The 230686-nt window shown below is 49.8% G+C and carries 205 protein-coding genes, 1 tRNA gene and 1 other RNA gene (1 of these 207 cut by a window edge); 75 read left to right on the top strand and 132 right to left on the bottom strand.

The annotated features are described in order from the left end of the window. On the bottom strand, positions 1–434 hold the beginning of the coding sequence (locus tag BW972_RS17760) for an endonuclease/exonuclease/phosphatase family protein (RefSeq protein WP_083674248.1). Its footprint begins 601 nt before the window's first position; only the first 434 of its 1035 coding nucleotides appear in the window; it begins with the start codon at positions 432–434; its stop codon lies beyond the left edge, outside the window. 77 nt (positions 435–511) lie between these two features. Between BW972_RS17760 and gldC the strand changes: the two genes are divergently transcribed. After that, a complete protein-coding gene (gldC, locus tag BW972_RS17755) occupies positions 512–853 on the top strand; it encodes a gliding motility protein GldC (protein WP_007654530.1) in 342 nt (113 codons plus the stop codon). A gap of 67 nt (positions 854–920) precedes the next feature. On the opposite strand, the gene BW972_RS17750 is transcribed toward gldC, so the two are convergent. The 5 genes from BW972_RS17750 to guaA form a co-directional block, all read right to left on the bottom strand. Further along, on the bottom strand, positions 921–1367 hold the full coding sequence (locus BW972_RS17750; RefSeq protein ID WP_234986437.1) for a hypothetical protein: 447 nt from the start codon (positions 1365–1367) through the stop codon (positions 921–923). A 212-nt stretch (positions 1368–1579) separates the two neighbouring features. Further along, positions 1580–2116, bottom strand: coding sequence for a dCTP deaminase (gene dcd / locus BW972_RS17745; protein ID WP_007654526.1), 537 nt, complete (start codon positions 2114–2116; stop codon positions 1580–1582). Positions 2117–2353: 237 nt separating this feature from the next. Next, complete coding sequence (gene hemL, locus BW972_RS17740; protein ID WP_076423113.1) at positions 2354–3652, bottom strand: glutamate-1-semialdehyde 2,1-aminomutase; 1299 nt, start codon at positions 3650–3652, stop codon at positions 2354–2356. A gap of 74 nt (positions 3653–3726) precedes the next feature. Further along, positions 3727–5430: an ABC transporter substrate-binding protein gene (locus BW972_RS17735; RefSeq protein ID WP_234986436.1), complete on the bottom strand. Its 1704-nt coding sequence runs from the start codon at positions 5428–5430 to the stop codon at positions 3727–3729. Between the two features lie 146 nt (positions 5431–5576). Further along, positions 5577–7106, bottom strand: a complete 1530-nt coding sequence (gene guaA, locus BW972_RS17730) for a glutamine-hydrolyzing GMP synthase (RefSeq protein WP_076423111.1) — start codon at positions 7104–7106, stop codon at positions 5577–5579. A gap of 342 nt (positions 7107–7448) precedes the next feature. Here guaA and ffs point away from each other — a divergent pair. From ffs to BW972_RS17710, 4 genes are all read left to right on the top strand, one after another. Next, positions 7449–7546, top strand: an RNA gene (gene ffs, locus BW972_RS17725) — signal recognition particle sRNA small type. A gap of 209 nt (positions 7547–7755) precedes the next feature. Then, positions 7756–8412, top strand: a complete 657-nt coding sequence (gene fsa, locus BW972_RS17720) for a fructose-6-phosphate aldolase (RefSeq protein WP_007654513.1) — start codon at positions 7756–7758, stop codon at positions 8410–8412. Between the two features lie 139 nt (positions 8413–8551). Then, on the top strand, positions 8552–8755 hold the full coding sequence (locus BW972_RS17715) for a hypothetical protein (RefSeq protein WP_007654512.1): 204 nt from the start codon (positions 8552–8554) through the stop codon (positions 8753–8755). A 7-nt stretch (positions 8756–8762) separates the two neighbouring features. Continuing rightward, positions 8763–9476, top strand: a complete 714-nt coding sequence (locus BW972_RS17710) for a cell division ATP-binding protein FtsE (protein ID WP_007654511.1) — start codon at positions 8763–8765, stop codon at positions 9474–9476. 107 nt (positions 9477–9583) lie between these two features. Here the strand turns inward: BW972_RS17710 and BW972_RS17705 are convergent, their stop codons facing one another. The 9 genes from BW972_RS17705 to pseB form a co-directional block, all read right to left on the bottom strand. Next, the gene (locus BW972_RS17705) at positions 9584–11059 is read right to left on the bottom strand and encodes a lipopolysaccharide biosynthesis protein (RefSeq protein WP_076423110.1); all 1476 of its coding nucleotides are present in this window, start codon (positions 11057–11059) and stop codon (positions 9584–9586) included. Between the two features lie 33 nt (positions 11060–11092). Further along, positions 11093–12382 carry a glycosyltransferase family protein gene (locus BW972_RS17700; RefSeq protein WP_076423109.1) on the bottom strand — a complete coding sequence of 430 codons (1290 nt, stop codon included), beginning with the start codon at positions 12380–12382 and terminating at the stop codon, positions 11093–11095. 3 nt (positions 12383–12385) lie between these two features. Next, positions 12386–13429 (bottom strand): pseudaminic acid synthase, encoded by a 1044-nt coding sequence (gene pseI / locus BW972_RS17695; RefSeq protein WP_076423108.1) that lies wholly within the window; start codon positions 13427–13429, stop codon positions 12386–12388. 15 nt (positions 13430–13444) lie between these two features. Then, positions 13445–14929 (bottom strand): UDP-2,4-diacetamido-2,4,6-trideoxy-beta-L-altropyranose hydrolase, encoded by a 1485-nt coding sequence (gene pseG / locus BW972_RS17690; RefSeq protein ID WP_076423107.1) that lies wholly within the window; start codon positions 14927–14929, stop codon positions 13445–13447. Between the two features lie 24 nt (positions 14930–14953). After that, entirely contained in the window at positions 14954–15760 is an 807-nt protein-coding gene (locus tag BW972_RS17685) for a cytidylyltransferase domain-containing protein (RefSeq protein WP_007654915.1), read from the bottom strand. Further along, positions 15754–16542 (bottom strand): SDR family NAD(P)-dependent oxidoreductase, encoded by a 789-nt coding sequence (locus tag BW972_RS17680; protein WP_076423106.1) that lies wholly within the window; start codon positions 16540–16542, stop codon positions 15754–15756. Before BW972_RS17680 ends, BW972_RS17685 begins: the two co-directional genes overlap by 7 nt. Next, positions 16539–17429 (bottom strand): aldo/keto reductase, encoded by an 891-nt coding sequence (locus BW972_RS17675; protein ID WP_076423105.1) that lies wholly within the window; start codon positions 17427–17429, stop codon positions 16539–16541. The genes BW972_RS17680 and BW972_RS17675 overlap by 4 nt, the downstream gene beginning before the upstream one ends. After that, the gene (gene pseC / locus BW972_RS17670; protein WP_076423104.1) at positions 17426–18622 is read right to left on the bottom strand and encodes a UDP-4-amino-4,6-dideoxy-N-acetyl-beta-L-altrosamine transaminase; all 1197 of its coding nucleotides are present in this window, start codon (positions 18620–18622) and stop codon (positions 17426–17428) included. The genes BW972_RS17675 and pseC overlap by 4 nt, the downstream gene beginning before the upstream one ends. A gap of 141 nt (positions 18623–18763) precedes the next feature. Continuing rightward, positions 18764–19783 carry a UDP-N-acetylglucosamine 4,6-dehydratase (inverting) gene (gene pseB, locus BW972_RS17665; protein ID WP_076423103.1) on the bottom strand — a complete coding sequence of 340 codons (1020 nt, stop codon included), beginning with the start codon at positions 19781–19783 and terminating at the stop codon, positions 18764–18766. A gap of 223 nt (positions 19784–20006) precedes the next feature. On the opposite strand from pseB, the gene BW972_RS17660 reads away from it, so the two are divergent. The 4 genes from BW972_RS17660 to BW972_RS17650 all read left to right on the top strand — a co-directional run bounded on the left by BW972_RS17660 (position 20007) and on the right by BW972_RS17650 (position 22949). Beyond that, positions 20007–21104, top strand: coding sequence for a glycosyltransferase family 61 protein (locus BW972_RS17660; protein ID WP_007654925.1), 1098 nt, complete (start codon positions 20007–20009; stop codon positions 21102–21104). 267 nt (positions 21105–21371) lie between these two features. After that, positions 21372–22460: a WG repeat-containing protein gene (locus tag BW972_RS17655; RefSeq protein WP_076423102.1), complete on the top strand. Its 1089-nt coding sequence runs from the start codon at positions 21372–21374 to the stop codon at positions 22458–22460. A gap of 29 nt (positions 22461–22489) precedes the next feature. Further along, on the top strand, positions 22490–22684 hold the full coding sequence (locus tag BW972_RS19765) for a hypothetical protein (RefSeq protein ID WP_143732132.1): 195 nt from the start codon (positions 22490–22492) through the stop codon (positions 22682–22684). Between the two features lie 55 nt (positions 22685–22739). Next, positions 22740–22949: a hypothetical protein gene (locus tag BW972_RS17650; RefSeq protein ID WP_007654932.1), complete on the top strand. Its 210-nt coding sequence runs from the start codon at positions 22740–22742 to the stop codon at positions 22947–22949. A gap of 75 nt (positions 22950–23024) precedes the next feature. Here the strand turns inward: BW972_RS17650 and BW972_RS17645 are convergent, their stop codons facing one another. Beyond that, entirely contained in the window at positions 23025–24650 is a 1626-nt protein-coding gene (locus tag BW972_RS17645) for an AMP-binding protein (protein ID WP_076423101.1), read from the bottom strand. 279 nt (positions 24651–24929) lie between these two features. Between BW972_RS17645 and BW972_RS17640 the strand changes: the two genes are divergently transcribed. The 3 genes from BW972_RS17640 (at position 24930) to BW972_RS17630 (ending at position 26506) form a co-directional block, all read left to right on the top strand. Further along, the gene (locus BW972_RS17640; protein ID WP_076423100.1) at positions 24930–25406 is read left to right on the top strand and encodes a GNAT family N-acetyltransferase; all 477 of its coding nucleotides are present in this window, start codon (positions 24930–24932) and stop codon (positions 25404–25406) included. 221 nt (positions 25407–25627) lie between these two features. Further along, on the top strand, positions 25628–25906 hold the full coding sequence (locus BW972_RS17635) for a hypothetical protein (protein ID WP_007654940.1): 279 nt from the start codon (positions 25628–25630) through the stop codon (positions 25904–25906). Positions 25907–25915: 9 nt separating this feature from the next. Beyond that, positions 25916–26506 carry a hypothetical protein gene (locus tag BW972_RS17630; RefSeq protein WP_076423099.1) on the top strand — a complete coding sequence of 197 codons (591 nt, stop codon included), beginning with the start codon at positions 25916–25918 and terminating at the stop codon, positions 26504–26506. Here the strand turns inward: BW972_RS17630 and BW972_RS17625 are convergent. Further along, positions 26503–27840 (bottom strand): glycosyltransferase family 4 protein, encoded by a 1338-nt coding sequence (locus BW972_RS17625; protein ID WP_076423098.1) that lies wholly within the window; start codon positions 27838–27840, stop codon positions 26503–26505. The genes BW972_RS17630 and BW972_RS17625 overlap by 4 nt on opposite strands. A 327-nt stretch (positions 27841–28167) precedes the next feature. Between BW972_RS17625 and ffh the strand changes: the two genes are divergently transcribed. Further along, on the top strand, positions 28168–29508 hold the full coding sequence (gene ffh, locus BW972_RS17620) for a signal recognition particle protein (protein ID WP_076423097.1): 1341 nt from the start codon (positions 28168–28170) through the stop codon (positions 29506–29508). Between the two features lie 78 nt (positions 29509–29586). On the opposite strand, the gene BW972_RS17615 is transcribed toward ffh, so the two are convergent. Continuing rightward, complete coding sequence (locus BW972_RS17615; protein ID WP_040573958.1) at positions 29587–30063, bottom strand: nucleoside deaminase; 477 nt, start codon at positions 30061–30063, stop codon at positions 29587–29589. A gap of 424 nt (positions 30064–30487) precedes the next feature. Here BW972_RS17615 and BW972_RS17610 point away from each other — a divergent pair, with 424 nt between their 5' ends. Next, positions 30488–31129 carry a hypothetical protein gene (locus BW972_RS17610; RefSeq protein WP_234986435.1) on the top strand — a complete coding sequence of 214 codons (642 nt, stop codon included), beginning with the start codon at positions 30488–30490 and terminating at the stop codon, positions 31127–31129. Between the two features lie 24 nt (positions 31130–31153). Continuing rightward, entirely contained in the window at positions 31154–32047 is an 894-nt protein-coding gene (locus BW972_RS17605) for a PhzF family phenazine biosynthesis protein (protein ID WP_076423095.1), read from the top strand. Between the two features lie 6 nt (positions 32048–32053). Here the strand turns inward: BW972_RS17605 and BW972_RS17600 are convergent, their stop codons facing one another. Further along, the gene (locus tag BW972_RS17600; protein WP_234986434.1) at positions 32054–32617 is read right to left on the bottom strand and encodes a DinB family protein; all 564 of its coding nucleotides are present in this window, start codon (positions 32615–32617) and stop codon (positions 32054–32056) included. 206 nt (positions 32618–32823) lie between these two features. Between BW972_RS17600 and BW972_RS17595 the strand changes: the two genes are divergently transcribed. From BW972_RS17595 to BW972_RS17585, 3 genes are all read left to right on the top strand, one after another. Beyond that, on the top strand, positions 32824–33543 hold the full coding sequence (locus BW972_RS17595) for a class I SAM-dependent methyltransferase (protein ID WP_076423230.1): 720 nt from the start codon (positions 32824–32826) through the stop codon (positions 33541–33543). A gap of 78 nt (positions 33544–33621) precedes the next feature. Next, positions 33622–34572, top strand: a complete 951-nt coding sequence (locus tag BW972_RS17590; RefSeq protein ID WP_007654954.1) for a YihY/virulence factor BrkB family protein — start codon at positions 33622–33624, stop codon at positions 34570–34572. 107 nt (positions 34573–34679) lie between these two features. Continuing rightward, a complete protein-coding gene (locus BW972_RS17585; RefSeq protein WP_200805492.1) occupies positions 34680–35084 on the top strand; it encodes a hypothetical protein in 405 nt (134 codons plus the stop codon). 199 nt (positions 35085–35283) lie between these two features. Here BW972_RS17585 and BW972_RS17580 read toward each other — a convergent pair whose 3' ends face one another. Together BW972_RS17580 and BW972_RS17575 are read right to left on the bottom strand one after the other, a co-directional pair. Then, positions 35284–36267 (bottom strand): pyruvate dehydrogenase complex E1 component subunit beta, encoded by a 984-nt coding sequence (locus BW972_RS17580; RefSeq protein WP_007654960.1) that lies wholly within the window; start codon positions 36265–36267, stop codon positions 35284–35286. Positions 36268–36340: 73 nt separating this feature from the next. Next, entirely contained in the window at positions 36341–38128 is a 1788-nt protein-coding gene (locus tag BW972_RS17575; protein ID WP_076423094.1) for a tetratricopeptide repeat protein, read from the bottom strand. Positions 38129–38258: 130 nt separating this feature from the next. On the opposite strand from BW972_RS17575, the gene BW972_RS17570 reads away from it, so the two are divergent. Next, entirely contained in the window at positions 38259–38477 is a 219-nt protein-coding gene (locus tag BW972_RS17570) for a PspC domain-containing protein (RefSeq protein ID WP_007654962.1), read from the top strand. Here BW972_RS17570 and BW972_RS17565 read toward each other — a convergent pair. Beyond that, a complete protein-coding gene (locus BW972_RS17565; RefSeq protein ID WP_076423093.1) occupies positions 38472–39494 on the bottom strand; it encodes a glycosyltransferase family 2 protein in 1023 nt (340 codons plus the stop codon). The two genes, BW972_RS17570 and BW972_RS17565, sit on opposite strands and share 6 nt — an antisense overlap. After that, entirely contained in the window at positions 39484–39819 is a 336-nt protein-coding gene (locus BW972_RS17560) for a YbaB/EbfC family nucleoid-associated protein (protein WP_007654970.1), read from the bottom strand. The genes BW972_RS17565 and BW972_RS17560 overlap by 11 nt, the downstream gene beginning before the upstream one ends. A 382-nt stretch (positions 39820–40201) precedes the next feature. Between BW972_RS17560 and BW972_RS17555 the strand changes: the two genes are divergently transcribed. Further along, positions 40202–43855, top strand: a complete 3654-nt coding sequence (locus BW972_RS17555) for an outer membrane protein assembly factor BamB family protein (protein ID WP_076423092.1) — start codon at positions 40202–40204, stop codon at positions 43853–43855. A gap of 25 nt (positions 43856–43880) precedes the next feature. On the opposite strand, the gene BW972_RS17550 is transcribed toward BW972_RS17555, so the two are convergent. From BW972_RS17550 to BW972_RS17420, 27 genes are all read right to left on the bottom strand, one after another. Next, positions 43881–45830, bottom strand: coding sequence for a T9SS type B sorting domain-containing protein (locus BW972_RS17550; RefSeq protein WP_076423091.1), 1950 nt, complete (start codon positions 45828–45830; stop codon positions 43881–43883). A 185-nt stretch (positions 45831–46015) separates the two neighbouring features. After that, on the bottom strand, positions 46016–47521 hold the full coding sequence (gene hutH, locus BW972_RS17545) for a histidine ammonia-lyase (RefSeq protein WP_076423090.1): 1506 nt from the start codon (positions 47519–47521) through the stop codon (positions 46016–46018). Between the two features lie 8 nt (positions 47522–47529). Beyond that, complete coding sequence (gene hisS / locus BW972_RS17540) at positions 47530–48936, bottom strand: histidine--tRNA ligase (protein WP_076423089.1); 1407 nt, start codon at positions 48934–48936, stop codon at positions 47530–47532. Positions 48937–48992: 56 nt separating this feature from the next. Beyond that, a complete protein-coding gene (locus tag BW972_RS17535; RefSeq protein WP_076423088.1) occupies positions 48993–50375 on the bottom strand; it encodes an undecaprenyl-phosphate glucose phosphotransferase in 1383 nt (460 codons plus the stop codon). A 34-nt stretch (positions 50376–50409) separates the two neighbouring features. Further along, positions 50410–51156, bottom strand: coding sequence for a WecB/TagA/CpsF family glycosyltransferase (locus BW972_RS17530; RefSeq protein ID WP_076423087.1), 747 nt, complete (start codon positions 51154–51156; stop codon positions 50410–50412). A 536-nt stretch (positions 51157–51692) separates the two neighbouring features. Then, positions 51693–52901, bottom strand: coding sequence for an O-antigen ligase family protein (locus BW972_RS17525; protein WP_076423086.1), 1209 nt, complete (start codon positions 52899–52901; stop codon positions 51693–51695). After that, the gene (locus BW972_RS17520) at positions 52876–53955 is read right to left on the bottom strand and encodes a hypothetical protein (protein ID WP_143732130.1); all 1080 of its coding nucleotides are present in this window, start codon (positions 53953–53955) and stop codon (positions 52876–52878) included. The genes BW972_RS17525 and BW972_RS17520 overlap by 26 nt, the downstream gene beginning before the upstream one ends. Before the next feature lie 334 nt (positions 53956–54289). Next, the gene (locus tag BW972_RS17515) at positions 54290–55462 is read right to left on the bottom strand and encodes a glycosyltransferase family protein (protein ID WP_076423084.1); all 1173 of its coding nucleotides are present in this window, start codon (positions 55460–55462) and stop codon (positions 54290–54292) included. A 64-nt stretch (positions 55463–55526) separates the two neighbouring features. After that, a complete protein-coding gene (locus tag BW972_RS17510; protein ID WP_076423083.1) occupies positions 55527–56636 on the bottom strand; it encodes an N-acetyl sugar amidotransferase in 1110 nt (369 codons plus the stop codon). Positions 56637–56638: 2 nt separating this feature from the next. Continuing rightward, positions 56639–57403, bottom strand: coding sequence for an AglZ/HisF2 family acetamidino modification protein (locus tag BW972_RS17505; RefSeq protein ID WP_076423082.1), 765 nt, complete (start codon positions 57401–57403; stop codon positions 56639–56641). Next, positions 57390–58028, bottom strand: a complete 639-nt coding sequence (hisH, locus tag BW972_RS17500) for an imidazole glycerol phosphate synthase subunit HisH (RefSeq protein WP_076423081.1) — start codon at positions 58026–58028, stop codon at positions 57390–57392. The genes BW972_RS17505 and hisH overlap by 14 nt, the downstream gene beginning before the upstream one ends. A gap of 164 nt (positions 58029–58192) precedes the next feature. Further along, on the bottom strand, positions 58193–60685 hold the full coding sequence (locus tag BW972_RS17495) for a T9SS type A sorting domain-containing protein (protein WP_076423080.1): 2493 nt from the start codon (positions 60683–60685) through the stop codon (positions 58193–58195). Between the two features lie 152 nt (positions 60686–60837). Next, entirely contained in the window at positions 60838–62292 is a 1455-nt protein-coding gene (locus tag BW972_RS17490; RefSeq protein ID WP_076423079.1) for a lipopolysaccharide biosynthesis protein, read from the bottom strand. Between the two features lie 17 nt (positions 62293–62309). After that, on the bottom strand, positions 62310–63722 hold the full coding sequence (locus BW972_RS17485) for a hypothetical protein (RefSeq protein ID WP_076423078.1): 1413 nt from the start codon (positions 63720–63722) through the stop codon (positions 62310–62312). A 9-nt stretch (positions 63723–63731) separates the two neighbouring features. Then, positions 63732–64478, bottom strand: coding sequence for an oxidoreductase (locus BW972_RS17480; RefSeq protein WP_076423077.1), 747 nt, complete (start codon positions 64476–64478; stop codon positions 63732–63734). 8 nt (positions 64479–64486) lie between these two features. Then, positions 64487–65842 carry a glutamate-1-semialdehyde 2,1-aminomutase gene (locus tag BW972_RS17475; protein ID WP_076423076.1) on the bottom strand — a complete coding sequence of 452 codons (1356 nt, stop codon included), beginning with the start codon at positions 65840–65842 and terminating at the stop codon, positions 64487–64489. Continuing rightward, positions 65832–66587, bottom strand: a complete 756-nt coding sequence (locus BW972_RS17470) for a cytidylyltransferase domain-containing protein (RefSeq protein WP_076423075.1) — start codon at positions 66585–66587, stop codon at positions 65832–65834. The genes BW972_RS17475 and BW972_RS17470 overlap by 11 nt, the downstream gene beginning before the upstream one ends. Next, positions 66584–67627 carry a Gfo/Idh/MocA family protein gene (locus BW972_RS17465; protein WP_076423074.1) on the bottom strand — a complete coding sequence of 348 codons (1044 nt, stop codon included), beginning with the start codon at positions 67625–67627 and terminating at the stop codon, positions 66584–66586. Before BW972_RS17465 ends, BW972_RS17470 begins: the two co-directional genes overlap by 4 nt. Positions 67628–67632: 5 nt before the next feature. Then, a complete protein-coding gene (locus BW972_RS17460; protein WP_076423073.1) occupies positions 67633–68679 on the bottom strand; it encodes a nucleotidyltransferase family protein in 1047 nt (348 codons plus the stop codon). Further along, positions 68666–69796: a UDP-N-acetylglucosamine 2-epimerase gene (neuC, locus tag BW972_RS17455; RefSeq protein WP_076423072.1), complete on the bottom strand. Its 1131-nt coding sequence runs from the start codon at positions 69794–69796 to the stop codon at positions 68666–68668. The genes BW972_RS17460 and neuC overlap by 14 nt, the downstream gene beginning before the upstream one ends. Further along, positions 69789–70814 (bottom strand): N-acetylneuraminate synthase, encoded by a 1026-nt coding sequence (gene neuB / locus BW972_RS17450; protein ID WP_076423071.1) that lies wholly within the window; start codon positions 70812–70814, stop codon positions 69789–69791. Before neuB ends, neuC begins: the two co-directional genes overlap by 8 nt. Before the next feature lies 1 nt (position 70815). Then, positions 70816–71442, bottom strand: a complete 627-nt coding sequence (locus BW972_RS17445) for an acetyltransferase (RefSeq protein ID WP_076423070.1) — start codon at positions 71440–71442, stop codon at positions 70816–70818. Beyond that, a complete protein-coding gene (locus BW972_RS17440; RefSeq protein ID WP_076423069.1) occupies positions 71435–72595 on the bottom strand; it encodes a LegC family aminotransferase in 1161 nt (386 codons plus the stop codon). The genes BW972_RS17445 and BW972_RS17440 overlap by 8 nt, the downstream gene beginning before the upstream one ends. 65 nt (positions 72596–72660) lie before the next feature. Continuing rightward, positions 72661–73659, bottom strand: a complete 999-nt coding sequence (locus tag BW972_RS17435; RefSeq protein ID WP_076423068.1) for an NAD-dependent 4,6-dehydratase LegB — start codon at positions 73657–73659, stop codon at positions 72661–72663. Between the two features lie 77 nt (positions 73660–73736). Then, positions 73737–74762, bottom strand: coding sequence for a Gfo/Idh/MocA family protein (locus BW972_RS17430; RefSeq protein WP_076423067.1), 1026 nt, complete (start codon positions 74760–74762; stop codon positions 73737–73739). After that, on the bottom strand, positions 74762–75334 hold the full coding sequence (locus BW972_RS17425) for an acyltransferase (RefSeq protein WP_076423066.1): 573 nt from the start codon (positions 75332–75334) through the stop codon (positions 74762–74764). Before BW972_RS17425 ends, BW972_RS17430 begins: the two co-directional genes overlap by 1 nt. Continuing rightward, a complete protein-coding gene (locus BW972_RS17420; protein WP_076423228.1) occupies positions 75334–76473 on the bottom strand; it encodes a DegT/DnrJ/EryC1/StrS family aminotransferase in 1140 nt (379 codons plus the stop codon). The genes BW972_RS17425 and BW972_RS17420 overlap by 1 nt, the downstream gene beginning before the upstream one ends. Before the next feature lie 150 nt (positions 76474–76623). Between BW972_RS17420 and BW972_RS17415 the strand changes: the two genes are divergently transcribed. Then, positions 76624–77541, top strand: a complete 918-nt coding sequence (locus BW972_RS17415) for a chain length determinant protein (RefSeq protein WP_076423065.1) — start codon at positions 76624–76626, stop codon at positions 77539–77541. Between the two features lie 75 nt (positions 77542–77616). Here the strand turns inward: BW972_RS17415 and BW972_RS17410 are convergent, their stop codons facing one another. The 10 genes from BW972_RS17410 to BW972_RS17365 all read right to left on the bottom strand — a co-directional run bounded on the left by BW972_RS17410 (position 77617) and on the right by BW972_RS17365 (position 91104). Further along, complete coding sequence (locus tag BW972_RS17410) at positions 77617–79167, bottom strand: carbon-nitrogen hydrolase family protein (RefSeq protein ID WP_076423064.1); 1551 nt, start codon at positions 79165–79167, stop codon at positions 77617–77619. A gap of 153 nt (positions 79168–79320) precedes the next feature. After that, entirely contained in the window at positions 79321–79977 is a 657-nt protein-coding gene (locus BW972_RS17405; RefSeq protein ID WP_076423063.1) for a CoA transferase subunit B, read from the bottom strand. An 11-nt stretch (positions 79978–79988) separates the two neighbouring features. Then, positions 79989–80687, bottom strand: coding sequence for a CoA transferase subunit A (locus BW972_RS17400; protein ID WP_007660176.1), 699 nt, complete (start codon positions 80685–80687; stop codon positions 79989–79991). Positions 80688–80847: 160 nt separating this feature from the next. After that, entirely contained in the window at positions 80848–82731 is a 1884-nt protein-coding gene (locus BW972_RS17395) for a DUF389 domain-containing protein (protein ID WP_076423062.1), read from the bottom strand. Positions 82732–82854: 123 nt separating this feature from the next. Further along, entirely contained in the window at positions 82855–83787 is a 933-nt protein-coding gene (locus BW972_RS17390) for a bifunctional riboflavin kinase/FAD synthetase (protein ID WP_076423061.1), read from the bottom strand. Then, positions 83771–84466, bottom strand: coding sequence for a tRNA pseudouridine(55) synthase TruB (truB, locus tag BW972_RS17385; RefSeq protein ID WP_076423060.1), 696 nt, complete (start codon positions 84464–84466; stop codon positions 83771–83773). Before truB ends, BW972_RS17390 begins: the two co-directional genes overlap by 17 nt. 1 nt (position 84467) lies before the next feature. After that, entirely contained in the window at positions 84468–85301 is an 834-nt protein-coding gene (locus BW972_RS17380; RefSeq protein ID WP_076423059.1) for an undecaprenyl-diphosphate phosphatase, read from the bottom strand. 4 nt (positions 85302–85305) lie between these two features. Then, entirely contained in the window at positions 85306–85533 is a 228-nt protein-coding gene (locus BW972_RS17375) for a DUF3098 domain-containing protein (RefSeq protein WP_007660172.1), read from the bottom strand. Position 85534: 1 nt separating this feature from the next. Beyond that, positions 85535–86434, bottom strand: coding sequence for a cell division protein FtsX (locus BW972_RS17370; protein WP_007660171.1), 900 nt, complete (start codon positions 86432–86434; stop codon positions 85535–85537). A gap of 92 nt (positions 86435–86526) precedes the next feature. After that, positions 86527–91104, bottom strand: a complete 4578-nt coding sequence (locus BW972_RS17365) for a translocation/assembly module TamB domain-containing protein (RefSeq protein WP_076423058.1) — start codon at positions 91102–91104, stop codon at positions 86527–86529. Positions 91105–91107: 3 nt separating this feature from the next. Here BW972_RS17365 and tsaD point away from each other — a divergent pair, with 3 nt between their 5' ends. The 9 genes from tsaD to BW972_RS17320 all read left to right on the top strand — a co-directional run bounded on the left by tsaD (position 91108) and on the right by BW972_RS17320 (position 100003). Beyond that, positions 91108–92115: a tRNA (adenosine(37)-N6)-threonylcarbamoyltransferase complex transferase subunit TsaD gene (tsaD, locus tag BW972_RS17360; protein ID WP_076423057.1), complete on the top strand. Its 1008-nt coding sequence runs from the start codon at positions 91108–91110 to the stop codon at positions 92113–92115. A gap of 299 nt (positions 92116–92414) precedes the next feature. Next, positions 92415–92807 carry a thioesterase family protein gene (locus BW972_RS17355; protein ID WP_007654755.1) on the top strand — a complete coding sequence of 131 codons (393 nt, stop codon included), beginning with the start codon at positions 92415–92417 and terminating at the stop codon, positions 92805–92807. Position 92808: 1 nt separating this feature from the next. Beyond that, positions 92809–93282: an SsrA-binding protein SmpB gene (gene smpB, locus BW972_RS17350; protein ID WP_007654753.1), complete on the top strand. Its 474-nt coding sequence runs from the start codon at positions 92809–92811 to the stop codon at positions 93280–93282. Between the two features lie 216 nt (positions 93283–93498). After that, a complete protein-coding gene (locus BW972_RS17345; protein WP_076423056.1) occupies positions 93499–94275 on the top strand; it encodes a C40 family peptidase in 777 nt (258 codons plus the stop codon). An 83-nt stretch (positions 94276–94358) separates the two neighbouring features. Continuing rightward, a complete protein-coding gene (locus tag BW972_RS17340; protein ID WP_076423227.1) occupies positions 94359–94865 on the top strand; it encodes an HNH endonuclease in 507 nt (168 codons plus the stop codon). Between the two features lie 545 nt (positions 94866–95410). Beyond that, positions 95411–97297 carry a 30S ribosomal protein S1 gene (rpsA, locus tag BW972_RS17335; RefSeq protein WP_076423055.1) on the top strand — a complete coding sequence of 629 codons (1887 nt, stop codon included), beginning with the start codon at positions 95411–95413 and terminating at the stop codon, positions 97295–97297. A gap of 121 nt (positions 97298–97418) precedes the next feature. Continuing rightward, entirely contained in the window at positions 97419–98402 is a 984-nt protein-coding gene (locus tag BW972_RS17330) for a S41 family peptidase (protein WP_076423054.1), read from the top strand. A 2-nt stretch (positions 98403–98404) separates the two neighbouring features. Beyond that, positions 98405–98950: a dihydrofolate reductase family protein gene (locus BW972_RS17325; protein WP_076423053.1), complete on the top strand. Its 546-nt coding sequence runs from the start codon at positions 98405–98407 to the stop codon at positions 98948–98950. 135 nt (positions 98951–99085) lie between these two features. Further along, the gene (locus tag BW972_RS17320) at positions 99086–100003 is read left to right on the top strand and encodes a pseudouridine-5'-phosphate glycosidase (RefSeq protein ID WP_076423052.1); all 918 of its coding nucleotides are present in this window, start codon (positions 99086–99088) and stop codon (positions 100001–100003) included. Between the two features lie 16 nt (positions 100004–100019). On the opposite strand, the gene BW972_RS17315 is transcribed toward BW972_RS17320, so the two are convergent. Next, entirely contained in the window at positions 100020–101078 is a 1059-nt protein-coding gene (locus tag BW972_RS17315; RefSeq protein WP_076423051.1) for an acyltransferase family protein, read from the bottom strand. 390 nt (positions 101079–101468) lie between these two features. On the opposite strand from BW972_RS17315, the gene BW972_RS17310 reads away from it, so the two are divergent. The 3 genes from BW972_RS17310 (at position 101469) to cphA (ending at position 104907) form a co-directional block, all read left to right on the top strand. Next, the gene (locus BW972_RS17310; RefSeq protein WP_076423050.1) at positions 101469–101831 is read left to right on the top strand and encodes a hypothetical protein; all 363 of its coding nucleotides are present in this window, start codon (positions 101469–101471) and stop codon (positions 101829–101831) included. Between the two features lie 125 nt (positions 101832–101956). Continuing rightward, positions 101957–102027, top strand: a tRNA-Cys gene (locus tag BW972_RS17305). A gap of 249 nt (positions 102028–102276) precedes the next feature. Further along, entirely contained in the window at positions 102277–104907 is a 2631-nt protein-coding gene (gene cphA / locus BW972_RS17300) for a cyanophycin synthetase (RefSeq protein ID WP_076423049.1), read from the top strand. Positions 104908–105076: 169 nt separating this feature from the next. Here cphA and BW972_RS17295 read toward each other — a convergent pair whose 3' ends face one another. Beyond that, positions 105077–106057, bottom strand: coding sequence for a hypothetical protein (locus BW972_RS17295; RefSeq protein ID WP_007654735.1), 981 nt, complete (start codon positions 106055–106057; stop codon positions 105077–105079). Positions 106058–106133: 76 nt separating this feature from the next. On the opposite strand from BW972_RS17295, the gene BW972_RS17290 reads away from it, so the two are divergent. The 3 genes from BW972_RS17290 (at position 106134) to BW972_RS17280 (ending at position 108649) form a co-directional block, all read left to right on the top strand. Continuing rightward, the gene (locus tag BW972_RS17290; protein WP_076423048.1) at positions 106134–106727 is read left to right on the top strand and encodes a methyltransferase domain-containing protein; all 594 of its coding nucleotides are present in this window, start codon (positions 106134–106136) and stop codon (positions 106725–106727) included. A gap of 262 nt (positions 106728–106989) precedes the next feature. Next, entirely contained in the window at positions 106990–107799 is an 810-nt protein-coding gene (gene kdsA, locus BW972_RS17285) for a 3-deoxy-8-phosphooctulonate synthase (protein ID WP_076423047.1), read from the top strand. Positions 107800–107872: 73 nt separating this feature from the next. Continuing rightward, entirely contained in the window at positions 107873–108649 is a 777-nt protein-coding gene (locus BW972_RS17280) for a DUF695 domain-containing protein (protein ID WP_076423046.1), read from the top strand. On the opposite strand, the gene BW972_RS17275 is transcribed toward BW972_RS17280, so the two are convergent. Continuing rightward, the gene (locus BW972_RS17275; RefSeq protein ID WP_076423045.1) at positions 108646–109431 is read right to left on the bottom strand and encodes an O-methyltransferase; all 786 of its coding nucleotides are present in this window, start codon (positions 109429–109431) and stop codon (positions 108646–108648) included. The genes BW972_RS17280 and BW972_RS17275 overlap by 4 nt on opposite strands. Before the next feature lie 125 nt (positions 109432–109556). Beyond that, positions 109557–109943, bottom strand: coding sequence for a Co2+/Mg2+ efflux protein ApaG (gene apaG / locus BW972_RS17270; protein WP_007654728.1), 387 nt, complete (start codon positions 109941–109943; stop codon positions 109557–109559). A gap of 99 nt (positions 109944–110042) precedes the next feature. Here apaG and ung point away from each other — a divergent pair, with 99 nt between their 5' ends. Continuing rightward, a complete protein-coding gene (gene ung, locus BW972_RS17265) occupies positions 110043–110705 on the top strand; it encodes a uracil-DNA glycosylase (RefSeq protein ID WP_007654726.1) in 663 nt (220 codons plus the stop codon). A gap of 214 nt (positions 110706–110919) precedes the next feature. Here the strand turns inward: ung and BW972_RS17260 are convergent, their stop codons facing one another. The 16 genes from BW972_RS17260 to BW972_RS17185 all read right to left on the bottom strand — a co-directional run bounded on the left by BW972_RS17260 (position 110920) and on the right by BW972_RS17185 (position 127644). Beyond that, entirely contained in the window at positions 110920–111693 is a 774-nt protein-coding gene (locus tag BW972_RS17260; protein ID WP_076423044.1) for a LolA-like protein, read from the bottom strand. A gap of 37 nt (positions 111694–111730) precedes the next feature. Beyond that, positions 111731–112096: a DUF2200 domain-containing protein gene (locus BW972_RS17255; RefSeq protein WP_007654722.1), complete on the bottom strand. Its 366-nt coding sequence runs from the start codon at positions 112094–112096 to the stop codon at positions 111731–111733. A 169-nt stretch (positions 112097–112265) separates the two neighbouring features. Then, complete coding sequence (locus BW972_RS17250) at positions 112266–112715, bottom strand: hypothetical protein (RefSeq protein WP_076423043.1); 450 nt, start codon at positions 112713–112715, stop codon at positions 112266–112268. A gap of 207 nt (positions 112716–112922) precedes the next feature. Continuing rightward, positions 112923–114023, bottom strand: coding sequence for a signal peptidase I (gene lepB / locus BW972_RS17245; RefSeq protein ID WP_007654718.1), 1101 nt, complete (start codon positions 114021–114023; stop codon positions 112923–112925). An 18-nt stretch (positions 114024–114041) separates the two neighbouring features. Further along, positions 114042–114758, bottom strand: coding sequence for a 4-hydroxy-tetrahydrodipicolinate reductase (dapB, locus tag BW972_RS17240; RefSeq protein ID WP_076423042.1), 717 nt, complete (start codon positions 114756–114758; stop codon positions 114042–114044). Further along, positions 114755–115390: a DUF5683 domain-containing protein gene (locus tag BW972_RS17235; protein WP_083674240.1), complete on the bottom strand. Its 636-nt coding sequence runs from the start codon at positions 115388–115390 to the stop codon at positions 114755–114757. Before BW972_RS17235 ends, dapB begins: the two co-directional genes overlap by 4 nt. 39 nt (positions 115391–115429) lie before the next feature. Continuing rightward, positions 115430–116347 carry a ParB/RepB/Spo0J family partition protein gene (locus BW972_RS17230; protein WP_007654715.1) on the bottom strand — a complete coding sequence of 306 codons (918 nt, stop codon included), beginning with the start codon at positions 116345–116347 and terminating at the stop codon, positions 115430–115432. Positions 116348–116359: 12 nt separating this feature from the next. Next, positions 116360–117142, bottom strand: a complete 783-nt coding sequence (locus tag BW972_RS17225) for a ParA family protein (RefSeq protein ID WP_007654714.1) — start codon at positions 117140–117142, stop codon at positions 116360–116362. Positions 117143–117149: 7 nt separating this feature from the next. After that, positions 117150–117830 carry a metal-dependent hydrolase gene (locus BW972_RS17220; RefSeq protein ID WP_007654713.1) on the bottom strand — a complete coding sequence of 227 codons (681 nt, stop codon included), beginning with the start codon at positions 117828–117830 and terminating at the stop codon, positions 117150–117152. Between the two features lie 325 nt (positions 117831–118155). After that, positions 118156–118680, bottom strand: coding sequence for a YsnF/AvaK domain-containing protein (locus BW972_RS17215; RefSeq protein WP_083674239.1), 525 nt, complete (start codon positions 118678–118680; stop codon positions 118156–118158). 180 nt (positions 118681–118860) lie between these two features. After that, positions 118861–119694, bottom strand: coding sequence for a YsnF/AvaK domain-containing protein (locus tag BW972_RS17210; protein WP_007654710.1), 834 nt, complete (start codon positions 119692–119694; stop codon positions 118861–118863). 560 nt (positions 119695–120254) lie between these two features. Beyond that, positions 120255–120749 (bottom strand): DUF6438 domain-containing protein, encoded by a 495-nt coding sequence (locus BW972_RS17205; protein ID WP_076423040.1) that lies wholly within the window; start codon positions 120747–120749, stop codon positions 120255–120257. Between the two features lie 15 nt (positions 120750–120764). Beyond that, positions 120765–121364 carry a hypothetical protein gene (locus BW972_RS17200; RefSeq protein ID WP_076423039.1) on the bottom strand — a complete coding sequence of 200 codons (600 nt, stop codon included), beginning with the start codon at positions 121362–121364 and terminating at the stop codon, positions 120765–120767. Positions 121365–121468: 104 nt separating this feature from the next. Further along, a complete protein-coding gene (gene yidC / locus BW972_RS17195) occupies positions 121469–123310 on the bottom strand; it encodes a membrane protein insertase YidC (RefSeq protein ID WP_007660530.1) in 1842 nt (613 codons plus the stop codon). A gap of 33 nt (positions 123311–123343) precedes the next feature. Then, positions 123344–124957, bottom strand: coding sequence for a CTP synthase (locus tag BW972_RS17190; RefSeq protein WP_076423038.1), 1614 nt, complete (start codon positions 124955–124957; stop codon positions 123344–123346). Positions 124958–125133: 176 nt separating this feature from the next. Beyond that, positions 125134–127644 carry a zinc-dependent metalloprotease gene (locus BW972_RS17185; RefSeq protein ID WP_076423037.1) on the bottom strand — a complete coding sequence of 837 codons (2511 nt, stop codon included), beginning with the start codon at positions 127642–127644 and terminating at the stop codon, positions 125134–125136. A 312-nt stretch (positions 127645–127956) separates the two neighbouring features. On the opposite strand from BW972_RS17185, the gene BW972_RS17180 reads away from it, so the two are divergent. Further along, a complete protein-coding gene (locus BW972_RS17180; RefSeq protein WP_076423036.1) occupies positions 127957–129573 on the top strand; it encodes a tetratricopeptide repeat protein in 1617 nt (538 codons plus the stop codon). Between the two features lie 6 nt (positions 129574–129579). On the opposite strand, the gene dinB is transcribed toward BW972_RS17180, so the two are convergent. Further along, entirely contained in the window at positions 129580–130653 is a 1074-nt protein-coding gene (gene dinB / locus BW972_RS17175; RefSeq protein ID WP_076423035.1) for a DNA polymerase IV, read from the bottom strand. Between the two features lie 303 nt (positions 130654–130956). On the opposite strand from dinB, the gene cysM reads away from it, so the two are divergent. The 3 genes from cysM to BW972_RS17160 all read left to right on the top strand — a co-directional run bounded on the left by cysM (position 130957) and on the right by BW972_RS17160 (position 133636). Next, a complete protein-coding gene (gene cysM / locus BW972_RS17170; RefSeq protein WP_076423225.1) occupies positions 130957–131844 on the top strand; it encodes a cysteine synthase CysM in 888 nt (295 codons plus the stop codon). A 63-nt stretch (positions 131845–131907) separates the two neighbouring features. Continuing rightward, positions 131908–132600 carry a type 1 glutamine amidotransferase domain-containing protein gene (locus tag BW972_RS17165; RefSeq protein WP_076423034.1) on the top strand — a complete coding sequence of 231 codons (693 nt, stop codon included), beginning with the start codon at positions 131908–131910 and terminating at the stop codon, positions 132598–132600. A 184-nt stretch (positions 132601–132784) separates the two neighbouring features. Beyond that, positions 132785–133636 (top strand): pirin family protein, encoded by an 852-nt coding sequence (locus BW972_RS17160; RefSeq protein WP_076423033.1) that lies wholly within the window; start codon positions 132785–132787, stop codon positions 133634–133636. A 223-nt stretch (positions 133637–133859) separates the two neighbouring features. On the opposite strand, the gene BW972_RS17155 is transcribed toward BW972_RS17160, so the two are convergent. Together BW972_RS17155 and brnQ are read right to left on the bottom strand one after the other, a co-directional pair. After that, complete coding sequence (locus BW972_RS17155; protein WP_007660639.1) at positions 133860–134963, bottom strand: pseudouridine synthase; 1104 nt, start codon at positions 134961–134963, stop codon at positions 133860–133862. A 104-nt stretch (positions 134964–135067) separates the two neighbouring features. Continuing rightward, positions 135068–136408: a branched-chain amino acid transport system II carrier protein gene (brnQ, locus tag BW972_RS17150; protein WP_076423032.1), complete on the bottom strand. Its 1341-nt coding sequence runs from the start codon at positions 136406–136408 to the stop codon at positions 135068–135070. A 223-nt stretch (positions 136409–136631) separates the two neighbouring features. Between brnQ and BW972_RS17145 the strand changes: the two genes are divergently transcribed. Both BW972_RS17145 and BW972_RS17140 read left to right on the top strand, forming a co-directional pair. Continuing rightward, positions 136632–138245 carry a T9SS type B sorting domain-containing protein gene (locus tag BW972_RS17145; protein WP_083674238.1) on the top strand — a complete coding sequence of 538 codons (1614 nt, stop codon included), beginning with the start codon at positions 136632–136634 and terminating at the stop codon, positions 138243–138245. Between the two features lie 216 nt (positions 138246–138461). After that, positions 138462–138725: a hypothetical protein gene (locus BW972_RS17140; RefSeq protein ID WP_007660630.1), complete on the top strand. Its 264-nt coding sequence runs from the start codon at positions 138462–138464 to the stop codon at positions 138723–138725. An 87-nt stretch (positions 138726–138812) separates the two neighbouring features. Here the strand turns inward: BW972_RS17140 and BW972_RS17135 are convergent, their stop codons facing one another. Then, positions 138813–139226 carry a hypothetical protein gene (locus BW972_RS17135; RefSeq protein WP_007660628.1) on the bottom strand — a complete coding sequence of 138 codons (414 nt, stop codon included), beginning with the start codon at positions 139224–139226 and terminating at the stop codon, positions 138813–138815. Between the two features lie 76 nt (positions 139227–139302). Then, the gene (locus BW972_RS17130; RefSeq protein ID WP_076423030.1) at positions 139303–141738 is read right to left on the bottom strand and encodes a zinc-dependent metalloprotease; all 2436 of its coding nucleotides are present in this window, start codon (positions 141736–141738) and stop codon (positions 139303–139305) included. Between the two features lie 191 nt (positions 141739–141929). On the opposite strand from BW972_RS17130, the gene BW972_RS17125 reads away from it, so the two are divergent. The 3 genes from BW972_RS17125 (at position 141930) to BW972_RS17115 (ending at position 144598) form a co-directional block, all read left to right on the top strand. Beyond that, a complete protein-coding gene (locus tag BW972_RS17125; RefSeq protein WP_007660623.1) occupies positions 141930–142454 on the top strand; it encodes a c-type cytochrome in 525 nt (174 codons plus the stop codon). Between the two features lie 84 nt (positions 142455–142538). Next, entirely contained in the window at positions 142539–143441 is a 903-nt protein-coding gene (locus tag BW972_RS17120; protein WP_007660621.1) for an SMP-30/gluconolactonase/LRE family protein, read from the top strand. A gap of 110 nt (positions 143442–143551) precedes the next feature. Beyond that, on the top strand, positions 143552–144598 hold the full coding sequence (locus BW972_RS17115; RefSeq protein ID WP_007660619.1) for an NAD(P)-dependent alcohol dehydrogenase: 1047 nt from the start codon (positions 143552–143554) through the stop codon (positions 144596–144598). Positions 144599–144744: 146 nt separating this feature from the next. Here the strand turns inward: BW972_RS17115 and BW972_RS17110 are convergent, their stop codons facing one another. The 3 genes from BW972_RS17110 to BW972_RS17100 are packed head-to-tail and all read right to left on the bottom strand — an operon-like array spanning position 144745 to position 147340. Then, complete coding sequence (locus tag BW972_RS17110; RefSeq protein WP_076423029.1) at positions 144745–145389, bottom strand: HD domain-containing protein; 645 nt, start codon at positions 145387–145389, stop codon at positions 144745–144747. Next, complete coding sequence (locus BW972_RS17105; protein WP_076423028.1) at positions 145390–146754, bottom strand: TonB family protein; 1365 nt, start codon at positions 146752–146754, stop codon at positions 145390–145392. Beyond that, positions 146741–147340: an RNA polymerase sigma factor gene (locus BW972_RS17100; protein WP_076423027.1), complete on the bottom strand. Its 600-nt coding sequence runs from the start codon at positions 147338–147340 to the stop codon at positions 146741–146743. The genes BW972_RS17105 and BW972_RS17100 overlap by 14 nt, the downstream gene beginning before the upstream one ends. Before the next feature lie 99 nt (positions 147341–147439). On the opposite strand from BW972_RS17100, the gene BW972_RS17095 reads away from it, so the two are divergent. Then, positions 147440–149308, top strand: coding sequence for a vWA domain-containing protein (locus BW972_RS17095; protein WP_076423026.1), 1869 nt, complete (start codon positions 147440–147442; stop codon positions 149306–149308). 600 nt (positions 149309–149908) lie between these two features. Here BW972_RS17095 and BW972_RS17090 read toward each other — a convergent pair. Next, on the bottom strand, positions 149909–150544 hold the full coding sequence (locus BW972_RS17090) for a class I SAM-dependent methyltransferase (RefSeq protein WP_076423025.1): 636 nt from the start codon (positions 150542–150544) through the stop codon (positions 149909–149911). Between the two features lie 121 nt (positions 150545–150665). Between BW972_RS17090 and hutU the strand changes: the two genes are divergently transcribed. From hutU to hutG, 3 genes are all read left to right on the top strand, one after another. Next, the gene (gene hutU, locus BW972_RS17085) at positions 150666–152378 is read left to right on the top strand and encodes a urocanate hydratase (protein WP_051017801.1); all 1713 of its coding nucleotides are present in this window, start codon (positions 150666–150668) and stop codon (positions 152376–152378) included. Positions 152379–152530: 152 nt separating this feature from the next. Further along, entirely contained in the window at positions 152531–153775 is a 1245-nt protein-coding gene (gene hutI / locus BW972_RS17080) for an imidazolonepropionase (RefSeq protein ID WP_076423024.1), read from the top strand. 74 nt (positions 153776–153849) lie between these two features. Further along, a complete protein-coding gene (gene hutG, locus BW972_RS17075; RefSeq protein ID WP_076423023.1) occupies positions 153850–154824 on the top strand; it encodes a formimidoylglutamase in 975 nt (324 codons plus the stop codon). Between the two features lie 107 nt (positions 154825–154931). Here hutG and BW972_RS17070 read toward each other — a convergent pair whose 3' ends face one another. The 7 genes from BW972_RS17070 to BW972_RS17040 all read right to left on the bottom strand — a co-directional run bounded on the left by BW972_RS17070 (position 154932) and on the right by BW972_RS17040 (position 161906). Next, positions 154932–155333 (bottom strand): hypothetical protein, encoded by a 402-nt coding sequence (locus tag BW972_RS17070; RefSeq protein ID WP_076423022.1) that lies wholly within the window; start codon positions 155331–155333, stop codon positions 154932–154934. 101 nt (positions 155334–155434) lie between these two features. Further along, complete coding sequence (locus tag BW972_RS17065; protein WP_007659219.1) at positions 155435–156304, bottom strand: SMP-30/gluconolactonase/LRE family protein; 870 nt, start codon at positions 156302–156304, stop codon at positions 155435–155437. Positions 156305–156352: 48 nt separating this feature from the next. Next, positions 156353–157465: an AMP-binding protein gene (locus BW972_RS17060; protein WP_007659221.1), complete on the bottom strand. Its 1113-nt coding sequence runs from the start codon at positions 157463–157465 to the stop codon at positions 156353–156355. Positions 157466–157904: 439 nt separating this feature from the next. After that, on the bottom strand, positions 157905–158360 hold the full coding sequence (locus tag BW972_RS17055) for a DoxX family protein (RefSeq protein ID WP_076423021.1): 456 nt from the start codon (positions 158358–158360) through the stop codon (positions 157905–157907). 200 nt (positions 158361–158560) lie between these two features. Continuing rightward, on the bottom strand, positions 158561–160258 hold the full coding sequence (menD, locus tag BW972_RS17050) for a 2-succinyl-5-enolpyruvyl-6-hydroxy-3-cyclohexene-1-carboxylic-acid synthase (protein WP_076423020.1): 1698 nt from the start codon (positions 160256–160258) through the stop codon (positions 158561–158563). Positions 160259–160282: 24 nt separating this feature from the next. Then, complete coding sequence (locus BW972_RS17045) at positions 160283–161491, bottom strand: isochorismate synthase (RefSeq protein ID WP_076423019.1); 1209 nt, start codon at positions 161489–161491, stop codon at positions 160283–160285. A 4-nt stretch (positions 161492–161495) separates the two neighbouring features. Next, positions 161496–161906, bottom strand: a complete 411-nt coding sequence (locus BW972_RS17040) for a hotdog fold thioesterase (protein WP_007659235.1) — start codon at positions 161904–161906, stop codon at positions 161496–161498. Positions 161907–161972: 66 nt separating this feature from the next. Here BW972_RS17040 and BW972_RS17035 point away from each other — a divergent pair, with 66 nt between their 5' ends. Together BW972_RS17035 and BW972_RS17030 are read left to right on the top strand one after the other, a co-directional pair. Beyond that, the gene (locus BW972_RS17035) at positions 161973–162599 is read left to right on the top strand and encodes a histidine phosphatase family protein (protein ID WP_076423018.1); all 627 of its coding nucleotides are present in this window, start codon (positions 161973–161975) and stop codon (positions 162597–162599) included. A 109-nt stretch (positions 162600–162708) separates the two neighbouring features. Beyond that, positions 162709–164418 carry a pyruvate dehydrogenase complex dihydrolipoamide acetyltransferase gene (locus BW972_RS17030; protein WP_076423017.1) on the top strand — a complete coding sequence of 570 codons (1710 nt, stop codon included), beginning with the start codon at positions 162709–162711 and terminating at the stop codon, positions 164416–164418. A gap of 87 nt (positions 164419–164505) precedes the next feature. On the opposite strand, the gene BW972_RS17025 is transcribed toward BW972_RS17030, so the two are convergent. From BW972_RS17025 to BW972_RS16980, 9 genes are all read right to left on the bottom strand, one after another. Next, the gene (locus BW972_RS17025) at positions 164506–165069 is read right to left on the bottom strand and encodes a sugar O-acetyltransferase (protein ID WP_007660266.1); all 564 of its coding nucleotides are present in this window, start codon (positions 165067–165069) and stop codon (positions 164506–164508) included. 30 nt (positions 165070–165099) lie between these two features. Next, a complete protein-coding gene (locus BW972_RS17020) occupies positions 165100–165429 on the bottom strand; it encodes a DUF1801 domain-containing protein (RefSeq protein WP_007660264.1) in 330 nt (109 codons plus the stop codon). Between the two features lie 10 nt (positions 165430–165439). Continuing rightward, positions 165440–166159, bottom strand: coding sequence for a hypothetical protein (locus BW972_RS17015; RefSeq protein WP_007660262.1), 720 nt, complete (start codon positions 166157–166159; stop codon positions 165440–165442). A 98-nt stretch (positions 166160–166257) separates the two neighbouring features. Next, positions 166258–166848, bottom strand: a complete 591-nt coding sequence (locus BW972_RS17010) for a Crp/Fnr family transcriptional regulator (protein WP_076423016.1) — start codon at positions 166846–166848, stop codon at positions 166258–166260. 90 nt (positions 166849–166938) lie between these two features. Further along, entirely contained in the window at positions 166939–167253 is a 315-nt protein-coding gene (locus tag BW972_RS19675) for a hypothetical protein (RefSeq protein WP_007660259.1), read from the bottom strand. Between the two features lie 12 nt (positions 167254–167265). Beyond that, the gene (locus BW972_RS20215) at positions 167266–167592 is read right to left on the bottom strand and encodes an ATP-binding cassette domain-containing protein (protein ID WP_007660251.1); all 327 of its coding nucleotides are present in this window, start codon (positions 167590–167592) and stop codon (positions 167266–167268) included. Between the two features lie 808 nt (positions 167593–168400). Beyond that, complete coding sequence (locus tag BW972_RS16990) at positions 168401–168850, bottom strand: hypothetical protein (protein ID WP_007660247.1); 450 nt, start codon at positions 168848–168850, stop codon at positions 168401–168403. Between the two features lie 573 nt (positions 168851–169423). After that, positions 169424–170266, bottom strand: a complete 843-nt coding sequence (locus BW972_RS16985) for a 1,4-dihydroxy-2-naphthoyl-CoA synthase (RefSeq protein WP_076423014.1) — start codon at positions 170264–170266, stop codon at positions 169424–169426. An 89-nt stretch (positions 170267–170355) separates the two neighbouring features. After that, positions 170356–171141, bottom strand: coding sequence for an FkbM family methyltransferase (locus tag BW972_RS16980; RefSeq protein WP_159439869.1), 786 nt, complete (start codon positions 171139–171141; stop codon positions 170356–170358). Positions 171142–171415: 274 nt separating this feature from the next. Here BW972_RS16980 and hslV point away from each other — a divergent pair, with 274 nt between their 5' ends. The 4 genes from hslV to BW972_RS16960 all read left to right on the top strand — a co-directional run bounded on the left by hslV (position 171416) and on the right by BW972_RS16960 (position 174010). Next, a complete protein-coding gene (hslV, locus tag BW972_RS16975) occupies positions 171416–171958 on the top strand; it encodes an ATP-dependent protease subunit HslV (RefSeq protein ID WP_076423012.1) in 543 nt (180 codons plus the stop codon). 21 nt (positions 171959–171979) lie between these two features. Further along, complete coding sequence (locus BW972_RS16970; protein ID WP_234986430.1) at positions 171980–172546, top strand: Crp/Fnr family transcriptional regulator; 567 nt, start codon at positions 171980–171982, stop codon at positions 172544–172546. A 60-nt stretch (positions 172547–172606) separates the two neighbouring features. Next, positions 172607–172924: a DMT family transporter gene (locus tag BW972_RS16965; RefSeq protein WP_007660233.1), complete on the top strand. Its 318-nt coding sequence runs from the start codon at positions 172607–172609 to the stop codon at positions 172922–172924. 114 nt (positions 172925–173038) lie between these two features. Next, entirely contained in the window at positions 173039–174010 is a 972-nt protein-coding gene (locus BW972_RS16960) for a deoxyhypusine synthase family protein (RefSeq protein WP_076423010.1), read from the top strand. A gap of 70 nt (positions 174011–174080) precedes the next feature. Here BW972_RS16960 and BW972_RS16955 read toward each other — a convergent pair whose 3' ends face one another. The 3 genes from BW972_RS16955 to BW972_RS16945 form a co-directional block, all read right to left on the bottom strand. Then, entirely contained in the window at positions 174081–176888 is a 2808-nt protein-coding gene (locus BW972_RS16955) for a M1 family metallopeptidase (RefSeq protein ID WP_317042644.1), read from the bottom strand. A 285-nt stretch (positions 176889–177173) separates the two neighbouring features. Then, on the bottom strand, positions 177174–179369 hold the full coding sequence (locus BW972_RS16950; protein WP_076423223.1) for a catalase: 2196 nt from the start codon (positions 179367–179369) through the stop codon (positions 177174–177176). A gap of 253 nt (positions 179370–179622) precedes the next feature. Then, positions 179623–180174: a 2'-5' RNA ligase family protein gene (locus tag BW972_RS16945; protein ID WP_007661227.1), complete on the bottom strand. Its 552-nt coding sequence runs from the start codon at positions 180172–180174 to the stop codon at positions 179623–179625. Positions 180175–180394: 220 nt separating this feature from the next. On the opposite strand from BW972_RS16945, the gene BW972_RS16940 reads away from it, so the two are divergent. Next, a complete protein-coding gene (locus tag BW972_RS16940) occupies positions 180395–182326 on the top strand; it encodes an ABC-F family ATP-binding cassette domain-containing protein (protein WP_076423222.1) in 1932 nt (643 codons plus the stop codon). Between the two features lie 222 nt (positions 182327–182548). Continuing rightward, positions 182549–183031: a hypothetical protein gene (locus tag BW972_RS16935; RefSeq protein WP_143732128.1), complete on the top strand. Its 483-nt coding sequence runs from the start codon at positions 182549–182551 to the stop codon at positions 183029–183031. 23 nt (positions 183032–183054) lie between these two features. Here BW972_RS16935 and BW972_RS16930 read toward each other — a convergent pair whose 3' ends face one another. After that, positions 183055–183825 (bottom strand): DUF2490 domain-containing protein, encoded by a 771-nt coding sequence (locus BW972_RS16930; RefSeq protein WP_076423008.1) that lies wholly within the window; start codon positions 183823–183825, stop codon positions 183055–183057. A gap of 116 nt (positions 183826–183941) precedes the next feature. Here BW972_RS16930 and BW972_RS16925 point away from each other — a divergent pair, with 116 nt between their 5' ends. Beyond that, positions 183942–184970: a sensor histidine kinase gene (locus BW972_RS16925; RefSeq protein ID WP_159439868.1), complete on the top strand. Its 1029-nt coding sequence runs from the start codon at positions 183942–183944 to the stop codon at positions 184968–184970. On the opposite strand, the gene BW972_RS16920 is transcribed toward BW972_RS16925, so the two are convergent. The 3 genes from BW972_RS16920 to BW972_RS16910 all read right to left on the bottom strand — a co-directional run bounded on the left by BW972_RS16920 (position 184967) and on the right by BW972_RS16910 (position 189409). Next, positions 184967–185365, bottom strand: a complete 399-nt coding sequence (locus BW972_RS16920) for a response regulator (protein ID WP_007660932.1) — start codon at positions 185363–185365, stop codon at positions 184967–184969. The two genes, BW972_RS16925 and BW972_RS16920, sit on opposite strands and share 4 nt — an antisense overlap. Continuing rightward, a complete protein-coding gene (locus BW972_RS16915; RefSeq protein ID WP_076423006.1) occupies positions 185340–187577 on the bottom strand; it encodes a PAS domain S-box protein in 2238 nt (745 codons plus the stop codon). The genes BW972_RS16920 and BW972_RS16915 overlap by 26 nt, the downstream gene beginning before the upstream one ends. 305 nt (positions 187578–187882) lie before the next feature. Continuing rightward, complete coding sequence (locus BW972_RS16910) at positions 187883–189409, bottom strand: S8 family peptidase (protein WP_076423005.1); 1527 nt, start codon at positions 189407–189409, stop codon at positions 187883–187885. Positions 189410–189878: 469 nt separating this feature from the next. Here BW972_RS16910 and BW972_RS16905 point away from each other — a divergent pair, with 469 nt between their 5' ends. Then, entirely contained in the window at positions 189879–190259 is a 381-nt protein-coding gene (locus BW972_RS16905; RefSeq protein WP_076423004.1) for a DUF7149 domain-containing protein, read from the top strand. A gap of 101 nt (positions 190260–190360) precedes the next feature. Continuing rightward, the gene (locus BW972_RS16900) at positions 190361–191596 is read left to right on the top strand and encodes a PAS domain-containing sensor histidine kinase (RefSeq protein ID WP_076423003.1); all 1236 of its coding nucleotides are present in this window, start codon (positions 190361–190363) and stop codon (positions 191594–191596) included. A 197-nt stretch (positions 191597–191793) separates the two neighbouring features. Here BW972_RS16900 and BW972_RS16895 read toward each other — a convergent pair whose 3' ends face one another. After that, entirely contained in the window at positions 191794–192201 is a 408-nt protein-coding gene (locus BW972_RS16895) for a hypothetical protein (RefSeq protein ID WP_007660445.1), read from the bottom strand. 258 nt (positions 192202–192459) lie between these two features. On the opposite strand from BW972_RS16895, the gene BW972_RS16890 reads away from it, so the two are divergent. The 3 genes from BW972_RS16890 to BW972_RS16880 all read left to right on the top strand — a co-directional run bounded on the left by BW972_RS16890 (position 192460) and on the right by BW972_RS16880 (position 194133). Next, on the top strand, positions 192460–192861 hold the full coding sequence (locus BW972_RS16890; RefSeq protein WP_007660444.1) for a hypothetical protein: 402 nt from the start codon (positions 192460–192462) through the stop codon (positions 192859–192861). A 64-nt stretch (positions 192862–192925) separates the two neighbouring features. Beyond that, positions 192926–193321 carry a hypothetical protein gene (locus BW972_RS16885; RefSeq protein ID WP_076423002.1) on the top strand — a complete coding sequence of 132 codons (396 nt, stop codon included), beginning with the start codon at positions 192926–192928 and terminating at the stop codon, positions 193319–193321. Positions 193322–193365: 44 nt separating this feature from the next. Further along, positions 193366–194133, top strand: coding sequence for a creatininase family protein (locus tag BW972_RS16880; RefSeq protein ID WP_076423001.1), 768 nt, complete (start codon positions 193366–193368; stop codon positions 194131–194133). Between the two features lie 129 nt (positions 194134–194262). On the opposite strand, the gene mscL is transcribed toward BW972_RS16880, so the two are convergent. The 5 genes from mscL to BW972_RS16855 form a co-directional block, all read right to left on the bottom strand. After that, on the bottom strand, positions 194263–194691 hold the full coding sequence (mscL, locus tag BW972_RS16875) for a large conductance mechanosensitive channel protein MscL (protein WP_040574886.1): 429 nt from the start codon (positions 194689–194691) through the stop codon (positions 194263–194265). 214 nt (positions 194692–194905) lie between these two features. Beyond that, entirely contained in the window at positions 194906–195094 is a 189-nt protein-coding gene (locus BW972_RS16870; RefSeq protein ID WP_007660441.1) for a hypothetical protein, read from the bottom strand. A 44-nt stretch (positions 195095–195138) separates the two neighbouring features. After that, positions 195139–196380 carry a glycosyltransferase family 61 protein gene (locus BW972_RS16865; RefSeq protein ID WP_076423000.1) on the bottom strand — a complete coding sequence of 414 codons (1242 nt, stop codon included), beginning with the start codon at positions 196378–196380 and terminating at the stop codon, positions 195139–195141. 168 nt (positions 196381–196548) lie between these two features. Next, the gene (locus BW972_RS16860; RefSeq protein ID WP_076422999.1) at positions 196549–198129 is read right to left on the bottom strand and encodes a SulP family inorganic anion transporter; all 1581 of its coding nucleotides are present in this window, start codon (positions 198127–198129) and stop codon (positions 196549–196551) included. Positions 198130–198212: 83 nt separating this feature from the next. Continuing rightward, positions 198213–199814, bottom strand: a complete 1602-nt coding sequence (locus BW972_RS16855) for a peptide chain release factor 3 (protein WP_076422998.1) — start codon at positions 199812–199814, stop codon at positions 198213–198215. Between the two features lie 187 nt (positions 199815–200001). Between BW972_RS16855 and BW972_RS20150 the strand changes: the two genes are divergently transcribed. Together BW972_RS20150 and gap are read left to right on the top strand one after the other, a co-directional pair. After that, complete coding sequence (locus BW972_RS20150) at positions 200002–200136, top strand: hypothetical protein (RefSeq protein ID WP_255345429.1); 135 nt, start codon at positions 200002–200004, stop codon at positions 200134–200136. A gap of 70 nt (positions 200137–200206) precedes the next feature. Beyond that, positions 200207–201199 (top strand): type I glyceraldehyde-3-phosphate dehydrogenase, encoded by a 993-nt coding sequence (gene gap, locus BW972_RS16850; protein ID WP_007660434.1) that lies wholly within the window; start codon positions 200207–200209, stop codon positions 201197–201199. 186 nt (positions 201200–201385) lie between these two features. On the opposite strand, the gene BW972_RS16845 is transcribed toward gap, so the two are convergent. The 3 genes from BW972_RS16845 to BW972_RS16835 all read right to left on the bottom strand — a co-directional run bounded on the left by BW972_RS16845 (position 201386) and on the right by BW972_RS16835 (position 205306). Then, positions 201386–202135: a metallophosphoesterase family protein gene (locus BW972_RS16845; protein ID WP_076422997.1), complete on the bottom strand. Its 750-nt coding sequence runs from the start codon at positions 202133–202135 to the stop codon at positions 201386–201388. Positions 202136–202270: 135 nt separating this feature from the next. Next, positions 202271–204706 (bottom strand): TonB-dependent receptor, encoded by a 2436-nt coding sequence (locus BW972_RS16840; RefSeq protein WP_076422996.1) that lies wholly within the window; start codon positions 204704–204706, stop codon positions 202271–202273. A gap of 339 nt (positions 204707–205045) precedes the next feature. Then, positions 205046–205306 (bottom strand): hypothetical protein, encoded by a 261-nt coding sequence (locus BW972_RS16835; RefSeq protein WP_143732126.1) that lies wholly within the window; start codon positions 205304–205306, stop codon positions 205046–205048. 295 nt (positions 205307–205601) lie between these two features. On the opposite strand from BW972_RS16835, the gene BW972_RS16830 reads away from it, so the two are divergent. From BW972_RS16830 to BW972_RS16820, 3 genes are all read left to right on the top strand, one after another. Then, positions 205602–206033, top strand: a complete 432-nt coding sequence (locus BW972_RS16830; protein WP_007660427.1) for an STAS/SEC14 domain-containing protein — start codon at positions 205602–205604, stop codon at positions 206031–206033. A gap of 210 nt (positions 206034–206243) precedes the next feature. Then, positions 206244–206513, top strand: coding sequence for a hypothetical protein (locus BW972_RS16825; RefSeq protein WP_007660425.1), 270 nt, complete (start codon positions 206244–206246; stop codon positions 206511–206513). 108 nt (positions 206514–206621) lie between these two features. Further along, complete coding sequence (locus BW972_RS16820) at positions 206622–206936, top strand: DUF6122 family protein (RefSeq protein WP_076422995.1); 315 nt, start codon at positions 206622–206624, stop codon at positions 206934–206936. Between the two features lie 180 nt (positions 206937–207116). On the opposite strand, the gene BW972_RS16815 is transcribed toward BW972_RS16820, so the two are convergent. Further along, positions 207117–207758, bottom strand: coding sequence for a DUF3347 domain-containing protein (locus BW972_RS16815; protein ID WP_076422994.1), 642 nt, complete (start codon positions 207756–207758; stop codon positions 207117–207119). 170 nt (positions 207759–207928) lie between these two features. Here BW972_RS16815 and arsC point away from each other — a divergent pair, with 170 nt between their 5' ends. Continuing rightward, positions 207929–208270 carry an arsenate reductase (glutaredoxin) gene (gene arsC / locus BW972_RS16810; protein ID WP_007660417.1) on the top strand — a complete coding sequence of 114 codons (342 nt, stop codon included), beginning with the start codon at positions 207929–207931 and terminating at the stop codon, positions 208268–208270. Positions 208271–208320: 50 nt separating this feature from the next. Here the strand turns inward: arsC and tamL are convergent, their stop codons facing one another. Then, positions 208321–210699: a translocation and assembly module lipoprotein TamL gene (gene tamL, locus BW972_RS16805; protein ID WP_076422993.1), complete on the bottom strand. Its 2379-nt coding sequence runs from the start codon at positions 210697–210699 to the stop codon at positions 208321–208323. 13 nt (positions 210700–210712) lie between these two features. Next, on the bottom strand, positions 210713–215803 hold the full coding sequence (locus BW972_RS16800; RefSeq protein ID WP_394333672.1) for a translocation/assembly module TamB domain-containing protein: 5091 nt from the start codon (positions 215801–215803) through the stop codon (positions 210713–210715). Between the two features lie 275 nt (positions 215804–216078). On the opposite strand from BW972_RS16800, the gene BW972_RS16795 reads away from it, so the two are divergent. After that, a complete protein-coding gene (locus BW972_RS16795; RefSeq protein ID WP_076423221.1) occupies positions 216079–217374 on the top strand; it encodes a hypothetical protein in 1296 nt (431 codons plus the stop codon). Here the strand turns inward: BW972_RS16795 and BW972_RS16790 are convergent. Further along, positions 217361–217831 carry a YbhB/YbcL family Raf kinase inhibitor-like protein gene (locus tag BW972_RS16790; protein ID WP_076422991.1) on the bottom strand — a complete coding sequence of 157 codons (471 nt, stop codon included), beginning with the start codon at positions 217829–217831 and terminating at the stop codon, positions 217361–217363. The genes BW972_RS16795 and BW972_RS16790 overlap by 14 nt on opposite strands. 319 nt (positions 217832–218150) lie before the next feature. Between BW972_RS16790 and BW972_RS20145 the strand changes: the two genes are divergently transcribed. After that, positions 218151–218285, top strand: a complete 135-nt coding sequence (locus BW972_RS20145) for a hypothetical protein (RefSeq protein ID WP_255345438.1) — start codon at positions 218151–218153, stop codon at positions 218283–218285. 123 nt (positions 218286–218408) lie between these two features. On the opposite strand, the gene BW972_RS20140 is transcribed toward BW972_RS20145, so the two are convergent. The 6 genes from BW972_RS20140 to BW972_RS16760 all read right to left on the bottom strand — a co-directional run bounded on the left by BW972_RS20140 (position 218409) and on the right by BW972_RS16760 (position 227185). Beyond that, the gene (locus BW972_RS20140; protein WP_255345437.1) at positions 218409–218540 is read right to left on the bottom strand and encodes an acyl carrier protein; all 132 of its coding nucleotides are present in this window, start codon (positions 218538–218540) and stop codon (positions 218409–218411) included. A gap of 195 nt (positions 218541–218735) precedes the next feature. Continuing rightward, positions 218736–221915 (bottom strand): efflux RND transporter permease subunit, encoded by a 3180-nt coding sequence (locus tag BW972_RS16780; protein WP_007660652.1) that lies wholly within the window; start codon positions 221913–221915, stop codon positions 218736–218738. A 93-nt stretch (positions 221916–222008) separates the two neighbouring features. Beyond that, positions 222009–223064 carry an efflux RND transporter periplasmic adaptor subunit gene (locus BW972_RS16775; RefSeq protein ID WP_076422990.1) on the bottom strand — a complete coding sequence of 352 codons (1056 nt, stop codon included), beginning with the start codon at positions 223062–223064 and terminating at the stop codon, positions 222009–222011. A 17-nt stretch (positions 223065–223081) separates the two neighbouring features. Then, a complete protein-coding gene (locus BW972_RS16770) occupies positions 223082–224434 on the bottom strand; it encodes a TolC family protein (RefSeq protein WP_234986429.1) in 1353 nt (450 codons plus the stop codon). Positions 224435–224502: 68 nt separating this feature from the next. Further along, on the bottom strand, positions 224503–224964 hold the full coding sequence (locus BW972_RS16765; RefSeq protein ID WP_076422988.1) for a GbsR/MarR family transcriptional regulator: 462 nt from the start codon (positions 224962–224964) through the stop codon (positions 224503–224505). 610 nt (positions 224965–225574) lie between these two features. Then, on the bottom strand, positions 225575–227185 hold the full coding sequence (locus BW972_RS16760; protein WP_076422987.1) for an alpha-amylase family glycosyl hydrolase: 1611 nt from the start codon (positions 227183–227185) through the stop codon (positions 225575–225577). Positions 227186–227326: 141 nt separating this feature from the next. Here BW972_RS16760 and BW972_RS16755 point away from each other — a divergent pair, with 141 nt between their 5' ends. Then, complete coding sequence (locus BW972_RS16755; RefSeq protein ID WP_076422986.1) at positions 227327–227557, top strand: hypothetical protein; 231 nt, start codon at positions 227327–227329, stop codon at positions 227555–227557. Position 227558: 1 nt separating this feature from the next. Here the strand turns inward: BW972_RS16755 and BW972_RS16750 are convergent, their stop codons facing one another. Continuing rightward, complete coding sequence (locus tag BW972_RS16750) at positions 227559–227837, bottom strand: GNAT family N-acetyltransferase (protein WP_076422985.1); 279 nt, start codon at positions 227835–227837, stop codon at positions 227559–227561. A gap of 170 nt (positions 227838–228007) precedes the next feature. On the opposite strand from BW972_RS16750, the gene BW972_RS16745 reads away from it, so the two are divergent. Both BW972_RS16745 and BW972_RS16740 read left to right on the top strand, forming a co-directional pair. After that, positions 228008–230176, top strand: a complete 2169-nt coding sequence (locus tag BW972_RS16745) for a glycoside hydrolase family 97 protein (RefSeq protein WP_076422984.1) — start codon at positions 228008–228010, stop codon at positions 230174–230176. A 127-nt stretch (positions 230177–230303) separates the two neighbouring features. Continuing rightward, positions 230304–230498 (top strand): hypothetical protein, encoded by a 195-nt coding sequence (locus BW972_RS16740; protein ID WP_076422983.1) that lies wholly within the window; start codon positions 230304–230306, stop codon positions 230496–230498. Positions 230499–230686 lie beyond the last annotated feature (188 nt).

Genomic DNA, 230686 nt, shown 5'->3' with positions numbered 1-230686 from the left:
GTTGGTTTGAAAACCCTGGGGTTGTAGAGCAGGGCCACATCCAGCCCCTCAGGGTCGGGAGAGTCGTAATGAATAATATTGTAGCGGCGCTTGCGAAGAGGAGAGGAGCTGACCAGGTCCTCCAGCACCTGCCGGTTCTCCACCTCGCTGACACCTAATAGGTCAGCTCCGTTTTTGCCGCCAATGGACTCAATGACTTTCGCAATATTGCGAATTTTGGTCTTATACCTGTCCTCATCCCACTGCATGATACCTTCAGGGGTGAAGCCGTCATCATCTGTTTTGGGGTCATTCTTCGTGTCGTAGAGTTTCTCTGTATTATAAAAAGCGACTGTGTAGAGTTTCGTTTTTTTAGTAGAGGAGGTTAAGCTGGCACACCCCGAAAGGATGGTCAGGCTAAAAAGAAAGAAGAAGGTTTTTATTACGTAGCGCATCGCGTAACTTTGTACTTAGTTTGAGTATTCAAGCATAGTACGAGATATATATAGCACAAAGTTTAACAGAAACGAAAATGAAGAAGTCAGAAATATACTTTAGCATCGCGCTGGACGAGCAGCGTGTACCGGAAGCCATCAGCTGGAGAGCCACCGATGCAGGCGAAAAAATCCATTTTGCGAAGGCCATCAATATTTCCCTATGGGACCGTGATGAAGCAGGTACCATGAAAATCGACCTGTGGACCAAGGACATGCCTATCGATGAAATGAAATACTTCTACATCGACACCATTGGTGCTATGGCCCAGAGCATCGCTACGGCCACCAGCGATAAGGTAATGGCTGATAAAATGCGTGCTCTTTGTGAAGACTTGATGAAGCACGTAGAAGAGGAACGCAAGAAGGAAAGTAACTAGACTAGTCCTATAAACAACGAAAGCCACCCTTTGAGGTGGCTTTTATGCTTTTATTTAAAATGTCGAATTAGTTTACGTTTGAGGCAGTCGTGTTTTCAGTGGCCTTTTCGTTCGTAGCCAGGTTCTGAGAACCTTGTTCGTTCAGGCTTGCCATAAACTCACGGTCTACTTTAGAATATACTTTACGGTCACCGAAGTAATCGTTATACTGCACGGTGCTCAGGATGTCTTCAAACTCCAGGTCACGCACGGCCAGTACTTCTTTGCACTTCTCTGTGATCAGTTGCTCGTTACCTTCGTGCTTCTGCTCGATCTCAGTGATCTGGGCAGCTACGTCCAGGTTGATCTCTCTAATCTTGTTGGCCTGGTAGTTATTCAAACGAAGCTCACGAATCATCTGGTCAGTGAGGTGGTTGGCACGCTTCTCAGCAATCACTGTTACATTATTACCTGTAGCAAATGCGCCGTATACGGTTCCGAATACCATCAATGTTATTACCAGTAGCTTTTTCATAATCTTAGTGTTTTTGGTGTTTTCAATGCTTTTCATTCTCTCCTGAGGCATTGTAGTTTTAAAACGCAGGCCACCGTGAAATGATTCCGGCATTTAAAAATTTTCCTGCTTGCCTTTCAGTGTCGAATACGTGTAATATAGTGCAGGAATTATGCCAAAAAAGGCCAAATAAGCTAATATTTGACCTTTTTTTAATGTTTTTTAGGTAGAAATTACCATTCGTTGCGCCACATCATCGATTCGACAGGCTTGGTTGTGCGGTTGTTATACTTGGCATTGTCTTTACTGTTGTAATAGTTTTCAATGCCGCCTTTTACTTCAAAATAAATCAGCTGACCAATCGGCATGCCATGGTATACACGTACCTGCTGCGTTACAGAAATTTCCAAAGTCCATGTGTTGCAGAAGCCTACATCACCTTTACCGGCCGTTGCGTGGATGTCGATGCCAAGACGACCTACGCTTGACTTACCTTCCAGAAAAGGTACGTGCGCATGTGTTTCGGTGTACTCCAGCGTCACACCCAGGTATAAGGTGTTAGGTTGCAGGACAAAGCCTTCCTCCGGGATTTCAAAGACATCAATCTGATTGTGCTGACGGGCGTCGAGTACTTCGTCGCGGTAAGTGGCCAGGTAGCGGCCCAGGTGTACATCGTAAGAGTTGGTGCCAAGGCTGGAGCGCCTGAACGGCTCAATTAAAATAGTGCCTTTCTCAACCTCTTCTAAAATCTGCTTATCTGTAAGAATCATGGGGGTGCAATGTTACGACCGTAAAAGTACGGAAAATGGGCGAATTGTTGATTGTGAAATGTTAATTAGCTAAATGGTTAAATTGCAAAATTGTTGAAAAGCTAACCGGAGGGGGATAACGGTGCTGGAGTTAGAATGCATGCCCGCCGGAAAAGATGGTCTGGCTGTACCTCCCTATAATAATAACGGCAGCCTTGGTGTAAGCTGCCGTCTCTTTTATAATCACTAAGGTATAGCTTACTGTTGTACTGCCTCCTGAAGTGCTTCTCGGTTTGCCTGCAGGTACTCCTGCACCAAGTCATCGGTAATGGCTGTAGACACGAACAATGATTCGTATTGGGAAGGAGCCAGGTATACGCCGCGCTGCAGCATGCTGTTGAAATAGCGACCGAACATGGCGGTGTCAGATGTCTTGGCACTTTCGAAATCGGTAACAGGCTGCTCTGTGAAGAAGATGCTGAACATAGAGCCCACATGGTTGATGGTGAAGTTCATCCCCAGTTCTTGCATGTTCTGCTTCATGCCGTTTATCATTTTGGTAGTCGTCTGCTCCAGGTTCGTGTATACCTCTGGATGTCCTTGCAGGTACTGCAGCATGGCCATACCTGCTGACATGGCAATCGGGTTACCGGACAGCGTGCCGGCCTGGTAAACCGGTCCTGCTGGCGCTACAAAGTTCATGATCTCTTTCTTGCCGCCGTAGGCACCCACTGGCATACCGCCACCTATGATCTTGCCCAGGGTCGTCATATCCGGCGTTACGCCGAACAACTGCTGTGCACCGCCCGGTGCCAGACGGAAACCGGTCATCACTTCGTCAAAGATCAATACGATGCCTTCTTTGGTGCAAAGGTCACGCAGCCCCTGCAGGAAGCCTTGTTCCGGCAGTACGAGACCCATGTTACCAGCAACCGGCTCCAGAATGATAGCCGCTACCTGGTCTTTGTTGGCTTCCACTAGTGTTTTTACAGCCTCCAGGTCATTGAATGGGGCCGTAAGCGTATCAGCTGCTACACCCTGCGTTACGCCCGGGCTATCCGGCACGCCGAGTGTAATAGCACCACTACCGGCAGCGATCAGAAAAGAGTCGCCGTGGCCGTGGTAACAGCCTTCAAATTTGATCATCTTGTTGCGGCCGGTATAGCCTCTGGCCACCCGCACTGCCGACATAGTCGCCTCGGTACCGGAGTTCACCATGCGCACCTTCTCAATCGAAGGCACCATGTCCACGATCAGCTCTGCAATCTCAATTTCTTTGCGGGTTGGAGCTCCAAAAGAAAGCGAGTTCGGTATAGCCTTTTGCACGGCCTCCTGCACTATTTCCGCTGCATGACCCAAGATCATAGGCCCCCAGGAGTTAATAAGCTCTATGTAGCGGTTGCCGTCCTCGTCGAACATATAAGGGCCTTTGGCTGATACCATAAAACGTGGATTTCCGCCCACGGCTCTGAAGGCTCGTACAGGAGAGTTTACCCCGCCTGGTATGGAGTGCTGTGCACGCTGGAAAAGTTCTTCGCTGATTGGTGCTATTTTCATAATTCTGATTTCTTTGAATTTAAAAGCAATGATATGGGCAGGGTGCTATACCCTGATGTGTAATGCCTGGAGCATTAAAAGATCGGGTTTACAACAGTTAGTTGCAGGTTTTCCAGTTTGGTAATCGGAATGTACTGGTTGTCACGGCGCACTTCATTGAGAGCTGCACGATCGGTGTAGCCTATGCCTTTGTAAAAAACACCCGGGCGGAGTCCCTCTGAGCCAAGCGCCAGATTAAAGCGGGGACCGTAATTTTGGAGCAGTGTTCCAAAATAATACATCATTTCAAAACCGGCATAGGCATACTGTGAGGGTGGCATGTTATACCTGGCCGTATACCTCTTACGGAAGTGACGCGCTGCCGAACTCATCTGATCGATGTATTTCGGGTTTACAAAATAGATCTCCAGATCGTCTAACTGGCGCAGGGTCAACTGCCCTATACCCAGCCACTTTTCGAATGTCACGAGTGGCAGCGTGGCTGCTCTGGACTGTAAGGTACTAACCGTATTTGCCGCAGCCGTCATCTGATCAGAGAAAACTGCCAGATGGCCAACATTCTCCAATTTCAGGTCTTTGAAAACAGCGGCGGTGGCAGCGCTTTGTGCAGAGTTTATCTTTTTGTAAGCTGCCACTTTACCCCCTAATTTCAGGAACTGCTCGCGGTAATGCTGGCTAAACGCGATGTCATCTTTGTTGTCTTCATACAGGATGACAGCCGTTTTAGGCTCGAAAGTGTGGTAAGCGTAGGTAGCAGCCTGTCGTGCCTGCGTCGCTACAGAAGACTCAAATAGAAAAATATTGACATTATCAGCAGCTACTTCCAGGTCCTGAGTAAGCGGGTTGATTACATTCACATTATTCTGAGTGGCAAAACGGGCTGCAATCTTGGCCGATGACCTGTAAACAGGACCGATAACCAGATCCATGCTTTTGAGCTCCGAAGTTTCCAGGATTCGCTTTACAGCGGTTGTATCGGTGCCTGCATCGTAAGCATAGAGGTTTATATTTATTCCCTGACGTTTGAGGGAGTCCTGCGCCATCTTCATGCCTGCGAAAAGGTCGGTGGCAAACTGATTCTTACGTGCTGCCTGCCCCAGGTCCTGGTCCAGCTGAAACGGCATCAGGGCTGCTACATTATAAGCCTGCTTGCGCATGGCATTGGCGCTCAGGTAGCGGTTGCGGTCCAGGCGGTGCTTCGATACAATGCTTTCCAGCGTGGTTCTGTCCTCAGGACGATACCAACCTGCCAGCAACTTGTCAGCATAGGTCTGTGCGACAGCTTTATCTTCCGGATAGCGCTGCAGTAACTGCTCGAAAATTCCGCGGTCCGTGATGCGCATCAGGTAGTGACGCTTCAGATTTTCGGCATCGGCTTGTAGTTTAGCGGAACGAAGGCTACTTAGTTCAGCCAATGCCTGCTCATACTCGCCTTGTTCAAAAAGTACATTAGCAAGTAAATAGCTTGCTTCAGGTTGATTGGGCCAATTGGGGTGCTGGCCTTGTAACTGTTGCAGCATACGCCGCGCTTCAGGCAGTTTGTTTGCCTTGAGCGCCGCTACGGCATACAAGTAAGAAGCTTCGGGAGCATATTGATTTTTGGGACCAGCCTGCGTGATAGGTAGTAACTCGGCCATGGCCTTGTCATAGCGCTCCTGCTCTATCAGTACCTTGCCATTGCTATAGGTCGTGCCATAATCCTGCTGGGCCTGTACCGGCAGCGCAAGCGCAGCCATTAGCAGCATACCCGCTGCATGCTTCAATAAGCTTCTCTTCATGTTGTTCTATTTTTGAATTAGTGATTGAGTGATTAAAATAAAGTCGAAGGCCGAACTAACCTATTTCTTAGCTGCAGCCTTACCCAAGCTAAACCAAGTTTTCACCAATTCACTCAATCACCCATTCACTAATTCACTCAATAATATTACTCCCACTCGATGGTTGCCGGTGGTTTCGAGCTGATGTCATATACGACGCGGTTTACGCCTTTTACCTTGTTGATGATCTCATTGGATACATCGGCCAGGAACTCATACGGTAAACGGCTCCAGTCTGCTGTCATGCCGTCGATCGAGGTCACAGCACGAAGGGCCACCACATTTTCGTAAGTACGCTCATCGCCCATTACACCTACTGATTGCAAAGGTGTCAGGATAGCACCTGCCTGCCACACCTCGTCATACAGACCTGACTTTTTCAGGTTGCTGATGAAGATGTGATCTACCTGCTGCAGCACGTGTACCTTCTCCGGTGTGATGTCACCCAAAATACGGATAGCCAGACCAGGACCAGGGAAAGGATGACGACCCAGGATAGCATCATCTATCTTAAGGGTCTTACCTACCAAACGCACCTCATCTTTGAAAAGTGTTTTGAGTGGTTCTACCACTTTCAGTTTCATGAAGTCAGGCAGACCGCCTACGTTGTGGTGCGATTTGATCGTAGCCGAAGGACCTTTCACGCTCAGCGACTCAATTACGTCCGGGTAAATAGTGCCTTGTGCCAGCCACTTCACGTCCTCAATCTGATGCGCTTCGTCGTCGAATACCTCAATAAACACACGGCCAATCGCCTTGCGCTTGCCTTCGGGGTCGGAGATGCCGGCTAGTGCTGCGTAGAAGCGGTCTTTGGCGTCAACGCCTTTCACGTTCAGACCCATGTGCTTATATGAATCAAGCACAGTCTCAAACTCGTCCTTGCGCAGCAATCCGTTGTCTACGAAGATGCAGTACAGGTTTTTACCGATCGCCTGGTGGATCAGCATGGCCGCCACACTGGAGTCTACACCGCCAGACAGGCCAAGTACCACCTTGTCATTGCCCAGCTGCTCTCTCAGATCAGCCACCGTGGCATCCACGAACTGCTCGGAGGTCCAGTCCTGCTGGCAATCGCAGATGTGCACCACAAAATTGCGGAGCAGGGTTTTGCCTTCGTCGGAGTGGGTTACCTCTGGGTGGAACTGAATACCGTAGGTTTCCTGGTCGCGCAGCTTGTACGCGGCTACACGTACCGTTTCCGTGCTGGCTATAACTTCAAAATTGTCTGGAATTTCTTTGATCGTGTCGCCATGCGACATCCATACCACAGAACCTGGGGTAAGTTCTTTCATCAGGCGGTTTGCCGTATGCAGCTCCGTAAGTCTGGCACGACCGTATTCGCGAATGGTAGATGGGGTTACTTCGCCCTGGTGCTCGTAGGCGATCAGCTGTGCGCCGTAGCACACGCCCAGCAAAGGGAGCTTGCCCATAAACTGGCTTAGATCAATGGTAGGGTGTTCGTGGTCGCGCACCGAGCAGGGGCTGCCCGATAGAATAACGCCTTTGACATCTTCCGTGAGTTCCGGAACATTATTGTAAGGGTAAATCTCACAATACACATTTAGCTCGCGCACCCGTCTTGCAATCAATTGGGTGTACTGGGAGCCGAAGTCGAGAATCAGTATTTTTTCTGGCATGCGCAAAGGTAAGGTGTATTAGGCTTTTTTGCCAAAAATAGGGGAGATATGTTTTTGAGGGGTGTTGAAAGTGGGGGGCTGAAATGGCGGCGAGACTTGTAGTATGGTTCAAGCATCCCCGCTTGTGTCTGTTATAGTGAGTCCTCTGGAACACTTAAGCACAATTTGTGGATATGGATGAAAGGAGGAACTCACTTCAACACTATAGGTATAGCTATGATCAGAAAATTCTTTTCTGCATCAAATCCCCTGACCGTAAGAAACATGTGTTCACAATAACGTCTGTCAAACATAATTCCGAAGAATAAATTTGCACTTCAGGATAATCTTCGTACTTTTGTAACGGCAAATCGGCACGGCCAGCTCCCGTCGAACTCCCCCAGGGCCGGAAGGCAGCAAGGGTAGATGGTCGAAGCGGCGCGATGTTGGTTTGCCACTTTTTTTTGCCCATACTTTTCTGATCGGCTCCCTGCCGGTCTTTTTATTTAAAGCCCAGCTGCTCCTGCTGCGCCTTCCTATACCCTGCCATACAATAGGTTAACCTGCCTTTGAGGGCTTATACCTCAATTGTCCCGCATCTTTTATACAATGTCTTTTGACTTAGGGCATATTGCGTTAGATTTGTAGGAAAATCTACATCCCCAGCATTATGAAATTCTTTGTTGATACTGCAAACCTGCAGGAAATTCAGGAAGCGCACGACCTCGGTGTGCTCGACGGTGTTACCACCAACCCATCGCTGATGGCCAAAGAAGGTATCTTCGGGCACGACAATGTGATGGCGCACTACAAGCAGATTTGCGAAATCGTGGATGGTGACATCAGCGCCGAAGTGATCGCAACGGACTTCGACGGCATGGTACGCGAAGGCGAACTGCTGGCCGAACTACACCCGAACATTGTAGTGAAAGTGCCGATGACACGTGAAGGTGTGAAGGCGATCCGTCACTTCAGCGAGCGCGGCATCAAGACCAACTGTACACTGGTATTCTCTGCTGGTCAGGCTATTCTGGCAGCCAAGGCAGGTGCTACTTATGTGTCTCCTTTCGTAGGTCGTCTAGATGACGTGTCAACGGATGGTTTGCAACTGATCGAGCAGATCGTGCATATTTATGGCAACTACGGTTACCAGACGCAGGTACTAGCCGCTTCTGTACGTCACGTGATGCACCTGGTGCAGTGCGCTGAACTTGGAGCTGATGTGGTAACTTGTCCGCTTTCTGTGATCACGGGCCTGCTGAATCACCCACTGACTGACATCGGTCTGCAGAAATTCCTGGCTGACCACGCCAAAGGAAATAAGTAATAACTAATGAATAATGAGTAATGATTAATGGGGTAAAGTGAATAAGGGGCAATACTTAAACATTTTACTTCATTAATCATTATCCATTCTATACCTGGCAATTCTTCATTAGTCACTACTCATTATTCATTAAAAAAAGATGTACATCATCAAAGTAAAGGGCAAGGCCAAAATTCCGGATTATATTCAGCTGCGCGACGATAATTTCGTGCTGATTGCTTACTTTAGGGCAGACCGGCCACTCAAGAACCTGGACCGCTATGGCCTGGAGGGAAAAGAGGAGGCTTTGGCTGCGCTGATTGAGTCCCTCGAGTTTGGTAAACTGCAGCAACTAGACATTTAATTTTCTTATGAGCTTTTCTTCATCTACACCCGTGGTATCGCTACGCGACGTGGCTATCTATCAGGACGTAAACACCGTGTTGAGCAGTGTCAACTTCGACATTGACAAAGGCGAGTTTGTATACCTGGTGGGGCGCACTGGTAGTGGAAAAAGCTCATTGCTCAAAACTCTTTACGGTGATTTGCCGCTTCAGACCGGCGTAGGCACCATCGCCGATTTTAAACTCACGAAGCTCCCGCGTAAGCAAGTACCATTTCTGCGTCGCAAGATCGGTATCGTGTTTCAGGACTTTCAGTTACTTTTCGATCGTACAGTGGCTGAGAATCTGGCCTTTGTACTGAAAGCTACTGGCTGGAAAGATAAGTCGAAGCGCAAGCAGCGCATTACAGAAGTGTTGATGCGTGTTGGTCTGGATGCCGCCGCTAACAAACTGCCGCACCAGCTGTCCGGTGGTGAGCAGCAGCGCATTGTCGTGGCCCGTGCCCTGCTAAACGAGCCTGTGATCCTGCTGGCCGACGAACCGACTGGTAATCTCGACCCGATCGTAGCCGATGGCATCATGCAGCTCTTTAACGAGATCAATAACAGCGGTACTGCCATCCTGATGGCTACGCACAACTACGAGATCATCAACCGCTACCCACACCGCGTACTCAAGTGCGAAAACGGCAAAGTACTCGATTCAAAAGTGGAGTCCTTTAATTTAACAACAGGGTACTAAATCTAATTTTTTTGGTTTTATAATAGTGGAGTTTTTACAGAAAGCTCCCCGCACAGGTGTACCTTTTTCTATACCTGTCACAGTTTTCAGTTAATGAACCCTTCTACTTATTTAAGTCTGCGCCACTGGGCAAACATCCACTGGTTCATGTCCGGATATACCCGTAGGCTGAGCATCAGGCCCATGTAAATAGCAGTGATCAGCAGGGAGCGCACCAGGATGTCCAGGTATAGGTTGCCAAGGTATGGCACCAGGTAGGAGACTCCCAGCGCAACGGCTGCAATGGCTGTCACACCCAGCGAATTCCAGGCAAAAGGTTGCATTTTGTAGAGCCACTGCACAAAGAACAGGCGCAGCAGGTTGATCGTCACATACGAGATCATGGAGGCCATTGCTGCACCGTTTATCCCATAGAGCGGAATGAACACATAGTTCGTCCAGATGGTCAGGCCGGCCAGCACCACATTAAAAAGGAGATCCCAGCGGTACTTCTCGGAAGTAGCCAGAATGATGCCGTTTATACCTGTGGCCAGGTCGATGATGCGAGCCATGGACAGGAACAATACTACATACTTACCTGCCCGGTAGGTTTCCGGCATAAAAGAGAAGAGGTTGTCAATGTTGGCCCAGATGCCTATGAAGAGCAGCAAACCAACGATCAGGTTGATCAGGGTGATTTGCTTGTAAAGCCGCTCCATACCTGCCATGTCCTTGTCTTTCCAGTACTCGGCCACTTGCGGAAAAGCGATCTTGAAAATAGACCTGGCTGGTACCATGATGGCGCTGGTGATGAAAAAAGCTGTGGTGTAAATACCGTTGTCGCCCAGGCTGTAAGAGCTGATCATGATTTGATCGACAGTGGTAATGATGGTAACAGAAATATTGCCCAGGAAGGTGAAAAAACCGAAGTACAGCATTTCACGCAAGGGTACAATACTGAGCGCTGCCAGGCGCGGCTTCAGGAACAGTTGCTTTAACCAGAGCGCATACACTACCAGCGAAAGCGTGATCACCGCATTGATGACAATGTAAAGCAGCACGAACTGCCTGAATTCGATCCAGCCAAGCGCATAAAGACCAATCAGTGCCGTCGTGAGGATGCGCAGCAGAAAGTCCTGGGCGAATGACGAAATGATGGTCTTGAACAGCGAGCGCAGGTAAGCTGTGAGCAGATTGAAAAGCAGTGTGAAAAAGGCCAGCGGGATCACAAAGTAATAGTAATCGAGCAGGAGCGGAGAATTCTCGATGTAATAGTCGATCACAACCGGCTTGAACAGCAGGAATAATACGGAGATGGCGCCAAAGCCCAGCACAGGTATAGCCAGCATCAGAAACAGGAAGCCGTGGTGTTCTTTGCTCTTATCCCGGAAATATGGGAAGTAGCGCACACTCATGTTTACGAAGCCGAGTGCGGAGAACTGCGCAAACATCACCGAGATCTGGATCAGCAGACGCGTAAGGCCGACTTCTTCCTCCTCCAAAAAGTTCGGGAACAGCAAGATGGTGTTCACATAGCCGATGGCGATGCCGGCATATGAGATCACGGTGTTCCAAATACCCTCTCGCTGGAGATGTTTACTCATGTTTCTTTTTCAGGCCACAAAGGTAGCCGATTCTTATAATTGATTGGTGGTAGCCAACATTGCTTTTATTAAGTCAGCTGCCAGTTCGCCGCTCCTGCCGTCGTACTCCGTTCCCACAGTCGCGTGGTAATAGCTAGCTCGTTGGTAAACCTGCGGTTTATGTGCTATACCTTGTGCGAGCATTGGCTTGAGCGCATCGTAGGAAGCAGCTTTCTCAATCAGTCCCTGCGCCACAAAGCCATAATAATCATGCAGTTCCTCTGTCGGGTTGAAATTGTAGTAAACCGACCATACATTCAGCAGCACTGCCTCCAGGTGAATGCCGGAGTTACCGCTGATCAGCATTTCCAGATCCCGCAGGTATTCAAACACGGACTGCTGTCGCGCGTTGGTTAGGCTGACGTTTGGGCTGATGCCGGTGACAAAGGTATAGCTGCGTTTGTCGCGGGGGTGGGGGCGCAGCAGAATCCTGAGCTGCGGAAAGTCACGGCTAATCTGGCGCACCAGCAGCTCCACTTCCTCCACCCGGTCCATCAGGTTGCAGGCTATACCTAGTGTTTGCACCTGCCGACTCTTGTTACGAAGCGGCACAAACTTATCAGCTTTTGGCATACCGATAAACTCCACCCGACCCTGCACCGGTCCGCACTGCCTGTACTTGTCCAGCGAATCCTGTCCCTCAAGCAGGTTCAGATCAAATGACAGCGGAGGGAACAAGTTGCTCACACTGGAGTGCTGCACATAAACAGTGGGTATGCCTAACTGCTTCGCTGCCAGCAGCATGGCACGGGCATCGGCGTTGTGGTCGTTGGCAAAGACGATGGCTTGCGGTCGATACTTCTGAAGCTTCTGCAGGTATACCTCATAGAAACCGATGGCATCGTAAAGCAGATCCACGAAGCGGAGGGTGCTGTGCTTGCGATGTGATAGAAACTGAAAGAACAGCGGCAGAAACTTGTAGTAATAGAACAGTTTTTTGCGCAGTGAGAGCCGCGCCACCTGTTGGTTATACCTGCCAATGGCTTTGCTCTGGCCCGCTACCATTACGGCATCAGGTATAGCTGCCTCTAAAAAGTGCAGACTGTCGTAATTGTTCTGACTCACCACATACAGCCATACCTTTCCTTGTAGTTGCTCCGGCTGCTCCACAGACCGGAACAGATTGCCAAACAGCCGCACCAGGGTATAGCCGGCCATGCGCAGCAGTCGCATGAAAGGGTTGGCAGGGGAGGCTGCATTTTTGGCGCTTTCCGGCAGTTTGTAGAAGCCTTCGGAAAAGTGCAGGTATAGGATGTTGCTGTACAGGGTATACCAGTCTTTCATGTGTTATACCATGTCCCAACTAAGCGGTGTACCTGCTTTGATGTCCTGAGCTGCATTTTTGCCCAGCAGGTTGTCATAGTGTTTCGGCGGTAGCCCCAGGCCCGGACGGATCACCCGGATATTCTCTTTCGTGAACGCTTCGCCTGCCTTAATATCCTGCGCGGCATAGACAGAGCGCTTGAAAAGCCGGCTCTTCTCTTCGGCCCGCTGCACACCGTACTGCACCTGCCCCAGCGCCAGCCAGGCTCTTTCTGACTCTACCACCAGCGAGTGTAACTCAGCTGGCTCCAGCGAGAAAGCTGAGTCCACGCCACCGTCGGCGCGACTGAGCGTAAAATGCTTTTCGATGACTGTCGCACCCAAAGCCACAGCAGCTACTGATGCGCCAACGCCCATAGTATGGTCCGAGAGGCCGACCTGCACGTCGTACAGGGCGCTCAGGTGCGGTATGGTGCGCAGGTTTGTATTCTCAGGCGTGGCTGGATAGGTGGAGGTGCACTTGAGCAGGATCAGCTCCAGACAGCCTTCTTCGCGCAGCACCTGCACGGCTTCGGCGACTTCCTGCACAGTGGCAGCGCCGGTGCTCATGATCACGGGCTTGCCGGTGGCCGCCACTTTGCGTAGCAGCGGGTGGTCGGTGTTCTCAAAAGAGGCAATTTTGTAAGCAGGCGCTCCCAGGCTCTCCAGGAAATCCACTGCCGATTCGTCGAAAGGGGAGGAGAAGGCGATGATGCCGCGCTCCCTGGCCCGCTCGAAAATAGGCTGGTGCCACTCCCAGGGGGTATAGGCCTCTTTGTAGAGGTCATAGAGCTCACGGCCTTTCCACAGCGAACCCTCGTCCTCAATGGTCAGGGCGCCGGGCAAAGTCATGGTGTCAGCGGTGTAGGTTTGCAGCTTGATGGCATCCGCACCCGCATTGGCGGCGGCGTCTACAATGGCCAGCGCCCGCTCCAGGGACTGGTTGTGGTTGCCAGACATCTCTGCGATGATGAAAGGCTTATGACTCGGGCCGATCAGACGGCCGGCAATGCTGATATCGTTGATCATGATTTCTGTTTTAAACTATGCTTGGGCCTTTGGCTGCCAAACAAACCGGAATGCCTTTGGGTATGTCGGATCAGCAGGGCCATACGCAAAACCGGCTTTCTCAAAAGAGCGCACAGAGGCTTTGTGGTCCTGCTGCACCAGTCCTTCTACGAGCTGCACATCCGGCCGGTCCTGTAGCAAATGCTGTATACCTTTGAGCAAAACCATATGCCCCAGGCCTTTACCACGATAGTCTGCCGCAATCTGGTAGCTGATTGTAGCTGTGCTGCCGTTCATGTCGAAGCGGATGTGAGCGGCTGGCTTTCCATCTGCTTCAGCAAGATAGAGCATGGCGTTGGTGTTGTCAAGTTTGGCCTGAAACCAGCGGGTATGGTCCTCCAGCGGAATCGGCTCCGGGTTGAACGAGTGCCGGCGCACTTCCGGATCATTGGCCCAGTCGAACAGCTGCTGCAGGTCTTCCGGTACAGCTTTGCGAAGTTTCAGACTTGTCGCCAGGCTCAGGCTTTTGAAAAGCTCCAGCAGTCGCTCCGGGCTTTTGCCATCGAAAAATTGTCGCTGGGTAGTGAGTTGCGCTGCAAATAGCGTTTCGCTCATACCTTGCTGCAGTACTTCTGATAGATTGCCGTAGTCTTGGGCTATACCTTCTGTGGTCAGAAATTGGTGCATACCGGTCTGGTTGTCGGCAGTTTGCTTCACAAACAGAAGCCCTCCGCCAGCGGCGTATTCATAAGAAATGCCGCTGGCGGAGGTGATGGCAGCCTGGCATTTAGCCATCAGGCGGCGCAGACTCTCAGCGGAAAGATCGCGGTGCAGTTTGGCTTGTGGCAGGTCTTTCAGGTACTGTTTCAGTTCGTGTAATCGGTTATAGGCGCTGCCCACCACTATTTCGATGTACTTGACAGCAGGTATGGCTTGCAATGCTTCCAGTGCCTGCAAGGTATGGTTATCCGGATCGGCACCGCCCATGCAAACCATCACACGCAGCTCACCTTCAGGTATAGCCCTGGCAGCTTTGGCGGCTCTCAGGAAAGCAGGACGCAGCAGCGCATAGTGTGGGCCGAGCAGCAGTCGGGTATAGGGTGCAGTCTGATATTTCTCCGGCGAAACGCCGCCAGCCTGGTTGATGACCGCATCTGCTACGAAGGGATAGGTATGGATATCGTCGATGCAAACCAGAGCCGCACCACGTGATTTTATGTTTTGCTGGTAAGCCGTGCCGAAGGTATAGCCGTCCAGCACCACGATCTCTTCCGCTGAAATATAGGCATCCAGTTCGTGCACAAAGCGATCTGCATCAGGTTCAGCAGGAGGAAGCACGATGATACCATCGCATACCTCTCGTATCCGCTCCTGCAAAGCCTGGTCAGGCGACTGAATGGCGAACACGCACTCAAACTCCTTGCGCAGCATGTGCACCAGCGCCAGTGAACGGGTCACGTGGCCCAGTCCGATACGGCTGTTTCCGTCTGCCCTGAAAATAATGCGTGTCTTCCTGTCCATGCTATTGTAGTTTTAGCAGCGCTCTTAGAGCTTTCGTAGTGCTCTCGTAAATCCTCCGGCCTGCAGCAACTGCCTGGCTGCTGAGATTTCTTCCTCTTCGGTCACAAAAACCTGCCGCTGCGAATTGGCCGCATTGATCTCCTGCACCCAGGGCTGCTCCCGGAGCAGTGTGCTAATCGCCTCGTGCGTAATTAGTTTACCCAGTTTCCAGAGCCGCTCAAAAAGCAGCGCGGCCAGCGCATAGTCGGTAGGGTAGTCTACGGTCAGGCGCAGCTGAGTGATGTCCGACTCGAAATGCAGGGTCTGGTTTTTGAATCCGGCTTCTCTTCTGATGTAAGGCGTCACATGCTCCCGGTCGGCTGTTGCCGTAGCCAGAGTAGCGGCTTTTTCCAGCGCCTCGTGGGTAAAGACCTCCACGTTGGTGCCCAGGGGCAGGCCGGTGGTGATGATATAGTCTGATGCTGTCTGCAGCAGCTTCTCTACTGCCAGATCAATCATCTCCGGCATCACAAAAGGGTTGTCGCCAGTGAGGCGCACGATCACATCCAGCTCGTAGGTATGCGCCGCCTGACGGAACCTGTCCAGCACATCATCGGCTGAGCCGCGAACACAAGGAATTTCCCGAGAGCTGCAAAAAGTTTCGATGGTATCGTCCCCGCTTCGGGTGGTGGTCGCGATGATGGTTTGCTGCAGCGATTTGGCAGCACGGGCATTTGTCACCACATGCTCCAGCAGACTGGTATTTCCGCTAAACGGGAGCGGCAGCAGGGCCTTACCCGGCAGTCGCTCCGAGCCCAGGCGTACTTGTATGATGGCGCCGACTTTTACCATGCCGTCCAGCCTCCGTCCAGTACCATGTTCTGTCCCGTCATAAAGGCCGAAGCGTCAGAAGCCAGGTATACGAAAGCCCCTTTCAGGTCGTCAGGCTTACCGATGCGGCCCAGTGGGTTCTTCTTCTTCAGCTGCTCCACAAACACTTCGTTTTCCTGCACCTGCTCACTCGGGAAAGGCCCCGGCGTTACCGCATTGACTGTAATGTTATACTTACCCAGGTAACAGGCAAAGTAGCGCGTGAGTTGTAGCACGCCCGCTTTGGCAGCTCCGTAGTGCGGCGGGTTCAGGAAAGCAGGACTCTCGTCGTAGATGCTGAAATCGGGGGAGACCATGCCGTACATGGACGACACGTTGATGATGCGGCCGCCGTTTTGCTTCAGGTAGGGTATCACCTCCCGGATGCAGCGGTAAACGCTGTTGAGGTTTCCGTCGATGCCATAGGCCCATTCTTCGTCCGTGAGCTGCTCCGGCTGCTGGCCTTTGGAGTAAAAGGCGTTGTTTACCAGTACATCGACCCGGCCCTGTTCCTGCTGCACCTGTTCAAAAGCGGCTGCAACAGATTTCGTATCGGAAATGTCGCAGTAGGCGAAGGACAGGCTAAGATCGCCATGCTCACTGAAAGCCTCTTTGAATTTTTCTTCGCTTCGGCCCAGCACATAGACGTTAGCGCCTGCCTCAGCCAGACCCAGGCTGATAGCGATTCCCAGGTGGCCATAGCCGCCTGTGACAAGTGCTACTTTGCCAGTCAGAGAAAATAGATCAGTCAGGCTTCTGCTCATGTTGCGGACCACTTGTAGGGTAAAAGTATCGTTTCGTTTTCTTCTTTCAATTCTAGCAGCTCGGTATGCAGCGCTTCAGGCAAGGGCATCTTGCTGAAGCTGATGTTCTCCTGCAGGGTCTGCAGGCTTTCCACACCGATCACCACTCTGGAAATATAGGGATTTGCCAGCGCAAAACCCAGACAAACCGCTCCGATCGGGAGCTGGTACGCCTTAGCCAGTTGCTGAAGTCGCTCCAGTTTTGGAGCTGCTTCCTTTAGATATAGCGGCAGTTGGTCCGGCTGCATAAAGTACAGCCCCTGAAGGTATACGGAGCGTATGTGCGTTTCAATACCTCGATTTTTCAGTTCCGGCAGCAGCTCCTCAAAGCGCCTGTCGAAAATACTGTAGGGAAACTGCACCAGATCGATCGGCGCCTCCCGCAGTAGCAGTTCCTCCGCTTCCGCCGGATGGTAGAGCGAGATTCCCACCTTCTCCACCTGCCCTGATGATTTCATCTCCTGCAGCTCGTCCAGCACTTTAGGTTTATCGCTGTAACTCGCATAGCTGTGCAGCAGGTAGCCATAGAGCTTATCTGCGCCCAGACGCTCCAGCGATTCCTGGAATGCCTGCCTGACACTTTTATCTGGCTGGTTCGGCGGATACTTGCTGATGATACGGTAAGGTGCCGGCAAGTTGTGAAGGACCTTGCCCAGGCACTGCTCACTGCTGCCATAGGCTGCTGCCGTGTCCAGGGTGTCTATACCTGCCTTCGCCGCTTCAGTTAGTATGGTGGCTATCTCGGCTTCAGGAATTTGCCCACGTTGGTTGCTGATGCCGTAAGGGAGACCAAACTGCGCCGTACCCAGTATCAGCCGCTTTGTCGGTGATGGGGTATCCAGATTCAAGCCTTGCAAAATTCTTTCACTTTCTCAATCACGTAAGCTTGCTCTTCTTCCGTCAGCGTAGGGTACATCGGCAGACTCAGGCAAGCCTCGTAGTAACGCTCTGCCTTCGGGAAGTCGCCTTTTTTGTGACCCAGACTGCGGTAGTAGGGCATGGTGTGGGCCGGGATGTAGTGCACCTGCGCAAAGATCTGGTGCCCGCGCAGGAAATCGTACAGCCCTTTGCGGTCAGCCACCTGGATCACGTACAAGTGGTAGGCGTGGCCTGTCTCACCCGCATCGGTCATAGCCGCCGGATTGGTGCCCAGCACGGCTATACCTTTCGCGTCTGCAAAAGCTTCATCGTATACCTGTGCGATCTGCCTTCTGCGGACCATGCCCTCGTCGGCGCGGCTCAGCTGGCTGATGCCCAGGGCGCAGAGCATGTCGGGAATGCGGTAGTTGTAGCCCAGTGCCTGCATCTCCATGTACCAGCCGCCGTGGTTCTCCTCCAAAAGGTCCGCATCGCGGGTGATGCCGTGGGTGCGGTAGAGCAGTAGCTTCTTGTAGAGCGCCTCGTCGTTGGTGGTCACCATGCCTCCCTCGCTCGTGGCGATGTGCTTGACGGGGTGGAAGGAGAAGATGGCCAGCTCGGCAAATTTACCGTTGCCGCAGAACTGCCGCTCGCCTTTGCTGTCGACAAAGAAGCCGCCCGGGGAGTGGGCCGCGTCCTCGATGATCCACAGCCCGTGCTCGTCGGCCAGTTGGCGCAACTCCTCCAGGTTCACCGGGTTACCGGCGAAGTCCACAGGTATGATGCCGCTGTAGTAGCCTCTGGGCTTGCTCTCCACCATCTGCCGCACCTGCTCTATGTCGATCAGGGCCGTGGCCGGGTCGATGTCGCAGAACTCCACCGTGCCGCCGCAGTAGCGCACGCAGTTGGCCGAGGCCACAAAGGTGATGGGGGTGGTGATCACGCGCGAGCTCTCGTTCACCCCCAGCGCCATGGCGCAGAGGTGCAGCGCGGCCGTGCCGTTACTCACGGCCACGGCGTACCTGGCGCCCACGTACCTGACGAAGGCCTGCTCAAACTCTGCCACCTTCGGCCCCTGCGTCAGGAAGTCAGACTGCAGCGTCTCCACCACTGCCTGTATGTCGGCCTCGGTGATGTGCTGTCGACCGTAAGGTATAGGGCGCATGTGCTTCTCGTTTTGCATGGCAGGAGGAAAAAGAAGTTTAAGAGTTTAGGAGTTGGGGAGTTTAGGAGTTAAAAGTGGCGAAGGTACTGAAGGGACACGCAACCTGTCCGAATCGTGCACAAACAACAATTAACAATCAGCAATCAACACTTTAACAATTTAAGCCTTAAAATTTGGATCAACATGCTGACGAATCTGCTCACGCAACTGCTCAACAGTGAGCCATTCGGTGTTGGTGCCGGAGTTATACTTGAAACCCAGCTCCACCATTTTGCCATTGTGTGCTTTCATGAAATCCTCCACCGTCCAAAGCGGGGTAGAAGGCACAATCACGTAGTATTTATCAAGCTCCACAGTGTTAAGTGAATCGGTCTCAGTGATCATCTCTTCGTGCAGCTTCTCTCCCGGACGTATACCTACCACTTCTTGTTTACAGTTCGGACCAATGGCTTCAGCCAGGTCGGTGATCACATAAGAAGGAATCTTCGGCACAAAGATCTCACCTCCCCAGTGATGCTCCAGCGCATGGAAAACCAGTTCCACACCTTCTTCCAGCGAAATATTGAAACGGGTCATCTCCGGATGGGTGATCGGCAACACACCTTCTTCACGCTTTTTCAAGAAGAAAGGAACCACTGAACCACGGGAACCGATCACATTGCCGTAACGCACGACTGAGAACTTGATGTCGCGCTTGCCCTTCATGTTATTGGCGGCTACGAAGAGCTTATCAGAGCACAGTTTGGTTGCGCCGTAGAGGTTGATCGGAGCAGCGGCTTTGTCAGTAGACAGTGCCACCACATGCTTCACGCCGGTGTCAAGGGCAGCATTGATGATGTTCTCGGCACCCAGCACATTCGTCTTGATGCATTCCATGGGGTTGTACTCAGCAGCAGGCACCTGTTTCATGGCAGCGGCGTGCACTATAATGTCGATGCCCTCACAAGCTCTTTTGAAACGATCGCCGTCGCGTACGTCGCCAATAAAGTAGCGAACGGAATTGTACTTGCTGTGCGGGAAAACCTGCGACATCTCAAACTGCTTCAGCTCGTCACGGGAATAGATCACCACCCTTTTCACATCCGGAAAACGGGCGTATACCATCTCCACGAACTTCTTTCCAAACGAGCCCGTGCCGCCCGTTACGAGTATAGCTTTATTATTTAGGTCTAATGCCATGCTTATTTTTTGCTTAATACCAGGGCTCAGAAACTGTAACCCACGCCAAGCTGCAAGTTAAATATTTAATTGTTGATCTGTAATTGTTAAATTGTTGGATGGATAAATTGTTGATGGCTAATATTGGGATGAAGTTCTTAATTTGCATGAAGCGAGGTAAGCAGGGAATAAATTGATCTGTACATGTGCTTCGTTGTCCAAATTTAAATTCCAAAACCTCTCTATGTTAAAGAAGGCTTTTTTTGGCGTACTCCATGCTTTAGGATACTATTCCCGCTATACCTCGGTGTTGCACCATCCGGACAAACAGGTTTTTACTCCCGGCTATGTCCTCGACTTTAATGAAGTGGAGAGAGCATTCCTGGAAGATTCAGCTCGTAGTTTTAACTACGCCATCGACTATAGCCTGGGCTATCGGCAGAAGGAGCAGTACCTGATTCGGTTGCAGAATGTGGAGGTGTTGGGTAACTCCGGTGCCGTGGTGCTGGATGGAAAGGTCGTGGTGGAATCGGTGGGAGAGGTGAGTCGGCTGGCCAAGTCGGACGCTTTCAAAGAAGTGTCGCTGCTACTGCCTAAAAATCAGAGCGGTCGCTATACCTCGGTGCTGCATCTGCCCTGGGCTGACAACAACAACTACCACTGGTTCTTTGACTGTCTGCCGCGTCTATACCTGGTGCTCGAAAATACCCAGGAGCCGATCCAAGTGATCATGCGACGCAACATGGCCCTATACCAACTCGAAACACTGGCTTTTGTCCTGAAAGACTATCCTCAGGCCGAGGTGGTCTATATAGGGAAGAATGAAAAATGGCAGGTTGATGAATTTGTATTGCCCTCTTTTGTGGCCAATGCACAAAGCGGTTACCTGCCCCGCGAGGTGGTGGACTGGCTGCGGCACAAGGTATGGCAGGGGTATGGTGTGCAGCAGAGCAGCCGCAAAAGGCGCATCTACATCAGCCGCGCCAAGGCCAAAACCCGCCGCGTGCTGAACGAGCAGGAGCTTTTACCGCTACTCGACAGGTATGGCTTTGAAGTGGTGCGTGCCGAGGAACTGACCTACCAGCAGCAGGTGCAGCTGTTTTATGAAACAGAAGCCGTCATCGCTCCCCACGGCGCCGGCCTGACCAACTTGCTTTTCTCGGAGCAATGCCAGGTACTGGAATTCCACCCAGCCAACCTGATCAAGACGCACTACTTCCTGCTCTGCAAAGCCCTCGACTTCAGGTATAGCGCAGTGATGGGCACAACAGGGGATAAATTGGAAAACTATACCGTGCCGATGCAGGAGGTAGAAGCGTGGTTGGAAGGTGTAGGAATTTAGGTATATTTAGTTAACTTGAATTTAAATAGAAGATTTGGCTATAAGCTACCTCCATACATCATGCAACTAGTGGGATATGGAGAAGAAGGTATTCTCTACAGTAGCCGAAAAATCTCAAAAGACTCAAACCGATTTGATCTGTTTGAGAAAATCGAAGAAGGCTTCTACCATTTCGCTGTATATAACTAAAAACAACGACAGCCCAACAAGGTGCAGCCTTAACCCAGCTACGCTCAGGGCTTCGGCAGCACAAGACCGTCAAGATGTATGAATAAATCCCTGCTCACTTGCTTGCTGCTTCTTCTTTCTATTGCTGTTCAAGCACAATCTGAGGATAGGTGGGTAGCTTTTAGAGACAGCACTTCAACGTTGATCGGCTTCAAAGATACTAATGGAAAAGTAAAGATAGCACCTAGGTTTTCGGAGGGCACTAGGGCAAACTACTTTGAGCACATTATTGCTGTGATGGAGGAGAAGGAGGGCAGGGATGAAAACTATTATCTCACTAAAACTGGCAAAAAAGCTGGAAGGGATAGCCTGCACATCTTCGATTTTGAGGCAGATTGTGAAAGTGAGGGCTTTATACGATTTAGAGACAAAGCCACTGGCCAGGTAGGTATGTTTGATAAGAATGGAAAGGTCGTGATTCCGGCCCTATACAATCACCTATCGAAGGTGCACAACGGCCTGATCTGGGCAATAAGAGGCGCAACAGAGAAATATTTGGACAAACATAAGGAGCACTCCGCCTGGGAAGGTGGTGAAGAACTGCTCCTCAATACTAAGAATGAGATTGTCCTGCGGAACTTCAAGTATGGCCATAGTTTGAATCCATACTCTTTCGAGGCTTATTCTAAACCCGCCAAAGACCTAAACAGACAAAGCTTCAAATCTGAAAAAGGAGAGTTTTACTCTTTCATCGACTTCGATAGGGAATTTAAAAACTGGCTCAATTCGAACTTACTTAATTCCTTCACTTTTGATAATATGGCGAAGGCTTCACACGACAGCATAACCTTCTGGCTGGAATCGAACGGCTGGACAACAGAAGCTAAGGCGAGTTTCCTGATTAGAAATCTAGAGTTGATCAGAGAGAAAATGCTGGTTGTGAAAAAAAACAAAGCCGATTATAATGTATTCATTGATGAGCTTAATCCTTACATGTTTAATGGCAGAAGTTTTGAGAAGTACTACAATAACTGCGGTGAAGCCATAATAGAAAAATATCCGGTTATGCACCTGGTGATCAACACCAAGTCAGGATCTGACGTGGTGCAGAATCGATTCGAGTTTTTGAGAACTGAAAACGGTTACAAACTGATAAGTTTAGTGATCAGGAATGGCGAAATAAAATGAGGTTAGCTTGTAGTGCTTATGCTATACCTTTGGTACTACTAAAAGGCATATTATTTGTGCTAACGAGTGGCTATACCGTCTCATCTGCCGGTGGCTTCCCGATGGATGGGAAATCCGTGTCTCTAACCTACGTGGTAGAGGACACCGTGGGGGGTTTCCTGAAAGGAGAAGATACGACACTGAACTATACCTTGCGGTTGATCCATCAAAAGCCGGTTTTATAAGCCAGGAATTTTTAATATTTTAAATCCTCACAGACAAACTTAAACATCCTATCAAATGAAGTTTCTGAAGATCCTATACCTAGTATTTGCTGCCGCCATGCTGGTCGATTTAGTCACCTCCTTCTATACTGACCAGGAAGTATTCAGAGTAATTTTCTGGGAGACCAATATCGTGTGGTATCGTATCTATAAACTTTGTTTTTTGTTGTTGGCTGCTGCAGCTTTCTGGGATCAACAGAAGCGTGAAAAATTAAACGAACAGTAAGCTGCCCGCTTGATTTTTAAAACAACACTAAACCTTACGGGGTGTCCGCTATCGAGCAGATGCCCCGTTTCTGTATTACGCTTCTTCCACCAAACCCAGCTCCCGGGTGGAGATTTCCCGCATTTCCACTTTCCGGATCTTGCCCGTTACCGTCATCGGGAACTCCTCTACAAACTTCCAGTACTTCGGTATTTTGAAGGTGGCGATCTGACCTTTGCAGTAGGCAGCAATGTCTTCGGGGGTAGCGTAGAATCCATTTCGGAGTTTCACCCAGGCCATCACTTCTTCACCGTATTTGTGGTCGGGCACGCCGATCACGTGCACATCCGAAATGGCTTCGTGGGTGAGCAGAAACTCTTCTATTTCTCGTGGGGCAATGTTTTCGCCACCCCGTATGATCAAGTCTTTGATGCGGCCCACCACCTGCACATAGCCTTCCTCGTCCATCACGGCCAGATCACCAGTGTGCATCCAGCCATTTTGAAGCACCCGCGCCGTTACATCCGGCATATCCCAATAGCCCAGCATCACTGAGTAGCCACGGGTGCAGAGTTCGCCTTTCTGCCCGCGCGGCATGATCAGGCCCGTTTCCGGGTCCACAATCTTTACCTCCAGGTGCGGGTGTACCTTGCCCACGGTCGATACGCGTTTCTCCAGCGGATCGTCCAGCTGGCTCTGCGTCGAGACAGGGGAGGTTTCGGTCATGCCATAGCACACGGTCACCTCCCGCATGTTCATCCGCGACTGCACCTGTTTCATGGTTTCGATGGGGCAGTTGGAGCCGGCCATCACGCCGGTGCGCAACGTCGAGAAGTCGTATTGTTCGAAGTTGGGGTGCTCCAGCTCGGCGATGAACATGGTTGGCACACCATAGAGTGAGGTGCATTTTTCGGACTGTACGGTCTGCATGACCTGTTCCGGGTCAAAGGTCTCGGCCGGAATGACCATGCAGGCGCCGTGTGTGATGCAAGCCAGATTCCCGATCACCATCCCGAAGCAATGGTAAAAAGGCACCGGTATACAGACGCGATCCTGCTCGGTATACTTCAGCGTCTCCCCGATAAAAAAGCCGTTGTTGAGGATATTGTGATGGGAGAGGGTCGCACCTTTGGGCAAACCAGTAGTACCCGAGGTATACTGAATGTTGATCGGGTCATCGAACTGCAAGGTCGCTTCCCGCTCCGCCAGCTCCTGATCAGTCACGGCTTGCCCTGCTGCGATAAAACGTTCCCAGTCACGCTCCATGATTACGGTGCGGGTCGGGTACTCGCAGTCGGGGCGTATGTGGTTGAGCATTTCCACATAGTCCGTCTGCCGGAAGTAGTGCGATGCGATGAGCAAACTGATCTGGCTTTGCTTCAGGGCATACTTCAGGTCATTGGTTTTGTAGGCCGGATTGATGTTAACGAGTACCGCACCCACACGGGCAGTGGCAAACTGTACCAGCACCCACTCCACCCTATTAGGCGACCAGATGCCCACCCGGTCTCCTTTCTTTATCCCATAGGCCATTAGACTTTTGGCCACCTGCTCCACTTGTTCCCACAGCTGTCTGTAAGTGGCGCGGTAGTTTTGCGTCACCATCACAAGGGCTTCACGGTCGCCAAATTTTTCTACTGTATTGCGTAAGCTTTGTCCGATGGTTTCGCCGCGAAGGGGCGTGGTGCTTATGCCGTGGCTATAGGAGGGCGTGCTGTTCATGGGATCGTACCTTTAATATTGCTGTGTATTAGTCAGTTGGTTGCGCAATTCATGTTTGAACATTTAAGTTAAAAATCGCCTTCCAGAAAAGCACGTGAAATGTTGCTAATTTGCTATAGCTGGAAAAGTGTAGAATGCTATACCTGGAGCAATGATTTCCGGAACCCTCCTGCATGTATAGCGGATTGATTGCAGTCAGAATGGTTTTTTATTTTAATTTTAGGATGATGATAGGTTAGAAGTGAGATAACAAGCTTAAAAATCCAAGCACGGTATTCAATGGAAATCATATCGCTTATAGACCGCCCTGAGTTGATGCAACCAGCTATTCAATATTTCTGGAAGTGCTGGGGCAGCGCATCTAACTTCAAGTTTTATGAGGACTGCATCCTGTACTCGGTTCAGGATAAGTCGCGGCTGCCTATGTTTTATGTGCTGCTGCATGAAGAGCGTATTGTAGGCTCCTACGCTCTGCTCACCAACGATATCATCAGCCGACAGGACCTGATGCCCTGGCTGGCCTGCCTCTATGTGAACGAAGAGCACCGTGGCCAAGGTATAGCCAGCCAGCTACTACAGCACGGTCTGGCAGAAGCAAACCGTCTTGGCTATCAACAGCTACACCTGAGCACAGACCTTGAGAACTTCTATGAACGCAAAGGCTGGCTATACCTTACTGATGGGTATAATGTGATGGGAGAGGCTATTAAGATCTATACCTGCAAAACTGCTCAATCATCTTCGAAATCTTCCTGAGGGGACTATTATACTAAATGCTCCCATAACTATCCGACACTAACTACATGCCGCTTACAGGATTGGAAATACGCAGCTTTTCCCGGACTTTCAATCGGAATACAATCTCAAGCAATCTTATTTTATTAATTATACTTTATTAATGATTAATGGAATAATAATTGCTTGCATAGAATATTATGAATACATTGTAATTAACGTTCCACCTCTAATAGAGCTACATGATGAATAAACTTTACAAATCCGGCCTGATCCTGGCTTGCCTCTCCTTTTCATTTTATAGCTGCGACTCCAATAAGGAGGGTGAAGATGTGTTACCTACCCAAGACGAGCTAGAGTACATCGTAATTGACGCCAATACCACTGACCAGCCTGTCCGACCTGATATAAATGCGAATATTGATGGGGCGTTTGCTTACAGAGAAAATCATTATATAGCTCCAGCGCCCCATCAGTTTACCATTGACAAAAAATACTTTTGGGCACACTACAGCGGTTAGGACAAAAATGTGCCTGAACTCCCACTTCATGGTAGCAAAGTAAATGGGGAGGCCATGTGCATGAATGGCCTTACAGGCTGTGACAATTTAAAGCCTTCTACTCTCTGGAACTTTTATGGAACGCAGGCGCAGGACAGGAGGCTGAAATGGGAGTATCTCAACAAAGACAAAAGCAAAGGTTATCGTGTAGAAATGACCAACGTCCCAACGCCTGCCACTGTAGTAGAAGCGCCTGTTCGTATTTTGTGGGGGGAAAACATCAATTTTCAATTTGAAAGAAACAGTGCGGCAGATAGTGTTGTAATAGCGCTGCTCTTTGTGCCTAAAGACAAGATAGACGATATACTTCCATTCCCAGTTATTGGAGGTACGCGATCATGGATATTCGCTGCCAAACCTAACGAATCGTCGATTACCATGAAGAAAGAAGTGCTGCAAAGCATGGGGCAGAGATCTGGATTTCCGACTGCAAACGATTCAGTTTTCGTTGATGTAATGACATTCCGCCATGTTATCAAAAATATAGACAACAAGAAGATATTGATCTCCTACACGATAAATGATATAAGACCTGTCGTGCAGGAAAGAGATGTCGACTAAACCTTAGCAGCTTTTGCCGTTAACCGCTTCACCACCTTGGCCAGCTTCTCTGTCAGGGCCCTTCTCGAAAACTGCGAATGGTTGATGTAGGGCAGATCCAGGTTCGGGTTGATGGACCAGGCTTTGCTCATCAGCATCATGTGGTCAAGCATCAGCTCGTAGGCCGTGTAGTGGAACAGGCGGCCGGCACCGCATTCGTCAATGATGCGGTCGGTGTCAGAATGCACTGGGCCCAGACACACAATCGGTTTGTTCGAAGCCAGGTACTCAAACAGCTTGCCCGGCACATTGGAGTACACGGCGGGTACATCAGCGATGGCCATGAGCAGCATCGTGCTTTCCATCAGGTACTTAATGGCTTCGTTATGCGGCACGTGCGGCACAAATTCCGTTATACCTTCCAGTCCGGCCTTACGGATACGCTGCTTCACACCCTCCGACGCTTTGCCCACAAAACGTAGCTTGTAGTTTATGTCAGTGTTCACGGACCTCAGGTGCGCAATCGCCTTCAGAAACACATCAATGTTATAGTTTTCTGTGATCGTACCGGTATAGGTGATCAGGAACTCGTCCTGTGGTGGCGTAGAAGGGTATATAAAGTCATCCTCATCATACCCGTTCGGGATTACATGGATCTTATCCGGATTTATATTAACGGGTTTATTCAGAAAAAGTCGTTTCGTATCCTCACTGGTCACAACCACAGCATCGGCCTTCTCGAGCACCTGCAACTCGTATTTCTTATCAATGCGCTTGGCGATAGGGGTGTGGTACAGCTGGTCGTAATAGTGAATGTTTGTCCAGGGGTCGCGTAAGTCCGCTACCCAGGGCAAGCCATACTTTTCCTTCAGCTTCAACCCGATCAACTGAGTGGAGTGAGGAGGGCTGGTTGTCAGGATGGCCTGAAACTGGTCATTCTGCAGCAGCTCGCCAGCCTTCCTGAGGGCATGCTTGTTCCAGCCCACACGGGCATCCGGTATAAACAGGTTGCCGCGCACAAATTTGAATACCTTATCCAGGAAGCCGGTTTTAGCCTCCTCGTTGGCAAAGCCACTGTAAGGAATTTCTTTCTTGCCGGAGAGTTTTTTGTAATACTCAAAAGGCTCTGAGGTGGCAGTGCGATACACGGCTGTACCTTCGGGTACTTCTCTTGCAAACGTGTGATCCAGCACCGGGTAAGAGGCTTGCCGCTCATCTACGGTCAACACACTTGGCCGCACACCCGCCTGTGGCAGGTATTTGCAAAACTTGAGTCCACGCTGCACGCCCGGCCCTCCTGAAGGGGGCCAGTAGTAGGTGATGTATAGTAAATTGATCTGGTCTGTTTTTTCCAAAGCGATCAGTAGAATAACTTCTTTCCCAAAGATAACGAATGATGCTTAATGATTAATGACGAATGAATAATGAGTTGTAGCCATCTGTAAACATTAATGCAATATGATTCAATATGGCTGTATTCGGCTAATCAACAAAATAGGTTCGCTTACAGATTACAGCCTGAGCAAAAAAACAATGGCCATCAGCTCGTCATCCCATTCTGCACCCATTTTTCATTTTATCTATCTATTCGGCATTACTCATTATTCAGTACCCATTCATCATTACTATAGCAACTATTCCTGATATTCCTTAGTTTTGTAGGTAAATCCAGAATTAGAGAGATGTTTGATAATTTAAGTAACAAACTAGACCGCGCCTTTAAAACCCTCAAAGGCCAGGGAAGCATCACAGAAATCAACGTAGCTGCCACCATCAAAGAGGTACGCCGTGCCCTGGTGGACGCCGACGTGAACTATAAAGTAGCTAAAACAGTAACCGACAAGATCAAGGACGAGGCCATGGGCCGCGACGTACTCATCGCTGTATCTCCGGGCCAGTTGATGGTGAAGATCGTGTACGAGGAGCTGACAGAGCTGATGGGCGGCCATAAGCAGGACATCAACCTGAAAGGCGAGCCAGCCATCATCCTGATCGCGGGTCTGCAGGGTTCTGGTAAAACCACCTTTACAGGCAAGCTGGCGAACTACCTCAAAAAGCAGGGCCGCAGTGTGATGGTGGCTGCCTGCGACGTGTACCGTCCGGCTGCAATCAACCAGCTGCAGGTACTGGCCGAGCAGGTAGGAGTAGAGGCTTATACCGAACTGGAAAACAAGAACCCGGTTCAGATCGCCCTCAACGCGGTAGCGCATGCCAAAAAGACAAACAAGAAAGTAGTCATCATCGATACCGCCGGTCGTTTGGCCGTGGACGAAGCGATGATGAAAGAAATAGCCGAGATCAAGGCGGCCGTGAAGCCAACCGAGACCCTGTTCGTGGTAGACTCCATGACCGGTCAGGATGCGGTGAACACAGCCAAGACCTTTAACGAGCGCATCAACTTCGACGGTGTGGTGCTCACCAAGCTCGACGGTGACTCACGTGGTGGTGCTGCCCTGTCGATACGTGCGGTAGTAGAGAAGCCAATCAAATTCATCTCAACGGGTGAGAAGATGGAGGCGCTTGACCTGTTCTACCCGGATCGTATGGCTCAGCGTATCCTCGGCATGGGTGACGTAATCTCCCTCGTCGAGCGAGCGCAGCAGGCCTTTGACGAGGACGAGGCGAAGCGCATCAACAAGAAGATCCGCAAGAACCAGTTCAACTTCGACGACTTCCTGACCCAGCTCGAGCAGATCAAGAAGATGGGTGACATCAAGGACCTCGTGGGCATGATCCCGGGTGTTGGTAAGGCCTTGAAAGATGTAGAGATCGATGAGGGAGCCTTTAAGCCAATCGAAGCGATCATCAAATCGATGACACCCCAGGAGCGCGAGAACCCGGATATGATCAGCGGCAGCCGTCGTGCCCGTATCGCGAAGGGATCAGGTACGGACATCACGCAGGTGAACAATCTGATGAAACAATTCAATGATATGCGCAAGATGATGCGCTCCATGAACAAGATGGCCGGTACCAAAGGCGGTATGGCTAACCTTGCCAAGATGATGGGCGGACGTCGTTAAGCGATTCTGGAGATACAGCAAAGGGCTGAGCTTTCAATAGCTCAGCCCTTTTTATTTAGGAGCAATCCGTGTGCAGTTTCAGTATACCTGCTTATTTTCCTTGCTTGCCCAGCGTCTGAACGCTTCTTGTGCTTCTTCCCGGAGCATCTGTTCCATCGGGATAAAACGGTCTGGCGCATCTTTGTCTATTTCGTCGTAAATGAACTGATCATCAAAGCCCACTGCAGCCGCATCAGCTTTGGAGTTGGCATAGTATACCTTACGTGGGCGGGCCCAGTAAATAGCGCCCAGGCACATGGGGCAGGGTTCACAACTGGTGTACAGCTCACAATCTGTCAGCTGAAAGGTACCTAGCGCCTGACAGGCTTTGCGTATGGCATCCACCTCGGCATGGGCAGTCGGGTCGTTGGTGGCCAGTACATTGTTGTACCCACGGGCAATGATCTCTCCATCACGCACGACGACAGCGCCGAAAGGGCCACCAAAACCCGCTTCCATTTTCTCCAGAGAAAGCCTGATCGCTTCCCGCATAAAGTTTTTCTGTTCTTGTGTCATATGATTAGCTTCACGCTGCAACATACGTAATCGGACTAGCGTCTGGTTAATGAGCCGCGAATTTTAATCCCTGATTTTCTGTGGGGAAGTAGCCAGAATTGTTTGTGGGAAGCTTATCCGAATTTCTATCAGATAAGTATATATAATAGCAATAGCTTACACTACACTTGTGCCTTTTAACGCATACTCGTAGTGCAAGCTATTCTAGCTATTGCTGCTTCCCTTATAAGCAAGCAGCCGGTATTTTAACTGTTAAGTATCTGATTATGTCAGTATATTGTTTTTTAATTGTATTATAAATATCTTCTACTGCTAAATACGAACCATATTTGGTATTAGTTTTGAACAGTCTAAATACGTAAGTATATTTTCGAGATAAATACTGATAATTGGAACTGTCTGATAGCAAATGATTAACAACAGCATGATGAAAAATATTTGTTTGCCTTTTTTACAGTTTTCCCCATTTAGGATTCCTCTGCTGAAGTGGGGTGCTATTGTACTTTTTGTCGCCATGCTCGGTGCCTGCACCGCCACACGCGAACAGGAGATAGAAGGAGACGTGAACGAGTTTCGGTCATGGGTGAATACCCAGACAAATAAACTGGAAGAGCGAACGGAAGAAGACTGGAAAAGAACAAAAGAAGACTTTAAGCGTCGCACGGAAGAGCTTGATCGAAAGCAGGAAAGCTTCTCGGAGAAGTTAAAAGCCGACTATCAGCAGATCAAAGCCGATTTCAAAGCCCGTGAAAGAGAGCGCGACAAGCTGGCTGTTGATCAGGCCCAGCTAACAAAGTGGGAGCGCGACCTGCTGGGGCAGTATGCCAATGGCACCTCCCTGAGTGCTGATAATGTAGAAGAAGCCTATAAAAACTTTATGAGCAATGTGCGGGCCCGACATAAAACCTGGGACCAGCAGGACTGGAACATGGCGGCCTCCGTGCTGGATGAGCTGAACCAGCGCAAAGAGGCTTTCGACGAACTGCCCGATGAAACAGAAGTGCGCATCAAAGCCCTTCAGATGGAATTTGTCGCTTTGAAAGAAAGCGAAACAGCCAACGAATAACACGCTATTAACTCCTTACACCCTATGGCCAACCTAGAGAACTTAACACCTGAGCTATACCTTGTCAAAGCTTTTACAGAACAGCCGAATGGAGGCAACACGGCTGGTGTCGTGCTTTTTGCTGACAAGCTTTCACATGAAAGACGCCAGAAGATAGCCGCCATGCTGGGGCTGTCAGAAACAGCTTTTGTATCAGCCTCCAATGTAGGGGATGTGAAAGTCGAGTTCTATACGCCCATAAAGCAGATTCCGCACTGCGGTCACGCGACGGTAGCAGTCTTTAGTTTGCTGTGGAAGAAAGGGCTGCTGCTCAATGGCAGCGCAGTGAAAGAATCCATAGAAGGTCCACGGCAGATCAGTTTTGAAGGAGGCAAGGTATACCAGGCGCAACTGCCGCCTCAGTATACGCCCATTGAAGCTGCAGCTATCAATCCCCATCTGATTGCCGCAGCGCTTGGGCTTCCGGAGGGTTTCGCTTTCCCGTCAGTGCCCGTCATTGCAAGCACAGGAGTTCCTTTTTTGCTGGTGCCTATTCCTGACGAGGGTACCCTGCATCAACTTCAACCTGATCAGGAACTTGTTCGCTCAGTCTCGGATAAAGCGGGTTTGGTAGGCTTCTACGCATTCACGACGGCTACATCGCTTGCTGACGCAAATGCCCGTATGTTTGCCCCAAGCTATGGTATACCTGAAGAGTCTGCCACCGGTATGGCAGCGGGACCGCTTGCCTGCTACCTGCACGATTATCTGCAGATACAAAAACCAAATTTCCTGATACACCAGGGTTATCACATGCGCCACCCGTCACCAAGTCAGATCGAAGTGATGCTGCAGCTTGACGGAGAGGGGCACATCACAGGCTTGCGGGCCGGGGGGCACGGACTTGTGATCAGACAGATGGAGTTAGGAGATTTTTAGGTCTGGTTACTTTAGCCACTGCTGCCGCAGTCGGGAGATTTGCCGGGCATGGTGATCGAAGTGGTCCTGCAGAAAAGCCAGTGTTTGGGTGATTGTGAGCATACCTGCATACGGGTGACGAAAAACACACTTGTCCAACAATGGACGCGGAAGCTCCGTCAGGGTGTCCTCGAGCTGATAGCGGGCCGCGTCCCACTGGATGCGCAGTGAGTTCAGGCTTGCGTGTGCCGGTACTTTCGCGACTGCGGCAGGTGCCTTGAATTTCATGCCCGAATGAAGTGCAACACGAAGCAAGAGAGAGCGGAGTGTATGCGCCAGTGAGGCAGATTCCAGTTCTTCTTCCTGCACTTTGCGCTGAATGTAACTGTTGGTCAGTTGCTCTACCTGTATCAGGTGAGCTACAATCTGGTTGATGGACCACTTACCAGTGGCGGCGGGCCGGTTTAAAAGCTCTTCATCCAGGCCCTCGAGCTCGCCGATCAGTCGGTTGCGCGACTCTTCCAGTTTTAAGTATCGGCTTTCAAGCACAGGATTCATGAATTGAATGTGGCTAAATAGTGTCGTGTTCATAGGTAAACGCAGGTCTAGGTCGATTTTTGATTGCCAATCTACATAAATTTCTGATTAATGCAACGGGGTATGCTATTTTTTTATCTCTAAATAGTTGATAATTAGGCAAGTGATTCAATATGGAGTAAAATATATAATTGGATAAGTTCAACTTTAAGAAAAGAAAGGAAGAGATTTCTTTTCTTTGCAAAAAAGAATCAGACAGCATGAAGATGACTAATGACCCGGTAGGGGCTGCTATACAGGACTTTATGGCCGGAAACCTTGAGGCAAGCATCGTGGTGGAAAGTAACCTGACCGAAGATGACGAGATAAGAGTAGCTTACCTGTTTCGCACACCCGATGGAATGCCGGAACTCGAACTGCTGGCGCTGGAGGCCTGCCGCGGGCGTGTACTGGATGTGGGCGCGGGGGCCGGTTGCCACAGCCTGGTGCTGCAGGAGCGTGGGGCTGATGTAACAGCGCTCGATCTGTCAGCCGGAGCGGTACAGGCCATGCAGGCGCAAGGTGTACGGCAGGTAGTGCAGCAGGATATTTTTAAACTGAGTGGCGAGCGCTACGACACGCTGCTGCTGCTGATGAACGGAATAGGTATAGCCGGTGACCTGGAGGGGCTTGAGCGCTTCCTGGAGCATGCCAAAACGCTTCTTAATCCGGGTGGGCAGATTCTGCTTGAGTCCTCTGACATACTCTACATGTTTGAAGAAGAGGATGGCTCTGTGCTGCTTGATCTGAATGCGGGCTACTATGGGGAAGTAATGTATAATATGCGCTACAAGGAGCATCAGACAGGAGAGTTCAGGTGGCTTTTTATTGATCCTGCTATCCTCGAAGACTACGCTACTGACCACGGCTATACCTTCGGGCAGGTTTATGAGGGCGAGTTTGGCAACTACCTGGCCCGACTCGTGCTTCAGCCTGCCTAGCATTGCGCTCTCTGCCTTTCCCAAATCCTGGAGTACGCTTTGCCGTATGGGATTACTTAAGGGAAACAGAAAGCAGGTATGCAGAAAAAGCTTAAAACAACCTGGGAACTCACCAAGCAGACTTTTAAGAAGTTCTTCGACGACAATCCGCTGGATTACGCCGCGATCATCGGCTTTTATACCATCTTCTCGCTGCCAGCCGTCCTGATCATCACCATCCGGATTGCAGGTGCTGCTTTTGGGCAGGATGCAGTGCGTGGGGAGGTCGTAAATCAGGTTGGCGGAATCATGGGGCGCAACAGCGCATCCCAGATCCAGAGCATTATCGAAAATGCCAGCCAGTCGGAGTCAAGTACTATTGGGACCATTGTGGGCGTGCTGGTCATGGCCTTTAGTGCGACAACCGTGTTTGTAGCGCTGCAGGACTCGCTCAATGCCATGTGGAAGGTGAAAGCAAAGGCAGACAAAGGCCTTATGAAACTGGTGCTCGGGCGCATCCTGTCGCTGGCGCTGGTAGTCAGTTTCGGGTTTCTGCTGCTCGTCTCGCTCTCGATTGATGTGGTACTGGGACTGGTGTATGATTACCTGCGGCAGGAGCTCTCAGGTATAGCGGTATACCTGGTCACGATTGGTAACATGCTGGTATCCATTGCCATTGCCACTGTTATTTTTGCGGCTATCTTCAAAGTACTGCCCGACGCCAAAATTCGCTGGCCGAATGTATGGGTGGGCGCTGCGGTCACAGCCATCCTGTTTACACTGGGCAAGTACGTCCTCAACATTTACTTTCAACATGACCCACTGGCCGATACCTACGGGGCTGCCGGCTCACTCGTACTGATTCTGGTTTGGGTATACTATACCTCGATCATCTTTCTTTTGGGCGCGGAATTCACACAGGTATATTCCGAAGAACATGACCAGGGGATAAAACCCTCTGACACCGCCGTAAAGGTGGAGAAGCAGGAAGTGGAGGAAGATGAAGAAACCGGCAAGGTGGAGGTAAAACGGAAGTCAGGGCTAAACTAAAACGAACACGGCTGACAGGAGACAAACAATTTTTGACTGAAACGTATAAAACAGGCAGTTTTAAACGGAATAAGAGAAACTATAGCATAAATTCTAAAATATAACCTATGAAAAACCTTAAATCAGTATTCGCAGCATTTGCGCTACTCTCCCTGTTTCTATACAGTTGTCAGGATGGCGGTTCCGATACCACAGGATCGCAAGATAACACCACCATGGAGTCACAGCATGATGACTCGCAAGACATGGATTCACATCATGGCGAATCCAGTTCCGTAGCATCTGGCACGTACCAGGGCAACGTGAAAAAAGTAGAACCTGAACGGACTGAGATCTATGTGGAAACTGACGATAACAAAACACTAGAACTTTATTTCAGAGAGACTACCAGGCTGACCAGAAACGGCGAAACAGTTACATTCGACCAACTGAAGGAAGGCAATAGAGTAGAGGTGCAAGTCGAGAATGAAGGCGACCGCCTCAACCCGATTGCTGTAAGAATACTGGATTAGAAACAGGAACGCGTTGCGGCCTGAACGCAGGCAGTCACTTTAAATTGCGTTCCGAGAGCTTTAAAAAGAATTACTGTGCATTCCTGGCTAGTAACTTTACGCTGGAAGTACTTGGTTCTTTCCATAAAGTCGCTATCAAACACAAAACGCCCCCTGGCTTTTGAGTCAGGGGGCGTTTTTATTTATTGTAAGAAGCTGCTTAAGCTTTCTTATACATTACTTGCTTTACCGCTTCAATCGTACGCTCCACGTTTGGAAGGGAGGCTTCGATCAGAGTAGGGGCATAAGGAAGAGGCACGTCGCGGCAGGTTACACGCTTCACAGGGGCATCCATGTAATCGAATGCGTTGCTCTGGATGTGGTAAGCCAGCTCAGCAGAGATGGAGGCCAGTGGCCAGGCTTCTTCAACTACGACCATGCGGTTGGTTTTTTTCACAGACTCGATCAGCGTTTTGTAGTCGATCGGGCGCACCGTGCGCAGGTCGATTACTTCCGCATTGATGCCATCCTTTGCAAGTTCCTCCGCGGCAGCCAAAACAACTTTCATCATCTTGCCAAACGATACGATGGTCACGTCAGAGCCTTCGCGTTTGATGTCAGCCACACCGATCGGAATCAGGTACTCTTCTTCAGGCACCTCGCCTTTGTCGCCGTACATCTGCTCAGACTCCATGAAGATCACCGGATCGTTGTCGCGGATAGCAGACTTCAGAAGACCTTTGGCGTCGTATGGGTTAGAAGGAACAACTACTTTCAAACCAGGCGTGTTAGCGTACCAGTTTTCGAAGTTCTGGGAGTGCTGAGAAGACAGCATACCAGCGCTACCTGTCGGGCCGCGGAATACCATCGGGCAGGAGTACTGACCGCCTGACATAGACATCATTTTGGCGGCAGAGTTGATCACCTGGTCTATGGCTACCAGTGAGAAGTTGAATGTCATGAACTCTACGATAGGGCGCAGGCCGTTCATAGAGGCACCTACGCCAATACCGGCAAAGCCAAGTTCGGCAATAGGAGTGTCAATCACACGCTCAGGACCAAATTCGTCCAACATGCCCTGGCTCACTTTGTAAGCACCATTGTATTCGGCTACTTCCTCACCCATCAGGAACACGCTCTTGTCACGGCGCATTTCCTCTGACATGGCTTCACGAAGGGCTTCTCTAAACTGTATACTTCGCATATTAATGTTAAAATCTCGGTTCAGTTGGTAAAATTAAGATAAGTCTGTCAATTTGCAATGTATAGCGCGTAACTTATCGTATCATCGCTTCCCGGAATGCCTGTTTGCCGTGATAGGCGGCGAACTCCGGGTCATCAAATGCGCGTTCCATATAGCTGCGGTCCTTCTGTATAGCCCGGCGTAAATGGATGCGCACCATGCCTTCGTTCTGCTGGCGAGCACCCACGATGGCCAGTGAGTAATGCGCCAGCGGATCATCCTGCTTTAGCTCCAGCGCTTTTTCATAATAGTCTCGTGCTCCTTCGTAGTTTTCTTTCAGCAGGTAACTCAGGCCCAGGTTCATGTTGGTTTGGTAATCGTCGCCAGAGTAGGTCAGGCTGCGGATGGCCTCGTCATAGAGGCCCATTTCCATTTCAAGGGCGGCTTTGTCGGTGAAGATACGGTGCAGAAGCTCCTGCTCACCACCCATTTTAATGGCATAGTCGTAGATCTGCAGGGCCTTCTCACGTTCGCCGCGCAGGTGATAGGCGCTGGCCAGCGCGTAGTTTACTTCGGCCGTTGGATTGCGGAATCCGGCAAAGTTCAGATTATGAATGGCTTTGTCGAGCAGTGCTTCTCTGGCCTTCGTACGGTACTCTTTGCGGGCCATCTCAGTATATACCACGCCCAGGTTGTAGTAGGCAGGCCACTTGTCGGTGGTTTTCACGGCAGCTTCGTAGAGTTTGCGGCGCTCAGCCAGCAGGGGAGTAAGGGTGGCAGCATACTGCAACTCGTCTGCCGTCAGCACATCAGCGCTGGCAGACTCGTCGGCGATGCGGCGGGCCAGCAGGTATAGCTCGTAGTCAGATTTGCGGGCGCGATTGTAGTCCACCTCTACACGGGCAAAGCGCATGGTCGGGTAGATGTACTTGCGTACGTAATCGAAAGCTGCACTCTGCTGCAGGGCATCTGCTTTCTGCTTGTCGGAGCCAGTACCTTGCAGTATCGTAGCTATCTCCTGCTTCTGGGCTTTCGGTAAAGCCGACTTATTTACGCGCTCCAACAAGGTTGCCCAGTCGGTTGGCTCTGTTTCCGTGCTGATCTCCACCTTCTTACCCGAGTAGTCGAGCAGACTGACCTTGCTGCGGTAGTAGTCGGCAAGCGCTTTGGCGCGTTTCTGTGCCAGGTCAGTGCCTTTTTCGTTAGGCGCCTGGCTTCCGATCACCTTGATGGTCTGCTGCTTCACCGTGTCCATCGCGTACTGATCCAGCAGGGGGAGGTTTTCACCCAGGTAGTTTTTGGTGGCGAATTGGTTTTCGTCGAAGTAGAACATGATGCTGGCAGGACCTTCGGCCATGGTCTTGTAGTTATCCGGCACATAGGTATAGTCGTTGCTGCGCACCATCAGCAGAGCCGTGGTGTTGAGGCCAGTTGCTACCTGCTCTTCCCGGGTATAGGCCACCCGGTCACGTTTGCGCTTGTCGATAGCGGTACCCTGCACCAGTAACCGGCCTTTGTTTTTGTGCGGAGCGTAGGGGAAGGCAAACTCCTGCGTGATGGTCGGGCGACGGTTTTCGTATAGATAATTGCCGATATCAAAGTTAAGTGCACCCAGGTGTTCCCGCTGCTGGCCGGCAGCTTCGTATACCACATCGATCTTATAGCGGTAGTCCTGGTTGTTCTTCAGCATCTTCTCAGGCAGGGTGGCCTTTAGCTCAAATACCACTTCTTCGCCGTTGGCGACAAGTGGATTTGGGGTGACTTCAATTTCCTGCTTTTGGGCTTGTTTTACCATGCGCTGCAGGGTGCAGCCTGTGTTGGCCGTGAGCATAACAACAGCCAGGGGCAGGAACAAAGCAGCGTTTTTTTTGTTGTGTTTCATATCCGAATCAGGTATACAACGTAAGATATAGGTAGCGACCTGCGTTATAGCGTTGCATTTATGGGGTTTGTCGATTTTTTTTTGACAGTGACCTGTATAATTCCTACTTTTAAAATTAAATCAAACGAAAGTGAAAAGGCTACAATATTTTATCGAATCTCAGGCTTTTGGTGTCTGCGCCATGTTGGGTGAGAAGCTTGGCATAGCCTCTAGCAGCATCCGCCTGTCCTTTATCTACATTTCGTTTTTCACACTGGGCTCTCCGATCATCCTGTACTTTATCATGGCCTTCTGGATGAATGTAAGCAAGCACCTGCGCCGAGAGCGTAGCACAGTTTGGGACCTATAGCTCCCGCACCGTGCGTCGCTGGCGCACAAAGTACTGCCACACAATACTTCCTCTGTAAACGCCCGTCATAGCCGGAAAAGTACCTTTCAGCTGTTGTTCTTTTCTGCGCTGCCGCCAGTATTTGCTTTTGCGTAGCAGATCGGCATGCGCATTAAGTACCGCTTTGGCATCGGCTCGCTGCCCCGCCAGCAGCATACGCAGGGCCGCTACCCAGTCGAGCAGGATGCGGATAACAACAGTTGAAAACAGCTCCTTGGCTGGCAGGTTTTTGTACAGCAAGGCCATGCCGTTGCGGAAGTTCAGATAAGTTTTGCGCGGATTGGACTTGTGTAGCGTACCGCCTCCCACATGGTATACCTGGCTGTGCCCGTTGTACATCACCTTGTACCCTACGTTCTTGGCGCGCCAGCAGAAATCTATCTCCTCCATATGCGCAAAAAAAGCTGGCTCTAATCCCCCCAGACCGTGGTATGCATTGGCTCGCACGAACATACAAGCGCCTGTTGCCCAGAATACCTCCGCCACATCATTGTACTGCCCTTTGTCTTCTTCCAGCGTTTCAAACAGACGCCCTCGGCAAAAAGGATAGCCCAGGGAATCCAGCATACCGCCGCCTGCTCCGGCGTACTCAAAAAAGTCAGGGTGTTGCTGCGAAACGATCTTAGGCTGGCAAACAGCGATGTTCTCGTCGGCTTCCATTAACTGGATGATCGGTTCTGTCCAGCCCGGCGGCACGTCCACATCAGAGTTCAGCAGCACGTAGTACTTGGCATCGATCTGGCGCAGGGCAATGTTATACCCTTCGCAGAAGCCGTAGTTGTCGTCGTTTTGGATGATGCGCACCTGCGGAAAGTGCTCCTGTAAGAAAGGAATAGAGCCATCGGTAGAGGCATTGTCGGCCACGATGACCTCACAGCCAGAACTGTTGGCCACTACCGAGGGCAAAAACTCCTGCAGATAGCGGAGTCCGTTCCAATTAAGTATGACAATAGCCGTGAGGCTGGGATTAGAGGCCAAAGTTTCCTAGATCTAAACCGGGGATATTAGGTAAAAGGCCTTCTGTGCTCTTCTTCATTTCTTCAGCAGCGCGTTCGCCCGCAGTCAGCATGGCGTTGTTCACGGCAGCCACCACCAGGTCGTTTACCATGTCGCGGTCGTTCGTGTTCAGGATGGAATCGTCAATCTCAATCTTGAGGAGCTTGCGTTGCCCATTCACAGTCGCTTTCACGAGGCCCGCACCCGACTCGGCGGTAACGGTAATGTGCTGCAGGTTGTCCTGCGCTTCTTTCATTTTGGCCTGGACTTCTTTCATCTTGCCCATCATGCCCATCATATCAAACATAGTCTATCTTCTTTTGGTGTACTGTACAGGTATAAACGTCCCCCGTAGCCGAGGGGTATACAAATATACAAGCATATCTTGAATTAAGGGAAAAATGGTGTCGGTGAGATGAGCCGGCGATGCTTCATAATCAATTGGGTCCAATTCTTTCGCCCCATTTTTTTGCACTAATGCTGTGAAATTTATCTATCCTGAAAGGTAGAACTTCCGTATTATAATTATACATATAATAAATTGTTTGCCCAGCTGGCAATTTTGTCAGCAATGGTACATCCGCTCCTTTTCCACAACTTTCACCCTTTTCTACGTCTTCTTAGATTGGAGCAACAATGCTTCTGTGTGATTATAACTATATATGGTACAATAAATTTACTCCATTCCTATGTCAGATTTTACACGCTTGCCCAATCGGGACTATGGATTCCTGTTAGTCGTTTCTTTGTTTCTTTCACTTCTTGTGCAGCCTGTTTTGGCGCAGCAGGTTACAGAAGCCTGGGAGCGGCGCTATGGCAGCGATTTTCCCACGTTTGAGTCAGGTGCTTTTAGCGCGGTTGATGCAGCTGGCAACACCTATGTGGCGGGCAACAGCAGAAGTAGCACCCTGGGTTCTCCTACCAATTACGATGCCTTTGTGGCAGCTAAATTTAGCCCCACTGGCGAAGTGCTCTGGCAGCACCATTTTCCACTGTTCCAATATCCCCATGCCTTGGTTGATGTCGCACTGGACGAAACAGGCTTTTACGTAGCCGCTTCCACGGTTGACATGGGTTCCAGAACGACGGTGTATGTGGTGAACTATAATGTAGCAGATGGCCAGGTGGTCTGGCAGCAGAGTGAGACGCCGTTTAGTAACATGACAGGTATAGAGCTATTGGCAGATAATAGGGGAGGACTGATTATGGTTGGCTCTGGCCATTTTAATATGCCTGGAGACTTTACGCAATTGTTTAAGTACAATGCCGCCAATGGGGAAAGGATATGGATACAATCTGTGTCTGGAACTGAACCCCCTAACGTGTACCAGCATGTGGCGGGTATAGCCCTGGACAGTCAGGGAGACATCTACCTGACAGGCAGCACGGGTATTTTGGATAACGCCAGCCAGATGCTGACAACAAAGCGCAGCAGGGCAGATGGCTCTTTGGTTTGGCAAGTGCAGTACGATTCCAATCTGCAGAACCGTGCAATGCAAATTGCCGTGGACGAAACAGGGGGCGTCTATACCTGGGGGGTACTATATGCAACGGATCCTGATCAGCCCGAAGGAAGCTTCCTGATCAGGTATGATGCCGCCAATGGCAACCAGGTGTGGCAGGAGCCACTACAGAGTGCAGGTATACCCGGGCAGCTGGTGGCTGATGAAGCAGGAGGGCTCTACATGGTCAGCAACGTGCAGGGAGGCACTCAGCTGGCAAGGTATGGCGCTGCTGATGGCAGTTTACACTGGTCGAGTCTGCAACAGGGCTCTTTTGCTGCCCTTGACACAGACGAGGCGGGTCATGCTTACCTAGGTGTCACACTTTCAGATGCTGCCTTTGCGGTTGGCAGGTATAGCGCTACCAATGGGGAGCAGGTATGGGAATATGCTTCTCAGGAAGACAGCACCTATGTACTGGATGGGGTGAAAGTATCTGAAGCGGGTACTTTGCACCTGACCGGAACCTCTGGTGGTGTTGATTCACACCTTTTTGTGGCGAGCCTTCAGACAGCTACAGGTGCGCTTGTTTTCAATACTACCTTCATCCACACTTTACCAGGTATAGACCAGCCAGCGAACATGGTGACGGATAATGATGGTAATGTGTATGTTACGGCCACCAGCGGGAACCCGGATGCTTCACGTCCGTATCAGCATGCTTTTTTGCTCAAGTACTCGCCTGACGGGGAGCTGCTCTGGAACAGGCAGTTCTATAACAGTGATGTCAGGCAGTCCAAACATCTGGCAGTAGACGCAGCGGGCGCTGTGTATATGATGCTAAGCGTGTACGGAAGCGATGCGCGTCCGCAAATCAGGCAACTTAAATTGAGCGGTGCTACGGGCGGGACGATCTGGGAACAAGAGCATGGTCCCACAGATGCTAACCTGGGCAGGGAAATACAACTCGACCAACTGGGGAATCTCTACATCATGGGCACGGTTAGTCCTCAGTTTGATCTTCCTCAAGAGGATTTCCTAATCAAAGTTGACACTGAAACAGGACAGGAACTCTGGACCAAGCGTTACGGACGGCAAGACTCAGACAGTGACCTGAATGAATTGGTTGCCTTCGCCCTGGACGAAACAGGTGATGTGTATGTGACTGGCACCGCACGTGCCCCCGCTGTAGTAAACAATCTGGCGCTGGCAAAGTATGCGGGCGGCGACGGCAGTGTGCTGTGGAACGAAATTTACAACAGCAGTAACCGACAGACTGAACACCAGGTGACGGGTATAGCCGTTGATACCACTTCAGGCGTATACCTGGCTGCCCTCGACATTCTGGACACTGGTGAGCATGTGGCCTACCTGCTTAAGTTTGAGGCAGCTAGTGGTGCATTCGTATGGCGGCAGCCTACCATTGACGAGGTAACAAATTCAGGCAGCTTGTCGAACCTGATCCTTGACAATGCTGGCGGAGCCTACGTAACGAGTTTTAATAACAGGCTAATCAAGTTGAGCACAGAGGAACCCGGTGTTATATGGACAACTCCCTTCCAAGGGGCCATCTCGGCTGTTGAACTTGACGAGGCAGGAGGCATCTATGTAGCGTACAGTACTACGGATGGTGTGCAAATCGTGAAATACAAGACCTCAGATGGCTCCAGGGTATGGGATGTGTTCAAGGAAGGGCAGGCTAATCATATGCAACAACTTTTGGCTCTGGACAAAGACAGAAATGTATTTGTGGTGAATACAACCTACTCGCCTGATACAAACTTTGACCTCCTAACCGTAAAATACAGTCAAACCACAGAAGAGCCATCCTGCGCTATACCTGTAAATGTGCAGCTATACCTGGCGCCTTATGCCATACGGGCAGGCTGGGAGGCACGCACTACCGCTGACTTTTCGCCCTACATCCTCACAGAGGACACCGGTCTGCGCTGGACCTGGGGCGACGGCTCGGAGCCGACTATGTCCTATACCGCTTTTGGCACCTCACGCATCACGGGCAAGCATATCTATACGCAGGCGGGAATCTACCAGGTAGGACTTGACTTTTCTGAAAGCTGCCTGGAGGCGACCAACAGCGACTACAACCAGTGGCACGTCATTTATGACCCGGAAGCCGGCCATGTCCAGGGCTCTGGCAGCATCGTATTGGCCAATTTCGGGTTGGGTGGCAATAGCCAAAAGCTCGAAGCTGAATTCTCTTTCTATGTCCGGTATCAGAACAAGCATGCCACCAGACCGCAAGGCACACTGCAGCTGACCGTGAACAAGCAGGAATTCTCCCAAAGCGGAGCGCTCGACTGGCTGGTGATCACCGGAGACCAGGCCATCTGGAAAGGGACAGCACAACTACAGGGCGTAGGCAGATTCGGCTATATCGTGTCGGTGCGCGACGCGGGTGGCAAAGGCAAAAACGATCCTAATGATCAGCTTCGCATCCGCATCTGGGACCTTAGCCGTGGCAATGCAGTTGTGTTCGACAACTTTGAGTCTGGAGGTGATATTTACGACCTGTCATCCGAAACCGGACCCCGCATCGGTTGGGGCAACATCGTGATCAATGGCAGAAAAGACAACCGCGACCTGCATGCTGCTAATGGGGAAGGTATGCAGAGACTGGCATCAACCGAACTGCTAGCCTATCCGAATCCTGCCGATGCGCTCACAACAATTCGTTTTACCTCGGCTGTGGAAAGCGCTTATGAACTGCAGCTTTTTGATATGAAAGGGGCGCTGATGCAGCAGGTAAGACAGGGCCAAGCAAAAGCGGGTGAAGTCACCGAAGTCCAGTTGGATGTCTCCTCTTTGAAAAAAGGCATGTACCTGGCTCGGATTACCAGTGCTGGCGGGGTGCAGACCGTGAAAATAGTGGTTGAGAGATAGTAAGTGGCGCCGTACTGGTTCTGGATTAGCGCAGCAGCGTGACAGTACCGGTACGGCGCTTTGCTTCCCCATTGTTGCTCACTATGTTGATTTCGTAGGCATAGGCTCCTGCTGGCTGTGGTTTGCCCTGGTAGGTGCCGTCCCAGCCATTGTTGCGGTCGTCAGAAGCAAACACGACTTGTCCCATGCCGTTGTATACCTTGATGCTGAAGGACCTGATGAAGCGCCCTTTTACTTCGAGCACATCATTCAGTCCGTCACCGTTAGGCGTAAATGCATTGGGAATATGCACCTGCAAAGGCTGCTGGATGACCACCGTGTTGGAATAAGAGGTGGCATTGCCGTTACCGGAAGTCACCCGTACACGATAGCGCAGCTCCTGAAGCTCCTCACTCAGGTTGCGGTCTGTGTAGGTATTGCCCGTAACCGGTATACTGCTGACCACACGGCCGTCAGCGTCCAGTAGCTCCAGCGTATACTGGCTCACGCCATCCGGAAAACCAACATAGCCAGTCCAGCCCAACGAGACAACCGGGGCGTTCTCCTGGGGTAGTGCGATCAGGTAAACCGGGCAGGTGGTGTTGCTGGGAGCCGAGTTGCGCTCACAGGGGTTGGTGTAGCTGGCGCGGTAGCAAGCCGGATTCAGCGGTTGCAGCGGGTCCGTATGCTCTGTCTGCTGGCTGGTGGCCAGGTCTGCAAAGGGCTCTCCCTCAATACTGTGTTGGAAGCGAATCTGCTGGGCTGTCTGGCCGCCTGGAATGGTAAGTGCCAGCTGTACCTGGTTGTTCAGATCGTAGGTGCTGTAGAGGTAGCTGGGCGGCGGAGTGGCTGTTGAGGTGGCCTGCACGCAGCGGGAAGCTGAAAACGAGCGGCTTTGCCCATTATTCAGGGTGCTGATTACCTGGTAGCAGTAGTTTTGCCCGCAGCTCAGATTGCGGTCGGTATAAGTGGTCGTGTTGCTGTTTAGATCCGCTAGCTGGTTGCCCTCGCGGTATACCTGGTAGCTCTGCACATCGCCGCCTATACCTGACCAGCTGAGGTTTGCCAGCTCATTGCCAGTCTGCGCACCCAGCACCAGGCTGCTAACAGGAGCTGAAAAGAGTGGAAGCTGATTGCCGCAGTTATCGGCCGGGCGGATCCGGAACTGTAGAGGTTGTCGGGTGTCTATATTGCCTATTCTGAAGTCAACCCACCTGTTTTGAGTAGCTGGCGCACTTGTAAAGATTGGTTCAAAATTGCCGGCTGCTGTGGTGCGTCGCTCCAGCACATAGCGGTAGCCCGGTTGCAGATTCTCCAACGTGAACAGGATCTCACCGTCTGCAGCCTCACGCTGCACTTCCAGCTTTGCAATCAGGGGTGTGGGAGGAGCCGGCAAAAGCGTGACGGTGTTTGTACTGCTTGTCTCGCAGGAGCTGACCGTGTACTTTCCACGCACCGTGATGGTATAAGTAGCAGCTGTGCCCTGGTAGGTATAGAGCGGTTGTTCGCCGGCTGGCACGCCTCGTGCTATGGTGTTGTCCCCATAATCAATGTCGTACAAATTGTATCCGATGTCCGCAATAGTGACCTGAACCGATCTGCTGGCGCAGGGCTGCACCGTGAAACTGGGAGCCGGAGTGGCGACTACTTCAAATTCCTGGGGCTCAATAGTGGTGCTGTTGCCACCTCCGCGATTGATGATCTGTGTGATGATGTATTTGCCGGGCTCCGTATAGGTATACTGGAAACGGCCATCAGCACCACGATTCACTAATTCACTCTGGTCAAAATTCTGAGGGTCAAAAGCATCAGGGCCCGGATCGTAGAAAGTCGTATACTGTACATTCTGGTCAGTGCTGCAATCCACAAAGAACACAGGTATACCTGCGCAAATCACCTTTACTTCCTGCTCATTCTGTATAGCCCGGAAACAGCCTTGCTGCCCCACAACAGGAATAGCAGCGAAAAGAAACAATATGAACAGTAGCAGTCTCAAGCGATAGGTATAGGGTGTGCTACGAATATAGTCAAGCAAGGGATAGGAGAAAAGCCTGAACCTAAAATTCAGGTATAGGAAGAGTCTTTGTTAAATGGGAAGTGTAAGGCAAGGCAGGCAATTAAAAAGAGAAATCCGCAACAGTACCGGGAACTGCTGCGGATTTCTCTTTTATGAACTATCCCTTAATTCTGGACAACAAGCAAGTGGCCGGTTCTAATAAAATCCACGCTTCTTTCCATATCAGGATGCATCACACGGTCAGTGCTCACAAAAGGGATCTGCTCGCGGAAATCAGCAAACAGCTGCTCCAGCAGTGGTGAGCTTCGAAGCGGACGTCTGAATTCCAGCGCCTGCGCAGCGTTCATCAGCTCTATGGCCAACACACGCTCCACATTCTGCACCACTTTATAGAGCTTCGTGGCCGCATTAGAACCCATGCTCACATGGTCTTCCTGCCCGTTGGAGGATGGGATCGTGTCAATGGAAGCAGGAGTGCAAAGTTGTTTGGTCTGGCTTACAATGGATGCCGCCGTATACTGCGTGATCATAAAGCCAGAGTTCAGCCCAGGCTCCGCTACCAGGAAATCAGGCAAACCGCGGCTGCCTGAGATTAGCTGGTACGTGCGCCGCTCGGATATACTGCCCAACTCCGCCAGTGCAATCGCCAGAAAGTCCAGCGCTAGGGCAAGCGGCTGCCCATGGAAGTTACCGCCCGAAATGATCTCGTCTTCGTCCGGGAAAATGTTCGGGTTGTCGGTCACGGAATTGATCTCAGTCAGGATCACCCCCTCAGCGTAGCGGATGGCGTCTTTGGAAGCGCCGTGTACCTGCGGAATGCAGCGGAAAGAGTAGGGGTCCTGCACATGTTGTTTGAACTGACTGATCAACTCACTTCCCTGCAGCAGCTGACGGAAATTTGCAGCCGTCTCAATCTGGCCCCTATGTGGACGCGCCTGGTGAATCAGGTGGTTAAACGGCTCGATGCGTCCGTCGAAAGCATCCAGCGACAAGGCACCCACCACATCGGCTGTGCGGGACAGACGGCGGGCCTGCAGAAGCGCATGCACGCCGTAGGCGCTCATAAACTGCGTTCCGTTGAGCAAAGCAAGACCTTCTTTTGCCTGCAGTGTCACCGGCTCCCAGCTAAACATCTCCAGCACATGACGGCTTTCCAGGCGGTAACCCTGGTAGTATACCTCTCCCAAGCCGATCAGCGGCAGGCAAAGGTGCGCCAGAGGAGCCAGGTCACCACTCGCCCCGAGCGAACCCTGCTGGTACACGATCGGGTAGATGTCACGGTTATAAAAATCGATCAGGCGCTTTACGGTCTGCAATTGCACCCCGCTGTTGCCATAGGCCAGCGACTGTATCTTGAGCAAAAGCATCAGTTTCACCACTTCAGCTGGCACCTCATCGCCCATCCCACAGGCGTGCGACATCATCAGGTTGCGCTGCAGCTGCTCCAGGTTATCATACGAGATCTGCTTTTTGTAAAGCGATCCGAAGCCGGTATTGATGCCGTAAATGCTCTTGTCGGTGCTGGCGATCTTGCGGTGCAGGTAGTCGTAGCAGTGCAAAATGCGCTCCTCAGCCTCCTGCGACAACGCCAGGCTATACCTGCGGCTGATGATTTCTTCGATGCGCTCCAGGCTCAGGTGCTGACTGGAGATATGGTGAACGTCGCTCATATGATTGTTTATTTCGCTTCGGATTTCAGCTGGGCAATGATGTCATCGATGTATAGTTCGTCCTGCTCGCCGGTCTGCATGTCTCGCAGCTTCAGCTTGCCAGAGGCCATTTCCTCAGAACCCACCAACAGCACAAATGGTATCTTTTTCTGATCGGCGTAGCTCATCTGCTTTTTCAGCTTGGCCGCCTCCGGGTATAATTCTGAGGCTATACCTGCGTTGCGCAGCTTCTGCAGCAGGGGCAGGGCGTAGCGCTCCGAGGCCTTATCAAATTGAACGATCAGCACCTTGGTGCCTACCTCGCTGCTGGCAGGGAATAGCTGCAGCTCCTCCAACACATCGTAGATGCGGTCTACGCCAAAGGAGAAACCAACACCCGACACGCCCGGCATACCGAACATGCCGGTGAGGTTATCGTAACGGCCGCCGCCGCTGATGCTGCCCATGTTGGCGTTGTTCACCTTTACCTCGAAAATGCAGCCGGTGTAGTAGGAGAGACCACGGGCCAGTGTCACATCCAGCTGTAGGCGTGGCTGACCGGATGGGTTTTGCGTTACAAGAGCATCACTTCCCAGGTCCTCCAGGTACTCCCATACCTCCTGAAGGTCTTTCAGGCCTCGCTGGCCTTCTTCAGTGCTGCCAAGTAGTGTTTGAAGTTGGTCTAATATTTCCTGGTTAGATCCTTTCAGTTCGTAAAGAGGCTCCAGTCTATCCACGGCACCCTCGGCTATACCTCGCTCCAGCAGTTCTTTGCGCACGCCTTCTGCTCTGATCTTATCGAGCTTGTCGATGGCCACGCAAATGTCACCTTCGCGGCCTTTCTCTCCAATGGCCTCCGCTATACCTGCCAGTATACCCCGGTGGTTGATCTTAATTGTGAAGTCCGTCATCCCTAGCGTGCTCAGCACCTCGTCGATCATCTGCACGATCTCCGCCTCGCATAGCAGAGAGTTAGTGCCTACCACGTCGGCATCGCACTGGTAAAACTCGCGGTAGCGGCCACGCTGGGGACGGTCGGCACGCCATACCGGCTGAATCTGGTAACGCTTGAATGGGAAGCTGATCTCGTTGCGGTTCATCACTACGAAGCGGGCAAACGGCACCGTCAGGTCGTAGCGAAGTGCTTTCTCGGAAATCTTGCGGGTCAGGTGCTTAGAGCCCTGCTCAATATCATTGGCTGTTGTTTTGGATAGGAAGTCACCCGAATTGAGAATTTTGAAAATCAGTTGGTCGCCTTCATCGCCGTACTTGCCAGTCAGCACCGACAGCTGCTCCATGGCGGGGGTTTCGAGCGGCAGATAGCCGAATTTCTCGAAGGTGCGCTTGATCACGCCAAATATATAATTGCGCTTGACCACCACAGCGGGGCCAAAGTCACGTGTTCCTTTCGGTATAGATGGTTTTTCCTTGCTCATGTTTTCAACTTTGCAGGCGAAGTTACTAAAACAGGAGCAAATGCACGGGCTGATTTTTAAAATGCGTTATCCTCACCCCGCAGCATGTTGTACACGGTATAGAAGACGATTTTGAGATCGAGGAAGAAAGACCAGTTTTCCAGGTAGAAGATATCGAGTTTCACGCGGCCGCGCATCTGGTGTATCTCACTTGTATCACCGCGGAAACCCCGCACCTGCGACAAGCCCGTTATACCTGGCTTGATAAAATGCCGCACCATAAATTTATCTACCAGTGTGGAGTAGTACATGGTATGGCTCAGCATGTGTGGTCTTGGACCTACAATCGACATCTGTCCCATCAGCACGTTAAAGAACTGCGGCAATTCATCCAGACTGGTTTTGCGAAGGATGGCCCCGATTGGCGTGATACGGGAATCGCCGCGCTGGGCCTGTTTGGAGTTGGCCTCATTGTTCACATACATGGTACGGAGCTTCCAGCACTTAAATTTCTGGTTGTCCAAGCCGGAGCGTTCCTGCTTAAAGAAGATAGGACCTTTGGAGTCGAGCCTGATAAGGATAGCCAGAATAGGAAGCAGCCAGGAAAGGATGAACAAAATGACAAGTGATGAGAACACGATGTCGAAAGTACGCTTCAGAAACTTATTGATCGAATCGTCAAGCGGAATCGAGCGGAAAATAAGCACGGGCAGCATGTCATAGAAATCTACCTGTAGCTTCTGATAGGGTAGCCCGCCCGGCTCAGGCAGGAACTTCAGGCGGATCAGGTTATTATCTACAAAATTGAGCAATCGTACGATTTGATGCTTCTGCAGCTCAAAGGGACTACAGTAGATCTCATCGACATCGTTTTGAAGGACGAACTCCTCGATTTCATCTATTTTACCGATTACGCCAGGCTCCTGTGTATGTTTGTCATCAAAGAAGCCGAGGAAACGATAACCATGCTCAGGCCGGTTTTTAAAGAAGCGACGCAGTTCTTTACCAGGAGCTGAATAGCCGATGATAATGACTCTGCGGTAATTATAGCCTTTTCTTCTATACACCCGAAGCGATGTGATAACAATGATGCGCCACAGGATAACGAGACCAGCCAGTAATAGATAATGGTAGAGTAAAAAGCTGCGGGAGTAAACCTCTGCGTCCAGCATGTTGAGAAACGCCTCTATCAAAATTAAGTAGAGTAGCGTCACTTTCAGGACATTTGCTAGTATTTCCAGGATCCGGGTAACCCTGTAAAACCTATAGGTGCCCAGCAAACTGGTACAAATAAACCAGGCAGACAGACCATAGACCAGAAAATTTACATAAGGCCTGGTAAAAAAGCCAGCCAATGTTCCCTCAGTCAACCAATAAGCACTTGCAGCTGAAATAGCAATTGCTACCGCATCGCCTAAAGCATGAATAGGTTTGATATATCGGGAATACAGGCCGGGCATTTAGAGTATTTTAGTATATAGCAAAAATACTAAATCATTTGACAATGGTAGGTTGCTTTATTTTTCTTTTTATCTGATGAGGCTGTACCTTATAACTGAAGCAATCTTTTGTAAAGGCATACAGAAACTTGAAGTAGTCAGGCAACCGCTTTCTAAAATGGGGTTCTTTGATAAAACGGTAAGGCATGCGCAAATTGAATTTATTGATCCAATCCGGATAATAGTTTAACCTGTCAATAGTCTGATGAATAAATCCCCCACAGGTATAGCCTTGGCCACTCCAGCCTTTATGGTAAAGATCAACCAAAAATTTTTCCTGAAGCGGCACACCAAGTCCTGCAACTACGATATCTGGCGCTAAAATTTTGATGCATTCGAGCGTTTCATCTCGTTCTGCGTTGTCACTGAAGTAGCCATCCCGGTAGCCCAGTATATTTAATTTGGGAAAATGTTGCTGAATCATTTTGATGAAACGCTCTATCTCCGCTTGCTTGGCACCGATAAAGTATATGGATTTATTATTAGATATAGCATCGTTGAACACACTGAAGGCCATTGAAGTCATATCGAAGCTAAATCTTTTAGCAGGTATCCCCGCAAACCGCAAGGCAGCCACAAACAGCCACCCGTCAGCAAGCAGGTAGTCAAACTGCTGATACAGATGCCTCTGATCTCTGGCGATAAGATAAGACACTGGGTTGATAAATGTCGTCAGAGATTGATGTCCATTAGCTTCAGGGCGTGGAGGTACTGGTCTTTTATTTTTAATAATGTCAAGCATCGTTCATTCTGTTACCAATAAATATATGCCTGCTACGGAAATTTATTGCGTTATGCATTGTAAAAAGTACACTAATTAGATTACAAATTTCATGATAATTTTTGTGAAGTAAAATCAAAGCTTTTGCCTTACTCTCTCACGTAATTTGTACTGGTATAGGTATAGTGAACTCAAAAACGTGATTAAAACAATACCTTTCTGCCTGTCCATAAAGTTTTCAAAAGTCAGGCCAATTATAAGACTTACCATAAAAAAGAAATAAAGCTGGTCTTTAGATCTGTTCGCAACGCTTTGAAAAGCAACGATTCATCTACCAGCGGATAATCATATCGCCATTGGTTTGTTTTTCTTTCTAAGTTTCAAGCAAGGCATTGGGTTATGGAAAGTTGTGAGGCCTTCACTCAACACCCTGCTCCAAACGGGTCTACCTTTTTCTCTATTGATCCGATTATGGAGTATGTTGTGGTAAAGGATCTTTGAAAGATAAATTAAATGACACCCTCTAATGTTTCTTTATTGAAATTTAGCAGAATAAATTATGTATCCTTAATAGTATGGCTTAGAGATAAATACCTTATATGTGATATTATTAATCCGCTGAAAAAACCAAAGAAGAGAACGCCGGCATTTCGTGACAGAAGAACTTCTGAAAAACCAGCTAGTATGAACAAGAGGACAAAATAAATTCCAGGCCTATAGTATTTTCGACTCTGGTAAAGCAGAAAGAATAAGACAACTGCAAACACACTCATCCCTATTATTCCTAATTGCAAGAGAATAGAAAGATATTGATTGTGTGAATTATAAGTGTGAATATACTCCCAGGCTTCCGGATCACGAAACATTTGCAAAGCGACTAGTTCATCTCCAGATCCATAACCGACTATTGGTGAATTTTTAATAGCATCGATTGAGGTAGCCCAGTTTCTAAAACGGCTTCCGCCATCTGAGAGAATTATCTTATTGTATACAAAATCAATTATGGGGTCATGTAATATTACAGCTACAATGACTAACAAAATACTGGTAATTGCTTTAGCGTAGATCGGTTTAGGGTAAAATCGTAAAACCATCAAGATAATGACTGATACCACTGACATTTTCGCTTTGAATAAGAAAAATAGGGAAAGCAGCAGAAACAAAGCAATTAGTAACCTGGTGGTAGATTTTTTAAAATAGGTTGTGTCTTCGAAAGTGAGCAAAAATATCGCGAATGCAACGAATAGACCAAGGTAGGGCCTGTGATTTTTTAAGCGTGACAAATCCACAATTTCATAATCAGGCGCAGTAAGAACATACCTGAAAAAATCTGTATCAGTAGCCTGAGCTTGGTATATTGAAATGTATACTAAAAAAAGAGAACAAATTATAGCTGAAGCTATATAAGTAGTTAATATTGCACGGAGCTCAGGCTTAGTAAGCGGGGATATAAAAGTTCCGATCACTATTGGCAGCAGTACCAATGGCAACCTCATAATCACAGCCCCTTTCGCATCTTCAAGATCATCTGTATAGGTGCTTCCGATCAAGTAGAGGATAAAAAAAGCGCTAAATGCGATCAGTATTTTCTGTGAGGCGATTAAACTTGCTTTTTGCCTGAAATCGCTATCTAGCAACCATAGCATTACCAATACAGCCAGCAGTATATTGCTAAAAGTGGGGATAAGAAAGATAAAGAAAGCAAATGCCCCACATGCATACGGTAGCACTAACCTCGCTTTAGTTCGCAGATTCAGGAGCTTCATCAAGGGAGTTGAAAAAGTAGTAACCAGCTACAAACAGCACCATGCCAAATGCATATGGAGAGAATGCCTCTTCCTGAAATATGCCTTGAAAAACCATAACAATTGAAAGCAATGCTATGTAGTCTAAATTATTATCTTTTAGTACTGGATAAATTTTAAATAAGTGCCTGAAAAGCAAGTATAAGTAAATCAAAGAAAAAATACCTAAGCTGCTAAACAGTACTCCTAGCGCACTTTCGCTGCCATTATAGAATCTGGTCCAATAACCCTGGTCAGGTAGGGGAACACCGGAATAGGAGGCAAGTCTTATATCAGACAGGTTCCCCGAAAATCCGAGCCCGTTGCCAACAGTATCTAAATACGATAGACCTGAAACAAACCCAATTAAATGTTCATTGTTGGTGCTATAACCTATAGCCACGAGAGGCAACCATAAGAACAATAAAATGAATAAAGCAGCTTGTATGTTAAATTTAAATTTTTTGTTTAAATAGTATAAAACAACAAAAAAGAAGAAACCTATAAATGCCCCTTTTGACGCAACACACACAGACATGATCAGGAAGGAAAGCAAGACCATGTATATGTTTTTATTCCAGTATAATAGGATAGACAGGCAAATAACAAAATAAGCGCTCGAGATAAAGCTTTTGATAAAACCAGGAGCTCTTACTGCCTCTCCGAATGATGAAATATTGAAGTATGTATTACTGTGTAGTAGTTGAATTACTTCCTCCATTGAGGATGCATCCCCTTTAAGAGAGTAGTAATCAACATCATTCATTAAGGTGAGAAAAAGCTCCGGAAAGATAAACTGACCAACTATGCTTATAAGAGTCAGCGAGAGTAGTGTTTTAAGAATCAGTCTGAAATTCCTTTCTGTAGTGAATGATGAAAAAAAAGCACCAATCCAAAACATCATAAATACCATCGAAAACAGACGGAAGTAAACAAAGCTATTTTTAAATCCATATAGATAAACTCCAGCACCGCAGAAAATACTAAGCAGAACCATTACAAAGAATGAAGTTGTAAATAGGGTTGATTTTAGCACAAAATTTAAGCTGCGGAGGCTAAGTAGGATAAATAGCAGTGTAGTGATATAAAAGTTAGTGCCATGCAGTATACTGAATATATTACTGTCTGCGATGAGGCCAGATGAATAGGCTATCAAGGCATTTTGGTAAAGTACACTCCAGCAATAAAAATTAACCAGAAACATCTTGTACCTTGAGAAGGCAAGAAATGCTAAGACTAGTGTTAGAATAGTATAGCCGGTTATTATACTTAAGCTACATATCAGATAAATACACTGAGCAGTGACGAAGCTCAAAACTACACTTAAAAGTAGCTGAGAAATTCGCCAACCAGAACTTAACGGTGAATCTTTAGCCTCGAGTACTTCCATAAACTCTTTTGAGAAATTCCAATCTTTTTGTTTCTAAAAGATGGACATCAATAAATGGGGCTACATCTTCAAACGTAAGCTGCGTATCTCTGTATTTATAGCAGAAATCAACTACTTTATTTACGTCCTCCTGCGTTATTTCTTCCTGATTTGATAATTTCAAAACATAGTCAGGGTAATTAGCCTTTCTGGTCGCACTATCTGTGATAAAAGCAGTGTCTTCGTAGCCCAATATCATAGGTAGTCCGTAGGAAAGGCACTCTCTCACTTTCAAGGGGCATGCTTCTTCCATTTCCTTCCTGAATAGTGCCATCGTTCCAATTCCAATATGGCATGTAGAAATCACTTTGTATGTCTCGCCAGAAGGAAGAACACCGTAAAATTTTACGTTTGGAGGAGGGTTGTCAAAATCTCCTTTGCTATATCCAATTATATGAAACTCTAATTGGCTGAGTGTTGACTCAGCTATTTTTATTATTCTGTCAACGCCATGCCATGACATTCCCGGCGTGCCAATGAAAACAAGTTTTGGGATTTGCGAAGGACTACCCTCTATTGTTTTAGGTTTTAGATAATCTGATACATTGATTGAGTTAGGAACTACAGCGGTATGTGATTTATAACCAGATTTTTTTATCTGATCAGTAATCTCATGCGTCACTCCTACAACACCGTTCACTTCATTGAAAGCAAAGCGGTGCAACAGTGTATAATGTAAATATCTGAAAAGGTATTTGACACTGTTGAATCGCTGTAGTTTATATTCAGCCTGTTCAAGTGTGTTTATTTCACAAACCGTAATAAATCGTTTATTAATATGGCGTATTGTTGAACTGTAGGCAGTATTTCTGTAGTAAACCAAGTCAGGGTTATAGGCTGCTAACTTGTTTATAAGTAATTTTTGTACTTTATCAGATTTAAACCATCCTGCAAGCAATCCGGCAGAAGCACCGAGGACTTTCTCCTCTTCGATGATAGTAGTAATGGAAGATATTCGTGCTAAAGAAGTCTGAGTTGAAGGTAGTTTAGGCACAATACAAAAAAGCGCCACCTCGTTCCCTTGGTTTACCCACGTTTCAATTTGAGTTACAACTTTGTTTGTAACCCCATCATATTTTTCAACATCCAGATACAGTAAGTATGCTAACTTCATCCCAGCCTAATATATAATAGAGTGCCTAGTGGCAACAAGTTTTCCGTCGAAAACCAGAAAGCTACTATAGATTTAATTTGGTGCGAACTTTATTCAGGCGTTGATAAAGATGAATATCAGTAGGGTAGCTATCATGGGGTTTCGGACTGTCCTGAAGTATCTCGTCAAACTCAGTAAAGGTGAATCCTAATTTTTTCAGGACAAACTCTTTCTCTTCCTGAAATTCGCTCACGGACTGATAAAGTGGTTGTGCAAGTTGTTCCCTGGCTTCAGAGAGACTTATTTCATTGTTTCGCACTAGCGCAGAGATATGGGACTTGCGCTTATCAATCTTAAATTTTTCTGGTAAAATGTGCGCCTGATAGAATTTAGTGAAAAGCGATTCATAATGCTTGCCTCCATAATAGCGCCAATCATATTCCTTCTCCAGCACTTTCATAGCATCGAGTTTCCTGAAGTTGATTAGATTAAGAGGCTCCAGATAATCCAATTTATAAACCATCTTGTAAAAGATTGATTTGAAAGGCCCTATGGTAGGGAAAGACTTCAGGGTTCTATTGCCATACAACTTTTGGATAGCCTTTATATTCTGTAAATCTCCCTTGTGCCAAACCCACGAGGTAGGCAAACCATGCTCTGTGGCATAATTTGTTCCTGACAACACACACTTAATGTTGTTTGCACGGGCAAGCTTAAACATCGAAGCTTTGATGGCATGGTCAGTCAGCATCTCAATATCGACTACAGATGCCTTGAGAAATGCCCGCTGCAGATCCTTGAATTCCTCCCAGTCGATGACGTAGGTCTGGAAGTCAAAGCCAGTCTTGTTCAGTATGTTATTGATATTTGAAACAGCGAGTTCAGAGTTCCAGCCATTGTCGAAATGAACTACCAGTGGATTAAGTCCCCATTTAGCTGCCAAATGTGTTACGTAAGAGCTATCAACTCCTCCACTTATACCTATAAGGCAATCGTATTTACCTCTCTTTTTGGATTTGACATGGCTGACCAGCTTTTTGATGTTGGCCTGAACCTGCTCTTCAGTGTACCTGTATTTGGGAAGTTCAGCTGATGCTTCTACACAGTAATTACACTCACCTGCATCGTTAAACGTGATCTTCGGGTCTGAAGTATCCATCAAACAGCTTACACAGGTCTTTAAGTTTGTATTCATTATCAGTTTAATATTTTCTCCAACTGCTGGTAATTCGGATAATTGATCAGAACACCTTTGTTACCACCCTGGTAAACAAAAATACTGCCAGCCGCAGCGGCTGAGGCCCCAGCATATTTTACTACACGCTGGATATCATCTAAACCGGAGGCACCTCCGCAGGCAATAACAGGAACATTGACGGCATCCGTTATTTTCTTGATGAGTTCGAAGTCATAGCCTGAAAGCATGCCATCCCTGTCGACTGAATTGATCAGTATTTCTCCAGCTCCCTGGTTTTCAAGAGACTTAGCAAAATCCACCGGATCGAGTTTGGTGGTATCCCTTTTAGACGAGTTGAAAACTCTCAATTTGCGAAAGAAGTTCTGTTTCACGTCAATAGAGCCCACCACAGTTGAGCTACCGAATAATTTAGCCGCATCTGCAATCAGATTCGGGGTTGTAAAATTAGCGGAATTGATAGAGACTTTCTCTATACCTATCCGTAATAGTTTTCTGATCTCATCTACGGAAGTAATCCCACCGCCGTAGCAGAGTGGGATAAAACACTCTGAAGCAATATCTTTAAGATACTCAAAATTAGGACCACGACGCTCCTTGCTAGCCGTGATGTCAAGAAACATAAGCTCGTCGACCTCTTTCTCATTGTAGATCTTGACCGCATTTATCGGGTCACCGATGTAGTTTGGCGAGCTGAATTTTTTTGTTTTAACTAAGCCTCCTCCACCTTTAAGCAGCAGGCAGGGAATTACTCTAGCTTTTAACACTGATCAGATTATTTACAAGATTCTTTAAAAGGGACATCCCAAATTTATGGCTTTTCTCTGGGTGAAACTGCAGGCCAATAATATTGTCCCGCTGTATACCTGAACTGAACTTAAATCCGTAAGATGTGCTGCAAAGCTCATCGGCTTCATCTTCCAAAACGGCATAATAGCTATGCACAAAGTAATACCTCAGTTCAGGTAAATCAGTACTGAAAAAGTTTTGGGCGGTTTGTGCAGGGGTAGTCAGGTTCCAGCCCATATGCGGTACTCGCAAACGCTCTGGAGTTTTCTTGAAATTGAATTTCTTGCATGTGCCTTTTATCCAGCCAAGGCCAGCTTTTGTTCCTTCTTCACTTCCAGCAAGTAACAACTGCATGCCCAGGCATATGCCAATAATTGGAGTCTTTTGCTCCAGTACTTTTTTCTCAAGTATAGGTATAAGATTCAGCTGCTCCAGGTTTGTCATCCCATCATCAAATGAGCCTACACCAGGTAAAAAGAGTAGGTCGGCTGTCTCGATAACCTCAGGTTCATTAGAGATGACGCTTCTGAATCCTATTCGTTTGAGCATGTTTTGGATTGAGCCGGAATTGCCCAAGCCGTAGTCAATAATGCAAATGTTCATTAAAAACGGTTAATGTAAAAACTTAGCCCCTCCTTTTAACTGGCAAATATATAATGGTTTGAGGTTTTATGCCTTAAAGATTGAATAAATATAAAATTGTGCTGTATGGAAAGCACTTTGCTATAACAGAAATATTATTCAATGTCGGGACTGTTAAAATGAAGCTATTGTTTGATGATTTTCGTTGTTTTAGATTCGCCGTTGTTAAATTTTAGTGATAAGAAGTAGATGCCAGACTTAAAGTTACTTAAGTCCACTACATACCCATTTAGTGTTTCGTCCAATGTCAGACTTTTATAGGACCTACCGTCCAAACCGTGAATTAATATTTTCTCAATGGAGCCTAAATAGCTGCTTGTAGTTATTTTGATGAGATCCTTAGTAGGGTTCGGGTAGACCGTATACCCTGTTAAGCTAATTACAAATAAGTTGTATTCTTTTCTCCACGCTTTATAATTCTTATTGCCTTCCTGTTCTAAAACGAGTCTGATCAATCCGCTTTTTACTGGTATGAAGCTAGATTCATCTATAAGGTTGAGCCCATCTGCTGGAAGTATTCTTACCGGCAATCCTGCTTCTGAATATGTACTGATAGCGATGGTATCTCTCTCAACTAGCTCCAGGGGAAAATTAACTCCGATCTGTTGGTCTTTTCTGTCAACCAGGATATCGATTTTGACATTTTCTAGTGGCAAATGGTTTTTATCTCCGTCGTTTACAACAAATAGCTCCGTTGTGCCCGCATTCTTCACAAGCAGCAGGTTATCTTCGTAAACATTAGCAACACTAGTGTCTGAAACTATATATTTTACTGGAATACCACTATCTGTGGTGAAAGCTAGTTTAATAGGCTCATTGCCATATACACTTTTGATTGGTGATTTATGCTCAATGACATGTTGCTCTCTCTTATGCACAGTTAGTTCGATTGCAGATGTAAAGAGCGGGTAATATTCAGAATCTCCTGCATTTGATACAAAGATTCTGGTATTTCCGACACCTTTGAGTTGAACCCGGTTATCCGCTGTTAAGGTAGCCACTGCCGTATCGGCAATTTGAAAAGAAAGGGGCAAGCCAGAAGTTGACTCGAGCTCTAAATCAACATACTCGGTTCCATAAATGGCTGAGATTGATGAAATTTCTTTTACAAGTGACTGTTTCTGACGAAGTGTTTGAACAGCATCTTGTTCAACAATTACTAAACTAATTGTACCACTCCAAGGGGCATAATTGTCATCACCATCTTGCAACAGTTCCAAAGTAATATCACCAGGGACTAAGGGAATAATAGTATTCTCATCAATAATTTCTATATGCTCATTTGGTAAAATACTGACTGGCAAACCCGATATACCCAAGATGTTGATTTTAACAGTATCCTGTAAAACTGCTTCTGGTAGTGCTTCTGCTATGATGTATTGTTCTTGCTTTACGATTAGATCAAGATAGGTAGTATCAAGCGGGTAAAAGCCATAATCGCCTGGATGAGAAATCAGAAGCTTTGTATTCCCAGTAGCTTTAGTTTTAATCAGGTTGTTCTCTAGTATGATAGCAATAGATGTGTCTTGTACCTGAATGTGAGGCTTAAGGCCAGACGTTAGGTTAACATTAACTTCATTGGGGTCACTGTTAAGTAAAAAAGTAAAGGCATTTTCGCTTTTTACAAGTTGTTGCTGAGGTGGTTTGTAACGATAGATAGCATCTATGTCAAAGCCGGCAGATATAAAGAGAGCATTGTCATGTGTAAAAGCTGTGCTGGCATGAGTTCTGGGGAACTTAGTGTAACTTTCAAGTATATTCCACTTAATGCCATCTTCAGAATACCAAACGTTATTCGTTAACGATTCGGTACTGGTTGTCCCGTCAATGACCCAGATCTTATTATCGAATGAGATAGTTGTAAAATGAATTCTTGGGCTCCACAAAGCATTTTCAGTAACTAGCTCCCAATCAACTCCATTTTTGGTTTTCCATACATCGTTGTACATGTCCACAGGTGTGTTCCATTGCTTGTTGCCACCGCCTAGTATCCACATTTCATCGTTATGTACCAAAGAGCCATGTATTATACCTCTTGGTCCCCAAGGTGCCTGTGGGGTTTCCAATTGCCAATTAATGCCATCTTGAGATGACCAAACATCGTTGAAGGCTACGGGTGTATAAGGATTATAAGTGCCAAAGCTATCCCAAAAGCTTATGCCTCCCATGAGCCAAATTTTATCATCAAAGACGGTAATGTAGGGCGTATAACGTCTTCCCCAAGGAGCATGATCTACTTCCATAATCCAATCTATACCATCTTCAGAGGACCAGATGTCATCATACCCATCTCCGCTAAATACCCATAGCTTATCATTAAAGGCAACCATGCCAGCACCATGACGTCCTTGCCAAGTGCCGTTGCTAACTTTAACCCAATTGATACCGTCTGATGACTTATAGATGTCATTAGTAAGGGGGCCATAGGTCCATCCGCCAAGCATCCATATCTCGTCTTTGAAATGCACTACTCCAACACCATCGCGCTTAGAAAAGGGTAGTTCAGCTACTTTTTCCCAACTACTCCATAGCTTTTTTGGGTCATTAGCGAAAGTGTTCGAAACGATAGTGGAAGAAAAAAATAAAAGTAGAAGTGTAAGAATAAGCCTGTATTTCATTTGGATATTAAATATATCTAGTCAATTTCTGTGAATTGGCCAGATCAATGCACTTGATAACAAAATATCAAAGATAAAAGAAACAAATTATATTATGGAGGTTTTACTATATAAATGCTTGCCGCTACGCATAGGGGAGTGCTAACTAAGTATTATTTTTTCAAAATAGTTGGCCTAATGCTCTGGATATAAGTGAGAAAATGAAAAGGGCCTTTTAGTAGAATTGCACTTATTGACATCATTGCCAGAAAAGTGATCAACAGCTTTGAGAGAACTGAATAAACGAGATCAAGGACAACTACATGATTTGTTATCAGGCTCAAAAAGAACAATAAGGTGAACAGAAGGAAATACTTGAACGTGGGCCAATTCACCTTTTCAAATTTTTTCCCCATCACGATTGCTGTGATAGCTAGTAGCAGCTGTGCAGCTAAAGTGGCATAAGCTGCACCATGTATTCCATAATAGGGTATAAGTATTAGATTTAAACCCAAATTCAGTACGTTGGCTGAGATTGTACACACAGCTACCAGGTATACTTTTTCTTTTTTGTAAAAAAATATGCAGGAATGAATATAATAAATTGTTGTTGCTACAAATGAGAAACTAATAATTGGTAATAAAGTTAGGCTCTCCAGGTAAGCTTTATCTATTAAATACTTGAATACTTCTGGTCCCCAAATAGAAAGGCAGAAAGCACCGAAAGCTGAGACGGCAAAAAACAGAGATGCATTATTTCTGATTTGCATCTTTCCGTCTGGAAGTTCAACATTGTTGAAGTATGTGGGTACAAATGCCCTGTTAAAACTCAAGGATATTACATCCACGGGGTAACTCAGTTGGTATCCTAAGTAATATAAACCCGTGGCATGTGGATTTAAGAGTCCATTTAGCAAAAAGCGATCCAGTGTAAGTGCTAAGTGACCTGCCAGCGAGTGCGGGATCAAAGGTAATGTATACTTTAGTACGGTTTTTACAAAGCGACGCTCAAAAGTAATAACGAAGAATTCCCTTAAGTAATACAATCCTATGCAGGAGAAGATAAATGCGGAGATAAGTGTTGCAGTCAGAATTCCTATTCCCCCAAATTCAAAAATAACTACGAATGTAATTGTTAATGCCAAATGGGTTAAAAAATAACCAATGCTTAAAATTGAAAATGCTTTAGCATTCTCAGTAGTTTGGTAAAAGCCTAGAACTAGTAAGTAAAAAGGCTGAAATAATAAAATTAATAGGCCAAGGAATATATATGGGTAAAAATCTACATTGGGTAGTACCCAATTGAATAGGGGAGGACCCGCAATCATGAAAAATGTAAATGCAAAAAGCGAATTAGCTCCAAGCGATATAAATAACGTGCTTAACTTCTTTTTTAGCTCTTCTTTATCATGCTTATGGTCATAGTAGAATCGTACTATAGCTGCATCAAAAGAAAGCGTAAAAAGGACTGTAAGAATTGCAATAGTAGCTAAGATAAGCGAAATGATACCATATTCCTCAGGGTCTATAAATATAGAATAGACGGGAATCAGGAAGAAGGCTACTCCTTTTTGAAAGACAGTAGTAAATGTATAAATGAACGAATTTTTACTAAATGAGCTAGCCATTAATGGTTTAGGAAAGGCTAAAGGGATTCAATGAATTTTTTAAAATTGTTCTGCCAATCTTTTGACCAAACATCCTCTGTGCTACTAGCATCATTCCTTTTAACTTTAAGTAAAACCTGAATTTGGTTAAGGTCTTCTATATCAACAATAGTAACTGCTTTATCAGGAAAAGTAACCTGTGGATTTTGTGCAGAGCGATAGCTGATAACTGTTTTATTAGCGAAAGCCAGAGCCTCATATAGAACAGTCGAAATATCACCAATTATGCACTGAGATTCACGAATGGAATCATACACATTGGTATTCTGATCAATATACATACCCAGACTTAATAACTCGCTATATTTCTCCTCCACATTCATCTCGAGTGGGTGCGGTCTAAAAATTAATTTAGTATCAGAATCTCTTAGTCCATTCATGATAATATGGAGCACCCGCTTCGTTTCCTGGTAAGTATTGCCAGAGCTTACAAATAATATTTGACTTTGATTAACTTTAGAGGACTCCTTAGATGCATTAATTTGGATGGACGGCTTGCCTATTGCTACTTTTTTGGAAGGCAAATTAATTTCTTCTGACCAGAAATTACCATAAGTTAAAAAATAGTCCGGTAAATACTGTTGATAATCAGTAGACTGCGCTACATTGTCGGCATAATTATAAGCCATATGGCCTTTCCCAACAAAGCCATGCTGTATTTCTCCGACTTTAATTCCACGATCCTTTGCTGCCTTAACTACATAAGAGTTAGTACCGTAAGCAGCATCCTCGACAAAGATAATTTGAGGCTTCTTTAGATTAAAAAGCCTACTGAAAAGAAAATACTGAGCTTTCGCCTTTAAAAGCTGCTTTGTCAGTAGTTTATCTAATTCATTAGCGTCTTTGTCACTAAGTTGATTGAATGTTTTTCTAGCACTATGAATGATACTACTTATCTGAGTTGCTTCTTGTGCATTTACACGGATTAAACCTGATTTTATTAAAAAAATGTAAATAATCTCAAAGCTAACAGAGGCTGCATGTTGTTTATGAATTCGCGGATACTTGAAATCATAAGTATTATACTGCTCAATGATATAACTTTCCTTCTCAGCTAGTAGCAAAAGATCGTCACTAACCCGGTTATAATACTTTCCTTCTTCATTTCTAACGTTAGTGACTCCAGAACCGAAATACAGAAACTTTAAATTTGGGACGAATAGGAATTTAAAACCATTTTGTAAAACAACAGCCTTAAGTAAAAGTCTTAATGATTTTATACCAAGACTTCTTTGAGTCTTTAGAGATTCAAAGTTACTGGAGAAATCATTAATGTATCTAAATAAAGGATATCGTAAAACAGGCCATAGCAATAGACCTTCTTTAGTTTTAAAGTTTGTAGGGTGAAGCCTACTTTCGAAAGAAAGAAGTTGATCTAATGTTATTGACATTATTTTTTACTATATCGCTGTCCAGCCGCCATCTACCAGTAAGTTATGCCCTGTAATGTAAGAAGATTCATCAGTTAGGAGAAAAACGATAGGGCCCATGATATCTTCGGCATTGCCCATTCTTCTCAAAGGAACCTTACTTCCATAGCTTTCAACAAAGCTAGCCGGTTGGTTATCAAATATACCTCCGGGAGAGACGCAGTTAACTCTTATGCCGTAGGGGCCGTAGGCTGCTGCTAGATACCTCGATAAATTGTTTATGCCCCCTTTGATAGCAGCGTAAGCTGCAGGCATGGTCATATCTGTACCATCATAAACAGTAAAGTCAGGGCCAACTAATCCGTAAATGGATGACATATTAATTACAGAGCCGCCTTTCTGTTTTTTCATGGTCTCCAGAACCTCTCTGCAGCACAGGAAGTAGCCGTTTAAGTGCATATCTACATTCATCCGCCAGGAGTCGAAGGGAATGTCCTCTATTTTTAATCCCCAGTCTTTTGTTCTTGGATATGCATTATTGATCCATCCATCAATCCTGCCGAACTTTGATATTATGGCTGTAATGGCTTCCTTTACAGACTCCTGGGAAGTAATGTCCATTTTTATCTGAAACACTTCCTGATCTTCAGATTGGTCAAATTTAAGGTCTGCACCAATTACAGTAGCTCCCTGCGCCTTGCATGCCTTGCTAATTTTTTTGCCCAAGAGACCATTACTTCCTGTGACAACAACTATTTTGTTCTCTAATCGAAACATAATAAGCGCTAATTAAACTGTCTGAAAACGGGCTTGATAACAGGGGAGGAGAGGTAGTTATCTATACCATTAGACAATGCCTGGGCGTAGACTTCTAAGGCCTTATCAACTGCATGTAACGTTATATCTAATTCTTCTTGCTGATGGGCGTAAGATAATGAGATGTACGGCATAAGAACTCCTTGTTTTATCATTTCCTGTGAGAACAGAGTTCTGAAAGCAAGGGATACATCTTTGTTCTGGTCCCTTGTTATATAATTTGGAGAGACCCCATAGCCAATTATCTGAAATTGATCTTGGATACCGTGTTTTTCTGCAATGGAATTTATTCCATGCACCAGCTGATTTCCATAAGTCCAAAAATGGCGGATAACTTGCTCACGTTGTAGAATTTCTACTGTTTTGATAAAGGCTCCTAGTGCGCTCATTTCTGCGCCATGGGTAGTGGATGTCAAGAAAACACGTTCCTTACCTTCATCCAATATACCCCCTATCTCCATAATCTCTCTTTTACCGCCTAGAGCTGCTACCGCAAATCCGTTTGCCATTGCCTTACCAAAGGTGGTTAAGTCGGGCTTAACATTATAATAGGTTTGAGCTCCCTTCAAATGCCACCTGAAACCGGTAATCATTTCATCCAGAATAAATACTGCACCGTTTTTCTGGCACGCCTTCTGAACTTTGTGAAGAAAATTTTCGCCTCCGCTAGCACAGTCTTCGCAACCACTCACTCCCTGTTTATGATCAGCTGGGCAAGGACCCTCCAAAGAAGCGGGCTCTAACATAACAGCTGCGATTTCGCCCTTGTATTGATCAAAAAGGCGCTCGAGACTGCTTATATCATTATAATCAAAATGAAGCGTTAATTGCCGGTATTCTTCAGGTATACCTCTTTTTAGTGGGGTAGATCCAATGAACCAGTCATCGTAAGAAAAGAAAGGGTGTTGCCTGGGAATACATACATATTTTTTTCCGGTATAGGCTCTGGCTAGTTTCAAGGCTGCTGTTGTAACAGTAGAGCCATGTTTGGCGAATTTAACCATCTCCACAGCTGGGATCGTATCGATAAGAAGCTCGGCTGCAGCTAACTCCGTGGTAGTGGCTCTGGTGAGATTATTCCCTTTTAAAACTTCCTGGTATACAGCTTCAGCAACTTCTGGATTCCCATATCCTATATTTACTGAACGTAATCCCATACCATAATCTAAGAACTTATTTCCCATTGGATCCCATACATAGCTTCCTACACCCTTCTCGAGTATAGCAGGCGCATTGGATGGGAACTGGTCGTCACCTCTTGAGTAGGTATGTGCACCACCCGGAATTGCTTGGTGAAGTCTTTTGCTGTATAAACTATTGCTCATCTTGCTCTTTTTCTATCTGATTATGGAAGTTTGTCCAATAAATGTCATTTAGTTGCTCGTTTAAACTGTAGAATTGCTGTTCAATTACAGTCTCAACAATATCCTGATCCGTTGCAGTTATTATTTTATCAGGAGTGTAGCTATTTAGTACAGACTCAAAAAAATTAGCATCCTCAGGGTAGTCCAGTGTAAATCTTAACGGTTCTGCAGTCAAGGGTTGAAAAGGTATTATATAAGGAGCCGCAGAAAATATTCTGCCCCAACCTGTTTCCAAGACATCATGGTTATCAGCAACAACCTCTTTCAAATAACTTGTTGAGAAACCGCTAGCGTTCATACCTAATGGCAGCCCTTCAGTTTTTACATAGCTCTTACCATCACGTAATGCTTCGTATACCTTTTTACATGCCTCAGGAGAACACAGTATGTCGTCACCGTCAACAGAGATGACTGCATCCCAATTTCTGGCAGTTGCACACTCCTTCAAGCGTAGAGGTATATTTACATCGTTTCCGTAAAATACACTTACTCCGTTTATTGATTCAAATTGGCTGAATGTACGATTTAGAGCTGTATCAGAAGTCGTAATGCATACTTCAAGCTCTAGATGATCAATCTCGTGCGCAAAAGTATCCTTTAAGCGAAGAATCAGCCACTCCAGAAAAGGCTTACCAGCTGCTTTGATCAAATGCTTTTGAGTGAGCCTGCTAGACTCCAGTCTTGCAATAATTGAAATACCTATCATACGGTAGTATAATCTATGTATCTTTTCTCATTCCATGATTGCTCTATTGTATAAAGCAGTCGCAATACATTTCTATCGTATTCTAAATCATTGAAGAATTTTTCTTTGCCAAGTGCGGCATTCAAGAAGTTGCCTAATTCATCAATGTACATTTGTTCAGTTATATTTTTATTATAGCCTTCATGTGCCTCGATGGAATCATATTTGTAGGAGTCCCATTGATTTGTGTCAGGATTGAAGACCTCAATCGACTGATCCTCCCACGACCAGCGTAGCTGTTTTTTGCTACCGTTTATTAATAGTTTTCTCGTGCCGTATCGTGAAACTACATCAATCGCAAGGTTTATCAATAAACCATTTTCATAGTGAAGAATAGCATTGTATGTGTCTTCGATTTCTTCAGCACCCTCTATTTCAATGGTTTTAAGATAAGACCCAACCACATTCTGTGGGAAACCGAATAGTTTCGTTATCCAAGTGAGCTCAAAAGGAACAATTTCTCGTGCACCGCCCGTCTCTTTTTGAGAAACATAGTATTCGGATACCTTTTCATAAGTATGCCAGTCAGGCAGATACTGTCCTGAATGGTATGTTACATTGGTTACCTTCCCTAACTCCCCTGATTTAACGATTTCATATATTTTTCGAATCCCATTATGGAAGTACAATGTTCCAGAGGGGGCTGCTACAAGATTATTCTCATTAACTGCTGCAATGATGTTATCTAACCCATGATCTACCACACTTGCCTCTACGAAGAATGGAATTCCTAATGAAACTGACAATTCCATATAGTGATGATGAATCGCTGGAGGCACAGAAATGACAAAGGCATCAAAACCATATTGTTGGATTGTATTAGTATCAACAGTCTCCAAACTAGTTATGTCGTACTTGTCCTGAGCTTCTTTGCGTCTATCTGGTCGGCTATCATAACCTACAATATTCTTAACACCCAGAGCTCTTAAATTTCTTATTCGGCGTTTACCCATCGATCCCAACCCGACAACAAGAACTTTTAGGCTTTCTACAGATTTCATTAATATTAGAATTTTATATGGTGAATGTCTTCCTGCGCTTTTTTATAATCTTCCGGTTTCCCGATATCAAGCCAATATCCCCGTAGGGGGTAAGAGTTGATTTTCATATTATTTGATATGAGTAATTCCATAAAATCAGTCGCATTATAAAACTGATTTTTAGGGAGCATATCTAAAGCCTCTTTTTTAATTAAATAGATCCCTCCATTGGAGTAATAAGTATAAGTAGGCTTTTCTTTAAAACTAACGACATGGCCATTACTGGTTTCCAGGACCGCGTAAGGTATATTGACAGAATAAGGTATAGTAACAACTGAGAGTGCTGCACCGCTTTTTATAAAATCCAGGAAGAAATCTTCGTAATCCAGATTGGTTAATATGTCGGAATTAGAGACTAAAATGTAGTCGTGCTGAAAATCCGTTATTTTGCTTACTGCGCCAAGCGTTCCTAATGGTTCATTTTCCCACACATACTTTACATTAATTTGCTTGTGGTGACCATTATTAAAATAAGCTTCAAGTTGTTCACCTAAGTATCTGACAGAGATCCAGATATCGTCTATACCATAACTGGCGAGTCTGTCAACATTATGCTCAATAATGGGTTTGTCGCCGATTTGTAAGAGGGGTTTAGGGGTTGAATCAGTCAATGGTTTCAATCGTTCGCCACGACCACCGGCCATCAATACGGCATCAACTGGTAAATAGGATTTAAGGAATCTAAAGTTGATGATATTAACTATCTCACCACTTGAATTGAGGACAGGTATTATTTTGAAACTTTTGTTTCTATAATCAATTACATCATCAATATTATAAGCACCTTTGATCAGAAACTTAGGGTGAGGATGGATGAAACAATCTACATTGTCTTCCAGTGTTCTACCTTTTAGAAAGCCTCGTCTGACATCACCATCCGTTAGAGAACCAATTAGCTTATCATTTTCATCTACGACAAAAAGAATGGCATCAGCCGCTAGTTCATCTAATTGAGACAAAGCAGCTTTGATTGGAGAATTTGTACGTATGAGATGTTTTTTAGAGCTTATCACTACGGTTATGAGTTTTTAAAATATTAACAATATTCATAGCGGCTCCCCCTTTATAGTAGGGGTTTTCACCACTAAAATCTCCCGCCTCTATTAGCCTGCTAATAGCTGTTTTTAAACTGTTTGCTTCAAAAGGTACATGTATAACATTTTCTCCTGCAAGCCTTCCTTTTTGCCTGTTTCCGACATTAATGACATATTTATTGAAAGAGGCTGCTTCTATTATCCCACTCGATGTATTTCCAAATAAAAACTTACAATGTTTCATGCAGGAAAAATAGCTTTGAGTCCCAAAGTTTTCAACAAGCATTAGTTTATTACCAAGCGTATACTTAAGAGCATTGAACCCTTGACGAAAAACACTACCGTTAGTATCTGCATTAGGTAATGTTATTACTATCTGATGATCTAGAGCCATAAAGTTAATAGCCTCTATCACTTCTCTCAGGTAGTTAATATTTTTTTCTGAATCAACAGTTTCGGGATGAATTGTGACAAGAGCAGTTGGAATATTTAAATCAATGCTCCACTTAGCTTTAAATTCCTCTTTGGTTAATAATTGAAGAGAGTTTAGATTATCAAGGCTAAGAGCGCCTGTAACAAATATATTGTCTGAATTACCTACTATATCTGCAACTCTGTTAGCGAATGCATCCTGTGAAACAAAGTGCAAAGTTGAAGCCAGTGTAATGGCATGTCGGTAGATATTATCAATAGCTCCTAGTGTAGTTTCACCTCCATGTAGGTGAGCAAAATTTATTTGAAAGGGGATACCTGCTGCGACAGCACCAAACATTTCATAACGGTCGCCAAGGCAGAAAACCACATCAAACTCTGTATGATGCTCGTTCCAGAAGTCAGCAAACTTTAATGACGTTAAGGCGCTCGCGGTTGAGATGGAATTAGCGTCGTCATGCAGAAGCATGGAGTTTACCTTATACCTGACATCAAAGCCATCATCAACAATACATTGCAAGGTATAGCCATGAAATTGAGATAAGTGAGTGCCAAATGCAATGATAGACACCTCAAATGTGCTGTCATTTACAAGTGCCTGTAAAAGGGGCTTGTAAATACCATAATCTGCCCGTGAGCTTGTTAATACACCGACCCTAATCATTGATTACAGACCATTTAAGCTTTTCTCCTTCAATTAAATGCTGATTGGATTTTCTTCCAAGCACCAAGGGTAGATCCATCGGAGATATGCCATCCCCAGGCCTTTTCATGATCAAATTGGTAAGTGTAAATACTTCACCGGGTTGAATCTCTGTTTTTGTATGAATGCTTTTTCGTGCTATTTCCTTGTTTTTGGCCTCTGAAACACTAGGCTTTTTTTTCCCGCTACCACTTAAAGCTTTTTCAATATTACGAATTGAATCAACCATCGCTTTTAGTTCTGCCGGTTCCAATGATGCTTTATGATCAGGGCCAGGCAGGTTTCTGTCAATAGTAAAATGCTTTTCAATTACTGTTGCTCCAAGTGCTACAGCTGCGATTGGAACCTCTATACCTAGTGTATGGTCAGAGTAGCCGGTCTTAACACCAAAGGTGATTCCAATGGTGTTCATAGCTTTTAAATTAACATCCTCCATGGGTGTAGGGTACTCTGTATTGCATTGCAGAACAGTGATGTCAAGGTTAGGCTGCTGCTGTAGCAGCACATCAAGCGCAGCTTCTATTTCGCTGATCGTAGCCATACCTGTTGAAAGTATAACTGGCTTTTTCTTACTAGCAACGTGCTGAAGGTAAGGGAGATTGGTTATTTCGCCTGAGGGAATTTTAAAAAAGTCTATTCCAAGTTGGTACAGGAAGTCAACACTCTCTTCGTCGAAACCTGTTGAAAGAAACTTTACGCCTGCTGAGTTGGCATAGTGCAACAGTTCGTGATGTTGAACTTCGCTCAATTCTAGCTGCTTGAGCATATTGTATTGCGAAGAGTCACTGTCCTGCATGTTATTCGCCTGGTAAGCCGCCTTTTTTGCTTCTTTACTAACAAGCTTATCTGCTTTGAAGGTCTGAAACTTCACATAGTCCACACCAGCCTCAGCGGCCACATCTATGAGTTTTTTTGCCAAGCCCATGTCACCGTTATGGTTTACACCGGCTTCTGCTATAATGATGGTCTTATTTAGCATTTTACTTTACTAATTTTCCAGGATTCCCAACCCACTTTTCGTTATCTCCAATATCATGCAGTATAACTGCTCCAGCGCCGACCGTTACATGGCGGCCAATGCGAACACCTTCTTTGATTACTGCATTAGCCCCCACAAAAGAGCCACTGCCTACAGATACATTACCTGCCAGCACAGCGCCAGGGGCAATATGTGCGAAGTCGTCAATCTGGCATTCGTGCTCAATTACTGCGCCCGTATTAATAATAACGCCTCTTCCTATTCTGGCTAGTGCATTTACTTTGCACCCGGGAGCTACTAGAGTACCTACACCCACAGTAGCAAGCGGTGATACAATAGCTGAGGGGTGTATGATAGCCAATGTGCGCAGTCCCTTAGCCAGCAATTTATCCATTAGAGCCGCCCGTAGCCTGTTAGCTCCAATTGCAATGAAAAAATGCCTTTCCTCTGCACGCAAGAGTGCAATATCATCAGTATTATTCTCATCGCCTAAGTAAGCTAATTCAAAAGGGTTCAGGTTTTTCGGGGAGGACTCAAAATAACCCAGAAGTTGAAGCCCTATGGCTCTTGCACTGTCAGCCACTACATAGGCGTGTCCTGAATATCCGATTAGTCCTACCTCAGGCATTGTTCCGCACACTACTTGGAATATTTACAAGGCGGTCTTCAATATATTGACTCACTTCAAGCCCATCGTGCTGGCAGTCGGTAAACATGACCAGCTTGTTCATTAATGTCCAGGTGGGCCTTGTCATTACCTTGTGTTCGTTTGTATAAGCAAGAAACTCATCTCTCTCGGCTCTGTCAGACAGTAATATAGCATTGAGCCAATAGTTAGCTTTTGCTTCAGGAAGTTCCATTATAAATGGAATTTCCTCTCCCTTGAAAAAATTACTGTATCTACCAGCCAATTCTCTTTTGTTAGTTACAAAACTATTAAGTTGCTCTAACTGGGCGCAAGCCAATGCCGCATTTAGATTAGGCATGCGATAGTTGTAGCCTACATAGTCATGCGAAAACTCCCAGGCATGTGGCATTTTAGCCTGAGTAGTCAGGTGCTTTGCCAGCTTAGCCAGGTTCTCATCATTTGTGACAATAGCACCGCCACCGCCACTAGTCAGGGTCTTGTTACCATTAAAGCTGAAAACTCCAAGTTGTCCGAAGCTACCAGTATGACGGCCTTTATAATAGCTGCCCAGAGATTCAGCGGCATCTTCAATAAGAGGAATGTTCCATTGCTTACAAAGAGTAGCTATGCGTTCAATCTCACAGGGCAGTCCGAAACTATGCATAGGTACACAGGCTGCTATTCTTTTTTTGCTGCTTTTATTGTAGGGTTGTCCTTCTTTAAGCGTCACATGTTTCTCAAGAAAATTCTGAAGCTTTTCTGCGGACATGCCCATCGTAGCAGAGTCTATGTCAATAAAAACTGGGGAGGCACCTGTGTAGCTGATCGCATTGGCAGTGGCTATAAAGGTAAAGGCCTGCGAGAGCACTTCTTCCCCTTGTTTAACTCCAGCCACAAGCAAAGCCATATGGAGTGCCGATGTACCATTTACAGTTGCCACAGCAAATTTGCTACCCGTGATCGAAGCCATCATCTCCTCAAACTTGTTTACATATGCTCCCACCGATGAAACAAATGTCGAGTCAATAGCATCTAATACATACTTCCGTTCATTGCCTATAAACAAGGGCTCATGAAGAGGAATAAAATCCTTGTCAGGAAATTGAGTACGAATGAAATCGACTACTTTTTGAAATTTGTGATGAACGGGCATATAAACCAGAATGCAATTTAGTTGGGAAACAGGAGGAAATAGAACTATGGACCAGCCTCAGTCTTTTATATATTGTATATGTCTGCTTTGTACTGTTTCAGGTTCTCTTTATCACTGAACCACCCGATTGTTTCCGCAAGTCCTTGTTTCAGGCTGTATTGCTGCTCCCACGGTGTATAAGATTTGATCTTTTCATTTGAGCCAAACAATCTGAAAACTTCACTCTTGGAGGGCCGAAGTCTCTCTTCATCTGACAGTATGCGAGCGCTGGGGTTGATCTGATTAATCATCTCCTGTGCCAGGTCTCCTATAGATATCTCTGACTGAGTGGCAATATTAACTTCATGACCAATCAGATCGTCACACTTCGCGATTTCAACAAAACCGTTTGCCGTGTCTTTTACATAAACAAGGTCGCGGGTAGGGGTGAGGTCGCCGAGTTTGATCTCTTCCATGCCGTTAAGTAATTGGGTGATAATGGTAGGAATCACCGCCCTTGCAGATTGCCGTGGACCATAGGTATTGAAAGGTCGCACAATCGTAACAGGCAGATCGAAGCTTCTGTAAAAGGAATCGGCTATATGGTCTGCACCAATTTTAGTAGCAGAGTATGGTGACTGTCCTTGTTTAGGGTGCAGTTCTGTAATTGGCACGAATTGAGCCGTACCGTATACCTCAGAAGTAGATGTAACAAGAACCCGTTCAATATTGAGGTCCCGGGCCGCTTGTACAACATTAAGGGTACCTTTGATATTAGTGTCTACATAACTGTCTGGGGAATGGTAACTGTAAGGTATAGCAATTAGGGCAGCCAAATGAAAAACTACATCCACTCCCTGCATAGCAGTTCGTACCCCGTTGGGGTCACGGATGTCACCCGAGAAAATCTCTAGTTTATCTTTTGTAGCTTTAGGTAAAGAGTCAAGCCATCCCCACGAATTAAATGAATTATAATATACAAAAGCTTTTACCTGGCAGCCTTCATTTAATAGTCTTTCCGTTAAATGGCTGCCAATAAATCCGTCGGCCCCGGTTATGAGTACTTTTTTATCTTTTAAATTCATTCTTTGCAAACATTAAAACCTGCTATTCGATCTAACCTCCCACTGGAAATGTAGATAATTTAAGAGCGTGTTACTATTCAGTTCTTATTAGATGCGTAAATGCGTTCAATAATTTCGACAACTTTCAGGCCTTCCAGTGCATTAGTAGATATAGTGTTTCTGCCTTTTAAAGTATCTACAACATTCTCAATAACGTAATGGTGGTTCTGAGCGGAACCCTTGTAAGCACCATAATCATTGCCCGGGTTTGTAGGGGCTAATTCTGGCATCTTGTAATCCTTAATATGGCAGTACTCCACTTCGTTCATGTATTGGCCACCAATTTTTACAGAACCATTCTCAGCTATTATAGTCATGCTGCTCTCCAGGTTCTGGTTCCAGACAGATGTAGAATAATTGAGAGTGCCGATACCACCATTTACAAATTCAAAGCTAACAAGCCCTGAGTCTTCAAAGTCTGTCAAGTGGTGGTGGTTAAAGTCGTTAAGCCGGGCATGGATGTTTGTAATATCACCAAATAACCAGTACATAATATCAATAAAGTGAGAGAACTGTGTGAAAAGCGTGCCTCCATCCAAGTCTTTCTTACCATGCCAGCTATCAGGCTTGTAGTAGCGCTCATCCCTGTTCCAGTAGCAGTTCAGCTGCACCATGTAAATTTTGCCCAGCACACCACTTTCAATCAGATCCTTGATCCAGACAGAAGGAGGAGAGTAACGATTTTGCATGACTGCAAATACATGCTTATGCACATGCAGGGCTTTGAAAATAACCTTTTCAGCATCTAGCTTCGTCAGGGCCATTGGCTTCTCCACCACAATATGCTTTCTGGCTTCCAGACACTGCATAGCCTGCTGCGCATGGTAGCCATTAGGCGAGGCAATATTTACAACATCCACTTCAACACCACTCTCTAGAAAAGCCTCTAAAGAAGAGAAAAACGGAATGTCATAGTTCGAAATATTTAGATTTTCTTTCTCTTTGACATCAATGAGTGCTACCAGCTCGCATTCTTCATTTCTGTCGATCATCTCTGCATGACGCTTGCCGATATGACCGCAGCCAACTACTGCAAACTTGATTTTTCTGTCTCTAAAAGGCATTAGCTAAGAAGTGTAACTTGGTTATTCTCTAATTTATATTTTTGACCGCTTTCAGGGCAAATAGCGATACCGCTCGCATCAAACTCTAGTCGGTGACCATAGGTGCTCATCCAACCGATCTGACGGGATGGGTTACCTACAACCAGTGCAAAGGCAGGAACATGCTTCGTAACGACAGCGCCCGCCCCTATAAAGGCGTATTCTCCTATGTTATGGCCGCACACGATCGTCGCATTTGCCCCAATAGTGGCTCCTTTGCCTACATGGGTCTTGGCGTACTGATCGCGACGGTTAACGGCACTGCGTGGGTTAATGACATTGGTAAAAACCATGGAAGGACCCAAAAAAACATCATCATCACAGGTGACACCTGTATAAATGGAGACGTTGTTTTGTACCTTTACATTATCACCCAGCACTACTTCAGGTGAGATCACCACATTCTGGCCGATGTTACATTTCTTGCCAATCTGGCAGTTCGGCATAATGTGTGAAAAGTGCCAGATCTTTGTGCCCTCTCCAATAGTGCAGCCTTCATCGATTACTGCTGTTTCGTGACTGAAATAGTGCATTAATTTAACCCTTTCGTGTGCAAAAAGTCTTTTACATTTTCTACTATGTAGCTTAATTCCTCTTCTGTTTGCTCCGTATGGATAGGCAAAGACAGCACCTGGTCAGCTAGTTGCTCTGACACAGGAAAACTCCCCGTTGCAAAACCGTATTGAGCATAGCCTTTCTGGAGGTGAAGCGGAACAGGGTAGTAAACCATGCTGGGTATACTCTTCTGCTGTAGAAATGCTTTTAGCTCTTCCCTATCAAAACCAATGCACTTTAATGTGTATTGGTGGAAAACATGTGTTGATGACTCCACTCTTACAGGCGTAACAATAGACTTGTAGTGCCCCAGAGCTTTGTCATAATATTCTGCTGAACGGTTTCGATTAGCAGAATACTGATCTAGATGTGGAAGCTTTACACGTAAGATGGCTGCCTGGACCGTATCTAACCTGGAGTTTACGCCAATAATATCGTGGTAATATTTTACGCGCTGCCCATGGTTGGCAATCATTTTAAGCCTGGTAGCTAACTGTTCATCGTTCGTGAACATGGCGCCACCATCTCCATAACATCCCAGATTCTTAGAAGGGAAGAACGAAGTTGTGCCGATATCGCCCATAGTGCCGGCTTTCTTTGTTGTACCGTCTTTAAAGGTATAGACTGCGCCAATTGCCTGGGCTGTATCTTCTATTACATAAAGTCCGTGCTCTCTGGCGATTGCCATGATAGACTCCATGTCAGCACACTGGCCAAACAAATGTACCGGGACAATAGCCTTGGTCTTAGGGGTAATGCTCTCTTTGATTTTGGTGGGGGAAACTAAAAAGTCAGATGGGTTAACGTCAACAAAGACAGGGGTCAGTCCTAATAGGGCAATTACCTCTGCTGTAGCTACATAAGTGAAAGATGGTACAATAACTTCATCACCAGGCACCAAATCCAAAGCCATCATAGCCAGTTGAAGCGCATCTGTGCCGTTAGCACAGGGAACAACGTACGCAACCTTATTATATGCTGCTAATTCCTTAGCAAACTGTGAGACGGCAGGCCCATTAATAAATGCTGATGACTCAATTACATCATTGATTGCGGTGTCTATTTCTGATTTAATGGCATGGTATTGCCCCTTCAGATCAACCATCTGAATGTTCATAAGCAGCAGTAGTTTTAAGTCTGTTTTTAAAAAGCATAGAGTGGCTTTGACTCCATGCAGCGGCACAAAAATAGTGAAATTAATAAAACTCGATATACAAATAAGTGTCATTTAAACTTACGCTTGTATATTTGCCCCAAATTTAATCCCATGCCAGATTACAAAGAGCAAGAAAACAGACCAGTACGAAGGAACACCTCTGATGAAATTGATTTAGTAGTTGTTTTCAATGCTATAGGATCATTTTTCAGGGGAATTAAAAATGGAATAAGCTTCCTGATACAGGCAGCACTTATGAATATTGTGGTGGTTGCTCTTATTGTTGCCGGATTTTTAGGAGTGGCCTATCTTGGCTATGTGACCACCAAGCCATACTATACCTCCTCCATGACTTTGGTCCTGGCTAATATCCGAAACGAGTTTATTGAGGACCAGTTGAACAAACTCTCGGAGATGATCGATGATGACAACTTTGAAGCAGTGGCTGAGCGACTTGATATCACACCGGCTGATGCAAAGGAAATCAGAGAGATGAAATTCTTTAACCTGGATCAGGATAGAATTGATGAAGATAGTGTATTGACAGGTTCTCCGTTTCGTATTGAACTTACAATCTACAGTCCTAACTTGTTTGAGACGCTGGAGCCAGCTATTACCAATTATCTGGAAAATAACAGGTATTTCGCCCGCCAAAAAAGAATCAAGCAAAGGCAGGTTGAAAACATGATCACCAAACTAAAAGGAGAAATATCCTCCATCGATAGCCTGAAGACAAATGTAAGTGAACCCAGAGGACCAGTGAACGGATTTGTATATGGGCAACCAATAGATCCTACCAATCTTTACCGTGAGAGTATCTCAATGTTTAAAGAGCAGGTAAATCTTGAATCAGATTTGGAGAAGCTGGCCAACGTTGAGATTGTGACAGGCTTCATACCTAGGTTAAGGCCTACAGGACCGAGTCTGAGAAAATACCTAGCTATTAGTGGTCTGGTAGGCTTAATACTAGGATTGATTGTTGCCATAAACCTGGAAAATAAAAAACGAAGAAGAGCAGGTATAGCTTAGCTTTACCTTATTACCTAAAAAAGGAGCGGGCTACCAGTATGTTGGTAGCCCGCTCCTTTTTATGCATTAAATAACTTATTCCTCCTGCCGCATTACCCAGCTCAGGTTGTACAGGTCCTTGCGGCGATCCTTGAGGTTACGCACGCTGCCGGCTGTATTCAGGTCCTTGAGCAGGTCCAAGTCCAGGTCAGCAATCAGCGTCATCTCTGTGTTTGGTGTGGCTTCGGCTATCACGGCATCGTGCGGGAAGGCGAAGTCGGAAGGGGAGAACACCGCTGACTGCGAGTACTGGATGTCCATGTTTTCTACCTTCGGCAGGTTGCCCACACTGCCTGTAATGGCTACATAACACTCGTTCTCGATGGCTCTAGCCTGGGCGCAGAGGCGCACACGCAGGTAAGCGTTCTTCGTGTCCGTCCAGAAAGGCACAAAGAGGATCTTCATGTCCATGTCGGACAGCATGCGGGCCAGCTCCGGGAACTCCACGTCGTAGCAGATCAGGATACCGATCTTGCCGATGTCTGTGTCGAAGATCTTGAGTTTGTGGCCACCGCGCATACCCCAGTAATGCGATTCGTCAGGCGTTACGTGTAGCTTGTACTGTTTGTCGTAGGTACCGTCGCGTCGGCAGAGGTAGCTTACGTTGTAAAGCTTGTTGTCGTAGTACTCCGGCATGCTGCCCGCAATGATGTTGATGTTGTAGGAGAGGGCTAGGTGGATCATGCGCTCCCTGATCTCGTCCGTATACTCTGCCATACTACGGATTGCCTCCGATGGAGACTCTTCATTTGTAAGCGCCATCAGCGGGGCATTGAAGAACTCCGGGAATACAACCATGTCGGACTTGTAGGAGCTCACTGTATCCACAAAGAACTCCACTTGCTGCATAAAGTCGTCCAGGTCCTTTACGGCACGCATCTGCCACTGCACAATGCCAATGCGTACGACGGTTTTCTTGCCACCCAGCAACTTCTCTTTTTCTTCGTAGTACACGTTGATCCACTCCAGCAGTGTGGCATAGGCGCGGGAGTCGGTATCATCGGGCAGGTAGCCTTTCAGGATCTTACGGACGTGGAAGTCGTTGCTGAGCTGGAAAGACAGCACCGGGTCCGATAGTTCCTTATTGCGTACCATCTCAATGTACTTGGCGGGAGTGAGCTTATCAGCATAATGCTTGTAGCCAGGTATACGGCCACCGGCAATGATGCCGCGCAGGTTCAGGTTTTCGCAGATCTCCTTGCGGGCATCGTACAAACGACGGCCCAGTCGCAGGTTGCGGTACTCCGGATCTACGAACACATCGATGCCGTAGAGGGTATCTCCTTCTGGGTCGTGCGATTTGAAAGTGCCCCTGTCGACGATCTGCTCATAGGTATGTTTGTCGCCATACACGGCATAGTCCACAATCAAGCTAAGGGCTACGGCCACTACTCTGCCTTTGTCCTCGATACAAATCTGTCCTTCCGGAAATTTTTTGAGGAGGTTGGAGAATTCCTTTCTGGTCCAGGCTCCGTCTATGTTGGAGTAGACCATGTCCATGATCTCTTTTACTTCTTTGTAATCTTTGAGCTCCAGCTGGCGCAGTAATAGCCTGTGCTCAGAATTCGCTTCTATCTTTTCACTCATATATATTTGTGGTTGCTTGCCTCAGGTATACGTGAAGCGAGTATAGTTTTGATATGATATTTTGCCAGCACCTTGCAAAAAGCCTGGATGCTGCAAAGTTAAAAAGAAAAAGCGCAGCTTTAAACTGCGCTTTTCCAGGTATAGCTGTTTCTGTTAGAGTTGAACCTCAGGTATATCGCCTTCAACAATAAGACGACCCTCTGTTGCTTGCTGGATCTCCTCCACACTCACACCCGGAGCACGCTCCAGCAGTTTGAATCCTTCTCCTGTTACCTCCAGCACGGCCAGATCCGTTACGATCTTCTTGATGCACTTCACGCCTGTGATCGGCAGGGTGCATTCCTTCAGAAGTTTAGAGGAGCCGTCGCGGGCGGTGTGCTGCATGGCCACGATGATGTTTTTGGCAGAGGCCACCAGATCCATTGCGCCACCCATGCCCTTCACCATCTTGCCCGGTATTTTCCAGTTGGCAATGTCACCTGTCTCCGACACTTCCATAGCACCGAGGATGGTCAGGTCCACATGCTCACCACGTATCATACCGAAGCTCTCAGCAGAGCTGAAGATAGAGGAGCCCGGCAGCGTGGTGATGGTCTGCTTACCCGCATTGATTAGGTCGGCGTCTACTTTGTCTTCGGTAGGGAAGGGGCCCATGCCCAGCAGCCCGTTCTCCGACTGCAGCACCACCTCCACACCCTCCGGTATGTAGTTAGCCACCAGGGTAGGTATACCAATGCCCAGGTTCACGTACATCCCGTTCTTTACTTCTTTTGCGATTCGTTTCGCTATCTGATTTTTGTCTAAAGCCATTTGTTTGTCGGTTAAGCGGTTCTAACTGTGCGCTGTTCAATACGCTTCTCGTACTTCTCGCCCTGGAAAATGCGCTGTACATAAATACCTGGCGTATGGATCATGTTCGGGTCCAACTCACCGGCCGGCACCAGCTCTTCTACCTCCGCCACCGTGATCTTGCCGGCTGCGGCCATCATAGGATTGAAGTTACGGGCAGTGCCTTTGTAGATCAGGTTGCCGGCTGTGTCGCCTTTCCAGGCTTTCACAAACGAAAAATCTGCTTTCAGCCATTCTTCCATCAGGTACATTTTGCCGTTGAACTCACGACTTTCCTTGCCTTCGCCCACTTCAGTGCCGTAGCCGGCAGGGGTAAAAAAGGCAGGTATACCAGCACCACCGGCACGGATACGCTCTGCCAGCGTACCTTGCGGAATCAACTCTACTTCCAGTTCACCGCTAAGCAACTGGCGCTCAAACTCCGCGTTTTCGCCCACATAACTCGAGATCATCTTTTTCACCTGGCGCTGCTGCAGGAGCAGGCCAATGCCAAAGTCGTCTACACCGGCATTGTTTGAAATACAGGTCAGGTCTTTCACGCCCAGGCGCAGCAACTCCTGAATGGCATTCTCGGGGATGCCGCACAGGCCAAAGCCGCCCAGCATCAGGGTCATGCCGTCCTGCACACCCTGCAGGGCTTCCTGTGCATTCTTTACAGTTTTATTTATCATCGTTAGAAGGTATGCTTATGTGCCAGTCCGGCAGGTATAGCCAGCGCCGACAGCCATTGAACTTAGATTTTATCCGATAGAAAGTTAGATAGAAAAAAGGCCATATACAATTGGAGCCCTTGCGTTTTTAGGTGAAATCCGTCCCAGCTCAGGTGAGGAGTTATTTTTTCACCACGATCAATGCCTCCAGCTGTACTTCTGTTCCTATCTCACTGGAGATGGCTGATTTCACACGATCCAGATCCTCGTTGTCAATTGGTTTCTCGGATACTAGCGTCACACTTAATGTCATAGGATTACTGCGAACCACAGATACCTGCTTGACAGTAATGTCGTCTACGGTAAAGTTGCTGAGTGAACGGATCACCTTATGATCGCGGATCATGGTAAATGAGCCATAGCCGAGCGGCATACTCACGATCACCACCACCAACAGCGATACCAGAAGTCCCTTCTTGGCCAAATGCAGGGGACTGAAGCCTAATAGCATAAATGTGAAAGAACCGGCCAGCACAATGCCTGCCAGGTTGGTCATGAGCAGGAGCAGCGCCCCGATGAAGGCGTCCCAGTCAGCCCAGCCGATGCCAATGCCTGACACAGCCAGGGGAGGAACAAGCGCAACTGCAATCGCCACGCCTGCCAGTGTCTTGGCCACCTCTTCTCGGGCGTGTGCATAAGCACCCGCTATACCTGACACGATCGCCACACCCAGGTCCAGGAGGTTAGGACGTATGCGGGCGGTGATCTCGTCGTTCATAGCCTGCAGGGGACTGAGCCAGGTCAGCAGTATGGCAGCAACATAGCCCAGCAGCAAGCCATAGCCGATTGTCTTCATGCTTTGGAGTGTTAGTTTGCGGTCTTGCCGCAGCACACCCATGGAGAGCGATATGATCGGGGACATCAGGGGAGCCAGGATCATGGCACCAATGATAACAGGGGTGGAGTTGGCAAATAAACCGAAAGTGGCCAGCATCGTGGAGAGTACCATCAGGGTAAGGTAGGCGCTGGATGGCCTCGCATTTTCCCTGAGTACGGTGAACAACCCCTTGAACTCATGCGTGGAGGCATGGAATACCCACGGCAATGATTCTGCCGCAAATTCCTTCAGGAAGGACTCCCCTTGCGGCAGTGTGCCTACTTTAAACTTCTCCTCAGCGTCACTTTTTTTATTATCAACCACCAGGTAGCGCCCGGGTATGATGGTGAGTTTATCGGCGCTCACATGCAACTCTATCTCCCTGGAGCTCATTAGCTTGTTATCCTGGGAGAAGTCCATCGGAATTTCGCTGCTGATCACCACAGACCGTGTTTTGATGTGTCCGATAAACGAGGGCATCCGCTGGCTGCCGTTCTGACCGAAAGCAGACGAAACCGAGAATCTGACCAGTTCCATGATGCTGCGCGGTGCCAGTATAAGCACATGCAAGCGCCCATCGTTGATAAAAGAGTCTTTCAGCAGAATACGTGACACCAGTGAGCTTTTGCCGTGCAGCACAGATATAATACCCAAGGCAGCTGTTTTGATGGGCGGCTTGTTGCCAGTCGTGATGGTAAATGGCCGTGGTTTGAGCAGTTCCGGGTGGCGGAAGATAGTCTTTACCTTGTCCATGCGCGACAAAATAGGGTTGCGCGACACATTGGCCGACATTAGGCTTAGGCTGTTGCCGATCACCACGGTGTTGAACACGGGCTTGTCATTACAGATCAGTAGGTCGGCGTTTATACCTTTGTCTCTTTGGCGAATATCCACGATCGCCTCTAGCAGGTCACCCGATATGCCATACCCTTGACGCGCCTCTTTCATGTCGGGGTGGGGCAGAAAGCCGAGCGTCCACTTCTCCCGCAGAGCAGCTGGCACTACTTCGGAAAGCTGTTCGTCGTTGAGGTAAGTGACCACACAGCAGGCATGTGATATGGGCAGCCGGGAGACTTCGTTGTGCTGAAAAGGCTGTACCTGAGAAATCTGGTCCCCGAATACAGGTATGATTTGATCCTGTACTACATGTTCCTGTGCCGGGTCGTAAAGAAGGGTAATGTGCTCCATCCAAATTCTGCCTAAAAAAGCTATCTGAATTTCGGACCTATACCTGAATCTGTAGAGTCCGAAATCGTTTAGATTACTCTTTTAAGGGATGGATTGTTTAGCTGATTATGAATTGACTATACCTTACTGCGCTCCCAGCACACGCATAGTATCTTCTTTGTCTTTGGCTAACTGTGCCTTAAGGGCTTCAAGTCCTTCAAATTTCTTTTCCTGGCGCAGCATTTCCACAAACTCAACCGTCAGGGTATGGCCATAGAGGTTGCCTTCATAGTTGATCAGGTGTACTTCCAGCGTGAGGTGAGATCCGTCTACGGTCGGACGTACGCCGATGTTCATCATACCGGGCAGGCGCTGTCCGTCGTGCTTTACCCAAACTGCATACACGCCATGGGCAGGTATAAGCTTGTGCGAAGCGGGCAGGGCCAGGTTGGCAGTCGGGAAGCCAATGGTGCGCCCCAGTTTGTTGCCTTCCACCACAGTAGAGGTGAGGCTGTAGGTATGGCCCAGGTAGCGGTTGGCCGTAGGTATATCGCCTGATTCGATCGCTTTGCGTATTTTGGTGGAGCTTACGCCTATGTCGTCCACATCCTGACGCGGAATTTCTTCTACCTCGAAACCATATTGGGCTGAACGGGCCTTCAGGTGCTCAAAGCTGCCTTCACGGTTTTTCCCGAAACGGTGATCGTAACCGATGACGAGTACTTTAGTATGAATTGCTTTCACGAGCACATCCTCTATAAAAGAGCGGGAGCTCAGGCGTGAAAATTCTTTGGTAAAAGGTATGATCAGCAGATAGTCGATTCCGAAACTGCGCAATTGCTCTATACGCTCCTCAATAGTGGCGAGCAGCCTGAGGTCGTTGTCCTCTGGAAAGAGCACCAGGCGTGGGTGCGGCCAGTAGGTGATCACTACACTCTGACCCTCTGACTGGCGGGCACGCTCCTTCACACGTTGCAGAATCTTCTGATGGCCCACATGCACGCCATCGAAGGTACCGCTGGTGACCACCGGGAAACTCAGTTTAGGAAAATCAGCTATATTACGAATTACTTCCATTCGCTTCGAGTTGGGCTCTTCTGATCTCCTGAATATCTTCAATCGTGAGGGCATCCTCTAACTTGTACTCTCCGATACGAGTGCGTACCAGGGCAGACAGGTGCGCGCCTACTCCTAACTTCTGTCCCAGGTCGTGGGCCAGGCTGCGAATGTAGGTGCCTTTGCTGCAAATCACTTTAAAGTAAACTACAGCTCCTTCTATGTTCGTGATGTCAAACGCCTTGATGGTAACAGTGCGAGGCTTCATCTCGGCCTCCTTACCTTTGCGGGCCAGGTCATAGGCACGCCTACCGTCTATCATCACTGCCGAGTAAATAGGAGGAATCTGCTCGATGGTGCCTACAAAACTACTGGCAGCAGCTTGTATGTCCTCTGGTGTCAGGTGACTGATGTCCTTGCTCTCGCTTACAGGCGTTTCCAGGTCGTAGGAGGGAGTGGTCTGGCCCAGTGTGATGGTGCCGGTGTATTCTTTCTCCTGCGCTTGAATTTCGTCAATACGTTTGGTGAATTTGCCGGTGCACAGGATCAGCAGTCCTGATGCCAGCGGATCAAGGGTGCCGGCATGGCCGATCTTCTTTACACGCAGGGTATTGCGCACTTTTTTCACCACGTCAAACGACGTCCAGGTAAGCGGTTTATCCAGGAGCAGTATCTCGCCTGCTTCAAAGTTGTAGTTCATGTTATACTCTTAAGTCAACACCCATGGCCAGCAGCGCCAGCAAGGCTATACCTAGTGCTATACGGTAATACCCGAACATCTTGAAGCCATACTTGGTCAGGAAGTTGATGAAGAACCTGATCGCGATCATAGCCACTATAAAAGCAACCACATTGCCGATAAGCAACAGGCGCAGGTCATCGGCTGTGATGACGTCGAAGCTGTTTCTGATTTTTACGAGGTCGAAGGTCACGATGTCTGATATCTCAAGCTTGAGCAGGTCCTTAACCAGCTTATAACCCGCCGCCGCCAGCATAGTAGGTACCGCCAGAAAGAAGGAGAATTCAGCTGCTGCCTTGCGGTTGATGCCTTGGGTAAGGCCACCGATAATAGAAGCTGCAGAGCGCGAAACACCCGGAATCATAGCAATGCACTGAAAGAAACCGATAACAAGTGCATTCTTATAGGTGATCTTGTTTTCCTGGGCATGGGCGAACCACTTGTCCACGAACAGCAGCACCACACCGCCAGCTACCAGCATCACAGCCGTGATAAACACACTGCCCAGCATGGCGTCGATTACGTCGTTGAGCAGGAAGCCAATGACTGCCGCAGGTATAAAGGCAAATATCAGCTTCTGATAAAACTCAAAACTGTTGAGAAAGCGCTTCCAGTAAAGCACTACTACCGACAGGATAGCACCAAACTGAATGTTCACGGCAAATATCTTGGTGATCGGAAGCTCGTTTATACCCATCAGGGCCGAAGCGATGATCATGTGACCTGTAGAGGATACAGGCAAAAATTCGGTAAGTCCTTCAACTATGGCTAAAATGATAGCCTGCCATTCACTCATCTAACTACTCTTCTGTGTTTTCGTGTGTTCTATCTTTTACCATGATCGCAAACAGCTCGATCACAAAGCCGGCCATGACCACGATCGGGCCCAATGTGATGCCCATAAAACCGAGGCCATACTGCTCATCATCGAGTGTCATGATGATAAAACCTATTGCCAGCACGGCAATGCCCACCAGCATCAGGATGTAGTTCTTTCTGCCAAAGGCAAGCTTGTTCTTATTTTCCATATTAATATAGTTCGTCAAGTGAAAGGCGCAGGTACTTGCGTACAGCGCGGTAAGAGCTCATAAATCCAATCACGGCACCCAGAACAATCAGGGCGATCATGAGCATGTACATTTGCTCTTCGTCCTTGAGCAGGCTCAGCTCTGTAATCTCGCGGTAGGCGTACTGCATCAGCGCAAAAAGCAAAACAGAGGCAATAATACCACTTATGATGCCCTGAAATGCGGCGCGGTTAAGAAAAGGTCGCTGAATAAAGAAAGAGGTAGCACCTACCAACTGCATACTCCGGATCAGGAATCGCTGGGAGTACAGGGCAAGCTTGATGGTGTTGTTGATCAGGATAATCACCACCAGCACCAGTATACCTGCAAAAGCGATTAGCAGAATGCTGATTTTTTGGATGTTGCTGTTGATCGACTCGATCAGGCTCTCCACATATTGCACTTCATACACTCCCTCTATACCTTCGATGTCGTTTTTTATACCTTTGAGTTGGGCTGAACTGGAGCTTTCGGCATTTATCCGGAGCACATAGGTGTCACGAAGCGGGTTATCTCCCAGAAAGGCCATGAAGTCTTCACCGGTCTCCTCCAGAAATGCCTTGGCGCCCTCTTCTTTTGAAAGGAATCGTACCTGGGCCGTATCACCCTTATAAGCCACATACTCTTTGGCGGATAATGTCTTCTGCAAGCGGTCCAGCTGTACCTGCGTCAGATCACGATCCAGGTACACCTGCATCTCAATGCTTTCCTTCACAATGTCGGAGAGCTTGCCAGCATGGATCAGCAGCATGCCGAACAGGCCAATTACAAACAGAGCCAGGGAGATGGAGAACACCACCATGGCATGCGGGTAATTACCGAGCTTCTTCTTCTTGACTGTCTTGGGGGTAGTTGTTGCCATACGATACGCTTCCGTGCAAAAATAGAAATATTATTTAAATATGAGGTGCTTCCGGCCAGCTAATGCAAAAAGCCCGGCTGGTGTTCCGGGCTTTACAGATTCATGCGTGGGTCGGAGTCGAGGATGATGGGGGTTTCCCGCTGCTCGCGTCGGCGCTCTCGGCGTGCATCCCGATCCCGGCCAAAGAGCTCCCGCAAATTGTCGAAGCGCTTCGTGTGCAGTAAACTCAAACGTTGCGTATTCGAAACCCGGGTACGATAGTTTTCGGGCAAGGTGTTATACTCCAGTCGGGCCCTCAACTCACCGCTCTGTGTAATATAGTACTCGATGGACCAGTTCCCCTGATACGAGCTTCGGTTGTTACCACCAGCCTGCTCGGACTGTGCGGCTGCGCCTATACCTGTCTGGCTGCTTACCCGCAGGCGCCCCTGAAAGAAGGTATAGCTCAGGCGCAGCTGCAAAGTGGAGAGCGCATCCTGACTCACATCACCCAGGCCGATATCTACCTCCAGGTTGCTGTCTATGGAGTTGAGCAGGCCGCTAAGCTGCCCTGTGAGTAAACTTCCCAAACTGCCGCCCACCGCTGAAACGCCAGCATTGTCAAAAGAGGCAAACATGCCAATAGGAGCCAGCCTGCGCAGTACAAGTAAGCTGAACACCTGTCTGTTCAATTCATTTTCATCGTTGCGGATAGCGGCTATAATCGGATCAAGCTGCAGGCGGGCATTGGCTGGCATACTCTCAAAGTCCAGCCCCAGCTGAATTTCGGGAGTCAGTATAGGGCCTTTCAGATCAACAATTGCCGTTACCGGGTAGCGACCTTGCGGAGCGGAGGTTAAGTCGCTTTCGCCCCGGGTGGTCATAATATCGGCTAAGGATGCGCTTTGAGTATAGGTGGCACGCAGGTCCATGATGCCTTCCAGCGGGTCGCCGTTCCAGGACAGCGTACCACCAGGCGTCACCCGGAATTCACGTGATACCACACCTTCTAGTAGGTTAAGATTATAGGCGCCGTTCGCGATCTCAAAGTTGCCATACATGTTAAACTCGCCCCGGGTGTCTATCGTCATCTGAATCTGGCCGCTGCCCGAGCCCCGGATCACGTCACCTGTTTGCCGGTCGATGATGATCTCAAAATAAGCATCGTCGGTCACGTCCAGGTCAAAATTCATGTTGATGCCCGACAGGTCCACTTTCTGTTCTTCCACGGCCACTGCTACACCGGTAGAGTCGCTGATGTTGCGATTGACGAAGCGGATAAAGTCTTTGCGGGCCAGGTCGGTCTGATTGTCAAGTGGTACCACTATACGGGTGTTGGCGTCGCTTCGGGCGTTCACGTCTATTTTGAGGTTGTCCACCGGACCGAGCACACTGGCCGTACCGGTGCCGAAGGCGGTTCCATAATAGAGTTCGTTCTGCTCGTAGGTCGTGTTCAGAATCATCAAGTTCCGGAAACGGGCGTTCAGGTCGAGCACCATGTTCTGGAAGCCATCGTGGGCGATACCACCCGTCACAGTGCCCACATTACCATAAAGGTCACGCAGCTGCGCATTGCGGAAGCTGATGCTATTGGCCCCGAAGTAGACCCGGTCGGAGAAGCGGTAGGTGGTGCCAAGGTAATCGAAGCGGAACTGTCCGCCAGTGACCATCACAGAGCCTGTCAGGATCGGCGCCGACAACCTGCCAAGCACCCGGATGCGCCCCTCCATGGTCCCCTCCAGCTGCGACATGATCGGTTTCAGGATCGGCTCCACAATCTTGAGCTGGGTCTCGTCCAGTACGGCCAGCATGTCCAGCTGCTCTTCTTCAGCCCGGGGATAATAATTGCCTGTAAGAGTCAGTACCTTTTTGTTGTTCCTTTCAACATCTACATCCACCACCATCTGTTGCTGGGCATTGTTCCAGTCGCCTTTTCCCCGGATGTCGCCGATCAGCACATTGTCGAGGTAGAACGAGTCGACGCGCATGCCTGCGTTCAGCAGGGCATTGTTGTAAATGTCTTGTGCCGTCAGTTCAGCATTAAGTGTGCCCCTGATCTGCTCGGGCATGAGCGGGTTAAGGTTGCGGAGGTCAAAATTTTTGATGCTGGCCACCAGCGTACTACCTGGGTCCTGACCAATGGCGCCGTCTACCCGAATAATCTGGTCCTGGTTAGATAATATCAGTTCTTCAAAATCAAATCGCTTCCCGTTTTCACTGATGTATACCATGCTGCCCGGTTGAAAGGCCCATGGCGTCTCGCGAAGGGTAATATTGGATCTGCCAAATACAACTTGCAGGCGGTCCTGAAGGAAATTGACGTCGCCGACCACGGTTGCCTGGTTGTTAAAAGCGGGTTGCAGCAGGTTGGTATAAAAGCCGATCGTACGCTCACTCCAGATCGCTTCCAGCAGTAGGCGCTCTGTTTCACCCACGGAAGGAAGTACCTGCTTTTCGGAGGTAAACTGGGCACTGGCCAGCACATCCGGACTGTTTTGCAGCTTGGAAGTGCTAAGCTCTATGTCATTCTGGTATAGCGTTACATCATCATACAGGATCGTGTCTATCTGTGCATAGGATGTCAGGATGACTGTATTGCCATGTCGGAAAGTACCCTCCAGCTTTGAAAAGTCAGAAACTGTGAGCTCCGGCACAAATAAGTGTATAAGCGGATTGACCCGCCGCAGGTATAGGTCATAATCAAGACTGTACTCTGGACGGTTAGAGGAACGCTTACGGCTATAATAAGCGGCTGTGGCGGCATCGTTACTCTCAAAATTAAGCTGATACTCCTGCACCAGCTGCTTCAGGTCGTCAATCAGCACAGAGTAGTCGAAGTCACCGCTCACCCGCAAGGCCAGTGGAGTAGAGCGAAGCGTGAGACTCCGTATACCCTCACCGATACGTGACTGCACCCGGATCGTGTCGAGGGCGACACGCTGGCCTTCGTAAGTGACGGCGGCACTGTCAAAAAAAGCGGTGCCTTCAAAGTCATCAAGCCGGAGGCCGCGGAAATTGAGGTCGGCATTGGCCTGTACGATCACCGACTTATCTGAAATGCGCAGCGCTTTCAGGTCGGCTTTGTCCAGATCAGCCCTCAGGTTGAAAGCCTGGTTGTTATTTGCCAGGTTCACTTCACCATTGGCCGTAAAGACGAGGTTCGGGTCAGCAATGGCAAAACGCCCCTCATAACGCTGGCGGCTCAGAGTGCCGTCCGTGCGGATGTTGCGGTAGTTATAATCAAGCAGGTGAAGCTGGGCAATATCTGCGTTGATCTCCATGCGGGCGTCTTCCAGTGTAAAGCCGGATCCGACTACACGACCATCCATGGTGATCGTTTTGATAACGTCCGCATTGCCTATCAGGCGACCGATGTTGAAATTCTGTGTTTTGAGTCGACCACGGTAAGAGGAGGCATTGTTGCTCCGGTTTATCTTCATGTTGATGTCGGACTGCACATTGCCCAGCGCCGTAGCAAAACTGCCATTGGCCACGAAGTCATTGTAGAAACCCAGGAAGCGCCCGTCGATCTTCACTGTGCCTAATCGTGAGGCGATGGTATAGGCATCAGCAGGCAAAAACTGCTTGATGTCATCGGCATTGAGCGTAGAAGGCTGCAGGCGGATGTTGGCAAAGGTCTCACCCCAGTTAGGCAGGCCATCCACGTTCATGGTGCCTACAATGTGGGTGTTCTGTCCATACTTTATATCCAGGTTGGTCGCCACGAACTCCGCTACACGACCTTCAAACTCCCCCGATGCGATGTAGGCATTCTCATCGTAGTCTTTGATCTGTGGGGCAAAGAGGGCAATATCACGAGAATATACCCGTGAGTCCTTCACGCGGGCCGTCATTGTCACGCTATCGATAAAATCGGAGAAGTTGCCAAAGCGGTTATAGTCGAAGCGGATGTATTCCTGCACGTTGCTTTCGTTTACCCGCAGGTCGAGCTCGTCCCATTCCCAGAAAGTGGAAGCATAAGTCATCAACACATCGAGGTTGTGTAGCTGTATGCCGGACGGACGTTCGAAGGCAGTCAAATCCGTTACCCGAACCTTGAGCGTATCACCGGGCTCAAACTCCGTAAAGCGTGCCGAGATGCTGTCTATGCCCAGGTGAAAGTAGTCGATGCCGTAGTCAGTGCGGGGGCGGTTGAAGTCGTCGTAGGTAAAGGCGCCGTTTTTGATGATCAGTTCATCGATCGAGAACTCGAAAGGTTGGGAAGCCTTGGTCGTGTCTTTGGTGATCAGATTGCCGAGGGACGTGATGAAAGTGGACAGATTGAGGGAGTCGGTGCCCTCGTACTGCACCAGGTTGGCCCGGGGCTCCTGCAACTCCAGGGTGGCTATACCAAGAGTATTTGGCTGGAAGATAGAGAACAGGCTGATGTCCGCCTTGGCCCGACCTACGTAAAACAGTTCCTCACCCCGGTAATCGAGCACTTTCACCTGCTCCAGGATCACGTTGCTGAAAAACTCAATATCCACACGCCCGATCGTCACCTCGTGGTCGATGGTGCGGGAGATGTACTCGGCTGCTTTCTGAGCAACTTTGGTTTGCACACCCGGGTAGCGAATAGCCACAAAAACAACCGCAAATACAACCAAAAGCAACAGGATTAAGGCCAAAACTATTTTTAGAATGGCTTTTCCTATAACTTTGAAGTAATTTATGGACTGTTCTTTTTCCAAAAGATGACTGAACCTACAATATTAGCAATTGAATCTTCGTGCGACGAAACCTCTGCTGCGGTTATACGTGGTGGCAAGGTTTTGTCAAATGTTATTGCTACTCAGGCTGTTCACGAAAAATACGGCGGTGTTGTGCCGGAGCTTGCGTCGCGAGCACACCAACAGAACATTATTCCGGTTGTACAGCAGGCCTTGAGTACAGCAAATGTAAACAAAACTGACTTAAATGCAGTGGCTTTTACCCGCGGCCCGGGCTTGCTGGGTGCTTTACTGGTAGGCAGCTCTTTTGCCAAGTCGTTTGCGCTGGGCCTCAACATTCCGCTTATTGATGTAAACCACATGCAGGCACACATCCTGGCGCACTTTATCGATGACCCAAAACCCAACTTTCCGTTCCTTTGCCTGACTGTGAGCGGCGGCCACACCCAGGTTGTGCTCGTAAAAGACCACCTGGACATGGAGATCATAGGCCAGACCACGGACGACGCTGTAGGGGAGGCCTTTGACAAGACCGCTAAAATGCTTGGCCTGCCATACCCTGGCGGACCCATGCTTGACAAGACAGCGGCACAGGGTAACCCAAAGGCCTTCGAGTTCCCGGTAGGCAACATGCCCGGCTACGACTTTTCGTTCAGCGGTATCAAGACCTCGGTGCTCTACTTCCTTAAAGATAAAACGAAAGACAACCCGAACTTCGTACAGGAGAACCTGGCTGATATTTGCGCCAGCGTACAGTATACTCTGATCAAGACCCTGCTGAAGAAAGTGGTGCTGGCTGCAAAGGACCTGGGCATAAAAGAAGTAGCGATCGCCGGTGGCGTGTCTGCCAACTCAGGGCTTCGCCAGGCCCTGCAGGACTACGCCAAAAAGTACGACTGGAACGTATATATCCCGGCTTTTCAGTATTGTACCGATAATGCAGGTATGATTGCTATAACAGCTCATTATCAATATCTTAAAGGCGACTTTGCGGACCAGTACGTGAGCCCGGAACCGAGGATGAAGTTTTAGGGAGTTTAAGAGTTTGAGAGTTTGAGAGTTGAGGAGGTGTTACTTGTAGAGACAGGTCGCGACTTATCCAAGTCTCGCACTGGTATAGCTTGTCAGGATCAGGATTTTCAGGATTAAAGAGGGGCCATATTCCCACGGATTTACAGGGCTCTTAGATTTACAGAATTGATATAGAAGAACAACCGTTTGAGGGAATCCTGTTAATCCTTTCATCCTGAAAATCCTGATTCAGACAACACTCAACCATCAACCATTTAACAATCACTCATTCACTAACTCACTCAATCACTCAATCAAAAATGAAAAACCCCTTCCAAACCGGCGATAGCAAGGTATACCGCAAAACGGTAACAGAGGCGGACTTTGCCCGTTTTGATGATGGGCTGGTGCATGCAGTTTGCAGCACCTTTTCGCTGGCGCAGGCGGCTGAGTGGGCAGGGCGCTTGTTTGTGTTGGAGATGAAAGGAGAGGATGAAGAAGGGATAGGTACATTTCTGACTATCAATCATAAAAGTCCGGCTTTCGAGGGCGAAGTAATAGAGATAGTCGCTCACCTGAGATCGCAGGAAGGTAACAATGTGATTTGTAGCTTTGAGGCCCGGGTGGGGGACAGGCTGGTGGCAGATGGGGAGACCGGGCAGAAGATTTTAAAGAAAGAGAAACTGGCCAGGGTGCTGGCTCCAATAAATTAGCATGACGAAAGCAAAAGATAAAGACAGAATCAAGAAGCACGTCAACATCCAGAATCGCAGAGCTTCTTTTGAGTTCCAGTTCCTGGACAAGTACACAGCTGGTATCATACTCAAAGGAACAGAGATCAAATCGATCCGGGAGGGCAAGGTGAACCTGCAGGACGGTTACTGTGTGCTGCATAATGGCGAGCTGTACCTGCACAACGTGCACATCTCCACCTATACCGAGGGTACGCACTACAACCACGAACCCATGCGGGTACGCAAGCTGCTTGTCAACAAGAGCGAGCTAAAGCGACTGGAGAAGGGTGTGCAGGAGCAGGGGGTGACGATTATCCCTACCCGGATGTTCATCAGCGAGCGCGGCTTTGCTAAAGTAGAGGTTGCACTGGCACGCGGTAAGAAGCTGCACGACAAGCGGGAAGACATCAAAGCAAAGGATATAAAACGCGAACTTGACCGAAGCGGGTTTTAAGGGATTTAGTGATTAAGTGCGTTAGTGAATGAGCGATTATTTGCGTTTGAGGTAAGGTGTAAGTGGAAGCGCACTGCATGTTTTTATACGTGAAGGGAGTTTACTCACATCCTCAAACCGGGAGATACATTGACATATTCACCATCGAATCGCAGTAAATCACTTAATCACTATTGCAAAAATCACTAACTCACTCACTCAATTACTAACTCAAAAATGGACTACGGAATATGCATGCTCAGTCTGGTGCCGATGCGCGCTGAGCCATCTGATAAAGCGGAAATGGTGACCCAGGTACTCTTTGGGGAGTGTCTGGAGGTGCTCAGCAAGCAAGGAAACTGGGTGCAGGTGAAGCTGGCTTCGGATGGATATACCGGATGGATCGATCTTAAGCAGTATATGCCTGTGTCAGCGGGTTATTACCAGGAGTGGCAGGCAGCGCAGCATCCGCGTGCGCTCGATATCGTGCAGGTGGTGAGCAGTGCTGATATGCGTATTCCGGTAGGTATAGGGGCTTACCTGCCCTTTTTTGACGGCATGAGCCTGCGTATTGATGGCCAAAGCTATCAGTACAGCGGACGAGCCACGAACCCTGCCGTGCCGGTTACAACGGTTCAGCTTGCCAAATTGGCCATGGGCTTCCTGAAAGCGCCCTATCTGTGGGGTGGTAAGTCTATGTTCGGGATCGACTGTTCGGGCTTTACGCAGCAGGTATACGGCCTTTGTGGTTATCAATTGCCCCGTGACGCAAGTCAGCAGGTGGCAGTAGGAGATGAAGTGCACTTTGCTACGCAGACTCAACCAGGCGATCTGGCTTATTTCGCCAACGAAGAAGGTCGTATTACGCATGTGGGCATCATGCTGGAAGGGCAGCAGATCATGCATGCCCATGGCGAGATCCGAATTGACACCCTCGACCACAATGGCATTTACAATGCCGAGCGCAAGCGCTACTCCCATAAACTACGTATCATCAAGCGCATTTTTTCCTGATTCTCAGCATTTTTCTTTGAACTTAGGCTATAACGAGTTGGTTAATTCTCGTAGAAGCTATAGCAAAAGTTCAAAGAATGGCCATGAGAGACAAAGTGCTGATATTGAACCAGGACTTCAGCGCAATCGCCGTCTGCACGGTGACCAAGGCTTTTTTGCTTGTCTATCTCGAAAAAGCAGAGCTTATTTCCAAAGCCAATGGCGCTGTTTTGCGCACGGTCAGCACTTCTTATCCTGTTCCTTCTGTTATCCGGCTGCAGCGCTACGTTAAGGTGCCATACTACGGTATAGCCCTCAGCAGGCACAATGTGCTGCGTCGCGACAACTTCCTTTGCCAGTACTGCGGTACTTCCCGTAACCTGACCCTGGACCACCTCTTGCCACGCTCCAGGGGAGGAGAGACCAGCTGGCAGAATATCGTCACGGCCTGTTCCAGGTGTAATTCCCGCAAAGGCGACCGAACCCCCGAAGAAGCCGGCCTCAAGCTATACCGTCACCCCTCCCGACCCTCTCTCTATACCTTCCTGCAACAGCACCTGAACGACTTTAATGAGGACTGGCAGATCTACCTGAAAATAGCCAAGAAGTAGTAATATATGGTTGCTAATATATTTAGTTTACAATTGGTAAGTTATTATTTATCAGGTCGTGCTGTGATGATGTCTGTATGATAAGTTGAAGTTGATAAATTGTGCTGCATGCTTCTGCTTGATCAGGATGATTTTCCCTCTGGAATAATGGGGCTTCCGGCTGTTTTTACTGTTCTGTATACCTGCCAAGAAGGAAGTACTAAGATAGCCTATACCTGCAGCTAAGTCATCGTATGTCTTGGTTTAGTTAAATTGACAAAAGAGCGGAATGGCTGGAAAGCTGATAAGGGGAATGGCTATACCTGCTGTTGCGGCGGGTAGGTAATGAGGTTGATGACTAGATATGTGCCTTCTGTATCAGGTACTTATACCTGTTATTTCTTTTGCGAAATCTCTTCTATATACTAGCATTATTTCTAAGTATTCCTTACTTTTGCCCCTTCATTCGAGTGAATGGCTCCGGCACCGCGTTCGGAGAAATGTAAAACCAAACCAAACCGGCCTATTGCTCTAAGTCGGTGGCTTCTCCAGAGCAGTAAAACATTATGAGTAATTCTCCAGAAAATTTCGATTGGGACAAGTTTGAGTCTCAAGGTTTCGGTGGCGGCTACAGCAAAGAAGAGCGCGCTGAAATGGAAAAAATGTATGACGACACCCTGACTACCGTACAGGAGCAGGAGGTTGTTAAAGGAATCGTGGTAGGTATCACTGATCGTGACGTGATCCTGAACATCGGTTTCAAATCTGACGGCCTGGTGCCAGTTTCAGAATTCAGAGATCTTCCTGAACTGAAAGTTGGTGACGAGGTTGAAGTATTCATCGAAGACCAGGAAGACCCGAACGGTCAGCTGATCCTTTCCCGCAAGAAAGCGAAGATTGTATCTGCCTGGGCTAAGATCTATGACGCACTTGAGAACGACAACGTTCTGGAGGGTGTAGTGAAGAGAAGAACCAAAGGTGGTCTGATCATGGACCTCTACGGTGTTGAAGCCTTCTTGCCAGGTTCTCAGATCGACGTGAAGCCGATCCGTGACTTCGACGTGTTCGTTGGTAAGAAGATGGAAGTGAAAGTTGTGAAAATCAACGCCGCTTTCGACAACGTGGTTGTATCTCACAAAGTGCTTATCGAGAAAGACCTGGAGCAACAGCGTGCCGCTATCCTGAACAACCTGGAGAAAGGTCAGGTTCTGGAAGGCGTTATCAAGAACATGACAAACTTCGGTGTGTTCATCGACCTTGGTGGCGTAGACGGTCTGCTTCACATCACAGATATCTCTTGGGGACGTATTAACCACCCAGAAGAAGTATTGAACCTTGACCAGAAGGTGAACGTGGTAGTGCTTGACTTCGACGATGACAAGAAGCGTATCTCTCTTGGCATGAAGCAGCTTACTCCGCACCCATGGGATGCTCTGCCAGCTGAAATTGAAGTTGGTTCAAGAGTTAAAGGCAAGATCGTTAACGTGGCTGACTACGGCGCATTCCTTGAGCTGATGCCAGGCGTTGAAGGTCTGATCCACGTTTCTGAAATGTCATGGTCACAGCACCTGCGCAACCCACAAGACTTCATTAAGCAAGGCGACGAGGTTGAAGCAGTTGTATTGACACTTGACCGCGAAGAGCGCAAAATGTCTCTTGGTATCAAGCAGCTTACTGAAGATCCATGGACTAAGGAGGATGTTATCACGAAATATGCAGTTGGCACCAAGCACACTGGCGTAGTTCGTAACCTGACTAACTTCGGTCTGTTCCTGGAGCTGGAAGAAGGCGTAGACGGTCTGGTACACGTATCTGACCTGTCCTGGACTAAGAAGATCAAGCACCCATCTGAGTTCGTGAAAGTTGGTGAGAACCTTGACGTAGTTGTTCTGGAGCTGGACGTAGCTAACAGAAGACTTGCTCTTGGTCACAAGCAGTTGGAGGAGAACCCTTGGGATACGTTCGAGTCTGTATTCAACGTAGGTTCAGTACACAAAGCTACTGTACTTGAGAAATCAGACAGAGGCGCTACACTGGAGCTGCCATACGGCATCGAAGGTTTCTCATTCCCTAAAGGTCTGCAGAAAGAAGACGGTTCTCAGGTAGAAGCAGGTGAAAGCCTTGACTTCCGTGTAACTGAATTCTCTAAGGACGACCGTAAGATCATCCTGTCGCACACTGCTACTTACTCTGAGGCTGACAACGCACGTATCGCGAAGGCCACTAAGAAAGCTGCACCTGCTGCCGGCGGTGAGAAGAAGGAGAAAGCTCCAAAAGTTCAGAAAGAAGCTGAGAACAAGTCTACCCTGGGTGACCTGGACGCACTTTCTGCCCTGAAAGAGCAGATGCTGGAGAATGAAAAAGAAGCTGGCGTTAAAAAGTTAGAAGCTGCTGCCGCTAAAAAGGCAAAAGGTTCTGACGACGAGTCTGCTGAAGAAGAGAACAACGCTTAGTACTAAGCTTGTCCTATAATGAAAGGCCCCGGAGAGATCCGGGGCCTTTTTGTTTTATCAAGAAATTCTAATATATTGAAATACTAATTAAGGATATCACAAAAACGTACTAACTCCCGCCATGCGACTTCACCGGATTCTGATCATTCTCCTGTCTCTCAGTTTATTCGCTTGTAAGAAAGAAGAGGATGTTTTTGTCAGAAAAGATATCCCTCAACTACATGTAGAGGAAATCATTAATTTAGTTAAAAGAGAAGCAGTTTACCGGCATCAAATAGATTGGGTGGATTTTGAACGCCGGGTCAAAGAGAAGGCGAAGGACGCTACGACGATAGAAGAAACGTATCCTGCCATTGAGCTTGCTTTAACTTTACTTCAGGAATCTCATAGTGTTTATGTAAGTACTACCGGGAAACAAATTTATACTCCGGGAAAGGGGTGCAAGAGAACTTATCCCACGGCAGTACCAGAAGATGAGGAAATCGGGTACCTTAAAATTGACAGCTTTGCAGGAACTAATGAGTCGATGGTAATGGCCTATGCTACAGCTGCTCACGAAATTATTGAGGCCGCCGACAAAAGAGAATTGAAAGGATGGATAGTGGACTTGAGAGGTAATAACGGTGGTAACATGGCTCCAATGATGTTAGGAGTAGGACCAGTATTAGGATCAGGCATAGCGGGGTATTTTATCGATACATACGATGTGCGTAAGTGCTGGAGATATGATGAAAGTATAGGCAGACTCTCCGTTTGTTCGGTTGGCAACAGTCCTGGAGGGATGGTGTACATGGATAAGTCTTATAGTTTAAAAAAACCTAATCCTAAAGTGGCTGTACTGGTTGATGGGGCTGTAGCTAGTTCGGGTGAGATAGTATTTATATCTTTTATAGGAAGACCTAATGCCCGCAGCTTTGGAAGTCCGAGTTGTGGTGCGTCTACTGAATTGAAAGGGTATCGATTGTCGGACGGTTCAACATTAAATTTAGCCCGGGCATTATTCGCTGATCGAAATCAGACCACATACGGTAAGCAGGTATACCCAGACGAGACTTTACCAGATGATGAGGCTGTTCGACGTGCTATCGAGTGGCTTAAAGAATAACCATGAGAAAAGTAATCTTAGATCTGGCCGTAACCCTCGATGGATTCATTGAAGGGCCAAATGGCGAAGTGGATTGGTGCATCCTGGACGATGATATGGACTTCCAGGGCTTTCTTTCAGGTATAGACACCATACTCTATGGTCGGGTAAGCTACGAGATGTGGGGGAACTTTCAACCCGATGCCAGCGCAAGCGAAATAGAGAAAGCTATCTGGGAGGCAGTACACGCTAAAAGGAAGATCGTTTTCTCCAGTCAGGAGCGGCAGGATAGCAAAGCCACTTTTAGCAATTCTGGTATACCTGAGAAGATAGCCGAGTTCAAACAGCAGGAGGGCAAAGACATCTGGCTATATGGCGGAGCAAAACTCATTACAACCTTTGTCCAGCATGGGCTGATTGACATTTACCGGATTTCTGTTCACCCAACGGTATTAGGAGCAGGCAAACCGCTGTTTCAGGATCTGAAGGAAAGACTAAACCTTAACTTAGTACAAGTAAACAGGTTCAAGTCAGGGGTAGTCCAGCTTATCTATGAATACAAAAGCTGAATGATGATTCGGTATGATAGTATAAGTGCCGTGGTGGCAAAAGTGTTGACCGCCTAATCAGATTTAAAATTTAATGTCTTCACCAAGTTGTATAGCCATTACCAATATACTAAGCTACAGAACCAGCATAATATCATGAACGGTTTCATCCAAGTACACCCCGAGGTACAGCAGGCCCTCACCGACGGCAAGCCTGTCGTAGCGCTGGAATCCACCATCATTGCCCACGGCATGCCTTACCCGCACAATGTGCAGACTGCCCTGAAGGTTGAGCAGGTGGTACGGGAAGCAGGCGCTATACCTGCTACCATTGCTATACTAGGCGGCAAATGCTGTGTAGGGCTAACAAAGGAGCAGATTGCGCACCTGGGCAAGGCCGAGGGTGTCTGGAAGGTGAGCCTGGTTGATATGCCTTACGTCATCAGCCAGCAAATCGATGGCGCTACAACGGTCGCTGCCACCATGCGAATTGCCGCTATGGCAGGTATACGGGTGTTCGTTACAGGCGGGGTAGGAGGTGTGCATAGGGGAGCAGAGACCACCATGGATATCTCGGCAGACCTGACTGAAATGGGGCAGACCTCCGTAGCGGTGGTATCAGCGGGTGTGAAGTCGATCCTGGATATTGGGCTGACCCTGGAGTACCTGGATACCAAAGGTATACCGGTTGTTACTTTCGGGCAGAATGAGTTTCCGAGTTTCTACTCCCGCCAAAGCGGTTTTGCCTCTCCACTGCGACTGGACTCTGCCCGGGAAATTGCAGGCCTGTTACGCACCAAATGGGAGTTGGGACTGGATGGAGCTGTACTGATAGCGAATCCCATACCTGAAAAGTTTGAAGTGCCTGCACCTGAAATGGAATGGTATATCACCCAGGCCCTGCACGCCGCCGCACAGCAGCACATTAAGGGCAAGGCCGTCACGCCTTTTCTTTTAAAGTATATCGCAGAGCATAGCCAGGGCGAGAGCCTCGAAGCTAACATCGCGCTGATCAGGCACAATGCCCGTTTGGGAGCAGAAATAGCGGTAGCTTATAGCCAGCCTGGGGTTTAGCTCTGACCTGCTATACCTATTTAGTAGGGGCAGTTTCGGGTTTGGCAAATCCGCTGACGGGTATTTTCTTTTCCTGCGGCAAGGTATGGCCTGACCGTTGCTTGTACCAGGTTTTGAGCCTGCTTACGACCGGCTTTTCAATATAGGCTGTAATCAGCCAGGCCGCCGTAAGTGTGATGGCTAGTGGTGGCACGATCACCAGCAGGCTATCGCCGAACAAGTGTTTCGTTTCGTTGATGATCACATAACCCACAAACTGGTGGATCAGGTAGAGTGCATAGGAGATACTGCCCAGGAAGAGCAGCACCTTGTTCACCAGGAACTCCATTTTACCAATCAACCCTAGGTAAAATACCCCGAAGAAGGAAATAACGACGAGCGTATGCGGCAGACCTTCCGGCAAGTATAGCGCTACAATCACAGCGATACAGAAGAGCAAGTGAGCGAGCACAATGTTCCGTTTTTCGGGCTGCTTCATGAGCAGGTAAAAGAGGATGCCCGCATAGAAGAACACGCCATGGTATAGGTTCAGGATGGCACCGACCGGACCAAAGCTAACGCCATACTTGTGTACCAAGCTCAGCAGCACCCATATCGGACCCACCCACAAAATACGCTTCAGGTTATTGGTCATGAACAGGCCAAGCATCATCAGGTAAAACATCCACTCCGAAAACAGCGACCAGTATACTCCGTCCACGTCTGGTACGCGGGCCAGCTTCTGGAACATGGTCAGGTTGACGAGCATGTCGGTGAAGGTAGTCTCTAAGCCGGGCAGGCTGAATGTCTGTACCACCACGAAAGTTGTGATCATGCTGAACCAGTAGGTCGGGTAAAGTCGGATGCCGCGGTTAAAGAGAAACTCGCTTCCGCTCTTGATCCTGTCGAAACTGAAGAAGATCACAAAGCCTGAGATCATAAAGAAAAGCTCCACCCCAAACAAACCGTAGTCGAAGTCGAAAGCAGGGGAGAAGCTATGGCCGTAAAGGCTGCGGTACACGGAAGTATAGTGGAAAAGGGCCACTGAGAGTGCGGCAATGCCCCTTAAAGCGTCTAAGAATAGAAGTCTGTTCATAACGATAATCAAATGCGGCTCTGAAGGCGTAAGGACAATATCTGGTTCCTTCTGCACCGCTGCCTGGCTGATAAGGCCTGGATTTATAATGTGTTATTGTAAAGGATAAGTGCTATGCGAGCTGCCTTAACAAGTCCGGGTACGGCAGTCGGGCAGCGTGTGTTCCGCACAAAGGCGGAAGCGCATAGAGGTTTTCCTGAATATACCCGGAAAGGAGTGATAAAGTTATGGTACGCGGAGGGAGTTTTTAGACAGGCAGAATTGACCGTATGTCGGAAGGATTTTGGTTTTGCGGCACCTTTTTGGTAGCTTGTCGGTTGTAACAAAAGCGCCCTGGTCTGCCAAAAGGATGGCAGGGGCAGAAGGCCGCACACCTTATAAAATCATTGCATGAAAACTACCGTTAACGTACTGCTGGCTGCTGCCCTGATCGGCTTTAGCGCTTGCTCAGAAGACAATAAAAAAGCTGATACAGCTACAACCCAGCCAACTACTGCGCCAGCTAACACGAACGCTGCAACAGCTACTCCAGCGGGTACTGTAGCCCTGAATCCTGCGCATGGCCAGCCTGGTCACCGCTGTGACATCGAAGTAGGCGCTCCACTTGATCTGCCGGCACAGCCTAAGCTCACAGCACCTCAGCCTGCATTCCAGCCACAAGTGTCTGGTTCAGTTGCTGCCGGTACCAACCCGCCGCACGGTCAGCCAGGTCACGATTGCGCTATACCTGTAGGGGCACCGCTTCCAAAATAGAAATCGCAACAGTAGTATTGAAAAATAAGGGGCTTATTATGAACGCTATATCTATTGGCGTTTAAAAAATATGACCTGATTGTTTGACAAGCATACTTCTCTGCTTATATTTGCACTCCAATCAGGGTAACGTGGCCGAGTGGCTAGGCTCAGCTCTGCAAAAGCTGCTACAGCGGTTCGAATCCGCTCGTTACCTCTTCTTGATCGCCCGGTCGGTATACCTGACCGGGCGTTTTTTTTTCTTAGTGTCCAATTTCTCTTAAACACCTTCCTATCCCTAAGTAGCTAATTCCTAATTGCTTCCATTCAAGAGCACTAATTTTTCAAAAGCCGCTATATCCTTTGTCAGCTTATAACGTATTGCAAGCAAGCAATTTTATGGTTGCTGTTTCCTTCAACACCTACAACATATCTGACAGGCAATACAAGCTGCTTACCCATTCCCATGAAGATTACAGACTTGCGCATCATGCGCGGACCAAATTTCTGGTCTGTTGAGCATCCCAAAATTATCGTACTCAAGCTGGACCTGGAAGAACTGGCTGATATCCTTACCCACGAAGTGCCCGGCTTCGCTACCCGACTCAAACGACTGCTCCCCGAAATGTATGCCCACAGGGCTGCAGCGGGCGTGGAAGGTGGTTTCTTTAGATCGGTGGAGGAAGGCACTACCTTCGCTCACGTCGTGCAGCACATCGCGCTGGAACTGCAAACTCAGGCCGGTATGGAGAGCGGCTACGGACGCTGTTACATGGCCCACGAGCAGGGTACGCATTTCGTTATTTTCTCGTACCAGGAGGAACGTGCCGGTGAGTATGCCGCTCATGCTGCCCTCCGCATCACGGAAGCTCTGATAAATGGAGAGAAGTATAAACTCGACGAAGACATCGACCGCCTGCATCAGATCCGGGAAGACGAATATTTCGGACCAAGCACTTACTCTATTGTATCAGAGGCGCAGAGCCGCAATATACCTTACATTCGTCTCAACCGTCACTCGCTCATTCAGCTGGGTTACGGCGTGAACCAGAAGCGCATACAGGCCACCATGACCTGTGGCACTGCCTGCTTTGCCGTGGAGATAGCCGGAGACAAAAACGCCACCAAAGAACTGCTCGACGAAGCGGGTATACCTGTTCCCAATGGCACCACTGTGTATGATCAGGAGGAACTGAAGCGGGCCGTGGACAGACTGGGCTATCCATTAGTGCTAAAGCCGTTGGACGGCAACCACGGCAAAGGCGCTACCATCAACATCACAAACTGGAAAGACGCGCTCAAAGGACTGGCAGCCGCTCAGAAATATTCTGAGGCCGTGCTGGTGGAGCGCTACATTCAGGGCTTTGACTTCCGACTGCTGGTCATTAACAAAAAGTTTGTGGCAGCTGCCAAGCGTACCCCTGCCATGGTCACCGGTGACGGTGTTTCCACGATCAAACAGCTGGTCGACCTGGAGAACAAAGACCCGAGAAGAGGCGTGGGACACGAAAAGGCCCTGACCCGCATCAAAATTGATCAGCACACCAAAAATATTTTAAAGGCCAAAGACCTTACTACTCAGTCGGTTCTGCCCGAAGGGGAGGTGCTATACCTAAAAAGTACCGCTAACATAAGTACTGGAGGCACTGCAACTGACGTTACTGACTTAGTGGATCCTTACAACATCCTGATGGCCGAGCGTATTGCCGGTCTGGTGGGGCTGGATATCTGCGGTATCGACGTGATGACAACCGACATTGCCATTCCGCTTAACGAAGCCGGAGGTGCTGTGCTGGAGGTAAATGCGGCGCCTGGTTTCCGGATGCACATCTCACCAACCTACGGTTTACCGCGTAACGTAGCCGAGCCGGTAATCGACATGCTGTTTCCGCATGGCAAGCCCGCCCGCATCCCGATTGTGGCCGTGACAGGTACCAATGGTAAGACCACGACCACGCGACTGATCGCACACATGGTCAAGAGCAAAGGTTATCAGGTTGGGTATACCACTACTGAGGGCATCTACATACAGGACAAGTTGCTCGAGAAAGGCGATACGACAGGGGCTTACAGTGCACAGTTTGTGCTCAAGGACCCGACCGTGAACTTTGCAGTGCTGGAGTGCGCCCGCGGCGGCTTGCTACGCTCAGGTCTGGGTTTCGATCAGTGCGACATTGGCATTGTGACTAACGTAAGCTCCGACCACCTGGGCCTGCGCGACATCCATACGTTGGAGGACCTGGCCAATGTGAAGTCGGTGATACCGAAGAGCGTGAGCAAAGACGGATATGCCATTCTGAACGCTGATGATGACCTGGTGTATGCGATGGCGGAGGAGCTGAAATGTAAGGTAGCTTTCTTTAGTATGGACGAGAACAACCCGCGCATACTCAAGCACATTGCCAAAGGGGGACTGGCGGCGGTTTTTGAAAACGGGTATATCTCGATCTTTAAAAACAGCTACAAGATCCGGATAGATAGAGTGGCTGATGTGCCGCTGACTTTTGGAGGAAAAGCGAAATTTAACATTGAGAACATACTGGCTGCCGCGTTGGCTGGCTATGTATCGCACTTTGACATAGAAGACATTAAGCGTGCTCTGCGCACCTTTATACCTTCACCGGATAAAACGCCCGGCCGCATGAACCTGTTCCAGTTCCCGAACTTCGAGGTACTGGTGGACTATGCACACAACGTGGGTGGTTTGAAGGCCATCGGCGGCTTTATGGAAGACATGGACGTGTCGCGCAAGGTTGGCATCATTGCTGGCGTTGGCGACCGCAGGACAGAAGATTTCTACGAAATAGGTCGCGTAGCAGGCGAAGTCTTTGACGAGATCATCATACGCCTCGACAACGACCTGCGCGGGAAGACGCCTGAGGAAATCACTTTGCCGATGATGCAAGGTATAGAAGACGTAGCGCCACATAAGCAAGTGAAGGTGATACCGGAAGAAATGCGTGCCATCGCCTATGCGCTGGAAAATGCCGAGCCGGACTCCTTTGTAGCGATCTTCACGGAAGACGTGCACGAATCGGTGAAGATGGTGGAGAGCTTTAAAGTAATACAGCACCGCAGCAGCATGCTGGTGGAGTAAGAATTTTCTTGTTGATTAAATTCTAACGCCTGCGTTAGAGAATTTCATGTGAACGATGGACTAAAACCCTTTCCTCAGGATAGGGTTTTTTTTATGGCTATACCTGAGGTATGGATACAAAAAAGCCCCGACCTAATGGACGGGGCTTTCAGACTCTAGGGTTTAAGTATTATTTCAGCACAAAGTTGGTTGATCCGATCAGGAAACCATCGGCATAAAGCTCAATGGTATGCTGGCCTTTTTTGTACTCTGCGTTTTTATTGTACACAAAGCTTACCTGCTGCTGCGTGTTATCAAACACAATGTCGCGCTTAGCGGTGTAGTACATGTCTTCGCCGTCAATCTCAAACGAACCTGAACCCGTAGAAAGATTGTACAGGGCGGCGCCATCCGGCTCGATCAGACGCATGTAAATCGTCTTCGGCTCACGTGGTGCTACATCGTTCTTGCCCAGGTTAAACGTTACGCGGATCTTTTCCACGTTTCTCATTCTGAATTCATTGTTCTTGTCATCCAGCTCTTTGCCGCGCTTATTTACCGCAAAAACATTCATACGCTGTGCTTCGAGTCTCGAGGCCACTTTTACCTTCTCTACCAGCGTTTCGTTGGTGGTCTTCATGGTGGTGAGACTGTCGCTCAGGCGGTTCTGAGTGGTTTTAAGTGAGGTATTCTCTGTGAAGAGCACTTCATTATCCTGTTTAAGCGTAGCGATTTCCTGGTCTTTCTGTTTCAGTTGCTGCTCAAACGCCTGCGCACGGTCGCGGAAGCGGCGCTGGTCAGCCAGGCTGTAGCTGCTCTTACGGAAGCTTCGCAGCTCGTTCAGGTCAGACGAAATAGACGCGATTTGTGCCTCCAGCGAGTCGTTTTCGAGACCCATCGCCTGCAATTCCTGGCTCTGGCGCTCAAAATCAGCCTTTAGGGCTTCGTAAACTTTTATCTGGTTCTCCAGTTCTTTATCTTTCACACGGATCACCTCGGCCTGCTCCTCGTTTTTCTCTTTTTTCTGATAATTCATGTAAAGCAGGATGCCGTTGATGCTGATCAGGATGACAAGGAGGCCACTAATCAGGAGTTTGCGGTTGCTTCTTTTTTCAGAAGGGTTCATGGGCTGATGTTCTTTTTGGGTGTCTTTTTTTTCCAGCGTACTCATATTTTAAGCTTTTGCTGCCTGGAATGGTGCGTATGCAAGTTTCAAATTTAAGACTTTTGAGCTATTATCATACAAGATGAAACAAGAATTTAATGCCGACTACTGGCAAAACCGCTACCAACTGGGCCAGACGGGTTGGGATGTTGGGGCTATAACGCCTCCACTCCGTGATTATTTCAATCAGATGCCTAACACAGGTCAGCGCATACTGGTTCCGGGTTGTGGCAACGCATACGAAGCGGAATATTTATTCCGTAATGGTTTCACACATACCTACATAGCTGATGTTGCCGAGGCGCCACTGCAGCGATTTTCCGAACGGGTGCCGGACTTCCCCGAAAATCAATTGCTGCTCCAGGACTTTTTCGAACTCGGGGGCACATATGACCTGATCGTAGAGCAGACCTTTTTCTGTGCCATCGACCCGCAACTTCGTGCAGACTATGCACGCAAATGTGCCGAGTTGCTCGCGCCGGCAGGGAAGTTAGTTGGCCTGCTCTTTGACACCACTTTTGAGCACAATGGGCCGCCCTTCGGCGGCAGTCGCGAAGAGTACCGCACTTATTTCAAGCCCTACTTCGAGTTTCTTCACTTCGAAACCGCCTACAATTCCATCCCGCCAAGGCAGGGGAGGGAGCTGTTTATAGAGTTGAGGAAGCTGGGAATGTAGAAGTTTGGGGGGTGAGGAGTTGGAGAGTTTGAAAGTTAATGTAGCGACGTTACGCTTTATAGTCTTTCCAGCATGGTCCAATCTGAGCTATCTGTCGGACTTACAAGTTCGGAAAAGCGCTCAGATAGGGGACGGGATGGGTTAATCATGTATCCGGCAACCATCAATCGCTCATCCACCCAATCACTAATGTATTCATTTCTTTATTCCCCCGCATCTGACTAAATTTGCAGACCGAAAGGTATAAACCAAGCAATTGACTATGTTCGAAGTACCAAAATTAAAACATACCGACTCTGGCAACTTCTTTTTGATGGCTGGCCCATGCGCTATTGAAGGCGAGGAAATGGCCCTGCAGATAGCCGAGCGACTTGTAACCATTACTGACAAGTTGGAGATTCCGTTGATCTTCAAAGGGTCTTATCGCAAAGCCAACCGCTCCCGCCTTGACTCCTTTACAGGTATAGGGGACGAGAAAGCGCTGCGCATCCTGCAGAAGGTGAGCCAGACCTTTGATATACCTACTGTAACGGATATTCACGAGAGCGACGAGGCGGCAATGGCGGCTGAGTATGTGGATGTGCTCCAGATCCCGGCTTTCCTGTGCCGCCAAACCGACCTGCTGGTAGCAGCTGCTAAAACAGGTAAGGTAGTGAACATCAAAAAAGGACAGTTCCTGTCAGGCGAGGCCATGCGCTTTGCCGTGGACAAGGTGCGCGAGTCTGGAAACGATAAAGTGATCCTGACCGACCGAGGCAACAGCTTTGGTTACTCAGATATGGTAGTGGACTTCCGCAACCTGCCCGAAATGCAGACGAATGGTGTACCAGTGGTGATGGACGTGACCCACTCGCTGCAGCAGCCTAACCAAAGCTCCGGCGTGACAGGCGGCAAACCAGCCCTGATCGAGACGATTGCCAAAGCAGCTATTGCGGTGGGAGCCGATGGCCTGTTCATCGAAACGCACCCGCAGCCATCGATAGCGAAATCGGACGGCGCCAACATGCTGCCACTTGACCAGCTCGAAGACCTGCTCCAGAAGTTAGTGCGTATTCGCCAGGCTATTCGCTAAGCAGCCTTTAAACGTATCAAAGGAGAGCATTGACTGTGGTTGATGCTCTCCTTATTTCTTTCAGATTATACCTATGACTGTACCTGCCCATACCCCCGAGTGGGAAGTTTATTTCTGCGATATCAACGACCGCCCTGCCTGCGTGAGCGTCGATCTGGCTTTTGAAAGCCTGGCCCCTATACCTGAGCAGCACCGCGCTTTTGAACTTGTTGTGGCGCTGCAGCAGCCCGATGCCGATGGTTTTCCGGCTGACGAAGCTGAGTGGGAGCAGCTTGAGGCGATAGAAGAAGCACTGGTGGAGGAGCTTCAAAACTCACTTCAGGCGGCCTTTGTAGGCAAGCTGCTGCACGACGGCAAACGCAGCTTCTATTTCTACAGCGGGCAGGAAGCTTTGCCGGAGGCGATTGCCACTAACGTGATGCAACAATTCCCCGCCTATACCTTCGCTTCAAACAACCTGCTGGATGCTGACTGGGGCTTATACCTGGACTTCCTGTTTCCGGAGCCGGCCGATATGCAAAGCATCAAAAACAGCCGCATTCTGCGCATGATGGAAGAGCAGGGAGATGAACATCACATTCCCCGCTCAGTGTTGCATTTTGTAAGCTTTGCAACGGAAGCTGATCGTACAGCCTTCAGAAGTGAGTCAGGAAAAGTTGGCTATACCCTGGTGCAGGAGGGAAAGAACCAAAACGAATCGGAGGTACCTTATAGCATCGTCATTGCGAAGGTACAGCCTGTTACCGAGGAAGATATCCATACCACTACCTTAGGGCTATGGCAACTGGCGGAGGAGTTTAATGGCGTGTATGGCGGCTGGCAGGCGCAAGTGGTAAAGGAAAATGATTAATACTGCAGCGTAAAATGCTCCTTCGGCTGGGTCTTGCGAAAAAACACTAAGCCGATGTAGAACAGGTCAATCGTTTGGCATACCTCCGGATGTTGTTTGATCTCCTGCCAGGCACGCTTCATCTCTGCTGACCAATACAGGTCATCCACTACAAACACACTATACTCGTGATGCTTGCTCAGGCAGGCTTTGAAATAACGCATGGTGGGTTCGTAGCGGTGATTCCCGTCGAAGAACACAAAATCCAGCTGCTTCACTTCCTGCAGTTGCTTTGGCAACGTGTCATCCAGGTTGCCAATAACCTGCTGCACATGCTGCAGGCCTAGTTTCTTAAAATTTACTTTTGCCTCTGCTGCTATCGACGGGCATCCTTCAAAGGTATAGACGCTGGCCTGTTTGTTTCCCATCGCCAGGTATGAGGTCGTGAGGCCGAGGGAAGTGCCCAGGTCGAAAATGGTACCAGGCCTGAAATGTGCTGCCAACCGGAAAAGCAGTTGGGCATATTTGGCTGGTTTGGCTGAGGTACGGGTAATGTAGCTGATCTTTCGGACTTTCTTCAGTCCGGCCTTGGGACCCGCTCCAAAATCGGTAACAGGTATAGTCCGATCCTCAAACAGCAGCGAAGCACGCAAATCTTCAACCAGCGGATAGGCATAGTAGTCTCCATCGTGCCGGATCACGCGGTGGTACAGATCGAATACGAAAGGGGAGTGGACTCCGTGCAGCTTAAAAGCCCTGAGGCGGTAAAGCAGGTAATTTGCCGCAAGGTGGAAGGGGAGCAATGGATGAAATATTAAATTGGTGGTCGTTAAATTGTTGTTTCACTATCTGGACAACCTTTTAGTGATAATCACAGATAGTTTGAAACTACAAATTTAAAGGTATAGCCGAATTAACAAGGATACAATTAATTCAACTTATACGGCACGATGAGTGAGAACTCAGGTATAGTCACATGGAACTGCTTGCCGTCGACCATACGCTCCATCAGGTAAGTGCCGCGCATTTTGCCCATACCTGTCTTGAGGTTGCAGCCTGACACGTACTCGTGCGACTCACCTGGCTCCAGCACAGGTTGTTGTCCTACCACACCTTCGCCTTCCACTTCGCGCATGGTGCCAGTGGCGTCGTGTATGTACCAGTGGCGACGTAAAAGCTTGACTGTGAACTCACTGTTATTCTCTATACTGATCTTGTAAGCAAATACGAAGTGCTGCTGTACCGGACTGGAGTAATCGGGCAGGTAGTTGGTCGTAACCGTTACTTTTACTCCTTCTGTAGTTTTTGTATCCATGTTACAGAGTTTTTTGTATAATTAGAATCTGTTTCAGGTATAGCCTTCCGGGCCCCTGATACCTGTTACCAAGCAAACCCGATACCCCTACTGACTCTCATGAACGTAAAGATAGAAGAAAGCTGGCAAAATATCTTGCAAGAAGAATTTGAAAAGCCCTATTTCAAAGACCTCGTGTCTTTTGTTAAAGACGAGTACACCTCTCAAAAAGTTTACCCACCCGGTAACCAGATTTTCAATGCTTTCGAGCGATGTCCCTTCGATCAGGTAAAGGTAGTTATTTTAGGGCAGGACCCCTATCATGGTCCTAATCAGGCGAATGGATTGGCTTTTTCGGTGAAAGATGGTATTCGCATTCCACCCTCGCTAATCAATATCTTCAAAGAGATCAGAAGCGATCTTGGCAAAGATCTGCCAGCCACCGGAAACCTGGAGCGCTGGGCAGAGCAGGGCGTTTTATTACTAAACGCCACTCTTACAGTGCGTGCCGGCGATGCAGGGTCTCACCAGAAAAAAGGTTGGGAAGAGTTTACCGATGCCGTTGTTCGCAAAGTAAATGACCTGAAAACTGGGGTGGTCTTTATGCTCTGGGGAGCCTATGCACAGAAAAAGGGCGCTTTTATTGACGAGAGCAAGCACCTGGTGCTCAAAGCGGCCCATCCGTCACCCTTCGCCGCCGACCGCGGCTTCTTCGGCACCCGCCACTTCAGCAAAGCCAACGAGTATCTGAAGCAGCAGGGCAAAGAGCCGATAGATTGGTAGTTGTCATTAATTCCCAGTGCGCTTCATTAAGACATCTAACCACACATTGTCATCTCGACGATAGGAGAGATCTGGGTGGACTTCAGTGCTCATACACCAGATTTCTCCCTAGGGTCGAAATGACATTAAAGTATAAATAAAATAGGGGCCTAAAGCCCCTATTTACTTGATTACGAACGAGGAAGTCCCATATCTTCGACTCGCGCTATATAATCTATTGCTTCCAATTCGCAGTCGTGAACTGCGCCGGGTCAAACCAGCTGGGATCTACTTTTTCAGGGAAAGAGATGTTGAAGTACTCTTCCCGCAGAAACAGCTGACCGTTATTTTTGAAGACAATCTCTGTCGCGACCATATTTCCCTCTATCTCCTGGTAGTTGTTCATCTCTACATCGCGTGCTACGCCTTTGCTGTTGGTTAATACGCGCACTACATAAAGGTTTTCTTTGTCAACCCAGAACTGATTGCGGCTCTGGTCATTCGGATCGGTGGTGCCCACCACGTAAGCATCGCGTCCCTGCCAGGTGGCTTCTGTAAACTGACTCAGGTCGAAGTTCAGCTCCTGCGCCTTGCTGATGGTAGTGGTAGGGTCATAAAAGTATACATCGAAGCTGAGCAGCACCAGGGGGTGAATCGAGTATTGCTTGTTCACCTGCTTTCCCTCTTTAAAGGTATAGACCGTGTCCTGGTTGTAGACCACACCATTGCCAGTCTCAAAGCCATCGAAGCGGATGTGCAGGTTAGCCGGATAGCTGTAGATCTCCTGCCAGATCTCTTCACGACTCACCTGATCGTCTTTATAGAAAATCGCCCGCTGGTCGAAGGCAAAATTTGGATACCACTTGTTTTCCCAATGGCGGTACATGGTCTCGATCACTTGCTGACCGGTTTGGGGCTTGGTGGCGGTGGTTGTCATCTTTTGGGTACAGGCTATGGTGAGGAAGGGTAGGAGTAGGTAAAGGATGCGGGGTAGTTGGTTTTTTTTCACGGTTTTATTTATGGTTAAGTTATTTGGTATTTGCTTTTCAGACTGTTCGCAGAATTTTCTCCATCTTCTTCCCTTTAGCCAATTCGTCCACCAACTTGTCCAGATACCGCACCTGCCTGGTAACAGGATTTTCAATTTCTTCGATGCGATAGCCACAGATCGTGCCTGTTATAAACTGTGCATTAGGGTTCAAATTTGCCCTCTCAAAGAAATCGGCAAAAGTTGCTTTCTCGTTTATTAAGGACTGCAGTTGCGCTTCATCAAAACCCGTAAGCCACGCAATGACCTGGTGCAGCTCTTCTTTTGTTCTGCCCTTCTTTTCTACCTTGGCGAGGTAGTGCGGGTATACCGACGCAAAGGTCATGCTGGCCATGCGTGCGTCGTGTGCGGGGGTGGTGTTCATTTTGTGTCTTGTTACTGCTTATTGAACTGCTTAACTCTGGATTTAAATTGTGAGCTTGATAGGGGATTAACGTGCTCGTATAAACAACATTCTAGGCCGTCGGCCGTGGTGTGATGTTAGCTTTCAGTTATTTTTCAGGTTGTGCTAAAGTAAGCCACTTAATTCTATCTTATGCACTTGAAGGCTTTTCACTTATCCACCATCTTTCTATCTGTCCATTTTGAGTGTCCCATTCATATTTCCTGACCTGGAATTCGCCCATAGAGGTTTGAGTAAAAGAGTCTGGTTCTGGAAAAATTAAGAGTCTTGTCAATAAGAATAATATAGGAATAAGGGACAAGCAAGCTGTTAGGATCCGTTTCTGCTTAGTCGTAAACATTGGCAAGAACAAAAGAACCAGTGGCAAGATTGTCCCACTGACTATCAGAACCGTGGAAACAATATTTATAACCTCTATCTGACTATCGCTGATTTGTGAGAATTCAGGCCTATCAGTTAATACAGAATAGAATATTCCTCTTGTTATTCCACCGTATATGGTTGTAATCCCAAGAAAAATCAGATTTATAACTACAAGAATAATTAAGAAAATGTCTAATAAAACCTTTGTTACTTTCATATTATAATTGAAGCTAACTAGTGTATAGCAGGAGTACCTGCTCCTACTATCTGCATTATCTGTGGTGGTATATCTTCTTAGTAGCAAATCTCCACTGTTCTATACCAAATATACAATATTTCATTTACCAAATATCATCGTCTCAAAAACAAAAAACCGCCAGCTCTTTTCAGAACTGACGGTTTCATTTTTATATCGGTTTATACCTTATTTAATCGTCTTAAACAGTCGACTCCATCTGATCTTGTCCAGGAAGCCGCCGTAAGGGTCGGTGGACATCCAGATCATCACGGCCTTACCCACAATGTGGTCGGCGGGTACGAAGCCCCAGTAACGTGAGTCGAGGGAGTTGTGGCGGTTGTCACCCATCATGAAGTAGTAGTCCTGCTTAAAGGTATAAGTCGTGGCTTCTGCTCCGTCCAGGTATAGCTTACCGTCACGTACCTCAGCGTTTTCGTTACGCTCGTAGCCAAGGATCACCTTCTCGTAAAAAGGCAGCGTTTCCGGCGTAATGGCTACGGTTGCACCTTCTTTCGGGATGTAGAGCGGACCGAAATTGTCTTTGTTCCATTCGTACTTGCTTGGCACATGGGGGAATACCTCTGCGTCGCCTTTACCTGCTTCGTCCATTAGGAGCGTTGCCTCTTTGATGAAATCAAGCTGGGCGAGGGCCTTGGCTTTCTCAGGAGAAGTATCCACAATATAGCCACCCTGCCACTGGATCACATCGGTGATGTCACGCTCCAGGAAGAACTTCTCTGCCAGGCGCTGTTCTGTAGAAAGGAAGTACTTATACTGCATTTTGTCCGGGTTCTCCGCCATCTGCCCGTTGATGTAAACCTGCATGTCGCGGATCTCGATGGAGTCGCCGGCAATACCGATGCAACGCTTGATGTAGTTGGTGCGCAGGTCAGCCGGGTGATGCTCCTCCGGTGGGTAGTTGAATACCACCACATCGTTGCGCTGTACCTCTGAGAAGCCAGGCAAACGGTATGACTTCAGCTGGATGGCGTCGGAGTAGGAGGGGATGTTCGTTCCCCAGATGGTCTGGTGCGTGAGCGGCACCTGCAGCGGTGTGATCGGGGTGCGCGGACCGTAGTGCAGTTTGCTCACAAAAAGGAAGTCGCCTACCAGCAGCGACTTCTCCATAGAAGGAGTCGGGATGGTATAGGCCTCAAAAGTAGCCCAGCGGATCAAACTGGCCGCGATAACGGCAAACAGAATGGCATCGCCCCACTCACGCGCAAAGCTCTTTTTCTTTTTAGGCGCCTTGTTAGCGGGCTTCTTTTCCCAAAACTTTACTTTCATCTATAAAGCGTTTTGTTTCTACAGGTTGAGCATGTCTTTCATGCCGTACACTCCCTGGCGGTCTTTGAGCCACTCAGCTGCCATCAGGGCACCTTCGGCAAAACCGGCACGGCTATGGGCAATGTGGCCCAGTTCTATTTTGTCTACTTCCGATTCGTAGGTCACGATGTGGGTACCTACCACATCCGGCTCACGCTCCGAAACAATATTCAGTTTAGACTTATCCGAATCGTTATCAGCTGCCCAGCCTTGCAAGTCAGGGAAGCTGGCCAGTATACCTTCGGCGGTGGTTATACCTGTGCCGCTCGGCTTGTCGACCTTCTGGAGGTGGTGGATCTCACGAATCGACACCTGGTACTCCTTATAGGCCTGCATTTTACTGGCAATATATTCGTTAAAATGGAAAAACAAATTAACGCCCACGCTATAATTCGAAGCGTAGAAGAAAGCGCCCTTGTTTTCCTGGCACAAAGCTACAGCTTCGCTATACCTGTCCAGCCAGCCTGTAGAGCCCGAAACCACCGGTATACCTTGCTTTAAGCAGTAAGAAATATTGCCAAAGGCGGCTTCCGGATGGGTAAACTCAATGGCTACGTCCGTGTTCTCAGGGGTATAGCTGTTCAGTGTTTCGGCATTGGTATGGTCAATGGTACCAGCTATCTGGTGACCTTTGGCAAGGGCCATCTGCTCAATGGTTTTCCCCATTTTGCCATAGCCTATCAATAGGATTCTCATTTAGTTCGGGTGTATAAAGTAAGGGTAAGACCAGGCGTAACACCGTTGGTGGCAGGTGTGCGGAAAACGTCGGGCTGCACGCGCAGGCTCAGGTTATCGCTCACGTCAAACTCGCGCAGGTGACCGTGCACGTAGGCTTCCGCTATTTGCATGCCGTAAGCCAGTACTGATAAGATGATGGTCAGGTCGCGGTTACGTCGGTAAAAATCGCGGCTCACACGCAGGTTCTGGGTTCCGTTTTGCACTGCATCACCATAAACAGGGTCATAGAAGTAGGCGTCGTATACCTGAAAAAATTGGTTACTACGCCCTGTGCGCATATTTAATGCCGTCCGGAAGTCCTGGTACTTATTGTTGTTGTCGATAATAAAATAGCCCAGCACCCCGCCTGTAGCGTAAATGATGGGCACCTTCCACCAGGCGCCGTTGTATACCTGGCCTGCTCCGGGTATAACGGCCGAGAAAAGAGCTGCGCGTCCAGGACGGCCCAGGTTTTTGAAGCCGCTCAGGAAAAACTGCTTTTGCTGGGCGGTGTCAGCTTCGGAAGTTAGCACCAAAACCGAGTCTGGTCCGGATGTGACAACTTGCGCCCTGGCCGGCGATGGCAGCAGCTGCGAAAAGAGTAATGCCACAAATAAAGCTATACCAGGCGCTAACCTCATGCTGTTCTCTTAGTAGTTCAGAATCTCCAATATACGGTTCAGCTCGTCCACCGATACAAAAGGGATTTTGATCTCTCCCTTGCCATCGTTGTTGGCTTTCACCAGGATCTTGGTGCCAAATTGCGAAGAAAGCTTTTTCTCTACTCCCTTCAACTCTTCATCATACCTGTTGAAGACCAGTTTTTGTTGTGGATCCGGCTTTTTACTGGCATTCTGCACATTGCGCACCAGCTCTTCCACCTTGCGCACTGACAGTTCCTCCGCCACTACCTTACGGAAAATCTCCAATTGCTTGTCGATGGTGTCGATGTTAATCAGCGCTCTGGCATGGCCCATGCTGATTACATTGTCGCGCAGGGCGATCTGGATATCGGGCGGCAGTTTAAGCAGGCGCAGGTAATTGGTCACCGTCGTGCGCTTCTTACCCACGCGGTCACCAAGTTCTTCTTGCTTCAGGCTGCACTCGGTAAGCAGGCGCTGGTAGGAGAGGGCGATCTCGATGGCGTTCAGGTTTTCACGCTGAATGTTTTCGATCAGGGCCATCTCCAGCATCTGCTGGTCGTCGGCTTTGCGGATGTAGGCAGGAATAGTGGTCAGACCAGCCATTTTGGCTGCCTGATAGCGGCGCTCACCCGATATCAGCTGGAAGCTGTTCTGGTCAAGCTGACGAACGGTGATAGGCTGGATAATACCCTGTATCCGGATAGACTCAGCCAATTCTTCCAGCGCCGTCTGGTCAAAGTGCGTACGGGGCTGGTAAGGGTTCGTCTGGATGTGTTCAATAGCTATATCTGCGATGGTATTGACTTCGTTAACGGTGGTTGATTCGGCTGTTTTGCCAGTATATTTGTTACCCTCCAGGAGAGAGCCAAGGCCTCTGCCAAGGCCTCCCTTGCGTGTTGGTACTGGTTTCTTGTTATCGGACATGTAATAGTAAGGTTATTTCGCCAGCGCAACGCTGTTCTTCTCTGCTATCTCACGGGCGAGGTTCAGGTAGCTCATGGCACCCTTGCTTTCTGCATCGTACAGAATGGCAGGTATACCATAACCCGGAGACTCGCTCAACTTCACATTTCTCGGGATGATCGTATCAAACACCATTTGCTGGAAGTGCGTTTTCACCTCTTCCACCACCTGGTTGCTCAGGCGCAGACGCACATCATACATCGTCAGCAGGATGCCCTCAATGGCAAGCTCGGTATTCAGGCGTGTCGTGATGATTTTGATCGTGTTGAGCAGTTTGCCCAAACCTTCCAGCGCAAAGTACTCACACTGAACGGGTATCACCACTGAGTCGGCTGCCGTAAGTGAGTTTACCGTGATCAGGCCCAGCGAAGGCGAACAGTCGATAATGATGAAGTCGTACACCTCCTTGAGCGGAGCCAATGCTTCGCGCATTCTCTCCTCCCTGTTCGGAATGTTGATCATCTCCACCTCAGCGCCCACCAGGTCGATGTGCGAGGGAATCAGATCCAGGGTCTCCAGGTTAGGCGACTTCAGTATGATGTCCTCAATATTCGCTTCCCCTACCATGCACTCGTAGATATTACTGCTGATGCTGGCGGGGTCGAAGCCAAGTCCCGATGTGGCGTTAGCCTGCGGGTCTGCATCGACGAGTAATGTCTTAAATTCGAGGGCTGCCAGGCTCGCAGCCAGGTTTATGGCTGTGGTGGTCTTGCCTACGCCACCTTTTTGGTTTGCAACCGCTATTATTTTTCCCATCTAAAAATTATAGGTTTATAGTCTGACCTATCTCCATCAATATTAGTTCCTTGCCGGCCATCTGCGCTACTTCCTTCACTTCCTCATGGTCTATTTTGATGTAAGGGAAGGTGTCGTAGTGCATACCGATCACCTTGTCTACCTGCACAAAGTCAGCCGCTACCAGGGCATCGTGGATGTCCATGGTAAAGTTATCGCCAATCGGCAACAGGGCGAAGTCCACATCATACTGCTCAGGTATGAGTTTCATGTCGTAGGTGAGGGCCGTATCACCGGCAAAATAAAATGTCTGATTCTCTGTTTCCACCACAAATCCGGCTGCTACACCAGCGTAAGTGCCATCTGGCAGGGAGCTGGAATGCACGGCGTTCACCATTTTCACGGTGCCAAATGGCAAGGTTACCTTACCACCAGTGTTCATCGGGTGGGTCTTTTCTATACCTTTCCCTTCATACCAACTCGCGATCTCAAAATTGGCTACAATGGTGGCACCGTTATTTTTTGCGATGCGCTCCGCATCATGCACGTGGTCCTGATGACCGTGCGAGAGCAGAATGTAATCAGCCTTGATGCTGTCCACGTCAATATCCTTGGCCAACTCGTTTGGCGAGATGAACGGGTCGAATAGAATGCGGTGCTCACCGATTTTGAAAAGAAAGCAGGACTGTCCGTAATACGTTATTTCCATAGTTTGCATTTTTTAATCTGTTAGCCCGAATGGGGTATAGAACTTTTACAAAGATACAGTTTTTTGCGCAGAACGTATGATGTTCCACGCGCTGCGGCGTATATTTTTATCCACGATTTTAAGGGTTATCCACATTCCGGAACAAGGTCCCTGCGAAGTGGCTAGTCATAGGATATGTGCATTTTAAGGCTGTAAAAGCAAGCGGGTCCGGCTGCTCATGTAGCTGCCGGACCCGCTTGCTTCAGTGGTTCGTTTATATAACAACGCCGCGTGGAACTATTTATTTTGGCCAGGCACTGTTTTATACCTCAAACCCAGGCAGGGTTCAGCTTTGCGGTTCGTTCGGATTGTTTCTTTTCCGCTCGACCCTGATCTCTTCCCGGCGCAGTTCCACGTGCTGTGTATCGTGCTCTTCGGTGCGCCGCTTGGTAACGTGTATCTCCTCTACCACCAGCAGGCGCTTCTCCACTACCAGCACTTCCTTCAGCACAGGTATAATCATCTTATCGCCCTCATAACGTACTGGCGGTGGGGGTGTGTCGACATACTGATTTATTTCGACGCGTTCTATTTCCGCCTCCTCATGTATGATGGGCAGGTCCAGGTCCACATCCTCGCGGTGCACTTCCTTGGCAATGTGTACGTTGCCAGTCTCTCTGACTTCTGTGTCTACCCGCACCTGCTCTTCAATCACGGGTATCGTCTTGCTGTACTCTATGTCTACATCCAGGTTCTCCCGCTCGTCACGACCATATTCGTCCTGAATGTCCCGCTCTTCCAGTGGGGTGGTGCGACTCTCGCGTAGCTTCTCGTCAAATTCTGATTTAAGTTTGTCTGATTTCTTGCTCATGGCTCGGGACTATATGTGGTGAAGTGGATTACGCTTCTATCGGTTCAAATGTCTCAGATTGTACGGGCAGGGCAGGGGATGGTTCATTGCTTCTCGTGGGGCTTAGCTTTGCCCTTTTTGTAAAACAGCAAGAGGCAGCCACATGATGACTGCCTCTTACCTTATCTACAAAACCTTTCCCTATATGTTGCGAGGGTTGCCGGGCTTGTTACCCGGGTTGCGAAGGTCTTTGTCTTTGTCTAATTTGTCAATGTCCACATCAGTTTTGCGTACGGTACCTCTTACAGTTTCGTCACGCTGCTCTGTGTGCTTGTTAATCTTCACTTCTTCCACTACGCGGGCCTCTTTGTTGACTACAGGCACCTCAGCGCGTTCTGTAATGTTGATCTCTCCTTCCTTGAAATTCTGGAAGTCACGGTCTGTTGCAGGTCGGTTTACTTTGTTGCGCTCTACATCCACATGTTCCTCACGCAAACGCAGATGCTCTTCTACCGGGCGCTCCACGATGCGGCTTCTCATGCGTACACCGCCACGCTCCACTTCACGTTTACCTACGTTCATACGCTCTTCCATAATCGGAATAGACTGGCTAGAGTCGCCTGTTCGTCCGGTATTGGTCTGGGCCGTGCCCTGTGGTGGTCTGGCTGTGCCGGCCTGTGGGTTGTTTTGTGCCACATGCTCGTCTACATCCACTGCGCCACATGAGTCCAGGACTTCAGCGGCTTTCTCTGCCTGCTGTCGGGAGTCGGCGTGTACCGTCACTACCCAGCCTTTGCGGGCTGCCTGTGTATGTTTGTTCGCGTCGTCGTTCTGGCCAAACAAAGAGCCAAAGAAACCACTTACGCCATCATTGTCTTTATCTCTGGTGCTGCCTACCTGTCTTGCTGAAGCAGAGGCAGGGTTTGCTATATCTACTTTGTCACGGCCGATATGGTGCGTGCTCTCCAGCTTTTGCACCGCAGCCTGTGCGTCTATACCTTCTTTAAAAATGCCTATTACCGTTTGTCGTTCCATAGTTATGTGTGCGTTATGTTTAATATTCGGGGTGCTTATGCCGTCTTAGTGGCCCGGGGACTCCACCACCCGGTTAATGTGGTCAGTTAATATGATCAGTGGGAAATTAGGCTCCCATTTTGTTCTTTAAAATCAAGGCCACAGCAGAACCTTGCGCCTGCCGGTCAATGAGTACTCTTCCTGTAAAATATTCCAAAAAGAGCTTCCAGATATTGAAGCACTGGGGCAAGGATATTTTTTTATATAGCTTAATCTGAATTAATATTTCTCCTAGCCTGATAATCGAAATTCTAAAAATTTATTATATATAAATATCAATTTTCAAATAACCTGCTCTGATATGGCCCTCTATTTTTTTACGGCCTCAGTTAGGATTGGTTATTGGTATTTCAAAATTACAGGTGGACTCAATCCTATATTTAAACCTAGTGTTATTGAGATGCAAGCGTAGTAAAAGGGGATAGCATGAGGAGAGACCACTATTGTGAAGAAGCTTCAGTGAAAACAGACCGGAGTAAATTTTTTGAGGAAGCAGAAGTGAATTTTTGGATGGCCTGGCCTTACCTTACAGGTAGCCTTCGTTTCGCCTCCTCTTCTGCCAGGTTCATGAGCAGGGTATGCACCCTCTCCTGGAAGTCCAGCAAGGGCTTCGGGCCGCCTTCTTCCTGTTGTACCCGCTTTACTTCTTTGCCCGCTTCATAGAATGTGGTGATGGTAGAGGGCATGTCGCTCCAGTTAGTCAGGTACATGTCCTGCAGCGATGCATAGTTTAGCTTTGTTATTTCCTGCCGTATCGCCTCCAGTTGTTGGGGCGACAGCGTAAAGGTCACGGTATCCTTAACAGGTACATGGCTATACCCGGTATAGCGTATGCTACCATTCGCCAGAATGGTCGCCTCATAGGAGGGGCAGGTGCCAAGACAGGGTGTTTTCTGGAAATGCAGCAGCGGAGCATCCGGCGCCTGGGCACTACTTTTCTGAGCAGTACTGCAGCCTGCCACCAGGATCAGTCCTAGCCCCAGACCTAATTTCAGCAGAAAAAGTAGTGTGTGCATGGCAGTTAGTTATCATTATTGCCCCTGAGGCAGTTTTCGGAACTTGCCCTGTTCCAGTACATAGGCAGCTGGTTCGCAGTAAGGGCAATCAACATAGTTGTGCGAAGAGTCAGGCGGGTTGACTATAAATATGCGGCTGTCCGGGCTAAACTGTGCGCCGGTACTGCTCTGCACCTTGTCAAGCACTTTTCCATCCTGCCGGTCTACCACGTAGTGCTCCTGGCAGGTGGTGCCGCAGCCAACGGTAACCACGGTATACCTGCCGGCAAAGTTTATACCTTGTTTCAGGCCTTCCTGAAGGGCTGAGCGGTACTGTCGGACATCAGCATGGCTAGCTTCATCCAAAGGGGCTAAGCGGCCCTTATAAGTCTCCTGCACCCGAAATGCCTCGTCACTCTGGTAAGCCTCCATACGCAGGCGGTAGCGCTGGTATAGTTCCGGGTTCTCTTCTGATGTGATGGGCATGCGCACCGTGTCACGTTGCAGGTGCTCTTCCAGCTTCGGGTGTGTGCTGGCAATGGTTTTCTCTTCGTCTGTCTGTTGCTGACAGGCAGCTCCAAGTACGGCCACAAAAGACAGTGGCAGCAGGAGGTAGGGTAGTGTGTTCTTTCGCATGTTTCTAATATAGGTATAGGGCTATACGCAAAGCAGCGAAGATGGTCAAACAAAAAAGCCCCGAACTGCTTCGGGGCTTCCTGTAAGGTATAGCACGTGAATGCTTATTTCTTGAGTTTCGGGTTGTTGCGACGCTGCTGCTCTTTGTCGGCTGCGGCACGCATGGCCTCCTGCATACGCTCTGTAAAGGATGGACCGCCGGTTTTCTTCTTCTCTTTGCGCTTGTCACGGTTCTCTTCCAGTTTCGCTCTGATCTTGCCTTCGTCCACAAACTTGCGGATAAGCGCCTGCTGACCGAAAGTCACCATGTTCGATACGAAGTAGTAGAATGAAAGACCTGCCGGGAAGGAGTTCAGCACGAACATGAAAATGATCGGCATCAGGTAGGTATACATCTTCATCGGACCCTGCATCGTGTTCATCTGGTTGTTAGACCAGGTATAGAGGATCGTCGAAGCCGTCATGAGCAAGGTGAACATACTCACGTGGTCGCCATAGAAAGGAATCGTAAACGGCAGTCTGGCGAACACATCATAGGTTGAAAGGTCATCCGCCCATAGGAATGCCTCCTGGCGCAGTTCGATCGAGTTCGGGAAGAAGTTGAACATCGCAAACAGGATCGGGATCTGCAGCAGCATCGGAATACAGCCGCTCAGCGGGTTCACGCCCATTTCGCCGTACAGTTTCATGGTCTCCATCTGCGTCTTCTGCATGTCGCCGTCGTTACGCTCCTTAATGGCGTCGATTTCCGGCTTCAGTACCTTCATTTTGGCCATCGACAGGAAGGACTTGTACGTCAGCGGGAACAGGATCAGCTTGATGTACAGTACCAGCAGGATGATGATGATGCCGTAATTGCCGATGTAGTTTTCGAGGAAATCAAAAGCCGGGATGATGATCCACTTGTTCACCCACGAGAAAATGCCCCAGCCCAGGTCAAGGTTCTTGTTGAACTCGTTGCCCATGTGCTTCAGGATCTTGTAGTCATTCGGACCAAAGTAGTAGGTAAACTCGCCTTTGCCGCTCAGCAGGTCAGCCGTCGGGATAAGTATCTGGGAGTTCAGTGTCTTTACAACAGTCGTGTCAGCCGGATTGGTCACCGCCTCCAGTTTAGCACCAGAGAAGGTGTTGGCAGCGATGATACCCGCTGTGAAGAAGTTCTGCTTGTTAGCCACCCACTTCATCGGCTCCGTGATCGTCTCTGTTTCCGTCCCTTCTGAGATAGACAGGTAGTCGAAGCTCTCGTCAGCCGTGTAATAGTTGATGGTAGACTTGGCACGGTTCTGCGTGATGTCTTTCTCAAGCTGCTTCAGGTTATCGTTCCAGATCATGGTCACGTTATTGCCGCTGATCTGGTTGTCAAGGCCTTTGAAATCCAGCTTATAACCTACCTGGAAGCTATTGTCGAACAAGGTATAGATCTGATCAATGGTCTGGCCATTGCCCAGGTCAGCACGGTACGTGATGGTTTGAGCAGGAACTTCGCCTACGTTCACAGTCTGCACTTCAGACGGTGTGAAAAACAGGTCTGACAGGCGGATGTTCTTACCATCGTTTGTGGTGAACTGCACGTCGGTCTGGCTGCTTTCGCGGTCAAACAGTACCAGGGTGTTGCCTCTGTAGTCTTTATAATTCTTCAGGACCACTTCCTCTACCTGGCCACCTTTGCTGTTGAAGGTCACCACCATGTTTTGGTTCTCAAGGGTGGTGGTGCTGGCTTCACCGGTAGCGGCTGCACTGAAAGTGCCCAACGCGGCGGCGCGGCGCACCTGTGCCAGCGAGTCGTCCTCGGCTACAGGAGCGGGTCCCGTCTGCACCTGCTCTACCTTGGCTGTCTGGTCAAATGCCGGAGTGTTGGCTTCTTCGTTCGTTCCCGAGAAGAAGAAGGAGTAAGCCAGCAGGAGCACGGCAATCAATCCAAAGCCAATAGCTTGATTTCTATCCATCTAATGAAAATAATAATGAGTGTTGGTTAATGCTTATTTAGATTTAGTGTAATTCATAGCCGCTTTCACAAACTTCACGAAAAGCGGGTGCGGATTCAGGACGGTACTCTTCAACTCCGGGTGGTACTGTGCTGCCACAAACCACGGGTGGTTCTGCAGCTCGATCACTTCTACCAGTCCTGTGTCCGGGTTTATGCCCGAAGCTACCATGCCGGCATTCTCAAAATCGGCTAAGAACTTGTTGTTGAACTCGTAACGGTGACGGTGGCGCTCCGAAATTTTGGACTTGCCATAAATAGAAAATGCTTTTGAGCCCTTCTTTAGTTCACAGGTATAGGCACCCAGTCGCATGGTGCCGCCTTTTTGTGTGATCTGCTTCTGGTCTTCCATCATGTCAATCACCGGGTATGGCGTGTTTGGATCCATCTCAGTGGAAGCGGCGCCCTCCAGCCCCAGCACGTTGCGGGCGAACTCTACGGCGGCACACTGCATGCCCAGGCAGATGCCCAGGAACGGTATACCTGCTTCCCGCACAAACCGGATCGCCTCCAGTTTACCTTTAAAGCCGCGCTCACCAAAGCCAGGGGCCACCAGCACACCGTCCATACCTTGCAGCAGGCCAGCTACGTTTTCGTCATTGATGTTCTCCGACTGGAACCACTTGATGCTCACCTTGCACTCGTTGGCTGCACCGGCATGCACGAAAGACTCCACAATGGACTTGTAGGCATCCGGCAGCTCCACATACTTGCCCACCAGACCAATTTTAACTTCTGCTGTAGGGTTCTTGAGCCGACCAAGGAATTCTTTCCAGGTTTCAAGTTCCGGCTCACTTTTGTGCGGCAGCTTGAGTTTCGCGATCACGCGCTCATCCAGCTTCTCTTTGCGCATGAGCAGCGGCACGTCATATATTGTTTCCGCATCGATCGACTCGATCACAGAGTTTTGCTTCACGTTACAGAACAGCGCGATCTTTTTGCGCAGATCAGTAGGTATATGATGCTCGGAACGGCAAACCAGGATGTCTGGCTGCACACCGGCCTCGGAGAGGTCACGCACCGAATGCTGTGTTGGTTTTGTCTTCAGTTCACCGGCTGCCTTCAGGTATGGCACCAGGGTCAGGTGAATCACACAGGTTTCATTTACCCCCAATTCCCAGCGCAGCTGACGAACAGCTTCAATAAATGGCAACGACTCGATATCGCCCACACAACCGCCGATCTCCGTGATCACGATGTCGTATTCACCGGACTCGCCAAGCAGCAGCATGCGGCGTTTGATCTCGTCTGTGATGTGGGGAATTACCTGCACGGTTTTGCCCAGGTAAGCACCCTCGCGCTCCTGCGTGATCACATTGTAGTAGATGCGACCGGTAGTCACATTGTTCGCCTGAGAAGTAGGCACATTCAGGAAACGCTCGTAGTGGCCCAGGTCCAGGTCAGTCTCTGCGCCGTCTTCGGTCACGAAACATTCGCCATGCTCATAGGGGTTGAGCGTGCCCGGGTCGATGTTGATATAAGGGTCGAATTTCTGGATTGTTACAGAGAAGCCCCTTGCCTGCAGCAACTTAGCAAGAGAAGCGGAGATGATACCTTTACCAAGAGAGGAGGTAACGCCTCCTGTAACAAAAATATATTTAGCAGCCATAAGTTAGGTTAAACTTTATGGGCTACAAAGGTACAAGATATATTTGATTTTGTGGCACCGATTCCCATTGTTCTGAAATTGCATAGGATATCTTTCTTAACATTCAACAAATACTATAAATAAAAAGCCCCAGCCAAAGTGGCCGGGGCTTTCTGTATCATACAAAAACAGGAAATTTAACTTTTCGGGTTCAGGATGTTGTCAATACGTACCAGTGCATCCTGCAAGTGGTACTTCGTCATGCTATCCTTCGTCTTTGGCAAGGAGGCTTTGATCTGGTTGCGCAGGGCCGTCAGCTCGCCGCGTACCATCGGACGGATATCCGACTGCGACACGTTCACCTGTGTGAAGCCCATGAAGGCACGTGCGCCGCTAGGGACTGAGCGCTGCTCTTCCTTCATCAGGTACTCCATACGATCCAGGTAGCCGCGCTGCAGGTTGCGACGGTACATGTCCACCGTTTTGCCGCTGCCGATTTCAGACCACACGCCATTACGCAGGTCAGCCATCATTTCCGGCAAGGTATAGGTCTTGCTGCCCAGTGCCGCCTGTGACTCCAGCAGGCGCTGCATGCGGCCTGGCTCCAGCACATTGTTCAAGATGTTCACCTGCGCCGTGCGGATACGCTCCACCGCACCAGCCGATTCGATCTTACGCAGGATGTTCTGGTCCAGCATCCAGGTAGGAGTGGCAAAGCCCTGCTCGTTGATGAACTTCATGGCACGTTGCTGCTTCTCTTTCGGTACAGCAGCGTACACGTCGCCCTTCTGGTCGTAGGTCTTGTAGTTCTCGTACACCCCGCCGACGTTAGCCGTTACGTGGCCCATGTAGCGGTTCCACTGACCCAGTACCTGGGTGTACATCTCCTGAAGGTCGTCGTAGTTCTTGTTCTCCTCCTTCGTCCACTCCATCAGGTTTGGCATGATGCGCTTGAGGTTCAGGATGCCGTAGTGGCTGGCCAGCATGGCGTCATCGCCCAGGTCCTCGGTCTGTGAAGACGGGTCTACCGGATTACCCTGCTGACGGCCGAAGCGGTACATCGGGTCGTTTTCTTTCTCGAGAATCCACTTCGATAGTTTGGCTACATTGTCATAACCGTTCATCTCCGGGAAGTAGGTATAGCCCCATCTTACCGCATGCTTGTCATACACGCCTATACCTGGCATCAGGGCAACACCTTTGTCTTCCGGCTGCGCCACGTAGTTGAAGCGGGCGTAGTCCATGATAGAAGGGGCTGTGCCCATTTCCTGCGTGAACTTCGCATCGCGCAGTTTCTCTACCGGGTAAGCAGCACTGGAGCCCATGTTGTGCGGCAGACCCAGGGTATGGCCTACCTCGTGGGCAGACACAAAGCGGATCAGTTCACCCATCACTTCGTCCTTGAATTTAATGCTGCGGGCATCCGGGTTGATGGCAGCTGTCTGCACGAAGTACCAGTTGCGAAGCAGGTTCATCACGTTGTGGTACCAGCCGATGTGGCTCTCCAGGATCTCGCCGGAGCGCGGGTCGTGCACGTTAGGGCCATAGGCATTCTGCGTCTCAGAAGAGAAGTAGCGGATAACAGAGTAGCGTGCGTCTTCGGTGCTGAACTCCGGATCTTCTTCCGGGGTAGGAGGGTCCTTGGCAATGATGGCATTCTTGAAGCCTGCCGCCTCAAAAGCCTTGTTCCAGTCCTCTACACCCTGCTTCAGGTATGGGCGCCACTTCATTGGGGTGGCCGGGTCGATGTAGTAAACGATCGGCTTTATCGGCTCTACCAGTTCGCCGCGTGCATAAGCCTCCTTGTCTTTCGGCTCCAGTTTCCAGCGTACAATGTAGCGGCGCTTGGCAGCACGTTGCTCGTCAGTACCGTAGTCGGTTTGCGACAGGGTGAAGTAACCTACACGCTCATCAAAACGACGGGCAGGCATAGGCACCTTCGGCAGCAGAAGCATGGAGTGATTCAGTTCTACCGTGATTGTACCTGCATTGGAGTTGGCTGGCGGATCAGTCGCCTCGTAAGTCATCAATGAGCGTGCCTCAATGTTGAGCGGAAAGCTCTTGATGCCCTCCACAAAAGAGCGCTTATCATCCAGTTTCTTTACTTTGTGCGTTTCACGCTGGCGTTTGTTCAGACCGAGGGCCTGCACGTCTTTCGAGAAGAAGTCAGTCACCTCTACCACCGAAGCACCGTTGTTAAAAGCTTTGATGTCGAATGCCTGGATAACAGGAGCCAGGTTGGAGTTTTGCACAGAGTGGAAGATCTCCAGCGTGTCGCTTGCTACGTTCTGGTAAGAAATCAGGCGCAGCAAAATCCGGTTGCCTTTCTTTTCCCAGCGCAGCATCTGGCGATTGAGTTCCTCACCACCGTAGCCGAGGTTTGTGGCTGTTTTGGCGATACGGCTCACCATGAGCATGTCGCGGTTCAGGAGCGTATCTGGAATTTCGTAAAAGTATTTCTCGTCAATGCGGTGCACCTTAAAAAGGCCTTCGTCGGTTACGGCATTGGGAGTGATGACACTGGCATATGGTTTTACACCGTTGTCGTCTTTTTTAACAGCCGGGGTAGCCTGCGTGGTGGTTACTTCCTGCTTGGCTTTTTTCTTGTTCTTCTTCTTTTCCTTGCTTTGGGCAAAGGCGGGAGGTGCTACAAGCGCACCAGCCAGAAGCAGTGTAGCCAGCCGGGCATAGCGTACATTTTTGCTCATAATAGGGTGAAAGATTAGGTTAGATTTGGATTAGTGTTTTACAATATACCTGTTTCAGATATCTGTTAAAAGACTAGCCCGGAAAAGAATGGTTTAATCGCACTGCTCTGCTTACCTGAATTTGGCAATTCGGATCAGAACAATGCTATAAAAGATAAACATATCACAGTAAAATGAGTAAAAAAATAAGATAGGCTATACCTCTCGTATACCTTAACCGGCTCTCTCACTATTAAGCGTATCGCAGCTTAAATTCGGCGTTCGTCGTCCTTGCTTTTGATCTTTTTGTTAGCTCAATTTTACATAAACAGCATGCGAACATCACTTGTTATAGCTATAGTATGTTGTGTCTTTTTTACTACCCATAGCCAGCATACGACTGCGCAGGGACATGCGACCAAACACGGTACCGTGAACCTGCAAACCTCCTGCAGTGAGGAGGCGCAACGGCATTTTGACACCGGCCTGGCGCTGATGCACCACATGATGTATGAGCAGGCGGAGCAGGAGTTTGCGGCTGCAGCTGAGGCCGCCCCGGATTGTGGCATGGCGCAGTGGGGCATCGCCATGAGCTATATTCACCCGCTCTGGGGCGAGCGGCCTTCCAATGACGCTCTTCAGAAAGGGCAGGCAGCCGCGGAGAGCGCCCAGCAACAACAAAACTTGACAGACAAGGAGAAAGCTTACATCAAAGCCGTTTCCCGATTTTATGAGAACTGGAATAATACCAGCTACGCAGATCAGCTGAAAGCTTTCGAGGAAGGGTATAAGCAGGTACACGAAGCGTATCCTGATGAAGTGGAGGCAGCGGCTTTTTATGCGCTGGGGCAGCTTGGCACGGCACCGAAGACGGACAAGACCTTTGCCAAACAGAAAGAGGCAGGTGCTTTGCTGGAGCAGTTGCATGCCAGTCACCCCGACCACCCGGGACTGTTTCACTACATCATCCATGCCTATGACAATCCCTTGCTGGCCCACAAAGCCGTCAACGTTTCGCGGGAGTATGAGCGCATAGCCCCGGACGTGCCGCATGCCCTGCATATGCCGAGCCACATCTTCGTTCGGCTGGGCCAGTGGACGGACGCCGTGGACTGGAACATACGTTCCGCTGATGCTGCGCTCCGGCAGTCTTCTGAAGAGACCGTTTCCATGCACTATCCCCATGCGTTGGATTACATGGCTTACGGATACCTGCAACAGGGGCGTGACAAAAAAGCGCAGGAAGTAGTAGAGAAAATGCAAGCGGTATCAGGCTATGCACCAAGTTTCGCGACGGCTTATGCTTTGGCGGCTATACCTGCGCGCCATGCCCTGGAAAGGGGCAAGTGGGAAGAGGCTGCTGCTTTGCCTGTCCGGTCGCCTGAAAACTTCACCTGGTATAATTATCCCAACGCTGAAGCGATCACCCACTTTGCCAGAGGTATAGGAGGTGCCCGGTCTGGCAATATCGCTGTGGCAGAAGAGGCCCTGGTAGCACTGGATAAACTGCGGACACAGCTGAGCGGCTCGGGAGACACTTACTGGGCATCGCAGGCCGAAGCACAACACCTGGCTGTGCAAGCATGGCTGGAGTTCAAAAAAGGAGACAAGGGCAAGGCGCTGGCCATGATGCGGGAAGCGGCTGACAAGGAGGATGCTCTGGACAAACACCCTGTGACGCCGGGCGCCGTTCTGCCCGCCAGAGAGCTGCTGGGTGATATGCTTTTGCTTAGCAAAAAGCCAGCAGAAGCCATGCAGGCCTATGAAGCCAGTCTGAAGGTATCGCCCAAGAGATATAATAGTCTTTATGGTGCGGCCCTTGCGGCCGAAAAATCCAAAGACAAGCAAAAGGCCAAACGCTACTATTCAGAACTACTGGAGATCTCTCCCGAGGCCGATGGTGATCGCGAAAGCTGGGTGCTGTCCAAAAAATACGTTTCCAAGAAATAAGGCATGCTAGAACTCCAGAGTCAGCTGGTAGCCCTCCAGTTTGTCGTGCTGGTAGAGGAGGGAGGAGGCAGTTATACCTAACAGTCTGACTGGGTACGCTGGCAACTGAGGCGTGCGCAGCAGGTCGCGGGCGATGGTGAAGATGGCGTCTGCTGACTTGATCTCGCCCAGAAAGGTTTTGCTGCGGGTGGTCTGGTTGAAGTCAAAGTACTTGATCTTGACCGTGATGGTCTTGGCCGTGGCCTGCAGTCGCTCCATGTCGTGGGCCACCTCCTTTGCCAGCCTTTCCAACTCCGGCAGCATCACTTCCTCCTCGGTCAGGTCCACCTCAAAGGTGCGCTCCGAGCCGATGGACTTCCGGATGCGGTGCGGCTGTACCTCCCGGTCGTCCTGAGCGCGGGCAATGCGGTAATAGTAGCGCCCCGTCTTGCCAAAGTGCCGCACCAGTTCCTCTTCGCTGCGCTCCCGCAGGTCAGCCCCGGTCAGTATACCCATGCTCTGCAATTTGGCTGCCGTCACTTTTCCGATGCCATAGAATTTCTCGATCGCCAGTGCGGCCACCACCTCCTCGGCTTTGTCAGGAGTGATCAGGGTGAAGCCGTTGGGCTTGTTCATGTCCGAGGCGATCTTGGCCAGAAACTTATTGAACGATACACCCGCTGAGGCGGTCAGCCCGGTTTCCTCCTGAATTTTGGCTCTGATTTCATTGGCGATGATCGTAGCCGAGGGCATGCCGATCTTGTTTTCGGTCACGTCGAGGTAGGCCTCGTCCAGCGAAAGCGGCTCTACCAGATCGGTATAAGAATAAAAGATCTCGCGGATCTGGCGCGACACAGCACTGTACACCTCAAAGCGAGGCTTCACAAAGATCAATTGCGGACAGCGCTGTGCCGCGATCTTGGAGGCGAGGGCGGAGTGCACGCCATACCTGCGGGCCTCGTAACTGGCTGCCGCCACCACACCTCTTGCCCGCGAACCGCCCACCGCCACAGGCTTGCCGCGCAACTCGGGGTTGTCGCGTTGCTCCACGGAAGCAAAAAAGGCGTCCATGTCGATGTGGATGATCTTGCGGATAGGCATGACTACAAAGATAAGAGTTTAGTAGTTGAGGAGATTGAGAGTTGAGGAGTTAAAGTTTGAAGCGACGTCACATTTTAACTTCGTATACCTGTTTGAAGGATTATTGAACTTCGTAATCGTAATCTACATTCATTTCCGTTTTGCTGGAGCACCCTTCAATGGCAGAAGTAGGGCAAGCTTTCCGAAGTATGCCTGATGCCAATCCAGGAGTATTTTTATACCTGCTGTATTTCCCTTTAATCTAAAGGGCAATTCCATCACGACAATAAACACGTACAGGTATACAGGATGCATAAAACAGACATGACAACACGGACACTACTGGACTTTATTGGTAATACCCCTTTGGTGGAGTTAAGGAATATATCTCCAAACCCAAATGTGAAACTATTGGCCAAACTGGAGGGAAATAACCCCGGCGGCAGCGTGAAGGACCGTGCGGCCTATGGTATGATCAAAGGGGCGCTGGATAGGGGAGAACTGACCAAAGGAATCAAGCTGATCGAAGCCACCAGTGGGAATACAGGTATAGCACTGGCCATGATCGCGCAGTTCTTCGGCGTGGAGATTGAGTTGGTGATGCCCGCCAGCGCCACGCCCGAACGGGTAAAGACCATGGAGGCCTATGGCGCGAAAGTAACCCTAACCCCAGCCGAAGGCTCTATGGAGGCAGCCATCGACTATGTGCGCGACAAAGAAGCGGGGGGCGGCTACCTTGTGCTCAACCAGTTCGGCAACCCGGACAATTACGGGGCTCACTACCGCAGCACCGGCCCGGAGATCTGGCGCGACACCGAGGGGGCAGTCACACATTTTGTGTCGGCCATGGGTACAACGGGCACCATCATGGGAGTATCCCGTTACCTGAAAGAGCAAAACCCGGCTGTGCAGATCGTAGGCACCCAGCCCGTGGAAGGCTCTCAGATTCCCGGCATCCGGCGCTGGCCACAGGCGTACCTGCCCAAAATATTCGAGCGGGAGCGGGTCGACCGCATACTGGACGTATCGCAGCAGGAGGCAACCGCCATGACCCGCCGACTGGCCCGGGAAGAGGGTGTGTTCGCCGGCATGAGCAGCGGCGGCGCAGTGGCAGCGGCCACCCGCTTAATCTCCGAACTGAAAGAAGGCGTGGTCGTCTGTATTATCTGTGACCGGGGAGACCGCTACCTGTCCTCCGAACTGTTCAATTAAAACCCTGGCCTGCTAAATGAGGTTAAATTGTTTGACTCTGTTACCATTTAAATACCATAAACTATGAAAGTATTATTTGTTTTGACCTCACACGATCAATTAGGTGACACCGGTAAGAAGACCGGTTTCTGGGTAGAGGAGTTTGCCGCGCCCTACTATACGCTGGCTGATGCCGGCGTGAAAGTGGACCTTGCCTCCCCAAAAGGAGGACAGCCGCCAATCGACCCGAAAAGCACAGAAAAAGATGCGCAGACGGAGGCCACAAGGCGCTTCTACGAGGATGACGACCTGCAGCACAAACTTTCTAAAACCAAAAAGCTGAGTGAGGTGAAAGCCGATGACTACGATGCTGTCTTCTTTCCGGGAGGGCATGGTCCGCTATGGGATCTCGCTACTGACAAAGATTCCATCCGTTTAATTGAGTCTTTTGCCAAACAGCAGAAACCGGTTGCGGCCGTTTGCCATGGTCCGGCCGCCCTGATGCAGGCCAAAGGCGCGGATGGCGAGCCGCTCGTGAAGGGCAAAAAAGTGGCAGGCTTTACGAACACCGAAGAGGAGGCTGTGCAGTTGACCAATGTGGTTCCTTTTCTGGTGGAGGACCGTTATCAGGAACTGGGCGGCATCTACTCCAAGGCCGACGATTGGCAGCCCTATGTTGTGACAGACGGCTTACTGATCACTGGCCAGAACCCCGCCTCTTCGGAACCGGCGGCTGAGGCTTTGCTTAAAATGCTGAAAAAAGAGAAGGCGGCTTAATCGGGTAAGTTTCCGTATACCTTACTATCAGTGTAGCGTGAAAATCCCACCCAATCCAGTCTTGGAAACGGTGGGATTTTTATGTTAAGCAGAGAAGGCATGTCAAGCCATCTGAAACAATCCGATAGGTGTTAGGGTAATTGATGTATATACATTATTTTGCAGTCGATCTAGATTTAACCTTATGCGAAAGATAAAGAAGTTACATAAAGCAGTATATGCCCCCATGGATGACCTGGTAACCTACCGGGCCATACCTACGCGCGAAGTGGAGTACATCGACCCCTTCCTTTTCCTGAATCACCACGGTCCGCAGGTATACAAGGCCGGCAACAGAGGACTGCCTTTCGGTCCGCACCCGCACCGTGGTTTCGAAACACTGACCTTTATACTCGATGGCGATATCATGCACCAGGATACGGGGGGTGGCAAGGATATCATTGAGGCTGGTGGCGTGCAGTGGATGACAGCCGGTAGCGGCCTGATCCATGCGGAGGTGTCGTCAGATAAATTCAAGCAGGAGGGAGGGCCGCTGGAAATACTCCAGCTGTGGTTCAACCTGCCTGCCCAGCACAAAATGACCTCACCAAAGTACATTGGGCTGCAGAAAGACAAGATTCCGGTTGTAGAACTTGACAACGGCAAAGTACGGGTAAACGTGATCTCAGGCAGTTGGGGCGAGGTGCAGGCGCCTATCCAGAATCTGAGCGACATTCACATCGTGAGCATTGAGCTGCAGAAAGTCGGAGAGTTCGTCTACAACATCCCTGCAGAGCGCAACATCTTCTTCTATGTAGTGCGCGGCACCGTGAAGGTAAATGGCCAGACAGCTGAGAAACTTACCCTGGTAGAATTTGACAATGAAGGCAAAGAAGTGAAAGTCGAGGCATCCGAGGATGCTTATATTCTCTTCGGCCATGCTCAGCCGTTCAACGAACCTGTTGTATCACACGGACCATTTGTGATGAACACCGAAGAAGAGATTCACCAGGCCTTCCGCGACTACCAGATGGGTAAAATGGGATCCTGGGATTAGGGAGTTTGAGAGTTGAGGAGTTTAAATGTAGCGACGTTACACCGTAACGTCGTGGTGCTACAGAGCTTTACCGTTTCATTGCAGGTACAGGTCTTGATCTGTCCGAAACGTGCACCAAAATCCTAACGGTCAACGACACTTCATAATAAAAAGGCCCTCTTTCCTGATCAGGAAAGAGGGCCTTTTTATGGTATAGCAGCTGCTAATATTTTAGTATCAGACCTTATCTGCCACGCTTTGGGCCGCTACCTTTTGGAGCATCACCACGCTTGCTTCCGCCTTTGGGTGCTGCGCTTCTGCCGGGTGCTGCTTTAGGTGAGCCTTTTCTTTTGAAGCCATCCTTTGATGCGTCTGTTCTTCTGGTACTGTCGCTTCCTCTGGTTGAAGATCTGGTAGTTGATGACCCAGGTCTGCCACCTCTTGCCGGACCTTGGCCCGCACCAGTTCTGGCATTCGCACCCGAAGCGCCGTCTCTGGATGAAGAGGCACTACCAGCGCCACCTCTTGCTCTGGACCGCTCACCTCGTGCTGGTCTGTCATAGCTGCTTTCAGAAGTCTTTCTGCTGCTTGTTCCCTTGCCGCCGGGTACCAGGCTGGTCAGGCTGTTGACTTCCTGTGGCGTCAGTACGCGCCAGTGACCGGATGGCAGTTTGGCCAGTGAGAATTCTCCGAAACGAACACGCTGCAGGTGCATCACCTTATAGCCGAGACTCTCACACATGCGCTTCAGGTAGTGGTCAGTTCCCGGTTTCAGCGTTATACGGAAGCGCGTCTGGGTTTCTTTTGATACTGAGTTGTTTACCCGTTCTTCGCCCGGCACAGGAGCGCCGCCACCGCTTATTTTCTGCAGGAAATCAGCCGTGATCATCTTGTCTACGGTTACGATATACTCCTTCTCGTACTTGTTGTCGGCACGCTTCATGCCACGCACAAAGTCGCCGTCGTTGCTCAGGAAGATAATACCCTCCGCCTCACGCTCCAGCATGGCGGTTGGCTCCAGCGTAGCCGGAAAATTGATGGCTCGCACCACATTGTCGCGCACTGCCATATCCGAGGTGGCCGACATGTTGGCTGGTTTGTTGAAGATCAGGTATACAGGCTGTTCCTGTTTCACACGCAGCATCTCGTCGTCGATGCGCACCTTATCCTTCGGCGTTACTTTCATGCCGGGGTCGGTCGGTATTTTCCCGTTCACCGTCACGCGGCCCTGCTCTATCAGCTCGTCTGCATCGCGACGGGAGCAAAAGCCCGAGTCGCTGATGAATTTATTCAGTCTTTTTGGTTCCATGTTGTTCGTGGCGTTCGTGTTGCCGTAAGTCAGCACCATATTTTACGCCAATCCTGTAATAAGAAGCAAAATTACGGGAAAATATAGCTTTACCTAAGCTTTGCCTCAACTGAAAGAATCAGCACCATGCCGAACAGACAGGACTACTCGTTTTCAAGTGCATAAGATGACTGTCGCATAGAAAGAGCAAAGCCGATCACGCAGCCGACCAGCGCCGGCACGATCCAGCCCATACCCAGACTGTAAAGCGGCAGGTAACGCGCGAAGACATCGCTGATGCCCAATTCAAATCCTGCGGCGCCCAGCCCCTCCACCACACTCACTATACCTGTCAGCAGTACCGACCAGGTATAGATCGCATTTCGGTTGCGGAGAAGGGAGCCAAAAAGAGTCAGAGTAATCAGGACGATCACGATCGGGTAGATCGCCACCAGTACAGGTATAGAGAAAGAGATGATCTGCGTCAGGCCCACGTTTGAGATCAAGGCGCTCACCAGCGTGAGTCCCAGCACATACTGCTTGTAGGAAATAGAAGGGCGCAGTTTATTGAAATAGCTGGAGCAGGCCACGATCAGACCGATGCTGGTAGTAAGGCAGGCAAAGGTGATGGCTACGCTCAGAATCAGGCTACCGGAGAGTCCGAACTGCAGACTGGAGATCTGGCTGATGATCAGGCCGCCGTTTTCCAGATGCCCGATCGCCTGCACACTCGTTGCCCCGGAGTAAGCTAGTCCGACATATACCAGGCCAAGTCCGGCCGCGGCTATCAGGCCGGCTGTGGTGCAGACTTTGGCTATTTGCTTTGGGCTGTCTACTCCTTTAGAACGTATGGCATTGATCACGATCAGACCGAACACAAAAGAACCAATGGTGTCCATGGTGAGGTAGCCTTCCTGGAAGCCTTTGAAGAAAGGGGCTGCTTCGTAGGCCGCCAACGGAACTGTGATCTCACCTAGCGGTGAAATAATATTCTGAAGCAGCAGGGCAGCCAGGATTAGGAGCAGCACCGGCGTGAGAATTTTGCCGATGCGATCCACGACCTTCCCCGGGTTCAGAGCCAGCAAGTAGGTGACAGTGAAGAATACTACAGAATAGAGCAGCATGCCCCATCCCGTTGTTTTCAGTCCCTCTGGCAGGAAAGGCGCAATTCCGATTTCATAGGATACTGTGCCCGTTCGGGGCACGGCGAACAGCGGTCCGATGGTCAGGTAAATGATAACCGGAAACAATAGCCCAAACAGTGGGTGCACCTTAGCCGAAATGGACTGCACGTCTTCATTTTTAGACATGCCGATCGCAATAACTCCCAGCAGCGGTAGCCCTACGCCTGTCATCAGAAAGCCGATAATAGCAAGTGTAAGTTCAGTGCCGGCGGCCTGACCCAATGATAAAGGAAAAATGAGGTTGCCCGCGCCGAAGAAGATGGCGAATAGCATTAAGCCAATGAAAAATGTTTCTTTAAAAGAGAGTGTTCCTGCTTTCACAATATTTTACGTTCAGTGAGAGGATGTATTGAATCTAACTGCAAGTAAATATCCAACTCGTCAAAATCCTACATTTATCTTGTGTTTAGTAAGAAGAGTGGACTAACTGTAATTGTGATTATTAAAAATGAAAGAGATCTGAATATTAGCTTATATTGCTAATGCTATATGTGATGGAGTGCTATCATCTACATACAGACTCTAACATACTTCTTACACTTACATGAATAAACCTCTACTTCTGCTTTTATTTTGGTTCTTTTCCCTAAACCTGCAGGCCCAGATCCAATGGGGACATCAGGTTGGGTCAACAGGGATGAATGCCATTGAGAATCACATCGTTGATAAAGACGGCAACATCATTTCGGTGGGGCATTTTGAAGGAACCATTACCATTGGCAACCATACCCTTACCAGCCTTGAGAATATTGACATGTTTATGTACAAATCAAACCCAGCGGGTCAGGTGCTTTGGGCGAAAACATTGGGCGGTCCTCAAAATGGGGGCGCCATTGGCGTGGCGACAGATAAGTATGGGAACATCTATGTGGGCGGCGTATTTATAGAGGAACTGCTTATAGATGACAAAGTCGTATTAAAGGGTGAAGGTGTATTTAATACTTTCATCGGCAAATTTGATACGAACGGAAAGCTACTATGGTCCAAGGGGGTGCTCACCAGGGAGCGCTACGCCTCGGCTACGTTGATGGGTGTCATCACCGCCAGCCCGGAAGGAGAAGTGGTGTTACCGGTACAGTTCTGGGGCACAGTACAGCTTGAAAACCAGCAATTCAAAAGTCAGAATCCGAGAGGGAATGATCTGCTGCTAATCAAATTATCTTCAGAAGGCCAGGTATCGTTTGTCAGCCGGTCCTTCCACGATGGCAGTGTCTATCCCCGCGAAGTAAAGCTGGATGCGGTTGGGAATGTATACATGACAGGGGCTTACATCGGCACGTACAAAATAGCAAATCACAGTATCGCGACAGGCCCTGAATCCCATGATGATATCTTCGTTGCAAAGTTTGACAAACAGGGGCGCACGCTCTGGCTCAAGGGCTTTAACAATGCTGTCGGCCTGCTGAGTAGTGCCGGGGAGAGTCTGGAAATTGATCCCAAAACTAAAAACATATACCTGGCAGGCTATTTTAAGGGCAGAATTGATTTTGATGGCATCGTGCTGGAAGAAACAGGCATGGTTGAGTTTCCGGGAGTGCCAGCAGATATTTTTCTGGCCAGTCTGACTGAAAATGGCGCTGTGATCTGGGCCAGAAGCTATGCAGGAGAGGGACATGACCTGGCCAAGGACTTAAAATTGCTGCCCTCCGGAGGACTCATGCTGGCAGGGGCCTGGGACTTCAAGCCTTTTGTGCAGTATTTTGATGCTGCGGGAAACCCGGGAGAGCGCATTAGCCTGAGCGCTGGTGGAGTTGCCGAAAATATTACGCTTGCTGCAAACGGCTCCTTCTATATCTCGGGGCAGTTTTGGGGACCTCTCCAGGCTGAACACCTTTCCTGGAAAGCTAAGGGAGAAATCAATGGTTTTCTGATGAAGTTTGATCCCTGCAGTGCCAAAAGTGCTCAAGCGGGTAGCGCATATAAAACCTACAATGTGATTACTCCAAACGGAGACGGCAAAAACGAATATTTTGTGCTTGACCCTGCATTGGCGGGAGCTAAGCTACAGGTATACAGCAGGTGGGGAAGCAAAGTGTACGAAAGTAGTAACTATAACAATGACTGGAGTGGCAATGGCCTTCCCGAAGCTGTGTATCATTGGGTAGTCACACACGACTGCTCCGGCACTCTGAAAGGCACTGTTACTATCATTAGGTGAGCTTTATGAAGTCATCTAAGTAGATGAAGAGAATAGAACTGGTAGTTAACTCTTAGCTATCCTGTCTGCAGGAAATTTCTTCTGATGAAGAAGTGGTTGATTATGTGAGCTTTATTTTTTTCCTGAAACCAGCCGCTATACCTTAGTAGTCTTTGTTTGAAACCATTTTAAGCCACTCAACCTTATATAAGCAATTACCCGAAGCAATATCCTATTATGCTGGAATATTCCATGTTCGAAAGGCTTCCTTACCGGAGCCAGCGCGAAGCCCTGAAAAAGGAGGGCACCCTCATTGCACGCCGTCAGGTGAACGGGTATACGATCTTACTGTACACTTTGGGGCACACATTTGTGGAGGTATGGACGGGCGCCGAGGCCGAGGTTGTGAGTACCTTTAAGCAAACAGCCAGTGCCATGGCAGTGCTGGAGCCTTATGCGGATGAAATAGACATCCGGCAGCTGATCAGCACGCTATCCTAGCAAGACATTACTGACAATAGAAATGCAAAACCCCGTCTGTAGCAGGTATACCTACCGCAGACGGGGTTTTATGTCAGCTAAGGGTGCTTACTTTTTAAGAGAGTATTGTCGGAGCCATTCTTCTGCTGAATTCTTGTCATCAAATACCTTTGCCGTGAAAGCTTTCAGATTATTGTAAAAGCTGGCGGCAGTTGATTCAGCAAAAGTTTCCGGAGTAGTGATCATGGCAAAATACTTCAGCCCGGCCCTGGCGGCACGAGGGCTCCATTCATTAAGTACCCAGCTGAGGGAGTGGTCCCATCCGCCGATGATCAGCCGCGTGTCATTCAGAACGCAGTTGTAACCGGCCTCGGCCAGTGCATCAGTGTAAGCTTGAGCACCGGTTTTGATATTCTCCTCTGTTAGATAACCCATCCAGTTCACATGCACCCATCTGTTCTTCGCATTTACCTCTATGGTAAGGTATACGCGGCCAAACGGGTTCTTCAATTCTTTCTTCATTGCTCAAGCTAAAATGTCCGACTTCAAATTTATCTTAAAGCGGACAGGTTTTCCAAACTTTAGGTCCTGCTGATGATTATTCACAACCAAATACGCCATCCCCAATAGGGGCGCCAGGAGGCAGGTTGAGCTGTTTGGTTGGTTTTACTTCCTCAGGCTTCTCCATACGAGCCAGCGCGAAATCCAGATGCGCTTTGTAGCCCGTGTCGCGTGTGCGTTTGGCCTGACTGGTGACATGCTGCTTAATGTCGGCCAGTGCGCTTGCGGCAACGGCACGTGCCTGGTACGAGGCGTTCTGGTTCTGTGTCAGGGCTAGCAGGTGGCTCAGTACCACTTGTTCGGTTTGCAACTGTACCTGACCAGCCAGTCCGTTAAGGCGTCTGCTTTTCCAGGTTTGCCCGATCAGCTGACTGGTGACATCCTGCAGACTTAGGGTGTTATGCCGTGCCCCGAACTCCACAAGACGGGAGGCACGCTCCGGGTGCAGCAGGAAAGAAACAGAGAAGTCAGCAGAAGCCTGCGCTGCTGCCAGCGGATCAAAAGTAAGGCCGGTTCTTTTCGCAAAGAGCTCACGGTTGTTACCCAGGCCCGGCGCACGGGGCGGGATCAGGGTGATGACGTTCTCTGGCAGGGTAAGCACTTCCGGCGAAATCGTCTGAAGCATGGCATCGAGGCCCTTTTGCTGCTCTTTTTTGTCAAGCACTTCGGTTACCAGCTGCTTATCGCCACGCATGGCATAGGTATAGCGCATGCCCCCGATCAGCTTGGCTGCTGCTTCGGTCTGGTAGCGGTGGAAATTATAAATGGGTACCAGTACATCTTCCAATGTACTCATGGCAGCACCTGGTTTAATATTCTTTTCGGAGAAGTTTTGCAGAGCTTTTCTGCGTACCTCGAGCACGCGCATCAGCTCATCCGCCGCATTGGTGCCATTGTCCCACAGGTGGGCAGTCGGGTGGGCACCGCCGGGAGAGCGGGCATCCGTGTCAGAGATAAAGGTAAGTCCCCGGCCCCGGCCCTGTGCCAGCAGTTCATCCAGTGCTTTCTTTTCGTCGGTTCCCTTTGGGAAGTCCTGGTAGCCAAAGGTCACGGCCAGTTTGTCCCACTCGCCTATACTGGTACCATAGGCATTGCTGATGTTGATGTTGCCGGTTCTGTCCAACTGTACCTGCGGGTGTGGGTAGTCCATCACGGAGGCATTGTTGTTGGCGTCATAGTTGTGCATAATGCCCAAGGTATGGCCCAGTTCGTGTGCCGACAATTGCCGGATGCGGGCGAGCGCCATCTCCATCATTGCTTTGTTTTCAGGCTTGCCATCTTCGTAAGGGGCCAGCAGCCCCTCCGCGATCAGGTAATCCTGCCGTACCCGCAAAGAGCCTAGCGACACATGCCCTTTGATGATCTCACCGGTGCGCGGGTCCATCACAGAAGCGCCATAAGACCAGCCGCGGGTGCTGCGGTGCACCCACTGAATCATGTTGTAGCGCACATCCATCGGATCGGCCGTGTCAGGCAGTACCTCTACCCGGAAGGCATCTTTATAACCGGCCGCCTCAAAAGCCTGGTTCCACCAGCGGGCACCGTCCAGCAAGGCTGATCGGATAGGCTCCGGTGCCCCATTATCCACGTAGTACACGATCGGCTTCACAGCTTCCGATACCTTGGCCGAAGGGTTCTTCTTCTGCAGACGGTGGCGGGCAATGTAGCGCTTCTCTATGTTCTGGTTTACCGGTGTGGCGTAGTCGAAATAGGAGATACCGAAATAACCGGCTCTAGGGTCAGCCTCACGCGGCGTGTAATTACTGTCAGGCAGCTCGATGAAGGAGTGGTGCTGGCGCAGGGTAACGGCTTGTTCATCAGGAGCTACGCTGCGCACTATAAAGCCGCCATTGTCACTGGTGAAAGTAAGGGTCGACTCAAACTCAGTGTTCTTCGGGAAATTTTTGGTGCGCGGCAGGTATAGCGCCGAGCGACTGGCGTCGAGGCGATAGGTGCCCTGATTGGAACGCCGTATGCTGCCGATCACATCGTGGGCATCGCGCAGCAGAAAGTCAGTGGCATCGACCAGCACCCGCTGCCCATCCGCCGCCTCGGCCTTGAATCCCCAGAGCACAGACTGGGCGAAAGACTCTTCCACGGCGCGGGCTTCATTCTGATTGTCTGTGATGGCTCTGTAACGCAGGTTTGGCTGCACGAGCAGCACCTTCGGACCGATCCTTTTAAAGGACACAATGCGTTGGCCGCCCAGCTGACCGCGATCGAGACCTATGTCATTGGAGCCGAGTCCGCCCGGCAGCGAGTTCACATACAGAAAATCCTGCCCGAACTTATCAATCTCCAGCCAGATCTTACCGTTGTTTTCGTCCCAGTAGAAGGTATAGAAACCGGGGAATTTTTTCATCCCCGCAGTTTTGGAACTGATGCTGGGGAGGTTCTGTGCCTGGGCGCTGCCAAAGGCCAGCAGCGGAAGCAGAAGAAGGAGCAGAAGCCCGTTTTTAAGAGTTAATTTCATGGTTTAAAGTATAGAATAAGATAGGGTATGCAGGCTTAAGTTACGCATTTTGAAAATAGAATCCTGAAAATATAGCTTAAACCGAATTGAATGGGAGGCTCCCTTAAATCTGAAAACCTTAAGCGCTCAGGAGAGTACATATTCTCTGAGCGCTCTCAGAGCACGATTTAGAACAAACAAAACCTTGCACTATGAAAAAGATACTGATGGCTATTTCGGCCTTTGCGCTGCTGACAGCCTGCGGCAATGAGCAGAAATCGGAGTATGAACGCTACTATGACAGTGACTACCAGCCTGACACCACAGCAGTAGCCTCCCGTCCGCAACCGCCGCGCCCTGCTACCACACCACCTGCAGGAGGAGCCACCCAGGATGTACAGACCACACCGGCCGGCACCGAAACTGGTCCGGGAGCAACTGAGGGAGCTGCCCAGCAGAAAGAGGCACTGGCCGGACAGTACGCCAAAGGGGAGAAGCTGATCGCCGGTTCTGACTGCCTTGCCTGTCACAAAGTGGACCAGAAAGTAGTAGGCCCGTCATACCAGGAAGTAGCCGAGAAATACGAATTCAACGACAAAAACGTAACTTATTTATCGAGTAAAATCATTCAGGGCGGATCCGGAGCATGGGGACAGATCCCAATGCCGCCGCACCCGAACATAAGCGAAGCCGATGCCAAGGAGATGGCTCGTTACATCCTGTCACTCCGCCAATAGCATGATCCCGAAAGCTGTCCTCCGGTACCCACACAGGTATGGGGACAGCTTTTTTTATACCTCAACCACAGCAAGCTAACACACATGAGCAGAGCCAAAAATTACAGTGAACTGGAAGCGGAACTGGTGCTCGACGCCAAGGCCACGCTTGGTGAGGGAGCCATCTGGCATCCGGCTGAGAAGCGACTTTACTGGGTGGATATAGAAGGCCGCGAACTGCACCTGTTTGACCCTACTACGGAAGAAGACACCGTCTGGCCGGTAGGTGAGCGGGCTGGAACAGTAGTACCGATCGTAAATGGAGGCGCATTGGTTGCCTTGCAGAATGGCATCCATTTTATCAATACTGAAACCGGTGAGCTGACACTGGTGGCCAATCCGCTGGAACAGGACGATATCCGGTTCAATGACGGAAAATGTGATCCGGCTGGCAGGTTTTGGGTAGGCACTATGGCACTGGACTCGCGTGAAGGGGCTGCGGTGCTATACCGCATGGAACATGACGGGCAGATCGCACAGGTGCTGGACAATCTGAGTGTTTCAAACGGCCTGGTCTGGACGGCAGACAAAAGTCGCATGTACTTCATTGACACACCGACCCGCAAGGTGCAATCCTTCTCTTACGACCATGATACAGGCACTATTCAGAAAGAGCGGGATGTGATAGCTATACCGGAGCATGAAGGAAAGCCGGATGGGATGACCATTGATGAAAGAGGAAGACTTTGGATTGCGCTCTACGGCGGTGGGGGCGTGGGTTGCTGGGACCCGGAAACAGGGGAGTTGCTCCTCAAAGTAAAAGTGCCTGCACCGCATACTACTTCCTGCGCTTTCGGTGGTGAGCGGCTGGATACACTCTACATCACCACCGCCCGCAATGGCCTGGATAATGATCAGCTGCACGAATTTCCGAAGAGCGGCGGTATATTTGCTCTGAAACCTGATGCCAAAGGGGTGCCTGCAAACTTTTTCCTGAGCCGCCTGTAAGGTTTAAACCAAATTTCAGGTGCCATGAATCAGTCCCTGTGCGGTCGAAATTTTCATTGGACGAGGTGCCAAACTAAACATACTATTAATTCTTAAATCTTAATTAAACTATGATTTCAGCTAAAGCTTATGCAGCATTCGATCCTACCAGTCCGCTCGGGCCCTTCAGCCTGGAACGCCGCGAGGTGGGGGAGCATGATGTGCTGATCGATATAAAATACTGCGGCGTGTGCCACTCTGACCTGCACCAGGTCCGTAACGAATGGGGCGGGGCCATGTATCCGCTGGTACCTGGCCATGAGATTGTGGGAGTGGTGAGCAAGGTGGGGTCTGCCGTAAAGAAATTCAAGGAAGGCGACCTGGCCGGCGTGGGCTGCTTTGTCGATTCCTGCCGCGAATGCCACAGCTGCAAAGAGGGGCTGGAACAGTACTGCGAAGTGCAGAATGTGGGTACCTACAACAGCTTTGAGCGAGATGGGAAAACGATCACCTATGGTGGCTATTCCAGCCAGATCGTGGTGGACGAGAACTATACCCTGAAAGTACCTGAAAACCTGGACCTGGCCCGTACTGCGCCTTTGCTTTGCGCTGGTATCACGACCTATTCGCCTATCATGCAGTGGAAGATCGGGGAGGGACACCGCGTAGGCATCGTAGGTCTCGGCGGATTGGGCCACATGGCCGTGAAGATCGCCGCCGCCAAAGGTGCTGACGTGACGGTGCTGAGTACCTCGCCAAACAAAAAACAGGATGCCCTGGACCTGGGCGCGCATAACTTCGCTGTAACCAAAGACGAAGCTACCCTCAAGCAGCTGCGCAATTCCTTCGACTTTATCATCGACACCGTATCGGCCCCGCACGACTACAATCTATACCTGTCCATGCTGAAGCGCGACGGCACCATGATCCTGTTGGGAGCACCGCCGGAGCCTTCGACAGTGGCCGGCTTCAGCCTGATCGCCCGCCGCAAACGATTGGCCGGGTCTATGATCGGTGGTATACCTGAAACACAGGAAATGCTGGACTTCTGCGCCGAGCACAATATCATGTCCGACATCGAACTGATCAAGATGGAAGATATAAACGAAGCCTACGAGCGTATGCTCCGCAGTGATGTGAAGTATCGATTTGTGATCGATATGGCGAGTTTGAAGTAGGTACTGCTGAGCTATGGCGCGAGGGTTTTCGCTCGTGACTTGCCATGATGGGGCCTCTGGCCGCTACTTTTTAAAAACTGGGCCAGAGGCCCCACGATAGTAGACACGAGCGAAGACGCTCGCGCCATAAAAAGGGTCTCCTGTTTTTAGGAGAGCCTTTTTTGCTCACTGTATAGTGCTAACTCCCGCTGCAGATTTTCTCTTGCTTTATCCTCAAACGCCTCCTGAAGTTCCGGTGTTTTGTAGATATGTTCCTGAGCCAAAAAATGCTGCAGCACCTTGCGTCTGCCGGGTTTGTAGATCAGGTCGGGATAGATGCTATATTCTTTCCGCACACCCTGGCTATACCTGTCGTAGCGCTCCTGATCTGCGCCTAGTATGGCAAGATCCAGGTCGAGTAGCAGGTTGATCAGTTCATTTTTGTGTGTCTGATGCGACTTGGTGGCGATGATCATTTCTTTCACCTGCAGTATGTCGACCTCAGGTATACCGAGCCGGTGCAGGCGCTCTTCAGCAAGGGCGGCACTCTGCTCTTCGTTGTCAGAGCGGGTTGCCTTGTACACGATGTCGTGGTAAAAAATGGCGAAGCGCAACAGGTCCTGTTGCGGAGACTCCTGTTTATACCTGTCGGCCAGTTCCAGCATGTAAGCAATGTGCTCGAGGTTGTGGTAGTGCCTGTCTTTGGCGGTATAGGCCTTTTCCAGTTCATCCCACAGTTGCCTGATTAACGCCTCGTCCGTGGTATACCTGCGGCAAAGTGCTTCCCATGCTGATTTTACGTAGTCCTCCATTTACTTTCCTTTTTCTGGTCTGAAGCGAACAACGATCCGAACCTGCTGTTCTATCTTATGCCCATCCTGTGTCGCTGGTTCCCACTTCGGACCCTGTGCTACCAGTCGCATGGCTTCATCATCGCAGGGTTCGCACAGGCTACGGACCACTTCCAGATTTTCGAGGGCACCGCTTGTGGTTACCGTGGCCCGCACCACCACACGGCCTTTCGGCATGTCTGGGGTATAGCGCAGGTTTTCGGCTAAGTACTGACGGTAGGCCTTGTGCCCCGCAGCTGGTCTGGCTGCCACAACTGGGGCCGGGTTGGTTCTGTATTGACGGGTGACGACCACTTCGCTTAGAGATTTTGTATCTAAGGCCAAATCCATGGTGATCGGATCGGCACCGGCATATACCCCTGCCTCTCTGGATTGATAGCCAATGTACCGGAAAACCAGCGTTGCTTTTTCATCCGGCAAGGTCAGCACGAAATTTCCCTCTTTATCGGTAGCCACGCCTTGTGTAGTGCCTTTCACCACAACCGAAACGCCGGGCAGGGGAGTACCATTCTGATCGATCACTTTCCCCTGCACCTGATTCGGGCCTAATTGTTTGTTGCGCTGTACCTGCACACCTGCTACTCTTCTCTGCAGGGCCTTGGCCACGGAGGTGCTTTCCGGCATCATGGTGTTTCGTTGCGGGGGTGGCGGTACTGTCACTTCGGCCAGTTGCGCGGACTGTGCCGTAACTGGCTTTTCAGGTATAGACTCTGTGAGGTCAGCGACATTTATTTCAACTTCCACGTCCTCCAGATCATCAGCTAAAAGCACTTCTTCCCGAGCAGCCGGGCTTTTGCGTGTCCGGGGGGCATGGAGCGTTCTCGGTTGTGTGACAGCGGCTATTTGGCTTGGGCGCACGGTATCCGGCTTGGCATCTGCAACAGTCTCAGTCGCAGCCGGCGATTCGGCCTTATCACCCAAATTCATCGCCTCCTGAATTGCCTTTTCCTGCTGGGCGGCTATGCCTTGATGTTCTCTCACCTGCTGGTAGTTGTAGTAGAACACCACGATCGTAGAGAGCAGCATCATGGCCAGCGCAGCGGCTAATTTCCAGTCGGTCAGGTATAGCGGCAAGGGCTTGCGCTTCTGGCGGCGGCTTTTGGCAGCGATGCGTCGGTTGATGTCCCGCACATGGTTTTCGGTCTGGGCAGCATCTGACACAGCCAGTCCCTCCAGCACATCCGAGCACAGGTCGCAGTCCAGCAGGTGGCGCTCCAGTTGGTGGTGCAGGGCTTCGGGTAAAGTGCCTTCATGGTACTGCTCCAGCAGTTCCACGGAAGGGTGATCGCCCTGATCCCAAAGTATATGTCGCTTATCTGGCTGCATGGTTTTTCTCCATGATAATTTTCAGGTTTCGCTTTCCGTTCTGGATATAGCTTTTCACTTTATTCAGGTCGCAGCCCGTAAGGGTGCTGATCTCTTTATAACTCTTCTGCTGCAGATAAAACAACTCCACACATTCCCGCTGCTGCGGTGGCAGCTCCTTTAGGGCCGCGTGCAAAGCCTGTTCCATTTTCTCGTTCTCCTCTGCGTCAGAAGGATGCAGGGGCTCCGTGTTTTCCATAACAGGCGGGGCATTATCGGAGAGCGGCACCGTGGTTTTGTGCTTGTTGGTCCGCAGCTGCATCAGGCAGAAGTTGCGGGTAGTCACATGCAGCCAGCTCTTGAAATTGCTGACCTCGTGTTGCAGCAGGGCTTTCGAAACATGCTCAAACAGCTGCATAGTGGCGTCTTTGCTCTCTTCCGGGTCCTGCAGGTATTTCTGGCAGACAAGGTATACGAGTTTGGAGTGGCGCTGAAACAATTCCCCGAGATGCTCCAGCTCGCCCGTCTCCTTGTAGAGGCGCACCAGCTCCTCGTCGTCAGGCGGCGGCTTGGCGTTGGTGAAGAGCTTGATGAAGAAAGGGAGCATGTGCCGGAATTGATTTTCTAAAGAAAAGAAAAATATTCTTAAAATTTTATGGAAAGCCTGTGTAGGTGGCATCATGTCGGAAACCAAAACATAATAGCCATGAAAAAGAACCTCTTCCTGCTCTTCGCCCTGCTCCTGTTCGGGCTGACTGCCACTGCGCAAAGCCGTACCCTCACCGGCACCGTAACAGACGCCAACGACGGGAATCCGCTGCCCGGCGTGAGCATTATCATTAAAGGCACCAGCAAAGGCGCCGCCACCGACCAATACGGCAGGTATAGCCTGTCTATACCGGATGATAATGCTACACTCGTCTTCCGGTTCCTCGGCTATATGACACAGGAAATAAAAGTAGGCAAGCGGGAAGTGCTGGACGTGAAAATGCAAGTGGATAATCGGCAGTTGAGCGAAGTGGTAGTGGTGGAACAAAGTTTACCCCGGGCACTGGCAGGCAAGGTGGCGGGTGTTTTCTCGGGAAGAAACAGAGCAGAGAACATGACTTACGCCGCTGCTCCTGTGTTTGATGCCGCCCCACTGGTGCACAATACCGAGAACTACGACTTCATCAAAGAAAACTCTTTCTTAGACGCACAGAAAAATCCGCTTTCCACTTTTTCGATCGACGTCGACAATGCCTCTTACAGCAACGTGCGCCGCTTCCTGAACCAGGGCCAGCGTCCGCCTGCCGACGCTGTGCGCATCGAGGAAATGGTGAATTATTTCAACTACGACTACCCGCAGCCAACCGGTGATGTGCCTTTCTCGGTGACCACGGAGCTATCCGCCTGTCCCTGGAACAAACAAAACCAATTGCTGCACATCGGTCTCCAGGGCAAGCGTGTACCTACCGATCAGCTGCCGCCTTCCAATCTGGTTTTTCTGATCGATGTGTCCGGGTCGATGTTCTCGCCAGACAAACTGCCGCTCGTAAAAGCTGGTCTGAAGTTGCTGGTGGAGGAGCTTCGCCCGCAGGATCAGGTGTCGATGGTGGTCTATGCCGGTGCTGCGGGACTGGTGCTGCCCTCTACTTCCGGAAAAGAGAAAATGAAAATTATCGCAGCCTTAGATCAGCTCGAAGCAGGTGGTTCAACTGCCGGTGGCGCAGGCATCAACTTAGCCTATAAAGTAGCCGAGGAGAATTTTGTGAAAGGGGGCAACAACCGGGTGATTCTGGCATCAGACGGTGACTTTAACGTGGGCGTGAGTAGCGACAGCGAAATGCAGCGCCTGATCGAGAAAAAGCGGGAAACCGGTGTTTTCCTGACCGTACTGGGCTTCGGCACCGGCAACCTGAAAGACTCCCGTATGGAGCAACTGGCCAACAAAGGCAATGGCAACTACGCTTACATCGACAATATCCGGGAAGCGCAGAAAGTGTTTGTGAACGAGTTCGGCGGCACCCTCTTCACCATCGCCAAAGATGTGAAGCTGCAGCTCGAGTTCAACCCCGCGAAAGTAAAAGCCTACCGCCTGATCGGCTACGAAAACCGCGCACTGGCCAACGAAGAGTTCAACGACGACAAAAAAGATGCTGGCGACATGGGCTCAGGCCATACTGTGACGGCGCTGTACGAAATTGTGCCAGCCGGCGCAGACTCTGAGACACAGGCAGGACAAGTGGACGAACTGAAGTACCAGAAAACAACCCTCGACCCAAAAGCCAAAAGAACCGACGAAATGCTCACCATGAAACTCCGCTACAAAGAACCGGACGGCGAGACCAGCAGGTTGATGACCACCACGGTCAGCAGTCGGGCTATACCTTCCGCCCAGACCTCAGACAACTTCCGCTTCTCAGCCGCCGTGGCTGCCTGCGGCATGCTGCTCCGTGACTCCGAGTTCAAAGGCAACGCCTCGTTCCCGATGGTGCTGGAGCTGGCGAAGAACGCCCGTGGCAAGGATGAAGAGGGGTATCGGATTGAGTTTGTGAATCTGGTGAAGTCAATGGGGTTGTTGAGTGAGAGGTAAGGGGTTTTTCTTTTGTTGAAGAGGAAGAAGGAGTGATTACTTCTTCCTTTTCATTGACCCAAGTACATCGTCTATGGCGCGAGCGTCCTCGCTCGTGACTGCTATGGTGGTGCCTCTGGCCCCTTTGCTAGGTATAGCCTCTGTCTTGTTTCATAGCTTGCCTTGGCCAGGCGGGCGGGAGTTTCGCCTGTGCGGCGGGCACCTACTTTTTGTCTTGACACAAAAAGTAGGCAAAAAAGTCAAGACTATCCAAACTCGCTGAACGCTCAGACAATGGATAGTCAAAGGGCGCACCTGGCAAAGCTATACCTAGAGTAGTTCCGTGTGAGTTTCCTAGCAATGCGTGCCAGTGGTATGTGTGGTCTGTGCTATAATGCTTATGCCTGCCAAATCTGTAGTGGCAGAAAGTCCCTCTTTAAAGGGGGTAGGGGGATGTTAATGGTATAGGAGGAAAAGCCGACGAAGCTAAACCTTTGAACCAGCAGCAGCAGGATTCCCCTCCTGGGAGAGGCTCTCTTTAAAGGGAGGGGTGGGTTAATCGTGCACGAAGTAGTAACGACGAAGCTATATCTTGGAACTGGCAGAGATTGACTCCCCCTCCTAATAACGGGAGGGCGCTTTTTTTACCACCCACGTCGTCATCGTCCGATCCTGCTCTACTAGCACTGTCTTCAAGGGCTCCAGTCGCTCAGCTCCTAAACTCTTTTCCAATTCAGCAATCAGCTCTTCATCTGCCAGAAACCACACCGGCCCATGCGACATCCGGTAAAATCTGCCCTCGACCTGCTGCAGCTTTCCCTCCAGCCCGATCGTGGTACTGAAACGGGCGAAGAGCATACCACCCGGCTTTAGTACCCGCCAGAGCTCCTGCACGATGCCTTTGAAATGCTCCTCGCTTCTGGCAAAGTGCAGCACGGCACTGCAGAGCACCACGTCAAATTTGTCCTCCGCAAATGGCAGCGCATCCAGATCCGCAACCACAAAGTTTCTGGCCGGCAGAGTAGGGGCCAGTTCTGATGCCAGCTCTCGCGTTTTCTCAATTGCTTCCGCCGAAATATCAGCTCCGTATACCTGCACCCCGGCTTGCATCATGTAGGTAATATTCCGACCTGCACCACAACCGGCGTCCAGTAAGTGTATGCCCTTCTGGATGCGGCCTTTCAGCAGTTGGTCAAACAGGTAGATGTCGATGTCGTCGAATTGGGCGCGGAGGGAAGTGAGGGGAAGGTGAAACATAGAAACTGTTGTTTAGACAAGGGAGCTGAAACGAGAGTGAGGCTGAAATTAAGCATGATTTTTCTATCCTTTCTGCTCTTTTTTTAAGAATATTGAACAGGATTTTACGAACGAATGAACTATGAATAATGCCACAGCAACTGAATCTGTGAAACGCTCTAATCTCTCTGTGAGCGAGTTTATCCAGAAATACGCTAATCATCCGACCTACATTCCGCCAACCGGACCTGAACTTAACGCCAAAAACTGGCAGAGCGAGGCGGCCCTGCGCATGTTCCTCAACAACCTCACCGACGAAGTGGCCGAGGACCCAAGCCGCCTTGTAGTATACGGTGGCATCGGGCAGGCGGCCCGCACCGTGGCGGATGCCCAGAAGATCATCGAGGTGCTGCTGACGCTGGAGGAGGACGAGAGTCTGCTGGTGCAGTCCGGAAAGCCGGTGGGCAAGGTGCGTACGCATGCTGAGGCGCCGCGTGTATTGATCGCCAATTCCAACCTGGTGCCGCATTGGGCTACGTGGGAGCATTTTAACGAACTGCGTGAGCGCGGCTTGATGATGTACGGTCAGATGACGGCCGGTAGCTGGATCTACATCGGTACACAGGGCATCTTGCAGGGTACTTACGAAACATTCGCGGCCTGCGGCAGAATTCACTTTAACGACGACCTGCGCCACAAACTGCTCGTAACGGGCGGACTTGGCGGTATGGGCGGTGCGCAGCCATTGGCGGCCACCATTGCCGGTGCCACGTTCCTTGGTGTGGATGTCGACCCGGAGCGCATTAAAAAGCGTCTCGAAACCCGCTACATCGACAAGATGACTTACGACTACGAAGAGGCCAAACGCTGGGCGCTGGAAGCCAAAGAAAAAGGCGAGGCCATCTCCATAGGTTTGGTAGGCGACATTGGCGATGTGCTGGAGAAGCTGATTCAGGACAACATCACGCCGGAGATCCTCACTGACCAGACTTCTGCGCACGACCCGATCAACGGCTATGTACCAAATGGCCTGACGCTGGAGGAGGCGAAGGAGCTGCGTGAGCGTGATCCGAAGGAATACAAAGCCCGCTCCCTCAAAAGCATGGCCCGCCACGTGGGTTTCATGCTGGAGTTGCAGCGCCGCGGCAGCCGCACCTTCGACTATGGCAACAACCTGCGCGAGTTCGCGCAGCAGGGCGGTGAACCCAATGCCTTCAATATACCGGGTTTCGTGCCCGAGTATATGCGTCCGCTTTTCTGCGAAGGCAAAGGACCTTTCCGCTGGGCTGCCTTGTCAGGCGATCCGGAGGATATCCGCGTGACAGATGAAGCGCTGAAAGAACTCTTCCCGGAAAATACACACATGATCAAGTGGCTGGACGAAGCTGAGGAGAAAGTAGCTTTCCAGGGACTGCCTTGCCGCATCTGCTGGCTGGGTATGGGCGAGCGTGAGAAGGCCGGACTTATGTTCAACCAACTCGTGCGCGACGGCAAAGTGAAAGCTCCGATCGTGATCGGTCGCGACCACCTAGACTGCGGCTCTGTGGCCTCACCTTACCGTGAAACCGAGGGCATGCTTGACGGCTCTGACGCTGTGTCGGACTGGCCGCTGCTCAACCTGATGTCCAACACTGCAGGCGGTGCCACTTGGGTGTCGTTCCACCACGGTGGCGGTGTAGGTATAGGCTACTCCCAGCACGCCGGTATGGTGATTTTAGCTGACGGTACCGAGCGTGCTGATCGCTGCCTGAGCCGCGTGCTGCACAACGATCCGGCCATGGGTATCTTCCGACACGCCGATGCCGGCTACGAAACGGCACAGCAGAATGCCGAGAAATTTGGCCTGAAACTGTAAGCTGCTGCTTTCAAATAAGTATGGCTTTTTGTCATCACGGATGGTAGTAAGAAAAGCGGAATGATTGAATTAGCATTCCAGCTTTCTCACTGCCATTCGTAGTGACATTTACTTTGAAGAGCCGTTTACCCTTAACCAGCAATCTCAAAACTATGAAACAGGAAACTTCACATACCTTAATCGGTCCTTTCCGCCAGGTACTTACGATGGCTGATTTACCGGAAGCAGGGTCTATAGATGACGAACAGCTGCAGGTGCTCGAAAATGCAGGGGTGTTGGTGTATGATGGGTATATCGTATTGGTAGAGCAGTACGACAAACTGTTGAAAATTGCGCAGGAGAAGGGCTATAACTTGCAGAAAATTGCTGAGTCCATGGTGCTCATGCCCGGCCTGATCGACTCGCATACCCACATCTGCTTCGCCGGATCCCGTGCAAACGATTATGCCATGCGTGTGGCCGGAAAATCCTATCTGGAGATAGCCCGCAGCGGTGGCGGTATACTCGACAGTGTGCGCAAAACCCGTGAGGCAACCGTTGTAGAGCTTGTTGATCTGCTCAAAAAACGCTGCGACCGCCACTTGGCAGAAGGAGTGACCACCTGCGAGGTGAAGAGCGGCTATGGCCTGACTACCGAAGAAGAGCTCAAAATGCTGGAGGCGATACAGTTAGTTAACAAGCACCATGCCTTGGAGCTTATACCTACCTGTCTGGCCGCCCACATGCGTCCGCCTGAGCACACTGACTCTCGGCTATACCTGCAGGAAGTAGTGACCGAGCTTTTGCCACAGGTAAAAGAGCAGGGACTGGCCAACCGAGTTGATATTTTTATTGAAGATACGGCTTTCAACGAAGAAGACTCGCTGGAGTACCTACTGGCGGCACGCGATATGGGGTTCGACATAACCGTACATGCAGATCAGTTCAGTACCGGCGGTAGCCGCATTGCTGCCGAGGTAGGAGCTTTTAGTGCAGACCATCTGGAAGCAAGTGGGGACGAGGAGATCGCGCTGATGCAGGCTGCAGGTGTAGTGGCTACCGTGCTGCCCGGCGCTTCGCTGGGGCTGGGCATGCACTACGCTCCGGCCCGTAAAATACTCGACGGCGGGCTTTGCCTGGCCATTGCCACCGACTGGAATCCAGGTTCTGCCCCCATGGGTGATCTGCTGCTGCAGGCCGCTTTACTCGGCGCATCCGAAAAACTGACCTGTGCCGAGACATTGGCGGGCATTACAGTTCGTGCTGCAAAAGCCCTTAACCTGTCTGACCGGGGCACGATCGAGAAAGGCAAATTAGCCGACCTGATCGCCTTCCCAACCGATAACTACAAAGAGATCCTGTACCAGCAAGGCAAACTGAAACCAACGCAGGTATGGAAGCTGGGTAAGGAAGTATAGCGGCTGCTTATTCCGCAAGTGTCAATTATCCCTGGTCAACGATTTAACAATTCAACCATCAACAATTTAACTCCATGTACAAACCCACAGCACCCGGCACCTGGAAAGGAAGAGTAGACGCTGCAGATGGTGAGGAAGGCAAGCGCTGGCACCAGGGAATAGAACTCCTCAATCTGACTGAGGAAACAGCTCCTGCCGAGGCAGACCAGGCCATCGCTTTTCTGGGCTTTTGCTGCGATGAAGGTGTTCGCCGTAACCAGGGCAGGGAAGGGGCGGTGCAGGGGCCGGTGGCACTCCGGCAGGCCATGGCGTCATTTGCCTGGCATCTGGAGGATGACACTGCTCTGTTTGATGCGGGTGATGTGTACTGCACCAACCAGAACCTGGAAGAAGCACAGAAACAGCTGGGCAAAAAGGTGCACGCCCTGCTTGCCCATACCTATAAAACCATTGTACTGGGCGGCGGGCACGAAACAGCCTATGGACATTATCTGGGTATAAAGCAGTTGCTGCCGCAGGATAAGCAGCTTGGTATCATCAACTTCGACGCTCACTTTGACCTGCGCAGCTATGAAAAACAACCCAGCTCGGGCTCACCTTTTCTGCAGATTGCCGACGACCTGCTGGCTGATGACCGGGAGTTCAATTACCTTTGCCTTGGTATACAGCAGTATGGCAATACCCAAAAGCTCTTCAACACAGCCAAAGACTATGGTGCTGATTACGTATTTGCACCCGCCATGCAGGTATACAACTATGAGGCACTGCGGGAGAAGCTGCAGCAATTCATAGCCATGATGGATGTGCTCTACGTGAGCATCGATCTGGATGTGTTTGCCGCGGCTTACGCACCGGGGGTGAGTGCTCCGGCTGCCTTGGGCATACATCCTGAAATAGCCTTGATCCTGCTGCAGGAGATCATCAGTAGCGGCAAAATGCTGGCCTTGGATGTGGTGGAGCTGAACCCGGCACTGGATATTGATAACCGAACAGCAAAACTGGGCGCTTCCCTGCTTTACCACGTGGTACAGCAATGGAGTCAGGTATGATAGAGTTTGAGAGTTGAGGAGTTTAAGAAGTAAGAATTAGTGAAGGATTGCAAAGAGAATAAGTTTGCGTATATTTTTCAAACTCCTTAACTCTCAAACTCCTCAACTTACCTCCCGATCTTGAATTTCGTCCAATAGGTGGTATCAGGTGTTATTACTTCTACCTGGTAGGTATCAGGTCTTAGCTTGCCCAGGTCAAAGCGCCAGGCGGTTTCTTTTTTGGCTACGCTGACAGGTTTTTTATAGACTATTTTACCAGCTTTGTTTTTAACTTCCAGCCGTGCGTTTTCAGTCAGCACCTGGTTGAAGTCCAGCACAAAGGTGCCTTTCTTAGTGGGGTTCAGAAATATGCCCGACAGTGTTTCCATGCGGGCAGTGGTGTCAGGCTTAGCAACTTTTAGTTGTTTCTGCTCTGCTGGTGGGAGCTGCGTTGAGCTCTCCTGCGCCATGGCGCTAAAACCAGCCAGTAGCACTGCACCGGCCAGCAAATACGTTTGTTTCATCTTCATAATTTATCTCCAGTACAGATTACGTATACGGCTGTATATGCATAATCTGAGCCAGATTTTATCAGGCTTATGATATTTCTAAAAAAATCAGTGCAATTTTTTTAGAAGGCTACCCGGTAGGCCACTACGCGGTTGTCATAAAAAGTAGGCACGTAAAGCAGACCCTGCTCTTCCGAATAGAAAATATCGGCGGTGTTGATCTTTTTGTTCTTGGTGTCAAGTATTTTCCAATTCCTTCCGTTGATATCGACATAGTAAATCTCGCCATTCCAGTTTGATACCAGGGTGCCATCTGTGCCCACCCGGGTTATACCATCTGCCGACGGAATCTTATCAGTCCAGTCTGTGAAGTCTTGCCGCTCGATATCCAGGAAGCGAACCTTGCCCGTGTTGTGGGAGGCCACAATCAGGCGGTTGTTGTCATATAGCAAGCCATTGGGGCGTTCACGCTTTGTGTCGAGCCACTGACTCACACGTCCGTTGCGGAACAGGTAGATGGTTCCCCGCTGAGAATCGGACACGTATACATTGCCGGCATTGTCAATCGTCACATCATTGAGCATCTGGGCTTTGTCAGCTTTGTGGCGTGCCAGTACGGCACCTGTCTGCGTGGCGATGGCAATGATCTCGTCCATATCTGCCACATAGAGTATGTTGTTGTGCAACGCCAGGCCTTTGGGGTCGTTCAGGCCAGATACCCAGTACAACTGGTCCACATCGCCATTGGGGTTGAGGCGTGAGATGAAGCCATCGCCGTCCTTCCGGTCTTTGCTGACCTGGTTGATGTTGGAGACATAGAGTACATTGCGCTCACGGTCAAATACCACCGATTCCGGTGTGCGCAGGGTGTTGTCAGTGGCCCATGCCTCGGTCAGTGTCACAGGGGCTCTGGAGGAAAAGAGTCCGCCACTGCAGCCTTGCAGGATAAGTGCAGTCAGTATGAGAAGGCTTATTAAAGATAATGGTCGCATAGTAAGGTCTGTTGTTTTACCTTACTACGCGTTAGCGTCCTGCCTGTTTTAATCTGTCTCTAGCCCGAGCTTCTGCATAGTGCGCAAACGGGACACCTTACCAGTAGGTGTTTCAGAGAATGCAGGGCTGTAGTAAATGTCCTTCGGCATTTCAAACTTGCGCAAAATGCTTCGCATTTTATCCATTACCTGCTGCTCTTCCTCATCTGTGAGTTGTTTGCCTTCCAGCACCAGAATCACCTTTTCACCCAGCAGTTCGTCGGGCTGTGAGGCCACAAAGAAACGCGGCGCCTGTTCCAACTCCGCCAGGGCCTCTGACACGGCTACCTCCACCACTTCGGTCTGTACCTTCACACCACCTGTATTGATGGTATTGTCGGCGCGACCAATCCAGCGGAAGCGGGTAGGAGTCAGAATCTCCACTATGTCATTGGTCACCAGCGTTTCGTTTTCAGTCAGATCGGCCGTTATAGTGAGACAGCCCCGGTTGTCCTGCCCGATGGTAACTCCCTCAAGGGTTTCGTAATAATCGGCAGCATCGGGTCCGTTGAGTAGGCGCAGGGCAATGTGCGAGGCTGTTTCAGTCATGCCATACGTGTGGTATACCGGTACCTGCAGTTGCTGTAGCTCACGCTGCAGCGAAAAATTCACCGGGGCACCTCCCACCAGAATAGCCTTCATTTTGTCCAGTCGCTCTGTGGCACCATGGTTTTCCTGCAGAATGGTCTGCAGCTGCATAGGCACAAAAGAGGCGAAATGGTACACTTCGTCAGCAGGAGCCAGCGTAAGCGGATTTCCGACAGGCTCTACGATGGTCATTTGCATATCTGTCAGCAGCCCGCGCACCAGCATCATCATGCCGGCAATGTACTCTGTATTGAGGCACACGAGCATGCGCTCTTCAGCTTTCAGACCGAGCAACTTGACGGTGCGGCGTGCGCTGATCTCCATTTGCTGGCGCGAGAGAGTGATCAGCTTAGGCGTACCTGTAGAGCCGGAAGTGTGAATCGGAAATTCCTGCACTCCATTGAGCCAGTCACGGCAAAACTCGAGGGTTTTAGCTTCGTAGCCGTTGAGCGGTACGCTGTTGCGAAAAGAGTAGGCCGCTATCTCATCGTAATAGAACTTGTTACCGTTCAGGGTCAGGAACCTTTGCGTCATGGGGTGTCTCAGTGTTAGAAGCAAGGAATGCCTTTGGGCTGCCTCGCCGCATGTTCAATCGTTTTATTTGAGGAGCCTGGCAGGTAGAGCTTCAGCTCGTTTGTGTTGTTTGTACCATACGCAGCCAGGGTGCTGCCCGGCTATTCCCAATATTTTCTTCTTAGGTATAGCCGCCCAAAATTTTGCCCAAAATTACGACATTCAGGTATAAGACCTAAATAAGGCCAAGTATAATTTTGCTAAAGGCGCCCTTTGTACAGACACTAGCTCTTTTGTAGCCGGGTTTGTAAAGATAAAGTGCTCCTACTCTCCTCAGAAAGGATAGCAGGAGCTTATCGTAAATTGATTTCAGGCTGCCGGACGCTGACTCACTTCGATTTGGCAGTTTATGGAGGCGTCGGCAATAGACAGGTTTGTCTCAAGGTCAATCTCAAAAGGCTTAATAAAGCACATCCCTTTCCGGTCGGCGTATCAGGTTGTCTACCGATAGACGGCCAGAGCCCAAAACCAGAAAGACTATGAGCAGGATCAGGACAATAAGAGATGACCAGAGTTCGGTATTTTCGGAGTAGAAGCCCCGTTGCGGATTAATAAAGAACACAGCACCCAGCAGAATGGGAATCTGGAAGAGAATAGCGATGCGCGTGATCAGGCCCATGGCGATAAGCAGCCCGCCTACCAGGTGTGCGAAGGCCACGTAATGGGCCATCCCAAACGACACCCACTGAAACTGGCTGTTGCGCATGATGCTCTGCAGAGCTGCCGTATCCTGAATAAACATGACACCCTTCACGAATAAAAAGATACCCAGCGCCATGCGCACGAAGTCTACCCAAACCGGATGGTGTGCATCTGCCCAGTGCTCGATCCGGTGCATGTCTTGCGTTAAGTTCATGGCTGTAAAAATTAAGGTTTAAGAAATTGGTATACAATTATTTAAACGAATTATACAGCGAAACGGACAATCCAATAGGTGATATATCGTATGGGGGTGACTTTCGCAAGGGAGTAGTTGGAACCGGCATTTGCACCAATTCTGTCCAGAAATTAGGAGGCAGGGGATTACAAGCTCAAAAAGCTATACCTGTCCTTACCTTACAAAGCCTTCAGCAGCGCCTGCTTATAGGCGGCAAACTCTGCCGCGTTTGCTTTGCTGTCGGTGTAGATTTCCAGTATACCTGCACCGGCATTGGGTGCAAAAAATGCAGGAAGCGCCTGCTCTAATTCCTCTAGTGAAGCGCAGGCGGTATAGGCCAAACCGAAATCCTGCGCGGTACTGCGGGCGTCAAGTTGTTGCCTTGTCTCAAAGAACTCCTCCAGTTCAGGCTGTCTTCGCGGACCGTCGATCAGTCTGAAGATGCCGCCAGCGTGGTTGTTGATAATGACGATGCGCAGGTTGGCTGGCAGGTAGTTGTGCCAGAGTCCGTTGCGGTCGTAGAAGAAAGCCATGTCGCCGGTGAGCAGCGTGGTGATACGCTTGCTGCTCAGGGCACAGCCGACGGTGGTACTGGTGCTGCCGTCAATGCCGCTGGTGCCGCGATTGGCGTACACCTGCACTTCCTGCTCTGACTGCAGGGCCAGTATGTTGGCATAGCGCACGGCCATGCTGTTGGCGAGGTGCAGATTGCTCTGCTGCGGCAGACTGTCAAGCACGCGGCTGATGGCAGTCAACTCACTGTAGGGAGCTGTTTTAGTAAAATCTTTCAGAAATTGGGTAGCCTTGCCCGCTATACCTGCCCATGATTTAATGTAGCCAGCGTCTTCGCGGGTGCTACCGGCCATACTGCGGAAAAAGCTGCCCGGGGTACAGCGGATGATCTTGGTTAGCGACTGAAAAGTATCGGCCACTTGTCCGGCCGGTTGTATGTGCCAATGTGCCTTTGGTTTGTATTGCCGCAGGTATAGCTTCAGACTTTTGGAGATGACCGACTTGCCAAAGGTGATGAGTAAATCCGGCTGCAGGGCCTGCATTTTCTCCGGATCAGGACAGGCCAGTACCGCATCGTGATGGCGCACTACGCCTGCCAATTGCTGCGTGTTGCTGATGATATCGCCTACCGCTACGGCACCTGTGGAGCTCATAAATGTCTGGAGGGCATGCAACAGCTTCGGATCCTGGTTTCCCTGGCCGGCTACTATTAGCACCCGCTTGAAGTAAAGTAGTTCCTGTTCCAGTCTGAGTGCCTGCATCGGGTTGAGATCGAAGGCGTTGTGATCTTCCTCGATCACCTTCACCTGCTCATCAAAAACTATTTTTTCACCATCAGCCGGATAAAAGGGTTCCCGCAGCGGCACATTGATGTGCACCGGACCAGCGGGGAAGGCCACCGCTTCGTTCAGCGCCTCTGACACCATGCGCTCCGTGTGCCATACCGCATCCGGGTGCTCCAGGGCTACGGGAAAATCGAAGCTGCGCTTGATGTGCTGTCCGTATACCTGCTGCTGCCGGATGGTCTGTCCGTCCATCTGGTCGATCCACTCCGGCGGACGGTCAGCGGTAAGGACCAGCAGCGGCACCTGCAGAAAGAAAGCTTCCGCTACAGCGGGTGCATAGTTCAAGGCAGCCGTACCAGAGGTGCAGATCAACACAGTCGGTCTTCCTGTCGTCTGCGCCATACCCAAAGCAATAAAGGCAGCTGCCCGTTCGTCACTCACCGTGCGCACCGTCAGTTTCGGGTGGCGGGCAAAGGCAATCGTGAGCGGCGCACAGCGCGATCCCGGCGACAGCACCACATTCTCCACCCCCTTGCGGGCACAAATCTCAGCTATATTGACAACGGGAGCTTTTATCATGATTTAGTGATTTAGTGATTGGGTTTAAAAATCTGCCAGGATTTTAAACATCGTTTGGAGTTTGTGCTGTGTCTCATGCCATTCTTTTTCGGGGGAGGACTCTCCGGTGATGCCGGCTCCAGCGTAAAGTACGGCTTCGTTTTGTAATAGCTGCATGCAGCGGAGGTTCACGAACAGGTGTGTGCCGGCTTCACTGTTCACGGGCCCTAGAAAGCCGCTGTAATAGCTGCGGTCGTATCCTTCGTGATCCTGTATAAAACGCAAGGCTGGCTCTTTGGGCAGACCGCAGACGGCGGAGGTTGGGTGCAGCAGGCGCAGCATATCAGTACCGAGGGTAGGGAAGTCCACTTCCTTCAGGTCTACCTTGAAATCGGTGCGCAGGTGCATCAGGTTACCGGCTATCACGGTGCGGGGGCCCACTTCGGTATATTCGCGTAGGCGCAGTTTTTTGAAACAGCTCAAAATGTAGCGCTCCACCATGCCCTGCTCTTCAATCTCCTTTTGCCGCCAGATGGCGTTGGCCGTGGAGCCGTTTTCGCAGAGGGGCTGCGTACCGGCCAATGCCACTGTTTTGAACAACTGCTGCTGGTCGACGCTCACCAGTATCTCAGGAGAGGCACCCAGCCAGGTGCCCACACCAGGTATAGCCACCAGCGACACAAAGGCATTTGGATAGGCCGAAGCCATTTTCTCGAAGGCCTTATGCAGACTAAAAGCCTCAGGAAGGGAGGATGAACTGCTTCTTGAGAGCACGACCTTCTCCATCGCCTCCGCCCGGATCACATCCACGGCAAGGCTCACGGCTGCTTCAAAAGTTTCTTCGTTGCGGTCGGAGTGGCGGGGCGGACTGGCAGGTACAGGCCATTGCGCTGGCTGCCCGTTTTCAGCCCGAGTAAGTCCTTCTTTAAATAAATTCACCTGCGCAGCGGGTGCATCAGGGGCCGTGCGGAGCTGCTTGGAGAGCGAGCTGTAACTGATGTCGGCTTTCAGGAATATGTGGCTATGCGCACCCTCTGTCACAAATGGACAGAACAGAAAGCCCGCCGGGCTAGGCTCCAGGTCAGGTATAGCAGGAGTAGTTTGCATGCCAAAAGAGATGCAGGCCTGCACTTCGGTCTGTAAGGGCAGTCGCCATACGGCAATCGCCTGCTGCAGCGCGAGCGCCGCCGAGAGTACCTGTTCCAGGGTATAATGTTGCGTATTTTCCTCTCCCATACCAGCTGCCTGCTCCATCTTTTTATTTCTTATCGATTATGGCTAGGGTCATGCGGCTAAGGCATACCAGATCGCCAGCTTCAGAGGTGATTCTGATTTCCCATACCTGTGTGCTGCGGCCCTGGTGCAAGGCTTTGGCCTCACCGTATACCCACCCTTCGCGCACGCTGCGGATGTGGTTGGCATTTATCTCCAGTCCCACGCAGGCTTTCTGGCTAAGATCCACTGTAAGTGCGGCCCCGATGCTGCCCAGCGTTTCGGCCAAAGCCACAGAAGCGCCGCCGTGCAACAGACCCATCGGCTGGTGAGTGCGCTTGTCAACAGGCATCTTTGCGATCAGAACCCCATCCTTATAAGAGGTTAATTCGATGCCGAGGTGCTCCACCATCGTGTTTTTACTCCACTCTTGCAGCTTTTCTAACGTAGAATCCATTTTGTATAGGCTTTGAATGCTAACTTCGCATTCTCGTATCTGTAAAGAGGCAAAAGTAAGTCAATTTTGAGTATTAAGAAAATATACCTGATCCGCCACGGGCAGACCGATTTTAACCTGCAAGGCATTGTACAAGGCAGCGGCGTGGATGCGTCGCTCAACGAGCTGGGCCGCAGACAGGCAGCCGCGTTTTTTGAAAAATACCAGCACATTCCGTTCGATAAGGTATACACCTCCACCCTGCAGCGTGCCGTGCAGTCGGTGCAGGGCTTTATAGATAAGGGAATACCGCACGAGCGCCATGCCGGGCTGAATGAGATCAACTGGGGCACCCGTGAAGGCACACGCATCACCCCGGAGGAGGATGCTTACTACCACCGCATGCTGCAGACCTGGACCGAAGGCGAAACCGGTCTGTGCATAGAAGGAGGGGAGAGCCCCGACCTGGTGGCCGCCCGGCAGAAGCCTGTGGTGGACCTGATCCTGAGCAGGCCGGCAGAAGAAAACGTGCTGATCTGCATGCATGGCCGGGCCATGCGCATTTTGCTGAGTCAGCTGCTGCGCTTCCCGCTGCGCTGCATGGACCAGTTCGAGCACCAGAACCTGTGCCTCTACCAGCTCGACTTCACAGGTAGTATGTTCACTGTGAAGAAGTACTGTGACGTGGCCCATTTGCAGGATGTGCAGGTATAATTTCAGGTCCTGAACAAATTAGAGAGTATAGTTTGAATAAAATATTTTTAGGTCTAATTTTGGGACTTATTGATTAGACGAAATAGGCGAACAAACAAGACGATAAATTATGGCTGAAGTGATACGAATGCCTAAGATGAGCGACACGATGACGGAGGGGGTGATTGCATCTTGGCTTAAGAAAGTAGGTGACAAGGTAAGCGCCGGCGATATACTGGCCGAAGTGGAAACCGATAAGGCGACCATGGAGCTGGAGTCCTACGAAGATGGAACCCTGTTGCACATTGGTCCGCAGAAGGGCGATTCTGTACCTGTTGATGCTGTAATAGCGATCATCGGCAAAGAAGGCGAGGATATCTCTGACCTGCTGAGCGGAGCCGGAAACGGGGAGAAGCCAGCAGCGAAGGATGAGCCTAAAGAAGAGCCGAAGGCCGAGAAGAAAGAAGAAAAGAAAGAGGCCGCTCCTGCCAAAGCTGATACTCCTACCGCTAAAACCTCCGTGGATACGTCCAACATCAAGGCAAACGTGATCCGTATGCCGAAGATGAGCGATACCATGACAGAAGGTGTGCTGGTATCATGGCTGAAGAAAGTAGGCGACAAAGTGAGTGCAGGCGATGTACTGGCTGAAGTGGAAACCGACAAGGCAACCATGGAGCTGGAGTCTTACGAAGACGGCACGCTGCTTTACACAGGTGTGAACGAAGGTGACTCCGTTGCGATCGATGCGGTTATCGCGATCATTGGTGAGAAAGGTGCTGACTACCAGGCCCTGCTCGATGCAGAAGGTGGCGTAGAAGAACGCTCACGCGAAGAGAATGCCAAGTCTGACGAAAACATAGAAGCCCGCACTGAAGAGACTACTGAAGATAAAGTACAGGATACGAAAGTACCTGCCGGTGAGACAGAACAAGTAGCCGCTGAAGGAAACGGCCGTATCAAGGCTTCTCCGCTTGCCAAGAAAGTAGCCAAAGAGAAAGGCTTTAACCTCAGCCAGATCAAAGGATCAGGCGAAGGTGGCCGTATTGTGCTGCGCGACGTGGAGAACTTCAAGCCATCTGAAGCTGCTCCGCAGAAAGAGGCTGCCAAGGCTCCTGCTGCTGCTCCAGCTGCACAGGCTATACCTGGCGCTCCGGCCGATTCATACGAAGAAGTGAACGTGTCGCAGATGCGCAAAGTGATTGCCCGTCGTCTGGCTGAAAGCAAGTTCTCTGCACCGCACTTCTACCTGACCATGGAAATCGACATGGACAAGGCCATGGAGGCCCGTGTGTCGATCAATGAAGTGTCTCCGGTAAAAGTATCGTTCAACGACCTGGTGATCAAGGCGGCCGCTGCGGCGCTTCGTCAGCACCCTGCCGTGAACTCCTCGTGGCTGGGCGACAAGATCCGCTATAACAAGCACATCAACATCGGTGTAGCTGTGGCGGTAGAAGAAGGCCTGCTGGTACCAGTGGTACGCAACGCCGACTACAAGTCGCTTTCAACCATCGCTGCTGAAGTGAAGGACCTGGGCGGCAAGGCAAAGAGCAAGAAGCTGCAGCCATCTGACTGGGAAGGCAATACGTTCACGATCTCTAACCTGGGTATGTTCGGCATCGAAGAGTTTACTGCCATCATTAACCCGCCGGATGCCTGCATCATGGCTGTGGGTGGTATCAAGCAGACTCCGGTTGTGCGCGACGGCCAGATCAGAATCGGTAACGTGATGAAAGTAACGCTTAGCTGTGATCACCGTGTAGTAGACGGCGCCGTTGGTTCTGCCTTCCTGCAGACCTTCAAGAACCTGCTTGAGAACCCGGTGAGAATACTGGTATAAGTAATTTTAAATAGACAAAGCAAAGGGCCTCTTCGGAAACGGAGAGGCCCTTTGTGATTGTAGAGAAGCTATACCTGCTTGGTCATTCTAATTATCATTCAGCTGCCGTATCACCCGGCAGGGATTGCCCGCCGCAAACACATCAGCAGGTATGTCTTTGGTCACCACACTGCCTGCCCCGATTACGCTGCGATCCCCGATCGTCACGCCAGGGCAGATCACAGCACTACCGCCTATCCAGACGTCTTCTCCGATCGAGATAGATTTGGCGAACTCCAGCCCGGAAGCACGTTCCCGATAGTCCATCGGGTGAGTGGCCGTGTATACCTGCACATTGGGGCCGAACAGGGTGCGACTTCCAATGCGCACCTCTGCCACATCGAGCACCACACAGTTGAAGTTGAAAAACACTCGTTCGCCCACGATCATGTTGTAGCCGTAGTCGCAGTAAAAGGGAGGCTGTACCCAAAGCCCATCACCAGTATGTGGGATGAGGGCTTTCAGGAGGCGGCTGCGTTCTTCTGCCTGGTCTTCCCGGCTGTCGTTGAGTTCTTTCAGGAGCAGCCGCGCCTGCAGGCGCTCGTCCGATATCTGCTTGTCCAGCGGGTCGTACAATTCTCCCGCCAGCATTTTCTCTTTCTCGGTTTTCATAGGCGGGTATACGTGAGCGGTCTGGTTTGGCTATACCGCTGCGGCTTTAAACCACTCCCTCAGCAGTTCGCGATCGATATCCTGCACACTTTTGATCTTGATGTGGCGCATGTCTTTGCCGGTTCCTTCCAGCAAGCCGTTTGGGTCCTTGAGTTTACTGAACTGGAAAAAGCCGAGTGTGACATAGGCTTTGGCAGTTTTAAGGTAAGCAAAGTCTTTGTCGGAGCGGAAAACAGGGCGGCTCCACTTAAACTCCTCTGCTACGCCAGGTACGGTGTCGTGAACCAGTTGGCGTAGAGCCTCAAGGGTTTCCTTGTGTTTTTCGGATGTGTTGATGTAGTCGTTTACTTGTGGGTGCATGTAGTGGTTTTTAAATCTGCTTAACTGACCCTAAATTATATATAAATTTCCTATTCCTCCTATATGCCTTCCACAGCTGTCTGATGGAGATAATATGGGCGGAATAAGCGATGGGCACTACTACAGCAGGCAGCCAGATAAAAGGAAAGAGTAGTACGGCCACATTGGGTTGCTCAAAGGCAAACTGCTGAAATGGGGAGGGGGCGGAGAGCACACCATTGCTTACCGTGAAGATCAGCAGGCCAAGTGCGACTATATTCCAGCCTATTAGCAGTTCGGGGCGCCACTTGTTTCGCACGAATGCCAGATAGTATACCAACGGGGCCGTAATACCGGATACAATATCCAGGTTCCTTCCCTGGAAGGTCATGAGTTCGGGCGTGAGTTGGTGTAGGAAGAGCCAGAACAGTACCAGTTCAACAGGTATGCGCATGACCTGCAGGAGCGTAAGGGTTTTCAGATCGAAAGTATCGAGCCAGGCCCTTCCCTTAGGAGAACAAAAAGCTGCAATAAGACCCAGGAGCGGGGGCAACACGGCTACCAGAAAGCGGGGCGGCAAGGTGTCTGTCACCGTAAAGAAACCACCCCAGGCCAATGCAGCTGTCAGTGCCATCCAACCAAGGAAGACATAAAAGAGCCAGCGGGTATGGGAGGCTTTCGAAAAAATGTAAGCGGCAGCAAGTACCGTGGGTACAAAGGTGCCATAAATGTAAAGCGGTAATGTTTCCATAATGCCATTGCGTTTAATGAATTACGATTCAAAGTAAACACACTGGCGCGCCAATACACTTGCCATTTGGCAAGAAGTAGAGCAGACTGTAAAAAATTTTACTTGTGTTGTCTACTGATGTCCCGCCGGATACGGCTAAGCGAGCTGTCGGTGATGCCCAGGTAAGAGGCGATGTGTTTGAGAGGTGCCTGCCTGAATATTTCGGGGTTCGAATGCAGCAGCATGGCATAGCGTGTTTCGGCCGTCTCTGTAATCATGGATTGCATGCGCAGTTTGAGAGAGGCGTATCCTTTTACTAATATCCCTCTGCCAACTTCTCTGAACTCAGGTATGCTATGAAAGAGCTTGTTCAGATCATCAAAAGAAATGACCCAGCCACTACAGGGGGCCAGGGCCTGAATACTCTCTTTGGCAGGCGTGTGCATAAAAAAGGAAGCCACATCAAATACAGGTTGCCCCGCCCCATAGAAGGCGGTGGTTACTTCGTCGCCTTCTGTATCGAGCGAATAAGCACGCATAAAACCACTTTCGAGCAGCAAGTATTCCTGACTGATTTTTCCTTCGCTCAGGAGGTGGTCGTGTTTGTCAATCAGCTTCTCGTGAAAGTGCTGGGCGATGATGTCCAGTTTCTCAGGTTGGGGAACCCCTGCCTGGAAAAAATGCCTTACAAATGCCTTTTCGTTTTCCATGTCATTGACGAGTTTTGCTTTACTGTTTTAGATTCTGACAACGTGCTTAACTAAGGCTTAGCTAAGTATGCTCCAGATTTTCACCATGCATTATACCCTTGCATAACCAAGTTCCTCTATTTCTTCAGGTGTACTTACCAGGTGAGTCTTACCATTTGTTAGCAGGTATAAAGTATCACAAATATCTAAGGCATGCCTGAACATGTGGTCTGTTATGATGAGCACTTTGTTTTGCTTTTCCTCAACAAGAAAGTCTTTTACCTTATCAATCTGTATCGGATTCAGATGCATGAATGGCTCATCAAGCATGGCAAACTGAGACACCGATTTCACAACTGAGTAAATTTCAACTAACCTACGCTCACCACCAGATAGATTACCGATAGAAGACTTATACTTTATCATAAATTCCGGAAATCAATGCGCAAATGATGCGTAGTCCATTTCAAAGTCACTGAATATCCTTTTCAAACTAATATGTGGTGGTATAAAGTTGAACTGAGGAAGGTAAAGAAGTAAGTCGGGGCGCTTGAAAGCTTCAAACTGAATCTTATTATCGAACCTGACGGACTTGTCACACTTTAGAATATCGTATATGATTTTCATCAGGCAGGATTTACCTTGTCCGTTCCTACCAAGCAGACCAGTTATTCCCCCTGTTTCGCATTTTACATAGACGTCGGAAAGTATCCTTCTTCCATCATACTCCAATTGAATACTGTCTGCTTCCAGTTTGTGGGTCATCTGATTTTGAAGGCAAGAACGGTGAGAAATATAAACAGGAAAAGGTCAAAGCTCAAGGTAGCTGCCCAGAGCACAGTCCTTGACACGCCCAGGTTTTGATAATAATGGTTGCTTTTATTGCTATTAATAAAGTAAAATACAATACCAAGGGTGGCCACTTTAAACCAAAACAGAATGCCGAATATCATGAAATCGTAATCCCAGAGTAGTTTGATACAGCAAATGGTAATCACAATCGAAGCCAGCACAAAGCTTCTGTAGAAAGTCCATATAAGTCTTCTCCCATACTCCACCTTATTACTCCTTTAGACTAGTATAAAGCAGCAAGCCTGCCATATAACCTTATGCAAATAACTTTATAGGTACGTTTAGGCAAGCAAACAAAACTTCATATTCCAAATATCGTTTCTTACGAGAAACATAAAAATACTACTATGAATAAATTATTCAGAGGATTGATTGCTGGCTATGGTGCTAAAAAACTAGGTGGAGGATGCTTCAGTACAATTCTAATTTTTGTAATTATTTGGGTGGTGCTCGGTCAATGTAGCAATACATTTAGATCGAACGAAAGTGAAGAAAACACGACTACTCAAACAGAGATAAACGAATCAGAATTTGTCACTTTATGTGCTCCGGACATTATGTAAAAGTATGTGTGCTGTTATTCTAATTTCCTGCTTTCCAGATCAAGATCACGGTTGACTTTATGGGATGGGGTGCAATTTTTAATACAGATAACGGATTAGGACAGGCTGCGAACGAGGCACAGCCGAGTGTGGAGCCTGTGCCGTGTTGGGCTACGTATTTATTTTAGGTTACTCCACACTATTTCATTGTTTCTCAAGGTGAGTCGAGGAAGATAGTTAAAAATTGTGGGGACATCTATCTGTGGCTCAAGTGTAACCCATATGTCAGCATTATCACTTTTGAGGGTTATAGCCGAGAGAAAATACATCTTTTTCAAGTCTTCTTCTGTCCTTTGCCACTTTGTACCTTCAAAGCAATCGTGGATGTATTTATAAATAGCTTGCTCTATGCATTCAATACTTTCAGTAAATCGCTTTATAGACTCAACCTGATTAAGCGAGGGCGAAGAATTGTCTTCTACTTCAATCGAAAGTTCTATAGTATGGTTTTTTGAAATATTCTGAACTTTCCCAAACCATTCACTCCCACTTTTGTCGGTATTCAATTCTAATAGGCCGAATCCTTCTAAGTCAAATACAGGCTTTTTCTCTTTCTTTCCAATGAACATTTCTAACTAATATGAGGTCCAACTATTTGCTAGCAGGAGTACCTACTCCTTTTATCTGCACTATGTGTGGAGTTGCTAGCTTCCACTCATTATAGTCTTAGTTTACCTGAAACTGGCATTTAGTTCTTTTAGAGCTTATATAGCTTACTTATTCAATATAAGAAATCTTACTGAAAACAAATCATTCCTCAACTGAATTATTTCTAGCAAGATCTATTGCGGTGATTTAAACCTGAAATCGGATATAGATTTGGCGTGATGCCTTCTTAATGTATATTTAATTATACATTCCTACTATGCGTTAAGGAGAAATAAGCATATCATGTAGCGAAATGACCTGATAAAAGCGTAGAAATAATCTGATATAACCGGGTAAAACGGGTATACCCGGTTATATCAGATTAATGTGGTTGATTTATTGGTAGTTAGTTTTAGTAAGGGGTGCAGACCTCTTAAATACTCGATCCTTAAGGTTATGAATTGTATTTATCCGCAACAGCTCATTACCAAAAAAACAGCAAAGCCGCTCCAAAACGGAGCGGCTTTGCTATACCTTTATAATGCAGCTATACCTTACGGAATCCACTTAATGTCTGAGAAATCCGGCTTGCGCTTCTCCAGGAAGGCGTTGCGGCCTTCTTTGGCTTCGTCGGTCATATAGGCGAGGCGGGTAGCTTCGCCGGCAAACACCTGCTGGCCCACCATGCCGTCGTCGGTCAGGTTGAAAGCGAACTTGAGCATCTTGATCGATGTAGGGGACTTGGCCAGGATCTCCTGCGCCCACTCGTAAGCAGTGTCTTCCAGCTCGGCATGCGGAATCACGGCGTTTACCATACCCATGTCGTAGGCATCCTGTGCAGAGTAGTTGCGGCCCAGGAAGAAAATCTCACGGGCACGTTTCTGACCCACCATTTTGGCCAGATAAGCCGAACCATAGCCACCATCAAAGCTGGTCACATCGGCGTCGGTCTGTTTAAAGATCGCATGCTCCTTACTAGCCAGCGTTAGGTCGCACACCACGTGCAGCGAGTGTCCGCCACCTACGGCCCAACCCGGCACCACAGCAATCACCACCTTCGGCATAAAGCGGATCAGGCGCTGCACTTCCAGGATGTTCAGTCGCGGCATACCTGCCTCGTCTACATAACCCTGGTGACCACGGGCATTCTGGTCGCCACCGCTGCAGAAGGAGTATACCCCGTCCTTGGTAGAAGGTCCCTCGGCTGAGAACAGCACCACCCCAATCGAGGTATCTTCACGGGCGTCCAAAAAAGCCTCAAACAGTTCGCCCACCGTTTTCGGGCGGAAGGCGTTACGCACGTTCGGACGGTTGAAGGCAATACGGGCCACGCCATTGCATTTCTTATAGGTGATGTCTTCGTATTCTTTTACGGTCACCCAATTTGCTTTGCTCATATCGTAAGTATTTAGAAGCTGAGTATCTAGTTGCAAGGGCAAAGATAGCAAAAGACGGCATGATTTGGCAGAAGCTTGCAGCCAGCAGCTTATAGGTACGGGCCTGCAAGCAGGTCCTTTCTGCAAAATTTGATCACATGTGGGTAACCTTTAGTATACTGGTCGCTTACGGAAGTATGAATATACGATGAGCCAAAAAAGTTTAGTAATCTGTTGTATTGCAGTTGTATATTTTCACTGCTGGCATGCAGTTCTACGACATACTGCTTTATGTCGTTTAATCGTCCGGATTCACTCAATTCTGCCAAAATGTTGAATTCTGCTCCTTCAGTATCTATCTTTACGAAATCGATTTCTATGTTGAAGGGCATCAAGCCTGATAGTCTATAGCCCTTTAAGCGCTGCTTCATGCCTTTTGCAATTGTGGGGTCTAAAGAACCATTCAGTCCTGCTCTGGTTGTAGGTATATAAAAGTCAACTTCTTCGTCAGTATCTGAAAGTACATAGTTAAACAAATGTATACCCTCCAACTTGTTGAGTGCTACATTGAGTTGCAACAAGGTGAAGGCATCTGGATTGGCTTCATAAGCCCAAACTTCGCACTGAGGGTATAGCCGTTTAAAGTATAGTAACGACATGCCCATATTTGCACCGCAATCTATAATAATTGGCCGAGCAATGGTGGTTTCGAAACGGTATGCCTGTTTGATAAAAATCTCAATATATAGCTCAATAATGGTTACATAGCTATAGCTCACCATAGTGTAACCTTCGAATTGAATCTGTATGAGTCCATCGGGTCTGTTATCAAGCTTGGCCTGTATATGAATGCGCAGGAGTGTCAGGAACGTGCATAAACGTCCTGCCAGATGCATGTTTTGTCGGCTTAAAGCAAGCTTCCATAACCTGAACAATGTCAGCATACGATTTAGTGTTGTGAAGTAACGGGCAGTGTGTTATTCTAATTTTTAAGCTCCTGCAACGCTAAGATACAGCTTCTTTAAGATATGGTGCCATGGTATAGTTTGTTTCTAACCCGACAATTTGTCGGCTGCTATACCTTTGGCGTTTTGTTTGCTGAAGTCCTGGCTGTAACAAATGCTTTTTAAGGTATAGCCGTATACCTTTCACATAAACCAAAACATAGAAATGGCAAAAATAAGATCAACTACTGTAGTAGGCATATACCACAACGGAGAAGTATGCGTAGGCGCAGACGGACAGGCTACCATGGACAAGCACGTTGCCAAGAGCAATGTCAAAAAGATCCGTAAGCTGCTCGACGGCAAAATCGTGACGGGCTTTGCCGGCTCCACAGCCGATGCCTTCACACTGCTCGAGCGCTTCGAGGAGAAACTGAACGCCTACCAGAGCAACATGAAGCGTGCCGCCATCGAGCTAGCCAAAGACTGGCGCAAAGACCAGTACCTGCGCAAACTGGAGGCCATGATGGTGGTGGCCAACAAAGAAGAACTGCTCATCATTTCCGGTACCGGCGATGTGCTGGAGCCAGACAACCAGATTGCGGCCATCGGTTCGGGCAGTATGTTTGCTCACGCCGCAGCCCTGGCTCTAAAGAAACATGCTCCGCACTTATCAGCAGAAGAGATGGTGCGCGAAAGCCTTAACATCGCCGCCGACATCTGCATCTACACCAACCACAACCTCGTGATCGAGAAACCAACCAAATAACCTTTTTGCATAAAGCAAATCGTGCAGACCATTGGACAGGCCATCCGGCAGTTATACCCTATTTCGGATAGATCTTTTGAGCAGCTCACGTCGCTGATGCAGCGGCAGGAGTTGCCCAAAGGACATATCCTTTTCCGGGAAGGGCAGGTGAGCCACAAAGTTTTCTTTATTGAGCGGGGTATTGCCCGTGCCTTCTGTTACCGCAACGATCAGGAGGTGACCTTTTGGTTCGGTGTCGAGAGCGACCTGGTTTTCTCCTACTACAGCTATGTGGCCAACAAGCCCGGCTACGAAACCGTGGAGCTGCTCGAAAATTCGGTGGTGCAGGCCATGGACCTAGCCCAATTGCAGGAGTTATATCTGACCAACATCGAGCTGGCAAACTGGGGCCGCAAGCTGGCCGAGTACGAGCTCATAAAAACAGAGGAGCGGTTCATGGTCTTTCAGTTTCAGTCAGCCACCGAGCGCTACAAGGCCCTGCTGCAGCAGAACCCCGCCCTGATCCAACGTGTGCCCCTCAACCAGATCGCCTCTTACCTGGGCGTCACGCAGGTTACCCTCAGCCGCATCCGGGCGGAGGTCAGGTGATTTTTTAACATTTGTTAAATTTCTTCCGGCCCGGAGTCCCGACCTTTGTAAAAAAAGAAAATGGGCTGGATCTATCTAATCATGGCGGGCATGTTTGAGGTCGGGTTTACTACCTGCCTTAAGCTATCCAACAACTTCAGTGTAATGAAGTGGTCTGTTGGGTTTTTCCTGTGCATTTCCACCAGCTTCTTTCTGCTGAACAAAGCGATCCAGACTATCCCGATGGGCACGGCTTACGCCATCTGGACAGGTATAGGCGCAGTGGGTACGGTGCTGGTTGGTATGCTGCTTTACAAGGAGTCTGCTGACCTCTGGCGGCTGTTCTTCATCTTCCTGCTCATCGGCTCTATCATCGGACTGAAGCTGGTTTCGAAGTAAGCGAAGAGGCATGTTGTATTAAAGTATATCTTTGCGGAAGAAGATCTTTTTTTAACTCATATCGGGTTACAGGAGTATAAACACGAATTAGTACAAAGTATAAACACAAGGAAAATGGAAGTATCTGATTTTTTAAAAAAGCACTACAAGCACTTCAACGCAGCCTCGCTCATCGACGCAGCCGAAGGATATAAGACACACCTCAACAACGGCGGTAAAATGCTGGTGACGCTGGCTGGTGCCATGTCTACGGCTGAGTTGGGTATCATTCTGGCTGAGATGATCCGCCAGGATAAAATCCACGCGATCTCCTGTACAGGTGCCAATTTGGAGGAGGATATCTTCAACCTGGTGGCGCACGATTTTTACGAGCGCGTACCGCATTACCGCGAACTGTCGGCCGCTGATGAAGAAGAGCTGCTGAGCCGTCACCTTAACCGCGTAACTGATACCTGTATACCTGAGGAAGAGGCCATGCGTCGTCTGGAACATGTGGTATTGAAGTACTGGGAAAAGGCTGACAAGGCAGGCGAAGCTTACTTCCCGCACGAGTTTTTTTACCAGATCCTGTTAAGTGGCGAGCTGGAGCAGTACTACCAGATCGACCCGAAAAACAGCTGGATGCTGGAAGCTGCCAAAAAGAATCTGCCGATTATCTGCCCGGGCTGGGAAGATTCCACGCTGGGTAACATCTACGCCGGTCACGTGATCAGCGGCGACATCAAGAATGTGCATACCATGAAAACAGGTATACAGTACATGATCGAGCTGGCTGACTGGTATACTAATACAGCTAAAGAAGAATCAACGATCGGTTTCTTCCAGATTGGTGGCGGTATAGCCGGTGACTTCCCGATCTGCGTGGTGCCGATGCTGCACCAGGATTTGCAGCGCGATGGTGTTCCGTTGTGGGGCTACTTCGCTCAGATCTCCGATTCTACTACCAGCTACGGTTCTTACTCAGGCGCTGTACCAAACGAGAAGATCACCTGGGGTAAACTCGGCAAAGACACGCCAAAGTACATGATCGAATCAGACGCCACGATTGTAGCGCCGCTTATCTTCGCGCTAGTGCTGGATATGTAACCGAATAGTAATTATGGAAATAAAGAAGCCCGCTGCGTGAGTAGCGGGCTTCTTGTTTTAACTCCCAAACTTATCTCGCCAGCTTCTCCGCCCTGAACACATGATCCGCAGCCTGCAGAATCTTGCCTTTGAGCTTCGGGTTGTAGTCCGGGTGCTCGGCCAGGAAGGTGCGTATAGTCGCCGCGGCAGTCGGAGTCTGGTAATGGCTGAAGGTCGACTGCAGCCAGTTAGTCGGGAAGAAAATGTCGCCGGTTAGTTGTATTTCCTCTACTAGTTTCAGGCTCTCACGCAGGTATTTCTCTGACGAGGCGGCGCGCAGCGGGTGGTGCAGGTAGGAGAGGGCCGCCCCAACCCAGGCCTCCTTGTCGCGGTTGCTGCGGTCTTTGAGCGAGGCAAAGAAGGCATCGCGCACCTGTTCATCGCCCGAGAGAGCAGGCATCAGGAACTGTAAACGCTTCTGACGGTCCGGGTTTTTGATGCGGGAGAGCTGCTGGCGCAGTATACCTTCCGAGTTGGCATAGTCACGCACGGCCAGCGAAAGGGCCAGGGAGGTATAGTCGTCTTCATTGAGCGTGACACCTGCCGGAGCCTGTTGTGCCTCCCATACCTGGTGCAATCGGTCCTGTGCTTCTTTGGAGAGGGCAATATTCTGGTAAGTCTTGAACAGAAGCTTTTTTGCATTGCCGGATTTCTGTTTCTCCATGGCGTCCCACAAATTCTTCTCAAAGGCAGGAGCAATCTCAGCTCTTCTGGCCGGCGTGGTAAACTTCCAGAAGGTGTCGCCCAGGTAGCCTGTCAAGAGCTTCAGGTTCAGCTCTTCCTGCTCGTTAGCTGATTGCAGTAGTGTAATGTAGCGCATCATGTCGGGCGTAATATCTACTCCGTTGAGCATGTTTTCATACAGATTAATATAGCTCGATGCGCGCATCACAGGGTTCTGCAGCTTGGGTAGGTAGCTTATGCCCCGGGCATCAATGGGGAAGGTCCCGTAGCCTTGTCCGGAGGAGTTAAACAGCACATAAAGTGGCCACTCTTTGCCGATCACCTCTTGGAACTCAATGGAAGGCTGGTCCATGTTCACTGTATATTCCTCAATGCGGTCATTATATACCAGGGCTACTTCAAAGAGCTGAGGCCACAGACGATCCGATCCGTCTTCGCCTTTTTGGGAAATAGAAAAAACACTGATCTTTCCATCTTCTATATCCAGCTTACAGTCATATACCGGCCGCCCCGATTCATTCACCCATACCTGGTTCCATGCTTGTAGGTCCGTCGGAGTGCGGGCATCCAGTATCTCGATCAGTTGCGGCCAGGTGGCGTTGCTGTTGGCGTATGTTTTCAGGTATACCTGGAGGCCCTCCTGAAAAGCCTGCTCGCCCATCAGCCGCTCCAACTGACGCATCATGATAGGGGCCTTGTGGTAGATGATGTGGCCGTACAGCGTGCCGGCATCCTGCAGGTTCGCCAGGTCCTGGCGGATCGGATTGGCACCTGCCGTGCGGTCCACGCTGTAAGCTGCCGGGAAGTGGTCGATCAGGAACTTGAGGTCGTAGTTGCTGTCCTTCACCGTTGTCTTGGAGATCTTATCAGCCATGAAGTTGGCAAACACCTCTTTCATCCACACATCGTTGAACCAGCGCATCGTCACCAGGTCGCCGAACCACATGTGCGCCGTTTCATGCGCGATCAGGTTGGAGCGTCCCACCAGTTGGTCTTTCGTAGCGCCTTCGTCCAGGAAGAGGGTAGAGGCCTTATAGTCGATTGCTCCTACATGCTCCATGCCCCCGTACTGAAAGTCAGGTATAGCCACGAAGTCAAACTTCTGAAAAGGGTAGGGGATACGTGTATAGTCCTCCATAAAAGCCAGCGCATCACGGTGGATGCTGAAGATCGGATCTATACTTTTCAGCTTGTCCGGATCTGTCTCGCGGTGGTAGAAGTGCATGGTACGGCCCCGGTCACTGTTGCTTACCTTCCGGAAGTCGCCGGCCACAAACGAGAAGAGGTAGGTCGGGATGGTATCGGAAGGCAGGTAGGTATAGGTCTTGGTAGCGCCGGTCAGCAACGAATCCTGTAGCGGGGCATTGGCTAGTGCTTTCCAGTCCTGCGGCAGCGTGAGCGTGAGATTGAACACCGCCTTCAGGTCCGGCTGATCGAAGCAGGGGAACACGGTACGGGCACGATCAGGCACGAGCAGGGTATAGAGGTAGTCTTCGTTTCGGTTGAGCGACAGGTTGCCAGTCGTGAAGTCAATCTGCACCTGGTTCTGCCCTTCCTTCAGGTAACGCGGCCCGATCACAATATGCTCGTTCTCGAATTCGATCGGTATTTGCTTTCCATTTACCCGCACAGCGTGCAGGTGGCTTGGCTGCTCTTTGAAGTCGATCTGCAGCGCCTGTTCTTTGCTAAGCAAGTCAAACGTTATGGTTTCAGAGGCAGGTATAGGCGCTGTTTTTCCGTTCGGGATCTGCAGCTTTATGTCGTATTGCACGTTGCGCAGGGTCTGGTTGCGGTGCTCGGCCAGTGTTCGGGATACACCAGTTTCGACAGGTAAGGTATAGGCACTAGTAGCGGGGCCTTTGCTGCATGCGCCGAATATAGCCAGTGACAAAGCCAGGGTGGTGGCTTTCAGGGTATAGCTGTGTTTTGACATGGTTCGTGTAGAGGTGTTCGTAAAGATAATGGATTTTGGGAATTGCTTGAGGTTGTGTTGTTGCTTGTTGCAGGTATAGTGCACTGCGTAAGCGCCCCCTTCACTATTATAGTAATGCCTCCGGCCAAGGTATAGGTATACCGCAAGTTTAGCGGAGCGCAACTTGCGGTTGTGCATGAGGCCAGTTTGCAACTGGCGTAGCGGTGGCTGTGGGTGTAGCAACTAGTAACGCTTTGTTGCTTGCCCTGGCCGGGCGGGCCTCACTTTTTGTCTTGACACATAAATCGACGGTCCTACCCTTCGAAGGGGGCAAGGGAAGACACTCGTAAATGTAAATCCTTGGGGTAGGGGGCCTATATAAAGATTCTGACAAGCTATACCTGCGTAACTAAAATACAAAGTATTGTTGTTTGAAACTTTAGCTAAGTCCACTGAGCTTAAAAAGCAAAAGCCGCGAATTTCGCGGCCTTTGCTCCAAACAAACAATCAATAACAAACATTAAATACTTAAGCTGGGGTCATGTGGCGTTCACGGTCCCAGTGGCGGTGCTTTTTAATGGCTTCAATAAACTTATCGGCGAAATCACCGGCGTCGGCGTCGGAGCCGGCAGTTACTACGCCGGAGTGTGACATCACTTTACCTGAATCTTTCTCAGCGAAATTAACGCCAACCACAAAGGCCTTCTCGAGCAGATTAATGCCGAAGCCAGAGGTAGCGATCGGCTTGCAGTGCTTGAAGGCCTCGGCCACAAAGTGCAGCGCATCGCCCAGGCCCATCATCTTGCGCACGCTCTTTTCGCCGTCCGGTATGTACACTGCATCAAACATAATGGAGTCGGCTGACACATGGTGCTTGTCCACTTCTATTTCCTGGCCGGTGCTGGAAACGCGTTTTCCGAGCAGCTTGGAGATGATCTTCGGATGCGCTCCGGCTGCCTCCAGGGCCTCCTTCACCTGCATCACTTCGTTGTAGTCAAAGCCGTCTTCGATCAGGATTGCCACTCTCCTGGACTTGGCTGTCTCGATCTTGTTTTTCTCCATGCTGATGGCCGGAGATTCTTTCACCGACTTGCCTTTTTTGATCTTCTCGGAGGCATCGTCCTTCACAAAATTGCCTGTAGGCTCTGAGTCCTGGTCAACAGGCATCTCCACACCAATGCCGGCAGCTACCAGGGCCGCGAACTGCGGGTCTACTTTATAGAAGTTGGCAACCTGCCGTCTGCGGATCTCTTTGCGCTCTACCTTGCCCAGTTCGAAGTGCGCCGCCGATACCAGGTGCTCTTTTTCAGGCTCGGTGAGGGAGTTCCAAAACAGGGTAGCCTGGCTGTAGTGGTCGTTAAAGCTTTCGCTGCGGGCTCTTATCTTATGGCCTTCGACTTTCTCCATATAATGCACATAGCCGCCCATGGCTTCAGGCGTCATCATCGGGCAGCCATTGCCGATGGAGTTTGGCCAATAGTTGGCCTTGCCCTTGCCGATGGTCATGCGCATAAAGCCCGCGCCATGGTGATTGTGCACCGGAGCCACCGGTCTGTTAATCGGCACCTCCGTAAAGTTGGTGCTGTTAAAGCGGTTGAGCTGCGTGTCGATGTATGAGAAGAGACGGCCCTGCAGTAGCGGGTCGTTTGTCACGTCGATGCCTGGCACCAGGTTACCCGGGTGGAAAGCCACCTGCTCTGTTTCAGAGAAAAAATTATCAGGGTTACGGTTAAGCACCATTTTACCAACCGGTCGGCGGGGCACCAGTTCCTCAGGTATGATTTTAGTGGCATCCAGCAGGTCGAAATCATATTTAAATTCGTCCTCCTCCGGCACAAGTTGCACGGACAGCTCAAACTCTGGATAGTCGCCCATTTCAATAGCATCCCACAAGTCACGGCGTAGCCAGTCGGGGTCTTTACCAGCCAGTTTCTGTGCCTCGTCCCATACCAGGGAGTTTGCTCCCAATGTCGACCGCCAGTGGAACTTCACAAAAGTGGCTTTGCCCTCGTCGTTGATAAAGCGGAAGGTATGAACTCCGAAGCCCTCCATCATACGGAAGCTTCTCGGGATAGCCCGGTCAGAAAGCACCCACATCAGCATGTGCGTCGACTCCGGCATAAGCGAGGCGAAATCCCAGAAGGTATCGTGCGCAGCAGAGGCCTGGGGCATTTCGTTGTCCGGCATGGGTTTAATGGCGTGCACCAGGTCCGGGAATTTGTTGCCATCCTGTATAAAGAACACAGGCATGTTATTGCCTACCAGGTCGTAGTTGCCTTCGGCTGTGTAGAACTTGGTGGCAAAGCCGCGTACGTCCCGCACTGTATCGGCTGAGCCGCGCGACCCCACCACTGTGGAAAAGCGCACAAATACAGGTGTCCGTGTGCCGGGTTCTGTCAGAAATCTGGCTTTCGTATATTTCTTGAGTGAGTCATCATAAGGCTGGAAGTAACCATGAACCCCTGAGCCACGGGCATGCACTACCCGCTCAGGTATAGACTCATGGTCGAAGTGCGTCATTTTTTCACGGAAGTGAAAGTCCTCCATCAGGGTAGGTCCACGCTGTCCTGCCTTCAGGGAATCGTCGGTGTGGTTGATACGGACCCCCTGGTCGGTTGTCATGTATTCGCCCTGGCCATCTTCCCGGTATTGCTCCAACTGCTTGTTTTTGCTGTCTTCGTTCACCTGGGTAGGCTTAGGCTGCTTATTGTCTTTCTCTTCCATAGTCATGTTTGTTTTTGAGATGTGTATAGGATATGCTTTTGACTTTGTGTGATCAAATCAATTCAAGAATACGGGGATGAATTTTAAGGGGTTAAGAAAAAGTGAAACTAAACGTGATTAAAATTAAATTAAAATAATACTTTCCTTATGACAGCCATGGGGGTATCAGCTGTGGTAAATCCACAGGCAGGTTTGAGGAAGGGCTATGCTTGGAAAATTCTGGGATATAGCGGAAGCATAAAGAGGAGCAAAGCTATAGCGTCAGCTCCTTACGCCCGAAGGTATACTCGTCTTCCTTCAGGTAATAATCACCGCACTTTTGCAGTATGGTCAGGTTGTCGATCCTGATCTCCCAGTTGAAATTGTAGTTGAACAGAAAGGTGAGTACCGGTCCCAGCACTTCAGGGGAAGTGTCGCCGAGGGCCAGGGAAATGTGAGGGAGCCACATGTTGGGATTGTAGTAGATGCCCATTTCGCTGCTCATCTCAGATATGTCGCGGTGCAGGCGGGCATGCAGCTGGTTGAGCGGCGCTGTGCGCAGCACCGGGATGTAGATGACCGGTTTCTCGCCCGGGAACACGCCCAGGCCAGTGGTGCGGATGGTGAAGGGCTCCGTCTCACGGCTGGTTTCAGCCAGGTATTGCTGAATCTCTTCCATGTCCGGTATTTCGGCAGTGAGCAGGGTCAGGTGCGGGTATGGCGTCATCTTCACCTCATTGAGCCCAAATTTCTCATCAAGAAGCTCGGTCAGTTCAGATACACGCGCAGAATGAGATGGGTCGAGCAGGGATGTAACTGCGATCATAAAAGGCTATTTTTTTATTGCTGTTCTCAACGTATCGCACACACATTTTTCAAAAGCATAAAGCTATAGAACGAGGTGCATGTGATAATGTTTACCTGGCCGGGGCTTTTTGCAGCAGGCATCTTTTATTTCTACGTATGAGGTGACTTTTGGTCTGTGGACCTTTGCACTGGGGATGTTTCCCAAAATAAGTACCTTTGTAGCTCAGCTTTCTGAATCTATGATCTCTATAAATAACCTTAGCTTTCATTTTGGCAGCCGCCCCATGTACGAGGATGCCAGCCTGCACATCAAACCCAAAGACAAGATCGGCCTGATCGGGCTCAACGGTACCGGCAAGTCCACACTGCTGCGCATCATCGTGGGCGAGTACAAGCCCGACGGTGGCAGCATTCAGATGAGCAAGGAAACCACCATCGGTTTCCTGAACCAGGACCTGCTTAGCTATGAAACGCACGAGAGCATCCTGTCGGTGGCCATGCAGGCCTTTGAGGAGGCCATCTCGCTACAGCAGGAGATCGATCAGATACTGGTGGAGTTTGAGAACAACTTTCATGATAAGCTGGTCGATAAGCTGGCAGCGTTGCAGGAGCGCTTTGAGGCCCTGGGTGGCTATACCATGCAGGCTGAGGCGGAATCGATCCTGGAGGGACTTGGCTTTACAACGGAGGAGCTGAAGCAACCACTGGCCTCTTTCTCGGGTGGCTGGCGCATGCGCGTGATGCTGGCCAAGATCCTGTTGCAGAAGCCATCGCTGCTGCTGCTCGACGAACCGACCAACCACCTTGACCTGCCCTCTATCAAGTGGCTCGAGTCCTACCTGGACCGCTTTGAGGGGGCCGTCGTGATTGTGTCGCACGACAGGGAGTTCCTGGACAAAACCACCAACATCACGGTGGAGGTGTCGGGGGCGAAACTGAACCTGTACCCGGGCAATTACAGCTTCTACGTGGAAGAGAAAGCCCTGCGGAACGAGATTCAGAAAGGCGCCTACGAAAACCAGCAGGCCCAGATCCGGCAGACGGAGCGCTTCATTGAGCGCTTCAAGGCCAAAGCGACCAAGGCCAAGCAGGCACAGAGCCGCATGAAGCAGCTCGAGCGCATGGAGCGCATCGAGGAGGTAGCACCGGAGGCAGCGAAGGTGAACTTCAGCTTCCGCTTCAACGTTCAGCCGGGCCGTCACATATTCCGCCTCGAGCACATGAGCAAGAGCTTCGGCAGCAAACTGATTTTCCGGGACACCAACGTCCACATCGAGCGGGGCGACAAGATTGCGCTCATCGGTGCCAACGGCAAAGGTAAGTCCACGCTGCTGCGCATCATTGCCGGCACGGAGCCGATCCAGGGCAAGCGTGAAATGGGGCACAATGTGATCATGTCCTTCTACGCACAGCACCAACTGGAAGCACTGAACGTGGAAAACGAAATACTGCAGGAACTGCAGCAGGCCGGCTCCGGCAAAACGGAGGTAGAGCTGCGCACGCTGCTGGGTTCCTTCCTCTTCACCGGCGACGATGTGTTCAAAAAGATCAAGGTGCTGTCGGGAGGGGAGAAGAGCCGCGTGGCACTGGCCAAGACGCTGATCTCAGAGGCCAACTTCCTGATGCTCGACGAACCGACCAACCACCTGGACATGATGTCGGTGAATATCCTGATCCAGGCGCTGGAGCAGTACGAGGGAACCTTTATCGTGATCTCGCACGACCGCTACTTTGTGGAGAACGTCGCGACCAAGATCTGGTATATCGAAGACTACCAGCTGAAAGAGTACCCGGGCACCTACCACGAGTATGAGGCCTTCCAGGAGAAGCGCGAGAAAGAAACTAAACGCGATGCTGCTGCAGCGCCGGCCCCTAAAAAAGACGAGCCAAAGCCGAAGCGCGACAACAGCGAATTCAATGCCCTGAACAACCAGTTGAAGCAGGTAAAGCGCCAGATAAGCGAGGTAGAGAAACAGGTGCAGATACTGGAGCAGGAGCTGGCTAAATTCGAAACCGAGCTGGCTGACCCAAAGGTATACGGTAACCCGAATGTGCTACAGGAAACATCCCAGAAGTTTGAATCGGTGCAAAAGGAGCTGGATGCTGTAAACCAGAAGTGGGAGAGCCTGATGCTGGAAGCCGAAGAGCTGGAAGCGCAGCTGGGAAGCTAGCCTGGAAACCTGCCTATAATAATAAAGTGTTATTCTAAGTCGAAGCAGCAAGCCATGGGTTTGCTGCTTTTTTTGTGTTGATTCAGGTGTACTGTATTGAGTTTCAGTGGGTGTGAAGTGTGATGGATCTATACTTTAATCCAAAGATATGCGTATATGGAAATTGCACTTTGAGATAAAGTGTCATTTTGCTATTTTGTTCCTGAATCTCACCTTATACTTATGAAAACTTACTTACTAATGGTACTGCTTATTTTGAGTAGTATGTATAATTGCTCCCTGGCGCAGGGCGACGGTGAAATAATTGTACAGAAAAAAGGCCTTGGATTTGCTTACTATCAGCATGGCAGACAAATCAGTAAAAAACAGCTTTTGCACATTTTGGATCAACATCCGGAGGCAAGACAAGAGCTTCAGAAAGGCAACCGCAACTCACTTCCGGCTTCTGTGCTTTCCTATGCCGGCGGGCTCCTGATCACGTACCCGATGAGCAGGCAGCTGTCCGGCAACCAGCCCAACTGGTTGATTTCCGGTGCGGGGGCGAGCCTGCTGACCTTCAGTATACCTTTTGCCGGTGCCAGAATGAAGCGGGAGCACCGGGCAATCTATGTATACAACGAAGGGCTACGCTATGCCAGCAAACCCCAGCCAGACATCCGCCTTGGCTATGCCTTTAACCGGGCTACCCTCATTTTTACCTTCTGATCAGGGCCAGCCCTTTCAATACTTTAGGGCTGTGTATCCTGCCTGCGCCAGTCTATGGTGTGAAACAGCCACACCACCAGGGTATGGTTACTGGTAAAGCGGCCCGGTGTGGCTGCCTGCACATAGCGGTTCATATAGCCCGCCTGCAGCATCAGCCCTTTGTGCCGGGTGGCAGCCATCAGCGAGATGCGGTTTTGGTCAAAAGGGGCGGTGGCTTCTTCTCCCAGGTTCATCAGCAGTTCGTTGGATACAACAAGGCTGGGCAGTACACCCCCCAACGTAAGTGCAGGGAAGTTGCGCCGCAGCACGGTCTGGATGCGGACGCGATGGTTAAAGGTATAGCCGTCCGTTATTTCACCGGCTGCTGTACGCTGGCGATAGCGCAAATCCCAGCGTAGCCGGTGCTGCAGGGCAAAATTGCCGCCAAGTGGGGTCGGGATGACGACCTGCGCCCAGGGACGGTGCTCCCGTCGCCTGAGCTCACCACCCACCGGAAGCCACACATGGGCATAGCCTGCGGTTACATCAATGCGGTTTGGAAAGTGTGTAGTCAGGCCGGTTCGCACCACGCTAAAACCCTCCGGTATATAATGAAAGTCATTCCAGATGGAAAACCGCTCTGAAACACGGGTCGAGGTCATGTAGCCAAACCAGAACTGCTCGTTTTGCTGCACATCCTTATGCTGCGCAGCCAGTTTTGCCGGGCAGCAGAGTACCGGCAGAAGCATAAGCAGATAAACCAGGGAGTAGCGCATCCTTTTTTGTGGCCTGGTGGCAGTGTACTGACGTTCCATGGTACGAATATAACGTGTAAAGCGACGTGCCGTATGTATAGCGACGCTACTTACCGCCTTACACAATGGACAATCTCAGTACAATAAACCAGATCAGCAGACAGAGTAATAAAATTATGTTTCAGTTTGATCTGGCACAGAATAAATTCAGTTTCCTTTCAAGTGCTTTTCGCGATTTATGGGAACCGGAGCAGGAGCGGCTTCAGCGGCAACCCCAACTCCTGCTCGATACCGTGCCCGAAGAAGATCGCGCCGTCGTGGTTGACTGCTGGCACAAGTTACTGCGGGGAGAACCTGTTGAGAAAACCATACGCATGATGCGAAATAACAGGCTGCGTCACATGCGCTGCAGTGTTTACCCCATTCGTGATGCAGCGCAGAAAATAGTGGCTGTGGCAGGTATGGCCGAGGATACCAGTCGTCAGCAGGAATTTATCAACTACCTCGCCGAGTTCGGGCGTCGCAAGGACAGTGCGCTCGAAATGGTAATGCATGACCTGCACGGGCCATTGGCAATTGTCCAGAGTGTAGCTGCCCTGCTGCGCAAAGACACGCAGGATAACCGGCTGGAGGAAGTAGTGCAATACACCACCATTATTGAAAATGCCTGCATTCAGTGCACAGATCTGATCCGCGACCTGCTCAGCGAGGAGCATCTGGTGTCGCCGGAAATTTCCGTGACCAGAACACGCGTCGACCTGAATAAGCTGATCAGCAGCATGGCCGAGTTCTACCAGAAAGGGCAGATTGTACAGCAGACGCTGGTGCTGGATCTGCCGCAGGAACCGCTCGTGCTGGACCTGGACCAGATCAAAATATCCCAGGTGCTGAACAACCTGATCTCTAATTCCATCAAGTTCACCCCAAGCACGGGCAACATCACGATAAGTGCCTACCAGGAGGGGGATGAAGTCGTGATCGAGCACAGCGATACAGGCATCGGTATACCTGAGAACCTGCATGCGAAACTATTTGAGCGCAAGGCGAATGTCGGGAGGTCGGGACTGAACGGGGAGAAGTCGCGTGGGCTGGGGCTTTCCATTGTATATGAGCTGGTGCGGCTGCATGGTGGCCACATCAGTGTGCACAGCCGCGAGCATGAGGGCGCCCGCTTTGTGATCAGGCTGCCGCTCTATGCTGATTAGACACGGCTGTTGCGCGTCTGCTTCATGTAGTTCAGACTTTCTTCGTCGAGCGGCTTGTGCAGGAAGCCGCGCACAAGCGGGTAATTACGGGAAAGATTCTTGTCGCTGGCAGCGATGGAAGAGGTGAGGATGAACACATCCAGTTTTCCTTTGAGCTTTTCTTCATAGGGGCGCAGCACCTCCAGAAAATCCCAGCCGCTTTTGACAGGCATGTTCAGGTCGAGCAGGATTACATCCGGCAGGGGAGCAGTGTCAGTAAAGGACAGAGCAGCCAGGGCATCATCTGCAGAGCTATAGGTATGAATCTCGTCGGCAAAGCCTGCATCCTCCAGTACCAGGGATGTCAGGTATATGCTGATGTCATCATCATCAATTATGTAAACCTTGCGGGCCATAGGCTGGGAGCTCAAACTGTAATGTAAAAGTGGTGCCTGCTTCTGGCCTACTTTCTACCTCTATCTTGCCTCCAATAGCGTTCATTTGCATTTTCACCAGGTATAGCCCGATGCCCTTACCATCCGGCCCTGTATGGAAGCGCTTGTAGAGCTGGAACAGATGCGGCCGCACCAGGTCCAGGTCCATTCCGCTGCCATTGTCTGTTACACGTAATTGCAGGCTGTTATCTTTCCTTACGCTATTTACCTCTATAAGTAAGTCCCGGTGCGAAGATTTGTACTTAATCGCGTTAGAAATCAGGTTGTGCAGTATGCTGTAGACGAAAGCCCGGTTGGCCCAGAGCAGGTCATCTTCTTTCAGGTCCAGCACGATCCGGCCATTGGCCTGGGTCAGCAGATGCTGCAGGCTCTGCGCCACTTCTGTCGCTACCTCGCTTAACAGGACGATCTCATGGGCCGCCTGGAGGTCAGAGGAACGCACAGCCAGTATTTTGTTCAGGTCACTGATCACATCATCAAGCCGGCGGGCGGAGGTTTCCAGGTTTTGCAGGCCCTTGGCAAAGCGGTTGCTGTTGTGGTCAAGCTTCTGTAGCACGGACGACAGCCCGACCAGGTTAGCGACAGGCGCACGCAGGTTGTGTGATACTATGTAGTTGAACTGCTGCAGGTCCTGATTCTGATGGTACAGGTGCTCGGTCGTTTTGAGTAACTGCTCCTGATCGAGCTTGCGTTCAGTGATATCGGTGTGGATGTAGATGTGCTTTACGATCTGGCCCTGCTCATTGGAAATAGGGGAGATGGTGACATCAGCCCAGATCAGGTTGCCGTTTTTCTTATAGCTGCGCAGTTCTTTGCGCATCGGGATGCCCTTTGCCAGCTGTTCTCTCACCCACAGGATCTCGCGCGGGTCCGTATCGGCAGAAGTCAGGATGTCGCTCGGGCGCTTGCCTACTACTTCTTCCATGCTATAGCCGGTCACGTTGCAGAAAGCCTCATTGACCCACTCTATCTCCAACTGTCCGTTGGTGATGATCACGCCGTTTGTCGTTTTACTGGCCACCAGCGAAAGCTTCCGCAGCTCTTCCTGCGCGATAACCTGCGCTGTGATGTCGGAAAACGCAATGAGGATACCGCCTTCAAAGGGGCTGATGGTAAACTGCAGAAAAGCACTCAGCTCGCAGAATTGCTCCTTAAACTGTACTGCCTTTTTTGTTTCGGCCACCTCATGGCATTTCTGCTTAAAGAGGGTTCCCTCCAGCATCGGGTATTCCTCCCAGATGCAGAGATCCATTAAGTCTTCGAGATCCCGGTTGAGGAAATTGGCGAAGACAGTGTTGCCGAAGCTGTAGCGCCACTCTTTGTCCAGGGCAAAAAAGCCTTCAGACATCCCTTCCAAAATTTTGTGCAGCTTCTTGGCCTGTGCATTTACAAGCAGGTTTGCCTCTTTCTCGTTGGTGCTGTCTTTGGCGATGCATTGTATGGCGAGCACCCGGCCCTCCAGCACGACGGGTACGAGTGCGGCCGACAAGTAGCGCTTGCTGCCATCGCGGTGGCGGATGCAGGTCTCGAAGTTGCAGGGCTGTCCCGTAAGGGCTGTGGAGAAGGCCTTGAATGTTTCTTCACGGTTATCCGGCAACACAAATTCGGCAAAATGGCTTTTCGGAAATTCTTCACGCGTATAGCCAGACAGCTTCACCACGGCGTCGTTGCAGGCCTGCACTTCCCCGCTCGTGCTCATCGTAAACACCAGGTCGGGGTTGTTGAAGAAGAGCGCTTTGTAATAAGCTTGGCTTTCTTTTCTCTGCCGCGAGGCCTCCATCTGCGTGGTAATATCACGCGAATTGGTCACGATACCCTGCACGTGGGGGTTGTCCAGCATGTTGGTCGCGACACAGCTGAGCCAGCGCCAGCTGTCGTTTTTGGCTTTGAAGCGAACAGGAGGAAGGTTTACTTGTTTGGTGTCGCCAGCAGTCAGGTTATAAAGCTCCTGTTCAAGAGAAGGTACGTCATCCGGATGTATCAGGTCAAACACATAGGTGCCCAGCAGGTCTTCCGGGGTATAGCCAAGTTCAGTGGCTATCGAATCTGAAATGTATTGATAGATCCCTTCACAGTTGAGTACTGTAATGAGTTCAGATGCATGACGTACAATAGAACTATAGAAATCCGGTGTAAGGATCAGCTCTTCAGGTGGCGTAAAATTTACCTTCATAAAGGTGCAGTGGCTTAAAACTTCCTGAATGTAATTGTAATTAGGCAATATGGGTTCAATTGTATACCGAAATTTATGAAAATGTTCTAAATGTTGAAAAAAGGCTTTCTAATATCCAAAATGTGGTTTTATGAAGCGTATTAAGTTACTTCATCTGCAGCTGTCAGTTAAGTTTTGATAATCAAATAAATAGGATAATAGGTATAAATCGCTGTGTTAAAATTGGATTAAAATCGTATTCTGATAAATAAAAAAGCCGGACTACTTTTCAGCAGTCCGGCTTTTGTTATGAGGGCTTGTCGTACTTATTCAGTCACGGCACGGAAAGCGTTTACGCGGCCATAACCGTAGTAAGGGTCGCGGCCAGGCTTGCCAAGATCGTCAGAAGTGGCCCGTAGTTTGGCCAGTACATGCGCTGGGCTCATCTGACCACCGTTACGTCCGATAAGAAGTGCTGCTACGCCTGCTGCGTGAGGACCTGCCATACTTGTACCAACTGACCAGTAGTACTGAGCAACTCCGGGAGTTAGGCTGCTGCCTGTGCTGAACACATAATCAAATACATAAACGTATTGTCTCACACCTGCAATGATGGCTATCTCATTACCCGGATGCATGTAGTCACCGCCTGGGGCTGCAAAGTGCACATCAGAGGTACCATAGTTAGAGTAAGAGGCGAAGTCATCCATAAAAGTGCCGAAAGGATTAAGTGCCCAACCACGTGGAGCCGTCGCTGAAATAGAAATTACACCAGTAGAAGAAGAAGGTATGTGTACCAGCGACTTGTCTGCGTTTCCGTTGTTGGCGTCATTGCCAGCAGAGGCTATAACGGTTACACCATTCTTGGTGGCATAGCTGGTGGCGCGGTTTATGGCGATCAGCAACTCCTGCACGGCTTTGGTGTCGCTTTCAATAAAGTCATCAGATGGATCTTCTGGTGTGCCATTGTCGTTCAGGAATTTGCCATTGCGTGGAAGGGCCGCTCCAAGACTCATGTTGATTACATTAGCGCCTTGCTGTGTCGCATGAACAATGCCATTCATCATCCAGGAGAAAGAACCGGAGCCGGAGTCGCGCAGTACCTTTACCAAAATCAGTTTCGCCTCAGGCGCAACACCTATAATGCCAATGCCGTTGTCGGCTGCCGCAATGGTGCCGGCTGTATGGGTGCCGTGGCTACCTACACCCGATAGGGCGTAACTCAATCCTTCGCCTGGAACAAAGTTTTTGCTGGCAGCAAGATCGATGTTGGGTGCCAGGTCCGGGTGGTCTAAGTCAAAGCCGCTATCCAGTACGGCAACACGAACACCACTGCCACGATGGCCGGCGTTCCAGGCCTCTGGCGCTTTAATAGCGGCATGTCCCCACTGCAGGTCAAAGAAGCGGTCGTCGTCGCCGCTTGCCGGTGGTGTGCCCACGTCGCTCAGTTCGACAATCTTCATGTCATCCGGATTATACCACTGTACCTCCAGGTCGCGCACCACAGAGCGTATACCATTAATTTTAGAGGCATTGGCAACGAAATTCGGATCTTCTGAATAAACGGTGGCCACACCAGCCTGCTCAAGCAAGCTGATTACTTTGCCATTGGCGGCGTTCAGTTGAGCTGCAATATCAGCTGACATGGTTTCGCTGCTCGAAAGAACCACATACTGGTTTTTGTGCAGTTTTACGTTTGATTTTGGGTTAATTCCTTGCGCCATTTGCGTTGCTTCCTGGCTCAACTCGCCAGTTGGGTTCATGTCTTCTTCGGGGTTACATCCCATCAGGCCCACAAAGGCGAAAAGAGCCGGATAAAGTAAAGTTTTGGTAGTAAAAAATTTGTTGCGCATAGTTTAAAAGTTTAAATAATTAATTGATTTAGGTATAGTTTTAAAGTTTCTGGACGCAAACAGGCCTGGCAGCTTTTTAAATTAAAACAAGTTTCAAAGCTCGGTTGAAGCTAAGAGCATGTTTTACTAGAGCTGGTAAGCATGTAAATAAACGAGGTAAACAGACTACTAGAAGTGGTAAGTGTACCCTTGAAAAAGTGTAGGAGATGTTATGGCTATATAAAAATACCATAACGAGCTATTCTGAAATTAGGTTATGGTTATTTTATTGATTTAAAAAATAAAAATATTGATAATTTTTTATTTAATCTTTCTTCTGAGTGGAGTTCAGGTAAAGGCAGGCCCTGGGAAAGTCGCTGTAGCCAGTGCAGATGGCATTTTGAAACAGGTATAGGATATTATTCATATTTAATACATCTTTCCCTTCCATGCCTTATTTTTAGGTATCTTGCTATTGTAAATTTCAGCCATGCAGCAAAACATTCTACGCCGCCAGGCCTTGAACAAAGCGTATCTCCGGCTCAAGACCTCCCGCCCCGACATGGAGGCTTACAAAGCGGCACTCCGCACCCTGCTCGATAGCATCAACCTGAGTGAGAGTGAGGAGCATGAGAAAAATCACCTGCACGACTTTTTGAAGGCTGCTTTTTATGCACAGTATGGCGTAAAGACCAAGGGTAAGACGGACCTGAACTACGAGGCCATGCACGAGCTGGTGCTTTACTACCTGCGCGAGCGGGTGGAGCACAAGAACCACGACCTCAAATACGATGTGAAGCTCGTGGATCCGGGCTTTGCCATGCCGCGGGCGGAGTACGAAATGCAGGACCTCATCACTGTGAAGGTATAACAACTATTTTATCGCCCAGCTGTATCTTTATTAAGATTAATTCATTAGCCAAATGAAAAATATAGTCGGATAACCGCCGATTAGTGACGTATTTGCCATATATGCCTAATTCAAAAACAAACCAAAAAACCTCTCAGGCGAACAGCACTTCTTCCGAGGCCGAAATCCTGGCTTTGCGAAAGGAGATAGAGCAGTTGCGTTTGGAGAACGCAGCAGCATACGAGAAACTAAATACACAGCAAGCCATTCATAAAAACTTTGAAGTGAGCCATAGCCGCTTCGAAGCTATATTTTACCAGTCTGTACTGGGGCAGAAGATCATTTCCGCTGACCTGAAAATTACGCAGGTGAACGAGGCCTTGCAGCGGATGATGGGTTACAGCAAAGCCGAGCTGATCGGTACCCGCATTACCGAGTTTGCCCACCCTGATTTTGTCCTGGACTGGCAAGCACTGCAGAAAAAGCTTTGGGAAGAGCAGATTCCTTCTTTTCAGATAGAAACCTGCCTGCTCAATAAGGACGGCACCAGTTTCTGGTGTCGGGTAACCTCGATTCTTTTTCAGGACCAGGACGCTACGCTAGGCTTTACGATAGTAGAGAACATAGACAAACGTAAGCTTCTTGAACTGGAGCTCAAGAAGCTGTATGATAACCAGGAAACTATCATGCACATGGTAGCGCACGATCTGAAATCTCCGATTAACAATATTATGATGGCTGCCCGCTTTCTAAAGGAGAACCTGGAAGAGTCTGGGGAAAAAAGGCAGGAGAAGGCCGAGCAAATCCTTTCATACGTCAACCTTATTTCGGAAACTTCAGATAGAGCGCTCCACCTGATCAGTGAGCTGCTCCTCATAGGAGAGATTGAGTCCAGGTATCTTACACTGGAAGAAACAGACCTGAAAGATTATATTCAGCTCCACCTGAACAGCCTGCGTATAGTCGCGGAAAGAAAATGTATTAGCCTGATGTTCCATCATACAGGAAAACCTGTTTTTGCTGCCATTGATAGGGATAAGTTCAGGTGGGTGCTGGAGAACCTGCTTTCCAATGCCGTAAAATTTAGCCAGGAAAATGGTCAGATAAGCCTCACACTGAAAGAAGTAGGTGGCAAAAAGATGCTGCAGGTGCAGGATAACGGAATCGGGATTCCCGCTGAACTGCTGGCCACTGTCTTCCAGAAATTCACCAAAGCGAGGAGGCAAGGGACAAATGGGGAGCCCACGACAGGGTTGGGGCTATACATTGTCAAACAGATAATAGACGAGCACAAGGGCAGGGTATGGATTGAAAGTCAGGTAGATGCAGGTACCTCCGTCTTTATAGAGTTGCCCTAGGTGTGACATATACCAGGCGCCCGCGAAGCTGCTGATAAGATGACCCGCTATTACCCGAAAAAATAATTTAAAAAAGATAACAACTTTCTAATATAGGCAGCCGTATATATAGGCAGCTTAGCGAAAGCTCATTTTGTGAATGATAGGAGCGGCTCCGGGGGTGAACGACCGGGGCCGCTTTTTTTTATGTCTATACCTTAAGCTTTGAGCCAGATCAGGGCCTCTTCCGGTGTGGTAAATGTACCTACTTCATAATTTAAGATGCCTGCTTTGCGAGCGGCCTCAATGTTGCGCTGGGCGCGGGATTCTTTCTCAGGGTCAGAGGGCTGTACCCGGGCTACTTTGGTCAGCCGTGTCTTCGACAGCATACCTGCCAGTTCCAGCGTCAGCTGGCGGTTCTCCTCCTCCTCAATTTCTATAGACGTGGTGCGGGCGTCGAGCATGAGCTTACGCACATCGTAGTTTCGGATCGTCTCCACCATGATCTGCAGGCTGTGCCTGATCTCTGACAAATGATAGCGTTGCAGGTCGGGGTAGCGCACCTGCAGTATGTCGGTGGCCGGGTTGTACTCCAGTCGCAATATGCTGTTTTGTAAAAGAATCATGGGGTGTGCTGAATACTACGGATAATTCAGATATGAATCGGCACAAGTTACAAAGCAGCACCTGAATGGTCAAGTCAAACTAGAGAAAGGTCAATAATTCATACTAAAATTATGCAGTGGTTTTGATTTTAAAACTGGAAACTGTTTATTGCAAACCCTTGTCGAAATATATGGATAGGAGTACACGGGTGACGTAAACACGGAAACGATTGTTTTACAGCGCTCTATGTCCCTGTCAGTTATACAGACTGTATTGCAATGATAATATACAAAAAAAACTATATAAACATTGCCTATTACGAGGCAGAGCAATTACTGGAGATCACCTGGTCGGCTTACGCGGCCAGCGCAGAGTACCGGGAAGCGATGCTGCAGTACATTCATATACTCAAAAACTACGAAGTGAAGCGCTGGCTTGATGACTACCGCCAGGCCCGTGTGGTGCGTCTGTCAGATCAGAAGTGGACGAAGGAGGAGTGGGCGCCGCTCTTTTACCCGCACGCACAGCAGTTGGATAAAATGGCCCGTGTCCGCTCTAATGACATCTCAGCACGGATCAGCTGCGAAAATATGTTCAAGACAGTGGACAACAGTACGCTGCCTTACAGCTTCAGAGAATTTGAGCAGTACGGAGAGGCACGCAACTGGATACTTGGATGATCACCCAAATGCATTACTTTTGCCCTGTGAAGCGTATAAGTAGCGCTTTGTCCAAAAAACTTACATGATCATTCCAAATAAATTCCTGAAGCTGGATTATAACCCCACCAAAGATATCCTGTTGGTGGATTGGCCGAATATGCACAGCTATACCTTGCCTGAGGTAACGTATATCATCAACGAGGTGGTAGAAACAGTGCGCAGCTACGATATCAAGCGCATCCTCACCGATACGCGTCAGTCGAAGGTGACGGTGCCCATGGAGGAGTATGCCGGGATTATAAACAACCTGGCCCTGCAATTGGCCAGTACGCGGCTGCAAAAGTTTGCCAAGCTCAAGACCCCTGACCCTGACCGCGAAACCATTTCCAGTAACGCCGCAGCTCTGGTCGTCGGCTCCATCATGTATCGCAGCTTCGAAAGCATGGAAGAAGCGATCGAATGGCTTGTTGAAAGTTAGAAAGTTAAGATCCCCGCTCAGAAAATTTAACTCCCAAACTATTCATGCGTCCTTACATACTTGCCGAAACGAACTGGAAAGCGATCAAAGACCAGCAGGTTGAAGTAGCCATACTGCCCTGGGGTGCCACTGAGGCCCACAACTATCACATGCCCTACGGCACTGATAACTACGAAGCGGAGGCAGTGGCGGCTGAGGCTGCCAGACTGGCCTGGGAAGCAGAGGCAAAGGTGATGGTGCTGCCGGTGCTGCCATTTGGCGTAAATACCGGTCAGGCCGACATCAAGCTCGATATCAACCTGAACCCGAGCACCCAACTGGCTATCCTGCGCGACATCGTCACGGTACTCAACCGGCAGGGTATACACAAGCTCCTGCTGCTCAACAGCCACGGTGGCAACGATTTCAAACCAATCTTGCGCGAGCTGGGCCTGCAGTTTCCGGACATGTTCCTGCTCACCTGCAACTGGTTCCTGGCCGCCGACCGCAAGGCCTTTTTCGACAGCCCAGGCGACCACGCCGACGAGATGGAGACCAGCATCATGCAGCACCTGCGTCCTGACCTGATGCTGCCGCTTAGCGCAGCAGGGGAGGGCAAAGAGCACAAGTCCCGCCTCACAGGTATACGCGAAGGCTGGGCCTGGTCAGAGCGCATGTGGTCGCAGGTGAGCGACGATACCGGCATCGGCAACCCGGCCGCCGCCACACCCGCCAAAGGCAAGGCCTTCTTCGAAGCCACCACACATAACATAGCCCAGCTGCTGATCGAACTCAGCCAGGTGAATCCAAAGGACAGGTATAGCAGAGGATAGAAGTGTAGCGACCTGTCGGAATCGTGCATCCAGCAATCAACATTTCTTTAGTCCCTGGATTACAAAAAAGCCCTGCGGCACTGGCGTATTCGCCGAAGTGCAGCAGGGCTTTTCAGGTATGGGCAGCGCTTACTTCGCAGCGATGGTGCGCAGGGCGTCGCGCATTTCGGTGAGCAGCACTTCTTCTTTGGTAGGAGCAGGCGGCACTGCCGGAGCGGCGGCCTTTTTACGCATCATGCGGTTCATGCCTTTCACGATCATAAATATGATGAAGGCCAGGATCAGGAAGTTGATCAATACTGTAATAAAATTACCCCAGGCAAATACAGCACCCAGTTTACGGGCCTCTTCCAGCGCCAGGCCCTGCGGTACGGCATCAGAGAGTGGCACATACAGGTTGGAGAAGTCCATATCACCGATCGCCTTACCGACCAGCGGCATGATGAGGTCGTTGACAACGGAATTAACCAAGCCACTGAAAGCAGCACCTATGATGATACCAATGGCCAGGTCCATCACGTTGCCGCGCATGGCAAACTCTTTAAACTCTTTTATCATACCCATATACTTTGATTTTTGAAGGTGAGGAGATTTTTGTTTTTTTATGATATGTAAATATATTCATTTGAAAGTATAAAGCAAGCAGCCTGTACCCAGGAATTAAAGTGGATAGCCTGCCTTAATGACGCCGCCCTGAACTATACCTGTTCGAGGTATGGTTCAGGGCGGCTCGCTCTTCCTGCAAATCAGGGCTGTCTGCCCGATCGGCTGATTATTCCTTCACTTTGTAGCTACAGTTCTGACCTGCGCTGTATTCTATTTTTTCGTCAGCCATGAGCGCTTCAATGAGTTCGTCTGTGTACTCCTTGCTGAAGCCAAGGCTCTCGCCCAGGGCTCTTTCGTCGAGCTTTCCGTTGTTTTTACGCAAAGCATCGAGGTACTTCTTTTTATCTTCTTCCATTGTTTTCAGTTTAAGTTCAGTGGCGCAATGCTGCCATCCCTATATCAGCTATACTTCAAGTTGGTTTGTTGGTTTGGCTGCGCCTGTCGTTTATTTTTCTTCCCGGCCCGGATCAGTTCTACCAGCTCCGGAAGCTCTACTTTCAGGTTCTCGTGCTGGCCTTGTCCGGCGTCTTTCACCAGGCTGTTGCTCTTGCAGATGATGTAGCTGTAGTCCATGCCCATTTTGGTGGCAATGTCATAGAAAGGTTCTATGACAAAACCCTCGTGAAACAGCTCGATCACCTGCGTGCCCGGTTTGCAGAACATCATGCTGACCAGACCCGCTCCCGTAGCCGACACCACCGAGCTGGCCCTTGAGAACAACTTGATCCGCTCCAGCACGGATAATTGGCTCAGCACCACCGGGCGGTAGCCGTAGGGTTTCAGGGCCTCCACCAGCTCCGCTTCGTTCTCCACCTGCCGCAGTTTGGAGTCGCTGCGGCTGATGTACAATTTTACGCCCTGCTGGTCTGCTTCGGTTTCCTGGGCGGCGAGGGGCACAAATGCGGCCTGAATGTATTGGCAGAGCCAGTGCGGTACCAGCGTGTGATTGCCACGGGGTGCAGTGGAGGCGATGATGCAGTCGGCCATGATGTGCGGATGTTCGTCACCGGCAATCAGTTTTTTTTCCGGTATACCTAGCAGTCGCAATGTTTCGAGCTGGAAGTCATAGCGCAGGCTGGGCACCAGGAACCAGTCCACTTTGTCGTACAGTCCGCTCTCTTTGAGCAGGTGCAGGCGTGGCAGTACATCTACAAACCAGTGGCTGATGTTGTTAAGCCCCGCTCCGCCGGTCAGCAGAGAAAAGACCGTGCCCTCAAACCTGGTAGGCGCCGAAAAATAGCGCTGTTCAAAGATATTGTTATACCCGTTTTCCGTTACTTTCCCTTCTTTCATGCTCAGGGACACGTTCTCGATCAGGCGGTTGTATTTGCTGATGATCGCTATGGTGCTGTCGTTGTCGGTGTAGATGCGGCCATTGGGGGCTTCTACCACCTCATAGTCGGTCGTGACTTCCCGCTGCGGCTTCCAGTAGGCTGAGCAGGCTTCGTAAAGAGCCTCCGGGATGTCCAGGGTGGTGCGCAGGGCGGGATAAACAGGGTATAGCTTTGCTTCACGCTGGGCTTGCGCATCGTCGGTATGCAGGCGGAATATACTTTGAGGCCTGTAGCGGATGTTGTGCGACACAAAGCGTCCTGTAATCTTTTTAAGCCGGTTTATGATCTTTTTATAAAGTAATTTCATGGTATTCCAGGGTAGGCAGCAATGGTGGATAGTAGACAACAAAGGCTTCCATTCCTGGGGGAGAAGGAGTAGTGTTTAGTCGGGTGTAATCCATCATCAGTATATAGAATCAATCTGATTCTATATACTGATTAACTTATGGGATTGTTCTTACTAAATTGTCCTAATTTAAGCTGGTTTACGCTGAGCAAAGAACTTGTCAAGGCCTATTTGTTCAATTTTGATGTTCTTATAAGCTGCCGTGGCTTTAAATTCTTCGATGATCTCGAGCACGTCGTCGTCTATGTTTACAGAACGTGAAGCATCGATCACCACCGTGGAATTAGGCGCTACGTGGTCCAACGTGAGCATGACACTTGCCTTGTTCAGGAAAGTAACCTCCTCTGAAAGAACTAGTTCCACACGTTCTCCTTCGTAGTGCGCTTTCTTGTCAATGAAGAAAGGCGTGCGGTAGTTGTCGCGCAGGATCATGAATACCGACACAGCACCACCGATCATGATACCTGTGATCAGGTCTGTCAGCATCACGGCCACGATGGTCACAAAGAATGGCACGAACTGGCGCTTGCCAGCTTTCCACATGCGGCGGAAAAGGGCGATGGAGGTCAGCTTGTATCCCACCACAAAGAGCACTGCCGAAAGCGAAGCCAGCGGAATCATGTTGAGAATGCGGGGTATAGCCATCACGCAGATCAGCATCACCGTGCCGTGGGTGATGGTTGACAGCGGCGTACGTCCCCCTGACGACACGTTGGCAGAGGTACGTACGATCACGGCGGTCACCGGCAGGCCGCCGATAAAGCCTGACACTAGGTTGCCTATACCCTGTGCTTTGAGTTCGCGGTTGGTGGAGGACTTGCGCTTGTATGGGTCTAGCTTATCGCCTGCCTCAGTGCTCAGCAGGGACTCCAGCGATGCGATGAAAGCGATGCTCAGGGCCACGGTGTACAGCTCCGGGTTAGTGAGCTGGGAGAAATCCGGGAAGGTGAAGAAAGAGAAAAACTCACCGATGCCATCCGCTGCCGGAAGCTGCACCAGTCGGTTTCCGCTTAGGGCCAACTGCGGAAAATAAGCCACGAAAAGCTGGTTTACGAGTACGCTCACCACTACTGCGATAAGGGCAGAGGGCACAAACTTAAAGAAGGTATAGCGCTTGAGCGCCGGCTGGTCCCAGGCAAAAATGATGATGAGGGAGAGCACCGTGATGATGGTGGCGCCCAGGCTAATCTGGTCCAGCACACCGGCAAACAGGTTGGTGCTGAAGCCGTCTTCCATGCTGCCGAAGAGCTCTTTGCCTGCATACCCGAAAGCGTGCGGTATCTGGTTAATGATGAGGATAAGGCCGATTGAAGCCAGGATACCCTTGATCATGGAGCTTGGGAAAAAGTAGGCAATAGTGCCCGCTCGCAGGAAGCCCAGGATGATCTGCAGCACACCTGCTACCATTGTGGCCGCCAGCACCGCCTGAAATGAGCCCAGCGACTGAATGGCCATCAGCACCACCAGCGCCACCGAAGCAGCCGGTCCACTTACGTTAACCTTGGAGCCACTCAGAAAGCCCACAACGATACCGCCCACTATACCGGCAATGATGCCTGAGAATAGGGGGGCACCGGAGGCAAGCGAAATACCAAGGCAAAGCGGAAGCGCAATCAGGAATACGACAAGACCGGCAGGCAGGTCAGTCTTGACATGCGAGAAAAACCCGTCGTTGATTCTTTTCTGATCGGGTAATGAATTTTGATTCATAAATGTGTTTACCGTTATGAAATAGGGTAAGGTCTATGGGAATAATGAGGTGACTTCTGTACAGCTAATTGAACAGCAGGGGTTTACCCCTGCCTGGCCGCCTCAAATTTGAAGTCGGAAGTAAAGTGGAAGTTCAGTTTCGGATAATGCTCCTGCACCGAGCGCAGCACCCACGACGTATCGGCAAAAAACACCGGGTTATCGTCTTTGTCGTAGGCGATGTGGCTGCCCTTGATCGCGATGAACCGGGCCAGCGCCTCTTTGTCGTCTGATGTGATCCAGCAGGCTTTGTAATAGTTGAGGGGATACAGGTCACAGGTGGCACCGTACTCCTGCTTCAGGCGGAACTTGATCACGTCGAACTGCAGTTCACCTACCGTCCCGACGATCTTGCGGCTACCAGGCTGTTGCATGAATAGCTGCGCCACACCCTCGTCCGTGAGCTGGCGTATACCTTTCTCCAATTGTTTTGTCTTGAAAGGGTCCTTGTTCACCACTTCCTTGAAAATTTCCGGGGAAAAGCTCGGTATACCTTTGTATTGCAGCAGCTCGCCTTCCGTGAGCGTGTCGCCAATTTTAAAGGAACCCGTATCGTACAAGCCGACTACATCGCCCGGCCACGCCTCATCCAGCAGACTCTTCTCGTTGGCCATAAAACTGGTGGGGCTGGAGAAGCGGATGCGCTTGTCGAGGCGGGTGTGGTAGTAGAGCTTGTTACGCTCAAACTTGCCGGAGCAGATCCTGCAAAAGGCGATGCGGTCGCGGTGGTTCGGGTCGAGGTTAGCGTGTATCTTGAAGATGAAGCCGGTGAAGGCATTCTCCTCTGGCCGCACCTCCCGCTGTGATGCCTGCACTGCCTGTGGTGATGGTGCGATCTTGACAAAGGTGTCCAGCAGTTCGCCCACGCCGAAGTTGTAGATGGCGCTGCCGAAGAACACGGGCGCCAGGTAACCCTCCTTGTACAGGTCGAGGTCGAAGTTCTCGTAAAACTCGTTCAGGAAATCAGTGTCGGACCGCAGCGTGTCAGCAGATTGCTTTCCGATGATCTCGTCCAGTTCCGAACTTTTGATGTCCTCGATCGCGATCACATCCTTGGTGAGTTGTTGTTTGTTGGCCGTGAAAAGACGAAGGTCCTTGTCGAACAGGTTATACACGCCTTTGAAAGTGGAGCCCATACCGATGGGCCAGCTCAGCGGGCGCACGTGGATGTTGAGCTCCCGCTCCAGCTCGTCGAGCAGCTCATAAGGGTCGCGGCCTTCACGGTCCATCTTGTTGATGAAGACGATCACGGGTGTGTTGCGCATGCGGCATACCTGCATCAGGTTGCGGGTCTGCTCCTCCACGCCTTTCACGCAGTCCACCACCAGGATTACACTGTCCACGGCCGAGAGCGTGCGGTAAGTGTCCTCGGCGAAGTCCTTGTGACCGGGTGTGTCGAGGATGTTGATCTTGTGCCCGGCATAGTCGAAGCCCATCACCGAGGTGGCAACGGAGATACCACGCTGCTTCTCTATCTCCAGAAAGTCAGAAGTGGCAGATTTTGTGATTTTGTTACTCTTGACAGCGCCTGCCGTATTGATGGCACCGCCGAACAAAAGCAGTTTTTCGGTAAGTGTAGTTTTACCAGCATCGGGATGGCTGATAATGGCAAACGTGCGTCTGCGCAGGATTTCTTCTGAAACCATGAAGCCTGAATTAAAGCTGATCCCGGAGGATCTTTATGTGAAAAATGAAATAGTATAGCTGTTTACCCGGGAAGGGTAAATAGATGATCAGGGGGGAGTAGGGACGCTATGTATGGTATGTGCGTACATTTGAGGATGCAAAAGTACTAATAATCCGTTGAAATGCAAAAACTGTGTTCAGTCAGTTTTGGGTCGTCTACAGGCTGGCAATTTGCACCTGCGCCACCTGAGCGAGAACTGCCGCCGCCTGTTGGCCAATGCCGATAGCTTTATTTACAGCAAGACACTTTTTATTGACTTCCCGGATGGTTTTACAGTATAACTAAGGTATAGCACTTAGGAAAACCCGAAAGTTAAATTTTTTACCATACGCATAACTCAATCTGAAAACTATGGCGAAGATAAAAGTTGCAATCAATGGCTTCGGCCGTATCGGCAGGCTCACTTTCAGAGCCCTCCTCCGGAAGGAAAATGTTGAAGTGGTGGCCATAAACGACCTGACCGATACCAAAACACTTGCCCATCTGCTGAAGTATGATTCTGTGCACGGCCGCTTTAATGGCATAGTGCAGGCCACGGAAAACGGTTTGATCGTGGACGGCCAGGAGATTGGCGTGACAGCTGAGCGGGAGCCCAAAAACCTGCCGTGGGAGAAATTAGGTATAGACGTTGTGCTCGAGTCCACGGGCCGCTTTGTTGACGAAGCGGGGGCCTCCCAGCACCTGGAAGCCGGTGCGAGAAAGGTCGTGATCTCGGCACCTGCCAAGGGAAATATACCAACGGTGGTGCTGGGCGTGAACGATAATATCCTGACAGGCGACGAAAGAATCATCTCGAATGCATCCTGCACCTCCAACTGCCTGGCACCTATGGCAAAAGTACTTGACGATGCCTTTGGCATTGAGAAAGGCTACATGACTACCGTGCATGCCTACACGGCTGACCAGAACCTGCAGGATGCGCCACACAAGGATTTGAGAAGAGCCCGTGCCGCAGCCTACTCCATTATACCTACGACAACCGGGGCAGCCAAAGCGATTGGTCTCGTGATGCCGCACCTGAAAGGCAAACTGGATGGCGTGGCCATCAGGGTGCCTATACCTGCCGGCTCTCTCACCGATCTTACCTGTGTGCTCCAAAAGCCCGCTACGAAAGAGGAAGTAAACGCTGCCATGAAAAATGCGGCTGAAAGCTCATTGAGAGGAATCCTGGAGTATACGGAAGACCCGATCGTTTCCATTGACATAGTCGGTAACAAACATTCCTGCATCCTCGACGCAGAGATGACCTCGGCAAACGGTACGCTCGTGAAAGTGGTCGGCTGGTACGACAACGAGGTAGGTTACTCCAATAGGTCAGCCGACCTGATCTCTAAAATCGGTTAATTTCTTCCGGTTCAGGAGGTGTTTCGCTACATGCACTGGCTTGTTTGAGAATGCCGATCAGTTTATGGGGTTCAATATTATTAAAAGTCCGCTTTATGCCGTGCTTTCGGATAAGCGGGCGTTAGGTATAGCTACCAGTAAACAGGAGGCCAATAGCCTCCTGTTTATTTCCATATAGTTTCAGGTCTATACCTCTAACAGAAAGAAAGGCTTCTCATACTCCGACTTCTGAAGCACCGGTTTCGACACATTGTATACCTTCACGCCGGTTGACGTTTCGCCTTCCAGGGTGCCTACGTGTGCATGGCCATGAAAGGCGGCGAGCACGTTTCGACGGTTAAGCGGCTCTTCCAGGCGGGAGCAGCCCAGGAATGGATGGATGGCCTCAGGCTCGCCTTCGATGGTTGCCTGAATAGGAGAGTAGTGCAGAAGCGCAATCTTTTTGAGATCGCCATGCTCACTGTCGATCTGCGACAGGGCGGCATCCAGCTTCAAGGCCTCCGTTACGGCCTCCTGCACAAAGTCTTTATTGAGTTGCTCACCGAACATACCGAGCATATACCTGTCGAATCCGCCACCGAATCCTTTCACACCGGCAAAGCCCACATGCCCGATCACAGTAAAGTCGCCGTCGAGCAGTTTTAGATTTGTCGGAGCAAATACCTTTCGCAATTTCTTTACCTGGTCATGGTCATAATCATGGTTTCCCAAAACGGCCAGTACAGGTATAGAGCAGGCCTTCAGCTCCTCGGCCAGCACTTCGGCTTCGCTTTCGCGGCCGGTGTCAGTCAGGTCGCCGCAGAGCAGGAGCACATCCGCCTCTTCCGATACCTGCCTGAAAAAATCTGTCCATTTGCCAGCGTCCTGCTCCTGCACATGTATGTCTCCCACAGCTGCTATTCTTAATTTTTTATGTTCTGTGTTCTCTTCTTGCATGTTCCCTTTTTTGATTGATTGTATAACTACGTGCAAGGGCGGTGTCAGGATAGGGCAGGGGTATAACCGGTGAAAAATAAACAGCCCCCACACTTATTTGTGCAGGGGCTGAGTAAGCTAACTAATACTATTTATCTAGTTTCCGGTGCGGTTGATCTCGTCGAGGTTGATGTTACGTTTCTTCGCTTCAAAAGCCTTGCCTTTGGCAAAGTTGTAGCGCAGGTTCACGCGGATGCTCTGGGCACCCTGGTACTGGTCAATGGCATTCAGGTTGCCCTCGAGCAGGGTTTTTACGCGCAGCTCACGGGTTCTGAAGATGTCAGTGGCGTTAACAGAGAGCGTCAGGCGATCGTCCATGAAAGTGCGCTTCAGGCCTGCGTCCAGCCACCACTGGCTTCTAATCTCGTACAGACCGTACACGGCAGGCCCCTGGAAGCCGGCGTTCAGCTCCATGCGCAGGTTCTTTGGCAGCTGGATGTTCTGGTTCGACTGCAGGAAGAACAGCACCTGGTCGTTTACCACATTCTGCGCATTCACGTCTTTGGTATAGCGCTGGTAGGCCAGTGTAGCGGTGTTGTTCATCTCCCACTTGCCGGATAGCTGCACCGGCGCTACCAGCGTACCATACACGTTCTTATAATTCTCAATATTACGCTGCCCAAACACGGTGGTGTTGTCTTCACTGTTGTAGGTTGGGATCTCACCGATAAAGTCTGTTGTCACAGAGTAACCCAACATCAGGTTGTAGCGCTGCTTCAGTGTCTGCGTTACTTCAAATGAGTTGGTGTACTGTGGCTTCAGGTTCGGGTAGCCCTGCGACCAGGTATAAGGGTCGAGGTAGAAAATGAAGGGGTTAAGCTGACCGTAGTACGGACGGTTGATGCGGCGGCTGTACTTGTAGCTCACCTGGTAGTCGTCACTCACTTTCTGCTGCAGGAACAGACTCGGGAACAGGTCGAGGTAGTCGCGCTTGGTGATATCGTTCAATGTGATCGAATTGCCTTCGGACACCGTTTGCTCGGCACGCAGACCCGCCATGATCTTCCAGTTTTCGCTCAGCTTGCCGGAGTAGTTGGCATAGCCTGCAAAAATATTTTCTGTGTAGATGAAGTGGCTGGTGCGGCGTGGGTCCAGTACCTGGCGGCCGTCTGTCACTTCATAAAACAGCAGCTCATTGTCTGACACTACATGGCTGGCTTTGACACCAAGCTCCAGTTTACCGTCCTTGCCCAGTTTTTTGGTGAAGTCTACTTTGCCCGACAGGATGTCGTAGCCGGTTGGGTTGTAGCTGGTCAGGTGTTCCTGGCTTACCAGATCATTGCCGGTCAGGGTCAGCTGCGTGTTCTTGAACACAAAGTCGGTCTCGTCGGTGATGCGGGCATAGTCGATGTCGGCTGACAGGGTTGTGCCCAGGGTGTCGAGCTTGCCGTTGTAGTGCAGGTTGAAAGTACCGTTGCGGTAGGTGCTGGCATGCTCGTTGGTGGCAGAGATATAGCGGCTGTTGTCCGGGTTAGGGCGACGCAGCGCAGACTCTGTGTTGAATATACCCTCGTTGCTGTTGTAAAACAGGTTGCTCATGAAGCCCACGCTGTGGCGGTCGTTGATGTCGTAGTCGGTGCCGAGGCGCAGAGTAGGGGCAATGCGCTCACGCTCTTCGTAGCCTTCCTGGTCAAAAAAGCTGCTGCCGGCCGGGTCGTTGAAGATGCGCTCCATCTGCATGTCGCGGTAGTTCATACGGCGGGCGAAGTCCATGCCGGCGGTGGTGTTCCACTTACCTGCTTTGTGGCTCAGGTCAAAGCCGGTGTTGTACGAGTGCAGGCGGTTGTACTGGTAGCCGGCGTATACGTTGCCGTTCATGCCAAAAGACTCGTTTTTCTTCAGGTTGATGTTGATGATGCCGGAGGCACCTTCCGCATCGTAGCGGGATGAAGGGTTGGTGATGATCTCCACATCCTTCAGGTTCTCAGCCGACATACCCTGCAGCAGGTTCTGCAACTGCTTGCCTGACAGGTAGGACTGCTTGCCATTAATCATGACCTGCACGCCTGGCTTGCCGTTTAGGGTGATGTTGCCATCCTGGTCCACCCATACGCCGGGAGATTTCTCGAGTACCTCGTAGGCTGTACTGCCTTGCGCCAGAGCAGTACCCTCTACACTCACCACCATTTTCTCGGCGTCGTTGGTAATGGTAGGGCGCATGGTCTGGATGGTAACTTCCTTAAGTGTTTTCACATCAGGCTTTACCTGCAGTTTGCCGAAGTCACGGCTAAAGTCAGGCCCTGTTACTTCAAACACCTCTGTAATCAGGGGCAGATAGCCCAAACCGCCCAATTTCAGCTTGTAACTTCCCTTTGTAGGTGTTTTAATACGGAAGCTGCCATCCATCTCTGCTATGGCACCAGTCACGACCGCATCAGTAGTAGAAGAGAGTACAGCGACGTTCACGAATCCCAGGCCTTCGCCTTTCTCGTCCAGCACGGTACCTGTTATCCAGCCTTCGTTTTGAGCTAATGCGCTGTGTGCCAATGCTGTAAGGATAAGCAGGAAGAAAAATTGTAATGACTTTTTCATAGTAGTATTTTGTTAGCGTGTATGGTAATAGGATGATGTAAAGCTAGTGTATAGTACTTTGTTATGCAAGGTACTGTTTAATATATTATATGAATCACCTGAAATTATCCGTTAACAGCTCGAAAATTCCGACGAACGAAATCAAATCCGGGAAATTTCGATGAAGGCGGGCAGGGGCTAGTCCGCCTGTTGATTTTGTTAATAGATGTTTGTTGGAGGGCTGGGGTTGCTCTGGTGCACCTCATTTTTTTGATATGGCAAAAAAAAAAACACCTGGCTATCCGTTAGGGTAACCAGGTGATGCTAACCGGGCAAATTAGTGTATCAATGTACTTTACTCTAGTTCGCTAGCGGACAAAGGCGATCATATTGCTTTGGGTGCTTTCTCTTGATCAGACGCAGCATATAGCGGAATACAAAATAGCGTTCCCGCTTACGTTCTTCCTGGCCTAGTGATTTTCGGTAGTCCAGCGTTTCCAACAGACTGGCAGTATCCTGGTAGAGGAGGTAACTATAGACCTTAAAAAAGCATTTTCGCACGCTTCCTTTCTGTACTTCTGTACCCGTTACTTCGACCAGGGCTCTTCTCAAATTGTCCATTTTCAACGCCAATATATTGTAATTATGCTATTATTTACTGCATATTCTCATGTTTAAAGCTCAAAGCTACCAGTTGATGTGCAGAGTTAAAATGATATTTATCATTTTAGTAACCAGTGGTTTATGGAATATTAGATGCTATTATTGAAAGGCATAACAGGCGCGATGGGTTCCGTTTACATTCAAATAGAGTAGGTTTAATAACAGAATTGTCAATTTTACACAATAGTAACAACAGCCTAAGTATTTTCACGTTATATGAATATAGCAGTAAATAATAGACTGTTACATAGATATGAAGTCACCGCCTTACCTTCAAGTGCATTATGATCCGGAGCAGAGCTTAATTTCGAGCCATTGGCTGCGGGTCGTAGACAGTGCCGAGTACCGGCAGGCGCTGGTTAATATATGTCAGCAGTTGTATAAATCTAATGCCCTGGCCTGGCTGGTGGACTTCAGCCGTATGACAAGCCCTACTATGCGCGATCAGAACTGGACCATAGAACTGCTAAGTCACAGTTTACCCCACACCAAACTCCGCAAACTGGCGCTTGTGCTTCCTGACGATCTCTTCCTGGAGGTTGTGGTAGAGAAAGTAAGCTACAGTTTAATGAGTATGTCAAATATCAAAGTGCAGATAGGCCACTTTACAGACCCGCTCACAGCCCAACAATGGCTGGCAGCCTCATACGATCCGTGTGAAGGCCTCTTTCGTTACGCTTCCTAGCTAAACCCACTGATTACCTGAAATAATGGTAAATACACCCCACCGCCGGGTGTGAGAAATATTTTACTGGGTAAAGGGAAGGGTTTTAGGTAAAATTTCTGAATTAAATTGAAAAAATGGATGATTATCCTGAAATATTCATGAACTTTTTAAGAAGAGTTCATGTAATGAAATTGCTATTAACTTATAATCCTTTGCACATACATTACTATGAAAGAGCTTGAGAGAATCCAGAAGGCACTACGGCACAGCAACACCCTTGTATTGAAAGACTGTGAAAAGAAGGTAGAGTGTTCTTTTATAAAGGAGGGACTGGTTTACGATAATTTCCAGATCGAGAACAACGTACTGGCGACAGCCTTGCAGGAAGCGAGTCTGAACGGTATCGTGGAGGGCTTGCATTTTGAGCGTCTCAAAAATACCTATGAGTGGTTTGCGCTGCGTGTGAAATCCAGGATGCTTTTAGATACTCTGAAATAGTTAATTCCCATAGCTATAGAAAAAGCCCTTTGCTAAACGCTGGCAAGGGGCTTTTTTGTGCGTCCTGATGGAGGCAACCTAGACAGTGCTCATGTAGTACAGTGCTGTATGACCATATCCCTTTCCTTTGCCATTCACATGTTCCTGCACCTGGCTGTACCTCTGGCGTTTGCAGCTTTGTTTTACAGAGAGCAGTTCATTAGGGCTTCTCTGATCATGCTGGCAGGTCTGGCCATTGACGCTGACCATCTGCTTGTCAGACCAATTCTCGACCCCTGGCGCTGCAGTGTTGGCTTCCATTTACTGCATCAATACTGGCTTATACCTGTTTATGTAGTTCTGGCCCTTATACCCAAAACCCGGCTGATTGGGCTCGGACTTGTCATCCACATCTTCCTCGATTGGATAGATTGTTATATGTGATTTAGTGAATGAGTGAATAGGTAGGAAAGAGAATTTTTTCTTTTGTAAGCAGAAGGGCTGATCATAACTGATCAGCCCTTCTGAGTTGGGAGGTGGTATGGTAGTACTTCCTCGAGGAGGAAGGAAAAATAAGTTTTACGCGAGCGATTTCCTGAACTACATCACTCACTCAATCACTCATTAATTGAACACTTCCTCGTTGCTGCCGCACTTAAGCATGCTGCTGCCGAAGTAAGGGTTGCGTATTTCTGGCTTGGTGCTCACCCAGTAGGCACCCTGGTTGTTGTTTACCATCGGGCAATGCTGGTAATATACTTTCTGGTCGGTGGCGCCAAAGGCTTTGGTCAGTGAGAACACAGCTTCTGACAGGTCTTCCAGCTGGTTGCGCTGCTCGCCCAGGTCGTTGGTGCCGGCAATGGCAGCGGCGGAATTGCGTACTTTTTCAATCTGCTCTTCAGCAAATTCTTTCTGTTCAGGTACCTGCAGTGTGGCTACAGGCATGGCGTTCGCAGAAGCAAGCACAGCATTGGCAGCTTCTTTGGCCGCCTCCGGGTCAGACTCTACCATGGCGTCTTTCAGCACTATGTATTCGTCCAGCATCTGTGACAAATTACGTGTCATAGGCTCGGCTACTGAATCAAAAGTGGGTGTTTCTACTACTACTGTACCTGCGGCAGGCATATTATCGCCGTGCGCCATGCCATCATGGTGCTCGTGGTCATGCTCTTCAGTAGCATCAGCCTGTTGCTGGTTGTTGTCCGATGAACAGGAAGCGAAGGCAAACATAGCTACCAGCGCTGCGAAGAATGTTGTCTTTTTCATAATGGTTTATTAGGAAATAGAAAGGTTGGTTACTAAAGTGAAATATAACGGATGCCCCTGACGGGCTCTCTTTTTTTGCAAAGTTAAAGCTTTTTGGCGAAATGAAGGTAAGGGGGCTGCTTTAGCCTTGTTTTGCTTTTACGTATCTTTGAACAAATCAAGTTTTAGAGATGGTTACGATCTATCATAACAACAGATGCAGCAAGAGCCGCCAGACGCTGGAACTGCTGCGCGAAAAAGGGGAGGAGCTCCAGGTAGTGGAATACCTGAAGGAAACACCATCCGCACAGGAACTGAAAGCAGTGCTTAAGAAGCTGGGCCTGAAGCCAGAACAGGTGCTGCGCAAAGGCGAACAGGTATACAAGGAGCAGTATGCCGGTAAGAGCTATACCGACGAGGAGTGGCTGCAGATCATGGCGGAGAATCCCATCCTGATTGAGCGCCCGATCGTGGTGAAAGGTGACAAAGCAGCTATCGGGCGCCCACCGGAAAAGGTGCTTGAAATTCTGTAAGAGCCAGGTATAGCAGGTATCAGGTACAGCGTTTATACCTGACACCTGCCTTAGAACGGATACCCGATGGCAATGTTCAGCACAACGCCGTGTTCGCCGGGACCGGGGTTGAAACCGAACTTGAAATCATCGAGGACGAAACGTTCGCCCTGCGGCAGGTAGGGCACACGCACCGGTATACCCAGGTCAAATCGGATCACAAAGAACTCGATGTCAATTCGGAGGCCGAAGCCGGTGCCAACCGCCAGCTCCTGGATAAGATTGCCTGCCTGGAATTTGGGCTTGTCCAGGTTCCCATCCTGGTCGTAGGTTTCGTCGATCAGCCAGATGTTACCGGCGTCCACAAACACAGCCCCTCTGAAGAAGCCGAAGATCGGAAAGCGGTACTCGGTGTTTGCCTCCAGTTTTATATCCCCCACCTGATCAAAAAAGGAGAAGGCCTGGTCGTCCGGTACATTGTAGGTACCCGGCCCGATGCTGCGCGCCCGGAAGGCCCTGATGCTGTTCGGGCCGCCGATCGAAAACTGTTTCACATAAGGCATGGTGCGGGAGTTGCCATAAGGGTAACCCACCCCGGCGATCAGCCTGGTGGCCAGTTGACTCTGCTCGCTAAAGTTGAGATAGTAACGGAAGTCGTTGTCGATGCGGGTGTACTGCGAGTAAGGCTGGTTAAAAATAGTGCGGGGAGGCACCGGCGGGTCCACTGCATCGTCCCGTTTTTCATTGCCCAGCAGCGACTGCACCGCACTTACCAGGTTGCCCGATACATCCAGTGTAGTGGCATTGAAGAACTGGTGTGTCTTCTTTTCCAAGGCAAGTGTGCTGAAGGTATGCTGGTAAATGGAGCCGATAATGAACTGCTCCTCGAAGCTGCTGCGCAGAAAAGGGTTGCGTTCCAAGAGGGTCTCGAACTCTTCTGTCTGCCGGCCCAGGCGTACATACTGCAGGTTGATCGGGGTAAAGTCATGTGTAATGGTCTGCTTCGGACGCCAGTTATACCCGTAGGAGGCGTTGAAGGAGTTCATCTGGAAAAACTGCACCCGGTTCAGGAAATTGTAGCCCAGCGTAATGCGCGTCTTAGGTACAAAGGCGGAGCGCAGGTTGGGCAGGTTAAAGGGCGCCACCAGCCGGGGGAAGGTGAGGGAGGCCTGTGCCCCCAGTTCGTAAGAGTTCAGCCCGACCGGATTCTCAGGGTTTTCTTCGGAGTTGCTGACCACCCGCCGGCCGCCAACCTGGTTTTCGAAGCGGCCTGTCAGGTCCAGCGTGAGCGTTTCAGACCCCCTGAATGCATTCCGGTTGCGGAACGAGACCGTGACGCCCGGTCCGGCCAGGTTATTGGACTTGCTGACCATTTGCGCCTCCGCCCGCAGCGACTTTTTCAGTGCTGGCGTCATGAAAACAAATGCATCCAGGCGGTCTTCTTTCAGCGTGTCGAGCTCGTACCGCAGGTTGACAAATTTATAAGCACTCAGGCCAGAGAGTCTGCTGACGGTAAGCAGGTGGTTGCGTCGGCTGTATACACTGTCCTTCTCCAGAAACAGGCCCGGCACCACATGCTTTGCCCGTACATAGTTTTCGTTCGGGATGTAATTGTAGGCGTCGAAACGGAGGGTGTCGCTCACCGACAGGCTGTCGTTGATGGTGAAGTTGGAGTTAATGAAAATATCATCGATCCGGTAAGGACGAAGCGACTGGGAAGGGGTATCCTGCTTGAGCCGTAGTAGCACATCCACTTCCTTGTTGCCTACCGTGGTGTCGGCACTGAAGATGAGCATGTTGGGGGCAAAGAAGTAGTAGCCCCTGTTCTTCAGGGCCTGGTCAATGCGGGCACGCTCCGCTATCATTTTATCCAGGTCGTAAGGCTCCCCTTTTTTGAGAACGGAGTTTTCCTGCATCCGCCTGATCTCGGTATGTATAGGTAGCGAGTCGCTGGCGGTATATGAAATGTTGCGGATGCGGTAAGGCTCGTGCACGGTGGCGGTCCAGGTAATGGTAGCTTTTTTCTTTTTGATGGTGGTGTCGCTCTGTACGGAGTTGAAAAAGTAGCCCCGGTTGTGCAGGCGGGCTTGCATCACCTCGTTTATACTCGTGGTGTCCACTTCCGAAAGCAGCACAGGCGGTTCGCCGATCTTGGTCTGTATCCAGTTTTTCAGCCCCTTTTCCTTTTCAGTGTAAAAGGCATTGTAGATCCACAGTTTGGGTCGCATGCCGAGTATAGAAGCATTGGGCTGTGGGCGAACCGTGGCACTCAGTTCAGTCTCCAGTTCGCCGCTGCGGTTGCTGCTATCCTGCTCATCGTTTATCTTAACATTAAAACCTGCAAATAGGGCGTCTCCTTCCGGTACTGTCTTCGTGCTGCTGCAACCGGGCAATACCCAGCTCAGCGCCAGACATAAAGCAAACAGGGTATAGCGTAAAGCTGCTGTCATATAGGGTTTGTTCTTATTCTTCTTTGATGACTTCTTCTACTTTTTCTTCGGCTTCCTGCTCTTCCTTGCGCTTCTCCCGCTCATTGAATTTGATGGCTTCCTCCATGCGGCGTTCTTCTTTGCGGGCCTGACGGCTCTCCAGGCTGCGGAACAGGTCAGAGAAGTTGTCGTAGTCGCGCACGAAGATCAGGGCCAGTCCGGTTGCCCGCACGTCGCCTTCCAAAAAACCTTCGTACTGGTTGCGCTGGAAACCGCGTACCCGCAGCCTGCCGTCTTTGGTGATGGAGTACTCTACGGACACGTCGCCGCCGAAGCCGCTCATGTTACGCTGCTGCGGCTCCCGCTGTCCCTCCAGGCCTATGTCTGTACCTACGCGTACGGTCAGGCGGTCGTCCAGGAACTGCTGACGCATGGCCACGTTCAGGTCGGTGCGCCCTTCGGCAGAGCCGGAAGAATAGTCTTCGTAGGAGCTCACGCCCAGCTCCAGGCCCAGTCCGCCGGCATAGCGGTTGGTGAGCTGGTTCAGCTGATCCGACATTACCTGGCTCAGGGAGTTACGGGCAGTTGCTGCCAGGCCGCCACCGGAGCTGGCCAATGGATCGGGAGCCAGGAACCGTCCCAGTACCAACAGCGCAAACACCTGTTTATTCATCTCCGACTCATCCTGGCGCAGTGTGCCGAGCATGCTTTCTACGCTGCCGTCCATGGCACCACGTTCCTCTTCCTCCAGCTGAATGTCAAAACCTATCTCCGGCTTCAGCATCTCGCCTGTCAGGTTCACATACACTTCAAAAGGCAACTGGTTACGGAAGCGGCTATCTGCCTGTTCCATACTCCCTGTCTGGGCTGCGAGAAGCTCCATGGGGGCAGTCTGCACCCGGTAGATCGCCGTGATCTGCATGTCGGCCATCATCGGGTCCCCGGTCCAGTTGATGTAACTGCCTTGGGTAATGTCAAGTTGCCGGGACACCAGGTCATAGAAGTCCATGCTATACCTGCCCTCGGTGATTTCATAGCGACCACTCATGCTGATCTGCCCGCTTGGTGTAATGCCAATGTAAAGGGGAGAGGCGCTGCCACGCACGACCAGGTTGTCGCCTGTGGTCGGGTCTATCACAATCGTGATGGTCGAGGCATCGGTCACCGTAATCTGTGCGTCGACGTTGGCACCCACGAAGCCGGCAGTCGTGCTTTCCTCGATCACCTTTCCGATAATGGCGTTGAGGGAGTCGTTGAGGTTTACGAATTCTACCACACCTTCCCGCTCCGCTGCCGCCACATCATCGGCAGGGATTACGGTGGTGAAGGTGGAGTTGTCCAGCACTGTTACAAATACTTCGATATTCGGCTCCATCATGCTGCCGGTGATATTGGCCTTCAGGGCCATTTGCACGTTGCCGTAGAACAGGTCGTTGTCATTGGCGGTAGAGTTCATGGCCAGGAAGCGATCTGTCTGCGCACGCAGGTCGAAGGTATAGTCGGTGTAGTTCTGCGTCAGGATGCGGCCGTTGATGTCGAGGGTGTTGCCCAGCGAATCGGTGAGGGTAAAGTCGCGCATGCTGATGCCCTGTTCCGTAAATTCCAGCCGCTCGTTTTTGAGGGTGTAGGGCGTGTTGAGCATCGTCAGGTTGAACTGTGCCTGGTTAAAGTCGAGCGCCCCACGAATGTTTGGTTGCTCCAATGTGCCGGTAATGCGCATTTTGCCCGAGGCACTGCCGGCCAGGTCGGCTACCATACCTTGCGTGAAGCCCCCGAACGAGGCCAGGTTCAGATTGGCCACATTGGCATCCAGGTTGAGCAGGCTGGCATCTGGCTGCATTTCATAAAAACCAGTCACCAGCACCTGGTTGCCATTGCCGGACAGTGCCAGGTCCAGGTTGTAACGGTTTTCTCCGGCTGTATTTGCTTTCAGCGCAATATCTCCTACCGGTATACCGGTATAGGCGAAGTTGGAGAGCGTCATATCGGCTGTAAAGCCCGGGTTGCCTGCCATCAGATCGGTGACGGTAGCGGTTCCGTTCAGTACCCCTGTCATCACACTGTCCTGCTGTTGGAAAGACTCCATGATATAGCCGATCTCAAAATTGCCAAACTCCACCTGTAAAGGAGCATTCGGACCAACGGGACCAGTACTATTGAGAAGCAGGTAATTGCCGTTGCGCTCCAGCCGGAGGTTTTGGGCGTATAGCAGATCCGTGTCGAACTGCAGGTAATTGTCCTGCGGTACAGACCAGGGGTCTCCGTTGATCACCAATTGCTCCGGGTTAATGGCGAAGCGGTAGCCCGGGCCAAGGCTGTTGAGCACACCGCCAATTACAAACTGCTCCACGCTGTCGAGGTCAGCCATAGCCAGTCGCAGGGTCATGTCATTGTCGCGGGCAGCTCCGTCCAGGCTCACATTGTTGATCAGCAGTGAAGGCGACCGGATCTCGCGCACGCCGAGGCTGTAACCCATCTGCTCCCGGTTACCCCGCACCTGCAGGGCTATATCGTGTATGTTATAGTCGGTATAGACAACCTGTCCGACGTTGGCATCCATGGCGAATTCCTGCGTTTCGCCATTGTAGGAGGCCGTGATCGGGCCATTGACCTGCAATTGCTCCAGGTCAGGCACAAAAGAGGCGATGATATCCGGGCGGCGCAACTGTACTTCCGCCTCAAAGTCCCCCAGGTTCAGGTTAGCAGGGAAGGGCGGGTCGGGCTGGAGATCGAAGTAAGCCGAAAAGTGCTTGGCGAGTGCGGTGGGCAGCTCAGCCAGGTCATTGGTGAAGCGCATATCGGCATCCGCTATACTGGAGTTTAGCGCAATGGCTGTACCCGGCATATTCTGCCGCAGCGTCAGTTGCAGCGAATCGATCGGGTAGGAGACACCCTCCAGGCGCACCCGCACGTTATCGCCTTCCAATGTGCCACTGATGTCACTGGCATCGTTACCGGCAAAGCGACCGCGCAGCTGCCCCCTGATACCCAGGTCCTCTTCATAAAAATTGAGGGCTTTCAGGTCTACGCCTTTGAGGTCCAGGTCAAAGACATACTCACCCCGCTCTGCATTGCGCAGGTTAAAGTCGCCTTTCAGGTCGAAGTTCAGGTTTTCGTCTCGGGCACGGGCTGCGACATGGTACAGGTTGCGGTCGATGCGGGCATCCACATCCACATTGTTGTAGGCGTAGTTGTTGTAGTTCGCTTCTTTAATTCGGGCTTGCACATCAGCACGCATGGTTTCGGGAGTTAATCCGGTTCCTCTCGCGGTAGCCTCAAAAGCCACACGCCCCACACCATAGTCTTCCGTGAAGAGCTGCCGCAGGTCAAAGCCTGACGTTCTGACCGTCGCCCGGAATGGCTCGGCTCCTGCCGGACCCTGGTCCATGTCTACCACTGCGTTCAGGTTGCCAAAAGAGCTGTTGATCGCTGCATTCAGATCAAAGTTGGTGAGGGTGCCGCTATACCTGCCCGTCATACTCAGGTTGTTCGGGATTCGGATTTCCGGCGGAATCGTGCCGGGAGGAGCGAGGGCCAGGATGTCGGTGCGGGTGGTCGCCATGCGGTTGATGTCGATGTCCATAGCCAGCCGGTCCGGGTCCATCGCATTGCGCACATTGCCGCTCACATTTACGGCTGTGCCCTGCAGACCCGCTACCTGCAGCTGCTGTATGTTGATGTTGTCCAGGCGCCCCTGCGCACGACCGTCAAGGCGTATCGTAGAATTCGCAATTTTGCGGAACGATGGGTTATCTGCAAGGTCAGGTGCAAAGTACAGGGCATCCTGCATACCGATGCGTGAGTTGTCGATGTCTAAGTCCAGCCGAACAGCGTCCAGGTTATCGGTCAGATCGTCCCAGGAGGTATAGCGCAGGGCCAGGTCTTTGCTGATGCGGCTGTGTCCGGTCTGCAGGTCGAGGTTAGCCAGCCGGGCATGGGTGGAGTCGAGCGTGATATCCGATTGGAAATTGTTGAGCCGGAAGCCGCTCTGTTCTTCGAGCTTGAGCTGGTTAAGCTGCATGCCCATCTGGTTGAGGCTATACCTGATATCCTCTGCATCCATTTCGATGTTGGAGAAGCGTAGGTGGTTGTAGTCCATCCCACGTGCCTGTCGTGGCGCATCGGCATTGTCCATACCTGCCTCCAGGCCGCTTACGCTCAGCTTCCCCAGGTTCACGACCCAATTCACGGGCTGTCCCTGTGTTTTCTCTACCGACTCGTCCAGTTTCCGCACCGTTTCTGCCGGGTTCACCGCCAGAGAGTCAGTCGGCTTCAACTTCTCCTGCACATAGAGCACCTTTGAGTCGTGCAGGTCGAAACTGCGCAGGTCAATGCGGGCGTTAGGCAGGTCAATATCGTCTACTGCCAGTTCTGATTTTCCCAGCTTGAGCTCAATGCGTTGGTCAGCCGGTATGCTTGCATAGTTCAGCGCAAAGTTCTCGACTTCCACACCGCTCAGACCAAAGTCAAAGGTGATGGGCTCGGAGGGTTCGTCAGGCGGAAGCTTAGTTTGCACATAGTTTATACCTGTGTTTCGCAACTCAATATTATCGAGTCGGTAGATCTCCTCTTCCAGCTTGAGCTCTTCCATGGTGGTGGTGAGCTGGCCTACTCTGGCCCTGATGTGATTGCCGCCTGCCTCGTCGTTGAAATTGACATACACATTCTCCAGGTTAATCAGACCCAGGTCTATTTGCATTCCTCCCGTCGTGTCGGCGGGCTGAGCTGCGGTGGTATCGGTCGCGAATGCCTCCGCCAGGAAATCGAAATTGGAAGTAGAGTCGGGGCGGATGTGCAGGTTGAGGGTAGCCTGCTGCAGGTCTATTTTGCTGATGTTCAGCTCACCGCTCAGCAGTGACCATAGTTTGATGTCCACCCCAAGGCGCTGGCTGTACCAGAGCGTGTCCTGCTGCTGGTCTTCCAGGTATACATCCTCCAGCACTACGGCATTGCGCCAGTCTGTCTTAAAACGCCCGATCTCTACGCGGGTATCCAGCATGCCGGCCAGGTATGAGGCCCCTTTCTGAGCTGCGAAATTCTGTACTTTCGGGATTTGCAAAGCAATGATGATGAGCAATAGCAGGCCCACTACAATGGCAAGGAACCAGAGTATCACCTTGGCAATGGTTTTTCCGATATGTTTAGCTGATGCGATATGGAATTAGTTTTACTGTTTGACTTTACGAAAGATTGCTAACAAGGATAGAATTTTTTACTAATGACTATGGCACCCGTCCTGGTACGCCATAGTAGGGTTACAAGGATGCGACAGCTATTGTTTATACCCCTGGCTGGAGGCAGGTGAGTATATTTAGTAAGTGATGCGATGTAAGTGGTTAAATATCAAACAACTGGCTGTGGTTTGAGTACAATAAAACGTTGGTTTTTTTGTGTATGGCCATGGATGAGTCTGCTATACCTCCGGGTTTTAAGGAGATGTTGGGTTTTGGGTTGGTAGAGGCTTTACTTGGCCGTCGCTCCCGTCGTTTTTTTATGGGGGCGGAAATCCCTGATGGCGTGTTTGCCTACAAATCGGAAAAGGACCCGATGCCCCTCTCTGAACTGGAGAAACTGCTCGTGGTGACGGCCTGTGCCGGTAACACGGGCTGGCACAACATGATCTACCGGGCGCAGCGTTATGCGCCGCATCTGTCCAACTATGCGGCTGCGGCAGGAGGGCGTACTTTTCCCTCTGCTGCCGGCTTCCATACCTCCATGACTTTTTTCACCGATGACACCGGGGTGTATGTCGTAGACAACCGGGATGCGCCGGCCTCGGCCGACAAAGCGGCGGACGGGTCTCTGGATCTGGATGAAGTGGTGCAGGCCTTGCAAAGCCGCATCAGAAAGCTCCAGGACGGCCGTCTGAAACTTCCCTCCGAAGTGCCTTTTGTGGAAGCGCACAACACCTGGGTGACCAATAAGCCCGGTACGCTGCTGGTGATACCCGTGGCTGACCTGGCCCAGCACGTGCTGCTGGCAATCTGCTACATGCTGCAAAACGGGCTCGTACTTTACGATGACATCCACAAGCAGGCATTGCCAGGTATAGAGCGGTTTAAAAACATCGGGGATGTGAATAATGTGTGGCCCATCACATTTGTGGAGCAGCTGTCACTTGCCGAGGTATGCGCGGAAATGGCGACTTCCTGCTATGCCGGTGCTCTGCTGTTGCAGGCCATGGGGCTGGGTGGCTGGATGTACGATGGCATAGACCCCTTCAGTGTGCTGGGGGCAAGTGGTGTGGCAGGAGTAGAGGGGCTCGGCTTTCGCTACGATAAGGATGAGCGCTGGCCTTACCCCAACCCGACCGGGCTGCAAGGTATAATGGAGGGCTACTGTCCGCCTCACTATCCGGATATGCGGGCTGCCGTGGAGGCTGTGTGTGCGCGAAAATTTGGAAGGGGAGGCCCTTTTGATCCGACGACACCCGGACCCTGGCGGGAGAGTGCCAAGGTGAGGGGAGCAGCTCAGGTACACGACGAGGCATTCAGGGAGTGTGTGGCGCTGCAGGCACAGTATGTATTCGACACCTTTGGCAAGTTCCCGGGCACGGTGCCGTCTATGTTTATCTGCACCTATCTACAGGCGCATCACCTGGATCCGGCTTTTTATGACAAGTTCTATCAACCGGGTGCCTACCTGCACACCCACGCCCATCACATGGCGCAGTGGCATCCAGTTACGCCATCATGACATTGTAGCGACTGTATACGCCCATCAGTTCGCCCATTGCGAGCACATGCTGGCCTATCACACGGAGTAGTGCCTGCCTGCCAGTGCCTTCTTTGATGTTCAGCATCACATCCAGGGCGTAAATTCTGTAATAGTAATGGTGCAGCCCCTGTGGCGGGCAGGGGCCGCCATAATGCAGCCTCCCGAAATCATTGGTTCCCTGTATACCAGGCACAACCCCTTCCTCGATCAGGTTGGATGGAGGGACATTCCATACCAGCCAGTGTGTCCAGATGCCCCGTGGTGCGTCGGGGTCCTCCACGATGATTACCAGGCTTTCCGTGTACTTTGGCAAGTTCCTGATCTCGAGCGGCGGACTGATGTTCTCACCGTCGCAGGTATAGCGGGTAGGAATACGCTCCCCCTGCGAAAAGGCGGGACTTGTGAGGTATAGCTTTCCTTGGGTTCTCGACTGCATAATGTTTCAGTTACTGTATAGTATCAATGTGATTGCTGTCCGGGAGGCAGGGTGAACATAGCAGGAGCGCATAATCAGTGTTTATATTTATATTGTAACTTAGTTTTTTTATAAAGGTTGAGTTTTTAAATAGAAAAAAGTATAGTTTTACTAATAATTTTCTTAAATAGAGTTGGTAATTGGCAATTATTATCCTGAATAAGGCTAAACAAGGAGGGTTAAATAAATTTTAGCAGGATTTTTCTTTAAACTATTGAGAATTAGCCAGAACCTGTTAACTTTCGTATATAAGGCAACTTGGATAAAAAAGCATCAGGTTATGGAGGTATTCATCATCTTAACAGTACTGGCAATTTATGCAGTAGGCTACCTGTTGTACTACATGTATGGCAAAGAGGAGCGAAAGAACCAAAAGTACTACCGCTATCAAAAGTATGACCGCTACCAGGTATAAGGAGAAATAATACTGTTTGTGTTTTCAGTTTGCGGGCTTTGCCCGCAACTGTTACAGCATAAAAAAGGTGCAGGATAAAGTCCTGCACCTTTTTGGCTTGTATCAAATGGGAAATTCTATTAACTAACTCGCTCTTCTTAACTGCAGGTAGTTCACCAGATCATCAATCGAATACACGGGTACTTCGTCCGGGATCACGACATCAAACTTTTTCTCCACTGCCAGTATAATATCTACAACGTCAACTATATCCATTCCATTTTCCCAAAGTCCTTTGGGGCCGGAAAGTTTATGTGGGGCGATTGCTTTTAATCTGCTTACCAGATTAATTACCTCTTTGTATAAGGTAGTTCTAGGATCTGCCATATGTTCTAAAATAAAGGGTAATTCATTTCACGCTTTCCACCAGGCTCCTCCTGCCTTACAACGGACAGGAGGAGGGGGAATATCTTAGTGCGCAAACTCGTGCGCCATCTTTCTTTCTTCAAGCTCTTTCGTTTCGTGCTCCAATTCTTCCAGTGACTTTTCTTCCAGATGGATCACCGTCTTCTTGTCCAGCCCAAGCTTAGCCAGGATGCGGTCGAAGCCATAGTAGATGATCGGCACCACGATCAGGGTCAGGAACATGGAAGAACTCAGGCCACCGATCAAAGCCCATGCCAGACCGTTTTTGGTCGCGGCTACCGAGCCACCTGCCAACGCGATCGGCAACATACCAATTACCATCGCCAGGGTCGTCATCAGGATCGGACGGAAACGGATTCTTACCGCTTCTATCAGGGCCTCTTTCACTTCCACGCCTTCATCTTTCAGCTTGTTGGTAAAGTCGACCACCATAATCGCGTTTTTGGCTACCAGACCGATCATCATGATAATACCCAGGATGGAGAAGATACTCAGGGCCTGTTGTGCCAGCGCAAGGGCCAGCAAGGCACCGATGATCGCCAACGGTATAGAGAACAGTACCACCAGCGGGTATACATAAGAGTCATACAGGGCCACCATGATCAGGTACACGAAGATGATCGAGGCCAGCAAGGCGATACCCAGCGTACCGAAACCTTCGCTCTGGTTTTTCATGTCACCACCAAACTCGTAGCTAACACCTTTCGGCGCTTCTACCTCGGCCAGTTTCTCCTGAATCTCTGCACCGATCGAACCAGACGGACGACCAATTACCTGTGAGTTCACGTTCACGGAAGTCACGCGGTTGTAACGCTCCAGCTGCGAGGGACCCGTAGACTGGCGGATGTCGGCAAACTGACCCAAACGTACCAGCTGTCCCATATTGTTCACAAACGACAGGTTGGCAATGTCAGTCACGTTGCGGCGGTCGAACTCGTCGAGGCGGATGTTGATGTCGTAGTCTTCGGTACCGGAGCGGAAGGTCACGTCAGAGTTACCGCTGAAGGCCAGCTGCATGCTCGCACCCACGTTCTCCAGCGACAGGCCTACATTGGCCATTTTATCGCGGTCCACTACAACTTCAATCTCGGGGTTACCGCCTTCCACTGACATTTCCACGTCGGCCGTACCAGACACGCTTTCTACCACACCCATCACGCGCTGCGAGAAAGCCATCACGCTGTCCAGGTTCGATCCTGAGATGATCAGCTGGATAGGGGCCTGCGAGTTACCCACCAGACCTACCGGCACTGGTGTCACCTCCACATTTGGCAGTTTGCTCTCAATGTCAGCTTTGGCCTGACGGCTGAACTGGTCGGTACTGAAGGTACGCTCTTTCACGTCTACCAGCGTTACCGATACTTCGGATTTGTATGCCGTGTTCTGGCCCTGCTGTGCCGAAGAGGTAGTACCTACGGTGGTGAATACTTTCGATACTTCCGGGAAGCCCTCCAAATATTGTTCTACCTGACGTGTAGCAAAGTTGGTCTGCTCTACCGTCGCATTCTTAGGCAACTCCAGCTGCAAGCTCACCTCACCACGGTCACCGGCAGGTATAAAGGCCGAACCGATAAAGCCGAGTGGCACCAGCGCAAAGGAGGCGACCAGTAAGATCATGGTCACGCCCAGCGTGATCAGCTTGTGGTTAAAGGCCCACTTCAAAGCGGCTGTAAAGCCGTCGATGATGCGGTCCAGGGTGCGCTCGAATGCCAGGATGAAGCGTCCGAAGATGTTCTTATCCGAAATGTGCTCTAGGCGTGAGAATCGGCTCGCTAATAGTGGAATCAGCGTGAAGGCTACGAAAAGCGAGATCATCGTTGACACAGCCACTACCACCGCAAACTGACGCAGGATGTCTGATACCAGACCCGATGAAAGGGCGATCGGAATAAACACCACCGAAATTACCAGTGTGATGGAGGTAACGGTTGCCATGATCTCACGGATACCGTCGTAAGCGGCCTGCGCCGGTTTTTTGCCCATTTCCATGTGGCGGTGAATGTTCTCGATTACCACAATGGCGTCGTCCACCAGGATACCCACCACAAGCGAAAGCGCTAGCAGCGACATCAGGTTCAGCGAGTAACCGAACAGGTACATGAAGATGAAGGTCGCCACCAAAGAGGCAGGTATAGAGATCATCACGATCACTGCATTTCGGAAAGAGTGCAGGAATAGCAACATCACGACCGCCACCAGAATTACCGCAATCATCAAGTCATGCAGTACCGAGTCGGCTGCCTCGAGTGTAAAGTCAGAGGAGTCGTTGGCGATGTTGAAGTTCAGTCCAACATCAGCGTAGGTCTTCTCCAGTTCAGCCAGGGCCTCCTTGGTCAAACGGCTCACTTCCACAGCGTTGGCATCTGACTGCTTCTGGATGGTAATACCCACAGACGGACTGCTGTTTACACGGGTCAGTACTTCAATGTCTTTCTGCGTGTCCTGTACTTCGGCCACGTCAGCAAGCCGTACAATGCCGTTAGCATCTTCACGCACAATCAGGTTACGCAGTTGGTCCAGCGATGCAAACTTACCAGCCAGACGGATCTGCGTCTGTCCGCTTTCCTGCTTGATCTTACCTGTTGGGAAGTCAAGGTTAGAGTTACGGATCTTCTGCTGTACCTGTAGGATGGAGAGGTTGTAGGCCTCCAGTTTGTTGGCGTCGATGTTTACCTTGATCTCACGCTCCTGGCCACCCAGAATTTTGATGGCGGCCATACCTGGTATGCGCGACAGTTCCGGCTTGATCTTCTTGTCGATCAGGTCGTAGAACTCGGTCGGCGACATGTTGGCGGTTGCCCCCATCTTGATGATCGGGAGGTCATCGAGGTCAAACTTGTTCAGCGTCGGCGACTCCGCATCATCCGGCAGGTTGGCCAGGATGGTGTTGATCTTTCGCTGCGCGTCCTGCAGGGCCAGGTCTACGTTGGTACCCTGGTTCAGCTCCACCACAATAATGGAGAAACTCTCCAGGGAGGTGCCACGCATCGTTTTCACGTTTTCAAGTGCCGACAAGGCTTCCTCGATCTCTTTTGTCACGGAGTTCTCTACCTCATTAGGAGAAGCACCCGGATAGATGGTAGAGATGGTCAGCACCGGCGGGTTGAACTTCGGAAGAAGCTCGTAGTTTAGTGCGCTATAACTCGCAACACCCAGTAGTGTGAGGACCGTGAAGACCACTACCACCAAGGTTGAGCGCTGTATAGATATTTTGGTTATGTTCATTTCTAAATGTTCTTAAGAAAGAAGTAATTCGATAGTAGACACGAGCGTGGACGCTCGCGCCATCATCAATCTTCGACTCGCGCCAATTGCTTACTATTTCAGCACCGTTACTTTCATGCCTTCACGCAGGTTGATCTGGCCGCTTTGCACGATCTGCTCGCCAGGCTGCACGCCTTCCAGGATCTCTACTTTATCCTGCGTTACCACGCCTACACGCACCGGACGCTGACTGGCCTGACCGTCCTTCACCACATACACCAGTGGGTTCTGGATGCTGCCTACGATTGCCTCACGCGGCAACAGCATGGCGTCACGCTGGTCGGCTACGTCGAAGAAAGCAGTGCCATACATACCGGCTCTCAGGTTGTTGTTAGCGGCATTTTTCACTTCCACTTCCACGTCAAACTTCAGGGTTGCATCAGCCTGCGCGGCGATGGCCGTAACAGTGCCTTCATACTCCTGGCCTGATCCGGCATCAGCTTTCACTTTTACCTTGTCGCCTTTGTTGATCAGCAGTACTTCGCTTTCAGAGGCTTTCACTTTCAGTTTCAGTTTGTCCACGTTCACGATGTCATACAGTTTCGTGCCCGGGTTCAGGTAAGAACCAACTTCCACATAAATCTCGTTGATCTCGCCGCTGATAGGGGCGGTGATGCGCGTCTTGGTCAGACGCTGACGGGCAGCTACCAATTGCGCTTCCGTTGACTTGGCATTCAGTCGGGCATCCTCCAGCTGACGCTTCGTGATAGCATCGCCGGCAGCCAGGTTCTCGAAACGCTCCAGGTCACGCTTGGCCTTTTCAGCATTTGTCTGAGCGGTGGCCAGGTCGGCAGCCATGGTGTTGCTCTCTACCTGTGCCAGCAGTTCGCCAGCTTTCACTTTGTCACCTTTGCGCTTGAGCACGCTCTTGATCTGGCCTTGTGTTTCAGACAGCAGTGTCAGACTCTGGATTGGGGCGAAGTTGCCCTGTGCCGTAAAGGACTTGTCCAGTTTAGCAGAAACTACTTCGGTAATGGTCACAGGTATAGCTTCGCTCTTGATGGAGGCTACGGCGGCATTGGCGGCCATTTGCTCTTTGTTGCTCATCAGCTTAAAGCCTATAGCGCCCAGAATCGCGATAACGACTACGATATAAATCAGCTTTTTCATTTTGTTCTTTGTGATGCTTATTTAATTAATGAGTTTAGGTCGCCGGTAGCTTTCAGATAGCCGAGTTGGGCCAGCTGGTACTTCAGCATTTCGTTGTTCAGATTTGTTTTGGCTTCGCGCAGACTTACCTCCGCTTCAAGCAGGTCGGTCAGCGGCGAGATGCCTTCTTTGTAAAGATCATTCGTGGTGTCGTATACCTCCTGCGCCAGCGCCACATTCTGCTCCTGCGCCGCAATTGAGGCGGAGCTGTTCTGCAACTGGCTGATGGAGTTCTCCAGCGCCACCTCCAGGTTCTTGGTCAATTTCTGGCGATCAGCTTCCAGCGACTTCAGCGTGTACTCTGTCTGCTTCACCTGCGAGTGCTTGCGCATACCATCGAAGATCGGGATGTTGAGTTGCAGGCCGATGATGCCTGTGCTGAACCATGGCTGGTTATTATCGAAGAAGTTAAACTCCTTGCGCATGGCATTGTACTGGAATGTACCCGTGGCAGACAGGGTAGGGTAGTAGCCCGCCTTGATGTTCTGCTTTTGGAGTTCCGTCAGCTCGGTCTGCTTGTTCAGCAACTGCAGCTGCGTCTGTCCCTGCACCAGGTCCTTGCTGCTGTTGAAAGCCGCGGCTCCGGTATCGAGTGTAATAGTGGCGTCTGTCAAAGCGATGCCTTCTTCCAGCGGCATACCCATGAAAAACTTCAGGATATTCATTTGCTGGTCCAGCGCACTGGTCAGCGTTTGCAGCTGGGTCTCCAGGTTGGTTTTGTTCACTTTGATGCGGTTCACGTCCACCTTGCGGGCCAGGTCATTTTCGTACTGCAGCTGCAGGATCTTGCCCAGCTGATCCAGTCGGGCCAGGTTGGCGTTGATGATCTCAAACTGTTCTTTCGTCTGCAGGATCTGGAAGTAAGAAGAGCTCACGTTATACATGACTTCTTCTTCAGTCATGGCCTTGCGCAGACGGTACAGGTCCTCGCTGCTCTTGGCTGCTTTCAGGCCTACAAAGTATGACTGGTTGAACAGCAACTGCTGAAGCTGTATACCTGCCGATGCATTGTACTTGGTACCAAACTGCACCGGAATCATCTCATCAGGCTTTCCCTCAAACACGTTCGGGATCACCTGCACCGGTATAGCCGGATACATGTTGAAGTTACCAAAGCCGTTCACCTGCGGCAGTCCGTTGCTCTTGGCCTCTTTGACCATGTACTTGGCGCTCAGTTGGTCGTAAGAGGCCTTTTGCATGTCCTCGTTATGCTCCAGCGCATACGTGATGGCCTCCTGCAGACTCAGCGTCTGCACATCGGGCTTCTCCTGCGCCACAACCGGCTTCACGAAAAGCATGGCCAATCCGACTACTAAATATTTGATTTTCACGTTTTTGTTTATTATGTTTAGATATAAGTAGTTAGTTCTGAAAATTGTGAACTTAAAAACTAAAAAAATTATGCTCTACTTTTTTCCCATTCGTCGATCAGGCGGGGCATTTGTGCTTTCATGTAATCCAGAAAGCTGATAAAGTCATTCAGCTTTGTATCATAAATTGGATTTTCGCGTTTTCTGACTTCCAGTACCCGTTTTAGAAGTGAGTTGAGATAACTCAGATCTTCCATCTTCTTGGCAAACAACTCACGCCAGTTGGAGGACTTGATGCGGAAATAACGTTTTCGGTCTCCGGAGAAGGTGGTGTATTCGATGTGTCCTGTGTTCAGGAGCATGTTCAGCGAGTTGCTGGTCGCGCTTTTGCTGATGCTGAGGGTTTCGCTGATCTCGTCGAACGTGAGCTCAGGACGATCAGAAACAAGCAGCAGCCCCATCACCCGCGCCACAGCAGGCTGGAAACCGTTGTTCTCCTGATAGATGCCAAATTCCTCAATTAAGCTACGCTGTTCTTCGCTAAGAGTCATGATATTACCTTTCTTTTATAGCTTTAACGATGCAAAGGTAATGCTTAGTTTCATTAGTTCATAATTTACAGAACTAAAATTTTGATATAGGTATAGGTTTAGTGTTCATGAAAGTTAAAGCAGCATGTGGTGGAGGTAATTTGTTGCCTCTATTATTGTCATTTTCGCCCTCGCTCGCGTCCCGCGAGTGTGAGCTACCGGATGGCCTCTGGCCGCTAACTATAATTTACTAACTGCTAAAGGGCTAAACTCATTTGCGCTAGAGTAAATATAGTGCTCAGGTTCAGAAACCAGTCCAGCTCTCACGGGGTTTTGATGAATGTAATTGACCTTCTGTTCTATGACAGCGTTCGTTCGTAATGACGTAGGGTGGTTTGTATAAGTTCAGAAGTGGTAGTCGCTATTCTGCCTCGTAAAGACGTTAACCCAGCCTACTACTGTTAGTGTTACAAAGTATAATTCACCTTGTTCTGTTTTGCGGTATTCACTCATGCTTAACTATTTCTTGTAAACCTTACGCCAGAAATAACCAAAGCGGCCAGAGGCCGCCCGATAGCTCACACTCGCCAGAGGCGAGCGAGGGCTAGATAATAGTCTGATGTAGCCAATATCACAGATGCTTTAACCTGATCACCATCCCCTCGTCGCCGCTCAGGCTTATCTTGTCTTTCACCTCAGTGCCTTCCCGCTCTGGCAGCGTGTCTATTTCAATGGTTCCCTCGAACTGGAAGTGCTCCGGGTGGAAATGACACGTTTTGTGGCTCAGGTTCAGCAGTATCAGAAAGCGGGTGTTAGAGGTATAGCGCATATAAGCCAGCAGCGGTTTCTGGGCCTCCATCGGCTTATAATGACCGATACGCAGGGCATCTTCTTCCTGACGGAGGTTCAGCAACCGCTGGTGCAGTGCCAGCATGGAGCCGTGGTCGTCAGACTGTGCCTTTACATTCACCCGACGGTAGTCCGCTGGCAATGGCAACCATGGTTTAGATGGACTGAATCCGGCATTTTCACTGTCGTCCCACTGCATGGGGGTGCGCTGCGGGTCTCGGCTCAGGTTGAGTCCGGGCATATTGAGACCCTGTGGATCCTGTACCTCCTCCTCAGGTATAGGCACGTCGCGCATGCCTATCTCATCTCCATAATAGATGGTGGGAGTACCGCGTAGGGTCAAAAGCAACATCGCCGCTACCCGTGCCTGGTCCTGGCCCACACGACTGGAGATACGTGACTGGTCGTGGTTGCCGAGCACCCAGTTTGGCCACCCGCCTTCCGGCAGTGCAGCCTCGTACTGATTGATGTTGGAGGCGATTTCTCCCGCATCCCAGTCGGTGGAGAGCAGCAGAAAGTTGAAGGGCAGGTGCGCTCCGTTTTTGTCTGTGCCGTAGTAGGTCATCAGCTTGTGGATGGGCAGGTAGATCTCGCCGATCATCATGCGTTCGTCGTAGCTGTCGAGCACTTTGCGCATCATGTGCACAATGTCGTGCACTTCCGGTTGATCGGTGGAGTAGGCCGGAATCAGCTTTTCGTATGTTGCCTGGTGTGATTTATAATTCGGATTGGTGGGGTTGTCGCGTAACTGGTCATCTTTGATCATGTGCCACATCACGTCCACCCGGAAGCCGTCCACCCCCTTGTCGAGCCAGAAGCGCATCACGTTCATCATGGCCTCCTGCACCTCCGGATTGCGCCAGTTCAGGTCTGGCTGCTCTTTTAGGAAAGCATGGTAATAATACTGTTGCGTTTTTTCGTCCCACTCCCAGGCACTGCCACCAAACACACTGAGCCAGTTGTTCGGCTCGGAACCATCTTCTTTCGCATCTTCCCAAATGTACCAGTCGCGCTTCGGGTTGTCTTTGGAGGAGCGGGACTCCTTGAACCAGGGGTGTTCGTTGGAGGTATGGTTGGGCACCAGGTCGAGGATCAACTTCATGCCCCGGTCGTGTACCGCCTGCAGCAGCTCGTCAAAATCCTCCATGGTACCGAATAGCGGATGGATGTCGCAGTAGTCAGAAATGTCATAGCCGAAGTCAGCCATGGGGGAAGAAAAGATGGGAGAGATCCAGATAGCTGTCATGCCCAGCGACTTGATGTGGTCCAGTCGCTGGATGATGCCCTGCAGATCGCCTACACCATCGCCGTCACTGTCCTGGTAAGATCGTGGGTAGATCTGATATATTACGCCCTCCTGCCACCACAGGTATTTCTGATTCTCGTCTTTCATTTTTGTCGGTTTTTCTGCAATTCGGCCTAAAGCCGGTCGTGTCGTATTAATGGTTCATGTACGGGAGAATGCGCCGCGGGGTACAGATGTATCTCAACCAGAGGATAAAGCCTGCGTTATAATGATTTGATGTAGACAATTATGGAGCACAGTTTTTCATCATTCTTCACAGGCTTGGGTCTGATTGGTATCCTGATCGGTATCGTGTTCTTGGTATTTGTGGTGTGGAGTGTGGTCTGGTCCTATAGCGATGCCCGCCGAAGAGGCAAATCCCCCTGGCTGGTGGCCCTGATGGTCCTGTTCATGGTATGGCCAGTTGGTTTAATCGTTTGGTTGTTGCTCCGGCCGCAAAATACAAATCAGCAGGTATAAGCTACTCCCAACACACGATGTCGTCGTATTCTTTGTGGCGTTTCACATAGGCTTCCACAACGGGACAGGACGGTACAATCTGGCATTTGCACACCTTGGCATGTTCCAGTCCTCCCTTTACCAGTTTGTCGGCTATACCCTGGCCGCGGTGTTGTTCGGGTACATAGGTATGGTCGAAGTCCATTTGTCCCTGGTCAGTGATGGTATAAGTAAGCTCAGCCTCACCACCTTCGAGGATAATATAAAAGCGGGTGTCTTCTTCGTCGTGAATGATTTCCATGTGAATATAGTAGTATTTGGAACAGGTATACGGGCTGTGGGAGAAGGTGTTAGAAAGGCCGACTCGGGATAAAGCGGAGAATATTGTAATTTGCATGCATCATTCAAAACCTGTAGGAGGCTAGCAGAGTACAATCAGCGGTTCCTACATTACATGTATTATCTTACACTATGCAACAAAACGCTAACCTGACTGATCGCCTCTCACGGCGGCTGTCACTTTTCCTATTCCTGTTCCTGATCACCGTGCTGGTGCAGGCGCAGACCATCACCTCCCCGGACAAAAACCTGAGCATGACCTTTGAGTTGGCTGCCAACGGGGTGCCTACTTACCAACTGACTTACAAGAAGAAGCCGGTGATCAAACAAAGCAAGATGGGCTTTGAAATGAAAGACGTTCCTTCTATGATGAATGATTTTACTGTGGCTAAGACGGAGCAGAACAGTGTGAACGATACCTGGGAGCCGGTATGGGGAGAGCAGAAAACCATCCGCAACAATTACAATGAGTTACTGGTAACGCTCAACCAGAAGGAACACAAGGACCGCCACATCCGCATCCGTTTCCGTCTGTTCAACGACGGATTGGGCTTCCGTTACGAGTTTCCGCAGCAACCCGAGCTGAAATATTTTATCATCAAGGAAGAACACACGGAGTTCAACCTGACCGGCGATCACAAGATCTTCTGGATACCGGGCGACTACGACACGAACGAGTATGCCTATACTACTTCACAAATCTCTCAGATACCGGGCCTGATGGAGAAGGCAACCATCGACGTGCATGCCCAGCATCCGATCAAAACCCTAGCTGTGCAGACGCCTTCCATGATGAAATCATCGGACGGACTGTACATCAACATTCACGAAGCAGCTTTGCTGAATTACCCGGCTATGAACCTGAACGTGGATCCGAAGACCTTCAAGTTCAGCACACACCTGACTCCGGACGCCGTGGGTAACAAAGGCTACATGCAGACCGATACGCAGACCCCTTGGAGAACCATTGTGGTGAGCGACAAGGCTACAGACATCCTGGCCTCTAAACTGATCCTGAATCTGAACGAGCCAACCGCATATGAAGACGTATCCTGGATCAAGCCGGTGAAATATATCGGTATCTGGTGGGAATACTTTGTGGCCGGTAAGAGTACCTGGGCCTATGGCAAGGAAACCAATGTGAAGCTGACGGATGACTATACCAAGCTGACCCCGAGCGGCCGCCACGGTGCGACAACGGAGAATGCTAAAAAGCACATCGACTTCGCCGCAGAGCATGGCTTTGACGCGGTGCTGATCGAAGGCTGGAACATCGGCTGGGAAGACTGGTTCGGCAACTGGAAAGAAGAAGTGTTCGACTTCGTGACTGCCTATCCGGATTTTGATGTGAAGGAAGTACAGAAATACGCTGAGTCGAAAGGGGTGCGCGTGATGATGCACCACGAGACTTCAGGAGCTGCCACCAACTATGAGCGCCGTCTGCACGAGGCCTTCCAGTTCATGCAGGACCACGGCTACAACTCTGTGAAGACCGGTTATGTGGGCAAGATCATCCCGCGCGGTGAGCACCATGACGGGCAGTGGATGGTGAACCACTATAACTATGTGGCCAACACCGCAGCCAAGTATAAGATTATGATCAACAGCCACGAGGCTGTTCGCCCGACTGGTCTGCACCGTACTTTCCCGAACTGGCTGGCGCAGGAGTCAGCCCGCGGTACTGAGTTTGAAGCCATGGGCGGTCTGGCCCCGGATCATGCCACAATCCTTCCATTTACCCGCCTGATGGGTGGCCCGATGGACTATACGCCTGGCATTTTCCAGACAGACCTGTCGTATTACCATGGCGGTGAGCAGCGCGTGAACACCACCCTGGTGAAGCAGTTGGCTTACTACGTGACCATGTACAGCCCGCTGCAAATGGCCGCCGACATACCTGACAATTATACCCGTTTCCCGGATGCGTTCCAGTTTATCAAAGACGTAGCGCTTGACTGGGATGATACCTGGGTGCTGGAAGCCGAGCCAGGCGATTACGTGACGATTGCCCGCAAAGCGAAAGGCAAGAACGAGTGGTACGTAGGCGGCATCACCGACGAAAACACCCGTACCGCCAACGTGCGTTTCGACTACCTGCCAAAAGGCAAAACCTACATTGCAACCATCTACGCCGATGCGAAAGACGCCAGTTGGAACAAGAATCCGCAGAAGTACACCGTGCGCAAAGTGCTCGTGAACTCCAAAAGCGTACTGAAGCAGCAACTGGCCCCAGGTGGCGGTGTGGCTGTCAGTGTGAAGGAGGGAAGCAAGCAGGAGCAGAAGGGTTTGAAAAAGTTGTAAGCTTATTCAGTTGATACTATATAAAAAGCGCCGTGCAGGAATGTACGGCGCTTTTTTTGGTTGCAATCGAATTATTTTAAGGTGTGATTTGTATCTTGTTGATATGTAAACTTTTAGCCACTTACCTATGTACTCAGACAAATTTGAAGAAAATTATACGCAAATCCTTCACACACTTTTAAAAGTTTTCGCCAATAGCTCCGAAGTTGAACCTGAAAAGTTTTTCGACCTGGCCAGCGTCATAGAGAAATTGCGTGATGCCAGTCCTGTCCTTTACGATGCAATCAAATCGTTGGAAGACGAGCAAAGCAAAGCCACTTAGTATTTCCATCAGGCTGACAGTGCTGTAATATCCTTTTAACAGTGCTATTACAGCACTGTCAGCTTTTTAGTTACCAGTCCGCGTTCCGTCTGGATGTGCAGGAAGTAGAGCCCGGCTTTGGCAGTTGGCAGCTTTATCTGCACCGCCTCCGGCCTCGGGCCGGAGATGCGGGTCTGGTGCAGGCGCTT

This window comes from Pontibacter lucknowensis (genome assembly GCF_900156415.1).
Classification (GTDB): domain Bacteria; phylum Bacteroidota; class Bacteroidia; order Cytophagales; family Hymenobacteraceae; genus Pontibacter; species Pontibacter lucknowensis.
The sequence above is the reverse complement of the archived record's forward strand: the minus strand, read 5'-3'. Positions and strand labels throughout refer to the sequence as shown.

Bases quoted from the DNA above. Each gene is read 5' to 3' on its own strand.
- gldC (WP_007654530.1), top strand. From the start codon at position 512: ATGAAGAAGTCAGAAATATACTTTAGCATCGCGCTGGACGAGCAGCGT.
- BW972_RS17750 (WP_234986437.1), bottom strand. From the start codon at position 1,367: ATGAAAAAGCTACTGGTAATAACATTGATGGTATTCGGAACCGTATAC.
- dcd (WP_007654526.1), bottom strand. From the start codon at position 2,116: ATGATTCTTACAGATAAGCAGATTTTAGAAGAGGTTGAGAAAGGCACT.
- hemL (WP_076423113.1), bottom strand. From the start codon at position 3,652: ATGAAAATAGCACCAATCAGCGAAGAACTTTTCCAGCGTGCACAGCAC.
- BW972_RS17735 (WP_234986436.1), bottom strand. From the start codon at position 5,430: ATGAAGAGAAGCTTATTGAAGCATGCAGCGGGTATGCTGCTAATGGCT.
- guaA (WP_076423111.1), bottom strand. From the start codon at position 7,106: ATGCCAGAAAAAATACTGATTCTCGACTTCGGCTCCCAGTACACCCAA.
- fsa (WP_007654513.1), top strand. From the start codon at position 7,756: ATGAAATTCTTTGTTGATACTGCAAACCTGCAGGAAATTCAGGAAGCG.
- BW972_RS17715 (WP_007654512.1), top strand. From the start codon at position 8,552: ATGTACATCATCAAAGTAAAGGGCAAGGCCAAAATTCCGGATTATATT.
- BW972_RS17710 (WP_007654511.1), top strand. From the start codon at position 8,763: ATGAGCTTTTCTTCATCTACACCCGTGGTATCGCTACGCGACGTGGCT.
- BW972_RS17705 (WP_076423110.1), bottom strand. From the start codon at position 11,059: ATGAGTAAACATCTCCAGCGAGAGGGTATTTGGAACACCGTGATCTCA.
- BW972_RS17700 (WP_076423109.1), bottom strand. From the start codon at position 12,382: ATGAAAGACTGGTATACCCTGTACAGCAACATCCTATACCTGCACTTT.
- pseI (WP_076423108.1), bottom strand. From the start codon at position 13,429: ATGATCAACGATATCAGCATTGCCGGCCGTCTGATCGGCCCGAGTCAT.
- pseG (WP_076423107.1), bottom strand. From the start codon at position 14,929: ATGGACAGGAAGACACGCATTATTTTCAGGGCAGACGGAAACAGCCGT.
- BW972_RS17685 (WP_007654915.1), bottom strand. From the start codon at position 15,760: ATGGTAAAAGTCGGCGCCATCATACAAGTACGCCTGGGCTCGGAGCGA.
- BW972_RS17680 (WP_076423106.1), bottom strand. From the start codon at position 16,542: ATGAGCAGAAGCCTGACTGATCTATTTTCTCTGACTGGCAAAGTAGCA.
- pseC (WP_076423104.1), bottom strand. From the start codon at position 18,622: ATGCAAAACGAGAAGCACATGCGCCCTATACCTTACGGTCGACAGCAC.
- pseB (WP_076423103.1), bottom strand. From the start codon at position 19,783: ATGGCATTAGACCTAAATAATAAAGCTATACTCGTAACGGGCGGCACG.
- BW972_RS17660 (WP_007654925.1), top strand. From the start codon at position 20,007: ATGTTAAAGAAGGCTTTTTTTGGCGTACTCCATGCTTTAGGATACTAT.
- BW972_RS17655 (WP_076423102.1), top strand. From the start codon at position 21,372: ATGAATAAATCCCTGCTCACTTGCTTGCTGCTTCTTCTTTCTATTGCT.
- BW972_RS17650 (WP_007654932.1), top strand. From the start codon at position 22,740: ATGAAGTTTCTGAAGATCCTATACCTAGTATTTGCTGCCGCCATGCTG.
- BW972_RS17645 (WP_076423101.1), bottom strand. From the start codon at position 24,650: ATGAACAGCACGCCCTCCTATAGCCACGGCATAAGCACCACGCCCCTT.
- BW972_RS17640 (WP_076423100.1), top strand. From the start codon at position 24,930: ATGGAAATCATATCGCTTATAGACCGCCCTGAGTTGATGCAACCAGCT.
- BW972_RS17635 (WP_007654940.1), top strand. From the start codon at position 25,628: ATGATGAATAAACTTTACAAATCCGGCCTGATCCTGGCTTGCCTCTCC.
- ffh (WP_076423097.1), top strand. From the start codon at position 28,168: ATGTTTGATAATTTAAGTAACAAACTAGACCGCGCCTTTAAAACCCTC.
- BW972_RS17615 (WP_040573958.1), bottom strand. From the start codon at position 30,063: ATGACACAAGAACAGAAAAACTTTATGCGGGAAGCGATCAGGCTTTCT.
- BW972_RS17610 (WP_234986435.1), top strand. From the start codon at position 30,488: ATGATGAAAAATATTTGTTTGCCTTTTTTACAGTTTTCCCCATTTAGG.
- BW972_RS17605 (WP_076423095.1), top strand. From the start codon at position 31,154: ATGGCCAACCTAGAGAACTTAACACCTGAGCTATACCTTGTCAAAGCT.
- BW972_RS17600 (WP_234986434.1), bottom strand. From the start codon at position 32,617: ATGAACACGACACTATTTAGCCACATTCAATTCATGAATCCTGTGCTT.
- BW972_RS17595 (WP_076423230.1), top strand. From the start codon at position 32,824: ATGAAGATGACTAATGACCCGGTAGGGGCTGCTATACAGGACTTTATG.
- BW972_RS17590 (WP_007654954.1), top strand. From the start codon at position 33,622: ATGCAGAAAAAGCTTAAAACAACCTGGGAACTCACCAAGCAGACTTTT.
- BW972_RS17585 (WP_200805492.1), top strand. From the start codon at position 34,680: ATGAAAAACCTTAAATCAGTATTCGCAGCATTTGCGCTACTCTCCCTG.
- BW972_RS17580 (WP_007654960.1), bottom strand. From the start codon at position 36,267: ATGCGAAGTATACAGTTTAGAGAAGCCCTTCGTGAAGCCATGTCAGAG.
- BW972_RS17575 (WP_076423094.1), bottom strand. From the start codon at position 38,128: ATGAAACACAACAAAAAAAACGCTGCTTTGTTCCTGCCCCTGGCTGTT.
- BW972_RS17560 (WP_007654970.1), bottom strand. From the start codon at position 39,819: ATGTTTGATATGATGGGCATGATGGGCAAGATGAAAGAAGTCCAGGCC.
- BW972_RS17555 (WP_076423092.1), top strand. From the start codon at position 40,202: ATGTCAGATTTTACACGCTTGCCCAATCGGGACTATGGATTCCTGTTA.
- hutH (WP_076423090.1), bottom strand. From the start codon at position 47,521: ATGAGCGACGTTCACCATATCTCCAGTCAGCACCTGAGCCTGGAGCGC.
- hisS (WP_076423089.1), bottom strand. From the start codon at position 48,936: ATGAGCAAGGAAAAACCATCTATACCGAAAGGAACACGTGACTTTGGC.
- BW972_RS17535 (WP_076423088.1), bottom strand. From the start codon at position 50,375: ATGCCCGGCCTGTATTCCCGATATATCAAACCTATTCATGCTTTAGGC.
- BW972_RS17530 (WP_076423087.1), bottom strand. From the start codon at position 51,156: ATGCTTGACATTATTAAAAATAAAAGACCAGTACCTCCACGCCCTGAA.
- BW972_RS17525 (WP_076423086.1), bottom strand. From the start codon at position 52,901: ATGAAGCTCCTGAATCTGCGAACTAAAGCGAGGTTAGTGCTACCGTAT.
- BW972_RS17515 (WP_076423084.1), bottom strand. From the start codon at position 55,462: ATGAAGTTAGCATACTTACTGTATCTGGATGTTGAAAAATATGATGGG.
- BW972_RS17510 (WP_076423083.1), bottom strand. From the start codon at position 56,636: ATGAATACAAACTTAAAGACCTGTGTAAGCTGTTTGATGGATACTTCA.
- hisH (WP_076423081.1), bottom strand. From the start codon at position 58,028: ATGAACATTTGCATTATTGACTACGGCTTGGGCAATTCCGGCTCAATC.
- BW972_RS17495 (WP_076423080.1), bottom strand. From the start codon at position 60,685: ATGAAATACAGGCTTATTCTTACACTTCTACTTTTATTTTTTTCTTCC.
- BW972_RS17490 (WP_076423079.1), bottom strand. From the start codon at position 62,292: ATGGCTAGCTCATTTAGTAAAAATTCGTTCATTTATACATTTACTACT.
- BW972_RS17485 (WP_076423078.1), bottom strand. From the start codon at position 63,722: ATGTCAATAACATTAGATCAACTTCTTTCTTTCGAAAGTAGGCTTCAC.
- BW972_RS17480 (WP_076423077.1), bottom strand. From the start codon at position 64,478: ATGTTTCGATTAGAGAACAAAATAGTTGTTGTCACAGGAAGTAATGGT.
- BW972_RS17475 (WP_076423076.1), bottom strand. From the start codon at position 65,842: ATGAGCAATAGTTTATACAGCAAAAGACTTCACCAAGCAATTCCGGGT.
- BW972_RS17470 (WP_076423075.1), bottom strand. From the start codon at position 66,587: ATGATAGGTATTTCAATTATTGCAAGACTGGAGTCTAGCAGGCTCACT.
- BW972_RS17465 (WP_076423074.1), bottom strand. From the start codon at position 67,627: ATGAAATCTGTAGAAAGCCTAAAAGTTCTTGTTGTCGGGTTGGGATCG.
- neuC (WP_076423072.1), bottom strand. From the start codon at position 69,796: ATGATTAGGGTCGGTGTATTAACAAGCTCACGGGCAGATTATGGTATT.
- neuB (WP_076423071.1), bottom strand. From the start codon at position 70,814: ATGCTAAATAAGACCATCATTATAGCAGAAGCCGGTGTAAACCATAAC.
- BW972_RS17445 (WP_076423070.1), bottom strand. From the start codon at position 71,442: ATGCCTGAGGTAGGACTAATCGGATATTCAGGACACGCCTATGTAGTG.
- BW972_RS17440 (WP_076423069.1), bottom strand. From the start codon at position 72,595: ATGCCCGTTCATCACAAATTTCAAAAAGTAGTCGATTTCATTCGTACT.
- BW972_RS17435 (WP_076423068.1), bottom strand. From the start codon at position 73,659: ATGAATTTAAAAGATAAAAAAGTACTCATAACCGGGGCCGACGGATTT.
- BW972_RS17430 (WP_076423067.1), bottom strand. From the start codon at position 74,762: ATGCCTTTTAGAGACAGAAAAATCAAGTTTGCAGTAGTTGGCTGCGGT.
- BW972_RS17425 (WP_076423066.1), bottom strand. From the start codon at position 75,334: ATGCACTATTTCAGTCACGAAACAGCAGTAATCGATGAAGGCTGCACT.
- BW972_RS17420 (WP_076423228.1), bottom strand. From the start codon at position 76,473: ATGAACATTCAGATGGTTGATCTGAAGGGGCAATACCATGCCATTAAA.
- BW972_RS17415 (WP_076423065.1), top strand. From the start codon at position 76,624: ATGCCAGATTACAAAGAGCAAGAAAACAGACCAGTACGAAGGAACACC.
- BW972_RS17410 (WP_076423064.1), bottom strand. From the start codon at position 79,167: ATGAGTGAAAAGATAGAAGCGAATTCTGAGCACAGGCTATTACTGCGC.
- BW972_RS17405 (WP_076423063.1), bottom strand. From the start codon at position 79,977: ATGGCTTTAGACAAAAATCAGATAGCGAAACGAATCGCAAAAGAAGTA.
- BW972_RS17400 (WP_007660176.1), bottom strand. From the start codon at position 80,687: ATGATAAATAAAACTGTAAAGAATGCACAGGAAGCCCTGCAGGGTGTG.
- BW972_RS17395 (WP_076423062.1), bottom strand. From the start codon at position 82,731: ATGGAGCACATTACCCTTCTTTACGACCCGGCACAGGAACATGTAGTA.
- BW972_RS17390 (WP_076423061.1), bottom strand. From the start codon at position 83,787: ATGGAAGTAATTCGTAATATAGCTGATTTTCCTAAACTGAGTTTCCCG.
- truB (WP_076423060.1), bottom strand. From the start codon at position 84,466: ATGAACTACAACTTTGAAGCAGGCGAGATACTGCTCCTGGATAAACCG.
- BW972_RS17380 (WP_076423059.1), bottom strand. From the start codon at position 85,301: ATGAGTGAATGGCAGGCTATCATTTTAGCCATAGTTGAAGGACTTACC.
- BW972_RS17375 (WP_007660172.1), bottom strand. From the start codon at position 85,533: ATGGAAAATAAGAACAAGCTTGCCTTTGGCAGAAAGAACTACATCCTG.
- BW972_RS17370 (WP_007660171.1), bottom strand. From the start codon at position 86,434: ATGGCAACAACTACCCCCAAGACAGTCAAGAAGAAGAAGCTCGGTAAT.
- tsaD (WP_076423057.1), top strand. From the start codon at position 91,108: ATGACTGAACCTACAATATTAGCAATTGAATCTTCGTGCGACGAAACC.
- BW972_RS17355 (WP_007654755.1), top strand. From the start codon at position 92,415: ATGAAAAACCCCTTCCAAACCGGCGATAGCAAGGTATACCGCAAAACG.
- smpB (WP_007654753.1), top strand. From the start codon at position 92,809: ATGACGAAAGCAAAAGATAAAGACAGAATCAAGAAGCACGTCAACATC.
- BW972_RS17345 (WP_076423056.1), top strand. From the start codon at position 93,499: ATGGACTACGGAATATGCATGCTCAGTCTGGTGCCGATGCGCGCTGAG.
- BW972_RS17340 (WP_076423227.1), top strand. From the start codon at position 94,359: ATGAGAGACAAAGTGCTGATATTGAACCAGGACTTCAGCGCAATCGCC.
- rpsA (WP_076423055.1), top strand. From the start codon at position 95,411: ATGAGTAATTCTCCAGAAAATTTCGATTGGGACAAGTTTGAGTCTCAA.
- BW972_RS17330 (WP_076423054.1), top strand. From the start codon at position 97,419: ATGCGACTTCACCGGATTCTGATCATTCTCCTGTCTCTCAGTTTATTC.
- BW972_RS17325 (WP_076423053.1), top strand. From the start codon at position 98,405: ATGAGAAAAGTAATCTTAGATCTGGCCGTAACCCTCGATGGATTCATT.
- BW972_RS17320 (WP_076423052.1), top strand. From the start codon at position 99,086: ATGAACGGTTTCATCCAAGTACACCCCGAGGTACAGCAGGCCCTCACC.
- BW972_RS17315 (WP_076423051.1), bottom strand. From the start codon at position 101,078: ATGAACAGACTTCTATTCTTAGACGCTTTAAGGGGCATTGCCGCACTC.
- BW972_RS17310 (WP_076423050.1), top strand. From the start codon at position 101,469: ATGAAAACTACCGTTAACGTACTGCTGGCTGCTGCCCTGATCGGCTTT.
- cphA (WP_076423049.1), top strand. From the start codon at position 102,277: ATGAAGATTACAGACTTGCGCATCATGCGCGGACCAAATTTCTGGTCT.
- BW972_RS17295 (WP_007654735.1), bottom strand. From the start codon at position 106,057: ATGAGTACGCTGGAAAAAAAAGACACCCAAAAAGAACATCAGCCCATG.
- BW972_RS17290 (WP_076423048.1), top strand. From the start codon at position 106,134: ATGAAACAAGAATTTAATGCCGACTACTGGCAAAACCGCTACCAACTG.
- kdsA (WP_076423047.1), top strand. From the start codon at position 106,990: ATGTTCGAAGTACCAAAATTAAAACATACCGACTCTGGCAACTTCTTT.
- BW972_RS17280 (WP_076423046.1), top strand. From the start codon at position 107,873: ATGACTGTACCTGCCCATACCCCCGAGTGGGAAGTTTATTTCTGCGAT.
- apaG (WP_007654728.1), bottom strand. From the start codon at position 109,943: ATGGATACAAAAACTACAGAAGGAGTAAAAGTAACGGTTACGACCAAC.
- ung (WP_007654726.1), top strand. From the start codon at position 110,043: ATGAACGTAAAGATAGAAGAAAGCTGGCAAAATATCTTGCAAGAAGAA.
- BW972_RS17255 (WP_007654722.1), bottom strand. From the start codon at position 112,096: ATGAACACCACCCCCGCACACGACGCACGCATGGCCAGCATGACCTTT.
- BW972_RS17250 (WP_076423043.1), bottom strand. From the start codon at position 112,715: ATGAAAGTAACAAAGGTTTTATTAGACATTTTCTTAATTATTCTTGTA.
- lepB (WP_007654718.1), bottom strand. From the start codon at position 114,023: ATGAAAGTAAAGTTTTGGGAAAAGAAGCCCGCTAACAAGGCGCCTAAA.
- dapB (WP_076423042.1), bottom strand. From the start codon at position 114,758: ATGAGAATCCTATTGATAGGCTATGGCAAAATGGGGAAAACCATTGAG.
- BW972_RS17230 (WP_007654715.1), bottom strand. From the start codon at position 116,347: ATGTCCGATAACAAGAAACCAGTACCAACACGCAAGGGAGGCCTTGGC.
- BW972_RS17225 (WP_007654714.1), bottom strand. From the start codon at position 117,142: ATGGGAAAAATAATAGCGGTTGCAAACCAAAAAGGTGGCGTAGGCAAG.
- BW972_RS17220 (WP_007654713.1), bottom strand. From the start codon at position 117,830: ATGGAAATAACGTATTACGGACAGTCCTGCTTTCTTTTCAAAATCGGT.
- BW972_RS17215 (WP_083674239.1), bottom strand. From the start codon at position 118,680: ATGAGCAAGAAATCAGACAAACTTAAATCAGAATTTGACGAGAAGCTA.
- BW972_RS17210 (WP_007654710.1), bottom strand. From the start codon at position 119,694: ATGGAACGACAAACGGTAATAGGCATTTTTAAAGAAGGTATAGACGCA.
- BW972_RS17205 (WP_076423040.1), bottom strand. From the start codon at position 120,749: ATGCACACACTACTTTTTCTGCTGAAATTAGGTCTGGGGCTAGGACTG.
- BW972_RS17200 (WP_076423039.1), bottom strand. From the start codon at position 121,364: ATGCGAAAGAACACACTACCCTACCTCCTGCTGCCACTGTCTTTTGTG.
- yidC (WP_007660530.1), bottom strand. From the start codon at position 123,310: ATGGATAGAAATCAAGCTATTGGCTTTGGATTGATTGCCGTGCTCCTG.
- BW972_RS17190 (WP_076423038.1), bottom strand. From the start codon at position 124,957: ATGGCTGCTAAATATATTTTTGTTACAGGAGGCGTTACCTCCTCTCTT.
- BW972_RS17185 (WP_076423037.1), bottom strand. From the start codon at position 127,644: ATGAGCAAAAATGTACGCTATGCCCGGCTGGCTACACTGCTTCTGGCT.
- BW972_RS17180 (WP_076423036.1), top strand. From the start codon at position 127,957: ATGCGAACATCACTTGTTATAGCTATAGTATGTTGTGTCTTTTTTACT.
- dinB (WP_076423035.1), bottom strand. From the start codon at position 130,653: ATGCCTATCCGCAAGATCATCCACATCGACATGGACGCCTTTTTTGCT.
- cysM (WP_076423225.1), top strand. From the start codon at position 130,957: ATGACAACACGGACACTACTGGACTTTATTGGTAATACCCCTTTGGTG.
- BW972_RS17165 (WP_076423034.1), top strand. From the start codon at position 131,908: ATGAAAGTATTATTTGTTTTGACCTCACACGATCAATTAGGTGACACC.
- BW972_RS17160 (WP_076423033.1), top strand. From the start codon at position 132,785: ATGCGAAAGATAAAGAAGTTACATAAAGCAGTATATGCCCCCATGGAT.
- BW972_RS17155 (WP_007660639.1), bottom strand. From the start codon at position 134,963: ATGGTGCTGACTTACGGCAACACGAACGCCACGAACAACATGGAACCA.
- BW972_RS17145 (WP_083674238.1), top strand. From the start codon at position 136,632: ATGAATAAACCTCTACTTCTGCTTTTATTTTGGTTCTTTTCCCTAAAC.
- BW972_RS17140 (WP_007660630.1), top strand. From the start codon at position 138,462: ATGCTGGAATATTCCATGTTCGAAAGGCTTCCTTACCGGAGCCAGCGC.
- BW972_RS17135 (WP_007660628.1), bottom strand. From the start codon at position 139,226: ATGAAGAAAGAATTGAAGAACCCGTTTGGCCGCGTATACCTTACCATA.
- BW972_RS17130 (WP_076423030.1), bottom strand. From the start codon at position 141,738: ATGAAATTAACTCTTAAAAACGGGCTTCTGCTCCTTCTTCTGCTTCCG.
- BW972_RS17125 (WP_007660623.1), top strand. From the start codon at position 141,930: ATGAAAAAGATACTGATGGCTATTTCGGCCTTTGCGCTGCTGACAGCC.
- BW972_RS17120 (WP_007660621.1), top strand. From the start codon at position 142,539: ATGAGCAGAGCCAAAAATTACAGTGAACTGGAAGCGGAACTGGTGCTC.
- BW972_RS17115 (WP_007660619.1), top strand. From the start codon at position 143,552: ATGATTTCAGCTAAAGCTTATGCAGCATTCGATCCTACCAGTCCGCTC.
- BW972_RS17110 (WP_076423029.1), bottom strand. From the start codon at position 145,389: ATGGAGGACTACGTAAAATCAGCATGGGAAGCACTTTGCCGCAGGTAT.
- BW972_RS17105 (WP_076423028.1), bottom strand. From the start codon at position 146,754: ATGCAGCCAGATAAGCGACATATACTTTGGGATCAGGGCGATCACCCT.
- BW972_RS17100 (WP_076423027.1), bottom strand. From the start codon at position 147,340: ATGCTCCCTTTCTTCATCAAGCTCTTCACCAACGCCAAGCCGCCGCCT.
- BW972_RS17095 (WP_076423026.1), top strand. From the start codon at position 147,440: ATGAAAAAGAACCTCTTCCTGCTCTTCGCCCTGCTCCTGTTCGGGCTG.
- BW972_RS17090 (WP_076423025.1), bottom strand. From the start codon at position 150,544: ATGTTTCACCTTCCCCTCACTTCCCTCCGCGCCCAATTCGACGACATC.
- hutU (WP_051017801.1), top strand. From the start codon at position 150,666: ATGAATAATGCCACAGCAACTGAATCTGTGAAACGCTCTAATCTCTCT.
- hutI (WP_076423024.1), top strand. From the start codon at position 152,531: ATGAAACAGGAAACTTCACATACCTTAATCGGTCCTTTCCGCCAGGTA.
- hutG (WP_076423023.1), top strand. From the start codon at position 153,850: ATGTACAAACCCACAGCACCCGGCACCTGGAAAGGAAGAGTAGACGCT.
- BW972_RS17070 (WP_076423022.1), bottom strand. From the start codon at position 155,333: ATGAAGATGAAACAAACGTATTTGCTGGCCGGTGCAGTGCTACTGGCT.
- BW972_RS17065 (WP_007659219.1), bottom strand. From the start codon at position 156,304: ATGCGACCATTATCTTTAATAAGCCTTCTCATACTGACTGCACTTATC.
- BW972_RS17060 (WP_007659221.1), bottom strand. From the start codon at position 157,465: ATGACGCAAAGGTTCCTGACCCTGAACGGTAACAAGTTCTATTACGAT.
- BW972_RS17055 (WP_076423021.1), bottom strand. From the start codon at position 158,360: ATGAACTTAACGCAAGACATGCACCGGATCGAGCACTGGGCAGATGCA.
- menD (WP_076423020.1), bottom strand. From the start codon at position 160,258: ATGATAAAAGCTCCCGTTGTCAATATAGCTGAGATTTGTGCCCGCAAG.
- BW972_RS17045 (WP_076423019.1), bottom strand. From the start codon at position 161,491: ATGGAGCAGGCAGCTGGTATGGGAGAGGAAAATACGCAACATTATACC.
- BW972_RS17040 (WP_007659235.1), bottom strand. From the start codon at position 161,906: ATGGATTCTACGTTAGAAAAGCTGCAAGAGTGGAGTAAAAACACGATG.
- BW972_RS17030 (WP_076423017.1), top strand. From the start codon at position 162,709: ATGGCTGAAGTGATACGAATGCCTAAGATGAGCGACACGATGACGGAG.
- BW972_RS17025 (WP_007660266.1), bottom strand. From the start codon at position 165,069: ATGAAAACCGAGAAAGAGAAAATGCTGGCGGGAGAATTGTACGACCCG.
- BW972_RS17020 (WP_007660264.1), bottom strand. From the start codon at position 165,429: ATGCACCCACAAGTAAACGACTACATCAACACATCCGAAAAACACAAG.
- BW972_RS17015 (WP_007660262.1), bottom strand. From the start codon at position 166,159: ATGGAAACATTACCGCTTTACATTTATGGCACCTTTGTACCCACGGTA.
- BW972_RS17010 (WP_076423016.1), bottom strand. From the start codon at position 166,848: ATGGAAAACGAAAAGGCATTTGTAAGGCATTTTTTCCAGGCAGGGGTT.
- BW972_RS19675 (WP_007660259.1), bottom strand. From the start codon at position 167,253: ATGATAAAGTATAAGTCTTCTATCGGTAATCTATCTGGTGGTGAGCGT.
- BW972_RS20215 (WP_007660251.1), bottom strand. From the start codon at position 167,592: ATGACCCACAAACTGGAAGCAGACAGTATTCAATTGGAGTATGATGGA.
- BW972_RS16990 (WP_007660247.1), bottom strand. From the start codon at position 168,850: ATGTTCATTGGAAAGAAAGAGAAAAAGCCTGTATTTGACTTAGAAGGA.
- BW972_RS16985 (WP_076423014.1), bottom strand. From the start codon at position 170,266: ATGAGCAAAGCAAATTGGGTGACCGTAAAAGAATACGAAGACATCACC.
- BW972_RS16980 (WP_159439869.1), bottom strand. From the start codon at position 171,141: ATGCATCTGGCAGGACGTTTATGCACGTTCCTGACACTCCTGCGCATT.
- hslV (WP_076423012.1), top strand. From the start codon at position 171,416: ATGGCAAAAATAAGATCAACTACTGTAGTAGGCATATACCACAACGGA.
- BW972_RS16965 (WP_007660233.1), top strand. From the start codon at position 172,607: ATGGGCTGGATCTATCTAATCATGGCGGGCATGTTTGAGGTCGGGTTT.
- BW972_RS16960 (WP_076423010.1), top strand. From the start codon at position 173,039: ATGGAAGTATCTGATTTTTTAAAAAAGCACTACAAGCACTTCAACGCA.
- BW972_RS16950 (WP_076423223.1), bottom strand. From the start codon at position 179,369: ATGGAAGAGAAAGACAATAAGCAGCCTAAGCCTACCCAGGTGAACGAA.
- BW972_RS16945 (WP_007661227.1), bottom strand. From the start codon at position 180,174: ATGATCGCAGTTACATCCCTGCTCGACCCATCTCATTCTGCGCGTGTA.
- BW972_RS16940 (WP_076423222.1), top strand. From the start codon at position 180,395: ATGATCTCTATAAATAACCTTAGCTTTCATTTTGGCAGCCGCCCCATG.
- BW972_RS16935 (WP_143732128.1), top strand. From the start codon at position 182,549: ATGAAAACTTACTTACTAATGGTACTGCTTATTTTGAGTAGTATGTAT.
- BW972_RS16930 (WP_076423008.1), bottom strand. From the start codon at position 183,825: ATGGAACGTCAGTACACTGCCACCAGGCCACAAAAAAGGATGCGCTAC.
- BW972_RS16925 (WP_159439868.1), top strand. From the start codon at position 183,942: ATGTTTCAGTTTGATCTGGCACAGAATAAATTCAGTTTCCTTTCAAGT.
- BW972_RS16920 (WP_007660932.1), bottom strand. From the start codon at position 185,365: ATGGCCCGCAAGGTTTACATAATTGATGATGATGACATCAGCATATAC.
- BW972_RS16915 (WP_076423006.1), bottom strand. From the start codon at position 187,577: ATGAAGGTAAATTTTACGCCACCTGAAGAGCTGATCCTTACACCGGAT.
- BW972_RS16910 (WP_076423005.1), bottom strand. From the start codon at position 189,409: ATGCGCAACAAATTTTTTACTACCAAAACTTTACTTTATCCGGCTCTT.
- BW972_RS16905 (WP_076423004.1), top strand. From the start codon at position 189,879: ATGCAGCAAAACATTCTACGCCGCCAGGCCTTGAACAAAGCGTATCTC.
- BW972_RS16900 (WP_076423003.1), top strand. From the start codon at position 190,361: ATGCCTAATTCAAAAACAAACCAAAAAACCTCTCAGGCGAACAGCACT.
- BW972_RS16895 (WP_007660445.1), bottom strand. From the start codon at position 192,201: ATGATTCTTTTACAAAACAGCATATTGCGACTGGAGTACAACCCGGCC.
- BW972_RS16890 (WP_007660444.1), top strand. From the start codon at position 192,460: ATGATAATATACAAAAAAAACTATATAAACATTGCCTATTACGAGGCA.
- BW972_RS16885 (WP_076423002.1), top strand. From the start codon at position 192,926: ATGATCATTCCAAATAAATTCCTGAAGCTGGATTATAACCCCACCAAA.
- BW972_RS16880 (WP_076423001.1), top strand. From the start codon at position 193,366: ATGCGTCCTTACATACTTGCCGAAACGAACTGGAAAGCGATCAAAGAC.
- mscL (WP_040574886.1), bottom strand. From the start codon at position 194,691: ATGATAAAAGAGTTTAAAGAGTTTGCCATGCGCGGCAACGTGATGGAC.
- BW972_RS16870 (WP_007660441.1), bottom strand. From the start codon at position 195,094: ATGGAAGAAGATAAAAAGAAGTACCTCGATGCTTTGCGTAAAAACAAC.
- BW972_RS16865 (WP_076423000.1), bottom strand. From the start codon at position 196,380: ATGAAATTACTTTATAAAAAGATCATAAACCGGCTTAAAAAGATTACA.
- BW972_RS16860 (WP_076422999.1), bottom strand. From the start codon at position 198,129: ATGAATCAAAATTCATTACCCGATCAGAAAAGAATCAACGACGGGTTT.
- BW972_RS16855 (WP_076422998.1), bottom strand. From the start codon at position 199,814: ATGGTTTCAGAAGAAATCCTGCGCAGACGCACGTTTGCCATTATCAGC.
- gap (WP_007660434.1), top strand. From the start codon at position 200,207: ATGGCGAAGATAAAAGTTGCAATCAATGGCTTCGGCCGTATCGGCAGG.
- BW972_RS16845 (WP_076422997.1), bottom strand. From the start codon at position 202,135: ATGCAAGAAGAGAACACAGAACATAAAAAATTAAGAATAGCAGCTGTG.
- BW972_RS16840 (WP_076422996.1), bottom strand. From the start codon at position 204,706: ATGAAAAAGTCATTACAATTTTTCTTCCTGCTTATCCTTACAGCATTG.
- BW972_RS16835 (WP_143732126.1), bottom strand. From the start codon at position 205,306: ATGGACAATTTGAGAAGAGCCCTGGTCGAAGTAACGGGTACAGAAGTA.
- BW972_RS16830 (WP_007660427.1), top strand. From the start codon at position 205,602: ATGAAGTCACCGCCTTACCTTCAAGTGCATTATGATCCGGAGCAGAGC.
- BW972_RS16825 (WP_007660425.1), top strand. From the start codon at position 206,244: ATGAAAGAGCTTGAGAGAATCCAGAAGGCACTACGGCACAGCAACACC.
- BW972_RS16820 (WP_076422995.1), top strand. From the start codon at position 206,622: ATGACCATATCCCTTTCCTTTGCCATTCACATGTTCCTGCACCTGGCT.
- BW972_RS16815 (WP_076422994.1), bottom strand. From the start codon at position 207,758: ATGAAAAAGACAACATTCTTCGCAGCGCTGGTAGCTATGTTTGCCTTC.
- arsC (WP_007660417.1), top strand. From the start codon at position 207,929: ATGGTTACGATCTATCATAACAACAGATGCAGCAAGAGCCGCCAGACG.
- tamL (WP_076422993.1), bottom strand. From the start codon at position 210,699: ATGACAGCAGCTTTACGCTATACCCTGTTTGCTTTATGTCTGGCGCTG.
- BW972_RS16795 (WP_076423221.1), top strand. From the start codon at position 216,079: ATGGATGAGTCTGCTATACCTCCGGGTTTTAAGGAGATGTTGGGTTTT.
- BW972_RS16790 (WP_076422991.1), bottom strand. From the start codon at position 217,831: ATGCAGTCGAGAACCCAAGGAAAGCTATACCTCACAAGTCCCGCCTTT.
- BW972_RS20145 (WP_255345438.1), top strand. From the start codon at position 218,151: ATGGAGGTATTCATCATCTTAACAGTACTGGCAATTTATGCAGTAGGC.
- BW972_RS20140 (WP_255345437.1), bottom strand. From the start codon at position 218,540: ATGGATATAGTTGACGTTGTAGATATTATACTGGCAGTGGAGAAAAAG.
- BW972_RS16780 (WP_007660652.1), bottom strand. From the start codon at position 221,915: ATGAACATAACCAAAATATCTATACAGCGCTCAACCTTGGTGGTAGTG.
- BW972_RS16775 (WP_076422990.1), bottom strand. From the start codon at position 223,064: ATGAAAAAGCTGATTTATATCGTAGTCGTTATCGCGATTCTGGGCGCT.
- BW972_RS16765 (WP_076422988.1), bottom strand. From the start codon at position 224,964: ATGACTCTTAGCGAAGAACAGCGTAGCTTAATTGAGGAATTTGGCATC.
- BW972_RS16760 (WP_076422987.1), bottom strand. From the start codon at position 227,185: ATGAAAGACGAGAATCAGAAATACCTGTGGTGGCAGGAGGGCGTAATA.
- BW972_RS16755 (WP_076422986.1), top strand. From the start codon at position 227,327: ATGGAGCACAGTTTTTCATCATTCTTCACAGGCTTGGGTCTGATTGGT.
- BW972_RS16750 (WP_076422985.1), bottom strand. From the start codon at position 227,837: ATGGAAATCATTCACGACGAAGAAGACACCCGCTTTTATATTATCCTC.
- BW972_RS16745 (WP_076422984.1), top strand. From the start codon at position 228,008: ATGCAACAAAACGCTAACCTGACTGATCGCCTCTCACGGCGGCTGTCA.
- BW972_RS16740 (WP_076422983.1), top strand. From the start codon at position 230,304: ATGTACTCAGACAAATTTGAAGAAAATTATACGCAAATCCTTCACACA.